The following is a 188768-nucleotide window of genomic DNA, read 5'->3' as shown; positions in this document are numbered from 1 at the left end:
ACTACACCTACACCTTCGGCGACGGAGGAGCCCTCGGACCCACCCCAGTGGCCGGCTACTCCATCCCCGAGACCGACTGGCTCACCAACGACACCCGAACCAGCCACATCTACACCGAAACCGGCAACTACCAAGCCACCCTCACCACCGGCTTCGCCGGCACCTACTCCGTCAACAACGGGCCACCACTACCCATCAACGGAACCCTGAACCTGACCACACCAGCCAAAACCATCCACGTCTGGAAAACAGAAAGAGCACTCGTCGCCGACACCTGCCAGCAAAACCCCAACTCCTGGGGCTGCCCCGGCACAGATCGCAAATAGCCGGCGGTACCACGAACCGCCATCACCCACTTCGAAGGCGAACCGCCCGTCGACGCACTGTGCAGATAGTGCGTCAAGCCATCCAAGACTCAAAGTGGGTGGTGGCGGCCCGCCGAATGGGGACGCCTAAAAAGAAGAAAGCACCAGTTCCGAAGAACGGTGCTTTCCGTCAGTTGAATCCTAGGAGAACCAGGTCCCCGGAGGGCCCATGAAAAGGAGGAAGCTGAACACTGCGCCCACGGCCACCAGAGTGACAACAACGGCGAGGATCGGGTTCCTCAAGACCCAAGCCTGGGCTTTCTCGAACCCACCACGCGGTGATTCTCCCCCGGCTGCCAAGCGCCAACCACCGGCGAGAAGGCCACGGCGGTCGAGGGACTTCTCCATGGGAATGGTGGCGTACGGGATCACAGCCGAACCGATGGCAAGAAGGCCCGTTCGTGTTGACCACTTTTGGTTGATCCAAGTGAAAGCGGCGGTCGCGGCGTAGCAAAGGAACACGAAGCCGTGAATACCGCCAGCGATGCTCACGCCAACGTCGGTGGTGCGCGTGACGTACTTAAGGAACAACCCGATCAGCAGCATTGTCCAAGTCACGGCCTCGGCAAAAGCTACGGTGCGGAACAAAGTGCGGGGCTGCATGGAAGTCCTCAGGTAGAAAACGGGAGACACGTCGTATTTTACCGGCTGTAGAACTTCCCATGCGTCACTTCCCAACAACAATTCACTGTGCCGAGGACAGTGCCTGCCCGTTCCGGATGCGGGAATCGCCAAACTCGATGGCAACGGGAGCGATCTCGACCACCGGTTCGTGCCGCGTGCGGGCTTTCCCGACAGCAATATGCGGAACCCATCGGGGAGACCTGTAACCAAGGGCAGGTGAGCTGAGGATGAAGTCGTCAACGTTGTCGAGTCCAAGATCGTCCAGAAGAAAGTGCAAACCCTGCAGCAGGAGCGCCTGGTAGTCGTGAACTTCTTGTGGAACATCCACTTCCAAGCCCATGACCCGTCCGCCACCCAAGGGAATCAGCCGGTCCGATTTGCCAAGGAATCCGGCCAAAACAGGCAGCTCCGTCAACCAACTGGCGACTTCAGGGAGCACATGCTCAGGCCTCGCTACTCCTTTGGTCCACGCCACGATGTCCTGGACCAAGTCATCGAGGATCCCGACGTGCAGCAATGTCAGGTGCAACCCCGAAGGTTTACGGAGGGCATCAACGAACCGGGCCAGGCCCTCGTAGTCGGAGGCTCCGTCGCCAATACGGAGTACGGGTACCTCAACTGTGATGCGAGGCCCATGCAATCTGCTTCCAACGGGGTTGGTGGCCGTCATGGTTGCCATTATGCGCCGAACGCACAGCGGGCGGGAGGCCGACGGCGGAACTCATCCAACGCCGTCGTGCCCTGTTCGCTACTTCTTGGGACGCGCTTGGACGAGGTTGGCGAACGGAAGCCGCCCGAAAGACGAAACAAAGTCAGAATGGTAGTCGGCTTCGGCGGCATTGACCTCGGAAGCGGGGAGCTCCTTCCAGGCAACAATGAGGTCCAAGGCATCCCGTAGTTGCCAGATGAGCCGGGCATCCCAGACAACGGTGGGCCGTCCGCGGCCGTAGTCCATGAATTCCTGGATCTGCTTGCGAAGCCCTCGGTTACCCTGGCTGCCGGCGCTCGCTTTGCCCAGATACAGCACGGAAGCATCCGCAATCCACTCGGCTTCCAAGGCTTCCCGTTTGAGCGAGGGGTCCTTCTTCTTGAACGTGCCGGCAGTGCTCTTACTAAGGAATACAGGGTCAAAATCCGCGGGGCAAAGGATGGCGAAGACGCCGGGGCCTTGGGGAATCCTCATGGGATCGAGTTCGTCGAGCGGCCGGAATCCGGTGAACCCGTCCTGCATGAGGGACTTTTTGGTGAAGAGCATGGTCCATTGTGTCAAGGATGGCTCGTCCCGACAGAAAGCCGTGGTGACAGCGTGAAGAGGGCCTTCACCAACCCCCAAACCCTGAAGCAAGCCTTTCAGCGTTGACAGTCGCTTGTGACCCGTGCCATATTCAAAGCGTGAACCTGTCAGACAGCCGGACAGCCGGACAGCAAGAGCCCCAGGGCGGGCATATGCCCATTTCCCGCATCTCCGCAGCTGAAGCGGTCTTCGCGGCGCTGAGGCGTGCGATCGAGGGCGGCCAGTTCGATATCGGCACCAAGCTGAGCTCGGAAGCGACACTGGCGGGCCAGTACGGCGTCAGCCGCTCCGTCATTCGTGAAGCGCTGCGATCCTGCAATACCTTGGGCCTCACCGTGACCAAGACGGGCAAGGGCACGTTCATTGTGGCCAACAAGGTTGCTAACGACCTTACCTTGGGTCAGTACAGCGCGCGTGATCTCAACGAGGCCCGCCCGCACATCGAGATCCCGGCAGCGGGCCTCGCCGCCCAGCGCCGCACCGAAGAAGAGCTTGAACACCTCAAAGAGATCGTCCAGGAAATGCTCAGCGAGAACGACCCCGAAGCCTGGGTGAACCTGGACGCGAGCTTCCACTCTGCTGTGGCCCGCGCCAGCGGAAACCGGGTGTTCGCCAGCGTCGTCTCGGATATCCGCGAGGCACTGGCCCACCAGTCGGAAACCCTCAACCTCGTCGCTGACCGGCAACACCGTTCGGACGAGGAACACGTCGCCGTCCTCAACGCAATCGAAGCAGGCGACTCCGAAGCCGCAAGCAAAGCGATGGCCGCCCACCTGCAGGCCGTCAGCGTGGCACTGGACACGATCCTCAGCAAATGAATATCCCAAAGGACACCATGCCCGCCCCCGCAGCACCGCCCCACCAAACCGCGGCACAAAACCTCAAAGCGCCGCACCACGTCCCCCTCGTCGAGGTAACCCGCGACGGCCTGGTGGAGAGCATCCACTACGGCTCGCTGATTGCCCTCACTGAAGACGGCACAACCGCGGTCGAAGCCGGCGAACCGGACGCGCCGATGTACCCGCGTTCAAGCCTGAAGCCGCTGCAGGCCGTGGCGCTGCTCAAGGCCGGTTTGGACATCCCCCAAAACCTCCTGGCTCTCACCGCTGCCAGCCACTCTGGCGCACAGATGCACCGCGACGGAGCCGCTGAAATCCTGAAGCTGCACGGCCTCACAGAAGCGGCACTGGGCAACAGCACGGACCTGCCGTACGGCGTTCAGGAGCGCGAAGAATGGCTCCGCGCCGGCAACGGTCCCACCCAGCTCGCGCAGAACTGTTCCGGTAAACACGCTTCCATGACCGCCGTCTGCGTCATCAACGGCTGGCCTGTGGAGGGGTATTTGCACCCTGAGCACCCCTTGCAGGTCCTGGTCCGCGACACCATCACGGACCTCACCGGCGAGGAAGCAGCTGCCGTGAGTACGGACGGCTGCGGGACCCCGCTCTTCGCCCACTCCTTGCACGGCATGGCCAGGGCTTATGGCCGCCTCGCCGCTGCCGACGCAAGCACCGATGAGGGCAAAGTCGCCCACGCCATGCGTCGATTCCCTGAAATGGTGGCCGGCGAAGGCCGCGACGTCACCGCCATCATGCGGGCCGTACCGGGACTCCTCGCGAAGGACGGCTTTGAGGGACTCCAGCTGGTGGGGCTCCCGGATGGCACCGGTGTGGCCGTCAAGATTTCCGACGGCGGCGATCGCGCCCGTATGCCTGTCACCGTTGAGGTTCTTCGCCGGCTGGGCGTCGACGGCGGCAGCTTGGACACGCTTCAAAGCCCACCCGTGCTGGGCGGCGGCCTTCCGGTCGGCGAGCTCCGCGCGGCCCACATTTTCAGTAACTAAACCAAGGACAGCTATGACCACCGTCGATCAGGCGATCCCCCTCCGTTCCGAACACGACCTTTTGGGCGACCGTGATGTACCCGCGGATGCCTACTGGGGCGTCCACACCCTCCGCGCCATGGAGAACTTCCCCATTACCGGGCAGCCGCTCTCCACCAACAAGCACTTGGTCCGCGGCCTGGCCGCAGTGAAGCAGGCCGCAGCCCGTACCAACCACGAGCTTGGCCTGTTGGATGCCGAGAAAGCGGATGCCATTGTGCAGGCCTGCCAGGACATCATGGACGGCATGCTCCACGAGCAGTTCATGGTGGACGTGATCCAGGGCGGCGCCGGAACCAGCTCCAACATGAACGCCAACGAGGTCATCGCCAACCGTGCACTGGAAATCCTGGGGCACCCCAAGGGCGAGTACTCCAAGCTGCACCCGAACGACCACGTGAACCTGAGCCAGTCCACCAACGACGTCTACCCGACGGCGGTGAACCTGGCCACGATCTTCTCCGTGAAGGAGCTCTTGGAAGCCCTCGAAGAACTCGAGCTGGCCTTCGCTGAGAAGGGCCGGGAGTTCCGGACTGTGGTGAAGATGGGACGCACCCAGCTCCAGGACGCCGTCCCCATGACGCTGGGCCAGGAATTCGGTGGCTATGCCGTGACCATCGGCGAGGACCGGGCACGGCTGGACGAGTCCCACATGCTGATCCACGAGATCAACCTTGGGGCCACCGCCATCGGCACGGGGTTGAATGCCCCCGCGGGCTACGCCGAGGCCGCCTGCCGCCATCTGGCCGAAATCACTGGCCTTCCGCTCCTCACCGCCGCCGACCTCATTGAGGCTACCCAGGACGTTGGTGCCTTCGTGCACCTGTCCGGCGTCCTGAAGCGCGTGGCAGTGAAGCTTTCCAAGATTTGTAACGATCTCCGCTTGCTGTCCTCCGGACCGCGTGCGGGTTTGGGCGAGATCAACCTTCCGGCAGTGCAGTCCGGCTCGTCGATCATGCCCGGCAAGATCAATCCGGTGATCCCGGAAGTGGTCAGCCAGGTGGCGTATGAAGTCATCGGCAACGATGTCACTGTCACCATGGCCGCGGAGGCGGGCCAGCTTCAGCTGAACGCCTTCGAACCGATCATTGTGCACAGCCTGCACAAGAGCATCTCCCACCTGGAAGCAGCGTGCCGCACCCTTACAGCGCGCTGCGTCCGGGGCATTACCGCCAACACCGAACGGCTACGGCTTACCGTGGAGCAGTCGATCGGTCTCGTCACGGCATTGAACCCCCATATCGGTTACGCCTCCGCCACCGCTATCGCCCAGGAGGCGCTGGCAACGGGCAAGGGTGTGGCAGAACTCGTTCTGGAACATGGTCTCCTGACCGCGGCCCAGCTCGAGGAACTGCTCAGCCCTGAGCGTCTGGCAAACCTGAGTAAATAGGTCGAAACTGGCCAGTAAGCCCACGGCTACAGTCAGCCGTCCCGCCCGATGAGGCATACCCCACGAGGCGCTGTTCCGCGTGCCCGGACCCCCGAGCCGGACGCGCCCAGGACACCCCCCAACAGGACACTCCTAAGGATTCCAATGACCAACCCCATCACGGACCACACGGTCCCGGCCCAAGCGCACGCCAGCGAGAAAGCCCTCCACAAGGAGGACGCCGGCTACCACAAGGACCTTAAGCCCCGCCAGATCCAGATGATCGCTATCGGCGGCGCAATCGGCACCGGACTGTTCCTGGGCGCCGGCGGCCGACTTAACGCAGCTGGCCCCTCCCTTGTCATCGCGTACGCAATCTGTGGTTTCTTCGCCTTCCTGATCCTCCGCGCTCTCGGTGAACTGGTTCTGCACCGCCCGTCGTCGGGTTCCTTCGTTTCCTACGCCCGTGAGTTCTACGGCGAAAAGGCAGCCTTCGTTTCGGGCTGGTTCTACTGGATCAACTGGGCCACCACCACCATCGTGGACATCACCGCAGCGGCGCTCTACATGGAGTTCTTCGGCAAATACGTCGCCTGGATAGGTGCCGTTCCGCAGTGGGCGTGGGCGCTCATTGCGCTGGTTGTAGTGCTCTGCCTCAACCTGGTCTCCGTGAAGGTCTTCGGTGAAATGGAGTTCTGGTTCGCGCTGATCAAGGTGGCAGCACTGGTGGCCTTCCTCCTGGTGGGCTCCTACTTCGTCATCTTCGGCACCCCGGTGGAGGGCCAGGAAGTCGGCTTCAGCCTCATCGCAGACAACGGCGGCGTCTTCCCCAACGGCGTCCTTCCCATGATCATCCTCATGCAGGGTGTGCTCTTCGCTTACGCCTCGATTGAACTTATCGGCACCGCAGCCGGCGAAACTGCCAACCCGGAAAAGATCATGCCCAAGGCCATCAACTCCGTGGTCATCCGCATCGCCCTCTTCTACGTTGGCTCCGTGATTCTGCTGGCGCTCCTCTTGCCGTACACCACTTACGAAAAGGGTGTCAGCCCGTTCGTGACGTTCTTCGGTTCCATCGGCGTTGAGGGCGTGGACGTCATCATGAACCTTGTGGTTCTCACCGCAGCACTGTCCTCGCTGAACGCCGGGCTTTACTCCACAGGCCGCATCCTCCGCTCCATGTCGGTGGCCGGCTCTGCCCCGAAGTTCGCCCAACGCATGAACAAGGCAGGCGTCCCCTACGGTGGCATCGCCATCACCGCCGGCGTTTCCCTCCTCGGTGTTCCGCTGAACTACCTGGTCCCGGCCGATGCTTTCGAAATCGTGCTCAACGTCGCATCAGTTGGCATCATCGTCACCTGGGCCACCATCGTCCTGTGCCAGATGCAGCTCAAACGCTGGGCCGACAAGGGATGGGTCAAACGCCCGTCCTTCCGGATGTTTGGTGCCCCGTACACCGGCTGGTTGTCCTTGATCTTCCTGGCGGCCGTCCTGATCATGGTGTTCATCGAGTCCCCCTTGACCATGCTGGTCACTGCGATTGCCTGCGGACTCATGGTCTGGGGCTGGTTCCTGTGCCGCAAGCAAATTCATGAGCTTGCTGCCACCCGCGACGGCTACACCGGCAGCGCGCCGGTGATCGCCAACCGTCCGCTTCCCGGCGGCGATAAGTAACAAGCAACAACCGCTGAATCACGACGGCGGCACCCGGGTTCCGTAACAATCGGAACCCGGGTGTCGCCGTCGTGCGTTAACGCCCCCAACCAGGTCGCAGCTGAGCGCGTTTTGAGCACTGAAAACGCGCTCAACTGCGACTCAGTTGGGTGGGGACGCGGCGGAGGCAGACATCGGATCATTCGTGGCTACTATTGGTCCATGGCTGTCACAGACGAGGCGATCAGCAAGATCAAAGACATGCTGATCCGCGGGGAACTCAAGGCCGGCGATCGACTTCCGCCGGAAAAGGAACTGAGCGAGCGGCTTGGCCTCTCCAGGAGTTCCCTGCGCGAGGCGGTCAAAGCCCTCGAACTGATCCGCGTGCTGGACGTCCGCCGCGGTGACGGAACCTACGTGACCAGCCTCGACGCCAAGCTGCTCAACGAAGCCGTGGCGTTCGTGGTGGACCTGCATCAGGATAGGTCCATTCTGGAACTCTTTGAGGTCAGGCGGATCCTTGAACCGGCTACCGCGCACTTGGCCGCGGGCAAAATGACGCCCGACCAACTGCTGGCCCTCCGGAGCACCATGGACGGCATCAACGAGAACACGGACGTCGAGGAACTTGTGGCCCATGACCTCGAGTTCCACAGCATCATCACCGAAGCCGCGGGAAACGACTACCTCGGCAGTCTTTTGGAGGCCCTGTCCAGCAGCACCGTCCGGGCACGGATCTGGCGCGGACTGACACAGGAAAAAGCTGTGGCCCACACCTTGGCCGAGCATCACGCGATCGCAGACGCGCTGGAGCGGGGAGACGCCGAACTGGTACGCGCACTGGTGACGGTGCACATCAGTGGCGTGGAGAACTGGCTGCGGCAGGCGCTTTAACCCTCGGCCAGAGGGGTGACCGCCAAGCCGTAGGTCCGGATCGCGGTCTCTTCGAGCACGGCATCCTGCTCGGACGGGCTCAGGGATGACACCAGTTCCAACAACACATCCAGCGTCCTGCCATAAGGGGCCCCGAGGGTACTGACCGGCCAGTCGCCGCCGATCATCAAGCGCTCCGGCCCGAAAGCGTCCACAGCGGTGTCGAACAGCGGCCGCAGGGTCTCCGGTTCATACTCAACGCCGGGCAGGTGGAGTCCGGAGAGTTTGGCCACGGCATTGGGCTCCCGGCCTAGGGCTCGGAAGTCGGCGCGCCACGAATCCATGACGTCAGGATCGCCGAACGGAGGCTTGCCCAGATGATCCAGGACAACGGTCAGTTCCGGGAGGTCCCGGGCCAGCCGCACTGCAGCTTCCAGATGCCGCGGAAACGCATCCGGAACGTCAAAGGCGAGCCCCCGCGCTGACACCATCGCCAGCGACTCACGAACGGCGGGCAGGTCAAGAAAATCAGCCCGCGGATCATCATGGATCAGATGCCGCACGCCCCTAAAGACGGGCTGGGCACCGAAGCGCGCCAACTGCTCCGCGGCCTCGGAAGGCGAATCCAGCCGGATCCAGCCCACCACGCCCAGCACCCAAGGATTCCGTGCAGCTACGGCCAGCATGGCTTCGGTGTCGGCAACGGTGTCGTCGGCCTGGACCAGCACCGCTCCCCGAACTCCGGCGGCCTCCAGCCTCTCGCGGGCTTCGTCCTCACCGAAACTCCGGTAGAGCGCACCGTGCTGCGGGCCGAGCCATCCATAGGGGCGCACTCCGCCGGTGACGATGGAATCCACCGTCCACAGGTGCAGATGCGAGTCAATCACGCCCGGCCGCCTCCAACGCGTCCCAGAGCTCCTCCGGCACGGGCGCTTCCATCCGGGATGCGTTCGTGGCCACCTGTTCAGGAGAAGTGGCCCCAGCGGTCACGTTCACCACAGCGGGATGCCGCAGCGGGAACTGCAGTGCCGCCGTCGGAAGTTCCACGCCAAAGTCGCGGCAGACAGCCGCCAGACGCCGCGCCCGCGCCAGCACGTCCGGGGGTGCCTGCTGGTAGTTGTAGTGCGCGTCCTCGTGGACTTCGGGCCGGGCCAGGAGGCCCGAGTTATAGGCACCAACGCTGACGACGCCGGTGCGGCGCTCCACACAGCGGTCAAGCAGCGGAACGCCGGGCTGCTCAAGCAGGGTGTAGCGGCCAGCCAGCATCACGAGGTCGAGGTCGGCGGATTCGACGCATTCCAGCGCAGCCTCGGCCGAGTTGATTCCCACACCGATGGCCCTGACCATTCCCTCGGAGCGCAGCTTCTCAAGTACCGGGAGTGCCTGGGAGATGCCGGCGTGGAGATCGTGGACGTCGGGATCGTGGAGATAGGCAATGTCCACGTGGTCCACGCCAAGCCGTTCCAGCGAGTCCTCGATGCTGCGCCGGATTCCCTTCTCGGAGAAGTCCCACGCGCGACGCGTGGTGGCGGGGACATCGAAGCCCTCTGGGTCCTGCCCACCGGCGGCGTTGGGCTCCAGCAGCCGGCCCACCTTGGTGGAGATGACAAATTCGTCGCGGGGCTTGTCGCGGAGAACGGCACCCAATCTCTGCTCGGACAGGCCCAGGCCGTAGTGCGGAGCGGTATCAAAGTAGCGGATGCCGGCGTCCCAAGCGGCTAGAACGGTGGCGAGCGCTTCCCCGTCCGGAATGGCCCGGTACAGGTTCCCGATGCCCGCACCGCCGAAGCCAAGATTGCCCAATGTGCCCGGGTCAAGTGAGTTCATGGCAGTTCCCATATCTTCTGGATACCCGCATCCTCCCCCGAGTAATCATCCTGGACCGCTAAAAGTTCAGCCATCCGTGCCTGCCACGGCACGTTGGCGGGGTGGTCGGCGAGCGCGTGCCGCATGGCTTGGTAGTTTTCGACGTCCACCACATGGAAGAGATCCAGACCGCTGCGCCAGATCCGCCAGTTCTTCACCCCGGCCTCTTTGAGAGCCGCCACCAGTTCGGGCGGGATGTGCGCGTGGGCGTCGGCGTATTCGTCCTCGGTTCCCGGCTTGAGCTTGGTGTGGAGGGCGATGCTCTCAGCCATGGACGGCCTCTTGCCGGAGGGCTGAGGGCTTCAGGAAAAGTTCCAGCACTGGCACCGCGACATCGGGTTTTTGAACGGGAAGCTTGATGGTGAGTGTTCCGGGTGGTTGGCCGCCCGGGGTCATGTTCATGGCTTGCTGGGCGGGGTCCAGTTCCCGCAAGAACACCTCCGAGGCGTCGTTCAGCAACTGCGCGTATTCCACCTTGCCGGCGAGGTCCGGCAGGTGTACGTATTCGAAGGGCCACGCAAAGAGGTGGACGTACAGCCTGTCACCACGCTGCGTGTAACGGGCATCCGTCGGCGCGGTAAAGGACGAGGCTCCGGCCCCGTAGATGGCGCGCGAGTGCAGTTTCATCCATTCACCAATGCCCTCCAGCGAACCCAGCGCCCGCGGATCCAGGCTGCCCCTTCCAGTGGGGCCCACGTTGAGCAACAGGTTGCCGCCCTTGGACACACCATCCACCAGCATCCGGATGAGCAGGTCAACGGGCTTGTAGTTCAGGTTGTCCCTGTCATAGCCCCAGCTGCCGTTCAGCGTCTGGCAGGCTTCCCAGGTGACCGGTTCGCCGTCGACCATCATGGGGCCGGCAGGCTGGTACTGCTCCGGCGTGACCAGGTCTCCCGGGATTTCCAGGCGGTCGTTGACCACAATGGCTGGCTGCAGCTCCCGAATCATGGCGAGCAAGGCGTCTGAGTCCCAGTCTTTCCGGCCTTTGCCGCCCCAATATTCCTCTTGGTGTCCGCCTGTGTAGGAGAAGTCGAAGAACAGGTAATCGATGGTGCCGTAGTTGGTGAGGAGCTCACGCACCTGGCCGTGCAGGTACTGGCGGTATCGGTCCATGTCACGCCCGGCGTTCAAGCTCTCGACGTCGGCCGCATTGCGTTGGGGATGGACCCCGTCCACGGTGAAGTCCGGGTGGTGCCAGTCGATGAGTGAGTGGTAGAAACCGACCTTCAATCCCTCGGCCCGGACCGCTTCCACGTAGGGGGCGATCAAGTCCCGGCCGGCGGGCGTGTTGGTGGCTTTGTAGTCCGTCAGGGCGGAGTCCCACAGACAGAAGCCATCGTGGTGCTTGGTGGTGAGGACCACGTACTTCATCCCTGCGTTGCGTGCGGCCCGGGCCCACTCATGGGGGTCATAGAGGTCCGGATCGAAGCGCCGGAAGTACTTGGAGTACTCCTCCACCGTTGTTTCCTCTTGGTTCATCACCCACTCGTGGCGTGCCGGCAGGGCATAGAGGCCCCAATGCACGAACATGCCAAAGCGTGCCTCCTCGAACCAAGGTGCGTGCTGGATCAACGGGATTCCTTCCATACGGGGCCGTTCGGAAAGCTGTACGCGGCCAGTGTTTCACGGAGCATTTCGTTTCCGGCTCCAGGATTCGACGGCGGCCAGTACGCGCCGTCGTGGACGTCAACGGGTGTGATGAAGTGTTCATGGAGGTGGTCCACGAACTCGATGGTCCGGCCTTCCTTGGTGCCGGACACGGCGATGAAGTCCACCATGGACAGGTGCTGCACGGCTTCACACAGGCCAACGCCACCTGCGTGCGGACACACTCTGACGCCGAATTTTGCAGCGAGCAGGAGGATGGCGAGGTTCTCGTTCACTCCTGCCACCCGGGCGGCATCGATCTGCAGGACCTGCAGTGAGCCGGCCTGCAGCATTTGCTTGAACACCACCCGGTTCTGCACGTGTTCGCCTGTGGCCACGGGAATCGGGGCTACCCCGCGGGCGATGGCGGCGTGGCCCAGGATGTCGTCCGGGCTGGTGGGCTCCTCAATCCAGGCGATGTCATAGGGGGCAAGGTGGGCCATCCAGTCGATGGCTTCGTGGACATCCCAGCGCTGGTTGGCATCCACGGCAATCTTGATGTCGGGCCCAACAGCAGCGCGTGCCGTCCGTACGCGGCGGATGTCGTCCTCCAAAGAGGCACCTACCTTCAACTTGATCTGGGTGAAACCATCGGCAACGGCTTCCTTGGCCAGCCGCGTCAGTTTCCCGTCGCTGTACCCCAGCCAGCCCGGCGTCGTGGTGTACGCGGGGTAACCCTCGGCGCGAAGTGCCGCCTTCCGCGCTTCCCTGCCGGGTTCGGCGGCGCGTAGGATGTCCAGCGCTTCCTCGGGAGTAAGTGCGTCGGTGAGGTAGCGGAAGTCAACGAGTGCCACGAGCTCTTCCGGCGTCATTCCGGCCAACAGCTCCCAGAGCGGCAGCCCGGCACGTTTGGCCTTCAAATCCCACAGCGCATTGACCACGGCTCCGATGGCCATGTGCATGACACCCTTCTCGGGGCCCAGCCACCTGAGCTGGGAGTCATGGGCCAGCAGCTTCCACGTGGCTCCCATGTCAGCCAGCAGCGCCTCAACATCAGCGCCGAGGAGGTGACCACGGAGCGCGTTGATCGCCGCCGTTTCCACCTCATTGCCCCGGCCGATGGTGAACACGAAGCCGTGGCCCTCGTGTCCATCCCCGGCATCAGTGCGGATGATCAGGTATGCCGCGGAGTAGTCCGGGTCCGGATTCATGGCGTCGGAGCCATCCAGCTCAAGGGATGTTGGAAAGCGGATATCGAACGTATCCATTGCGGTGATGATGCTCATGCGGCTCCTGAAGTGCGTCACGATTCTTCACCGAGCCTAAACATCCGATGTCTTGCTTGTCAATGGGTCACATTTCCGTATTATGGGGGAGAACACCACACTAGAGCTCGGATGTTAGTCCCGAACACGGAGGAAGCCATGACCTTGAAATTCGCCAGGCTGGGTACGGCCGGAAACGAACAACCGGCCGTCATCGCCCAGGACGCCGACGGCACCGAGAAATACTTCAGCCTCATGCCCCTGACCCAGGATATCGACGGCGGATTCCTCGCCTCGGATGGCATCGAGCGCACCCGCGAAGCCCTGAAGAGCGGGGAACTTCCCGAGATCTCCCCCGAAGGCCAGCGCATCGGTGCGCCGGTTGCCCGCCCGGGTGCAGTGGTGGCCATCGGCCTCAACTACACCGCCCATGCTGCCGAGTCGGGTGCCACACCACCCGAGGTTCCTGTGGTCTTCCTCAAGCCCACCAACACCATCGCCGGACCGTTCGACGCCGCTCCCATCCCGCCGTCGTCGGAAAAGTACGACTGGGAAGTGGAACTGGCCATCGTGATCGGCCGGGAAGCGTCATACCTTTCCTCAGTCTCTGAGGCGGAAGCCTGCATCGCCGGTTACGCCGTGGCGAACGACCTCTCCGAGCGCGCCTACCAAATTCCCGGTGCTGCGGGACAGTGGACCAAAGGCAAGTCCCTCCCCGGCTCCACTCCCCTGGGCCCGTGGCTGGTCCCGGCCTCCGAGATCGACGCAAGCAACCTGCGCCTCCAGACCTTGGTCAATGGCGAAGGCCGCCAGGATTCCAGCACGTCGGACATGATCTTCGACCCGGCCACCATCGTGCACCACCTGAGCCAATACATGGTCCTGGAGCCGGGAGATGTGATCATCACCGGGACCCCCGAGGGCGTTGCACTGTCCGGCCGCTTCCCCTTCATCCAGCCCGGCGACATCGTGGAGTTGGAGATCGAAGGACTGGGACGCCAGCGCCAGGAGTACTTCAGGGCACAGACCGGTTCCGTGTCCGGTGCAGCCGCTCCCGCCCACGTCAACGCCTGATGGCAGCCGCAGCGCCCTCGGTGGGCAACGATTTTGAGGGCCTCGCAGCCCTCGTGACCGGTGGTGCCTCCGGCATCGGGGCGGCCATCGCGGACCGCCTTGCTGCCGGAGGCGCGCAGGTCGCCGTCCTGGACCTTGCCCCGGAAACCAGCACGCACTTTGGTGTCCAGTGCGATGTGGCCGATGACGCGTCGGTGCGTGCCGCCGTCGACGCCGTTGTGGCGCAATTTGGCCGGCTGGACATCGTGATCAACAACGCCGGAATCGGCGCCCAAGGCGACATTGCGGCGAACGACGACGACGAGTGGCTGCGCGTCCTCAACGTCAACGTGGTGGGCATCGCCCGCGTCAGCCGCGCAGCTTTGCCGTATCTGCGCGAATCCCCGGCAGCGGCGATCGTGAACACCTGTTCCATCGCGGCCACGGCCGGACTCCCGCAGCGTGCCCTGTACTCGGCGTCGAAGGGTGCAGTGTTGTCCCTGACGCTCGCCATGGCAGCAGACCACGTCCGTGAGGGGATCCGCGTCAACTGCGTCAATCCCGGCACCGCTGACACCCCCTGGGTGGGACGGCTGTTGGATTCCGCTGCCGACCCCGCCGGCGAGCGCGCCGCCCTCAACGCCCGGCAGCCCCACGGCCGGCTGGTTGACGCCGCAGAGGTGGCCGGCGCCGTCGCGTACCTTGCGAGCCCGCTGTCAGGCTCGACGTCGGGAACCTCGCTGGCGGTCGACGGCGGCATGCAGGGTTTGCGGTTGCGTCCAGTGCAGTAGGAGTTTCGTAACGCAACGGGCGTGCAACGTCCGGCACCGGTGGTTCGCCTATGCTCAACCTCAAGGAATCAACGGCGACTCACTTAGCAAACTCAGGAGCATCACCCATGAGCAACTGGCGCATCAGGGACTTCCATTCGTCCGATCTCGATGGCATCCTTCACCTCTGGGAGTCGCTCAAGGCCGACGGCGTGGAACCGGTGTACGCGTTGTCCGAAGTCCTCGCTTCCTGCGAAAAGGACCACGCCGTGGTGGCGGTGCAGGGCGATCAAGTGGTGGGCGCCGCCGTCGGACGCGCCGCACACGACCAAGGCTGGATAGTCTTCCTGGCCACGCTCACCGAGTTCCGCGGCCGCGGCATCGGCACCTCGCTGCTGTCCGCCGTCGAGAACCGCATGGCCCCGCACGGCCTCAACAAGCTGTCCGCGCTCATGCCTGAAACCGAAACCCGCGTGGAAGCCTTCCTGGGGCGGGGCTTCGTGGTCAAGAAGAACCTGCGCTATTTCGAGCGCACCATCCCCGTGCAGCGGCAGGAGTTGGAGCCATTGAGCCTGCTCGGTGGCCGCATCCTTGCCCGTGATCTGTGGGAAAACGTTGCTGGCATGCGCCGCGAGAAGGAACTGCTGGAACGACGGCTGGTGCTTCCCTTGGCTGAGGCCGACCTCGCCGACGAATATGGCGTGGTGCCCCCCCGCGCCGTTGTGCTGTTCGGTCCGCCGGGTACGGGAAAGACCACGTTCGCCAAGGCCATTGCCTCGCGTCTTGAGTGGCCGTTCGTGGAAGTCTTCCCGTCGCGCTTGGCCGCTGACCCCAAGGGCCTGGCGGGCGCCCTGCGCGAGACCTTTCTGGAGATCGCCGAGCTGGAGCACGCCGTGGTGTTCATCGACGAGGTTGAAGAGATCGCATCGCAGCGTGCCGGCGATCCGCCGTCGCCATTGCAGGGCGTCACCAACGAGCTCCTCAAGATCATCCCGGCCTTCCGCGAACAACCCGGCCGGCTCCTGGTCTGCGCCACCAACTTCATCCGCGCCCTGGACACCGCATTCCTCCGCCACGGCCGGTTCGACTACGTCATCCCCATCGGCCTCCCGGACGTCCACGCCCGCGAAGCCATGTGGCAGCGCTTCATCCCCGCCACGGTGGTGGATTCCGTGGACATCGCCCAGCTGGTGGAACGGACGGAAGGCTTCTCGCCCGCCGACATCGAGTTCGCGGCCCGCAGCGCCTCCCAGCGCGCTTTGGAAAAAGCAGTGTACGACGACGGGGCTGCTTTAGGCGGTTCAGCCAGCGCTGCGTCCGGGGCCGGGTCCGGGGCCAGGTCCAACGGGCGCAAGGGTCCCGAGACACAGGACTACCTCGACGCGATTGGTGACACCCGCACCACCGTGAGCCCCGAGGTGCATCAGGACTTCCTCGAGGACATCGACGTGCTGGGGCGGGTGTAACTCCTTCCCGTGGGATCGCCGGAACGCTGCGGGTTCGCCGGAAGGCTGCGGGTTCGTCGGAGCTAACCGGCGATCCCGACGTATTCCGGCGATCTCGGCGTGGAGGCAGGGGCAGCGGTAATCTTTGAGCCATGTCCTCGAATCCCCTTCGCCATGCGCTGTCCCGCATGGGCGGCCGCGATCCCCATGAAAAGCACCGCACAGCAACCCCGCTGGAGCTCTTCTTCGACCTGACCTTCGTCATCGCTTTCGGTGTTGCCGGCAACCAGTTCGCCCATGCTGTGGCGGAGGCGCACTTCTGGCCGGGCCTCCTCGCTTTCTCCTTCGCCATGTTCGCCGTGATCTGGGCCTGGATCAATTTCACGTGGTTCGCCAGTGCCTACGACACCGATGATTGGGTGTTCCGCGTAGTGACCATGGTGCAGATGGTGGGCGTCCTCATCCTGGCCATGGGCATCGAACCGGTATTCCACTCCATCATCGACGGCAAGCACGTGGACAACTTCATCATGGTGCTCGGCTACATCGTCATGCGGGTGGCCCTGATCTTCCAATGGTTGCGCGCAGCCCGCCAGGACCCGGCACGTCGGGACACCTGTTTGCGCTATGCGAAATACGTGGCAGTCGTCCAGATTGGGTGGGTGGCGGTCCTCTTGATCGACGCCAACGTCCTCACCACTTTCCTGATGGCAGCTCCGCTGTTCGTCATGGAGATGGCGGGACCTTACTTCGCGGAACGTAAGATCCGCACCCCGTGGCACGCTCATCACATCGCGGAAAGGTACGGGCTTCTAGCCATCATCGCCCTGGGCGAATGCTTGATTGGCGCCATTGAAACCCTGCGCGCCATTGTTGCTACCCACCAGTGGTCCATGGATGCAGCACTGGTTGGACTGAGTGGCACCGGGTTGGCCTTCGCCATGTGGTGGATCTACTTCATCCTGCCCTCAGGCCCGGCATTGCATGTCCAGCGGCACCGTTCGTGGGTGTTTGGCTACGGGCACATGCCGGTCTTTGCAGCTATTGCCGCCACCGGTGCGGGCCTGCACGTTGCTGCCTACTTCATCGATCATGAGGCACATATCCCGGCTGCTGCTGCCGTGGCCTCAATCGCCATCCCCATCATTCTGTTCAAGGTCTCGCTCAGCACGCTGTACGGGATCCTGCTCGGCATGGACCGGGAACACCTCTTGAGCTCCACACTGGTGGTGCTCGGCTTGGCCGCAAGCATCGCCATGGCGGCAGCGGGCGTCTCCGTACCGGTGTGCATGCTGGAAATGATGCTGGTCCTGGGCCTGTCCATCGCGTACGACGAACGACGCGGGCACAAGGGCCGGGCTGCGGCACTCCGTCGACTGTAAACCGCCGCGGGCTAAGGCACTCCCCTGCGTTGCGGGGCCCGCTCTACGCCCCAAACCCCGCATCAAGCACGCAGAGCAGGCCTCACAACTCACCCAACTCTCGTTGCGGGGCCTGCTCTGCGCCCCATTTCGTCGCCGAGGCACGCAGAGCAGGCCCCACAACGGGCGCGCATGAGTTACTCGGGAGCGATCTCGTCCAGTTCCTCGAGCAGGTATGGGTTGATCCGTTCCAGGATCATCCTGACCTCGTCGCGGGGAACGGCCGTGTACAGCACAGGCCGGGCGTCGGCGTAGCGGGTGACCGGCGGCTTTTCCGGCCACTTCTCCGCAAGGGCCTGAACCCGTTCCGGGAGCGAGTTGTGGGCGTTGTCCGCGATCTTCACCAACGTGGCGTCGTGATCCTCCGCAACGAAACGGATGCCGGCGTCGTAATCATCCGGATCGTCGTGGAAGCGCCTGGTGACGCGCTCGATGATGTCCACCGCACGCTCGGAAACTCCCATTTCCAGCAGGGCCTGCCGGGTGATGGGTGTGTCCTCGGCGATGTCGTGAAGGTAGCCGGCGATCTGGATGTCCTCGTCAAAGTCGGCCAGAGCATCGCCTACTGCCAGGACATGCTCGCGGTACGGGCGCTTGAGCTTGTCCTTCTGCCTGTTGTGGGCCACCTCCGCCAGGACCTGGGCTGTTTCTACAGTGAAGTGTGGTTCGGTCATGCTGGCCTCCGGGTTGAACATGGGACCAACGGCGATCGATCCCATGTTCAGGCTATCGGGTGTTCCGGGACAGGAAGCGCCGTGGACGTGTTCTACCAGTCCTGTACAGCGCGGGCTGCGATGGCGACGGTGACAGCCCTCGGCAAGCGCTGGGCAAATCCGGCCGTCACCCGGTTGACCCACCCCGAGACGACGCTGCCGGGTGTGTCCTTGCGGTCGAGCGCCCTGAGCGCTGTTCCGACAACCTGTTCAGCGGTCTGCATTTTGCCCACTGCTGCGGACTCACCGCCGACGACGTCGAAGAACTCGGTGCGCGTCGCCCCGGGGCAGAGGGCCAGGACGTTCAATCCGGAGTTCTTGGTTTCGTGGGCCACGGCTTCGGTGAAGCTCAGGACGAAGGCCTTGGTGGCGCCGTAAACGGCCATGCCGGGAATGGGCTGGAAGGCGGCGGTGCTGGCGACATTCACCAAGGCACCTTTCCCGGAGACGAGCAGTTCCGGCAGGAAGGCCCGGGTGATGTCCACCAGGGCGGCCACGTTCAAGGAAATCTCAGACGCAATAGTGTCCGGATCTTCCTCAACCAAAGGACCGTGGGTACCGAAACCCGCGTTGTTGATCAAAGTGTCCACACTAATCCCGCGGCCGGCCAGTGAGTCGAAGAGCTCGCACCCCACGCCTGCACGGCCCAAGTCCATGGGGAGCACGGTCACCGTGATTCCGTGGCGGGAGCGCAAGTCCTGGGCCAACTCCTCCAGACGGTCTGCGCGCCTGGCCACCAGGACGAGGTTGGCGCCCCGGGCAGCAAATTGTCCGGCGAACTCAGCGCCGAGGCCGGAGCTGGCACCTGTAATGAGTGCAGTGGTACCTGCGTAGGTCATGGTCATGGCGGAATCCCATCCGTTGAGTCGGAGACTGATGTAGTCGCTGTCTACATGGTAGGCAGTGTCTACTTTGTTGTCAATGACTACATTGGCTTAGACTTATCCCATGACTGCCCAGCCCTACCACCACGGCAAACTCCGGGAGGCCCTCTTGGAGCGCGCCATGGAGACTATTGAAGAAGCCGGCGTGGACGGACTCTCACTGCGGCAGCTGGCCCGTGATGTCAACGTCAGCCACGGTGCCCCGGCCAAACACTTCCGTGACAAGCAAGCCCTGATCGACGCCGTGGCGCTGGCTGGCTTTCAGTCGATGAACCGACTCATCCGGGATGCCACCCAGTCCGGCGATGACCTCCGCGACCGCTTCGTCCGCGTCGGCAAGGCCTACGTCGACTTTGCCGTTGAGCACCCCGCCTTGCTGACAGTGATGTACTCCACCAAACACCACCCCGATTCCAGCGAGGAACTGCGCAACACCGGCGCGCAAGGAATCCACGTTGCCCAAGCCATGATCGCCGAGGCCCAGGAAGCCGGCGTCCTGGCCGACGGAGACCCCGGGACACTGGCCATGGTGTGCTTCGTAAGCCTTCACGGGACCGCGCTGCTGGCGGCCGGCGGGCACTTGGACGGGACTTCAGTGGAGGACGTAGTCACCGCTACCACCGACACCCTGTGGGCAGGCATGGCGGCTGGAGTCCCGTCAGCCCAGCCCTCCTCTACAACGCAGCTCAGCAGCTAAGCGGCGAGCCCGGCAATCACTTCCCTCACCGCCGCACTCAACTGGAAGTTGCGGCAGCCCACTCCCCCGGGCTCCGCCTGCTGGGGCACGTACCCAAAGCCGAGTTCATACACAGGGTCCGCGAACCCCAAAGATGCGCTGGCGCCGTCGTGCCCGAACGCCCGGTAACTGCCGAACGGCATCCGAGTGTGGGACTTCATGAACACCGTGGCGAAGCAGCCGGTCTCCCCAAAGACGCGGTCGATTCCGAAGACCTGCTCGCTGGTCACCGCACGAATGGTCTCCTCCGTCAGGAGAGGGGGAGCAGCGGGTTCGCCTGCCAACCCGGTCAGCGCTGCAGCGTAGATCCTTGCCATCCCTTCCGCGCTGGCCACACCAGCGACCGAGCTCAGCCCCGCAGCCCGCACCTCCCGGATGTTGGGCAAGTCCAGGATGTCACCCACGGCAGAGTTGGCCGCAAGGCCGACGTGGCTGGCAGGATCCACCCACGGCCACGACGGATCGGCAGCCCAGCGGAAGGGTGCGAAGCGGGCCTCTTCGGCGTCGGGCAGGCCAAGGTAGAAGTGGGCTCCGGTCACGGCCCGGATCCGCTGTTCAAAGACGTCCTGGAGCGTGGAACCGGTGATGCGGCGGCACAGCTCCTCCATGAAGATACCGATGGTCAGCGCGTGGTAGCCGAAAGCAGCGCCGGGTTTCCATAGTGGCGGAAGTTTGGCGAGCTTGGCGGCTGCAAGCCCGGAGTTGTTGACCTCGTGGAGGGTGAGGCCGCCTTCCACCCCCAGGAGCCCGGCCTGATGGGACAAAAGCTGCGCAACGGTGATCGAGGCTTTCCCTTCGACACCAAACTCCGGCCAATACTTGGTCACCTCGGCATCAAGGTCCAAAGTGCCGTCCTGAACCAGCAACGCCATCACCAGGCCCGCCATACCTTTGGAACAGGAGAAGACGCCCGTAACCGAGTCCGGGCGGATATGCGGTCCGCCGCTGAGGTCCAGCACTTTGACGCCGCGATGGTAGGCGGCGACTTGCGCCGAATAGTCCGGATCCTGATCAAGGAAGCTGCCGAAGAGCTCGGCGACGGGTTCGAAACCTGGGGCGATCACCTGTGCATGCATCCAGACAGCCTACGTGCTGGGCTGTTCAGGGCCGGCGAGTTTTCCACACCCACGGCTCTTTGGGGAGGCTCCGGGGGTGGAAGTACGGCAGCGCCTCCCCCAAGGTTCCGGCCGGCAGGCCCACCGATTCAAGGATCAGGTTGCGGACCCTGTCGGCAGTAATTCCGACGGCGGCGAGGTCGCCCAGCGTGACCGCACCGTCGCGCTTTGCCAGCCTCGCGCCGTCGTGGTTTACCACCAGCGGAACGTGGGCATATTCGGGAATGGGCAGGCCCAGCAGCGTCGCCAAGTAGGCCTGCCGGGGGGTGGAGGGGAGGAGGTCGTCGCCGCGCACCACCTGATCGATTCCCTGGGCGGCGTCGTCCACCACCACTGCCAGATTGTAGGCGGTGACTCCGTCATTCCGACGCAGCACAAAGTCATCCACCACGCCCACATAATTGCCGCGCAACTGGTCCTCAACAGCCCACTCAGAAACGTCCGCTTGGAGCCGGATCGACGCCGGACGTGACGCGCGCCGGATCTCCCGTTCAGCCTGGGACAACCGCCGGCACGTCCCTGGATACGCGCCCTGCGGCGCATGCGGCGCCGACGGTGCTTCCTGGATTTCCCGGCGGGTACAGAAGCATTCATAGGTGCGACCATCAGCGGTGAGGCGCGCAATCGCTTCGTCGTAGAGCGCCGCGCGCTCAGTCTGGCGTACGACGGCGGCGTCCCACCTGACGCCGACGGCCTGCAGGTCGCGGAGCTGCTCCGCTTCGGCGCCGGACCGGGCCCGGTCCAGGTCCTCCACGCGCAGCAGGAAGTCCCTGCCAGTGGACTTCGCGAAGAGCCACGCCAGGATGGCCGTACGGAGATTGCCGACGTGTAGTTCGCCGGAAGGGCTCGGGGCGAAACGGCCAGCTGAAGTCATGGTCCAAGCCTATGTGGCTGTGTTGCCCGGCGCCCGCCGGCAACCGGGCACTGCGGCCGGGAACCGGGCAATGCAAGAGCCCCTCAGCTACCGCAACGATCCGGTGGCTCAGGGGCTCTTACTGTGCTGCCCGCACGATACGGGCGAGTGCAGAATGACAATGCTGTGAACAAGAGTCAATCAGCGGCTGCTTCCTTGCGGGAAACCTGTGCAGGGATCCGGGTGGTGTTCCGGATGCCTGGTGCCTGCGGGGTCCGGCGGTCGCCTTGCCCTGCTTCGTTGTCACCATTTGAGCAGGAGACATACAGTTGGTGCAACGGACACTAAAAAGAATGGTCGATCTGACCAGTCTGCTCGAAAAACTTGGACAGGAAGTGGTCACTTTGCAGGAACTCGACGCGACGGACCGGCGAATCCTGGCCGCCCTCGATGACGATCCCCGGGTGCCCATCATGGTGTTGGCCCAGAAGCTRCATCTCGCGCGCGGCACTGTGCAGTCCCGCCTGGAACGGATGACGGCCGCCGGGGCCCTGCGACCGAACAGCAGCCGCGTCCTGCCGTCGGCCTTGGGGCGCGGCGTAGCTGCTGCGGTCAGCGCCGAACTGGACCAAAGCCATTTGAACGAAGCCATCGCCGCACTCCGGGACATCCCCGAAGTCCTCGAGTGCCACGCACCCGCCGGCGATACCGACCTCATCATCAGGGTGGTGGCCAAGAGCCCGGACGATCTTTACCGTGTGTCCGAGGAAATTCGCCTGTGCCCCGGAATCGTGCGCACGTCCACCAGCATGTTCCTCCGCGAAGTGATTCCCTACCGGACAACGGGGCTGCTTGCGGAGTAGGGCGGAATTAGACGGGCGGGCCGATGTTGGTTTTCAGGTTCTTCATCACCAGGGTTGATGTCAGGCGTTCCACGGCAGGAAGCGCCGCGAGTTCGTCGTCGTAAAAGCGCTGGTAGGCGGGCAAGTCCGCGGCAATGACTTTCAACAGATAGTCAGGAGAGCCGAACAGCCGTTGCGCCTCCACGATGTTGGGGCTCGCTGTTACGCGCTCCTCGAACTCCGCCATGATGGTGCGTTCCACCTGCTTGAGGGTGACAAAGACAATCGCCTCAAAACCCAAACCCACGGCAGCAGGATCGATGTCGGCACGGTAGCCGCGGATCACCCCTGACGACTCCAGATCCCGCAGCCGCCGATGGCATGGAGCCACGGTCAAACCCACCTTTGAGGCAAGGGCTGTGGCCGTCATTCGGCCGTCCTCTTTGAGGTGGCGCAAAATACTTCTATCGATTCCGTCAATCACGCAATAATCTTACCCAAGATACGGGATTCAGGGCTAAAAATGGGAGCACTTATGGGCGGATTTTTCCTAGAGTTTTCCTACCAACTACCTCTGGAGAGATCGTGAATCCGCAGCTGTTCCTCGCCTTCATGCTGGTGGCCGTCAGCTTGGCGTGCACCCCCGGCGTCGATTGGGCATATTCGATCTCGGCAGGCCTCCGCCAACGCAGCTTTGTTCCCGCAGTGGCCGGCCTGTGCAGCGGGTATGTCATCCACACATTGCTGATGGCGGCAGGCCTGGCCGCGCTGCTGGCAGGAGTTCCGGGACTCCTGGGATGGCTGACAATCGCCGGGGCGGCGTATTTGTTATGGCTCGGCGTCTCCACCATCCGCTCATGGCGAGGTGCGAGCTTCAGCGCGGAAGCCGGCGTCGTGCAGTCCGGCAACCAACTCCGCACCTTCCTTCAGGGCATGGGCACCAGCGGTATCAACCCCAAGGGCCTGCTCTTCTTCATCGCGCTGGTACCGCAGTTCGCCAGCCCCGAGGCAGCACTGCCCGTTCCGGTCCAGTCAGGTTTGTTGGGCCTGACCTTCGTGATCCTGGCCGGGGCGGTCTACACCGGCGTGGCGCTGACGTCCCGGAAGCTGCTGGCTTCCCGGCCGGGCGCCGCACGGATTGTGACGCTGACCAGCGGGATCATCATGATCGGACTGGGGACAGTGCTGTTGTCGGAGCAACTCCTCCCGCTGTTGCTGCAGGTGCAGCCAGCGGGCGCTTAGGCAGCAAGCAGTTCGTCCAGACGCTCGTATCCTTCGATCACCCCATAGTCCATCCCGGTGGCCAGTGCCATGTCGCGGGCTTCCACGGAGGGGTAGACCTCATGCGCAACCATCCGGGTCCTGCCGTCGATTTCCTCGAAGGTGGTGGTGCTGATGACCACCTGGTTTGGCGCGCCTTCGAACTCCACTGTCTGGATGATCAACGCGTCGGCTTCAACGGTATGGAAGACGCCACGGAAGCCATACATTCCGTTGTCGTCGCCGCTTTCGTAGCGCCAGCTGCCTCCAGTGGTGGCGTTGTATTCGGTAATCTTTGTTGCCGTGCTGCGCGGGCCCAGCCACTTGGCCAGGAGGTCCGGGTCAACGTGGGCTTTGAAGACCGCGCTGACGGGAGCATCAAATTCGCGAACTGTGTCAACGAACGGGACGCCGTTGTCAGCGGTGATTGTTGTTGGATTGCTCATGTCAGTTCCTCTTTCTTCTGTGCTGCTGTGTTTTCTTTTTGTCGGTGCGAGGTGCCTGCCCCCAGCAGTTCGTCCAACTGTCGGAAGCGGGATTCGGCGATCAACCGGTAGTTGTCAATCCAAGCCGTCAATCGCTCCAAAGCTGCTGCGTCCAAATGGACCGGCCTGCGCTGGGCGTCCCGGGACCGGGTTACCAAGCCCGCATGCTCCAGGACTTGAATGTGCTTGGAAACCGCCTGCTTGGTAATGGCGAATGGTTCCGCGAGCTCATTGACAGTGGCGTCCCCCCGGGACAGCCGGGCTACCATGGCCCGCCGCACCGGATCCGCCAACGCCATGAAGGCCCTGTCCAGGGTGTCTGACCCCAGAGCATCGTTTTCCATCGCCACTTCAACCCTTCGTCATCAACCAAGCTCAATCAACCTATTCGTTGATCAACCGCTTGGTTGATTAAGAGACTACGCTCAACCCGGAGAAGGCGCAATGGTTTTTATTCGCCGCCCAGCTGCCTGAAGTCGTTCTCCCAAAGACGCCGCATTTCCGCGTCCTTGCGGATGACCTCCAGCGTCTCCAGCTCAGCCGGCGGAGCAGGGCGCTTGGACCGCGGAGTCAAGGTACGGCGGCCTTGGTCAAGTGCCACGAGTGCCCTGTCGGTCAACGCATCATTCTTCAAAGCGAGGTTGGTCTTCCGCCGCCGGAGGACTTCCTTCAACGCAAGCTGCGCGGATTCGACGTCGCCCCTGGCCCGCTGGGAACGCGCACGGATCAGCAAAAGGGCAGCCGAAAGGTCGTCAGTGTTCAGCAACCCTTCGGTCCACAGCACCACGTCCCGGTGCCGCTCCAGCGAATACGCCGCCGTGCAGCGCGCCAAGGCAGAAGGCAACGACGGCGGCAAGCCCACCACTGCTTCCAACGCCGACTCGGTCATCCCCATCTCCCGGAGGCAATGGGCCAGCGCCAGGAACACGGATTCCTCGCTGAACAGAACCGGAACCTCAATACGTTCCGCTACCTCGACTTTGGTGACCACCTGCCCCAGGTATGTTGCCGAGAACTGGCTGGCGTCGTCGTCGATCCTTGTCGTCAAGCCGCGCTGCAGCAGTTCCGAAGCCCTCAGGAAGCCGCCGTGCTTGTACGCGAGCAAGCCCGCCATCACGTGGCATAAGCCGGCCCACCCCGGATTCATGCGGCCGAAAGCGAGGAGCCGATCCGGCTCCGCGGAGGTGAACACGGCCTCGTGCATCGCCTTGGCAGTCTTGGAGGACAGCATCTTCAGCCGCGGGACATTGCCCACCAAGGACAACCTCGCGTGGTCACGGCCACTGAGGACGCCGGACAGCACGTCATTGACGCCGTCGGCAAGGCCTCGGACCGAAGTGCGGACGTAGCCCTCCCGGAAAGGCGTGAGATCGCGGGTGTCATGGAAAATCGTGTGAACACGTCCGTTGGGAACCTGGCTCATGAATCCATGCTAGCCGCCGCTGAACTGGGGCCATCCCCTGCTATCGGAGGCATTTCAGGAGTATTATGGCGGCGTCGGCAAGGTTTTGCGACAACCCTTGCCGCAGGTCGGCTCTCCATGAGAAGAGCCGGGTAACAGCGTGAAAGGGAGGACTGATGACCACCGCTTCGCACCCCGCCGAACACCACCACATGATGGGGTTGACGCTTCGCAACACCGCCATGGGCGTTGGCGTTGTATTTCTGCTGGTTGGTGTCCTGGGCTTCATCCCGGGAATCACCACCAATTTCGGCGCCATGACCTTTGCGGGACATGAATCCGGCGCCATGCTGCTTGGAGTCTTCCAAGTGTCCATACTCCACAACATCGTTCATCTGCTGTTTGGCGTGGCCGGCTTGGCCATGGCAAGGAACGCACGCATGGCCCGCCTGTTCCTCCTGGGCGGCGGCGCCGTGTACATCGTTCTTTGGATCTACGGCCTGGTCATCAACCAGGAAACAGGCGCCAACTTTGTCCCGTTCAACACCGCTGACAACTGGCTGCACCTGATCCTTGGCGTTGCCATGATCGGCTTGGGTGCCTGGCTGGGCAGGGATGCCATGGACGAAACAACCACAGCGCGACGGAAGATGTAGGTCCTTCCGCACGTCGAGTAAAACAACGACGGCGACCGCTCCCCTCAGAGGGGCCGGTCGCCGTTCTTCTTTCGCCGAGATGCCACCTAATGACAATGTTTGCGCTCCGGATTGTCATTAAATGCAGTCTCGGCGCGCGTTTTTAAGCGCTCGACGGCGGGTACCCGGCTCAGCGCGGGGCGCGCCCGCCCAGCCGGGTGGTCACCTTCGCAGCGGCTGCGGCGCAGGCTTCACCGAGGCTGTCCAGCGTGTCCTGCGAAACGCGGAACTTTGGGGCCGGGATCAGGACTGAGGCCACCATGTTGCCGCGATGGTCGTACACGGGAGAAGCCACACCCACTTCCTCGATGGATGTCTCACCGAAGTTCACAGCCCAGCCACGCTCCACGGATTCTGTCACCCGTGCCAAGTACGCCTCGATGGCATCCTCGTCCAGACCAGGGAGCGTGATGGAGCCGCTGCGCAACAACTGACGCACCCGGTCCTGGTTCTCCGCCCCAAGGAACACCTGCACCGATGAACTCAGGGCTTCGTGGTACCGGGCACCCAGCGGTGCGAGGTGTTTGACCTGGTGCCGGCTGGGGATCTGCTCCACACACATGGACTCGTTGCCGTTCCACACCATGAGCGCACTCGTCTCCCCTGTCCGCTCAGTAAGTTCGCGCAGCACAGGGTAGGCAACGCGCCGCTCTTCCAGTTCCGCCAGGAGTGGGCCCGCCATGGCGATCATTCCCAGCCCCAAGCGGAACCTGCGCGAATCGACGTCGCGCTCTACAAGGTTTTCCTGTTCCAGCGTCGCAAGTATGCGGGAGACGGTGCTCTTGTGAAGGCCAATTCGCCCGGCAATTTCGGTGACTCCCAGAAGGGGTTCGTCCGCGCTGAAGCTTCGCAGCACGGCGATGGCGTTGACGATGACCGAGGTGCTCTTGGTATCGCCGTTGGTGTTGCTGCTATCAGGAGCGTCGTTGGATTCCGAGGGAGTCATGGGTTCACTATATTTCGCTGCGGCAGGGGGTTTCGCTGGGGAAGGCCAAACGGCCGGTGGACACCACGCTGTGTCCACCGGCCGGGTCACTAGGCTCCGATGATGTTGTACTCAGGGCCGAACGGGAACTTGGTGATGTTCTCGGCGCCGTCATCGCCGATCACCAGGATGTCGTGCTCGCGGTAGCCGCCAGCACCCGGCTGGCCATCCAGCACCGTGATCATCGGTTCCATGGAGACCACCATGCCCGGCTCCAGAACGGTGTCGATGTCCTCGCGAAGTTCCAGGCCCGCTTCGCGCCCGTAATAGTGGCTCAGCACGCCGAACGAGTGGCCGTAGCCAAACGTGCGGTTGGCCAGCAGACCGTGGCTGACGTAGATCTCGTTGAGCTCGGCGGCGATGTCCTTGCAGACGGCTCCGGGCTTGATGAGTTCGAGGCCGCGTTTGTGGACCTCCACGTTGATGTTCCACAGTTCCAAGGAACGGGCATCCGGTTCGCCGTAGAACAAGGTACGTTCCAAGGCCGTGTAGTAGCCGCTGGTCATCGGGAAGCAGTTCAGGGACAGGATGTCGTGTTCCTGGATCTTCCGGGTAGTGGCCCAGTTGTGGGCACCGTCGGTGTTGATGCCAGACTGGAACCAGACCCACGTGTCGCGGATTTCCGAGTCCGGGAACGTCCGGGCGATCTCGTGGACCATGGCCTCGGTGCCGATCAACGCAACCTCGTACTCGGTGATGCCTGCCGTGATGGCGTTGCGGATGGCCTCGCCGCCGAGGTCGCCGATACGGGCCCCGTGCTTGATGACCGCGATTTCCTCGTCCGACTTGATCATGCGCTGGCGCATCGCAGCCTGCGCCACATCCACCAGTGTTGCTCCGGAGAAGGCAGCCTGGATCTTGTTGCGGTTGTCCAGCGGCAGCGAGTCATCTTCGACGCCGATGCGGCGCGGGTTGATGCCGCGGGTCCGCAGCACTTCCTGGATGGCATGGATGTAGTTGTCACGCCGCCAGTCCGTGTACACCAGGTTGTCGCCGTAGCTCCGGCGCCAAGGCATACCGGCGTCGATGTTTGCCGTAATGGTGACCGTGTCATCCTTGGTGACCACCATGCCGTAAGAGCGGCCGAAATAGGTGAAGAGGAAGTCGGAGTAGTACTTGATGGAGTGGTAGCTGGTGAGGATGACGGCGTCGAGGTCCTTCTCGGCCATGATGCTGCGGAGGCCGGCAAGGCGGCGCTCGAATTCTGCATCGGAGAAAGTCAGCGAAACCTTTTCGCCGTTGTTGAGGACCTTGGTGCGCTCGAGCTTGGCGACATCGTTGACGGCCTCGTTCTGGGTGATGGTCATGGTGGTTCCTTTCAATGGGTGGGTTGTACTAGTCCTGCAGCAGAGGCTTCTTGGAAGTCTCCGTGGCGAACAGGACTGCGATGAGGGAAACTATTGCGGCGGCCACGAGGTACCAACCGGGGGCCAGCTTGCTGGCGGTCATGCCGATCAGGAGGGTGGCCATGAACGGCGCGGTGCCGCCGAACAAGGCGTTGGAGAGGTTGAAGCTGACGGCGAAGCCCGTGTACCGGACCTTCGTGGGGAAGAGTTCGGCCAGGAAACTGGGCAGGGTGCCGTCGTTGAGGGTGAGCATGCCGCCCAGAAGAATCTGAACCAGCACGATCACCAGGAAGTTGCGGGTGTCCAGCAGCATGAACGCTGGCACCGTGAGCAGGATGAAAAGAACTGATGCGGTGATGAGCATTCGTTTGCGGCCAAACCTGTCCGAGGCCATGCCCGTCAGGAAGATGAAGCCGATGTAGCTTGCCAGGGCAATGGTGGTGGCCAGGAACGATTCCGTGGCACCGAAGCCCAACTCTTCGGACAGGTACGTGGGCATATAGCTGAGGATCACGTAGAAGCCCACCGCGTTGAGCAGCACCGCTCCCGTGGCGATAACGAGTTCCTTCCGGTACGTCTTGAACATAGCCAGCGCGGGAGCCTTGACGCCGTCATCCTTCTCGGCCAGTTCACGGAACGCCGGTGTGTCCTCCAGTTTGGTCCGGATGTACCGGCCGATCAGGCCCATGGGCGCTGCGAGTAGGAACGGCAACCGCCAACCCCACTCGTTGAGCTGCTCCGCGCTAAGTACTGAAGTCAGCAGGGCGGCCAGCAAGGATCCCAGCAGTAGTCCCGCTGCGGTACTGGCAGGCACGACGGCGGCATACAGTCCGCGGCGATTGGCCGGCGCGTACTCCACAAGGAAGGCGGACGCCCCTGCGTACTCGCCGGCTGCGGAGAAACCTTGGACCACCCTTACCAGGAGGAGCAGGATGGGGGCCATCACGCCGATGGTGGCGTACCCCGGTATCAGTGCGATGCAGAACGTGGCCACTGACATCAACACGATGGAGAGGGAGAGCGCCTGCTTTCGGCCGAGTCGATCACCGATATGGCCCCAGATGAAGCCACCAAGCGGCCGCACGAAGAAGCTGATGGCAAAGACACCGAATGTCGCCAGGAGGGCTGTCTGCCGGTCTGACTCCGGGAAGAAAACTGTTGAGATGATGCCGGCCAGGTAGCCGTAAACGGCGTAGTCGAACCACTCAACAAAGTTGCCGATGAAGCTGGCAGTGACCACTCGCCGTCGAGTGTCCTTGCTGACTGTGTTGTTGGGGCTGAGGGTGTGGTTGGAGCCGTCGGCCTGTGAAGTATCCGGCTCGGCTGCCACAGAGGATTCATTGCTCATGTGTCCACCAAAATCATTGGGGTTGCATTCAACGCAACGCTGTTGCACCAGAGTATGTGTGAGCGACGCCACGGTCAAGGGTGGATCTAGACTTTTTTGAAACCCTAATAACGGACCAAGCACTCAAAAGCCGAAGAAGATCGTTGTACTCACCGCATCAGCGTTGCACTCAACGCGCCTTTCTTCTCCCGACGCTCTCTCACATCCCTAGCCCTTCACCCGATCGCTCTCTCATCAGGGCGAGGAAGGCCGACGTCGGCACTCAAGTTGGCATCGACGTCGAGCCTTCCGTTTTTGGCGGCTGCGCACGCCCCGCCGCCCAGGCGACGGGAGTCGCGGCGTCGGAGCAGATCGGCCCAATGGGCCCGGAAGATGTCAGCGGGCCGTGAAGAGGGTCAGCGCCAAGCACGAGGGATGTGAGAGAGCGACCCACCCAAACCCGAGCGAAGTGAGAGAGGGTCGGGAGGGGGCGGGGTGATCCGGCAGCGCGCGTCTAAGCGAGGAACGAGCGAGCGCGCAGAGGATGACGCCACCACCGGAAGGCGGCGCGGCTCAAGCCCGCGGGATGTGCGAGAGCGATGCGCTCAAGCACGAGTGATGTGAGAGAGGGTCAGAGGACCTTGCGGATGGTCTCTTCAAAGCTGACTACGTGGTGCAGGGCGAGCTCGGCGGCGCGGTCTTCGTCGCCGTCGGCGATGGCTGTGAGGAGGTCGGCGTGTTCGGAGATATGGCCGGACACGGAGGGCATCTTCTCGAGCATGTGGCACCAGATGCGGGTGGCGAGGTTGTCGTACCGGATCAGGACGTCTTCGAGGTGTGCGTTGGCGGAGGCCTTGTAGATGAGCCGGTGCACCTGGATGTCGTAGCGCATGAGTTCCTGCGAAGAATTGTCCTGGCCCTCGAGGTCACGGATGGCAGCCGCGACGCCGCGGAGTTCGGAGCGCATGGCGGGGCTGGCCATGCGGGCGGCTTTCCTGGAGGCGAGCGGTTCCAGGAGTTCGCGGATCTCGGAGACTTCGGCGAGCTGGGTGATGTCCACGCCGGTGGCGAAGGTGCCGCGCCGAGGGTATGACACCACGAGGTGATCGCTTTCAAGGCGCTTGATGGCTTCGCGGACGGGGGTGCGCCCGATTCCCAGTTCGGCGGCGATCTGGCCATCGTTGATGGGGTCGCCGGGCTTGATGTCCAGCATGATGAGCCGGTCGCGCAGCAGCAGGTAGGCGGTCTCCGCCAGGGACGTACCCTGCGGAACTGATTCCAGTGCTTCGAGTGCTGCGCTCATTAGTCTCTCCCGTTAGTCGCATTCCCAGTCTGCTGGATGAGTTACCGCTGACCTGTTGACGACTATGTGATCTCCAACATACTATGGCAATAGTTCTAATATATCAGTTGCCTAACAGTCGGCCACTAGACAAGCCTTTGAAGGAGAACACCATGGTTGAACCGCTGATCCGCCCGCTTGCACAGGCGGACCCGGAGGTCGATCAGGCGATCGCCCAGGAACTCATCCGCCAGCAGTCCACGCTGGAAATGATCGCCTCTGAGAACTTCGCTCCCACGGCCGTCATGGAGGCCCAGGGATCGGTACTGACCAACAAGTACGCCGAGGGCTACCCGGGCAAGCGCTACTACGGCGGCTGCGAGCACGTTGATGTGATCGAACAGCTGGCCATTGACCGCCTGAAGTCCTTGTTTGGCGCAGATTTCGCCAACGTCCAGCCCCACTCCGGAGCCCAGGCCAACGCCTCGGCCATGCACGCGCTGATCACCCCGGGCGACACCATCATGGGCCTGAACCTCGCCCATGGTGGCCACCTGACCCACGGCATGCGCATCAACTTCTCCGGGAAGCTGTACAAGGTTGTTCCCTACGGCGTTCGCGAGGACACCCACACCGTAGACATGGCTGAAGTAGAGCGACTGGCTCTTGAGAGCAAGCCCCAACTGATCGTCGCCGGCTGGTCTGCCTACTCCCGCCAGCTGGACTTCGCCGAGTTCCGCCGCATTGCGGACCTGGTGGGCGCCTACCTCATGGTGGACATGGCCCACTTCGCGGGTCTCGTCGCTGCAGGGCTCCACCCCAGCCCGGTGCCGCACGCCCACATCGTCACCAGCACCACCCACAAGACCCTCGGCGGTCCCCGCGGCGGTGTGATCCTGACCAACGACGCCGACATCGCCAAGAAGGTTAACTCCGCTGTCTTCCCCGGCCAGCAGGGTGGTCCGTTGGAGCACGTCATCGCCGCCAAGGCCGTGGCTTTCAAGATGGCAGCCGAGCCGGAGTTCCAGGAACGCCAGGTCCGCGTCCTTGAAGGCTCCAAGATCCTGGCCCAGCGCCTCCTCCAGGACGACGTAGCCGCAGCCGGCATCTCCGTTGTCAGCGGCGGTACCGACGTCCACCTGGTGCTCGCCGACCTCCGCCACTCCGTCCTCAATGGCCAGCAGGCCGAGGACACGCTCCACCAGATCGGCATCACGGTCAACCGCAACGCCGTCCCGTTCGACCCCCGCCCGCCCATGGTTTCGTCGGGCCTGCGCATCGGTACACCCGCACTCGCCGCCCGCGGCTTCAAGGCTGAGGACTTCACCGAAGTCTCGGACATCATTGCGACGGCGTTGATCGCCGCAGCGAACAACGGCACCGAAGCAGGAACTGAAGCAGGCACCCAGGCCGACGTCACCCTGGACGAGACCACCGCCGTCGAACTCCGCCGCCGCGTAACTGCCTTGGCGGACAAGTTCCCGCTTTACCCCCACCTGAACAACAACGGCAATGGCGCCGAAACCGAAGCAGAACTGATTGGAGCAGCCCAGTGAGTGCAGACCACCTCCCCGAACACCCGGACTTCCTCTGGCGCAACCCGGACCCGAAGAAAAGCTACGACGCCGTGATTGTGGGCGGCGGCGGGCACGGCCTGGCCACCGCGTACTTCCTGGCGAAGAACCACGGCATGACCAACATCGCCATCCTGGAAAAGGGCTGGCTGGCCGGTGGAAACATGGCCCGCAACACCACCATCATCCGTTCCAACTACCTCTGGGACGAGAGCGCCGCCATCTACGAGCACGCGCTCAAGCTCTGGGAAATCCTCCCGGAAGAGCTGGAGTACGACTTCCTGTTCAGCCAGCGCGGCGTCATGAACCTGGCCCACACCCTGGGCGATGTCCGCGAAAGCGTTCGCCGCGTGGGTGCCAACAGGCTCAACGGCGTGGATGCTGAGTGGCTGGACCCGCAGCAGGTCAAGGAACTCTGCCCCATCCTGAACATCAACGACAACATCCGCTACCCCGTCATGGGCGCAACGTACCAGCCGCGCGCAGGCATCGCCAAGCACGACCACGTGGCTTGGGCTTTCGCCCGCAAGTGCGACGAGCTGGGCGTGGACATCATCCAGAACTGTGAAGTCACCGGCTTCATCAAGGACGGCAACCGCGTCACGGGCGTCAAGACCACCCGCGGCGATATCAACACCGAAAAGGTGGGTCTCTGCGCCGCCGGCCACAGCTCGGTCCTGGCAGAAATGGCCGGCTTCCGCCTGCCGATCCAGTCCCACCCGCTCCAGGCACTGGTATCCGAACTGCACGAGCCGGTCCACCCCACGGTGGTCATGTCCAACCACGTGCACGTCTACGTTTCCCAGGCCCATAAGGGCGAGCTGGTGATGGGCGCCGGCGTCGATTCCTACAACGGCTACGGCCAGCGCGGCTCGTTCCACGTGATCGAGGAACAGATGGCAGCAGCCGTGGAGCTCTTCCCGATTTTCGCCCGGGCCCACGTGCTCCGGACCTGGGGCGGCATCGTGGACACCACACTCGATGCCTCGCCGATTGTTGGCCTCTCACCGGTGGAGAACATGTTCGTCAACTGTGGCTGGGGAACCGGCGGCTTCAAGGGCACGCCTGCAGCAGGTCTGACCTTCGCGCACACCATTGCCACGGGCGCACCGCACCAGCTGAACAAGCCGTTCGCACTGGAACGCTTCGAGACCGGCGCCTTGATCGACGAACACGGCGCCGCAGCCGTAGCCCACTAGCCAGGACAGGAAAAGACATGCTCCTCATTTCATGCCCCAACTGCGGGCCACGTGACGAAACCGAATTCCACTACGGCGGCCAGGCACACGTCGCCTACCCGGAGAGCCCCAATGACCTCACGGACCGCGAATGGGCTGAATACCTGTTCTACCGCGAGAACACCAAGGGCACTTTCGCCGAGCGCTGGGTCCACAGCACAGGCTGCCGCCAGTGGTTCAACATGCTCCGCGACACCGTGAGCTACGAAATCCACTCCATTTACGGGATGGGCCAGCCCCGCCCGGACCTCAAGGCAAGCGTCGGGACAAGCGCCAGCACAATCAGCGCACCCACCCAGGCAGGCGAGTTCAGCCAGGCAGGGGACTTCGGCCAGGCCGGCGAACCCGGCCTCGCCCCCGGCGCCACAGCCCCCACGGCCACCACCCCCATCTCCTCGGAAGGAGTCTAGAAGTGACCAGCAAGAACGCACGCCTCGCCACCGGCGGACGCATCGATCGCAGCATCTCTTGGCGCTTCACCGTGGACGGCCAGGAATTCACCGGCCACCCGGGTGACACCATCGCTTCGGCGCTGTTGGCCAACGGCCACATCAACGCCGGCAACTCCCTCTACGAGGACCGCCCCCGCGGCATCATGGCCGCCGGTGTGGAAGAGTCCAACGCCTTGGTCAAGATCGCTCCCCGCTTCCGCGGGCACGTTGCCGAGTCCATGCTTCCCGCCACTGCAGTTTCCTTGGTGGACGGCATGAACATTGAACTCCTCTCCGGCCTGGGCAAACTGGATCCCAACGAGGACAAGGCCGAGTACGACAAGAAGTACGTGCACACCGACGTCCTGGTGGTTGGTGGAGGCATCGCCGGCCTGGCAGCAGCCCGCGAAGCTGTCCGCACCGGTGCCCGCGTCATCCTCATTGACGACCAGCCCGAACTGGGCGGCTCCCTGCTCTCCGGCTCCACCGCCCCGGAACTCGCCGAACTGATCGAAGGCAAGCCGGCCCTGGAATGGGTTGCTGACGTGGAAGCCGAGCTGGTTTCCGCCGGCGAATGCACGGTGCTGAACCGCACCACGGCTTTCGGCTCCTATGACTCCAACTACTTCATCGCAGCCCAGAACCGCACGGACCACTTGAGCGTTCCGGCGGCCTCGGGTGTCTCCCGCCAGCGTATTTGGCACATCCGTGCCAAGCAGGTTGTCCTGGCTCCCGGCGCCCACGAGCGTCCGCTGGTCTTCGAGAACAACGACCGCCCTGGCATCATGCTCGCCTCGGCTGCCCGCACCTACCTGAACCGTTACGCCGTGGCAGCCGGTTCACGCGCGGTCATCACCACCACGAACGATTCCGCTTACGCTCTTGCCGCGGACCTGCAGGCAGCAGGCGTGGCGATTGCCGCCGTCGTCGATGCCCGTCCGCAGATCAGCGCGAAGGCCGCCGCCGCCGTCGAGTCCGGTATCCGGGTCCTCATCGGCAGCGCCGTGGCTGACACGTCGGCGGACGGGAATGGCCGCCTGAATGGCGTCACCGTCCGCAGTATTAACGACGACGGCGAACTCACCTCGGGCGTCGAACAGCTGGCTGCCGATCTCCTGGCAGTTTCCGGTGGCTGGAGCCCGGTGGTCCACCTCCACAGCCAGCGCCAGGGCAAGCTGCGTTGGGATGACGAGCTCGCAGCGTTCATTCCCACCAAGCCCGTCCGCGACCAGCAGCTTGCAGGCGCAGGCCGTGGCAGCTTTGAACTCCAGGATTGCCTGGCAGAGGGCATCTCGGCGGGAGCGGCAGCATCCATCGCCGCTGGCTTCGAATCCGCCACCACCCCGGTGGAACTGCAGGCACCTGTGGCCAGCGCTCCAAGCCGCCAGCTCTGGCTGGTCCCCGGCCAAACCGGTGAGCCCGGCGAATGGCACCACCACTTCGTTGACTTCCAGCGCGACCAGTCCGTGGCCGATGTCCTCCGCTCCACCGGGGCTGGCATGCGGTCCGTGGAGCACGTCAAGCGGTACACCTCCATCAGCACGGCCAACGATCAGGGCAAGACGTCCGGCGTCAACGCAATCGGCGTCATCGCCGCGGCGCTGAAGTTCGGCGGAGCTGAGAACATCCCGGGCGTCGGCGAGATTGGCACCACCGCTTACCGTGCACCGTTCACGCCCGTGGCCTTCGCAGCTTTGGCAGGCCGCCAGCGTGGCGAACTGTTCGACCCCGCCCGCGTCACCTCCATCCACCCGTGGCACGTTGCCCAGGGCGCACTGTTCGAAGACGTTGGACAGTGGAAGCGCCCTTGGTACTACCCGCAGGCCGAGGAAGACATGGACACGGCAGTCCTGCGTGAATGCGCAGCTGTCCGCGACTCCGTGGGCTTCATGGACGCCACCACCCTGGGCAAGATCGAGATCCGTGGCAAGGACGCCGGAGAATTCCTGAACCGCGTGTACACCAACGCGTTCAAGAAGCTCGCCCCGGGATCCGCCCGCTACGGCGTGATGTGCACCTTGGACGGCATGATCTTCGACGACGGCGTGACCCTTCGCCTGGACGATGACCGCTACTTCATGACCACCACCACCGGCGGCGCAGCCAAGGTGCTGGACTGGCTGGAAGAGTGGCACCAGACGGAGTGGCCGGAACTCGATGTGGTCTGCGCATCAGTGACGGAGCAGTGGAGCACCATCGCCGTCGTTGGCCCGAAGTCCCGCGCAGTGATCGCCAAGGTTGCTCCCCAGCTCGCCGAAAACGGTGGCCTGGATGCTGAAGCCTTCCCGTTCATGACGTTCCGCGAGACCACCCTGGCCTCCGGAGTCCAGGCCCGCGTTTGCCGCATCTCCTTCTCCGGTGAACTGGCCTACGAAATCAACATCCCGTCCTGGTACGGACTCAACACCTGGGAAGCTGTTGCCGCTGCCGGTGCCGAGTTCAACATCACCCCGTACGGCACGGAGACCATGCACGTTCTCCGCGCCGAGAAGGGCTACCCGATCGTTGGGCAGGACACCGATGGCACGGTCACCCCGCAGGACGCCGGCATGGACTGGATTGTCTCCAAGGCCAAGGACTTCATCGGCAAGCGCTCCTACCTCCGTCAGGACGCCAGCCGCGAGGACCGGAAGCATCTGGTCAGCGTCCTTCCCGTGGACCACTCGCTGAGGCTGCCGGAAGGCACACAGTTGGTGGAAAAGGGCATCCCGGTCAACCCGGCCAACGGACCCGTCCCCATGGAGGGCTTCGTGACCTCCAGCTACCACAGCGCCGCGTTGGGCCGTTCCTTCGCCCTGGCTCTCATTCAAAACGGCCGCAACCGCATCGGCGAGACCCTGGTGGCCTCGCTGGGAGACCAATTGGTGGACGTGGTTGTTGGCGAAACCGTACTTTTCGATGCTGAAGGGACCCGCAAAGATGGCTGAAACAGCAACACCAGCAGAAACCGCACACGTCGACCGCGTCCGGGGCGCCCGCCGCAGCCCGGCCGAGCACCTGGCTGATGCCTTCACCTCCGGCTCTGTGCCGGGCACGGTGACGCTCACCGAAATCCCGTACCAGGCCATGGTGGGCATTCGGGTTCACCGAACGTCCGACGCCGGTGCCCGCGTTGCGTCCGTGACCGGCGGCTTGCCTGCCGCTTGCGGTGAAGTGACGGGCGGCACGGTCTCGGGCAAGGATTCGGTGAACACCCTGTGGCTTGGCCCCACGGAGTTCATGGTGGTCGCACCGGAGGAAGCCCACGATTCGCTGGGAGGCTCCTTGGTCAGCGATCTGACCACGGCATTGGGCAACGACGCGGGCCAGGTGGTGGACCTGTCCGCCAACCGCACCACGTTTGAGCTCTCCGGTAGCCACGCCCGCGCAGTGCTGGAGAAGACCTGCGCCTTGGATTTGCATCCTCGGGTCTTCAAGGTGGGGACCGCTGTCTCCACTGAGCTCGCCCACATCCCGGTGATGCTGTGGAAGACCTCTGACGAGTCCTACCGGATCTTTCCCCGGGCCTCGTTTGCCGATTTCCTGGGACGCTGGCTCCTCGATGCCATGCGGGAGTACGCCTCCCCAGAGGTCCCCTAATGGCACTGAGTGTGCTTGATCTGTTTTCTGTTGGCATCGGGCCGTCGTCTTCACACACGGTAGGCCCGATGCGCGCGGCAAAGCAGTTCACGGACGGTCTTGAATCGTCCGGCCAGCTTCCGGCTACGGTGCGCATCCAGGCAGAGCTTTTCGGCTCCCTGGGCGCCACCGGCCGGGGCCACGGCTCAGACAAGGCCGTGGTGCTGGGGCTGCAAGGCCACTCCCCCGAAACCGTCAACACCCACACCGCCGATGACCAGGTGGCGGCCGCGGCACTCGACGCGGAACTGCGCGTGGCCGGGAACCACCGGGTGGACTTCAACTGGGACGAGGACGTGGTCCTGCACCGCCGCAAGTCGTTGCCCGCCCACCCCAACGGGATGACCTTCCGGGCGCTCGACCATACGGGCACCGTGCTCCGGGAACGCAGCTACTACTCCATCGGCGGCGGCTTCGTGGTGGACGGGGACGTCTCCGGAGCCGACAAAGTGGTAGCTGACGACACCGTGCTGCCCTACCCCTTCACCACCGCAGACGAACTCCTGGCCATCTGCCTCCGCGAGGGCAAGTCCATCTCGGACATCATGCTGGCCAACGAACTCGTGTGGCGTTCCGAGGAAGAACTGCGCGAACGGTTGCTGGGGATCTGGGCCGTCATGCAGGAGTGCGTGGACAACGGCTGCTCTGCCGAGGGAATCCTGCCGGGAGGCCTGAAGGTCAGGCGACGGGCGCCGTCGTTGTTCAAGAAGCTTTCCGAAACTGATGCGGGCCTCAACGGCGCAACATCTGCGGACCCCCTACTCGCCATGGAATGGGTCAACCTGTTCGCCCTGGCCGTGAACGAGGAAAACGCCGCAGGCGGAAGGATAGTCACCGCTCCCACCAATGGTGCCGCGGGAATTGTCCCGGCCGTGCTGCACTACTACACCAGGTTTGTTCCGGGAGCCAACGACGACGGTGTCGTGCGGTTCCTGCTGGCGGCGGCCGCCGTCGGAATCCTGTTCAAAATCAACGCGTCCATCTCCGGTGCCGAGGTGGGCTGCCAGGGCGAGGTTGGCTCCGCCTGCTCCATGGCGGCCGCCGGTCTCTGCGAAGTCCTCGGTGGAACGCCGGAGCAAGTGGAAAATGCCGCCGAGGTGGGCATTGAACACAACCTGGGCCTCACCTGCGATCCCGTGGGCGGGCTGGTGCAGATCCCCTGCATCGAACGCAACGCGATCGCCAGCGTCAAGGCCATCAACGCCGCCCGCCTTGCCCTGCACGGCGACGGCAGCCACAAAGTGTCCCTGGACAAAGCCATCAAAACCATGCGCGAAACAGGCGCAGACATGAAATCCAAGTACAAAGAGACCTCCCGTGGGGGCCTCGCCGTCAACGTAGTGGAGTGCTAGCCATGACTGCCATCCAAACTGAAACTGCCGCCGTCGCCTCCCCGGAGACCACTGTGGAACACGTCCTCACCCTTGACTGCCCCGAAGGTCCGGGCATCGTGCACGCTGTGTCCGGCTTCCTGCTGGACCACGGCTGCGACATCATTGACAACAAACAGTTCGGTGACCGCGCCGAGGGCCACTTCTTCATGCGGGTCCATTTCGCGTCGTCCGGTGACGAATCCACGGTTGATGCGCTGCGGGAGGCGTTCTCCCCGGTTGGCGAGAAGTACAGCATGAACTGGCAACTGCAGCGCCAGGGCTACAAGCGCCGCGTGCTGATCATGGTCTCCAAGTTTGGGCACTGCCTGAACGACCTCCTGTTCCGGGCACGGATCGGCGAGCTGCCCATCGACGTGGTGGGCGTCGTGTCCAACCACACCGACCACCAGGGGTTGGCGGAGTGGCACGAGATCCCGTTCTTCCACGTTCCCGTCACGGCGGCCACCAAGCCCGCAGCCGAAGGTCGCTTGCTGGAGATCATCGACGAACTGGACGTGGAACTCATTGTCCTGGCCCGGTACATGCAGGTGCTCAGCGATGATCTGGCCCGCAAGCTTGATGGCCGCGCGATCAACATCCACCACTCGTTCCTGCCCAGCTTCAAGGGTGCCAAGCCCTATCACCAGGCTTACGCACGTGGTGTGAAAACTGTGGGGGCCACCGCCCACTACGTGAATGGCGAGTTGGATGAAGGTCCCATCGTCGCCCAGCAGGTAGTGGAAGTGGACCACACGTTCGGGCCGGACGATCTCGTAGCCGCCGGCCGGGACACCGAATGCAAAGCCCTCAGCAACGCCGTTCGCTGGCACTGCGAGGGGCGGATCATCCTGAATGGGAACAGGACGATCGTGCTGAAGTAGGGCTTTGCATCCCCGATTCGACGGCTTGCTGCGTCATAGATGGTTCCAACCGTCCAACCCGCAGCGGGCCGTCGAATTGGTGCTTAAGGGGCTACAACCGCGCCAGCCGCGTTGCCAGATGCAGCGCAGCCAGCCGGCCAGTCCCCCGAGGATCTCCCCCGCACAGCTCGAAGATCCGTTGGAGCCGGTGATGCAGGGACTGCCGTTCCAAGTGCAGCTCACGCGCAGCCTGGGCAGTGTTGCAGCCGGTATCCAGCCACACGGTCAGCGTCCTCATGAGTTCGGACTTCTTCAGGCGATCATGTTCGACGACGGCACCCAGCTGCCGCTGCACGAACCCTTCCCGCGTGGCCGGGTCCAGCGCCTCATGGGCAAGGAGCTCCACGGCCAGGGTGTCAGCATCCACAACACCGTGGCCGGCCGGGACCAGCTCCAGTGCCCGACGCGCCTCAGCCAAGGACCACGGCGCCTGATCAATGCCGGCCCCCAGCGGCCCCACGGCCACCACCGAACCAGCGGGCACCTCCAATCCCTGCAACGCCACCGTGAGCGCCCGCCGGGTGACTGCCCCATCGTCCAAGGCAGCCAGCGCGATCAGCTCAGCATTGTTGGCGTAGCTCGCGCTGTGCGGCACACACTCGCGCAGCAGCGCATCCACGGCCGGACGCAAGTGGCCTGCCCCGGTGGAGCGAATCACCACCGCGGCCACTTTACCCAGCACGGGAAACCCCGACGCCGGTCCGAGCTGCTGGAGCTGCCATTGCTGGCTCCCCGAATTGATGGCACGCATGAGTTCGATGCCCGCCAACTCCTTCAACCCCGGCGGCATCCGCTGCAACAGGGCCAGCCCGAGGATGTCCACGGATCGTTCGCCCGCCACCCGCGCGAGCCCGCCGTCGCCGTCGTCGGGCACGTGCAGTTCAAGCCGTGCGGCAAGGACGCCGCGCACCGGGACATCCACCGTGGTGACGCTGCCGCCGTCGTCCATGGCAGACGTCTCGCCGGCGGCACCGAGGGTAAGGCCCGACGGCGAGACCAGCCGCGCGCCTGCCCCCGTCCTTTCGGACAAAACAGCCAGGAGTTGGTCGAGCCCACCGCCGTGGGCAAGCTCGGCAGCCATGGCGTGGCTGGCTTGGTCGGCATGTTGGAGGTGCTCCACGGATTCGCTCACCAGCAGGGAATTGATCTCCTGCATCACGCCAACAAAGGGCACCACCTGTCGGAGCTCGATCACCGGCAGCCCGGCGGCCTCGGCAATTGTCAGCATGCCCGCCGGAATTTCAGGGAGTGCCGGACCCGTCTCCAGAGCCAAGGCCGCGATGCCTCGGGCGGCCAATTCCCGGACATAATCGGCTTGCCGCTCGGAGGTCACGCCGGCGAGCGCCTGCCCTCCGCTCAGCAGCAGTTCGCCGCCGCTGAGGAGCGGGGCGATATCCAGCACTTCGCTGGAATGGACCCAACGGACCGGCCGGGAGAGCGCGCCCGGCACGTCGTTGAGGACCAGGGGGTCCGCAGATTTCAGGCTTTGGTACTCCAAAGCGGCACCCAGCAGAATCGACATGACACTCCGTATGGTCGTTGGCGTCTTGTTTAGACACATCGTATCTTGTTGCTGTGATCTGAGGCACATACGCTGAAGGGGTCCCTTTCATACACGGAGGCTCCCCCATGCAAGACAACCTCTCCCCTTCGCCTTCCAGCCCAGCGCAGTCAGGTCCGGCAACGGCGCCGGGCCATGACAGCGAAGCCTGGCTCCAACCCATTCCTGAGGCAGACCGCACCCGCAAAGTTTCCGGACAGTTCTGGATCTGGGCCGGCGCCAACCTTGCACCTATTAACTGGGTGCTCGGCGCCCTTGGCATCCACCTCGGCCTCGGCTTCGCAGACACAGTGATTGTCCTGGTGCTGGGAAACCTGATCGGCATGCTGCTGTTCGGCTGCTTCGTTCTCCTTGGCCAGAAGACCGGCGCCACTGGCATGGTGCTCGCCCGCGCCGCTTTCGGCCGTCAAGGCAACTACCTCCCGGCCGCCATCCAAGCCCTGCTGGTGATCGGCTGGTGCGCAGTCAACACCTGGATCATCCTGGACCTGGTCATGGCGCTCTTTGGAACCCTTGGCTGGGTAGATCCCGAGGCCAAGAACTACGCCTGGAAGATTTGCGTCGCCACGGCGATCATGGCGGCCCAGGTTGCCATTGCCTGGTTCGGATACAAGGCCATCGCGGCCTTTGAAAAGTGGACTGTTCCGCCCACCATCATCATTCTGGCCGTCATGTCATGCGTGGCCTGGTTCGGCATGAAGATCGACTGGGGCTACGCGGGCCCGGCCGGCAACATCCTTGAAGGCTCCGAGCGCATCGCCGCCATGAGTGCAGTGATGACAGCAATCGGCATCGGCTGGGGCATCACCTGGTTCACGTACGCCGCCGACTACTCCCGCTTCGTCAGCACCTCCGTTCCCAAGCGCAAGGTCTACCTCGCCTCGGTCCTGGGCCAGTTCATCCCTGTCGTGTGGCTCGGCGTCCTCGGTGCAAGCCTGGCTACCAACAGCGGCGAGATCGACCCCGGAAAACTGATCGTTCAGAACTTCGGCGTCCTGGCCCTCCCGGTCCTCCTCATGGTCCTGCACGGCCCCATCGCCACCAACATCCTGAACATCTACACCTTCTCCGTGGCCACGCAGGCCCTGGACATCAAGATCAGCCGGCGCAAGCTGAACCTGTTCGTCGGCGTCTTCTCGCTCATCGCCGTCGTGTTCTTCATCTTCCAGGAGGACTTCGCAGCGGTTCTCGACGCATGGCTGATCGGCCTGGTCGCGTGGGTGGCTGCGTGGGGTGGCGTCATGCTGGTGCACTACTTCTGGCTGGAGAAGCGCTGGCCGGCCAAGGTTGACCGCCTCTTTGATCCAGTTGGAACACGCCGCTTGCCCGTCATCAACTGGGCCGGAATCGTGTCCCTCCTGGTAGGCATCTTCTCCACCTGGCTGTTCATGTATGGCCTGGTTCCCGCCATGCAGGGTCCCATCGCCGTGGCCCTGGGCGGGTGGGATCTCTCCTGGCTGGCCGGCGGACTGACCAGCGCGGCGAGCTACGCCCTCCTCGGCCCGCGGGCACACAAGAAGTACCTGTTGGCGGACTCGAACCACGTATCGGCCACCGCTGCTGCCGCGGCCCCGGCCGGACCCGATGCTCAGGCAGTTCCCGCAGTTCCCGAAAGGACCACAGCATGAACCAGCCCGCTTTCGCTGATTCCCTCCACCAGATCACGTGGCCCGAGGGGTACCAGGCCGCGGCGTCCTTCACCTTCGACGTCGACGCCGAGTCCTGCACCATCGCCCATGATCCTTCCAGCACCAAGCGCATGTCCCTTATGAGCCACCAGTCGTATGGGCCCAAGATCGCCGTGCCGCGTTTGCTTCAGATCCTGGACCGCCAGGACATCAAGGGGACGTTCTTCATCCCGGGTTTCACGGCGGAGAGCTACCCGGACGTGGTCCGCAGAATCGCTGATGGCGGGCACGAGATCGCCCACCACGGCTACCTCCACGAGCCCATGCAGGGCATCGATGCTGCTACAGAAGCGAGCTACCTGGACCGCGGCATGGAGGCACTGGCCAACGTCGCCGGGATCAGGCCCGTGGGGTACCGCGCTCCGTGGTGGGAGCTGAACTGGCAATCGCCCGCCCTGCTGGCGGACCGCGGCTTCCTCTACGATTCAAGCCTGCTCGACGGCGATGCCCCCTACCGCATGTCCGTCGCCGAGGGCGACTCCCGGGACATCGTGGAGATCCCCGTGGACTGGGCACTGGACGATTGGGAGCAGTACGGGTTCTACCCCGGCGTCACGGGCAGCGGGGTCATCGAGAGCCCGGCCAAGGCGTTGGAAATGTGGACCCTTGAAGCCCAGGCGCACCACTCCCAGGGAAGCTGCTTCGTCCTGACCAACCACCCGTTCATCTCAGGCCGGCCATCCCGCGCCGTGGCCCTTGAGCAGCTGATGGAGCGGGTCAAGGATTTGGACGGCATGTGGGTCACTACGCTGGCCGGGATCGCACAGCACACCAAGGACACCGTGCAGGAAATCCACACCCACGCACGCATTGATGTCCCACTGTTCCCCGGAGCAGGAGCAACCTTCCGCCCCGCACAGGTCCACGTCCCCGCTGGAGTGCCTGCGCACCACTAGATTCCCTGCCCCTCGCCTTCCGCCGAGATGGCAAAAGATGACAATCCCAAGCTCCGGGATTGTCATCTTTTGCCATCTGGGTGCAGTGTTTAGGCGCTTAGCCGTTCACCGCGTTGATCCACACTCCGATGATCCACGTGCTCGCCGCGGCACACGCCAACCCAAACTCCACCAGGATCCCGATGCCCGTTGCCTTGAGCGCGGCACCACTGGATCGGACGGCCGTACGGAAGTCCCGCGTCCGCTGGACTTCGCTGAGCAGCAGCCCGACGGCGAACCCCACAAAGAGCCCCACCACGGGAATAACAAACATGCCCACCACGCCCAGCACCACGCCGATCAACACCGACCTGTTGGGAATGCCGTGTTGCTTCAGCTTCCGTCCGGTGAGCACGGCACTGGCGGCCATACCGGCCACCACAAACACCATGCCGACGGCGAAGATCACCCAGCCGAGCGGACCGGCGCCTCCCCAGATGGCCCAGGCCAGCAGGCTCGCGCCGATGAGAATACTGCCGGGAAGTACAGGAATAATGGTCCCGGCGACGCCTACCGCAATGGCCAGGCCGCACAGGATGGTCACGATCAGTTCGGCGTTCATGATCCTCAGTCTAGGTGGGGTCCGTTGACAAGAAGCGACGGCCACGGGCCAGGCCTTGCGACACAGTGTTGTATGAACAACCGACCAGCCAGGAACGATGCAGAGCACCGCAGCACCCAGGAGGCTCGGGAAACAAGAGATTAACGTCCCGAGAACTTGTATAGACAAGTAGCAATTTTCGTTGATTGGGAGCCATTGAAGCGGCAGGGTTGAGGAGTCAGGCCGTCGGCACCCACCGTGCCGAGGGCTCCCGTCTTGACCCGAACATGGAGATACCTTTGGACAACGCCCGTCCTTTCCGCAGAGCCTTGGCAACGGCCGCACTGACGCTCGCAGCCGCCGTCGTGCTTCCCTCAGCCGCGATCGCGGCACCCGCAGAACCCAGCGCTTCGGATGCCGCCAGCCGTCCGGCCAAGTCGTCCTACGCAGGCCTCCCCGATGGCACGAAGCGCAAGAAGACGCTGGTGATCGGCGTCGATGGTGCAGCAATCGCCAAGTTCGGCACGGCCGGCGTGCCCACTATCCAAAGCGTGATCGACTCCGGCATGACCGCCAAAAGCAACCTGTTCGCCAACCCCATGGCACCCACCGTGTCCGGAGCAGGCTGGTCGAGCATCGCCACCGGCGTGTGGCCGGACAAGCACAACGTGGTGGACAACAACTTCACGGCCCCCAACTACAGCCAGTACCCCGACTACCTGAGCCGGCTCGAAGCAGCCCAGCCGAATGCCTCCACGTTGGTTGCAGGCACGTGGGCACCCATTCCGGAAAAGGTCTTTGGCGAAAACGTCGACCTTCGAATCGCCGGCGGCACCGATGCCGGCACCACAGCCAAAGCTGTGGACTACTTGTCCAACGGCAACCCTGACAGCACGTTCATCCATCTGGACGAGGTTGACGGCGCCGGCCACTCCTACGGCACCGAGCGCGAGGAATACCTCGCAGCCCTGCGCACCGTGGACCGGCAAGTGGGCGAGATCCTGAATGCCGTCAAGAACCGGCCCAGCTACAAGTCCGAAGACTGGCTGGTGGTCTTGACCTCCGACCACGGGCACACCCCCACCGGCGGCCACGGTGGCAGCACCCCGGCCGAGCGTCAGACCTTCGTAATCGCCCAGGGCAAGGGCATCGAGCCCGGCACTGTCCGCAACGACGTCAAAATCACGGACATCGCACCCACGGTCCTCAAACACGAAGGAGTAAAGTCTGACGCGGCCTGGAACCTGGACGGACTGGCACTCACGGACATCGCACCGGACGCGTTCGATTCCCTGAAGGACAACCTGCAAACCCGTGCGGACGAGACCGGACCTGCCGCCGACGTCAAAGGCTGGACCGGGACTGCACCGGGAGACTGGAACATCGACAACTCGGCAATGCCGGCTGGTGGCGTGACCGAATGGCGCGGCTGGTCCTTCGCCACGGACGAATTCTGGACCAACACCGACCGCAATCAGGGCCGTGAAACGTCCGTCCGCAACCGTAACGTCTTCGCTGTGGCCGATTCGGACGAATGGGATGACAAGTCCCACGCCGCCGGGCAGTTCGACTCCACCCTCATCAGCCCCGCCTTCAAGGTCAAGGGCGGTAAGACCGCAACGCTTTCCTTCGCTTCCAACTACAGGATCGACGGACCCCAGAGTGGCGAGGTTCTGATCAGCTACGACGACGGCGCCGCGCAGCTCGTGAAGGCTTACACCGCCAACTTCAACGGCTTCGAAAACCTGGCCTTGGAAGTACCCAAGGGCGTAAAGACGGCCAAAGTCAGCTTCCGCTATACCGGGACCAACAGCGCCTTTTGGACTGTCGACCAGGTAAGACTGGCGATTAAGTAACGCCGGTCAGCTGACCCGCCAGCGCCTGACTTAACAAAGAACGACGGCGACGCTCCCCAGCACGGGAGGCGTCGCCGTCGTCGGTCTTGCGCAGGTAACTCTGCTTGCCCGACTAGTCGGCTACGGCGGCAGCAACAGCCGCGGTGACGGCCGGCGCCACGCGGGCATCCAGCGGGCTCGGCACGATGTAGTCCGCGGAGAGGTCTTCAGCGGCCAGCTCAGCGATGGCGTTGGCAGCAGCGATCTTCATGGCGGGCGTGATGCGGCGGGCCTTGGCATCCAGTGCGCCACGGAAGATGCCGGGGAAGGCCAGCACGTTGTTGATCTGGTTCGGGAAGTCGCTGCGGCCGGTGGCAACAACGGCCGCGTACTTCTGGGCAACCTCGGGGAGAACTTCCGGGTCCGGGTTGGACAGGGCGAACACGATCGACTGATCGTTCATGAGCTTCAGGTGCTCTTCGTCCAGCTTGGAGGAGGAGACGCCCACAAAGACGTCTGCACCCGTCAGTCCCTCGCCCGGGCCACCGGTGACGCCGCGGGGGTTGGTGCGCTGGGCCATGCGGGCCTTGACGCTGCCGGGGTCTGCCACAAGATCGGCACGGTCAGCGTTGACCACGCCCTTGGAGTCGAGCAGGATGACGTCCTTGATGCCAACAGCAAGCAGAATTTCGGCAATGGCGATGCCAGCGGCGCCGGCGCCGGAAACAACAACCTTGAGCCCGGCCAGTTCGCGCTGGGTCACCTTGGCGGCGTTGGTCAGGGCTGCAAGAACCACGACGGCGGTGCCGTGCTGGTCGTCGTGCATGACCGGGCAGTCCAGGGCTTCGATGAGGCGCTCTTCGAGTTCGAAGCAGCGGGGAGCGGAGATGTCTTCGAGGTTCACGGCGCCGAAGCTGGGGCGCAGGCGGACCAGGGTCTCAATGATCTCGTCCACGTTGGTGGTGTTGAGGACCAGCGGGATGGAGTCGAGGTCTCCGAAGGACTTGAACAGGGCGGACTTGCCCTCCATCACCGGCAGGGAGGCGCTGGGGCCGATGTTGCCGAGGCCAAGGACCGCAGTGCCGTCGCTGACAACAACAACCAGGCGCTCGGCCCAGGTGTGGGTGCGGGCGAGCTCGGGGTTTGCGTGGATTGCGCGGCTGACCTGCGCAACTCCGGGGGTGTAGGCGATGGAAAGGTCGCGCTTGTTGTTCAGCGGCACGGTGCTGGAAATGGTCAGCTTGCCGCCTTCGTGGGCTGCGAAGATCTCTTCTTCGGTCAGTACCAGGGCGTCGTTGTCTGTAGCAATTGTCTCAATGGACACGTCTTTGTCTCCTCAGGCTAGCCGTGGACCCACGGCATGGTTCGGGCAGGAACAGAACTGCTGTAGCGGACCAAGGATGGCTGGTCCGGCGTTGCTTCTGCAGATAGGGGGCTGCTAGCCGCTTCGGTGTTTCCAGCCTAAGGAGCCTGCGGGGGTACAAGATTCAATACCAAGAGAGACGATTCGAGAGTAAAACGTTCAACCAGCTCTAAATGTGATCCAGGTCATGCGAAAAACCGTGTTCAGAAGTCCTGCCGGTCTAGACCAGCAGGCGATTCCGTCATTCTCCGGTCAGCAACGAGCACGCCTTCTTGAGATCCTTTTCCGCCTCGAACAGGGACAACCGTCGGCATCGGACGGCTTGGACAAGCCCACTGACGAGGTGGAGCAGGATCCTGGCACGCACGGCATCCTTGCCGGTGTCCTTGCTGAGCGAACCCACCACTTCCTCGGACAGCGCATCGATCTCGCGCAGCAACTGGGCGGTGTCGTCGTCCTTGCCTGCAGGACGGATCAAGCAGTGCTCTACCCCCGGCTGCATGACCCTCAGGTGGAAAATTTCCATCATCAAACCCGCGAGCGCGTGCCCTTTGCCCTCGCGGCGGCGGACGCCGTCCCGGAGTTCACGCAGCTGCTGCCTGTACACGGCCAGCATCAGGTGGGCTGTGGAGGGAAAGTAGCGGTACAGCGTACCGAGCGGAATGTCAGCCCTGGCCGCAACGTCGGAAAGGCTCAACGTATCGAACTGCCTCTGGGCAAAACCCTCAGCCGTCTTCAGGATGCGGGCATAGCGCAGCTGCTGCCGCGGGGTGGTGGGCGCGGCAGCCATACGGGGCAACCCCGTGGTCAGGTCAAGGGAATACGGTTCCAGTGAGTTTGAGGCGGGCATTTCCGGCGATCTCTTGGCAGGCTGACAAGGAAGCGGCCGGCTGGGGTCAAAGACCCGCGGCTGGCCGATCGCATCAATGATACGGGAGCTAAATGACCGTTTCCTGAGAGCTCACCAGACAAGAAAGGGCGCACGCCGCTCCCGGCCATTGGCGCTCCGCGCACATACACTGCAGGCAGGTCTGGATCACGGGAGGAACGCACACATGGGGACATTTCGACGCCGGATGGCAGCGGCGCTGCTGACCGCCGCTGTGGCGGCCATGGCACTGAGTCCGCTCCCGGCGTCGGCCGCCCAAAGCAGCGGGCCTGATCCCGTCCTCAGCGGAAAAGCGTTCGTTGGCCAGACGTTGACCACGGATATCGGCCCGTACACGTTCTACGGCTGCGGCGGCGGCAAGGGTCCGGACTTCACCATCTACTGGACCAGGGACGGATTCCTGGTGGCCGGCGAGACCGCCCGCACTTACGTACTGCAGCCCGATGACACCGGGGCCCGGATGGCCGCCCATGTCACCGCCAGCAAGACTGCCTGCGGCGGCGAATCCCTGCACAGCGACGAAACCAAGCCCGTAGGCGCTGCCAACCGGGCGGCCGGGTTCACGGGCAGGAGCTTCGAGTTGTTGGCCCGCGGCACCGACGGCGCGCTGCAGCTCTACGGCCGAAAGGGAGCCGCGTGGGAAGCGGCCCGGACGGTGGGCTGGGGTTGGAACATTTTCAACCTGACTTTCTCGCCGGGCGACTTCAACGGCGACGGCAAGGGCGATGTGATCGCCAGGGACGCCGCAGGAACCCTGTACCTCTACGCGGGTGACGGAACCGGCGGCTGGAAACCGGCACAGACCATTGGCAAGGGCTGGAACGTCTTCGACACGATCGTGAGCCCCGGAGACTTCAACGGCGATGGCCACAACGACGTCCTGGCCCGCGAACCCGGCGGCGCTCTCTATCTGTACCCGGGCAATGGTTCCGGAGGCTGGTTGGCAAGGACCGCCGTCGGGCAGGGCTGGCAGATGATGGATGCGCTGCTGACTCCGGGAGACTTCAACGGCGACGGCAACGTGGATGTGCTGGCACGGGACCGCAGTGGCTATCTCTACTTTTACGGCGGCAACGGCGCGGGCGGCTGGACGAGGTCATGGTTGGTCGGGGTCGGCTGGAACTCGCTGAAAGCAGCGGGCGCCGCCGGGGACTTCGACAATGACGGTTTCAACGATGTCTACGGCGTCGATCAGCAGGGTCGGTTGGTGATCTACTACGGCAACGGGCGCGCAGGATGGCGCGGGTCTGAGGTCGCCGGTAATGGTTGGAGCGGATTCACAGCGATCTTCTAGAGAAAACCCCCGCGCGGTAGAATTAGCCGCATAAAGTCTGGGGAGGACATCATGAACGCACCAACGCGCCCTACGTCAGGTGTGCGCCGGGTGGTGGCTGGCATTGCAGCGGCGGTCATCGCCGCAATCGCCTTCACGCCGGCACCCGCCATGGCAACCATGGACCCTTCGAATCCCGTGATTCATGGTGCACCGTTTGTTGGCTCAACACTCACGCTTGAGATCGATCCTGCTTCCTACCGTGGCTGCGGCGCCGCTGCCGGACCGGACTACGGCATTTACTGGACCCGCGACGGCGTTCGGGCCCAGGACCACTGGGCGTGGTGGACCTACACGCTCGATGAATCAGACCGCGGAAAGACCATCGCAGCCCATGTGGTGGCAAGCCAGAACGGGTGCGAGCCGCTGGAAGTCTCCAGCGAAGAGACCGCTCCGATCTCCGCCTCCAATAGGGCCAACGGCTTCACAGGGCGCGGTGCCTATGAAATGCTGGCCCGCCGCACTGATGGCACCCTCATGATGTATCCCCGCGTCAACAACGCCTGGGAATCCGCAAGGACAGTGGGACCGGGCTGGAACGGCTTCGGAACGGTAGTCTCCCCCGGCGATTTCAACGGCGACGGTGCCAACGACATCCTGGCCAAGGATTCGGCCGGCAACCTCTTCCTGTACGCGGGAACGGGCAACGGCGGTTTCCTCGCCGGACGCCAGGTAGGCAGTGGCTGGAACGCCTTCAACTCGATCGTTTCGCCCGGCGACTTCAACGGCGATGGCACCAACGACCTCCTGGCACGCGATGCCGGCGGCCTCCTCTACCTGTACCCGGGCAACGGCGACGGCGGCTGGCTCACCCGGTCCTTGGTGGGCAGCGGATGGAACGTGGTCAACAAGGTCATCACCCCCGGCGACTTCAACGGTGATCACAATGTGGACATCCTGGCCCGCGACACAGCAGGAGCTTTGCGCCTGTACAAGGGCAACGGAGCGGGCGGCTGGGCCGGCATGGCGGTGGTCGGCCAGGGCTGGGGCGGCATGGCTACCATTGGCGCGGCCGGCGACATTGACGGCAACGGCAACGTGGACGTCTACGCTGTGGACGGTTCAGGGCAATTGCTCGCTTACTACGGCGACGGCGACGGCGGCTGGAACGGCGCCGGTGCCATTGGTTGGGGCTGGGGCGGTTTCAACGCAGTCTTCTAGGATCTGGGGGATTCCATGACGTTTCTTTCTTCTGCTCTTACTTCCCGACGTCCGCTGCGGCTGGGTTTCCATCTCCTCCTGGCCGTTCTCCTGTGCGCTGGCCTCGCCATCGCGGTTCCGCCGCCGGGCGCCAACGCAGCAGGCCCGACGCCGTTGCCGACTGTGGTGACGCGGACTTCACCCGCCACCGTGGTTCCCGGCAATACCATCTCCCTCTCCTTCACCCTGAGCGGGCCGGCCCAGGAAGTGGGATTCGCGTACGTCAACGAGGACACACTGGAGCAGGCCATTCTCTACGGACCCACCAGCGCAGCTCCGGGACCCTACAGCGCCCAGGCCAAGGTGCCGGTCAACGGAAGCGCGTTCAAACGCACGGGCCGGTACAAACTCCTCAGCGTCAACATCGTGCTTCCCGCGGGGCAGGGATCCGTGCGCTACGGCCGCGACGGCAACATCCTCTTCTTGAGCCAAGGCCTCGAAGCGCCAACGCAGCGGCCCGGCGCCCTGGACGGCGTGGACTTCGCCGTCAACAACCCCAATTTCCCGCTCATCGACAACCCCAATACCAAAGCACCAGTCGTGTCCGGAGTGGCCCGCTACGACCAAGTGCTGACCACTGACAACGGCACCTGGACCTACCCGCCCACCGGCTTCGCCTACCAGTGGCTGCGGAACGGCCAACCCATCGCAGGCGCTACCGTCAACAGCTACCGGGTGGCCGAAGCCGACCTGGACCAGACCCTGTCCGTCCGGGTCACGGCCACCCGCGCAGGGTACCGGGCTGTGTCGGCGTCCTCCCTGCCGCTCACCCCCACCTCCCCCATCACCGCAACAGCCCCTGCGCTCCAAGGCAAGCTGACCGTGGGCGAAAAACTCACTGGTGTCTTCAACGAGGGCAGCGTCTCCACCGGGACAGCCGGCGGTGCCGTCAGCGTCAGGTACGAATGGGTGCGGAACGGTACCCCGATCAACGGGGCCACCGCCAAAACCTATACGCTGACCGCGGCCGACCGTGGCGCCGTCGTCGGCTTCCGCGCGGTAGTCCAGGCCGGCAATCCGGCCACGGCCACGCGCCCGTTCACGGTGTACAGCCGCACCGTGGTGCGGAACAAGGCCCACAATGCAGGGTTCGACGCCGGTACCTCCTTGGACCTGTTTGCCCGGAACGCCGCGGCGAACCTTCTCCTCTACCCAACGGATGGCGCCGGACGATGGCAAGCGGCGAAAACCATCGGGTATGGCTGGGACGTGTTCGACCTCGTGTTCAACGCTGGCGACTTCAACGGCGATGGGTTCAACGACGTCCTGGCACGCGACGACGCCGGCACCCTTTTCCTCTACCCAGGCAACGGGACGGGCGGTTGGCTGCCGCGCAAGGAAGTCGGCTGGGGATGGGACGTCTTTGACTCCGTCATCGCAGCCGGCGACTTCTCAGGAGACGGCACCAACGACCTCCTGGCCCGGACCCCTGCAGGCGCTCTTGTCCTCTACCCCGGAAACGGCGTGGGCGGTTTCCGCTCCCCGGGCGCGGTAGGCCAGGGCTGGGATGCCCTCAGCCAACTCTTCTCCCCCGGCGATTTCGACGGTGACGGCAACCCCGACGTCATGGGCCGCGACAATGCCGGGAACCTCCGCCTCTACGGCGGCAACGGCAGCGGGGGCTGGACCACTGCACGGTCCATTGGCACCGGCTGGAATGTCATGTCGCGCATCGGCGGCGCAGGAGACTTCAACGGCGATGGCCTCAACGATGTCTGGGCGATCGATTCCGCCGGGCAGCTCAACATGTATTACGGCAACGGCAGCGGCGGCTGGAAGGGCGCGGGTGTAGTCGGTTGGGGCTGGGGCGGATTCACCGCCGTTTTCTAAGCCGATTTTGGTTGAGTTTTGGGTTTGACTTGTCTTTTCCCTGAACTTTTGCCAGTAAATTCCCAGACTGTCGTTCCGCCGTTGTACTCTCAATTCACTGACACCGCCGGCCATCTGGGACCGGCTTGATTTGGGGGAACAATGGGGATCACTCCTTTGCGCCGTGTGCGTCATTGGTTGGCCGCGATTGCGGGCGGAATCATTCTGGCTGGCGGGCTGGGCTTGGAACCTGCAGCTCAGGCCGATGACACGTTCGCGCCGGTGCCGGTGGCCGTCTCCACGACACCGGACTCGATCGCTTCCGGCGGACAAGCAACATCCAGGGTTACGGTCCAAGCTTCGGGTCCCATCACCGACGTTTACGTGCTCTTCCGCAACACTGCCACTGGCAAGCTCCATACGCAGATGACCCAGGGCTCCTACAGCGCTGCCGACTCGACCTACTCGTTCGACGTGTTCTTCGCTCAAGGCACTCCGCCAGGAACGTATGTTGCGCAGTACCTGCAGATCCTCACTGCTGCCGGTCAGGAGTTCGGCTACTGGCGCGACGGTTCACTGATCCATAACCCAGGCAATCTTCCGGGCTCCGGCACTGCTGCGGTGGCTCTGGATGCCCTGGACTTCAATTACGTAACACCCGTGGACATAGACCGGCCCCACACCTCAGGCTCCTACCGCACAGAGTTCTGGGATCCTTACACGATGAGCCTTTTCATCCGTGACTCCGGGGGCCGTCTTGGCCTCTTCCCAACCGGTGGCAACGGTACATGGAAGCAGGCCTATGAAGTTGGCTCCGGGTGGAACATCTTCAACCTGATGTTCTCCGCCGGAGACTTCAACAATGACGGCGAGAATGACGTCATTGCCCGCGACGGCGCAGGTTCCCTCTTCCTCTATCCTGCCGATGGTCAGGGCGGCTGGTACCCCCGTCAGCAGATTGGTTGGGGCTGGGGTATCTTCACATCTGTTTTCGCAGCTGGCGACTTCAGCGGAGATGGCAACAATGACCTCTTGGCCCGCAAGTCTTCCGGGGAACTCGTGCTGTACCCGGGCAACGGATACGGCGGCTTCCTCGGTGCGTCAACAGTTGGCTGGGGTTGGAGCGGCATGACGTCTGTCTTCTCACCCGGGGACTTTAACGGCGATCACAAGCCCGACGTGTTGGCCCGCGATTCGGCAGGAAACCTGCACTTCTACGGCGGCAATGGGTACGGAGGATGGACCACCAGCGGCGTGATCGGCCAGGGCTGGAACGCTATCACCAAGCTGGGAGGAGCGGGAGACTTCGACGGCGACGGCGCCAACGATGTCTGGGGCATCGACACCTCCGGCCAGATGCGCATGTACTACGGCAACGGCTCCGGTGGTTGGAAGACCTCGGGCGTGGTCGGTTGGGGCTGGGGCGGCTTCAACGCCGTCTTCTAAAAGCCTTAGATACGTCATCCACGAGGGGTCCGCGCCGATGGAAGCGGCGTGGTCCCTCTGAGTATTTTTCCAATTTTTAATTACCGCTGCCCAAATCAGGCAGCTTCTTTCCTGGAGGAACCCCTTGGAGACCAGTACTCCTATGCCTGCCGTTGCGCGCAAGCGACGACGCTTGTTTTCAGTCCTTGCCGCGTCCGTGGTGGCCGGTTTGCTCGTCACCTCTGCGCTGCCTGCAGAAGCGGCTGTGCCGGCGATTGGAGTGCCTGCGCGCTTGGTCTACGTCAGTACCCCACCCCAACTGGGCGGCGATGCAACCGTCGGCGGCCTGCTGGAGATGGACATCTCAAATACATTTACCCATGTGTCACCCGAGGGAGGGACTCCGGCCGTTTCATTCGCATGGACACGTGACGGAACTGTAATCCCAGGTGCAACTGGAACAACGTACCGCGCAACGTCAGCTGACTTGGGACGAGTCGTTGCCGCTTCCGTCACGATCACCTATGACGCGGACTCCTCAACGACGATTCAAGCCTCCCACCCGCTGCGAGTGGCGGCAGCTGCCCGTGCCCGCGGATTTAATGGCGACGGGACACTGGATATCTTTGCCCGGGACGCCTCGGGCAGGCTCCTGCTGTACCCCACCGACGGGCGCGGTAACTGGCAGCCAACCCAGGTGATCGGGTGGGGTTGGAACAACTTCAATCTGTTGGTCTCGCCTGGTGACTTCGACGGCGACGGCACGGTGGATGTTCTGGCCCGGGACGGTCAGGGACGCCTCTTCCTGTACCAAGGGAACGGTTCTGGTGGCTGGAAGAAGGCACTTCAAGTTGGCCAGGGTTGGCAGAGTTTCACGGACCTCATCGCGCCCGGAGACTTCAACGGGGACGGCACAAATGACATTCTCGCCAAGGACTCGGCCGGCAACCTGGTCTTGTACCCGGGCAACGGTTGGGGTGGCTGGCTTACCCCCCGCAAGATAGGCCAAGGATGGGAACGATACTATGCCGTCGGTGCCGGGCACTTTCTTGGCACGCGAGACCTTGTTGTTCTCACCCGCCCTTTCTGGGGAAACCTCGAAGTGCGAACCACTCACCGGAACGGTTGGTTCGAAGAATATGGCATGCCTGGCGGTTTTGCCGGATCCATCGGCTGGGGCTGGGAATCGGTAGCACGCATCGGCGTAGCCGGCGACTTCAATGGCGATGGAGACTCCGACGTTTACGGAATAGACGGCAACGGCCGTCTCACCATGTACCTGGGCGACACTTCGGGTTACTCGCACTTCGGCATATCCGGTTACCGCTGGAGGGGTTCCTCGGTTGTCGGCTGGGGTTGGGGTGGCTTCACAGCAGTGTTCTAGACCGCATCCTTCCGCCTTTTGGCATAAAAGCACCTCACGAGGAGAAGTGGAAATGACGAAGTCTTTGACCCGATCCCCAGGGCGCCATCTGCGTATCCTGGCATTGGTCCTGACGGTCATGCTGGCCGGTCTACTACAGCAGAGCCCAGCGGCTGAGGCGTCTCCGTTGGAGGCACAAGCATCAGGCGTAAACTCCTACGTTTGGCCGCCGAACCCGGCGTTCCTGACTCTGGCAGCGGCAACCACTGCCCCGATTCCGGTGACCGGCGAGATGCGCTTGAACTTTACGGTCGCCCGTCCGGCAATTCGTCTTAGTGTTGTGATGGTCGACCCATCTCAAGCCACAGAGATATTCCTATCCTGGAAACAGCCGCTTGGCGGGGAACCACAGGTGTCAGGGGCGGCAGTGCGTTCTGTCCCGGCAAGCGACGCAGAAGGAAAGTACACACTGCGACAAGCCACCGTTCACTTCGCCGACGGTTCAAACGCCACCATACGGCCAAAGAAATTTGGAGCGAGCTCACCGGCAACGGATGACTTCCCTCAAGCTGCTTTTGACGTCAGCAACCCGGCCCTGAGACTTCAGCCAAATGTGAACCTGACCCCCGCCTACGTTGAGGGTTCCCCCGAAACCGGTATTTGGGCGAAAGCCAACCTTGGCTCGTGGGAAGGGGGAATATCACATGCCGACTATCAGTGGGTGCGGGATGGCGTGGACCACGAAAGAAAGACCTACGAGTATGACTTTTCCTCCTTTGACGTTGGCTCACTGATTTCCTTCAGAGCGGTGGTGTATGCGCCCGGCTACCTGCCCACAGCGATTGTTTCAAAAGCGGTGGGGCCCATCATTCAGCCACGACGCCCGAAAGTACTGGGCGAAGGAGCCGTTGGCTCTATTCTCCGAACTGACTTCAACCTCACCGAAGTGGCTGTTCCGTCCGGGGCAAGTCCAGTTGTCAAGTACCGGTGGGTGGGACCTCCCTATGCGGAGCGCCCGGGCGGTGCGACGTATCGTCCAACCCCGCAGGACCAAGCCCACGGCTACTCCGAGCACTACGTCGCCGCTGAGGTCACTGTTTCCTCCGGCTGGGACACTTTGCGGCTTGTAACCAGCGAATGGAAGGAAAATATCAAGGATTCCCACTGGTCCAGTGGTCTCGACGGCGATGGAACAACGGATGTCTTGGCCCGCGACCGGTCCGGCATCCTTAGCATGTATCCCACATCAGCCCAGGGCGGGTGGTCGGCGCCACGTGCGATCGGGCAGGGATGGTCTGAGATGACGTCCATCTTCAAGGCAGGCGATCTTGACCGCGATGGTAAGAACGATGTCGTGGCCAGGGACGCCGCGGGCCGCCTGTTAATATACCCGGGAAACGGCCAAGGCGGCTGGCTCCAGCAGCGGCAAATCGGCACTGGCTGGAACGTCTTCAACACTATTTTTGCGGCAACCAGCACGAACATGGACGGTGGTCATAGCGGCATCTACGGCCGCGACGCCAACGGAACTCTCTGGCACTTCGCCAGTTACAGCGGCGGGGGCCTGACCTACGGCGGGCACCCGGTAGGAACCGGCTGGAACATGTTCAACACAGTCTTTCCGGCCGGCGACTTCAACGGCGACGGCGTCGAAGACCTGATGGGGCGAACACCTTCTGGGCTGCTTTACAGCTACCGACTGAATGGCTCCACCATCGACCAACGCCAGGTCATCGGTGTTGGGTGGCAGGTCATGGCCAGAGTTGGCGCTGCCGGCGATTTCAACGCAGACGGTCATCAGGACGTTTATGGGATCGACTATTCCGGCCGAATGCACATGTACTACGGGAACGGGGCCGGTGGCTGGAAAGGGTCCTCCGTCGTCGGCTGGGGATGGGGTGGCTTTACCGCCGTTTTCTAGGCCTAGTCAACGCTCTTGATCTTCACCACGAACACCGCTCCCAAGAGCCCAATGACGGCGGCGGCGACGTACAGCGAGACGTAGCCGCCCCAGTACGCGACAAACGGGAACGCGATCAGTGGCGCTACAACCTGGGGCAGCGAGTTCGCGATGTTGATGATGCCCAGGTCCCGGCCGCGGTCCAGCGCTGTGGGCAGGACCTGGGTGATCAACGCGAAGTCCACGGCGAGGTAGGCGCCGAATCCGATTCCCAGCACCAGTGCACCGGCAAGTCCGCCGATCCACGTGGGGGCAAATGCAAGAATCAATGACGCCACAGCAATGATGACGGAAGAAGCGATGACCAACGGCTTCCGCTTACCCATCCTGTCGCTCAAACGCCCGCCAAGAACGCTGGTGATGATCACAGTAACGGCATACAGGCCGGTCAGAATGAGAACGCCGAACTCCGGCTTGATGCCCTCGGTTTCCTCCAGGTGCACGGCATCGCTGAGGAAGAAGAGCAGGTACAACGTCACCATGTGGTTGCCTGTACTGACCAAAAGCCGGGTCAGCCAAGCCCACGCAAAGTCCGGGTAGCGTTTGGGCGAAACCCAAAAACCTTGAACGAACTCAATCACTCCAAGAAGGAGCCCCACCCATGTGAACGGCGTCCGTTCACGTGGGGGCAGCGGCTGATCATCGCTCTTGAAAAGATAAAGCACGACGCCGGCCAGCAGCGCTGCGGCGCACACCCAGTAACCAGCGGCGAAGTTACCCGCCACAACGGCGGCGATCACCGCGCCGACGAGGATGCCCACGGTTTGTCCCATGGCCGCCAAGCCTCCGACCGTGCCGCGCTGGGGCACCGGCACGCGGTCCGGGACAGCGGCAGTGATGGCGGCGTACATCGCGTTGGCTCCAGCCTGTACAAGGCACCACAACACGGTCATGACGGCAACGTTGGGAGCGCCTGCCAAGGCGACCAAAGCCGCAGCTCCAAGGATGGCACCCATGAGCACCCAGGGAACACGCCGCCCGAACCGTGAGGTTGTGCGGTCGCTGAAAGCGCCGAACAGGGGGTTGGCCACCATGGAAACGGCGGCACCACAGCCGGTGACCAACGCCAGGATCGCTTCCTTCTGGCCGTCATCAAAGTGGGCTGCCTGCTGACCCAGCAGTACTTGGAGGGGTCCAAAGAAGGCAGCGTTGATGCCCAGGTTGACCAGCACCACTCCTGAGACCCATATCGGCCGAACTGGAAGAACAGGTTCGGCAAGCGCCGTGGTTGTTCCGCCGCGGACGATGGCAGGATCCGGCACCGGACCCGGCAGGTCGGACAGGCTCATGGCAGGTTCCCCCTCATTGAATGTTTGGATTCAGCCTAGCGCGGCGAAGCGGCACTGAACGGCCGTAGAGCCCTTTGTCCACATAGGCCGCTGCAAGCGCTGCCTTAGCCCCCTCGCGAGCGTTAGTGTGGCCTCACAGCGATTGAGGAGAAGCACTGTGAGCGAGCAAGTAAATACGGCCGATCTCTACGACGAGCGCGGCGAGGAACTGGAGTCGATAGCCGTCCAGTTCCACAACCTGGGTGGGCACACCCACTTCAGCGGGCCAGTCCGCACTATCCGGTGCTTTGAAGACAATGCGCTGGTGAAGACGGTCCTCAACACGCCCGGAGAGGGCGCTGTTCTGGTCATCGATGGCCAAGCATCTCTGCGGACAGCACTCATGGGAGACCTGATTGCTGCCAGCGCTGTGGCCAACGGCTGGTCCGGTGTGGTCATCAACGGAGCCATCAGGGACCGGGAGGCCATCGCCCGCCTGCCCCTTGGCGTCAAGGCCCTCGGGAGCAACCCAAAGAAAAGCGCCAAGACGGGAGTTGGCGAAGTGGACGTCGAGTTGGTGATCGATCGCGTCCGCATCCAACCCGGCGTGATGATCTACTGCGACCCGGACGGCATCCTGATCGAGCGCTGAATCCTCAGTTTGGGCCCGACTTAGACGGAAAGTGGAAGAAATATTCTCCCAGCGGGAATCAACCTGGCAGTAAGATAGTTACTGAAAGCAACTATCCTGCTTAATCCACTTTTCTGCCACCTCTGGAGAAGATATGTCCAAAACCACGCCCGTTCGGGCCGCCGGTGAGGTTCTGACCCATCGTCAGACACTCACGGTCATGGTGGGACTCATGCTCGGCATGTTCCTGTCCTCGTTGGACCAGACCATTGTGTCCACGTCCATCTACACCATCGCCAACGATCTCGACGGCCTCTCGCTTCAGGCCTGGGCCACCACCGCATACCTCATCACTTCAACGGTGAGCACGCCCCTGTATGGAAAGCTCAGCGACATCTTCGGCCGTCGTCCGCTGTACCTCGTGGCCATCGTGATCTTCCTGGCCGGCTCGCTGTACGCGGGCTCCGTCCACTCCATGACCGAACTGGCGATTGCCCGCGGCATCCAAGGCCTTGGTGCCGGTGGCCTGCTGGCCTTGGCACTCACCATTATTGGCGACATCGTGGCGTTGAAGGACAGGGCCAAATATCAGGGCTATTTCATGTCCGTCTTTGGCATTTCCTCCGTACTGGGCCCGGTGATCGGTGGAGCCTTCGCCGGCACGTCCAACATTCTGGGCTTTGACGGCTGGCGTTGGGTCTTCTTCATCAACTTGCCCATTGGGCTGGCCGCTCTTGTGGTGGTCTTCATGTACCTTCATCTGCCAGCCAGGCACGTGAAGCAGAAGATCGACTACTGGGGTGCTGCTGCCATCACGCTGGCCATTGTTCCGCTGCTGCTGGTAGCAGAACAGGGTCGCGTGTGGGGTTGGGCATCGGGCGCCTCCTGGCTCTGCTACGGCCTCGGCGTCATAGGCATCGTGGCGTTCCTGCTCGCCGAGAAGCGAGCAGGTGACTACGCGCTCATTCCTCTGCGTCTCTTCAAGAACATGACGTTCGGTCTGTCATCGCTGCTGAACTTCATCATCGGCATCGGCATGTTCGGCGCCATCGCCATGCTGCCGATGTACTTGCAGTTGGTAAAGGGCCTCACACCCACCGAGGCTGGCCTGATGATGATCACGTTTACCGTTGGCATCCTGTTCGGTTCCATTTCGGCCGGCCGCACCATCTCGTCGTCCGGCGTCTACAGGATCTTCCCGATCATGGGCACAGCCATCCTTGCCGGCGCTGCCACCGTGATGGGTTTGGTACTCGGCGTCGATACCGGGTTGTGGGTCCCGGGTCTGATCGCTGTGTTCTTCGGCGTCGGACTGGGCTTCTGCATGCAGCCGCTCACCCTCGCAATGCAAGTGTCCGTTCCGCCGAAGGACATGGGCGTGGGCACATCCACGGCCGCCTTCTTCCGTTCGATGGGTGGCGCGGTAGGCACCGCGGTGTTCATCTCCATGCTGTTCAGCGTCGCGGCCGACAAGATCGCCGACGGCATGAAGACTGCCGCTTCCAGCCCGGACTACCAAGCACTCATGAAGGACCCGGCCGTGGCATCGGACCCCGCCAACGCCAAGCTGTTCGACTTCTTCAATAACGGCGCCAACAATGAGTCCTTGAACGACACCAGTTGGCTCCACTCAGCCAACAGCACGCTGACCAGGCCTATCACCGAGGGCTTTGCCCAGGCGATCGACATCGTCATGCTGACGGCAGCCGGGCTCATGCTCATCGCCTTCCTGATCAGTTTCGCGTTGCCCAACAAGAAACTCACCGACCCGAAGGCCGCAGCCAAGGAATCGGTGCCGGCGCACTAACAATATGGATCACCTCAGCATCTTCCGGACGCTGAGTAGAACGAAAGGCAGCCCTCGGGCTGCCTTTCGTTGTATAACCAAGCTGCTCCGGACAGTGCCGGTGTGTTCAATAGGTTTTGGCAAGGGTCCGGCCTTCCGCAGCAAAAACACTCTCTTCCCAGTACAGCTCACACGGAGGCGCCGCCCAGCGAGCTCACAGGCACCAAAATAGACACCCATGCGTTCACAACGTGAATGCATGTCACGTCTGTCACTTGACTGGAACTCGGGCGATATGACGTGCCACACTGTGTAGCGCGAGTGCACCGGCGTCCCCGTCGGAACAGCCGACGACGTCCCGCACATCGCTCCCACAACACCATTCCCCAAGGGAGACCCATGTCCAGTTCCAGCACCGAAGGCGCGCCCCCAGTTTCGCGGAAAGTGATCGGCCTGGCCGTCGCCGGCGCGGTGGGTGGCTTCCTCTTCGGCTTCGATTCCTCCGTGGTCAACGGCGCCGTGGACGCGATGGCGGACGAGTTCGTCATGAGCGAGGCATTGACCGGCTTCGCCGTTGCGGTTGCGTTGTTAGGCTGTGCCGCCGGCGCCTATTTTGCCGGCAAGATTGCGGACCGCTACGGACGCATCCCCGCCATGAAGATCGGCGCTCTGCTGTTCCTTGTGAGCGCCATCGGCACAGGCCTTGCCTTCAGCGTGTGGGACCTGATCTTCTGGCGGCTCGTCGGCGGTCTGGGCATCGGCCTCGCCTCGGTCATTGCTCCCGCCTATATCTCCGAGATTTCGCCCCGCCACGTGCGTGGGCGCTTGGCTTCGCTTCAGCAGCTCGCCATCACCACAGGCATCTTCGCCGCACTGCTCTCTGACGCAGTTCTGGCCAACTCGGCAGGCGGCGCCGGGGGCACGTTATGGCTTGGTATCGAGGCTTGGCGTTGGATGTTTATCGCCTGCGCCGTTCCGGCAGCCGTGTACGGCTGGATCGCCTTCCGCTTACCCGAGTCCCCTCACTTCCTGGTGCTCAGCGGCAAAGAAGACCAAGCGCGAACCATCTTCAACAAGCTCATCCCCGGCGAAGACATTGAGCGGCACATCCGCGAGATCCGCGAATCCATCCAGCAGGAACAGCTCTCCACCAAGAAGGGCTCCCTGCGCGGCAACAGGTTCGGCCTGCTGCCAGTAGTGTGGATTGGCATCATCTTGTCCGTGCTGCAGCAGTTCGTCGGCATCAATGTCATCTTCTACTACTCCACCACGCTGTGGAAGGCCGTCGGGTTCCAGGAAAAGGACTCCCTCACGATCTCCGTCGCCACGTCCGTGACCAACATCCTGGTGACCCTTGTGGCTATCGCTTTGGTGGACCGCATTGGACGTCGACCCATCCTGCTCACCGGTTCCATCGGCATGGCTGTTTCCCTGGGCGTCATGGCGCTGGCCTTCTCTTCGGCAACCGGGTCCGGCTCGGAGATCACTCTCCCCGGCGCGTGGGGCCCTGTTGCCCTGGTTGCCGCCAACGTATTCGTGATCAGCTTCGGCGCCTCCTGGGGTCCGCTCGTGTGGGTACTACTGGGCGAGATCTTCCCGTCCCGGATCCGCGCCCGCGCCCTGGGCCTTGCTGCCGCCGCGCAGTGGATCGCAAACTTCGCCATCACACTCAGCTTCCCCATCATGGCAGCAGGTTCGCTGCCACTGACGTACGCCATGTACGCGGCTTTCGCGGCGGCGTCGTTCTTCTTTGTGATGTTCAAGGTTCCGGAGACCAACGGTATGTCCCTTGAGCAGGCCGAAACGTTGTTCGTTCCCAAGGGAGCGCCGGTGGCGCCGTTGCCGGTAGCTTCCGACGAACCCAAGTAAGCACGCGACACCGGCAACATGCACAGCGAGCCCCGCGGATCACCGCGGGGCTCGCTGTTTATCCGTGCGGACTACACGAGGTGTGGCTCATGCGAGGTCAGGTACCCACGGCCACTGACGGAGATGACGATCGCGATCACCATGGCAACCGCGCCGGCAAAGAACGGAACCTGCGGTCCGAAGCGCTCGCCGAGTTGCGCCGCCGCGAACGGAGCCAGCGCACCGCCCATCCAGCGCACAAAGTTGTAGCCCGCTGAAGCAACAGGACGCGGCGAATCAGATACGCCCATGGCCAGTTCCGTGTAAACCGTGTTGTTGACGCCCAGCAGGGCACCTGCCACGATGACAAGCACGACGACGGCAGCCACTGAGTGCCCCGCGGCCAGTCCCAGCCCCACCAGGTCAAGCATGAGGACAGCCAGCGTGCCAGTCAGGACCTTCACTGCGCCGAAGCGCTTCTGCAGAACGGGAGCGACGAATACTGAGAACACGGCAACGGCGACACCCCACCCAAAGAACACTCCCCCGATTCCGTAAGCGTCCATGCCCAGGATGAAGGGCGTGAACGCAAGAATCGTGAAGAACCCATAGTTGTAGAAGAGCGCACTGGCTGCAGTGGTGCGGAGTCCCTTGTGGCCCAACGCCAGGAGCGGGTCACGCAAGCGGGATTTCTTTGCCGGGGCGGGCGTTTTCGGAAGGAGAGCCAGAAGGGCGACAAAGGCTGCAGCCATGAGGACAGCGGTACCAAAGAACGGGGCTCGCCACTGCCACCCGCCAAGGAGGGCGCCTAAGAGTGGGCCGAGCGAAATGCCCAGGCCCAGGGCTGCTTCGTAAAGAATGATGGCCGTGCCGGTTCCACCGCTGGCCACGCCGACGATCACGGCAAGGGCTGTCGCAACGAACAGCGCATTGCCGAGGCCCCAACCGGCGCGGAACCCGACCAATTGTTCAACACTGCCGGAAAGCCCGGACAACGATGCGAACACCACGATGATGGCAAGGCCGATCAGCAGCGTTTTCTTTCCACCGATCCTTGACGACACGAAGCCACTGATCAACATGGCGATGGCTGTCACCAGGAAGTAGCTGGTGAACAGCAACGACACTTCACTGGTGGACGCCTCAAGGTTCTTGGCAATTGCGGGCAGGATGGGGTCCACCAGGCCGATGCCCATGAAGGCGAAAACGGCGGCGAGGGCGGTGGCCCAGACGGCCTTTGGCTGCTTGAGGAAGGAAGCTTTTTCAGCCTCCAGCGTGGTTTCGAGGGTTGTTTCGGCGCTTGCTGAAGCGTCAGCCAACTGGCGTGACATTCAATGGCTCCTTGTCGGTGCTGGTTTTCTGGTTGTGCTGGATTTTTTAGTTCTGGAATGAGCTGTTTAGTTTGGCGATCACGGGCAGTGCCGCGGCGAGCTGCCCGATTTCGTCGCTGCTGAGGCCCTGAAGGAGTTCGGCCACCATCGCGTTGCGCCGCTGATTGGCAGACTCGACGGCGGACGTCCCGGCTTCGGTGATGACCACCTGGACTGCTCGGGAATCGTCGGGATCCTGCTGGCGGGTAACCAGGCCGGCTCGCTCGAGCTTGATGATTTGCTCAGTAGCGCTGGGGACTTTGATGCCCAGGTTCTTGGCGATGTCGCCCACGCGAAAGCCGTCGTCGGAGACCATGGACAGCAGGCTGAGCTGCGCGGCGGTAAGGTCACCTTCAGGATCAAGGCGACGGAACATGTACACGCCGAGACGCAGTGACTCGCGAAACTCCTGCGCGAGATCAAGTAACCGGGGATCAAAGGTGCTCATATTTAGGTATCCTAATAGTTAGGTAACCTAATAGTCAATACGCTGGTCCGCCTGAGCCAAAGTCTTCTGCCCGGCCCCGGCTACCTCGGCCGGTGAAACAGCTGATCGACCATGCCCGGGGAGGGGCGGCGCTGATGATCGGTAGCTATGCCCTGTTGGCGTGCTGATTTCCAAGGTGTGGACGTCGCCAGGCAACTGCTGCGCCACCCAGCCAGGGTTTTCCTTGGTGTGATTGCAGGCTTCGCAGAGTCCTGCACTGTTGGTCACGGTGGTGGCGCCACCTGATTGCCACGGGATGATGTGATCGATATGCCTAATGGGCGCGTCGCAGTAGGGCGTGCGGCAAGTATCGTCCCGGACTTCGATGAAACGCCTTGACCTCGGCGGGAAGAGTCGCGCCTTCGAGTCCATGGTGATGAGCTCCCCCGTTGACGGCGCTGTGTAGAGGCGGCGAAGCCACACGGTGAACTCCGGATCCTTCGTTGGCGACGGACTACCGCCCGTCGCCACCTGCCTCCTTTCACGAGACTCGTCCAAGGCAGCCCCTCCGGCGCCAACCAAGGCTCTCGCCCATGCCGCCGGGACGATTCCGTAGCCCTTGAGACGAGCCGGCTCACTGTCCCCTTGGAACAGCGTGCGGTCAGTCATGATGACCTCAAGGTCGACACCACTTATTCCGCCGCGCCTGCCGGTAATGCGTTCAACGAGGGTATCCGCCATCATTTGGCCCCTGTTCCGTGATTCGCCAGCGGACCGCACAGAGTCCGCCTTCCGGGTGAGGGCGGCATACACGGCAACCCCTTGGGCGACAGGAAGCAGGGCGGTCAGGTACGTCATGGCGTCCGGCGCGGGGCGCAGGCTGACGTTCCGCTCCGTGGCAGCGTGACTGGCGCGCTGGGCAACGGTGCGGGGATCGCGACGATAGGCGGCGGCTTTCGCTGCGGCGATGATGGCTTTGTCGCCGACACCATCGAAGGTGCCGGCGTCAGGTGCGAGTTCCTCGTCCACGGCGCGCCGATCCTCCAAGGAGAGGCATGCCGTCTCTTTCACGAGCAAGGTGGCGCGCCATTCATTGAGCTGCCCGGATTCCAACGCAGCCATGGTGCGCGGCATCTCCGTCACCAACGCTTTGGCCAGCCCGAGGAGACGCGAGCCGCGGCTTGGTGATTCGCGACGCGCCAAGGCGATCTGCGCCCCCGAGCCCTGCCCTTGCTCGGATACGGGAATGCCAACCGACGCTTGCTCACGGCGCTGCGCGAGATCGAAGGCTACGGCCGCCCGCGCCTGGACGCCTGCGATAGCCGACTTCAGATCCTCCAAACCGCGCAGCTGATCAATCAGCTCACCACAGGTCGACCCAAGGCAAAGGGCCCTCAGCAGCCCCATGAGAGCGGAGAGGCTGGGCGCGGAGCCGTCAGGCTGAGGCGCCATCAGCAGGGCATGTGAGTCCGAATCAATCGCTTGCCGCTCCCGAATCTTCTCCATGGCCCAACTCTTCCAGCGAGCCAACGGCCCCGTAAGGCCGGAAGCTGCCTATGTGGAAAACGCAGGCCGAACTACCCCGCAGCGGGTCCCGGCTCAGAGCGTCAGCTTCATGCCCTCATGGCTCGCGACGAACCCCAGCCGCTCGTAGAAACGGTGCGCGGCCGTACGGGATTTATCGGTGGTGAGCTGCACCAGGGAGCAGCCCCGCTCCCTTGCCTGCTCAACAGCCCACTGGATCATGAGCGCCCCAACACCGTGGCCGCGCAGCACCTCCGATACCCGAACTGCCTCGATCTGGGCACGCCAGGAACCCTTGCGGGACAGCCCCGGAAGGTAGCTGAGTTGGAACGTGGCCACCACATCGCCGGCGAGCTCACCCACCACCAGGAGGTGGGCCGGGTCGGCGTCGATCGCGTCAAAAGCCTGCTCATACGGCGCTAAATCGCCGGCATCTTCGCGGGTGGCACCCAGTTGGTCATCTGCGAGCAGCGCGAGGATCCGCGGCAGGTCGGCTTTGGTGGCGCGTCGAAGGCTGAAGATTCCAGGCCCGACGGCGGCGGTCATCAAAGTTGGTGCGGTACCAAATTCTGCAGTCACCACCCCAGCATGCCATTCTGCGTCGGAACCTAGTGTTGCTAAGTACCGGTACTTAGTTCTACTATGTAGTGGTAGCTAGTAATACTGAGTAGTGGAGGAGGTGTCCAATGGGCAAGCAGATGACGGAGATGCTCAAAGGCACATTGGAGGGCATTGTGCTGGCTCTCCTGACCGGAAAGGCAGCGTATGGATACGAGATCACCACGTCGCTCCGGGAGCAGGGCTTCGCCGAGATCGCTGAGGGCACCGTGTATGCGCTGCTGGTCAGGATCGAGCAAAAGGGGCTGGTGGACGTTGAAAAGCGACCGTCCGAAAAAGGGCCACCTCGCAAGGTGTACACGCTCAACGCGCAGGGCCACAAAGAACTGAACGAATTCTGGAACACCTGGAGCTTCCTGTCCGGTCGGATTGAAGAGCTCCGCAAGGAAGGAAAATAACATGGCAGCAAAATGGATCGAACTGGTCACCGGATCACTCGAGCAGAAGAAGCAATACAAGCAAGCCAAGGCGCGGCTGGATTCCCTGCCCGAGCCCTACCTGACCGTAGCCACCGCCTTCAACCGCTACCTCATGTACTACGGCGGCGTCACTGAGGGGGACACCATGGTTCAGATGCTGACGGATTTCGCAGATCTCTGGGACCGCGCCGCCATCGACGGCACGCCCGTGACTGAGATCGTCGGCGATGATCCCGTCGAGTTCGCAGAGGCCTTTGCCCAGGCATACGGCGGAAAGCGCTGGATCGATAAGGAACGCGAGCGCCTCATCAAGGCAATCGATAAAGCGAAGGAGGCGGAATCATGACCGCTGCAGCAATCCGGGTAGAGGGCATCGAGAAGTCATACAAAGACCTCCATGTGCTCCGCGGAGTGGACTTCGAGGTAGCGGCCGGCAGCATCTTTGCCCTCCTCGGATCCAATGGTGCCGGCAAGACCACCATAGTGAAGATCCTGTCCACGCTGCTCAAAGCGGATGGCGGGCAGGCCGCCGTCGAGGGCTTTGATGTTGCGACGGAGTCGCTCCAGGTGAGGCAGTCCATCAGCCTCACGGGCCAGTTCGCCGCAGTGGATGAGGTCCTGTCCGGCAAGGAGAACCTGATCCTCGTGGCGAAGCTCCGGCACTTGAAGAACCCGGGACAGATCGCCGATGAGTTGCTGGCGCAATTCAGCCTCACGGAGGCAGGGTCCCGCAAGGTGGCGACATACTCAGGCGGCATGCGTCGCCGGCTGGACATCGCCATGAGCCTGATCGGCAATCCAAAGGTGATCTTCCTGGACGAGCCGACCACCGGCCTTGATCCGGAGGCCCGGCTTGAGGTGTGGCAGATCGTCAAGAACCTCGCCCATCAAGGGACCACGGTCCTGCTGACGACGCAGTACCTCGATGAAGCCGAGCAACTGGCAGACCGGATTGCCATCCTCCATGAGGGCCGCATCATCGCCAACGGCACGCTGGCAGAACTGAAACAGCTGCTGCCCCCGGCCAAGATTGAATACGTCGAGAAGCAACCGAGCCTGGAGGACATCTTCCTGGCGCTGGTGGGCACCGGCACCGGCGCCCAAAAGGTCAGCAACGAGTCGGTAAAGGACAGGTCATGAACACCCATTTCTTCGCGGACACGTCTGTGCTGCTGGGCCGTTCCATGCGGCACATCTTCCGCAGCGTTGACACCATCATCACCACCGCGATCACCCCGATCGCCCTCATGCTGTTGTTCGTCTACGTTTTTGGCGGCGCCATCAAGACCGGCGCTGAAAACTACGTCAACTACCTGCTCCCGGGCATCATGCTGATCGCCATCGCTTCGGGCATCGCCTACACGGCGGTCCGGTTGTTCACGGATATGCAGAGCGGCATCTTTGAACGGTTCCAGTCCATGCCGATCGCGCGTTCCTCGGTTCTCTGGGCACATGTCCTGACGTCCTTGGTGGCCAACGGACTTTCGCTGGTGATCATTGTGCTGGTGGCGCTCCTCATGGGGTTCCGAACGTCGGCCAACGTGCTTGACTGGCTGGCCATCGCAGGCATCCTCGCTTTGTTCACCTTGGCGCTCACCTGGATCGCCATCATCGCGGGCCTCTCGGCAAAGTCAGTGGACGGTGCCGGCGGGTTCTCCTACCCGCTGATCTTCCTTCCATTCATCAGCTCAGCCTTCGTCCCGACGGAAACCATGCCCGGTCCGGTCCGCTGGTTCGCAGAGAACCAACCGGTCACCTCCATTGTGAACACCATCCAGGATCTGTTCGCGCAGCGTCCGGTGGGCAGCGACATCTGGGTTGCTCTGGCGTGGTGCCTGGGGATCCTCATCGTCTCCTACGCCTTCGCCACCGCAGCCTACAAGCGCCAGATCGCCTGAACCACTGAAAACAGCGTCAAACCAAGGCCTAAGCTCCCCCTCCGTCAGGGTGGGAGCTTTCGCCATACAGACCGATTCGCCATTTGTCAGACATTGGCTATAGCTTTATCGAACACATTTGTAACGGCCGTCACTATTGTGGCGGGTCCTTCGAAGGGTTCTTGAACTAATGTCCGATCAGACAACACAGGGGCAGCTCCGCGCCTCCAGCAGGGACAGCGAGCCCCACCTGTCACGCTCGCTCAGCAACCGCCATATCCAGCTCCTGGCCATCGGCGGCGCCATCGGAACCGGACTTTTCATGGGCTCCGGCAAAACCATTTCCGTTGCCGGCCCCTCCGTGATCTTTGTGTACATGATCATCGGCTTCATGCTCTTCTTCGTCATGCGCGCCATGGGTCAGCTGCTGCTGTCCAACCTGAACTACAAATCATTCAGTGACTTCGCAGGCGACCTCCTGGGCCCTTGGGCCGGCTTCTTCACCGGCTGGACCTACTGGTTCTGCTGGGTAGTCACCGGCGTGGCAGACGTCATCGCGATCGCGGGCTACGCCAACGAACTCTGGCCGGGAGTCCAACTCTGGATCCCGGACATCGCCACCATCATCATCTTGTTGCTCCTCAACCTGCCTACAGTCAAGGCGTTCGGCGAGACCGAATTCTGGTTCGCCCTCATCAAGATCGTCGCCATCGTGGCGCTGATCGTCGTTGGCTTGGTCATGATCTTCACGGGCTTCCAGTCCAACGCAGGAACTGCGAGCTTCACCAATCTCTGGAGCCACGGCGGTTTCTTCCCCAAGGAATTCATGGGCTTCGTGGCCGGTTTCCAGATCGCCGTCTTCGCCTTCGTCGGCATCGAGCTTGTTGGCACTGCAGCAGCCGAAACCAAGAACCCGGAGCACAACCTCCCCCGCGCCATCAATGCCATCCCCCTGCGCGTCATGCTCTTCTACGTAGGCGCCCTCATCATCCTCATGTCCGTCACCCCGTGGACCGAGTTCAAGGCCGGTCAGAGCCCGTTCATCGCCATGTTCTCCCTCGCCGGTTTGGGAATGGCAGCCACCGTGGTCAACCTCGTAGTGCTCACCTCGGCCATGTCATCGGCCAACTCGGGCATCTACTCGACGTCGCGCATGGTCTACGGCCTGGCCAATGACGGCGACGCCCCGAAGCTCTTCGGCCGGCTCTCCAGCCGTAAAGTACCCCAGAACGCCCTGTTCCTCTCCTGCGTCCTGCTGCTGGCCGGCGTCGCGCTTCTCTACGCGGGCAAGGACGTGGGGGTCGCGTTCGACATGGTGACCACCGTGTCCGCCGTCTGCTTCATGTTCGTGTGGTCGATCATCCTGGCCAGCTACCTCGTGTACCGCAAACGCCGCCCCGAGCAGCACGCGGCCTCGCCGTTCAAGATGCCCGGCGGCATCCCGATGGTGTGGGTTGTCTTCGCCTTCTTCGCGTTCCTCGTCTGGGCGCTGACCACGCAGCCGGACACGCTCACCGCCCTGTTGGTGACGCCCATCTGGTTCGCCATTCTCGGCGTCGCCTACGCTGTGGTCCGCAGGACGCCCCTCCACCAGGCCCGCGTGGCCGAATGGAAAGCCATGTCCGAGGCCGAAACCGCGGCAGCGCGCTGACTCTTAACACGCGATAACAATCAGAGCCCGACGTCGGAACCCAACTTGGGTGCCGACGTCGGGCTCTTCCGGTGCAGGGACAGCAAAGCCTCAGGCGAAGTACACTCCGATACGGTTGCCGTCGATTTCCTCGATGCGGATGTCGATGTCGTAAACGTCGTGCAGCATCCCGGCGCGCATGATGTCCGAGGGCGTGCCCTGATGGATGAGCCGGCCGTTTTTCATGGCCAGAATGGTGTCCGAGTAGCAGGACGCGAAGTTGATGTCGTGGACCACCAGGACGATCGTCTTTCCTAGCTCGTCGGCCAAACGCCGCAGCAGCCGCATCATTTCCACGGAGTGCTTCATGTCCAGATTGTTGAGCGGTTCATCGAGCAGCAAATATTCGGTGTCCTGCGCCAGGACCATCGCGATGTACGCGCGCTGACGCTGACCGCCGGAGAGCTCATCCACGAACTTGTCAGCCATGGAGGTCAGATCCAACTGCCGGATGGCTTCGTCCACATGCTCAAGATCCTCCACCGTGGGCCGGCCGCCGCTGTGTGGGAAGCGGCCAAAAGCCACGAGGTCGCGGACCGTGAGCCGCATGGTCAGGTGGTTTTCCTGCCGCAGGATGGCCATGGTCTTGGCCAGTTCCTTGCTGGGCGTCGCTGTGACATCCAAGCCAGCCACCGACACTCCCCCGCCGTCCATGGGCTGGAGGCGGCTGATCAGCGACAGCAGCGTGGACTTGCCCGCGCCGTTGGGACCGATGATGGAGGTGATGCCGCCGCGAGGGATCTCGCAAGTGACGTCGTCCAGTACAGTGGTGCCGCCGTAGCGCTTGGTCACGTTCCGGACGGTAATCATGGATGGGCCCCAATCATTTCAGTGAGCCTTTCAGCAACAGGTACAGGAAGAGGATGCCGCCGGTGAACTCGATGATGACGCTCAGGGCAGTGGCGAAACCGAACACGCGTTCCAGCAGCAACTGGCCACCTACCAAGGCGATGGCGCCAATCAGGACCACTATCGGCAGCAGCCAAGCATGCCGGAATCCACGGCAGAGCTGATAGCCGAGGCTGACCACCAGGAGCCCGAAGAACGTCACCGGCCCAACCAAGGCGGTGGAAATCGCCACCAGCAGCGAGCACGCGAGGAGCACCCGCATCACCACGCGCTTGTGGTCGACGCCCACGTTGATGGCCACTTCCCGGCCCAGCGCCAGCACGTCCAGCGTGTGCCGCATCCGCCACACCCCGACGCACACCAAGGCGATCAGCACCGCAGAAACACCCAGCAGGCCGGGATCCACATTGTTGAAACTGGCGAAGAACAGGTCTTGGAGGATGATAAATTCGCTGGGTTCCATCAGCCGCTGCAGCAGCGAGGAAAAGCCACGGAACAACGTCCCCAGCACGATCCCCACCAGCAAGAGCAAATGCAGCGATCGCGTGGCTCCGGTGAACATCCACCGATACAGGAACGCACTGAACCCCACCATCAGCAGGATCTCCAGCCCGAACTTGAGCGTGGACGGCGCCGTGGCCAGCGTCGCCGCACCGGCTGCGAACGCCAGCGCGGTCTGCACCAGGATGTACAGCGAATCGAAGCCCATGATGGAGGGAGTCAGGATCCGGTTGGCCGTGACAGTCTGGAACAACAGAGTGGAAACACCCACCGCCACGGCCACCAGCAGCATTGCCGAGACCTTGATGGCCCGCCGCGGCAGGATGTAGGCGATGTTGCCTTTGAGGTCGATGGTCAGGAAAACGGCAACAAGCACGACGGCGGCAATCGCCAACAGGGCGATCACCAGTCCCGGCGGGGTGCTGCGGATGGCGTCGCGCCAGTGGGCCGGCGTGAACGAGCGGGTCCGGCCGGAAACGGGATCGGAGGACGTCGTCAGGGGCGCAGGCGTCACGGGAGTTTCAGGCATTGCGTTTCCTCAAAAGCAGGAAGAGGAACAGGATGGCGCCCAGCACGGACATGACCATGCCGACCGGCACTTCGTAGGGGAACCGGATGGTCCGGCCAATGATGTCGCAGACCAGCACGAAAGCCGCCCCAAAAAGAGCGGTCCACGGAACAGCCCGGCGGAGGTTGTCGCCGAACAATAAAGAAACGATGTTCGGAACAACCAGGCCGAGGAACGGCACGGCACCCACGGTGGTGACAACCACAGCGGAGATCAGCGAGACGATCATCAGCCCCAGCCGCATGGTGCGCGCGTAGTTCAGGCCGAGGTTGGTGGTGAAGTCCTGCCCCATGCCCGCCACAGTGAAGCGATCAGCAGCAAAGAGGCCCACCAACACCAGGACAGCCACGATCCACAGCAGTTCATACCGCCCGCGGAGCACGCCGGAGAAGTCGCCGATCATCCAGTTGCTCAGGGTCTGGAGGAGATCGAAGCGGTAGGCGAAGAACGTGGTGACGGCAGCAATGATGCCGCCCAGCATGATGCCTACCAGCGGAATCAGCAGGGTGTTGCGGGCGGGGAGCCTGCGAAGAATGGCCAGGAACAGGGCTGTGCCCAGCACGGCGAACACAGAAGCCACCAGCATTTTGGTGAGAATCGGAGAGTCCGGAGCCAGCACAGTGACTACCAGGATGCCCAGGGTGGCCGACTCCACGGTGCCCACGGTGGACGGCTCCACAAAGCGGTTCCGGGCCATGAGCTGCATGATCAACCCGGCCACCGCCACTGCCATTCCGGCCAGGACCACAGCCACGGTGCGTGGTACCCGGGAGACCCAGAAGATTTCCCAGGCACCGGCGTCGTTCGCCATCAAGGCGGGCAGCGAAACGTCGCTGACGCCCACAAAAATGCTGCCCACGGCGATCACCAGCAAAACGGCGGCAGCCGCAACCAGACGGGCGGTTTCGCCAGTCCGATTGCGGCTTGCTGCTGCCGTGGGGCGCACGGCTGTAGTTGTCATGACGGGACGTCAGATAATGAGCGCTGTCAGGCGACGGAGTCGGCCACTGCTGTGACCATAGCCTGGACGTTGTTCAGGCCGTAGCCCACGATGTACCAGCCTGCGGGATCGAGGTTGACGATCTTGTTGTTCTTGGCGGCGTTGGTGGACTTCACGAGCTCGTTGTCCAGGATGGGGTTGGCGGTGGAGCCTGCGGTGCCGATCGCGGTGTCGCGGTTGATGACGTAGAGGATGTCCGGGTTGGTTTCCTTGATGTACTCGAAGGAAACGGCCTCGCCGTGGGAGCCTTCGGCCTTGACGTCGGCAGCGGTGGGGACGCCCAGGACGTCATGGATGATGCCGAAGCGTGAGCCTGCGCCGTACGCGGTAACTTCGCCGCCGGAGGTGAGGACGATCAGGCCCTTGCCGGCCGAGGCGGCCTTGGTCTTGGTGTCCGCAACGGTCTTGTCCACCTCTGCAAGCTTGGAAGCGACTTCGTCTTCCTTCTTGAAGATCTTGCCGAGCTTCTCGGTCTGGGCCTTGAAGCTCTCCATGGGCTTGGCCGCATCAACGGAGAGGTCGATCGTGGGGGCAATCTTGCTCAGTTCCTCGTAGGCGCCGGCGGTGCGGCCGGAGACAATGATGAGGTCCGGGGCTGCGGAGCTGACGGCTTCGAAGTCGGGTTCCTTGAGCGAACCCACCTTGGCGTACTTGGCATCGGAGAACTTCTTGAGAGCCTCCGGGTAGCTGGCCTCAGGAACACCCGTGGGCTCGACGCCGAGCGCGTTCATGGTGTCCAGGACGCCGAGATCGAACGTCACAACCTTGGCCGGATTCACGGGAACGTTGGACGTTGAGCCCTGGGCGTGCTCGATGGTGATGGTGCTGGCTTCTTCGGGCTGTGAAGACGCCGTTGCCCCGCCTCCACACGCCGTAACGGTCAGCAAGGCAACGCCTGCAGCCAGTGCCCCAAGGTAGCTCGACAGCCTCTTTTTCACGCCAGTACTCCACTCACTAATAAGTCATAGATGTGTTGCCTAATTGCTTTTTGACTCTATTAGTAAGGTGAGGCTAACTTCAAAACCGAAAGGCCCTCCAGCAGGTGAAAGTGAGCGAACTCACGCGTTTTTCTCCCGCTGGAGAGCCTTTGTGACTTTGGTCGGAGTGTTTAAGCTTCGGCCTGCCGGTCCTCCACGAGCTTCTGGACGGCCGCGAAGAGCGGGTGCGACGGCGTCAATTCAGTGATGCGTTCGACGGCGGCAGCCGCGTCCATTTCCGACAGCATCCTTGCGAGCTCCACAGCTTCGTCGTCGGCGCCGTCGTCAAAACGAAGGGCCGCCGACATCGCTCCAAGGAGCGCCACCGGAGTAACACCCCGCTCGGCGAGCTCTGCGGCGGGACCGATGAACCGCTCGTGCCGGCCGAGCTTCCGCAAGGGCGCACGGCCCACACGGTTCACGGTGTCCGGCAGGTGCGGGTTGGTGAAGCGGGACAGGATCTTCTGCACATACGCTTCCTGCTCGGCTTCCACGAATCCATGCTTGGCCACCAGCAGTTCCTTGGTTTCCTCCAGTACTGCGCGGACCTTCGCCGCAACAGATGGATCCGCCATGGCATCGGAGATCTTCTCAAGCCCGGCTTGGTACCCGAAGTACGCTGCCGACGCATGGCCGGTGTTGACCGTGAACAGCTTGCGTTCAATGTACGGGCCCAACTCGTCCACAAACGTGGCTCCGGGGATGGTGGGTACCTTGTCACCAAACGGTGTGCGGTCAATGACCCACTCGTAGAAGGTCTCCACCGTGACATCCAGGCCCTGGCCCGGGGCCTGGTTGGGGACAATGCGGTCCACAGCCGTGTTGGCAAAAACCGCGACGGCGTCCAAGTGGCCTGCCGAGTCGTCCCAGGCCGCCCGGATTTCCGTGTGCAGGAGGTCCGTGGCGTTAATGGCGTTCTCGCAGGCCATCACCTGCAGGGGCGGCAAGTCCGTGGGCCTGGCCGCAAGTCCGCGGGCGATCACCGGTGCCACGAACTTCAGGATGTGCGGCCCCACAGCAGTGGTGACCACCTCCGCCGTCGAGATTTCCTCCACAACAGCGGCTTCCTGCGACGCGGAATTGAAGGCACGGAAGCCGGTAACGGTCTTGACCGCCGGACTCTCGCCAACCTCGTGGACGTCGTAGCTGCTGGCCGCTGCGAGCTGGCTGATCAGCGCGTCCGCGACATCCGCGAACACCACCTCATAGCCGGCCTCGTGAAGCAGCAGCCCCACGAAGCCGCGCCCGATGTTGCCTGCCCCAAAATGGACTGCCTTCACTATGCGTTGACCTTTCCGAACAGCTCCAGGACCTCGTCAACCGTTGAGGCCTCCTCCAGTTGGGCAACCTGTGCCTTGTTGGTGAAGATCTTGGCTATGGAAGACAGGATGTGGAGGTGCTCATTGTTGAGGCCGGCGACGCCGACCACGAACTTCACTTGCTTGCCGCCCCAGTCGATGCCCTCCGGGTAGCGGATGATGGACACGGCTGAGTGGTTGATGTGTTCCTTGGCATCGTTGGTGCCGTGCGGGATCGCCAGGAAGCTGCCCATGTAGGTGGACACGGATTCCTCGCGCTCGTGCATCGCATGGACGTAGCTGACATCAACGGCGCCGCGGTCCAGCAGCAGCTTTCCGGCCTCGTCGATCGCTGCGTCACGGTCGGTTGCCGTGCCGTTCAGGACCACGCTTTCGCGGAGCAGGACACCTTTGCCTTCGGCGGGTTGACCTTCGACGGCGGCAGTATGCTGAGCGGCGTGCGCGCCGTGGCCAGCGGCTACTGTGGTGACAGCTGCCGCGGGCTGGGCGCCTGCGGCGGGGGTATCGCTGTTGCTGCTCCGCACCAGTTCAACGATTTCTTCGTACTTGGGGCTGTTCATGAAGTTGTCCACCGAGTAGTGAACGGCGCTGGCCGTCCTCGGCTGGGCGCGTTCGGTCAGGTCCTGGTGAGTGACCACCACATCGTAGCTGTCGTTGAGGTTGGCGATGGCCGAGTTGGTGACCTTGACGTCCGGGAAGCCGGCGGCCTTGATCTTGTTGCGGAGAACCGAAGCACCCATGGCGCTGGAACCCATGCCGGCGTCGCAAGCGAACACGATGTTCTGGACCGGCCGGGTGAGGACGGTGCCAGGCTGGGCGCCGCTGGGGCCTGCCTGTTCGCCGGTCAGGGCAGAGGAGACGGAGCTCTTCTTGCCCTTCATGGCTTCCATGCGGGAGGTGGCTGCGGAGAGGTCGTCGTCGCCCTTGTTCTTGGACGTGCGCAGGATGACCGACGCAATGAGGAAGGAAACGGCCGTGGCCAGGATGACCGCGAGAATCACGCCGACATAGCTGTCACGGGACGTCTGGGCCAGCACCGCGATGATGGAACCCGGCGCGGCAGGAGCAACGAGGCCGGAGTTGGTGATGGCCATGGTGGCAATGCCCGCCATGCCGCCGCCGATCGCAGCGAGGATCAGGATGGGCTTCATCAGGACGTACGGGAAGTAGATCTCGTGGATACCACCGAGGAAGTGGATGATGGCTGCGCCCGGTGCTGAGGCCTTTGCGGCGCCACGGCCGAAGAACATGTACGCCAGCAGGATGCCGAGGCCCGGGCCGGGGTTGGCTTCAAGCAGGAACAGGATGGACTTGCCCTGTTCCAGCGACTGCTGGATTCCCAGCGGAGTCAGCACGCCGTGGTTGATGGCGTTGTTGAGGAAGAGGACCTTGGCCGGCTCAATGAAGATGCTGGTCAGTGGCAGAAGTCCGTTGTTGACCAGGAATCCGACCACCGCACCGGCGCCGTCAGTGAAGCGCTGGACAACCCAGGAGAGGCCGTAGAAGCCACCCAAAGCCAACAGCGCGCCCCAGATACCAGCGGAGAAGTTGTTGACCAGCATTTCGAAACCGGGGCGGATCTTGCCGTCCCACAGGGCGTCGATCTTCTTCATGGTCCAGGCACCCAGCGGGCCCATGATCATGGCGCCGATGAACATTGGCGCATCCGTACCTGCGATGACGCCCATGGTTGCTATAGCGCCCACCACACCGCCGCGGACGTCGTAGACCATGCGGCCGCCCGTGTAGGCAATCAGGATCGGAAGGAGGAACGTGACCATGGGGCCAACGATGCCGACGTTGGGATCACCCTCGGCGTTGGTGCCGAAACCGCCCAGTTCAGCGACTGGAAACCAGCCCTTCTCGATGAACAGGGCCGTAATGAGACCCCAGGCGATGAAAGCGCCAATGTTGGGCATGATCATGCCGGACAGGAATGTTCCGAACTTCTGGACACCAACGCGCACGCTGGTGCGGGGCTTCGCAACTGTCTCTGTTGCCATGTGAATTCCTAACGTGTGTCCCGCGGCGGCGCGGGGTCAGTCGATATAGATCGAGAGAGTGCAGCCTTAGGAGCTGCTGGAAATGCGGTGAAGCCATTCAAGGAAGAGCTTCAGTTCAGAGCTGGAAAGCTGGTCCGAATGCGAGGCCTGCAGTGCCGCATTCAGGGCGATTGCCGCAACAACTACCGAGGACTTACCGGAGTCCTCCGCTGCGGCGCCACGGGCGGTTTCCGTGGAGACGGCAAAGATCATGGAATCCCGGGTCATGGTTGAGAGCTCGAGATTCCGTTCCTCCACCGGTTCAGCGATCAGCATGAGTGTGACGCCCACATTGGCCGCCAGGATGCTGCGTGCCGCTTCGCGGGGCGGCACGTTGATCTGACCGGAAATCGCGGCCTTGTTCAGCATTTCCTCCAGAAGCGCTTCAGCATCGGCCACGATTGCTGGACGACTTTCCGGCCTGATGTTGCCGAACATGACCAGATACAGATGGGGTTGGCTCAGTCCGAATTGGACGTGGTTATCCCACATCCGCCGGACGTCTTCCAAGGGCTCCCCGGATGGCGCAAAATCCCGCTCCCCCGCCACGTACTCTTCAAATCCGGCTGACACGACGGCGTCAAACAGACCTTCTTTGTCGCCAAAGTGGTGGTAGAGCGTTGGCGCCGTGACCCCGGCAAGCTTGGTGATCTGGCGCGTAGAGACCGCTGACCCCTCCGAATTCGCCAGCAACTCGGCAGCTGCGCGAAGCAACCGAATTTTAGGCGGAAGCTGGTCATCGAAACTCATAACCGCTACCCTAGCACCTATAGCGTTGCTATATGAAGTGGCTCACAAAGGAATTTTGTAGGCTAGTTTTCGAGGCTCCCGGTGCCGTCGCCGGCGGGTCTGAACCAACAAGCAGGAACAGAGGATTCAGTGCAGAATTTCCAAGGAGTAGGGGTAAGCCCTGGCCGCATCATTGGTTCCGTCCGCCAGATGCCCAAGCCGGTGAGTGAGCCGCCGTCGGGAGAGCGTTTGGCCGCGGACGTGGCCCCGGAAGACGCCGTCGCGGGTTTGAAAGCGGCTGCGCAGTCGGTCCACGACGAGCTCAAGGGACGCGCGGACACAGCGTCGGGCGATGGCAAGGCCGTCCTTGAGGCGACCGCGCTGATGGCCAAGGACACCATGCTCCTGAAGTCGGCGGCGAAGCTCATCAATGCCGGGTCTTCTGCTGAGCGGGCCATTTGGGAAGCCGGTGCGTCCGTCTCGGAGATGCTGCACAACCTCGGCGGTTACATGGCCGAGCGCGCCACCGACGTCCTGGATGTGCGTGCCCGGATCGTGGCAGAACTCCGCGGCGTCCCCGCGCCCGGTATTCCTGCTTCGGACACGCCCTTTATCCTGGTGGCCGAGGACCTCGCCCCTGCCGATACCGCAACGCTGAATCCCGCGGTGGTCCAGGCTCTGGTGACCTCCGGTGGCGGCCCGCAGTCGCACACGGCCATCATCGCCCGCTCCCTTGGCCTGCCGGCCGTGGTGGCAGCACACGGTGTGGACGACATTGCCGATGGAACCGAAATCTACGTGGACGGCGCGGCAGGTTTCGTGGCCGGTTCGCCTACAGACGAGCACCGCGCGGCTGCCACAGCGTGGGCGGAAACCTCCGCAACCCTCGCGGAATTCGACGGAAACGGCACGACGGCGGACGGCCACTTGGTGCCACTCCTGGCCAACGTCGGCGGAGCCAAGGACGCCGTGGCCGCTGCCGCTTTGGGCGCCCAGGGCGTTGGCCTGTTCCGGACCGAGTTCTGCTTCCTGGAACGTGACACCGAACCCTCCGTGGACGAGCAAGCCGCCGCTTACAAAGCCGTGTTCGACGCGTTCCCGGGCAAGAAAGTTGTGTTGCGCACCCTGGACGCCGGCGCCGACAAGCCCCTGCCCTTCCTCACGGACGCCACTGAACCCAACCCTGCACTGGGTGTCCGCGGCTACCGCACCGACTTCACCACACCGGGGGTCCTGGAGCGCCAGCTTGAGGCCATTGCCCGGGCAGCCTCGGAGTCCGAGGCTGATGTGTGGGTCATGGCCCCCATGATCTCCACGGCCGCCGAAGCCGGACGCTTCGCTTCCCTCTGCGCGGCCGCCGGGATCCAGACTCCCGGCGTCATGGTCGAAGTTCCCTCTGCCGCCCTGACCGCAGCCACCGTACTGCGCGAGGTCGGGTTCGCTTCCTTGGGCACCAACGACCTCACCCAGTACGCCATGGCCGCCGACCGCCAACTCGGCCCCCTCGCCGAACTGAACACCCCGTGGCAGCCAGCCGTGCTCCGGCTCGTGCAGCTCACCGTCGAAGGCGCCGCCCAGGAAAGCTCCGGACGGGAAGGTGACGCCAAGCCCGTGGGTGTCTGTGGTGAGGCAGCCGCGGACCCGGCCCTCGCCGTCGTCCTCACCGGGCTGGGTGTGACCACCCTGTCCATGACTGCCCGGTCGCTGGCCGCCGTCGGGACCGTCCTGAAAACCGTCACCCTCGAGCAAGCGCAGGAACTCGCACGGCTCGCTTTGTCCGCCCCGAGTGCCCTTGAAGCCCGCGACTGGGTCCGCGCCAAACTCCCCGTCCTCGAAGAACTCGGACTCTAACCTCTGTTTGTTTCTGCCAAAGGAGAAACCATGCCCGAACGCACAGCCACCATCGCCAGCCGCTCCGGCCTGCACGCCCGCCCCGCCGCCCTGTTCGCCGAGGCTGCCGGGGAACAGCCCGTGGAGGTCACCATCGCCATGCAGGGCGAACCTGCCGATGACGCGCTCGACGCCGCCAGCATCCTTTCGCTGATGACGCTGGGCGCCGCTAAGGGCGACGTCGTGGTACTGCGGGCCGAGGGGGACGGTGCCGACGCCGCGCTGGACGCACTGGTGAAGCTGCTGGAGACGGACCTGGACGCGGAGTAGCTTTCGCCGGGCTACCCCGATTCGATGGCTTGCTGCGTGTTAGACGATAGGAGTCGTCTAACACGCAGCGAGCCGTCTAAATGGCCGAGGCCTGCTAGCACGCGGCTCACGCTAGGCTTCTGCCATGGCATTGATAGCTCCCCGCGTCACCGCAGGACTCCCCGCCGACGACGCCCGGAATCTGGCGCGCTCCCTCCAAGACAGCAACGACATCACCGTGTTCGTAGACGGCACAGTCCACCGCCTGCCGGACGAGGCGAGGGACGCCGTCGTCGACCTCCTCGCGAGGCTGGGCCGCGGCGAAACCGTGACGGTCAGCAGCGTGGAGGAAATGCTCACCACCTCGCAGGCTGCCGAGCTCGCTGGGATCTCGCACACCTTTCTGCGTAATATGACCGATCGCGGCGAAATCCCCGTGGAATACCGCGGAACGCATCGTCGGATCCGGCAAGCCGCCATCATCGCTTGGTTGGAATCCCAGAAGAAGAAACAGGCCGAAGGCGCCACTGACCAGCCCGACGGAAATGACGTCATCGCCGGCCAATAGTGTCCACAGTGATAAGGATCAAGCAACGATCCCAGCCAACGGGCCAGCACCCCTTAAAGCCGGGGTTACGCTTGATCGGTGGGCAATTTCAAAGGGTGGCATATCGTGGCCGGGTTGGCCGCCATGGCCCTTGCCGCACCCTTGGGCTCTGCCATGGGATTGAACTTTGTGGCAACCTTCATGTTTGCGTGCACAGTGTTCGTGGCGGTTGCCATGTGGACGGAATCAAAAATCGCACGACGCCGGGACGCGGCTGCGGCGTCCGCCGCCCGTGAATCTTCACGCCCGGCAAGCGACCCCAACGAATCCGATGACGCCACAAGGTCCGACGACGCCACCCGGGAGTAGGCATGGGGTTCAATAGCGGTATGGCTTCGACTTCCCCCTCCGTTGTGTGGCCCGTGGTGCATGAGGAACGCCGTGCCCTGATCCGGGACCTGGAACCACTTCTGCCATCCCAATGGAGGACTCCGTCGCTGTGCCCGGGCTGGGACGTCCATGATGTCCTGGCGCACGTGATCGACAGCGCCAAGACCACGCGCCTCGGCTTCATTCGACGCATGATTGCCTCCCGGATGGATTTTGACCGCGACAATGCCGTGGGTGTTGAGCGCGAAAGGACCCCAGACCCGGGGAAGACGCTGGTCCAGTTGCAGGCCGCGCTCTCCCGGACATCCGGGCCGCCTGCAGGCTTGGGAACTCGGCTGGTTGAAGCATTCGTGCACGGCGAGGACATCCGCCGCCCGCTGGGGATCCGCCGTGACTACCCAGCAGCGCACGTCGCCACAGCCCTGCATTATCAGGTGCGGACCACCACCAAGATGGGCGGAGGCAAGGAAGTGGCACAGGGCTGGCGTCTGGTGGCCACTGACGCAGCTTTCGATCACGGGGATGGGCCAGCCGTTGAAGGGCCCGCCATTGCGCTGCTGCTGGCGGTGTCCGGAAGACCAATAGCGGAGGACGAGCTGAGTGGCCCCGGAGCTCCGGTGTTCCTGCAGCGGAACCCTTGATGGAAGCGAAGGGGAAACCGGCAGCGCTCTTATCTGCCGACGTCGAGGCCTTGGGCCTCAAGGGACGGATCCTCTGGACCGAAGGGACGCCTCCTTCCGGGCCCGCCTACATTCTGGTCCACGGCATCGGGGTCTCGCACCGATATTTGGCCCGGCTGCATACAGTCCTTGCCGCGAGCGCACCTACCTACTCCCTGGACCTACCGGGGTTTGCAGGGACTCCAAAGCCTGATCGACAGCTCTCGGTGGAGGACTACGGTGCCTTCATTGCGGAGGTCCTCGCTGCCCGCGGCATCGGTTCCTACGTTCTGGTGGGCCATTCGATGGGTGCGCAATTTGTGATCGAAGCGGCCTTGCATGCTCCGGAACGGGCCCGGCAGGTGGTGCTGATGGGGCCTGTTGTTGATTCGCGGCACAAGAACGTGAGGCGCCAGTCCGTGGCTCTTTTCCTTGACGGGATGCTCCGCGAAAGCCCGGGTTCCAATTGGATCGTCACGTCGGACTATTTCCGCTGCGGTCCGCGCTGGTACCTCACTGAACTGCCCGTGATGATGAGGTACCCCACTGAAAAGCGCTTGGCTGGCATCAAGGTCCCCGTGTTGGTCCTGAGGGGAAGCCGAGACAACGTGGCCGGCCCGGACTGGTCGCTCCGGCTTTCGAGGACGGTTGACCAGGGGCGCTTGGTGGAGATCCCCGGTGTCGGGCACGTAGCGCAACATATGCGGCCCCAAGCTGTGGCCGACGCCATCCGGAGCTTCGTTACCACCACTGCGCCTCATCGCTGAGTACCAACGCACGATGCCGCCGCCGGCATTGGCCTGCTTGTTGAGTCAGCTCCTCCCGGCTAGGCTGACGGAGCAAGGGTATTAGTAAGTTTGCTTACGAAAGGGCTGATTGTGACTGCTGCAGACTCGAATGAGGAAACCCAAGGCTTCGGTGCAACCGGTGCTACAGGGCCGTTTGATGCAACATCCGATGCCGACAGCATCCACGAGGATCCCGACATGCGCCAGGATGAGGACGATGATCCCGCGGCCTCTGCCAACCCGGATCCCCTCGACGGAAACGTCACGGGCTTGGAACCCGGCGGCGGAGTACCCCCGGGAGAAACCCCGCCCGCCGAGGGCAGCATGAGCAGCGACCAAGGACACGAAGAGTAGCTCCGGCCACGACTGAACGCCCAGGCGGGACCGGCTAAGGCAGGGTCAGGATCTTCCCGAGATCGTACGCAACCGGCTCCTCCAACTGCGAGTAGGTGCAGCTCTCAGGGGTCCTGTCCGGCCGCCACCTGCGAAACTGCGTGGTGTGGCGGAACCGCTCGCCCTCCATGTAGTCGTACGCCACTTCAATTACCAGCTCGGGACGCAACGGCACAAAGGAGAAATCCTTGCCTCCGCTCCACCGGCTTTGGGCGCCGGGCATCCTGGACCCTGCAGCCCCCTCGCCTTGACTGGCCCATTCCCCCCACGGGTGCTCGCTGAGTTCCACTTGGTACGGCTCAAGCTCAGCCACCAGGGCCTCTCGCTTGGCCATGGGGAACGATGCCACCACCCCCACATGCTGGAGTCGACCGGCGTCGTTATAAAGACCCAACAGCATGGACCCCACAACTTTCGCGGTCTTGTGCCAGCGGAAGCCAGCCACCACGCAGTCCGCGGTGCGCTCGTGCTTGGTCTTGAACATCACGCGCTTGTTGGGTAAATACATCCCGTCCAAGGGCTTGGACATCACCCCGTCCAGACCTGCGCCCTCCAACTGCACGAACCATTCCTGCGCGCGCTCCAGGGCCGTGACCGCGGGCGTGACGTACACGGGAGGCTCCGCCTTGGCCAGCGCACGCTCCAAAATGGCGCGGCGTTCGGAGAACGGCCTGCCCATGAGGTCGTCGTCGCCGAGGGCGAGGATGTCGAACGCGATCATGGACGCCGGGGTCTTCTCGGCGAGCATCCTCACCCGGCTGTCGGCCGGGTGGATCCGCTGCTGAAGCACCTCGAATTCGAGCCGATTGCCCTCGATCAGGACAATCTCGCCGTCGATCACGCATTTGTCCGGAAGGTTCTTCCGCAGCGCCTCCACCAGTTCGGGGAAGTAGCGGGTCATGGGCTTCTCATTGCGGCTCCCCAGGATGATCTCATCCCCGTCTTTGAAGACGATGGTCCGGAATCCGTCCCACTTGGGCTCGTAGTGCCCAACATCGGGGATGGTGGGGACGGACTTGGCGAGCATGGGCGAGACGGGTGGCATCACAGGCAGGTCCATAGTCAATGTCTACCTGCCGGTGCAGCGCGAAGCTAGTGTTGGGCCATGGATATCTTGCTCGCGGCGGCTGCAGTGCTCGGATTCCCGGCTCTGATGGCCGGCGTGTGGTACTGGTCATCGCGCCGGAGCAGCCAGGGCAAGGTCCGGCGTGCAGCTACCGGCGGGATGCTGGGAGTGGCGGATGAAATCTTCCGCCCGGAAACCCACCAAGCCGTGCAGATCCAGAGGATCCAGCATGAGTTGCCCGCGCCGGCACCGGCCCCGAAGCCTAAACGCTAGAACCCTCTCATCTTGGGAGGCCTACCGTCCGTTATATTAATGTGACTTTACTTTCCGGCTCATGTACCGTCGTAGGGCGACCCGTATCTCCGCTGGGCCGCTTCCGGAATGACGCCGAGCTCTGCCGCATTCCGGGATCCGCCAGACCCGCGGCAGAGGCGGGGGACCCAAAAGTTCCCGGACTTTCCAAAGTCCTTGGGGTGAAGCCGCTACGGCGGCCGGACGGCCTCGTCCGAACCCGACAGCTAACCTCGAAGGCGTTGAGAGGCAACCACCATGTCCCCAACCATGGATCAGCCGCGCCGCGCCGAGACTGAACGCGAGCGCACCAAGCCAACCGGACGCCGTCGGGCCCAACCCAGCGGATCCCCCATCAGCGTGCAGGCAGACACTGCTGCCGCACCCGGAACGACAAGCACGACGCCGGAGGCCGCCACTGCGGCCCTTCCCACCGTCGCGACACCCATCACGCGAGCGGCCGCGCGCGCGGCCGAGCGGGAGCGGGCAACCCTGGCTGTGATCGCGCCCGCCGCCCCGGCGTCGTCCGAGGCCGAGCCAGCTGCATCCGCAACAGGAGAGCCCTCCGAAGCTGCCGAGCCGGCAACCGCGGCCATTCCGGTCGTGGAGGCCGCACAGGCTGCAGCTCCGGCTTCCACCACGCCGGGGCCTCCTACCTCGGCCATTCCGATTGTTCAGGCGTCACGTTCCGAGCAGGAGGATTCCGAGCAGCCGACAACGCCTCAGCCTGCCGCGTCCCAACCTGCCACCGCCGCCATTCCTGTTGTGGGCGCCCGCCACGAGCCGGCTGCCGCACCCGTTTCACCGCGGGGCACATCCCCGGCGCAAGTTGCTGCGGCCGCCACAGCGTCGGCTTCACTGGCAAGCCGCAAGGACGTTCGAAAGCAGTCGGTCGCTCCCAGTTCTTCCAGGCCGGGAATGGGCGGATCGTCCCTTGGCCGGGAAACCCAGGCGGTCCTGCGTAAAGCTGCGTCTGTCAAGCACATGAGCCAGCGCATGGCCGTGGTGGCTGGCGCCCTCGGCCTGGTCCTGACAGCCGGGACCTTGGGGCAGGCCCTCGAGCTGCCGTTCTTCGGCCAGGAGACGCCTTCCCAGGAAGCCAACGCCGCCGATCGAAATTCGGGCACAGCGGCACCCGCACCCAGCGCCTCCTACTCGACGGCCTCGTCACCCTCCGCGTCAGCTGCAGCGACGTCGGCAGCCGGCCAGCCGGCCACGATTCCGGAGGCGCCCGCACCTGTGTCGCCGTCGTCCGTTCCCACCCCGAAAGTCTCCTTGGCCGACCCCGTCTGGGTCCCGTCCGCAGTGCCGTCAACCATCGCCGCGGCACCCAGCACCGCCAGCCCGGTCCCCACCCAGCCTGCGCCTGCACCCAGTGAGGTGCCGTCGGACACGATCACCACGCCACCCACGACGCCGACGCCCACAACCACGCCGACGGTCACGCCCACTCCCACTCCTACCCCCACCCCGACGGGGACTCCCACACAGACCACCAAACCCAAGCCCACGGGCAAGCCCAGCGCGGCCACCGCGCCGCAGCCCACCGAGACGGCACTCGAAGAGATCCTTAACGCGGCAAAGGACGCCCTCAAATGAGCACGCGCTTGCCGCGCACCACCACGCACGTGGGATGGCACAGCCGGTACTGCAGCAGCAGCCGGACGGCCACGTTCCGACGCCGATTGGGCCGTTGGAGCTGCCAGCGGCTGAGGCGTTCCTAAAGCAAGACCCTGCGAAAAGGGCAGGCACCCCCAGGGTGCCTGCCTTTTCTTCTTTCCAATCTAGATCCGTGGCCGGCCTGCCCAGCGGCGGGCCTTCAAGGCAGCGTGCAGTTCGAGGCGGATCGCTCCGCTCAACGGGTCAGCGCCGATGAGTTGTCGGATCCGGCCGAGCCGGTTGTAGATGCTGCTCCTGTGGAGGTGGAGTTTGGCCGCGACGTCCTGGACGGAACCATCACTGTCATAGAGGAGTTCCAGGACGGGCAGGAGTTCGCCGTTCTTGTCCTGGTCCTCCAGCGTTCGGAAGTGCACGGAACCGGTGTCATCCCAGCCTCCGGGTGCCAGCAGGCGGTCGAAGAGCTGATAGACGCCTACGGCCCGGCTGTCCACGAGCTCGCCGAGGGGTCGATCGACCGCGGCAGCCTGCGCCGCAACTTTGGACTGCCGGTACGCTCCTGAGAGCTGCCGGATCACGTGGAACGGCTCGCTGATGCCCAGGATCACCCGGTCCACTTTGCGGCCCGCGCGTTTGGCGAGTTCCAGTTGATAGTGGACCAGCACCTGGGCGTGGTCTGCCCGGCCACCGGACTCGCGAAACAGGACCACCGAATGCGTCTCCGTTCCGGCGCTGAACAACGCAGCGTTGACGCCGATGGTGGACTGCAGCGCGGCTGAACGGTGGGTCAGGGTTGCGGCAAGGGGATCGACGTCGGACCTCGCACCTTCCGCGTCCAGGATGGTCACCAGTTGCCATGGACCCCGGCCTTGGATTTCCTTCCACCCGGCCACGGCCGCCACGGCATTCGATTCGCCGCTGCAGGCCGAGAGGAACTCCTGCTCACGCCTGCGCCGGAACTCCGATTCTGCGGTGTTGGAATCAAGGAGCAACCCCGCCAACAGGTCCAGCTCGTCACGCACGCCGGGCAACTCGGCGAGTATCGCCGTCGCACTTTGCTCTTCAACGTCCAACTGGACCCACAAGTAGCCCACGCGGAAGCCGCGCACCAGGAGCGGCACGCAGACGCGGCCCAACATGCCGAGTTCCTCATTGGCGGGAACGACGACGGGACGCACCGCCGTGGCGATGCCGTGGGACAGTTGCCACACACTGACGTCGCTGGGGACACGCTTGCTGAGGAGAAAGTTCACGCGGACGCGGTCGGCGTGCGACTGGTTGGAGCTGTAGGCGAGGAGGACGCCGTCGAGGTCTTCCAGGGACAGTCCGCGGCTCAGCTTCAACGCCACGCGTTCAACGATCTGTTCCACGTCCTGCTGCATCAGGAAAGCGTACCAACAGCAGGCGACACCTGACGCTCCATCACTCGACAAATGTCGAGCCTTTGTGAGGAAGATCGTTGAATTTCCGGGGCTTTTCCATCTGCTCGCGGTCAAATGCATGTCGCCTGCCTCACAGCCGGATCTATTCTGGAATCACAGCCCGCAACACATTTTCGGCCGAAGAGGCCGCTAACGATGGAGCCCACAGATGATCATCGGCGTCCCCAAAGAAATCAAGAACAACGAATTCCGCGTAGCCATCACGGCCGCAGGTGTCCACGAGTTCCGCACCCACGGACATACCGTTCTGGTTGAGCGCGGCGCAGGCCTCGGCTCGGGCATCACCGACGAGGAATACTCGATCGCCGGCGCCGAAATCGTCAACGACGCTGACGACGTCTGGGGCCGTGCGGACATGGTCATGAAGGTCAAGGAACCCATCGCGGCCGAGTACCACCGCTTCCGCAAGGGCCTCATCCTCTTCACCTACCTGCACCTTGCCGCAGAGCCCGAGCTCACCGCCGAGCTCATCAACTCCGGCGTCACGGCCATCGCCTACGAAACCGTGCAGGAAGGCCGCACCCTACCGCTGCTCGCCCCCATGTCCGAGGTCGCAGGCCGCCTCTCGGTCGTGGTCGGCGCTTCCTCGCTGATGGCTCCCGCCGGCGGCAAGGGCGTCCTCCTGGGCGGCGTACCGGGTGTCCGCCCGGCCAAGGTTGTTGTCCTCGGCGCCGGCGTTGCAGGAACCAACGCAGCTGCCATGGCGCTGGGCCTCGGTGCTGATGTCACCATCATGGACATCAACATCAACAGGCTGCGTGAACTCGACGCCCTCTACCAGGGCCGCCTGAAGACCGTTGCCTCCAACGCCTACGAGATCGAGAAGTCAGTCATCGACGCAGATCTCGTGATCGGCTCCGTCCTGATCCCGGGCGCCAAGGCTCCCAAGTTGGTCACCAACGAGCTCGTTGCCCGCATGAAGCCGGGCTCGGTCCTGGTGGACATCGCTGTTGACCAGGGCGGCTGCTTCGAGGACACGCACCCCACCACCCACCAGGAACCGACGTACAAGGTCCACAACTCGATCTTCTACTGCGTTGCCAACATGCCTGGCGCTGTTCCGAACACCTCCACATACGCACTGACCAACGTCACCCTGCGCTACGCCGTGGCATTGGCCAACCTGGGCGTCAAGGCCGCCTTCGACCGCGATCCCGCGCTGGCTGCCGGCCTCAACATCGCCGCAGGCCACGTGGCACACCACTCCGTTTCCGAGGCGCACAACCTGCCCCTCGTCACCGACTGGCACAGCCTGGTTTCCGCTTAGGACCCCACGCCCGCCGTCGTGGTTTAACCCGCGCCGAGGTGACACTTAATGCCAATGTTTCTGACGAACATTGGCATTAAGTGTCACTTCGCGGGGATATCGGGGTTGGCTGGCGGTGAGGGAACCACGTGGGTGGGAACAGTCACGGGGATGTCCGACGGGCGGAGCTCCGCCGGATCGATCCGCGAGGGGTCGATCCCCGGCTGGTCGATCCCCGGCGGCGTCACAGGAACCACCGGCGTGGGGATGCCGCCGTTCCCGGGTTCGTGGGGTGAGGGATCCTTGGGATTTGAGGCGACGCTCCTCCGCCGGGCTGCGGAAGGGAATCCGTCCCGGGCTTGCCGCTTGGACGAGGGGCAGCGGGTGCCGGGGCGGGCTGGCTCCGGTCGGGAACTGCGGGCGTCTCCTCAACAGTCGGCACCGGAGTGGAACCGGCGGGGCCACCCTGCTGCGGAGCGTTGCCGGAACCAGGAGTGAACTGCGAGACCACTGAGCCGATGGCCGCGCCAAGATGCTGGACGGCACCCGGGATTCCGCCGTCGGACGCGGCCGCAGCAGTTGCACCGCCGGCCAAGGACACCACGACGGCGAGGCCGGCAATGGCCGTGCGACGCTTCGTCCGTCGCCGCGCAGCAAGTTCGTCGGCAGGGAGGGCGCCCCCATGGGCTGGGTCTCCGGCCGGCGCCGGTTCAACCGGCGGCGTCGGGTCAACCGCCGGCGTCGGGCCCTTCAGACGTGCAGGGTCACCGACCATGGCGAGTACCGCCGTCGGTGCGCCCGACGACGCAGCGGGACCATCCGTCGTCGTGATCTGCTGGGTGACTGCACCCTGGGCGCTGACCATGAGCGCGCGAACTGCCTCGGACGGCACGGGGACAGTGTCGGCCAGCGAACGGAGTTCCAGCAGTTCTGTGCGGAGTTCGGCGTCTCCCTCCAGGCCGGAGTCGGCCAGGAAACGGTCGACTGCCTGCTGGTGCCTGCGTCCGCGGGACGGAAAGTGTTCGCTCATGATGTGCCGTTCGTTCGTTGTGCCCGCTTCTTCAGTGCGCCCAAGGCCCGGCGCTGCAACTGCTTCACGGCGCCTTGGGATTTGCCCATGATGTCCGCTGTTTCTTCCACGGACAGGTCGGCAATGACTCGTAATGCCAGGACCTCCCGGTAGTCGTGCGCGAGGTCGTTCAAGAGTTCCGTGACTCCCAAACCGGAGGCCCGACCGAAGGCCTGGTCTTCCGCCGACGGCGCACGTCGCGAATCCAGTTCCGACTCGTAAGGCGTGGAGTCAGGCGTGCGTTCGCGTTTGCGGTAGTGGTCCACCATCCGGGCGTGGGCAATGGAGAACAGCAGTGTCTTGGCACCCTGGAGGCCGCCGTGGAGGGTTTCAAGCTTTGGGTACAGAGCCAGGAACACGTCCTGGGTGACGGCTTCGGGGTCGTCCACACCCCGGGCGCGGAGGTAGCCAAAGACCGGCCCGGAAAAGCTGTTGTAGGCAGCCGTAAAGAGCAGCGCGGGGTCATCCTGGTCCGCCTGCACGTATTCGTCAGCTAAAGGGTCAAGCACCCGTGGACGCCTCCATCCCACGTTACGAGGGCGGGGTTCCTTGCCCTAAGCCAAGGAACCCCGCCGTTAAACCGTAGCCGCTGCGTGGTTAGCGGACAGAATCGAGGGGTGCGCCCGGTGCCGCCGGAACATCCGCCGGAGCGCCGCTCGGAACCTGCGACGGGAGGGCCGGATCAGCAGGCGTCGCCGGGACTGCGGGGGTTGCCGGCACGGCAGGCGTCGCCGGGACGGCAGGCTTGGCGGGGACGGCCGGGACCGCCGGCGTTGCCGGAAGTTCAGACGTCACGGAAGCATCGGCGTCGGCGTCTGCCTGGGCCGAACCGTTCGCCTTCGCGTCGGCGGCCTTGCCGGCATCAACCACTGCCTCGCAGTGCGCTTCCACCTTCGCCTCGCCACCCGCGGCAATGGTCAAGGACTCAAAGCCCGGGACCTTGGCATCAGACTTCAGGCCGCCGTTGAGGAACGCGGTGCACAGACCGAAAGCCTCCGGGGACGCGGCGTCGTTGGCCGAGGCCTTCGCATCGGAAACAGCGTCGGCCGCCTTTGCCTGGCCGGCTTCGGCGGCTTCGGTTGCCTTTGCCTGCGCGGTCCCGACGGCGTCAGCCGCCTTGGTGGTGGCGGTCCGGGCGGCGTCGGCTGCTTCAGCGGCCGTACCGTCAACCGGAGCAGGTGCGCCAACGAGGTCATGTGCGGTCTGTTGGATTCCGGTGGGAAGCGCACCATTGAAGGCAGCTACACCGGTTCCACCGGCAGCTACAGCTCCGGCGGCCAGGACGCCCGCGGCGACTTTGCTGGTGGCGAGGACAGTGAACAAGGACATAAAACCCTCCGACAAAATTCTTGGGATTGCCCCGGCAGCGGTTGGGTCGCGGCCGGATGATCAGCGTGCGGACGTGGCCCGCACTCCCCTTACATCGTTCACGGCTGCAGCGAGGTTACGCAGGTGGCCGAAATTTTCCGGAGGGAGTTATCCACCCCCGGTAGTTCTCCCCATGGCAGCCCTGTTCCCGGACAACTATGCTCGGGAGACACCTGGCGCCAAGACTGGTCCCAGGTATTTTGATGTCGCTACGTTCAGGGGATGCGTGATGGGACAGGGATTGGTGGGCGCCGACGTCGGAGATCTTCGGCGTTTATCGGCCGTAATGGATGCTGAGGCCGAGAAGATCACGAGTCTTCAACGGGAACTCACCGCAATGATTCAGAACGGAACTTATTGGCGAGGCAATGACGCCGAGCAGTTCCGCAGCAGGTGGCAGAGCGACCTCCACGGACGGCTTGGCGCCGCAGCTGTTTGCTTGCGGACCAATGCCCGCGCCCTGAAGCTCAACGCGGAGCAACAGGAGCAGGCATCCCTGGGTGGTTCGGGTGGCGGATCCAGGGGAGGCCCTTCCGGCGGGTCGGGCAGGACAACCCCGGGTCCGCTGGAGTTCACTTTTGATCCCACCACATACGGTCCCGTCACGGTTGAAGGCAACGGCTCCTTCGACAGTAAAGCATCGGGCGAAACGCACGGATCCATAGGTCCGGCCGGCATCGACGTCGGTGGCTCCGGCGAAGCTTCCACTGGTGGTGACATGACCTGGAAGGCGAGCTCAGAATTCGGGCCTGTCAAGACGACGGTCACCAACGAAACCTTTGTCGGTGCGCGCGCCGAAGGCGAGTACGGGGCCAGCGTGCCGTTCGGGCTCGGACTTCCCAACGCCCATGCCACCGGCGAAGCGTTCGCAGGCGCAGAGAACGTGACCACCACACGATCCGACTTCTTCGACGGCTGGGTCACCAACACCGCCACCACGCGAATGATGACCGGAGTGGAGGCCAGCGCCCACGCCAATGCCAGCAGCCCGTTCCTGTTCTCTGCGGGCGGTGAGGGTTTCGCTGGCCAGAAGGTCACTATGGATAACAAGACCGAGTTCGCTGGCGGCTTGTTTTCCCTAGGGCAGGGCGGAGAATTGCGCGCTGGTGCCTGGGCAAGCGCGGGCGAAGGTGAAGTCAGCGTCAAGGGCCGCGAGACCACCGGTACAGCCTTCAGCGCCGGAGCCGGAGCGGAACTGACCGGGAGCCGGTATGTCGAGGTTTTGGGCCAGACACTGACGCTCAACGCAACGGTGGCCGCCGGAGCTGGCGAGGGTCACTTCTTCACGGCTTCCATGGACGAAGACGGGCTCACCCTCGGCGCGGGTGCCAAGCTCACCGCGGAACTGGGCCTGGGCGCCGGTGGCCAGATCACCATCAGCCCGTCCGGGTTCGTGGATTCCGTGACCGGGTTCGTCGACTTCCTCAACAAATAGCCTCCCGAACTGACTGACAGCGCTCCGAAAGGGCTCCCATGACATCGCACCAGGTTTTCCCGTCCGCCGCGTTCCCCGCCTACCCCACCATCAAACTCAACGCGCCGGCGGGATGGTCCCAGCATGTGGTCCCCGACGCCGTAGGAGCCATGATGGCCCCGGCAGCCGAGGGCAGCTACACCGCAAACGTGGTCATCACCGTGTCGCGCCGCTTGCCCGGCTACCAGCTCCAGGACATTGCTGCGTCCGTGGACTCGTTCCTGGACGCATTGCCGGATGCCGTTCTGCTGGGCACGGAGCCTGTAGTGATCAATGGCCGGGATTGGCACGTACGCGAGGCGCGGTACACACACCCCCAGGCCGGCTCCCTGGCCCAGTTCACCGCCGTCACGGTAGTTCACCAGGAAACCGCTGCGGATATCGTCCAGCTGACGGGCAGCTGCCAACCCACCGAAGGCAACGACGACCTCAAGGCCATCTACTCGCTGGTTGCCAGCGCAGACGTTACGCCAGCGTCCTAGCCTGCTCAATCAGCTTCAGCACCGCAACGGAGCCGGCCGGATCCACAGGTAAGGGAAGCGCGGAGGCCGCGCCGCCGTCGTCGAGCTTGTCCGCCAGAATCCGGTAGAACTCTGGGTAGGCGCCGCGTTCTGTGGGGACCTCGATGCGCTGACCGTTCAGTTCCAACGTGCCATGGTTTTCGGCAGGTTCGACGCCGTACCCCGCGTCCGTAGGGAGCCCGCCGCCCAGCACATAGGGCTCCTGGGGGTCGGTGCCGAACTTCACGAAGCCGCCCTCGCTACCCAGGATGCGGAAGCGCGGGCCGTGCAGGTGGCTGGTCAGGTTGATGGTGACATGGCTGACCACGCCGGACTGGTGCCGGAGTGCCAGGAAGACATCGTCGTCGACGCTTTCCTGGGGACGGCGGGCCTGGATTTCCGCGTAGGTGACGGTAGCTGGACCAAAGAACTGCAGGCACAGGTCCAGTACGTGGGTGCCGAGGTCGAACATTACACCGCCGCCGTCTTCCGCCGCGGCACTGGCTTTCCAGGCTTTGGCGATCTCCGGCGCCCAGCGCTCCATGCCCACCTCAAACCTGGTCACGGTCCCCAGCGTTCCGGCGTCGAGCAGTTTCCTGACGGTGAGCGAGTCGCCGTCCCAGCGCCGGTTTTGGTAGACCGTCAGGACACGGCCCAGATTCGCCGCCAGATGGATCAGTTCCTCACCCTGGGCACTGTGAACTACGAACGGTTTATCGACGACGACGTCGAGTCCGGCTTCCAGCGCGGCTTTCGCGAGTGCGTAGTGGGTTGCGGGCGGGGTGCCCAGCACGATGAGGTCCAGTTGGTCCGACAGCGCCAGGATGTCCGCCGGAGTGCTGACGATGGTGGCCTGCGGGTAGCGGTCCTTGGCCTTTGCTTGGCGCGCCTCATCCGAAGTGGAGATGACGGCAAGCGAATAGGCGGGGTTGCTGGCGATGTACGGCGCGTGGAACACGCTGCCCGAAAGGCCAAAGCCTGCGACGGCGGTACGGATCGGCTGGGAAGTCATGACCCTAGGCTAGATCAGTAGACCTCGCGACGATGGGCGGCACGGAAGATGATGACGATGAGTTCACCATCATGGATCTCGTAGAGGACCCTGAAGTCACCAACACGAATTCGCCAGGCATTCGACTCTGCGGAAAGCTTCCTGACTCCGACTGGACGTGGGTACAGTTCCAACTCGGCAATGGCCAGAAGAATCTTGCGGCGGACCGGAGCATCAAGCTTCCGAATCTGTTTGGCCGCCGCCGTGCTGAACTCCACCCGGTATCGGCTCACCGGGTGATGCCATTTTCCTCCAGCAGATCATTGAGACTGACCCTGGCACCATCATCTTCCGCTTTCGCGGTCTGAAGCGCTCTAAGGTCTGCCTCATCTTCGAGCCGTTCAAGCCGCTCGAGGTCTTCAGCGCTGATGAGCACGGCGGCGACTTTACCGCGGCGCGTGATGCTGATCCGCTCGTGTCCGTATGCGGCGCGGTTGATGGTATCTGAAAGGTGTACGCGGAGGTCGGCAACACTCACCACGTAATCTGCGGTTCCCATATGCCAACTCTAGTCGTTAATGTACTTTACGTACATCTTGTACATCTCAGGGCCCCAGATGGTGTCGTTTGGAGCGGGATGCCAGCGAGGGTGGGGCCCAAGCACGCGGGATGTCAGCGAGGGTGGTGCCCAAGCACGCGGGACGTGAACGAGGGTTGGGGACGGCGAAGGCCGGGAACTTCCCCGAACCCATCAAGGGATTCAGGGACGTTCCCGGCCTTCAGGAAACTACACCTTGGAAAACTACAGCGGGAGGGCTACTTCTTGGCGCCCTTTTCCCAGCCGATGGTGGTCCAATCCGGAACGTTGGAGAGGCTCTGGAACAGGGACGGGCCGTAGTTGGCCAGACCCTTGCGCACGAACTGGATCTCCGGGCCGTTCATCACGACGCCCATGGAGAAGTACTTCTCCATGTGCTTCTTCTCGACCTCCATGGCGGCCTTGTTGCGCTCGGCGTCATCCGCGATGCTTGAAAGCCGCTTGATTTCAGCGTCGAGTTCGGCGTCGCCGAGGCCGTTTTCGTTCGTCTCGGAGTCGTAGTACTGCTTCACAGCGTCGGTAGCATCCGGGCCCACGGTGTAACCGGAGATGGTCACATCGAACTCGCGGGAGCCAATAACCTTGCCGAAGTCAGCGTCGCCGCGCTGGTCGATGGACACATCCATGCCGGCGGCCTGGAGCTGCTTCTGCAGGGTCTGGGTGGTTGCCGCTGCGGTGGGATCATCACCGAAGTTGGTGATCTTGAAGGAGACAGGGACGCCATCCTTCGCCATGATGCCCTTGTCGTTGGCCGTGTAGCCGGCGTCGGTCAGGACCTTCTTGGCGGCCTCAGCGCCGGTGTCCTTCACGGGGTAGTTGTCCTGGTAGTACTCGGAGAACGGCATGAGCATCATGGAGCCCGAGCTCTCTTCGGACCAGTTCAGGCCATTGAAGCGGACATCGCGGATGGCCTTGCGGTCGACGGCGGTGAAGATCGCCTTACGCACGGCAACGTCGGTGAGGGCGGGGCGCTTGGCGTTCAGGTTCAAGCCACCTGCGAACAGGCGCTGGCCACGACGGATCTCGGAGTTGGTGGTCCCTTCGAGCTGCTTGTAGCGGCCCAGGGTGCGGCCGTTGGCTGCGTCGATTTCGCCGTTCTTGAAAGCGGCGATGGTTGCACTGGGCTCCATCTGGCGCCAGATGACCTTCTCAAGGACCGGCTTCTGGCCCCACCACTTCTCGTTCGGAACCATGGTGACGGTCTTGGCGGTGGTGTCGTAGTTTTCCACCTTGAACGGACCGGCCATCCACTCCGGGTGCATGTTGCCCGCGAAACCGGTGTTGAAGGTCTCCGCGGAGTTGTTGGCCGGGTGGATCAATCCGAAGAAGAGGGAGTCCAGCGGGTAGACCGGCTGGGTGGTGGTGACAATGACTTCCTTGTCATTGGCGCCGGCCTCGACCGAGTCAACGAAGGCGTAATTGCCTGCCGTGACGATGTCGATGGCCTTGTCTTCACCCTTCAACATGTTCCAGGTGTTTTGGAACGTCTTGACATCAATGGGCGTGCCATCGTTCCAAGTGGCCTTCTCGTTGACCTTGATGGTGATGGTCTGCTTGCCATCCTTGACTTCGCTCTTGACCTCTTCACAGAAGTCCTTATTGGGCTCAGCCTTGCCGCTGAAGTCCAGCTTCCAGCAGCCACCGATGCCACCGCTGCTGATGGCAGCCGGGTTGACCGGTGTCAGCAGTGCAGAAGTATCCGCGCTGTTGCCGACATTGGAGAAACCATTGAAGTCCGGTCCAATGCTGCCCACGCCCAGGGTGACAGTGCCGCCCTGCTCAAGATCTTTTGCTTCCTTGGCGTTGACGCTGATCAGCTTGCTGATGTCGCCGCCGCTTTCTTCGGCCTTCTGTGAGGCCGGACCCGACGGCGTTCCCCCGCCGCAAGCGGTCAGCATGAGCGTTGCTACGAGCGCCACGCCGCCAATCGTCGTGTACTTCTTCATGGTTTGCCCTTCGTGTTTACGACTGAAATATCTTTGCGAGTTGAGACCACGGATGTATTCAATGCTTCATATGTCGTCAGGCATGCACCACCAGCATGTCGGCATCCAGCTCTCCATCCGGGAAGAAGCATGCGAAGTCCTGCGCGCCTTCCTTCTCAGAAGCCAGTGGCGGCTCCAGAGTAAGGCACTTCTCCTGCTTTGCGGCAGGTAGTGCGGCGAACACGGGACAACGGGTGGCGAAATTGCATCCCTTGGGCGCATCCAACGGGCTGGGCAGGTCACCCTGCAGGATGATGCGCTCACGGGTGCGTTCCAGTTGGGGGTCCGGCACGGGGATCGCCGACAGCAAAGCCCTGGTGTAGGGGTGGCGCGGGTTATCGAAGACATCGTCCACGTCGCCGGTTTCCACGATCTTGCCGAGGTACATGACTGCCACACGATCAGAAATGTGGCGGACCACCGAGAGGTCGTGGGCCACCATGAGGTAGCTGAGTCCGAGTTCGGCGCGGAGTTGGTCCAGCAGGTTGATGACGCCGGCCTGGACGGACACGTCCAGTGCAGAGACGGGCTCATCCAGGACCACCAGCTTCGGATTGACCGCGAGCGCCCGGGCGATGCCGATGCGTTGGCGCTGGCCGCCGGAAAACTGGTTGGGGAAGCGGTTCACGTGGTCAGGCTGAAGGCCCACCAGCTTCATGAGCTCCATGATGCGTTTCTTGATGGCGGCCTTGGGCATCCCCAGGTTTTCCAGCGGTTCGGCCAGGACTTCGTACACTGTGAAACGCGGATCCAGGGCGCCCGTGGGGTCCTGGAAAACCATCTGCATTTCCTTGCGCATGGCCATCTTGGTCTTGTGATCGGTGGCCACCTTGTTGCTGACGCCGCCGATCACCACTTCGCCCACCTGGTCGGGGTGGAACTCCATGATTTCCAGGAGCGTGGTGGTTTTGCCGCAGCCGGACTCCCCTACGATCGAGACGCACTCGCCCTCGCGGATGTCGAAGCTCAGCCCATCCACGGCCTTGACCGTGCCGATCCGTCGCTTGATCAGTGCACCCTTGAGCAGCGGGAAGTGCTTCTTCACGTCCTTGAGTTCCAGGACCTTGTCGCGCTCGACGCGAGGGACGCCGTCGAACTTTGAAACCGGCTTGGGCGGCGCGTGGAAGATCTTGTGCGCGTCCGCATGACCGGAAAGTTCTTCGGATTTGATGCAGGCTGCCTTGTGTCCCAGCGTCTGACCTTCAACACCAGGTACCGGGAACAGCTCCGGCTCGCCGTGCAGGCAAGCGTCGCTGACCAAGGGGCAGCGGGCCGCAAAGGAGCAGCCCGTCACGGGCAGCGCGAGGTTGGGTGGCGTTCCTTCGATGGGAACCAGTGACTGTTTGGTGGCGGTGTCGATGCGGGGAACCGCGCCAAGGAGCCCCAGCGTGTACGGCATCCGCGGGTTGTAGTAGATGTCCTCCACGGTGCCGGTTTCCACCGGCTTGCCCGCGTACATGACCATGATGTCGTCGGCCATGCCGGCTACGACGCCGAGGTCGTGGGTGATCATGACGACGGCGGCGCCGGTTTCCTCCTGCGCGGTGTGCAGGACTTCCAGCACCTGCGCCTGGATGGTGACGTCCAACGCCGTCGTGGGTTCATCCGCGATGAGTACCCGCGGATCGTTGGCGATCGCGATGGCGATCATGACGCGCTGGCGCATGCCGCCGGAGAATTCGTGCGGGAAGGCCTTCAGCCGATCCTTGGGGCTGGGGATGCCCACCATGCGCAAAAGGTCGACGGCGCGGGCTTCTTTGGCCTGCTTGCTCATGGTGGGGTTGTGGACCGTCAGCGCCTCAATGATCTGGGTGCCCACCGTGTAGACGGGGGTGAGCGAGGACAGCGGGTCCTGGAAGACCATGGCGATGTCACTGCCGCGGTGCTTGCACATGGCTTTGTCGCTGAGGCCCAGGAGTTCCTTGCCCTTGAAACGCACGGAGCCGGTGATGTCCGCAGTTTCGGGAAGGAGCCCCATGACTGCCATGGACGTGACGGACTTGCCGGAGCCGGACTCGCCCACGATCCCCAGGGTCTTGCCGGGCATGAGGTCGAAATCCACTCCGCGGACAGCGTGGACCACACCGTTTTCGGAGTTGAAGCGGACGTTGAGGTCGCGGACGCTCAGGACGGCGTCGCCGGGTGCGTAAAGTCCGGCGTCGCGGAGGCGTTCGGCGGGGGTGTGGGAAATATTGGTGCTCATTTGTTGACCTTCTTTGCGGTCTTGGTCTTCGCCCGGCCAATGGAACTGGAGCTGGGGTCAAAGGCATCGCGGAGGCCGTCGTTCATCATGGCCAGCGAACCGGTCAGCAGGAACATGACAGTCAGCGGTACCCAGAACATCCACGGGAAGGAGGACACCTGGCCTGTGGCCTGCCCAATGAGGACACCGAGGCTGACGTCGGGCAGCTTGATGCCGATGCCGATGAAGGAGAACGCTACTTCGGCAAGGATGGCGCCGGTGATGCCGCGGGTGAAGTCGAGCACCAGCAACGAGCCGATGTTCGGAACCAAGTGACGCCACACGATGCGGCGGGAAGGGACGCCCATGTATTTGGCGGCCTTGACGTAGTCGCGCTGCATGAGCGACATGGACAGCGAGCGCACCAGGCGGGCAGTTCCCATCCAGCTGAAGAACAGCAGGACCACCACCAGCAGGAGCCAGCTGGGAAGGTCCTTCAGGCCACCGCTGCCGCTGGTTGCCACGGCCACCACCAGGATGGCGGGCATCATGATGAGTGCTTCGAGGATGAACAGCATGGTGGCATCCACCTTGCCCCCAAAGAAGGCCATGGTGCAGCCGTACACAGCGGAGATCAGCACGGACACGCCGCCCACAATGAGGCCGATGAGGATGGAGGTTCGCGTGCCGTCCACAATCAGTGCCATGAGGTCGATGCCGGCCTGCGTGGTGCCCAGCAGGTGATCCGGTGACGGCGGCATGCCAATGTTCAACGGATCAAGGGTGTCCTTGTCCCAGGACGTCAGGAACCCGCCGAAAATCGAGAAGAGAAACAGCGCCAGGAAGATGAACAAACCGGCGACGGCGGTACGGTTCCGCATGAAGCGACGGAAGATGATGCGGGACTTGCCGATGATGACGTCTTGGTCGCCAACCCGGGCTTCGTCGATTTCCGCAATGGGATCGATGATGTTGGTCATTACTGGACCCTCACTCGTGGATCGACCAGCGTGGTGGCGAAGTCGGCAAGGATGGCACCGATCGCGAAGATCACGGAGCCGTAGGCCAGCGTGGCGGTGGCTACATTGACGTCCTGAAGGCTGATGGCCTGGATGCTCCAGAGTCCGATGCCGGGCCAGGCGAAAATGGCTTCCGCAAAGAAACCTCCCGTGAAGATGGCCGGGATGGTGAACGCGATGCTCTGGGCCACCGGGATGAAGGAGACGCGCAGGGCGTGTTTCCTGATGGCCTGGTTGCGGGTGAGCCCCTTGGCACGTGCTGTGCGGACAAAGTCGGCATTGACGTTGTCCAGGAGGTACTGCCTCTGGGCGATCTGGTACCCGGCCCAACCAAAGATGGTCATCGCGAAGGTGGGCACGGCGTAGTGGGCCACCATGTCAACGAAAGCCGGCCAGCCGGGGTCGATTCCCGGCGTCGAAATTCCCGTCACGAAGAAGATGCGCTCCCCAACGGCCTCGTTGATGCTGATGGCTCCGAGCTGCACCAGGAAGTAGGCGATGGGCGCGGGCAGGATGTGGACCAGGTAGCTGTAGGACGTGATGACGCGGTCCTGCACCTTGTACTGGCGTGCTGCGGAATAAACACCGAGGGCGACGCCGATGATCAGCGTGAGGATGATCGAGGCGATGAACAAGCGGGTGGAGACCAGCACGCGGTCGGCGAACTCTGCGTTGACGAACGCGCCGTTGGGGCTCCGGCCCCAGTCCCAGCGTGTGAGGATGCCACCGAGCCAGTCGACGTAGCGTTCCCAGGCATTCTTCTCCGGGTCCAGGCCCAGTCCCCGGAAGGAAGCGTTGACCTGTTCAGGGGTTGGCCGCGGGATTTTCTCTTGCTCAAGAACTGCGGGCTTGAGTGATGAGACCGCCAGGAAGTAGCCGGCGCTTGTGGTCAGGAAGATCATGATCAGGTAGATGCCCGACCGCTTCATCAGATATTTCAGCATGTCGGGCGGCTGCCCCGAATCGTGGCAAAACTCAATGCTCGTCCTTCCGCGGTTCCCGGCTGTGGCCGGCGTCAGCTACGAATTGGCGCAGCGGGCCTTGGGTCCCCCGCACCCCTTCAGTGATCACCAGCCTTGTATGGCATGCGTCACATTCAAGAGGAAACTACCACAATAACTGCTTCACGTTTTGCTTCATCGCGTCCAGTTTCGCGCCTGCAGCCAGATTGTTATGTGCAGACTGCGTCACGTTACCGACACCAAAGGCACTTGTGCGCCTGCAGTAGCGGCAATGGGGGCGCTAACAGGGCGGGGCAGGGGCATCCGCGCGCCCAAGCGGCGGGCGGGCAGCAGCCGCGTGGGCTAAGCGGCGGGCAGCAGCCGCGTGATCAGTTCGCGCCAGGAGTCCGTGAGGCGCGTGGGTGAAATGCCGCGCACGCGGACGTCGTCCACAATGCGCTCAGGGTCCAAGGCGTAGGTCAGGGACATCGCCATGACCCAGGGATCAGCAATCCCCGCCTCCCGGAGCAAGATCTCCATGTGGCGGTGAGAGAGCTTGGTTGCGGGGACATCGAACCTGTTGCGGGTGGCAGCACCCGCCGCTTTCAGGAGTTCGCCGTTTTCCAGGACGAAGTAGATCCGCCCTTCGCCGAACGCAATCAGTCGTTCTTTAGCGGCGGCGCCTGGACCCAGCGGTGGCGGCCCGAACATGAAGCCCTGCTGGAACTCGGATTCAGAATCGCTCAAGAGGGTCATCATGAGCCCCGCCCGGCTGCCGAACCGGCGGAAGACGGTGCCCTTGCCCACATGGGCCTTACAGGCGAGCGCGTCCATAGTAAGTGCTTCAGCACCGAACTCTGCCACCAAGTCCCGGGCAGCACTGAGAAGGCGCTCACGATTTCGGGCGGCATCGCTGCGCTCGTGCGGCGCGCCCAAGGGCACGTCCGGCCGAAGAGGGATGGAGCTCACAGAAATATTCTAGACCCCGGGAATAGAAAGCGGACCATAGTCCGTTTAGTATCGATGAAGGCTCCAAAGCCCAGATACCGCAGGTCGGGTTCCGCAAGGCACCTGTCCAGACACAAGGAGACACCATGTCCAAGAGCACCGTTCTTACCCTCGTCGGCAGCCTTCGCGCCGATTCCCACAATAAGAAGCTCGCCGAAGCCATCCAGCTGAACGCGCCTGAGAATGTTGATGTACAGATCCACGGCTCGCTGGGCAGCATCCCGTTCTACAACGAGGACATCGACGTCGAGGGTCAGGTCCCCGCCGAAGCAGCCGCACTCCGCGCCGCAGCAGCCGACGCCGACACCATTCTGCTGGTCACCCCCGAGCACAACGGCACCATGCCCGCATCGCTGAAGAACGCCATCGACTGGCTGTCCCGCCCGTTCGGCGCCGGTGCCCTCTCCGGCAAGCCGACCGCCGTCGTCGGAACCGCATTTGGCCAGTTCGGTGGCGTGTGGGCCCAGGACGAGGCCCGCAAGGCCGCCGGCATCGCCGGCGCCAAGGTCCTGGAAGACGTCAAGCTGGCCGTCCCGGGTTCCATGATCCGCTTCGCTGAACTGCACCCGAAGGACGACGCCGAGGTCGTAGAGCAGATCAAGGGCATCTTCGAGCCCTTGACCGCCGTCCAGAACGAAGAAGCAGCAGCCTAGTCTTTCGCTTTCAATGCCCCCGTTCCGCTTTGTGCGGGGCGGGGGCATTCGCGTTACTGCCGCGCGGACTGCTGGACTGCGGGCTGCTGGACTGCGGACAGCCCAGCGTGACCAACTCTTGTCCGAACCGTCACCGTAGCGGCATGTTGTGTTGCGCCCACCCGGCCTAACGTTGGAGATACAGGTGGACGGACAGGAGCGCGGAGCTGTCATGCATGCCGGACGGGGACAAAAAAGTACGACGGCGATCACGGCTGCCTGCCTCTTCTTCAGCCTGGGGGTGGCTGGCTGCACCACCGTCCCTGGCGGTCCTGCAGGAGCCGCACCTGAAAGCGCGGCACCTCTGCCCACGGTTTCCGTCAGTTCACCTGCCGCTTCGCCCACCGCCCCGGTGGCCTCCAGTCCTTCCGCGCCAGGCACGCCGTCCGTTGCCGGTCCCGCGTCGCTGATCCCCGCCCCGGTGACCTCTTCCCCGGCTCTGTCGTCCCAAGGGCCCGCTGCTCCCGCTCCGAGTGCAGGCGCCTCCACCACCCCTGCTCCGCCCGCAGCCGCCCCTACCCAGCCTCGTGCCGCCGTCGAGCCCTCACCCGAGCCGGGCACCAGCGCTCCCGAGCCTGCTGAAACCGGCACGGTGATGACCGTGGACGCCTCCGGTCCGGCGGTCTACTACGTAGCAATCGACGACGGCGGCTCCCGCGGCGTGCGGTTCGGCTGCAACGACAGCCTGGTTCCCGTCCGCGGCGTGGCCGTTCCCGGGGATCCACTGACCGTGGCGCTGGGCCGGCTGCTGGGGGCGGGAATGCCGGTGGACAGCGATGCCGCCCTCTACGACGCCTTGGCTGATTCATCGCTGCGCTACCTGTCCGGCTACATGAGCGGGGCCACGGTAGTGGTGAACCTCAGCGGATCACTGCGTCCAGGGGGCGTGTGCGACATTCCGCGTATCCAAGCACAACTAACGCAGACCATCGTGGCAGCCAGCGGGGCATCGCGGGCGGAGATCTACGTGAACGGCAGGACCTTGACGGAGGCCCTCAGCGTACGGTGAGCAGTGGGGCGCCGCCTGCAACTGGCAGGTTGAGCAGCGGTACGGTGAAGAGCGGCTTGCTGTTGTAGCTTGGGGACCTGTTGTAACTTGGCGACGTGATTCGGCGTCATCAAAGTACCGCGATGTGGGGAGCAACTCTTTGGGGGAACACGTGATGACATGTCCTGACGAGCAGGACTGGCCCAGTGCTGCGATGGGCTACCGCCGCTCGGAGATCACTGCGGTGATATCTCCGAGCATGGGAGTCGGTGATGCTGTCTGGGAACGCGCCGCGGAGCAGGTGCTCCGGTGGGGTGTGAAGACCGCAAGCGGATTCTCTGTCGATTCACCGAGCCCCGTATCTCTGGGTGATCGGGTGCTGGTCACCGCACATTTCTTCGGTTTCAGGGTGCTGGAACCCGTGGAGGTGGTCTCGGTGGTGAAAGAGCCGGACCGGGTGGGCTTCGCGTACCGGACCCTCCCGGGGCATCCCGTTTCCGGCGAAGAAGCGTTCATTGTGCATCGCAGTGGGGACCAGGTAAGCCTGACTATCCGTTCGCTGACAGGGCCGGCTCCGCAGCAACCATGGCGACTGCTGTACCCGGCCCTCCTGCTGCTACAGAACGGCGTGCGGCGACGATACCTCCGGGCACTGCGCTAGGACAGCCACCCCCTTCATCACGCTGTAGCGATCGCCAGCACCCTCCGCAGGGCCCAGGCCACGCGCAATAAAGCCAGGGCAGAGGCGAACGCCAGCACGAACACCACGGTCTCGGGAATCCACAAACCAGTGGGCGCGCCTCCTTCCAGCACCATGGTGACCAAGGCAGCGACCAACAGCAGGCCAAGCCCGGGGATGGCGAACAGGAACACCTCACCGATCTGGCGACGATGGGTGGCCGATAGTTTCTCCAAGGGAAGTTCCCGCTGGCCCGGCGCGGCTTTCTTGCCCAACACGTTGATGAGCATGGAAACACTGGTGAGTGTCAGCCCGGCCGTGGCGCCGGCCAAGGTGGCGAGCGTCTGGAAGAGGGTTCGCCGGGTTCCGGCATCAACCCCTTCCAGCATCAACGGCTGACGCGCCAGCAAGGCGATGCCCCACCAGATCAGGACGGCCAGAACCGCCCACAGATAGTCGGCAGTGGGATGCAGCAGGAACCACCGCCACAGGGTCCGTCGCCGTCCGGGGCGTTCGATATCAACCTCGTACAAGCTCATGGCCCTCCCCGCCTGCAGCGGCTTCATCAGCGAGTGTCGCCGCGACGAGAGCCTCGCGCACAGCAGCCATTCCGCCCGCGACGATATCCGGCACAAGGCTCGAGTCAGCAGAGCCCTTGACGTCCGGCAGGGTCCTCGCAAAAAAGGCCTCGTTGTCCTTGGCTTGTTTGTTGAGGATGGCTATGGCCTCGGCTACTGACTTCTGCGGATCGTTGAACACGTCCGGATCAACCTCGATGTGCGACACGAACCGTTCCTTCAGGAGGTCAACCACTTCACGGTCGCCCGTCAGGGAGTCCTTGCCCTCTGCCACCACGTAGTCAAAGTGCTCCACGGACCCGGCCCGGCGGAAGAGGTCGATGAGTTGTTGAATACGATCCCGGATCCGTTGCTTGTCCTCCGCCTTCCCGGACCGGCCCACGCTCAGGGAAATGCGGAACGTTCCTTCGTTCATGAGGCGTGAAGCGCTGTCCAGGACGTCGGCCCACTCACCTTCCATGAGCTTCCCTGAGAGGCGCTCGGCGGGAAGCGCGAATTCGAAACGGCTCACTTCAAGCCGGGTGAGGATTTCCTCGATATCCTCCCTCACCACAGGAACCAGAGTGGGTTCCAGTCCCAGCATCCCTCCGAGGTACTCCCCCATCCGGGATGCCCGCGGGCCGTTGCCGCTGGTGAGCACGGCTATGACGTTCCTTTTCAGGAACGCGAAATAGGTGGTCTCCAGGAGGTGGTCGCCGGGAGCCAGCGGGAGTGGTTTACGCCGGCCAAGGGCGTCGCCGACACTCGGCAGGTTGGTGTCCCGGACACGGTCCAGCAACAGCACAGGATGAGGCGAGGATGCCACCGCCTGCGCGAGCAACACAGTCCCGTCCACGCTGGTGAAATGCCGGTCCGTCGCAGAATCCTGGGCTTTCTTCAGGACCTCCGCCACCCGGCGCGCCGGAAAGGGACGGCTGAGCTCGTCACCGTTCAGCTGTTCGATCCGCCAGAACTGCACACTGCGTCGTGCCATCCATACTCCCCTGCCGTGGTGGCTTTTGCTTCGGATCCGAGGCTATCGGCGAGGTCCGACATTAAAGGCGGGCTCCGCCGTCGTGCGTTGCATCAGTTCACTGGCTGTACTTGGGCCCCTCCGCAAAGAGTGCGTCCATCTCGTCGTGGCTGCGTGTCCCGGCGAGGCCGGCCCAGTTGCCATCTCCCAGGATCTCCTTCGCAACCCTCGCCACCTTGGCGTAGGCGGCTTTGGCGGTGTTGCCGCCGATACTGACGCGACGGACGCCGGCGTCGTGCAGTTCCAGCGGCGACGGCGCACCCACCCCCGCCAGCGCGTTGAGCGGCGCCGGTATCCTGCTGGAGAGTTCGTGGAGGACATGCAGGTCCACGACGCCGGGCACGAAGACGCCGTCGGCGCCGGCAGTGAGATAGGCCTCGGCACGCCGCAGAGTCTCGTCGAAAGCCGCATCCGGGAACTGTCCGGACAGATACGTGTCCGTGCGGGCATTGATGAACAGTGGAATCCCGCGGTCGTCGGCCGCGGCGCGGATGAGGGCTATGCGGCGCGATTGCTCGTCGATGTCGGTGAGCGGTTCCGTGGCGGAGTCCTCGATGTTTATCCCGACAGCACCCTCGTCCAGGACTGCGTGGACGGTCGCCCTCAGTTCATCATCGGTTCGCCCGTAGCCCGTCTCGATGTCCGCGGTCACGGGCAGCGTGGTAGCGCCAACCACCCGTCCCAACGCGGCCATGGCCAGCCCCCACGGCACATGGTCACCGTCCCGGAACCCCAGACTCCAGGAGACGGCCGAGCTTGAGGTGGCAATCGCCGTCGCTCCTGCTTCCTGGACAACGCGGGCGGAGGCGGCGTCCCACACGTTCACCAGCACCAGTGGCGCGGGCCCTGCATCATGGAGTTTGTGGAACTGTTCGGCCTTGGTCACGGATCCCCGGTGCGCTGTCATAGCTACATTCCAGCCCTTCCGGATCGCGACGTAAAGCGCGGGCTGCCAAAATGGAGGAGATTCGAAAACAACTGTTGCCTCATCAGCAACATCGAGGAGTATCCTGTGACTGTGACCCACGAAACATTGGATGCCGGCGCAACGCTGCCCGCTGAAGCCATCGACGCCATTGAGCGGGCCGCCACGGCCGCACACCCGCACGAGGAACTGTTCTCCGCGCGCGCCGCAAACATCAAGCAATCTGCCGTCCGGGACGTCTTCGACATCTCCATGCGGCCGGGCCTTGTCTCGCTCGCCGGAGGCAATCCCTATCTGCAGTCGCTGCCGCTGGAGAAGCTTGGCCAGACCGCCGCCCGCATCATCGCCGAAGAGGGGATGACGGCACTTCAGTACGGCGGCGGACAAGGCACCGAAGAGCTCCGCCGACAGATCTGCGAGATCATGGCCGCCGAAGGCATTACCGACGCCGATCCCGGCAATGTGGTGATCACTGCCGGCTCGCAGTCGGCACAGGATGTGGCCACCAAGGTCTTCTGCAACCCCGGCGATGTAGTCCTGGTGGAAAACCCCACCTACGTGGGCGCCTTGAACACGTTCGAGGCGTACCAAGTGGAGGTGGAGCCGATCAACATGGACGACGACGGCCTGGTGCCTGAGCTTCTTGAGGCCAGGATCGCGGCGCTTCAGTCGCAGGGCAAGAACATCAAGTTCCTCTACACGATCCCCAACTTCAACAATCCCTCCGGAATCACCCTGGCCGAGGAGCGCAGGCAGCGAATCGTCGATATATGCCGCGAAGCGAATATTATCGTCCTGGAAGATAACCCCTACGGGCTGCTGCGTTTCGACGGCCACCCCATCGCGCCGATGCGCGCCGCCAACCCGGACGACGTCATCTACCTCGGCTCCTTCTCAAAGATCTTCGCTCCCGGTCTTCGGATTGGCTGGGCGCTGGTGCCCGCCCACCTGCAGCGTCGCTTCTACCTGGCCTCCGAGGCCGTGACGCTCTGCCCGCCGCCGCTGAACCAGATGCTGGTCTCGGCATATCTGCGCGAGTACGACTGGGAGGGCCAGATAGACACGTACCGCAAACTCTATGCAGAGCGGTGCGAGGCCTTGCTCTCCGCCCTCGACGAGTACATGCCGGAGGGCCTCACGTGGACCCGGCCGGACGGCGGATTCTTCGTGTGGGTGACCCTGCCCGAGGGCGTGGACACGTACCCGTTGCTCGCGAAAGCAATCGACGCCGGCGTCGTCTTCATCCCCGGCGCAGCCTTCTCGCCGGCCGACGGCCCCTCCAACAAGCTCCGCCTGGCGTTCAGCGCAGTCCCGCCGGATACGATTGCCGAAGGCGTCCGCCGCCTGGCCCCAGTTTTGGCAGAAGCCATCACAGCCACCAATGAAGGAGCAGCACAATGACCGGAGTTGTGATTGTCGGAGTAGACGGCAGCGAGACGGCAATGAGGGCAGCACAGGCCGCTCAGCAATTGGCCATCGGCCTCGGAGCCAGCCTGCGCGTTGTCAGTGCTTTCGACAGCAACCGCACCGAGGTGGTTGAGATCGGCACCGACAAGTGGATCGTGTCCGACGCCGCCGAAGCGGAAACCGTAGCCCGCACCGTGGCGGAACGGCTGTCCCACGAGGGTCTTGAGGTCACCTACTCCGCAGCGCGCGGCAAGCCCGGCGAAGCCCTGGTGAAGGAAGCCGAAATACAGGACGCCGTGCTCATCGTGGTGGGGAACCGGCGCATGCAGGGCCTGGGCCGCGTGCTCGGCAGCGTGGCCAACACCGTGGCCCACACTGCACCGTGCGACGTCTACATCGCCAAGACCGACCAGCCGTAAAGCGAGCTGAATCACGGCGCCGGGTGGGGAGCCTCACCCGGCGTTTGGCGTCTTTTGAGCCATCCCCCTGAAGTCATCGTTATAAAATTGAGATGCCCCAATGGCGCGTGCCACCTCCAATATCCGACTTCAGGGGATCATTTACTTGCTTACTTTGCAGCCGCGCCAGCGCGTGGGACACGACATTCTGCTTGCCCGCCACGGCAACAACATCAGCACCATGCGCTATGACCGCAGCAATGATCGCATCATCGCGATGCTCGACGACGGCTCTTGGGACAGCGCCCCCAACATGATCACTCCGGGCCTTGAGATGCCGGAAACCCTGGGAAGCGTGTTCCGCAAGGATTGGCGTTTCCTGTCCGTGGCCTGCGTTGCCATGGTCACCATTGCAGCCATTGCCATGGGCATCAGCGTGGAGATGGCCAACAACATGTCCACCACCGAACTTCAGGCGTTGCTGGTCAGCTACCCGGCGTTCTAAACCTGGACGGCACGCTCGGGTGGCGTGCTCATCGCTGGAGCATCCACTCCCGCAGCAACCACCACAGCCCGGCGATCACCACGCCACCAAACAGTGAGCCCACAATGACCTGGCCCAGGGTATGGGCACGCAGGACCAGACGCGACCAGCCCACCGCAGGGACCAAGAGCAGCACCGGCAGCCAGGCGGGTCCGAACATCGCGACGACAATTACCGCCGCCGCGGCCAAGGCAGAGGCGTGGCCGCTCATCTTCCAGAAGGCGCTGACCACCGCCAAAATCCCGATGCCACCGATGAGCGCGATGATCATCACCGAGACGCTGACCGGACCATTTATCAGTTGCAGCACCACCAGGCCAACCACCACTGACACCAAGGCCATCAGGAGCAGCGCGGGCCGCTGGCGCCGGTCGCTGACGTGGTGGTCGGTGATCCTGCCCAGTTTGACCATCAACAACACGTAGGCCAGCGGCAGGACACAAACGAAGAGGGCAGCCAAGAGCCCGAACCAAATGGTGCCCGGAAAACCGGGTTCGATTGCGGGACTGACCAGCAACAGCACGGTCACCACAATCGGCGGCTGGAACACTTCCGTCAGAATGCGGGCAACCGTACGCCACGGCCCCGTCACCAGTTGAGGGGGCACGTGGCCAGGATGGTCAGTGGCAACCACTGTCCCCTGACCCGCGCCTGAAGATGTAACCGTGGCCGGGGCCTGCGAGGCGTCCCGGTCAGTCAAGCAACAGCGCCGGTTCTTCGAGAATGGCTGCAACATCGGCCATGAAGCGCGCCGACAGATCGCCGTCCACCACCCGGTGGTCGAAGGAACCGCCCAGCGTGGTGATCCAGCGGGGAATGACTTCGCCGTCCAGGACCCAGGGCTTCTGCTTGATGGTTCCGAACGCGATGATGGCAACCTCGCCCGGGTTGATGATCGGCGTTCCTGTATCAATGCCGAGCGCGCCGATATTGGTGATGGTCAGGCTTCCGCCCTGCATCTCAGCCGGCTGCGTCTTGCCCGCGCGGGCCTTGGTAGCCAGCTCGTTGAGCGCAAGAGCCAACTCCTTGAGCGAGAGGTCCTGGGCGTCCTTGATGTTGGGCACCATGAGGCCACGCGGCGTTGCGGCAGCGATGCCAAGATTCATGTAGTGCTTGACCTGGATCTCGGCGTTGCCATTCCCGTCAGCGTTGTCCACCCACGTTGCGTTGACGCTGGGGTTGCGGGCGGCGGCCCAGATGACTGCCTTGGCAAGGATCAGCAAGGGCGACACCTTGATGCCTTCGAAGTCCCGCGAGACCTTCAGGCGTTTGACGAACTCCATGGTGCGGCTGGCATCCACGTCCACAAAAATGCTGACGTGGGGGGCCGAGAAAGCCGAATCAACCATGGCCTTCGCGGTCGCCTTGCGTACGCCCTTGACCGGCGTGCGCTCTACGCGCTGGTCCTGTGGCTTCTTGGAGGCGCCCCAGAACGAGTCTGCTTGGTCGTGTTCGGCATCGCGCTGCGCCTGGTAGCTCACCAGGTCTTCACGCGTCACCTCGCCTCGCTGGCCAGTGGCCACGACATCGGCGAGGTCGATGCCAAGATCACGGGCAAACTTACGTACCGGAGGCTTGGCAAGGACCTTGTTCACCAAGCCACTGATGGTGCCGCTGATGGCAGCACCTCGGGAAGCAGCCGTCGGCGTGCCCGTGGGTTGAGATGCTCGCGGGGCCGGCGCTTGGGTGACAGGGGCCTGGGCGCCCGGCGCCTGGGTGACGGGCGCTACGGCGGTGTGTGCCGGCGTCGTGCGGTGGGAAACCGCCGCTTCGGCCGCCTTGGCTTCCAGCACGGCCTGGTGGTCCTGAACTGTACCTTCGGCATTCTCGGCGACCGTGGCTGCCTCAACCGAACCCGCCGGACGCTTTCGCGCGCGTCGCTTGACGGCGTCGGCTTTCGGTCCCGAACCTACCAACGGACCTCCGGCTGGACGGTTGTCATCGTGGTCGTCATCGGCGGGCAGTTTGCCGTACAACGGCATCTCGACGGCGGGAGCTGCCGGCGCGGCATCGCCCCCTGTACCCTTTGTGTCCTCCGTGCCTTCGGCACCTTCGGAAACAGCGATGATTGCCGTGCCAACCTCCACCGTGATGCCTTCTTCCACCAGCAACTCAGTGACTGTGCCGGCGAACGGCGAGGGCAGCTCGACGAGGGACTTTGCGGTCTCGATCTCGCACAGGACATCGTTGATCGCTACGACGTCGCCGGGCTTGACCTTCCAAGCCACTACCTCGGCCTCGGTCAGGCCCTCGCCGACGTCCGGCAGGTTGAATTTCTTTACAGTCACAGTGGTCCTCGATTTCCGGTTACCTGGCAGCGAAGCCGGGCAGGATCAGGGCGGTTTGGTAGGCGAGAGGGCGCTGGCAGGCCTCTGGGCGTTAGTAGGCCAGTGAACGGTCGAGCGCTTCGAGGATCTTGTCGATGTCCGGCAAGTAGTCCTCTTCCACCTTGGCAACGGGATAGGGCATATGGAACCCGCCCACCCGGATCACAGGAGCTTCCAGATGCAAGAATGCCCGCTCGCTGATACGTGCCGCAATCTCACCTCCGATACCGCCAAAAGTGGGGGCCTCGTGGGCGACGATCAGGCGCCCGGTCTTCTTGACCGAGGCTTCAACGGTGTCGAAGTCCAGGGGCGAGATGGAGCGGAGGTCGATGACCTCGATGCTCCGTCCGTCCTCCGTGGCAGCGTTGGCAGCAGCCAAGGCCACGGGCACCAGTGGTCCGTACGCCACGATCGTGGCATCAGTACCTTCGCGGACAACGTGGGCTTTGAACGGGTCCTCGGAAAGGCCGGCATTCTCGACGTCCACTTCACCCTTAAGCCAGTAGCGGCGCTTAGGCTCGAAGAAGATCACGGGATCCTGGCACTCAATGGCTTTCTGGATCATCCAGTAAGCATCGTGGGCGTTGGACGGCGAGATGATGCGCAGGCCGGCGGTGTGTGCGAACAGCGCCTCCGGAGACTCGGAGTGGTGCTCGATCGAGCCGATGCCGCCGCCGTACGGAATGCGGATGACCACAGGCACGGTGAGTTTGCCGAGGCTGCGGGCATGGATCTTGGCCAGCTGCGTGGTGATTTGGTTGAAGGCCGGGTAGACAAAGCCATCGAACTGGATCTCACACACCGGCGAGTAGCCACGCAGGGCCAAGCCGATGGCCGTACCCACAATGCCCGACTCAGCCAGGGGTGTGTCGAGGACGCGTTCGTCGCCAAATTCCTTGATGAGGCCATCGGTGACGCGGTAGACGCCGCCAAGGTGACCGATATCCTCGCCCATGAGCAGGGACTTGGGATTGTTCGTCAGCGATGCGCGGAGACCCTCGTTAATGGCCTTCGCAATGGTCATGGTTGCCATCAGTGARCTGTCTCCTCATCGCTTTCGAAGCCGGCCGAGTATTCCTCGAACCAAGCCAGTTCCTCCGCAATCAGCGGGTGTTGTTCGGCGTAGACGCTGGCGAACGCGTCGCGGATGTCCGGAACTTCAAGGCCATGCGTGGTGCTGCGGACATACTTGGCCAGCTCATCGCCGTCGGCCTTGACCTGGTCAAAGAAAGCTTCGTCCGCCAGCCCTTCGGTGCGCAGGTACATCTCCAGGCGGTCCAGGGGATCCTTCTCGCGCCAGGCAGCTTCCTCGGCGGATTCGCGGTACTTGGTGGGGTCATCAGCCGTGGTGTGTGCGCCCACCCGGTAGGTGTAGGCCTCGATCAGCACCGGGCCGCGGCCCTCACGGGCATGTTCCAAGGCCCACTCGGTGACGGCGTGGACTGCGATCACGTCATTGCCGTCGACCCGGATTCCCGGGAAGCCGTAGCCCTTGGCGCGATTGGCCAGCGGAACCTTGGTCTGGACTTCGGTGGGCACGGAAATCGCCCAGTGGTTGTTCTGGCAGAAGAACACCACCGGTGCGTCGTAGGACGCAGCAAAGACCATGGACTCGTGGACGTCGCCTTCTGAGCTGGCTCCGTCACCGAAATAAGCGATGACTGCGGCTTTGGGGTCTGTGGAATCAGCTGCTGCGGCGAGCTTCTGGTCCCTCTGGATGCCCATGGCATAGCCAACTGCGTGCAGCGTCTGGGCTGCAAGGACCAGCGTGTACAGGTGGAAGTTGTTCTCGCGGGGATCCCAGCCACCGTTGGACACACCGCGGAACTGCTTGAGCAGCTCGGCGAGGTCTACGTTGCGGACCAGCGCGACACCGTGTTCGCGGTACGTGGGAAAGATGTAGTCCTGGGGCTGGCTTGCATGGCCCGAACCGATCTGCGCGGCTTCCTGACCTGTCAGCGGCACCCACAGCGCCAACTCACCCTGGCGCTGCAAGGCGGTGGCTTCTTGGTCGAACCGGCGGATCCTGGCCATGTCGGCATAGAAAACACGCAGCTTCTCGGGGTCGATCCGCTTGGCGTAATCCGAGAACACAGGATCTGAACCCAGCTTTCCGTCAGGGCCTAGCAACTGAACCATGTCCACCGGTTCGCCTGGCGCGGCTGCTGCCGCGGAGGTTGCCGCGAGAGTGTCTTCCGTCCCGGGGGGCAGTTGTGTCGAGCCCATTCCGTCTCCTTGCTTGCCACGGCGGGGCGCCGCGCAATGTCTGTCGCTGGGATATATGCCCGTTCCGGAATGTATTCCGGAACGGGCATATTATTGGCTTTCGTCCCTTACTTTATCGGCAGTAAGTTCGGTTGGCGCATTTGTTAACCGCTAGGAACCCAGCGGTGCATTTGTATAACCTGCACAGAGTTCCAGGAATCGGGTGTTGGCCTCGACCTCACCGATGCTCACCCGAACTCCCTCATTGGCGAAGGCCCGAACGGACAATGCCTGCTCTGCCGCCAAGGCCGCAAACTCGCCACTGTGCTGCCCAAGGTTCAGCCAAACGAAGTTGCCTTGGGCCTCCGGAACGAACCACCCAAGGTCCCGGAGTCCGGCCGTGATACGGTCCCGCTCGTCCACCAGGCTTTGTACCCTTTCCACAACCTGATCAAAATTCTCGATGGAGGTGACGGCTGCGCGTTCTGCAATTTGGGAAACTGCGAAAGGAGTAGCGGTGACTCGGAGGTGCTGAGTGAGCAGGGGACCTGAGACGCTGTACCCAACCCTCAATCCGGCCAGTCCGTGCGCCTTGGAGAAAGTCCGCAGCACCACCACGTTGGGATAGTTGCGGTACAACTTAACGCCGTCCACCGCGCCTGAATCCCGAACGAACTCCTGATACGCCTCATCGATGACCACCACCACGTGTGGGGGTACCGACTGGATGAAGCGCTCGGTTTCCTCTGCGGTGAGGATGGGCCCCGTGGGGTTGTTCGGGGTGCACAGGAGGATCACCTTGGTACGGACAGTGACAGCCGAGGCCATGGTCTCGAGGTCGTGCCGTCCGTCAGCCAGCAACGGGATCTGGACGCTGGCGGCACCTGCGAGGCCCACACAGATGGGGTATGCCTCGAAGGAACGCCAGGCGTAGATGACCTCGTCCTGCTTGCCGTCGTCATTCTGCCCGGCAAACGTTGCGAGAATCTGGTTCAGTGCGCCAAGGCTGCCCGCGCCAGTGACGACATCGTCGGCGGGGACATCAAGGAAGCCGGCAAGTGCGGTGCGCAGCTTGGTGGCGAGTGGATCCGGGTAGCGGTTGATATCGGACTGGTCTGCAATTGCCTGCAACACTGCAGGAATCGGAGGCAGCGGGTTTTCGTTGGACGACAATTTGTAGCTGGTGAGGCCCTCGATCGCAGCGGGGGGTTTACCTGCCGCGTACTTCGGTAGCCTGTCCACGACCGGTCGAGGGAGTACGCCCTCCGGTGCGTTGTCAGTAGTAGTCATGGCTTCAAGCCTACTTGGCTGCTTATGGCTAATGCTGAGCTGATTATCAGCTCCGTGTGAAAGCATGGGCCCATGGGTTCATTCATCATTCGCGTCCTCATTAACGGGCTTGCCCTGTGGGTGGCCACCTGGCTGCTGCAAGGCATGGATATCAGCACCAGCGCCACCGAGAAAGCCGCCACCAACGCAGGCCTCACCCAAGGCGCAGACACCGCCGGCATCATCCTGGCGTACCTGTTCATAGGCCTGATCTTCGGCGTAGTGAACGCGGTGGTCCGCCCCCTGGTCCGGCTGCTGTCCCTCCCGGTCACCATCCTGACGCTTGGCCTGTTCACCGTCGTGATCAACGCGGCGATGCTGTACCTCACTGCCTGGCTGAGCTCTTTCACACCCGTCCACCTCACCCTCGACTCGTTCTTCTGGACCGCCATCCTGGCCTCGCTCATCATCAGCATCATCTCGATGGTGGCCGGCCTGATTCCGGGTACGCGCAAGCGGTAGGAGCAGCGCCTACCGCGTTCCGGCCGCTTTCTTCGTGTCCTGGACCGTCGGCGGCGAGTCAGGCTTCTCCAGCGATGATGAAACCGGCATTGGCGCCCTTTCCATCTTGAATCGCGTCACTCTTGCTACCCCTCCGGCACCCACAACGCCTGCGAATACGGCTGACGAGGCGGCCAGTGACTCGTCATGGCTTGCGGCAACCAGCTCTGCTCCTGCCGCGTAGTTCTCCTGGTCGTGTCCCGGGCCAAGGCCTGCGTCCTGTCCTTCGGGTGTCCTGATCTCGTCTGTCAGCGACACCGTCACCCTGTCTTTCGTGTCGGCGTTCACTTGGCCGTCTGTTCCCGGGACCCAGTCCTGCACATGTTCCAAGTGGAGTGAGGTGATACCTGGCTCCGGGGTAATCCCGCCGACAGGGGCTCCGGCTGTCAGCACATATTTGAGGTCGAACTCGCTGAGAAATGCCTGGTTCTGGCTGAGGTTCATGGCATGCACGCCTCCTTGGCTGTGCCCTACCGCCACAACTTGGTCTCCGGCTTCCGCCCCGGCTTCGCGGAGGGCCTGGCCAACGGCCGGGATCACTTCCTCCGAATCGTAGGCAACAGCCTCGCCGATCCCCGGGATATCGAGCGGGTTCGTGTTGGGCGAGTTGGGTTGAGTTCCAGGTATCAGCACCATCCAGGACGACGAGCCGTCCTGTTCGAACTGGATGACCTCAATCTCGCCGCTGTTACGGGAGTGAAGCCTCTCGAGACGACGAAGGCTTTCTGCCATTGAAGGCTCCACAGGTTCTATGGATTGCTCCATCCTTTCGATGCTCACGTGACGGGGTTGAAGGGCTGCCAGGAGCGGCGACTCCAGAATGCCGTGAAGGGTATCCCTCGCGTTCGTCCAAGGTGGAACTACCACTGCCCTGAGGAGGTTGTGCGTCATGTCCCGGTCAAGGACCCAGGCTGCCCCGGAGCTCCTGAGCTCATCGAGACGCAGCTTCTGCTTGAAACCGTTGCCGGCCTCTACTTTCTGGTAGTCCCGGTGGCTGGCCCGGACGCTCGAGCTGACCTCGACCAACTCCTGACGCACCCGCGCCACGTCCCGCCTGCTCCCGGCCACGGCGTCGGCAGCATTGCGACCGGTGTCAAGGGATTCATACAGATACGGTTCCAGATCATCCTGGACCCGACGTGCCTCGTCTTCGATACCAAGGAGTTGTTGGACCACGTCATCGAGCTGGGTTGCGCCCCGCAGAAGTTCTTCCAACTGGAAAGACATCCCTCCTACCCCGCCCCGTATGGTGAGAATTCCGTCCGGCGCCGGAGATAGAGGCCGGGGTGCTTCACCGGCTCCCACTGGAGCTGAATCAGCCATTACCGGCCCCTCCCGCCCGAGACTGAGACGTTTTGGGAATGACGCAGCATCAAGGCAGCGGCGGTGTCCATGGCCTCACGGGCACGCATCAGCGCGGAAGCGTGCAGGGCAATGGTTGTCCGGTAGGCGCGTCCGGCGGGAGACTGCCAATCGTCCATTTGGGTTCTTCGCAGGGACGTAAGAACAGCATCTACTTGGTCCACGCAGGTCTTGATGCGCCAAGCGAGCCGTTGGACTTCGTGGCTTCGGGAGGCGCACTCCAGGGGGTCGAAAGTGGGCGGGTTGGCTGCAGGCATCAAGCCGACGCTCATGTCCGTGTACTCCATTGATTGTTCTGCTGATCGGTAGGTTCGACGCTACGGAGCGGCAGAACCCAACGGAAGCGCCGACGTCGCGTATGTGGATAACCCGGGGAGCCGTCCACATAGCATCGTCACTGACTCGGGTCCCCTGGCGGAACATGAAAGAATAGGCACCATGGCTGAATCCCCTCGCGTGTCCCTCGCTTCCGAACCTCTCGCCCTTGGCGCCCTTGACGGCCGCTACCGTGCCGCCGTCGCGCCCCTCGTGGACTACTTGTCCGAGGCTGCACTCAACCGCGATCGTGTTCACGTCGAAGTCGAGTGGCTCATCCACCTGACCAGCCAGTCCGTACTGCCGGGCGCCGGTCCACTGTCCGGCGAGCAAGTCGCGCAGCTGCGTGCCATTGTCACCGATTTCAACGCCGCATCGGTCAATGAACTTGCCGAGATCGAAGCTGTTACCGTCCACGACGTCAAGGCCGTGGAGTACTACATCGGCCGCCGCCTGCCCGCCATTGGGATCGAGAACCTGACGGCCATGGTGCACTTTGGCTGCACGTCCGAAGACATCAACAACCTCTCCTACGCTGTAGGCATCAAGGGCGCTGTGGAGGACGTGTGGCTCCCGAACGCTGCCGCCCTCGTCCAGCAGATCGAGGCCATGGCGGAAGAGAACCGCGCCGTGCCCATGCTGTCCCGCACGCACGGCCAGCCAGCTACCCCCACCACGCTTGGCAAGGAACTCGCGGTCATCGCCCACCGCCTGAACCGCCAGCTGGCACGAATCGCCAAGACCGAGTTCCTGGGCAAGATCAACGGCGCCACCGGCACCTACGCCGCCCACGTCGCGTCAGTACCGAGTGCTGACTGGGAAGCCGTCGCGAAGACGTTCGTTGAAGGCCTGGGCCTCACATGGAACCCACTCACCACGCAGATCGAAAGCCACGACTGGCAGGCTGAGCTCTACGCAGACATCGCGCGCTTCAACCGCATCCTGCACAACGTCTGCACGGACATCTGGAGTTACATCTCCATCGGATACTTCCGCCAGATCCCGGTTGCCGGCGCCACGGGTTCCTCCACCATGCCGCACAAGGTCAACCCGATCCGTTTTGAGAACGCGGAAGCCAACCTCGAAATCTCCAACGGCCTCCTGGACACCTTGGGTGCCACGCTGGTGACCTCCCGCTGGCAGCGCGACCTGACGGATTCCTCGTCGCAGCGCAACATCGGTGTCGCCTTCGGCCACTCGCTGCTGGCCATCTCCAACGTCGCCAAGGGCCTCAAAGCCCTCGACGTCGCCGAGGAAGTCCTCGCAGGCGACCTCGACAGCAACTGGGAAGTCCTGGGTGAAGCCATCCAGATGGTCATGCGCGCCGAGGCAATCGCCGGTGTGGAAGGCATGGAAAACCCTTATGAACGGCTCAAGGACCTCACCCGCGGCCAGCGCGTGGATGGCGCCCGCATGCAGGAATTCGTGCAGGGGCTTGGCCTCTCCGCCGACGCCGAGGCACGCTTGCTCGCCCTGACCCCGGGCAAATACACGGGCATCGCCGACAAGTTGGTGGACCACCTGCAGTAAGACCAAACGCACGACGACGGCGGGCAGGGGCTGGGTGCCTCGGCCCGCCGTCGGCGTTAATCGTGTTTTCTCCCGGTTGTTCTGCCGGGATCGAGGGTGGAGTTCCGGGACACGGCGTGTCGGGTCCTTCCGGTGCTTGAGGGGCTGATTGGCTGGGAGTACACGGGGAGGAACCCGGTGCGGCCAGTGCAAACCAGCAAAGCCGGCGCGACCAGCACAGCCGGGGCGAGGCGCGCAACCAGCGCAACGAGCACGGCGGTGCGTCTGACCGCGGGACCCTCTGTGGAAACGGATCAGTGACGACGTAAGGAGCGGAGCACCCATGAAGCTCCTGTTGATCAGGCACGGACAAACGCCCGGGAATGTTGCCGGCCAACTGGACACCGCCTTTCCAGGGCCGGGACTGACCGAACTCGGTGAGCGCCAAGCAGCGGCCCTCCCGGATGCGCTGGCGGACGAAGCCATCGAAGCGCTCTACACCTCCACGCTGCTGCGCACCCAAAGGACTGTCGCTCCCTTGGCGAAGGCCACAGGCTTGGAGCCAGCCATTCTGGCGGGGGTCCATGAGATTGAGGCGGGCGCATTGGAGAAGAAAACAGACCATGAGTCGCACCTCCGCTACATGAGCACAATCTTTGCCTGGACGGATGGCGACTTGGACGTACGGATGCCGGGCGCTTTCAACGGGCACGACTTCTTCGCCCGGTTCGATGCGTCCGTGGAGGAAGTTGTGGCCGCTGGACACTCCACGGCGGCGATCGTCAGCCATGGTGCCGCGATCCGCTGCTGGGCGGGACGCCGGGCGACGGACATCGACACTGTTTTCGCTCAGATCCATCAACTCCCGAACACCGGCATCGTGGCTCTCGAAGGCGACCCCCGGAATGGCTGGAAGGTGCTGCACTGGGACCAGATCCCTGTGGGCGGAATGGCCTTGGCCGATCGAACCGCCGAGGACCCCACGGGCGAGGCCCGTCGGCCCTGATCGGTGTGGTCCTGATTCTGGCGTTGTGAGGCCTGCTCTGCGCCCCACAACGAGTCCGGAGTGCGCAGAGCGGGCCTCACAACGCAGGAAAAGGCCAGCAATTCTCCCGACGCTTACGCGCAGGAAACACCGCGGTAACCACAGCTCCCTAGGCTTAAGACGCATAGACACCTCCCCGAAACCCGGCGAAAAGAGGCAAGATGCAGACCAACCCACGGCTCAACATCCGGCAGGTCACATGGGCCAACCCCGTGGGTGCTGACCTCCGGGCCGCGCAGCAGGCTGAACTCGATGCACGGTTCGGCAGTACGGACCACGAGCCTGGACCTCCTCCGTCGGAAGCAGACACTGCTGTGTTTGTGGTGGCCTACGAGAAATGCTCAGGTCAACCGCTGGGATGCGGCGGGCTGAGGATGCTCGACGAGAAGACTGCTGAGATCAAGAGGCTTTACGTGGTCCCCTATGCCCGTGGTTCGGGTGTGGCGAGCTCCATTCTGGCCGCACTCGAAGCCCAGGCACACTCCCACGGGTTCGGCGTCATCGCAGCGGAGGCGGGTTCGGCCCAGTCTGACGGTCGGAGCTTCTACGAGAGCGCCGGTTTTGCAGCGGTACCAAATTTTGGTCCGTACGTTGGCGTCACAGAATCGTATTGCTACTCCAAGAGGATCGACTCCCACAGCGCATCCCACACGGCAATGGCGTAACTGGGCAGGCGCAACTGGGCGGGCGTGACGTGGAATGGCGCCGCGGGGCAACACATTGATGGCAAGGTCCAGGCTGGGCGTCCGTTCTGGGGCGCAACATCAAGCGGCAGCCGCCGCAGTTCGATAATCTCGGATTATGGAAAAAGCAGACATCACCTTTCGCACCCGTAAATGGGTGCGGCCCGAGGACCTCAACGCCAACGGCACGCTCTTTGGTGGCAGCCTGCTGAAGTGGATCGATGAAGAGGCCGCGATTTACGCCATCCTCCAACTGGGCAATGGCCGGGCCGTCACCAAGTACATCTCGGAGATCAACTTTGTGAGCTCGGCCGTGCAGGGCGACCTGGTCGAGATGGGGCTGACAGCCAAGCGCTTCGGCCGTACCTCCCTGACCATGCGCGCCGAAGTCCGCAATATGATCACCCGTCAGCCCATCCTGACCATCGAGGAAATCGTCTTCGTGAACCTGGGCACCGACGGACGTCCGCAGCCACACGGCTACACGGAAATTACGTACGACCGGGACCGAATCCCCACGCACCACCTGACTGAAACGTTGGACGAGGACTGACCCGACCGGCGTCGTGCGCTGTTGGCCGACCGTCCAGGCCCATTAACGGGTGCTGGCGGCCGCGGGAAGGCGGCCGCCAGCTTGTATTTCCGGTGACGGGAGTGATGCCACCGGAACCTGTGGGGTGCTGACCGAAAGCATCAGCGCGGGTCCATCGTCAGCGCGGAAGCGTCAGCGCCGGTCGAACGTCAGTCCGCCGGGGACCTGGAACGTCGGCATGAGCTCAAGCATGCCCACGTTGACGTGGCGCGGCGTTTCGATGGCGTAGTCCAGGGCGTTCACGATGTCGTCGGTAGTGAGCGACTCGTAGCCCTCGTAGTAGGTCTGCCAGGCCTCTTTCATGGCCTCGGGCGTACCGCCCAGGTTGCGGCCGAAGATCTCGGTCTCCACGCGTCCCGGGCAGATCTCGGTGACGCGGATGCGCTTGCCCACGGTGTCGTTACGGAGCTGGCGGGAGATTTGGTGCACGGCGGCCTTGGTGGCGTGATAGACGGTGTGGCCGTAGAAGTTGTACACGCCGGCGATGGAGCTGATGTTGATGACGTGGCCGAGGTCGCGCTCCACCATGCCCGGCAGGACCAGGCGGGTGAGCTGCAGCAGTCCGCGGAGGTTGACGTCCACCAGCTCATCAATGTCCTCTTCGGAGGAGTCCAGGATGTTACCCGGCCGGGAAACGCCCGCGCAGTTCACCAGGACGTCCACCTTGAGGTCGCTCACGACGGCGGCCAGCGCGGCGGTATCTGTCAGGTCAACCACGTGCGGGACTGCTCCGGTGCGGTCGGCCAGCTCGGCGAGGCGTTCCTCGTTGCGGGCCACGGCGTGGACGGTCAGGCCCCGCTTGGCGAGGCGTTCGGCGATGGCTGCGCCCATGCCGGTTGAGGCTCCGGTGACGAGTGCGGTGGTGTAGTCAGAAAAGGACATTGGGTTCTCCAAAAGGTGGGGAATCGGTGGGGCTCAGTGCGCCGGCCCCGGAGATCCGGCGCACTGCCTTGGTTGATGGAGCGCAGAGGCCGGTGGTGCTACGCGTCGCGCAGCGGTTCGTGGGCGCGGTCCTTGACCGTGCTGACCGCGATGAGCGTGCCGAGCGCGGTAATGACTGCGTAGAACGCCGGCATGTAGATGTTGCCGGTGCTGCCGATCAGCCAGGTCATGAGCAACGGAGCCGTGCCGCCGAACAGTGCGGAGGAAACGTTGTAGCCCAGGCCATAGGCCGAGTAGCGGACACGGGTGGGGAACAGCTCCACGATCAGGATGTGGATGACGGCGGTGTGTCCGGCGAACACGACGGCCATGATGCAGGCACCGAGGATGGCCAGGCCCATTTCACCAGTGGCGATGAGGGCGTAGGACGGGATTCCAAGCACTGCCATGGCAATGGCGGATCCGGCGATGACTTTCTTGCGGCCAACGCGATCCGAGAGGGCTCCCATGAACGGGATGGCGATGCAGATGACAACCAGGCTGCAGGCCGTGACCAGGAGGGCTTCGCCGATGGTGAAGTTCAGCTGCTTGCCCTTGAGGAACGTGGGCATGTAGGAGAACAGGACGTAGTAGCCGGAGCCGTTCATGAGCGGGATGAAGAGGGCCAGGAGCATGGCCCGGCGGTGCTCCTTGGACTGGAAGGCTTCCTTGAGCGGGTTCTTGGAGAGGCCGCCCTCTTCCTTGAGCTTTTCGAAGTTGGGGGTATCGCTGATGGCCTTGCGGATGTACCAGCCGATGATGCCCATGGGGATGGCGACCAGGAACGGGATGCGCCATGCGAACGAACCAAACCCGCCGCCGTCGATGGCTGCCTGGGTGAGCCACGGCGACATGGAGAAGGCAACCAACGTACCGGTCAGGAGTGCCGCGAAGGAGGCGATCTGGGCGTAGGAGGTGATGATGCCGCGCTTGCCATCGGGAGCGTGCTCAGCGAGGAAGGTCATGGCGCCGGCGGCCTCGCCGCCCACGGAGAAGCCCTGGAGGAGCCGCATCAGGACCAAGAGGATGGGAGCCGCGATGCCGATGGCCGCATAAGGGGGCAGCAGGCCGATTCCAGCGGTGGCAACGCTGATCAGGAGAATGACGAAGACCAGCAGCTTTTGCCTGCCGATCCGGTCTCCGAGGTAGCCGCAGACCACCGCTCCCAGCGGGCGGACAAAGAACGACACCGCATAGCCGGCGAAGACGAAGAGCAGTGCGTTGTCCGGGTTGCCCGGGGCCAGGAAGACGAGCGCCAGCGTTCCGGCCATGAAGGCGAAAATGCCGTTGTCGTACAGTTCCACGAAGATGCCAACACAACCTGCGGTGACAACCTTGCGGGTTTGGCGGCTGGTGAGCCGCTCATGCTGCACGGGGGCAGCGTTGGTGCTTGCGGTCATGACTTTTCCTTACTGGGATGAGCGTAGCAATGCCTACTGGTGTGACGACAGGGTTTTAGCTGCATGCCGCAACTGGTAGGTCCTGCCACTGGGGACGGCATCCGATGCCGAGTAGTCCGAAGACGGTGTTGACGGATTCGCGGAGGGTTTCAAGGTGGGCCCGCGAGCGCCGATGGGCGGCAGTTGCTTCTGCCACTGTGGTTCTCCGAAAACGGACTTTGTCCCCTGGCCGCGCTTGGGCCAGGACATCCAGTCCGGTGCTGGTGACTACTGCCAGGACGGGATACCCGGCGGTGACGCCGCGCCCCCGGTGCAGTACCAGCAGCTCTTCCCTGGAGGGAACCTCGACGGCGCCTACTGGCACTCCGCGGGAAAGGACCTCACCGCTTGAGGTTCTTTCCGGAAGGTCTCCGCCGAGCCGCAGGCCAATGTGGTTGCTGCGGCCGCTGACGGCGTACTCCGAGGTGAAGAGCAGTTCACCGGAGTCGCCAAACTCGGCAACGTCCGGTCCGTCGGTCACGTCGACCAACAGGTTTGGGTCCATGCTGGGGCGTTCAAGGCCCAGCCGGAAGAGCGGGAGATCGAAGTAGGGCTGGCGAACCGGGCCAACACTCGTCCGGGTAAGGAGACTGGTGTCCTCCTTGAGTTGGAGCCCGAAGCCCACCACGGTATCCGGCGCCACGCTGCCCAGCAGTGTTTCTGCCTCGATGGAGCCATGGATGGCCAGGTAGGCGCGAAGGCCACGGGTGATCCCGCGGAGGGACACTGTTTCTCCGGCAAGCACCGAGACCGGTTCCCACTGGCTGGCTGGCCGCCCGCCAACGGTCAGTGTGAGCGGGGCGCCGGTGACGGCGATCAGGATGTCGGTGGTGGCCGTCATCCGGAAGTCCAGGGCAGTGATCTCCACCAAGGGATCGTTGTCCAGGTTTCCTGCCAGGATGTTGGCGGCACGGGCTGAATACTGGTCCAAAGCACCATTGACGGGAAGGCCAAAACGCGGTCCGCGGGTCCTGCCGAGGTCCGTGACCACCGAGTTGCCGGGCTGCTGGATCAGGATTTCGCCGGTCATGGCTGCATTCCCAGCTCCGCAGGACGCAACTCAACGGGAGGCATCTCCACAGCAGCCATTTCCATCGGCTCCAATTCCAGACCGGCGTACTGGCTGAAGTCTTCAGCGCGAATCTGCCGGAACCGCAGGATGTCGCCCGGCTTGTAGGGCACCAACGGTTCGCGGCGGATGTTCAAGACCGACAACGGGGTCTGGCCGATGACGCACCATCCACCGGGAGCTACGGCCGGAGCGATGACTGCCTGGCGTCCGGCAACTGCCACGGCACCAGCCGGAACGCTGAGCCGGGGATCCTTGAGGCGGGGCACGGGCTTGGGGAAGGCGGGGCCGTCCATCATGGGAGAACCAGCCGGAGCACCGAGGCAACGCACAGTGTAGGTCTTGTGGGTGTGCAGACGGACGACCTCCTCCACGGAGATTCCCTGGTGCTCAGCAACGCGCTCCAGATCGGGACCGTATTCACCGCCGTACACCACGGGCACATCAAACTCGCGGGGTGCTTGCGCGGATCCCACGGCGTGGCCGAGTTCCAGCAGCCCGAGCTTTACGAAGGCCCGCACCTGCCGGGCAGAAACCAGGATGGGGTCGAATTCCACCAGCACGGAATCGTAGGTGGGAACGGCTCCATGAAGACCTTCGGCTCCGCAGTTTTCCAACCAGTCGGCCAGTCCGTGGACGGTCAGCCAGTTGTGTTCGCTGGCCTCCGAGATGGCCACGACGCGCAGTGCCGAGTCTCCGGATTCGTAGATCTCGGTGGGGGCCGCTGTGAGCACGGACATGTCAGGCCACCTTCTTCTTTGCGCCCATGACCTCGGCTACCGGGGCAATCCGCACACCGGCGGAGAGGAGCTCTGCACGGATCCGGCGTGCCAGGTCAACTGCCCCGGCGTTGTCCCCGTGCAGGAGGAGGGTGTCGACGTCGATGTCCAGGTCCGCGCCGTTGGCGCAGCGGATCTTGCCCTCCATCACCATGCGGAGGGTTCGCTCAACGATCTCTGCGGGATCGTGGAGCACGGCGCCGGGCTGGCTGCGGGGAACCAGGGTGCCGTCTTCCTGGTAGGCCCTGTCCACGATGCCGACGATTGCAACGTCAAGCCCGGCAGCCCGTGAGGCGACAGCCAGTTCACCTTCCTGCGCCACCACAATCAGCTCCGGGTCTACGCGGGCGGCGGCGTCAGCCACGGCCTGGGCGTAGTCAGCGCGGACAGCAACCAGGTTGCCGAGCCGGCCGTGGGGTGCCAGGTGCGTGACCTTGGTGCCGTGGAAGGCTGCGAAGCCGTTCAGCGCACCCAATTGGTACACAACGTCGTTCTGAACCTCGCTTGCAGTGAGGCCCATGTCCCGCCTGCCGAAACCACGCAGGTCCGGAAAGCTCGGGTGGGCTCCGATGCCGACTCCGCGGCGAACGCATTGCGCAACGGTGGCCGCCATGATGTCCGGATCACCGGCGTGGAAACCACAAGCGATATTGGCGCTTGTGACGATCTCCAGGAGTTCGGAATCGTCGCCGATGGTGTAGGCGCCAAATCCCTCTCCAAGATCCGCTACAAGATCAATGATCGGTTTCACGTGGTTCTCTTTCCGTGGTTTGCAATTGATGGGAAATTCACGAGGCCATTTACTGGGCACCATGGAATTTCCGGGAAATGACAGCCGCTGGATGGAATCCGAAGCGTTGCCTGAAGTTCGTCCTAAAAGTCTTGCACCGGTCAAGTACGTTGCACAAAGACCTAATAGCTATCCCGTGATAGCTCTCCGTTATGACCTGCGCCACCTCACCCTGTGGCATGGGTCCCAGAGACTGCCCGCTGGGCGATGCGTCTATATTTGAACATCGGGACCTGCCACCCAAGGGGACTTCCCACCCACGGGGCACGGCTCCCCAGGAAGGTACATCCATGGACACGCGGAAGCTCTCATACTTCGTGCAGATCGTTGATTCGGGGAGCATCACCAAGGCAGCTGCAGCGCTCCATGTTGCCCAGCCGGCCCTCAGCCAGCAGGTGTCTGCACTGGAAAACGACCTCAAGCAACGCCTCCTGATCCGCAGCAAGCAAGGCGTGGAACCGACGGCAGCCGGGCACACGCTCTACCGCCATGCACAGTCGATTCTGCGGCTGGTGGAACAAGCCCGGCAGGACGTCGCGTCCTCCGGCGCAGCCCCCTCCGGCCGGGTCTCCATCGCGATTGCGCCCTACAGCATGGCCTCTAGCCTGACACCCCAGATCATCCGTGAAGTGGGCCGCCGCTACCCGGACATCGTGGTGCATCTGACGGAGATTTTCGGCGGCGTACTGAGCGAGGCCATCAAGAACGGCCGCCTCGACATGGCTCTCATCTATGAGCCTGGAAAGATCCGTGGAGTCCAGTTCACCACCATGATCGTGGAAGACCTGCACCTGGTGGTCCATCCCGATGTGGACATCAGCCACGGCAAGGACACCATCACCCTCGCGGAGGCCAGCACGGTGGGGCTGTTCCTCCCGGAGAAGAACCACACACTGCGTCAGCTCATCGAGAAGGGTTTGGCGGACCAGGACCTTCCCCTGAAACTGGTAGGCGAAGTGGAATCGGTTCCTTCACTGACGAGGCTCATCAGGGCCAACCTCGGCGGGACCGTGCTGCCGAAGTCTGCCGCCGACGCCCTCTTCCCGGACCAGGACTTCAAGGTGCTGCGGATCGTGGAGCCCGGACTGCAGAGCAAGATTGCCCTCTGCACCCCGGACCACGAGCCGCTGTCAGAGGCCGCGTCGGCCGTGCTCCTGGTGGTCAAGGAGATGCTGCATCAACAACTGATCAACAAGTACGGGACCGACCCCGTGCAACTGCCGGCCCATCCATAACAATCGCTTATCCGGACAGACACCTTTGGTCTTATTCAAGGCCGTTGCAATTTCCTATTATCGAATAAGAAAGAAATTCGAAAAAGGCCCACGGGGTTCCGCGGGCAAGTTCAAAGGAAACAACGGTGAAAAAGATCAGCACAGCCGGATGGGTGTCGAATCCGACCCGCGGAACCGTCAGCGCACGAACCGGATTCCATTGCCCAAGAAACGGCTTCTGGCGTCCGGGTGGCGGCATCGGTGAACCCCTCTTCGTCTTCGAAGGCAGCCTGATGCCCGCCCACGCCGGCAGCAGCATCGAATGGCACCTGGTGGACACGCGTCCGGGACACTCAGGGCTTGATTAAGCCCACGCGGGCCCGGCCGAACCCCACAAACCCGGCCACCCGCCGTCGTACCTTCACCAAAGCTCCACCACCATAAGGCGCCCTGCCCCTGGCAAGGCGCCTTTACTGTGCCCAAGTGGGGGTGCCCAAGAATAGGCAAACAGCACGGCAAAGGACCGGCCACCGTCCTGCGGTGGCCGGTCCTTTCGGAAACCCTTAGTCCTCGACCAACAGGCCCTTCTCCTTCAGCTTCTCGGCCAGGCCGCACAGCTCAATGGTGGTGCCGCCGTCGTGGTAGAGCTTGATGAGTTCGCGTTCGTGGTCGTCGCGGGCTTGGGAGAGTGCGATGACTTCCTCGGCTTCTTCGCGGCGCACCACCACCACGCCGTCAGCGTCGCCGCGGAGGATGTCGCCGGGGTAGACGATTTCGTCGCCGAAGACGATCGGGTGGTTGATCGGACCGAGGGTTTCCTTGACGGTCCCCTTGATGCTGACGCTGCCGGAGAAGACGGGCAGGCCGAGTTCGATCAGGTCCTGGGTATCGCGCACGCCGGAATCGGTCACCATGGCGGCGATGCCTTTGGCTTTCATGGCATTGCCCAGGACGTCGCCGAACGTGCCGGCTTCGGCCATTTCCTGCGCACCGACCAGAACCACGTCGCCGGCCTGTGCGTAGTGGATGGCCACTTGGAGCATGAGGTTGTCCTGCGGGGCGCAGGCCACAGTCACGGCCGGGCCGCAGAAGGACATGGACCGGTCGATCGGCTTGATTTTGGAGCTCAAGGCGCCGCGGCGGCCCTGGGCTTCATGGATAGTGGCTGAGGAAAAGGCGGCGAGGCGGCTGACGATGTCGGCATCCGGGCGCTCGAATCTGGTCTTGACGTGGATCATGGTCGGGATCTTTCTGTGAGTCTTAGGACAGGGCGTTGACGGCGTCGCGGATGGAGTCCACGCCGGCGTTGATGGTCTCCAGCGAGGTGGCGAAGGAGATCCGGAAGTAGGGACCCAGGCCGTAGGCCGAGCCCTGGATGACAGCGACGCGGGCAGCGTCCAGGAGGTAAAGCGTGAAATCCTGGTCGTCCTTGATGACGGTGCCATCGGGAGCGGTCTTGCCGATGACCCCGCCACAGTTCACGTAGGCATAAAAGGCGCCTTCCGCCGGCGCAACAGACAGTCCGTCGATGGCATTCAAGCCCTCGACGGCGGCGTCCCGGCGCTTGCGGTACACCTCCACGCTGTCGCGGACGAAAGTCTGGTCACCGTTCAACGCCGCTACCGCGGCAGCCTGGCTGATGGACGACGGGCAGGACGAGGTTTGGGACTGCAGCTTGTTCATGGCGGCGATCAGAGGAGCCGGTCCCACGCCGTAGCCGAGCCGCCAGCCCGTCATGGCGTAGGCCTTGGAGACGCCGTTGACCAGCAGGATGCGGTCCTTGAGAACCGGTGCGGCGGTGACCAGGCTGGTGACGCGGCCGTCGCCGAAGTGGATTTCGTCGTAGATCTCGTCAGTGAGGATGTACACCTGTGGATGCTGCTCCAGGACTGCGCCGAGGGCCCGCAGTTCGTCGCGGGTGTACACAGCGCCGGTCGGATTGGACGGGGCATTGAGGATGAGCCACTTGGTCTTGGGGGTGATGGCCTTTTCCAGGGCGTTCGGCGTGAGCTTGAAGCCCACCTCTTCGCCGCACGGGACGATCACGGGAGTGCCGTCGTTCGCCAGCACCATGTCCGGGTACGAAACCCAATATGGCGCGGGGACGATCACCTCGTCCCCGTCATTCAATGACGCCATCAGGGCAACGTAGAGGACCTGTTTGGCGCCACCGCCGATGGTCAACTGGTTGCGCTCATAGTGATGTCCGGTGTGCCCCTCGATTGTGCGCAGGATGGCGGTTTGCAGCTCAGGGGTACCCGTCACCGACGTGTACTTGGTCTCGCCGTTGTTGATCGCCTCGATGGCGGCGGCCTTGATGTGGTCCGGGGTGTCGAAGTCCGGCTCGCCAACGGTCAGGTCGATGATCGGGATGCCTTCAGCCTTCAGTTCGCGGACGCGGGCGGCCGCGGCGACGCTCGCTGAGGACTTGATGCGGGTGACCCTCGACGCCGGCAGGTACTCGGACATGTCTCCTCCAGGAATATGGAACTCAGGACATGCGGATTCGCGTGTCCCCTTTTTCGAGACTAGGGATTCGCGCGGGCTGTGGATAAGACCTAATGTGCGTGGATCTATAAGGGGGGCTTATGACGCATCTTCCATGCACTTTGCTTATGGGCTCACGCTGTATTGGTATTTCCTCACCCGGGCCATCGACGCCTACATTCGAGGGATCACAAGGACCTGTTCCGAACCGAAAAGGGAGCCACTATGCCACCCCGAACCCGCTCAGCCCCCGCCGTTTCCCCTCAGGGCCGCTCAGCCACCGGAAGGTACACCTACAGGGCCAAGGCACAGCGCCCGCAAGCGCAGGAACACACGGAACACGCCACTCTGGCACACGCGCTGGGAGTTCATCGGCAGCTCATCTCGCATGCGGCCAGCGCTATCCGTAACCTGAGCGCGGCCAGAAACGAGCTGATAGCACAGGCCATCGAGGACGGGCTCAGCCTGACCACCGTTTCGGCCATCACGGGTGAGAACGTCAAAGCGGTCAGGACCATCGCTTTGGCTTATGACGACCTCCACCCCAGCGGACTCCCGCGCGATGCGCACGTGACGGCTTTGACGGCGAAGAGCGAGTCGTTGAAAGCAGCAGAAAACCACCGGGAGCAGATCACCGAACGCCGCGAGGCCCTCATTGTGATGGCCCTCCGGAACCAGGTCTGCGATGATCTGGAGCTCGCCTCACTGACCGGCCTCACCCCGGACCACATCCGCCGCGCGAGCCGGGGAATCACCCACCCGTTGAACCGGGCCCAGCAGCAGGGTAAAACGGAGGGATGAGCGACGTGAACTCTTGGATGGACCAGTACGAACGCGCGTGAACCTCAAACGACCCCGCAGAAATCAGGGCACTTTTCACGGAGGACGCCGTCTACAACGACCGCCCCAACACGGCGAAACCGTGGAACGGCCACGAGGAAATCGTGAAAGCGTGGGCGGACGCCGGTGACAGGCCTGAGGACTGGACCTTCGAATGGACGCTCTTGGGCAAGGACGGCGACACGGCCTTCGTCCAAGGCCTGACCACCTACCTCAACGGCGACCCCACCTATGACAACCTGTGGGTCATTCGATTCGCCGAGGACGGCCGCGCCCGTGAATTCACTGAGTGGTACATGGCCCGCAAGTAGCTAGCGGGGTTTGTACAGGACGTTGGGGTGGATCTGGGTCCAGCCGTCGTATTTCGGCCGGCCGGCATCCACGCCATCGTTGATGAGCGTCGCTTGTGAATCGTCAAAGCCAGTCAGAGTGATGATTTCCTCGCCTGTCGCCAACGCTGCGCAACCTGCCCGCCACCGCCCCGGGAGTCCTACAGGCACCGAAATCAAGCAGGCGGACCCTCCAGTGGAACTCTTGGCCGCGAAGTACTCCACATCGTCATACGTTGTCAGCAACCGGGCCGACCCCGCTTTGATGTCCGTATCCACACTGATAAGGCTTACGGTCTCCGGAAGTTCGTCCTCCGCCGTCGCTTCCCGTGCCAGGACGTCCGGGCCAGTCGGTGACGAACAACCGGCCAGTCCGAGCACAGCAACTACGGCAATTACAGCTAACCCACGACGATTCACGGCTCTGCCCCCTCAGGCTCTCGTTCCATCGAGCCTAGCCCACCATCTACCCCGGGCTGGAACAGGTCAGTAGCTTTCGCGGTCAGCCGTTTCAGACACGGGAATGTATGTTGACGCGAATCCTTCCGACGCGCGGGCCAGCACCGCAACGTCGGCGCCGACCAGCACAAAGGAGGCACCGGCGTCGAGATAGGCGCGGGCGGTTGACTCGTTGAAGGCGTTCACGCCGGCAGGCTTTCCGGCCGCTTTGGCGGCTGCGAGGCAGTGCTCGACGACGGCCCTCACCAAGGGATTTTCCTGCTGTCCCAGCAGGCCCATGGAAGCAGCGAGGTCCGAGGGGCCGAGGAATATGCCGTCAACACCGTCGACGGCCAGGATCTCTTCCACCGCAGACGCCGCAGCCTCGGATTCGATCTGGACCGTGAGGCTGATGGTCTCCGAGGCCGTCGCCAAGTAGTCCGGAACCCGGTTCCATCGGGACGCCCGGGCCAACGCCGAGCCGACGCCCCGGACCCCATGAGGCGGATACCGGACAGCGGCCACCGCGGAGGCGGCCTCAAACGCCGAGTTCACCATGGGAATGAGCAGGTTCTGCACACCGAGGTCCAGGTATTGCTTGATGACCACGGTGTCGTTGACGGGTGGCCGGACCATGGCCTGCACCGGGTAGCCACTCACGGCATGAAGCTGGGCCAGGATGGATTCCAGTCCGTTGGGACTGTGCTCGGCGTCGATCAGGACCCAGTCCAGGCCGGATCCGGCGCAGATTTCTGCAACCAAGGGGCTACCGGAACACACCCACATGCCAGCGAGCGGCCGGCCCGCCTCAGTGAGCGCCGAGTAGAAAGTGGGGCCTAGCTGAAGTGGCATGTCACAACTCCCAACGGTCCGTAGTCAGCGTGCACGGTATCACCTTTGTACACCCAGAGCGGGCGGGTAAACGAGCCCGCCAGGATGATATCTCCGGCTTTCATGGAGTCCCCGTGCGCGGCGATCTTGTTGGCCAGCCAGTGCACGCCGTTGGCCGGATGATCCAGCACTCCGGCTGCCACTCCGGTCTCTTCCACGGTCTGGTTTTTGTACAGGATGGCGGACACCCAGCGGAGGTCCACGGCGTCGGGCCGCACCGGGCGACCACCCACCACCATGGCCCCCATCGCGGCGTTGTCCGAGATGGTGTCCACGATGGTCCGGCCCTCCATTTCGATCCTGGAGTCCAGGATCTCGAGGGCCGGAACCACGTAGTCGGTGGCGTTGAGGACGTCGAAAATCGTGCAGCCGGGCCCTTTGAGACCGGACTTCAGCACGAAGGCCAACTCCACCTCAACCCGAGGGTGGGTGTATTTGTCCCACTCCACGGAGCATCCCGTTTCCAGGACCATGTCATCGAAAATGGCACCGTAATCCGGTTCGGTGATCCCGGTGGCTGCCTGCATGGCCTTGGACGTGAGGCCGATCTTCCGCCCCACCAACGTGCGCCCGGCTTCCTCGTTCCGCCGCCTCCACAACTGCTGCACGGCGTAGGAATCCTCCACCGTCATGTCGGGGTAGCGGGCGGTCAGTCGCGGGACCGGCTTGCGGTTGCGGCCGGCTTCGAGGAGCTCGTCGGCAATGGCTTCGATCGTCTTCGCGTCCAACATGGCCTAGACCTGCGCCCCCAGCTTGAACCCCTCAGCCGCATCCGAGGAGCCGTCCGGACGGGTGTAGGAGAAGCCGTCGGCGCCCACGGTGACGGCCATTTCGGACTTGTCCTCGCGTTCGATGATGGGCTGCGGGTTGCCGTCGAGGTCCAGGACCAGGGAGGCCTCAGTGTACCAGGACGGGACCACGGGGTTGCCCCACCAGTCGCGGCGCTGGTTGTCGTGGACATCCCAGGTGACGGTGGGGTTGTCCGGGTCGCCGGTGTAGTAGTCCTGGGTGTAGATCTCCACGCGGTGGCCGTCCGGGTCCAGGATGTAGAGGTAGAACGCGTTGGACACACCGTGGCGACCGGGGCCGCGTTCGATCCGGTCGGAGATGCGCAGGGCACCCATCTTGTCGCAGATCTGGATGATGTTGTGCTTCTCATGCGTGGAGAACGCGATGTGGTGCAGGCGGGGTCCGTTGCCACCGGTCAGGGCGGTATCGTGCACGGTCTGCTTGCGGTGCATCCACGCGGCGTACGTCACGCCGTCGGAATCCTTGATGTCCTCGGAGACGCGGAAGCCGAGGTCCTCCAGGTACTTGCGGCCGCGCGGGACGTCCGGGGTGACCTGGTTGAAGTGGTCCAGGCGGACCAGTTCGCCGGCGGAGTAGAGGTCGTAACGCTGGGTGAGGCGTTCGACGTGCTCCACGTCGTAGAAGAACTCGTACGGGAAGCCCAGCGGGTCTTCCACGCGGACGGAGTCGCCAACGCCCTTGGTGAAGCCTTCCTTGCGGCGCTCCACCCGGCAGCCCAGTTCACGGTAGTAGGCCTCGGCGGCGTCCACCTCCGCCGGGGACTTCACGCGGTAGGCGAAGGCTGCTGCTGCGGCCACAGGGCCCTTGCGGAGGACCAGGTTGTGGTGGATGAACTCCTCGAAGGAGCGCAGGTAGATGGTGTTCTCATCTTCCTCGGTGACGTGCAGGCCCAGGAGGTCCACGTAGAACGCGCGGGACTTGGCCAGGTCCGTGACCACCAGTTCCAGGTAGGCGCAGCGGACAATGTCCGGTGCCGGGACGGTGGGGGTAGGGATGGGGCCGGTGAAGTTGCTCATGGGATTCTCTCTTCGTTGAAAGGGTCAGTGGGAAGCTTTTAGGCGCCGAATTTAGGCGTATGAACGGATCCGAGCGTGATGTGCACGGCCTGCTGGTCGGTGTAGAAGTCGATGGAACGGTAGCCACCCTCGTGGCCCAGGCCGGACGCTTTCACGCCACCGAACGGAGTGCGAAGATCGCGGACGTTGTGGCTGTTGAGCCACACCATGCCGGCCTCCACGTTCTGGGAGAAGTTGTGGGCCCGTGTCAGGTTCTGGGTCCAGATGTAGGCCGCGAGGCCGTACTTGGTGTTGTTGGCCAAGGCGAGGGCTTCGTCGTCGTTCTCGAAGGGCGTGATGGCCACGACGGGACCGAAGATTTCCTCCTGGAAGATCCGCGCGTCAGGCGCGACGTCGGCAAACACCGTGGGTGCGATGTAGTTGCCTTCGGGCAGGTGGTCAGGTCGGCCGCCGCCGGCCAGGAGCCTGCCTTCGGACTTGCCGATCTCCACGTACGACGCCACCTTGTTGTAGTGCTCGGGGTGAACCAGGGCACCCACCTGGGTCTTGGGATCGTGGGGATCGCCCACCACGATGTTCTTGGCCCGGGCGGCGTACTTCTCGCAGAATTCGTCGTAAATGGCCCGCTCAACCAGGATGCGGGAACCGGCGGTGCAGCGTTCGCCGTTGAGGGAGAACACCCCGAACAGTGCCGAATCGATCGCGGCGTCCAGGTCGGCGTCGGCGAACACGACGCACGGGGACTTGCCGCCGAGCTCCATGGACAGGCCCTTGAGGTTGGCTGCGGCGTTGCGGAAGATGGTCTGGCCCGTGGTGGTCTCGCCGGTGAAGGAGATCAGCGGCACGTCCGGGTGCTTCACGAGCGCGTCGCCGGCTTCTTCGCCCAGGCCGTTGACCAGGTTGAACACGCCGTCGGGCAGGCCCGCATCCTTGAAGATCTGCGCCCACAGCGACGCGGACAGCGGGGTGAACTCGGCCGGCTTCAGCACCACAGTGTTGCCTGTTGCCAATGCCGGAGCGAGCTTCCAGGACTCGAGCATGAACGGGGTGTTCCAGGGCGTGATCAGGCCTGCGACGCCGATCGGCTTCCGGTTCACGTAGTTGATCTGCGAGCCCGGGACCTTCATGGCGTCGTCGAACTGCGCCACGATCAGGTCCGCGAAGAAGCGGAAGTTCTCGGCAGCTCGGAGCGCCTGGCCTTTGGCCTGGGTGATCGGCAGGCCGGTATCAAACGTCTCCAGCTCGGCGAGGCGGGCTTCCTGGGCCTCGACGGCGTCGGCGATCTTGTTCAGCACCCGGGCACGCTCGCGTGGCTTCATTTTCGGCCAGGGACCGTTGACGAACGCCTCGCGGGCAGCAGCCACAGCAAGGTCGATGTCTTCTTTCTGGCCCGCAGCAGCCGTGGCGTAATTGCCGTTGGATACCGGATCCAGGACGTCGAAGGTCTTGCCGGATACCGAATCAACGAACTCGCCGTTGATGAAGTGCTGGATGTGGGAGGGCAGGTTCTCGGGGATGTAGTGCTTGGCGGTCTCTACTGAGGTCGTCATCGTTGAAGTCCTAACTAGCGATCAGTGGTTGGTAGTTATTGCTTGGCTTGGGCCAGGTACGCATCCAGGGTGGAAGCGCGGTGCTGGCGGGCTGCCTTTTCGATGGTGTCGGCGTCTGCACCGCTCTCGATGAGCTGCAGCAATGCTTCGTGTTCGCGCACCGATTCCTGCGCGCGGCCTGGGACAAACCGGAAGGTCGAGGACCGGATGGACGCCAGCCGGTTCCATCCCCGGTGGACCAGGTCAAGAATGTGCGGGTTGGGGCAGTGTTCAAACAGGACACTGTGGAAGTCCTGGTTCAGCGCGGTGAATCGGACGGGATCAAAGTGTTCCAGGCACTCCCGCATTTCCTCGTTCACCGCACGGGCCCGGGCAATGGAGACCGAGTCGATCAGCGGCGCGGACAACGCGGTGGCCGCGCCTTCCACGATGCTCAGGGTCTGCATCGTGTAGAGGTACTCGGTGGGGTCGATCCCGGACACCGTAGCGCCCACGTTCCGTTCGAACTTCACCAGTCCTTCGGCTTCCAGGCGGCGAATCGCTTCGCGGACCGGGACCACGCTGAAGCCCAGGTCCTCGGCGATCTTGGCGAGCACCAGCCGGTACCCCGGCGTGTAAGCGCCCTCCACGATGCGCGCCTTCACGGCGGCGTAGGCCTGTTGGGACTTGCTTTGGGCTGCGGCGTTTTCGACGGCGGTACTTCCGACGGCGGTCTCAGTCACTGTGGGCTCCTTGCCGGCTCTGCCATTCCTCGAAGCGTGCCTGCCATTCCTTGTTCATGGGGTACAGCCCGTCCACGCTGTTGCCTTCCTGAACCATCTGGAAAATGAAAGTCTCTTCCTTTTCCTGGGCGATGCAGTCGTCCGCCAGCTCTTCGGCGATGGCCGGCGGGATCACCAGAATGCCGTCCGAGTCGGCCACGATGATGTCCCCCGGCTGGACCGTGGCCCCGCCGCAAGCGATGGTGATGTCCGTATCCCACGGAATGTGACGGCGTCCCAGCACAGCCGGGTGCGGGTTGGCGAAGTACGTCGGCATCTGCAGATCGGCCACGGCCGAGTAGTCCCGGACGCCACCGTCGGTGATGATGGCAGCAGCTCCGCGGACCTGGGCACGCAACGCCAGGATGTCCCCCACCGTGCCCGTGCCCTTCTCGCCGCGGGCTTCCATGACCAGGATTTCGCCCTCGTTCACGGAGTCGATGGCGCGCTTCTGGGCATTGAACCCACCGCCGTGGGACTTGAAGAGGTCCTCGCGGTTGGGCACATAGCGCAGGGTCCGGGCCAGTCCCACCACTTTGCGGTCCGGGCGGGTAGCCTGCAGGCCGTCGATGCTCACGTTGTTCAGCCCGCGCTTGCGGAGCTGGGAAGACAGGGTGGCGGTCGCGACGCTTTCAAGTTTCGCCTTCAGCTCCGGCATCAGGACGCTCGCGGCAGGCGCCAGTCCAGCGGCTTCGCGGGATCCGTACGCTTCTTCCCGCTGGGTGTCATCAGTCTTGGGCCGGGCACCAAAGTCCGCGAACGGCGTCGTGCCTTCCGTGACTTTGGTGGCCAGACGGCCGCTGCTGAAGCCGCCGCCGGTGACTTCAATTTCGACGACGTCACCCGGCTTGGCAACGGAGGCGCCGGCGGGGGTGCCGGTGAGGATGATGTCGCCCTCTTCGAGGGTGAGCAGCTGCGAGAGGTCCGCGACGAGTTGGGCGAAGGGGAAGAGCAGGTCCTCGGTGGTGTCGTCCTGGACGAGGTCCCCGTTGTGCCAGGTGCGGATCCGCAACCGGGCCGGGTCCACGGCGTCGGCCGGAATCAGCGCCGGGCCAACGGGGGTGAAACCGTCGCCGCCCTTGGACCGGACGTTGGAGCCCTTGTCTGCGTAGCGGAGATCGTACACACCGAGGTCGTTGGACGCGGTGACCCACTCGACGTGGCTCCACGCGTCTTCCAATTCCACGCGACGGGCGGTCTTGCCGATCACCAGCGCGATCTCGCCCTCATAGCCCAGCAGCTCACAACCGGCCGGACGCTCAACCGTGCCGGGAGCGTCCGCGGAGCCGAGCGCCAGGGACGAGGACGGCTTCAGAAAGTACGACGGCTGCTCAGGAGTCCGTCCCCGCTGGGCCGCACGGCTGGGGTAGTTGATGTGGACGGCAATGACTTTGCGCGTCCGGGCCAGCATGTCCTGGCTGACTTCCTGGGTCCGGAACTCCAGTGTCACGGCGCCTCCTCTTCCTCGAGCTGCATCAGGTACGAAATCGTATACGATAACTATGAACCGTGAATGTGACCCGCGTCAACCCCCTGCCCAGACCCAACTAAGTCGCAGCAGATGCCGTTTTCAGCGCTGAGAACGGCATCAACTGCGACTTACGTGGGGGATGCTGGTACTTGGGCGAGTGCAACGGGAGGGGAGACCATGGAACGGGAGAACGAACCGGAGTTACTGAGGTTTGCCAGCGGCGCGGAGTGGGAGGAATGGCTCGCGGCGCATCACGGCACCCACACCGAAGCGTGGCTGGTGATCGGGAAGAAGAACGCGGGCGCCGGTCTCGTCGAGATACAGGATGCCCTGGACGCCGCCCTCTGCTTCGGCTGGATCGACGGCCAACGGAGGGCCCACGACGGGGAGACGTTCCTGCAGAGATATTCGCGGCGCCGCGCCCGGAGCACATGGTCGCAGGTGAACGTGGGCAAAGTGGCCCACCTCATCGAGGCCGGGCGCATGCAACCTGCGGGGTTCGCGGAGATAGAGGCCGCCAAAGCTGACGGACGATGGGAGGCGGCTTACGTTTCGCAGGCCAAGGCCGAGGTGCCCGAAGACCTGGAAGCGGCGCTGGCAGCCAACACGGCTGCAAAGGAAGCCTTTGAACGGCTGGGCAAAACCGATCGGTACCTCATCATCCTGCAGGTCCTGAAGGCCCGCACTCCAGAGTCCCGCGACAAAATCCTGGCGAAGGAAGTGCAGAAGCTGGCCGGAGGAAACTAGCCACTCTTACAAACTGTCAGTGGCCTCCCGTAGGGTACCGACATGGACATCATCCTTGTACCCGGTTTCTGGTTGGACGCGTCGTCATGGGATGAGGTGACGCCCCCACTGGTCGCCTCTGGACACACGGTTCACCCCTTGACCTTGCCCGGCTTGGAGTCTGCCGATGCACCACGCGCCGGCATCGGTCTTCGCACGCACATCGATGTCGTGGTGGCAAAAATGGATTCGCTGGAGGGCAAGGTCATCCTGGTGGGTCACTCGGGCGGGGGCGCCATCATCCACGGTGCAGCCGACTCCCGTCCGGACCGCGTGGCCCGCGCCATCTATGTGGATAGCGGACCGCTTGGTGAGGGCGGGGTCATCAATGATGAACTGCCCGACGACGGCGACGACATCCCGCTGCCGCCGTGGGAAGCCTTCGAAGACGAAGACCTGACTGACCTCACCGATGACCTGAAGAGAGCATTCCGCGCCCGCGCCGTCCCTGAGCCCAAGGGAGTGGCAGTCGACCAGCAGCACCTGACTGACGTCCGCCGGTACGACGTTCCGGCCACGATCATCGCGTGCCAGTTCCCGTCGTCGCTCCTTAAGGAATGGATGGACGCCGGGCACCCGTTCACCGCCGAGCTCGCGCGGATCCGGGACGTGGACTACATCGACCTCCCCACGGGTCACTGGCCGCAATTTACCAAACCGAAGGAACTGGGAGAGGCGATCGTGACCGCGGTGGAACGCGCCAAGTAGCCCAGGGGCTTCAGGCCCTGGGCGGCGTATTCGTGGCGGGCCCCTCCGGCGCCGCGCCACCCTCATCGGTCCAGTCGCTGCCGGTGGTGTCATCCCGGGCGGGGTCCGATACGACGTCGGACTTGACCGTGGGCACGGTGGTGACAGTAGGGCCAGTGGAAGAGGAGCTGGTGTACGAAGGACCGGACCGCTGGTCCGTCTTCGGTGAGGAAATGCCGGGGAACATGGTCTCGGCCTTCTCCATCAGCTTCTTACCGGCCTCATAGAGGTTGTCCAGAATGTCCGGAACTGACTCCTGCACAGCTTCGGTGGCATGGTGGACGTTCTCCTGGACCTCCGGATTCTTCCAGACCTTTTCAGTGCCTCCGCGGAGACGCCGATACACCTCCGGCCAGGACTTGGATCCCCAGACGTAGCCGACAGCCACTCCAACGGCGAACAATGCTTTCCCTTTCACAGGAATCACTCCTTTCGAGGCGTTATTCCTCGACACTAGCCCCGGCGGGCACGCGCTGTCACCTGCCCAGTGATTGCGGGCCGGTTACCAGTAATTTGCCGAAATTTAACAATCCACTAAACTGTTATGCCAACCAGCGGATAACCGCAGGAAGTAACCGCACCGCAACCCGGGGAGTGAATGCCATGGGACTGGACGACAAGATTAACAATGCTGCCGAAGAAGCCGGCGGCAAGCTCAAGGAAAAGACCGGCGAAACCACCGGCGACGGGAACCTCCAGGCCGAGGGGCGCAGCGAGCAAGCTGAGGCAAATCTCAAGCAGTCCGGTGAGAAAATCAAGGACGCAGCCAAGGGAGCAGCGGACTCCCTCAAGGGCCACTAGAGCGCGGATCCCCGGCATCCCGGGCCTGCAAGCAAGGTTGAGCTAATAGTCAGGTTACTTGCTACCAGCCGCGGGAGCCGCTAGCGTTACTGGTGTAGTACCGAGTCCGACCCAATCGGCAGGAGTGCTCTATTGGCTGTATTTCATAAATTCATCGGGGTTGCATAAACAGTTCCACTCCCCCACATGCCATAGGGCCTTCAGGGGCCCCATTACGGTGCCTAAACCTTGGAACAGGCGCCCGGTGAACTTACTCGCTTCATCACGTTCATGGAATTTCCATCAGCAAGTTTCCATCAACAAGAAAGTAGGACCAAAAATGGGTTTCTTTGGTTTTCTTCTGCTCGGCCTTTTGGCCGGCGCTATCGCTAAACTTATTCTTCCCGGCCGCCAGGGTGGTGGCTGGCTGATCACCCTCCTCTTGGGCGTCGTCGGCGCTCTCCTGGGCGGCTGGATCGGTGGCCTGATCTTCGGTACGGGCCTGCAGGAATTCTTCTCCCTGACAACGTGGCTCCTGGCTATCGGCGGCTCCATCATCGTGCTGCTGATCTACGGCCTGGTCACCAGCCGCCGGACACACCATGGCTAACAACCAGAACCGCGACGCCAAGGGCGACGAACTCGAAGGCCAGTACTCCGAGGGCGACTACGGCGATACCGGGGTATCCCCGGAGACCCTGAAGGATGACGCCGGAGGCGACTACACCGCAGGGGACTACGCCGAGAAGACGGTCCCGTCGGCAGACGCCGAACTGGACGAACACAACACGGAAGACACCCCTGAGGACCGGCCCTTCTCGTCCGAACCGGATGAAGAAGCGTCTGGCTCAAGTCGCCCGTAGGAATGAACCGGTTGTCACCGGACGGCAGTAACTGAATAACACCAAGGACCCGGAGCGCTGCAGCCGCAGCCTCCGGGTCCTTGCGTTGCCTCGGATTCCCGCGAAGGAGGCGGTCCCGTTTCGGGGCTTTGCTGCCCGGCGTGCCGTGCGATCGGCACTGATCGCACGGTCCAACCAAACGGGGCCCTGATATTTTCGGGCAAGGATAGGTGGGGCATCGGCCCCCGGCCCTGCGTAGCGTCAAGGGCAGGAATGAAGACACGGCAGGGAAACACAACGAGGGAACGGGTCAGCATGCAGGAGTGGAATCGGGCGATCGAGGCAATCGAGCAGGACCTCACGGCAGACATTGACGTGGGGACGTTGGCCAGGATCGCCATGACGTCCGAGTATCACTTCCGGCGGATGTTTTCCTCCCTGGCCGGGCTGCCGGTTTCGGAGTACATCCGGAGGCGCCGCCTGACAGCGGCCACAGCGGAAATCATCGACGGCGGCACAGTCCTGGGCGTTGCTGTCCGCTACGGCTACGCCTCTGCCGAGGCGTTCACCCGGGCATTCAAAGCCATGCACGGCCTGACGCCGTCTGAAGCGAGGCAAGCCGGCGCCGTGCTTCATTCCCAACCTCAGCTGAGGTTCCACCTGCGAGTCGAAGGGAATACCGACATGAAACACCGCATTGAAGACAAATCCGCTTTCCGCCTTATTGGCCTGAAAGCCCGCGTCCCCCTGGTCCACGAAGGACCCAACCAGGCCATCATCGATTTTCAACGGGGCCTGGATCCTGCTGTCACCCAGCGCTTACTGGGGCTGGCAGACATGGAGCCGGCGGGCCCGCTGTCCGTCACTGACAACATCGATGAGCAGCGCAGCGAGGGAAGCGAGCTGGACTACTGGCATGCGGTGGCATCCAGCCAGCAGGCACCGGAAGGGTTCGCGGCCATGGACGTTCCGGCAGGCCTGTGGGTGGTTTTCGAAACCGAAGGAAAGTTCCCGGAGGTCCTGCAAAGCATGTGGGCAGACGCAGCTACGGAGTGGTTCCCGGCCAACCCGTACAGGTGGGCACCCGGCCCTGAAATGCTCAGCGTCCAGGTGGAAGCAGGCGGCACCCACGGCCGCGGGCAGCTCTGGATTCCGGTGGAGCGGGAGGACTCAGGGAAACAGTAAGACCACCACGGCGACGGTAATACAGGAGTCCGGGACCTACGTCCGCAGGGTCCGCGCCTTGACCATCAGGAACAGGCCGTAGGCGATCAGCCCCACTGCTACGGCAGCCAGCAGGTACACCCCATACGGCTGCTCCCTGAGAGCCTTCAAACTGCCGTCGAGCCCGGTCGACTGCTCGGGTTGGGCACGCACGGAGGCGATGACCACCAGCAGGCCCACCAGGAAGAGGGCGATCCCCTTGGCGATGTACCCCACCACACCTACCCCCAGTTGGAACTTCCGCACCGAACTGTTGGAGGACAACGTGAGGTCCTTGGTGAACTTCCGGCGAAATCCCCGCACGGCGAAGACGATCCCCGTGATGGCGATGCCGGCACCCACCGCGACCAGCAGAAACACGCCAAATGGCGCCTTGAGGAGCGTGACCGTGAAGTCGCTGCTGGACTCCCGGCTGTTCTGGCCCTTGCCTGCAATGAACGAGACGATGGTGGTGGCGAGGGCGGCGAAGACGATCGCCTGCCCGATGGCGGAGAGCTTCTTGGTGATCTTGTCCGAGCCGTTCCGGTGGCCAAGGATGGCGTTCCCCAGTTGCCACAGTGCCAGCGCGGTGCAGGCCGCGAAGCAGGCCCAGAGCAGCAGCGGCCCATAGGGCTGGCTGGCAAGGGACGTCACGGCCCCGCTGACATCGGCCTCGCCGCTGCTTCCGAACGCCAGTTGGAGGGCGATGACGCCGATGAGCACGTGCAGGATCCCGCTGACCACGTACCCGGCGCGCGCCACAGCGGCGAAGGCCTGCGAATTCGCAGCTTCCTCAGCCACATCGGCGGCCTTCCTCATCTCTTCCTTGATGACAAGCCTCCTTATTTAATGAGCTGCCTCCATCGTCCCTTAAATGAGGCCGGGCAGGGTACCTCCCCCGTGAGGGAGGTGCCTGCCCACGTCAAAGCCCAAGGGTTCCTGGGCACCCACGACCCTTAGAAACCGACCACCGACTGCGGCCAGATACTGCGCAGTCCCACACCCAACGGGTTGAACTGCTCACGAACGGCCACCCGCGTCTGTCCGAGAACCTCGCCGGCATGCCGGACGGCCTCTGCGGTGCCTGACAGGGCGTCGTGGGCGGCGGTGACGTTCGAGGACTGGGTGGAGATCTGGTCAGTCATTTCGGTGGTCCTTCCTGGAAGCTCCATCAGCGGCTTGGCTGATGTTTCAACCATCGGACGGAGCCCTCAAGAAGGGCGCCGGGTCATCTCAAGATTTGCTCAAGATTCCGGGCCCACACCTCAGAAGGGGAACACCACTTCCAGCACCTGGCCCGGGCCCAAGGCGAGGCGGGCGGAGACGCTGGCGCCGTCGTCGAACAGTTCAAAAGCGGGAGAAGGCCCGACGGCGGGAGGAACCCAGGCGGCCGGCTCGCCGCCGAGATACACCAGGGAGGCGAAACAGCTGCGCTCCCCGGACAGCCTGCCTTGCAGATAGCCACAGGTGGCAAAGGCACCGAAAGGGGACACCCCTTTGGCCTGGTAAGTGCCGCTGTCCGCGTAGCCATGGAGCGGCCAGATGGCCGTGTGCAGCCGACCGTCAGTAAGTGTGCCGTCGGCCGGCACCGGATGATCACCCGCGAGCGCGTACCCGCCGTCCCGGACCATGAGCGTGGAGCTGTCCGGCGCTTCAACTGCGTGCACACGCAGTTCGTATCCGCCGGCGGCGGCGGTCCCCGTCGCCACCCTCCAGACCGAATGGGCGGGATCCTCAGCATCGCTCCACACCGGGGCGTGCCAACTGGCCGCCTGGCCCTGCCCGGCAGGCAGCCGGTGGATCCGCGAACGCCTGCTGGGCGTCCCGGCGTCGTTGAAGATGGCGAAATGGTTGTCGATGGGGTCCTGGGTGAACAGCGGCGCTGTGTGGCTTGAATACGCGAGGCGGCGGTAGAGGGGATCGTCCGGTCCCGGTGCGTAGTACTTGTCGCTGCCGTGGTTAAGCACGCGGGCGATGCCGTCGGCCGCGGTGGAATGGAGCAGGTAGTTGGGGGCTTCCGCGTGCTTCAGGCCGTCCGCCACTTCCAACGGCGAGGGCTCCTCAACGGCGGTCCATACGGGGTGGTCGGCTGGGAGGAGCAGCCCGACGAAGGCTTTGGACGTCCAGTACGGCGAGGCCGGCCCGGAGTATTCCTGGGTCATTGGTTCAAAAGCGCCGAACCACCCGAGTGAGGGCAGGCCGTCGTCGTAGGCTCCGCCGTCGAGGAAGTATTTGGCGGCACCGCTGGCGATCCTGCGGGTCTGGCCGGGGGCCAGCGGCGTGGCGCAGATCGCCTCGCCCATAAAGAGGGGCGCTACGGCGGCGTAGCGGTAGATCAGGGAGCGGCCCTGGAACACGGGGGCGCCGTTGGCACCGAAGAACCTGAGGTGGTCCTCCAGGAATGTGGCGAGTCGGCGGCGGGAGATTTCCAGGCGGTGATCGGCCTGTGCATGGCGTCCGGCAGCAGCTTCGGCCCACAGGATGGGGTACAGGTGCATGGCCCAGCCGCAGTAGTAGTCGAAGAAATCGCCGGAACCGTGGTTGTCTCCGTCCCGGTACCAACCTCCGCCTGCGTACCAGTCGTCCAGCCTGTCCAGGCCATGCTCGATCTGGGCTGCGTTGTGCTCAAAGCCCGCACCGGCCAGGAACTCGGCGATCATCACCTGGAAGAGCACCCAGTTGTTGTCCACGCAGGTGCTGTGCGAGGAACCCTGCAACCAGGCAACTACCTGCTCCTGCTGCCCGGCGGACAACGTGTCCCACAGCCAGGGCTTGGTGAGCTGGAGCCCAAGGACCACGGACGCGGCTTCCACCATGGGCTGGGAGCGGTCAGTGATGGGCAGCCAGGCTTCGGGCCCGTTTTTCTGCGTGCCGTGAAGGAGGCCCTCACGGTAGAGGTCCAGATGGCCGAAGGGATCCTCGCCCTCCTCCCCCGCCAGCCGGAAAGCCGCCAGCAGGAACGTCCGCGCGAAGCCCTCCAGGGCGTCGGACACAGCGCCCGACGACGACGGTCGGCCGTCCAGCCGGATGGCCGCCTTTAGGGCGGAGAAGTGCGGGCGCACAGCGAGGAGCTGCTGATCCGCGAAGGAAACCCAGTGCTCCCGCGTCCAGCCTGTGATGGGGCTGAGGTCAAAATCCGGGGCGGGCATGGTGAAGCCGGTGGCCATGAGTCTCCTGCGGGGTAGTTCCAGCCTCATCACCTTAGGTGCCGCTGATCCGGAGCGGGCCCAGCTAAACAATAGTGAACACCAATACGTGATGCAGCTCACACAAAAGACACCGTGAGGATCTGCCCGCTGGGTTCGTCTTCTTCATGACGGCGAAACAAACGCCGTAGCGAACCAAGCCGCATAGCCGCTTTCAACTGACAGGACTGATTGCCATGACGATCCAGACGCACACCCCCGCAGACGTTCCGGCCAAGAACAGCACGGCAGCGACCACCAACACCCCCGCCACGCTTGACGCCGACGCCCCCGCAACGAACGCCGCCGCGTTGAACAAGGGCAAGGACGGCCGCGGTGCCACGACAGTTGCCGACGGCGTCGTTGCCAAAATCGCCGGCATCGCCATCCAGGAAATCCCTGGAGTCCACGCCCTCGGCGGCGGCGCTGCCCGCGCCATCGGCAACCTGCGCGAAAAGGTGGGCCAGAAAGACCTCACCCAGGGCGTCAGCGTCGAAGTGGGCCAAACCCAGGTGGCCGTGGATGTCACCCTGGTTGTTGAGTACCCGCACCCGCTGCAGGAAGTAGCGGACAACGCCCGCGACGCCGTCTACAACGCCATCGAGGACCTGGTGGGAATGGAAGTCACCGAGGTCAACATCACCATCACGGACATCCATGTTCCCTCCGAGGACGCAGAGACCGACGATGCCGGCCGTGAGCCGAGGGTCGCATGAACCCCACCATCGCCGGCACGGCCATAGGAGCGATCCTGGCGCTGGCAGGGTTGGCCTTTGGATTCTGGGGCCTCCTGCTGACGGCACTGTTCATGGGCGTCGGGGCTGTCCTGGGCCGCTCCGCCGAAGGAAAGCTTGACCTGCGCGGCGTGCTGGACGCGTTGCGGGGCAAGCGCTCTTCATCATGAGTCGCGCCGGCCACACGCGCATCACCCAGCACGCTCTCCGGAAAACCCTGGAAGCCGTCACAGCCCAGGCTTTCCGGGTGGGTGCAGGAAACGTGGCGGCCGAACTGGATGACGACGCCGGCAAGCTCGGGGTCAGCCTCTCCGTCAAGCTGTCACTCCCGCCGCTTCTGGGACCGCGGAAAACCACAGGCACCGTATTCCAACAGGCCCAGGCAGCACGAACGCAACTGGTGTCCCGCGGCCTGGAGCTGACCGGCTTGGAGATCGGCCGGGTGGATATCCGTCTCGCCGGTGCCAAGGAGCAGCCCCGCACCAAGCAGTCCAAGGAACAATCCACGGACCGAGTCGATGTAAGGAGAGTGTTGTGACCCAAGATCGAACCCAACGGCGGATGATCCGCCGCGAAACCCACTCTTCGCGGGCTCTTCCGTCCATCATTTCCGCCTGCATTCTGATGGTCGTTTTCCTTTGGCTCGCAGTGGAAGCCGTGTTGTGGATCCTCAAGGACCAGCCGCTGCTGGCAAGCCCCGCACAGATGTTCCAGTGGCTCGTGGACCTTCCGGTCACCACGGTCCCGGCGGGAATGGCAGCGGCCGGAGCGGGCCTTGGAATTCTGGGGCTGCTGCTGCTGGGACTTGCCGTGGGCAGGGGCCGGAAGGCCCGACGCTCCTTGGCGAGCCAGCGCGCCGCCGTGGTGGTGGACGACGACGTGATCGCCGCAGCTCTCTCCAACACCACCCGGCTCGCCGCCGGCCTGGCCCCAGGGCAGGTGACCACCACCGTCGGTGGGCGGTCCGTACGCGTCCAGGTGCGTCCGACGTCGGGCGTTCCGTTGGACCTTGAGTCCGTGACAACAGCGGTCGACGGCGAACTGGCCGCCTTCGCGCTGGACCGCCGGGCCTCCTCGAGTGTCCGGGTCTTGAACCAAGGAGCAGTAGGGCAATGAGGCAAACAAACCGTGCACTGAACCGCATCCTGCTTGCCCTCTTGGGCCTTGCACTGCTGGGAGCCGGCGCCGCAGTCATCGCGGCCGGAACCTTGCCGGGAGCAGCGGATGCCTGGACAGCAACGGCATCATCGGTCCGGGATTCCGGCAGGAACCTCGTGGGCACCGCACCCCTACCGGACCCCGTCCGGAGTTGGTGGCTGGTGGCCGGAATCGCGGTGTTGCTGGTGTGGGTCGCCCTCAGCGCAGCCTGGCTCGCCTCCCAGGGCGGGGGACGCACTCCACGCCTCGCCGAGCAAAGGCACGGGACTGTGCAACGGGACGGGACCGACGTACGCGATGGATCCCAGGGGACTGGCGGCGCCCGCGGCCGGACTGTGGTGGATGTTGGCCTGGTCTCCACAGCCCTCCGGGAAGCCCTCAGCGGAAACCGGGACGTCCTGGCCACGTCCGTTTCGGCCTGGGAGTCACGGCGGGGAACCGCCCTCCGGCTCCGCATGGAAGCCCGCAAGGGAAGCTCACCACGGGAACTTGCCGACACCGCCGAAGAACTCATCCGGGAAATAGATGCCCTGCTGGGACATCCAATCCCCGTCCTGGTCCGAATTACCAGCGGCGCCCGAACCCAGGTGTCCGGATCGCGACGTACTCGGTAACCGCTGGAACACACTTCTCTCCGCCCAAACCATGCGCGGGCACCACAGAGCCCGCGCACTGAAAAGAAAAGGGAACACCATGGGAATCAACGACAAAATCAACAACGCCGCCACCGAACACCTCGGGGCTGCCAAGGAAGGTGCCGGAAAACTGACCGGCGACCAGTCGCTGGAGCGTGAAGGCCAGCACGATCAGGCCCAGGCAAAACTCCAGCAGGCAGGCGAAAAGGTCAAAGACGCCGCCGCCGACATCGGAGACAACATCAAGGATGCGGCCCAGAAGCTCAAAGAGGGCTTCACCAAGAAGTAGGCCTCTCCCGGGCCGGTCCCGCAGCGATGCGGGACCGGCCCCTTTCCACCATGAACCTCGACCCCACTGGGAAGGCAGAATGTGACTGGTTCACCCGCGGCGCAGCACCAACTGGACCTCGTTCCGGATGCCTTGCTGGCCGGCCGGGCGGCCGACGGCGACACGGCAGCTTTCGAAGCGCTGGCACGTCGCCACGGCCCTCTGATGCGCGCCACCGCCCGGCGGCTGACCGGCAGCCTCGCGGACGCCGATGACGTGGTCCAGGAAACGCTGGTGCAGGCCTGGAAGCAGTTGGACACCCTCCGCGAGCCTGCCGCCGTCAAAGGCTGGCTGTTAAGGATCCTTGGCAGCCGCAGCATCGACCACCTCAGGAGACGACGCCACCACGTGGATCTGGACGACGTGGAAAACCAGCGCGATGACAGCCCCCGGACGAGGACCCAGGATCCGGAAAACAACGCTGTCAGCACCTCGCGGGTGGAGGCGCTCAAGGCCGCGCTCGCCGCACTCCCCGAGGAGCAACGACGCTGTTGGGTACTCAAGGAATTCAATGACCAGAGCTACGAGGAGATTGCGCTGACATTGAACATCAGCCCCGCCAGTGTCCGCGGCCGGTTGGCCCGGGCACGGATCACGCTCGCACGCACCATGGAGGAATGGCGATGAACACCAACGACACCCTCGAATGCGGGCACAGCCTTGCGGATCTCAGTGCCTACTTGGACACGGGACAGATTGACGATCCAGCGCACCTGGAGAGGTGCCCCGAGTGCCAGGCCGCGTTGGCCTCCCTGCGCCGCCTCTCCCAACTCGGCGGAGATTTGCTCCGGTCCGATGTTGCAGACGCGGGCTCAGGCAACGACGACTGGATGCAGGCCATCCTCGACAACCTGCGCTTGGAACTGCGGCCCGGACGGAGCATTCCCTTGCAGGCAGAGCACCCTGATGACACGCTGTGGGAATCCGAAGGAGCCATTTCCGCCCTGATCCGGTCCGTGGCCGATGCACTCCCTGGGACGGCCGCCGGCAAGTGCCGGCTGCAGGGAGAGGTGACCACCATGGGAGCCCCCATCACGGTGGAGGTGGAAGTGGCCGTGGTGTACGGACACCCCATGGAAGAACGCGCAGCTGCCCTACGCGACGAGCTGGCACGGACGTTGGCAGCCCAGACCGAGCTGAACATCCACGCCATCAACATCACCGTGACGGACGTCCTCGAGCCGCCGGCACCGGTTCAGCCCACAGATACACCCGCCACCACCGATCCGCTGAACACGGAGGACCAGCCATGACGGAGTTTTTGGAAGCCGCGAACACTTCCCCTGCAGGCGGGACGGCAGACGGGTCAGCAGCCGCGTCAACCGCCTTGGCTGAGGAACTGCTCGGCCTCGTCCAGGCGGTAGACGGGGTCCACTCGGTCTATCCCGCCCAGCCGTTGTGGCAGTCCATAGCCGGTGCCGCCCTGGCCGCGGTCACGGGAGAGACACTTCCCCTGATCGGCCTGACCGAGACGGCCGACGCACTGGCAGTGAAAGTCAGGATCGGAGTGAATGCTTCCCGTCCTGCTCCGGCCGTGACGCGCGAAGCAGCCGGGGCGATCCGCAGGCACCTTCTCCCCCGGGCCGCCGTCGTCGAGATTTCCGTCGTGAAGCTGGGCAGTTAGGCGACTGGGGTCCAAGACGCCGGGTTCTGGTTCATAATGAACAAACTGAACACAAGTGAACTTGATAGGCGGACACCTGCATGCTGACCGAGGATCGTCAACAGCTCATCCTGAGGGAACTCGCCCTGAACGGTTCGCTCAATGCCAGCGAATTCGCGGCGAAATTGGGTACCTCGGGGATGACCGTGCGGCGGGACCTCGCAGTGCTCGCTGAGCAGGGCCTGCTGGAAAGGGTCCACGGTGGCGCCATCCCGGTGGGCGGCAAACCGTCGGCTGGACCCGCGACGCAGCCCTCCACGTCCTGGCGTCCGGGTGGGAGGCGGCCATTGGCGACCATCGGGATGATCGTGCCGTCGGCGTCGTATTATTTCCCGGGCGTTATCCGCGGCGCTGAAGCCGCCGCGCAGGAAGCGGGCGTCCGGTTGGTGCTGGGCGTCACCAACTATTCGGACGCCGAAGAGCGGCGGCAGCTGCGGCGGCTCTACGAACACGGCGTGGATGGAATCCTCATCACCCCCAGCGGGCAATCGTTGGCGGGTACCGAAACATTGGACCTGCTGGCCGAGGCGGAGGTGCCGGTGGTTGTGGTGGAACGGTCCATCGACGACGCCTTGGACCACGGCCGGCTCGAAGCCGTACGGAGCGACCATGTCCGCGGCTCGGAGATCGCCGTGAACCACCTGTTGGGCCTCGGGCACCGGAAGATCGCTATCTGCCTGCGTGAGAACAGCCCCACTGCCCCGCAACTCATCGACGGCTTCCACCTGGCCATGCAGCGGGCCGGACATGCCCGAGATGACTCGATGGTGCGTGCCATGTCCCGGGCCCAAAACGATCCCCAAGCCCATCGGGAACTGGTGGACCGGATCCTGGATTGGTGCGCATCGGCGGAGGTGACGGCCGCCGTGGTCCACACCGACGAGGACGCGCTCCAGTTCGTCAGTGCCTGCCTGGAACGACGGATCCGCGTGCCGGAGGACTTCGCGATCGTCTCCTACGACGACGAGATCGCCGCCCTCGGTGCCGTCCCGCTCACCGCTGTGGCACCGCCAAAATACGACGTCGGCCACCAGGCTTTGGTGATGTGCCTGAGCCGCATCGGGGCGCGGCGCGGAAGCACGTCCGCGCTGCAGCGGGTGAACCTGTCCCCGTCGTTGGAAGTGCGCGGCTCCACGCAGCCGTAGCCGCTGTTTACTTCTGTTCATTTTGTTGATGATGTTCACTTTTGTGGATTTCATGGTGCATAGTCCGAAAGTGCCTAGAGCACCACGACTTTCGCATCGTGAACTTCAAAGGAGAACAGAATGAAGCGTCGCCAGCTTCTGCTTGGAGCAGCCAGCCTCATGGCCAGTGCTGCACTCGTCACCGGCTGTGGCAGCACCCCGGCCGCCACGCCAGCCCCCACCCCGGTGGAAGACCCCAGCGGTAACATCACGTTCTGGTCCTCCATGGCCGGTATGGACAAGGTGGCGGAAGCGTTCAACGCCAGCCAGGACAAGATCAAAGTCACCTTCGAAACCATCCCCAACGGCGGTGCCGGCGGTTACGCCAAGCTCTCCACTGCCATCACCGCAGGCAATGGCCCGGACGTTGCCACCATCGAGTACCCGCAGCTCCCCCAATTCGTCAGCAACGGCCAGCTGCAACCTCTGGACAGCTACATCAACAAGGCTGAAACCGTGGACAAACTCACGGATGAAACCAAGGCCCTGGTGCAGTTTGGCGAGCAGACCTACGCGCTCCCCTACGATGCCGCGCCGATGATCATGTGGTACCGCAAGGACATGCTGGATAAGGCCGGAGTCGCCACACCCAAGACCTGGCAGGAATTCGAGGAGGCCGGCAAGAAACTCAAGGCCGTTGCCCCCGACGCGCACCTGGCCAGCTTCAACCCGAACGAGGCTGCTCTCACTGCTGCGCTGTCCTGGCAGGCAGGCGGCAAGTGGTTCGGCACCGAAGGCGACAGCTGGAAGGTGGGCGTCAACGACGAAGCCACCCGGAAGGTCGCCACGTACTGGCAGAAACTGATCGACCAGAAAATCGTCAAAGTCCAGCAGTCCTTCAGTGACGAATGGTCCGCAGACCTGGCGAGCGGCGCCGTCGTCGGAGTCCTGGGTGCCAACTGGAGCGCCACCGGTATCCAGAAGCGGACGGAGGCCAGCGGCCAGAAGGGTCAGTGGATCGCTGCCGAGATGCCCAACTGGGGCACGCCGGCAGACGCGTTCTACGGCGGCTCCAGCTTCAACATCACCAAGAGCAGCAAGAATCCGGCCGCTGCGGCGAAGTTCATCGAGTTCCTCGCCACCAGCAAGGAGGCCATCACTGCCCGCGGCAACACCGGCTCTGCCTTCCTTGCCTATCCGGGCCTGACCCCCGTGGCGCAGAAAGCCTTCGACGCCGGCTACTTCGGCAACGACATCTACGAAGTCTTCGACAAGGCATACTCCACCATCACGCCGGGCTGGCAGTGGGGTCCCAACTGGGACATCACCAACACCGCACTCAAGGACGCCTACGGCACGCTGACCAGCGGCGGCAAGGTCCTGGACGCCGTCGATACCGCCCAGGACGCGACAGTGGCCGGACTCAAGCAGAACGGCCTCTCCGTCAAGGAGTAGGCCCGCACGGCAGGGCGGCATCGTGACAACGCTGCCGCCCTGCCAGCGAGGAGAATCATTATGTCCATCCATGCCACAGCGTCCACTCCACCCCCACAGCCCCAGCAAGCCACCGCCGTCGAACCCCGAAAACCGCGCAAACCCCGCGCAATGTCCGGAACTGGTGGCCGAACGGCTGCGCTGTTCCTGACCCCGTTCTTCACGATATTTGCCCTCGCGATGGTTGCGCCGGTGATCTACGCAGTGGTGCTCAGCTTCTTCGCCCAACAAAAGTCCGGACTCGGCTTCGGTGAAGCCAAGACCGCGTTCGTGGGCTTGGAAAACTACGTCCAGGTCCTGCAGTACGAGAGCTTCATTGGCGGCATTGGACGTCTCGCCCTGTACTGCGTGCTGTACATCCCCTGCATGGTGGGCGGCGCCCTGGCGTTTGCGCTCCTGCTGGACGCTGCCGTGGCACGGGCCCGGAAACTGTTCCAACTGCTCGTCTTCCTCCCCCACGCGGTGCCCGGAGTCATTGCGGCACTGATCTGGACCTATCTCTACACGCCCGGTGTCAGCCCGATCGTCTCAGTCCTGGAAACCGGCGGAATCTCGCTGAACTTCCTGGACAACCAGATGATTCTGCCGTCCATCGTGAACATCGCCGTGTGGGAGTGGACGGGCTACAACGTGATTGTGCTCTTCACCGCCCTCCAGGCCGTGCCCCGGGAAATCCTGGAAGCTGCCTGTGTGGACGGTGCAGGCGAGATCCGTGCGGCCATCAGCATCAAGCTGCCCCTGATCCTGCCGGCGCTGAGCGTCATCATGCTCTTCACGGTGATCGGCACGCTCCAACTCTTCACGGAGCCGTCCATCATCTCCAAGGCCACGGCATCGGTGACCAGCACGTGGGTACCCAACATGTGGGCCTACGACGCCGCCTTCAACCGCCACAACCTTAACCAGGCCGCGGCGGCCTCCATCATCATCGCGCTCATGGCTGCAGTACTGTCCTGGGCCGTGACCCGCTTCAGCTCAAGGAACACAGCATGAGCACCTCCACGATCTCCCGCACCGTCACAGGGCAGGCGCCGGCACAGGGCAGGCGCCGGCACGCCCGCAACGGCGGCTTCGCGAGTACGTTCACCGTCAATGCCCTGCTCATCCTGGGCTGCGCCTACATGGTGCTTCCCGTGGTGTGGCTGTTCTTCGCCTCCACCAAGAACACCGCCGATCTCTATGGCACCGCCGCCTACGCTTTTGGTGAACCGGCCTTCTTCGAGAACGTCATGGCGGTCCTGAACCAGGACGGCGGGATGTTCCTCCGTTGGATGGCCAACTCCATGTTCTACGCCGCTTTCGGAGCAATCCTTGGCGGCCTCATCTCAGTGATGGCCGGTTACGCGTTCGATAAATTCCAGTTCCGCGGCAAGGACTCGTTCTTCGGGATCGTCCTGGTGGGCGTGCTGATTCCCAACACGGCCACGGTGCTGCCTATGTACCTCCTGGCTTCCCTGGTGGGTATGACCAACACCATCTGGGCCATCCTCATCCCGGTGCTCTGCAACCCGTTCGGGGTGTACCTGGCCAGGGTGTACTCGGCTGCCTACGTTCCTGCCGAGACCCTGGAAGCAGCCCGCGTTGACGGAGCCGGACCCATCCGGTCCTTCTTCTCCCTGGGGCTGCCCATGATGATGCCCGGGTACATCACCATCGCCCTCTTCCAGTTCGTGGGCGTCTGGAACAACTTCATGCTCCCGCTGGTGATGCTCCAGGACCAGAAGCTGCTGCCCGTCAGCGTTGGCATCTCCATCTGGCAGGGTTATTCCATCCCCCAGCCAGAGTTCACGCCCATGGTCATCACGGGTTCCTTGCTCTCGATCATCCCGCTGCTGCTCGCGTTCATCATGTTGCAGCGGTTCTGGAAGTCCGGCCTCACCGCAGGGAGCGTCAAGTGACCTTGAATGTTGCCTTGGCCATGCCGGCCCACACGGCACGGGCGGTGTTTCCGCCCAGGAGCCTGGATCCCTTGGAGCCCGCGCTGACGCTGCTGAGCCGTGACCCCATTCAGGACTTCTCGACGCCGGAAGGCCGCGCCGTACTGGCGGAGGCCGACATCCTCATCACCGGTTGGGGGTGTCCGATGATCGACCACAGCGTCCTCGATGCCGCACCCCGGCTGCGCCATGTCCTGCATGCCGCCGGCAGCGTCAAACACCACATCGGCGACGCCTGCTGGGAACGAGGCATCCAGGTCAGCTCCGCAGCGGACGCCAACGCCATCCCGGTAGCCGAGTACACCGTGGCCATGATCATCCTCGCCAACAAGCGCGTCCTCCAGATCGCCCGCGCCCTGCACACCACCCTGACCGACGTCCTGGCTGAGCAACTCTTCCCGGACATGGGCAACTACCGGAAGCGCGTGGGCATCATTGGGGCGTCGAAGATCGGGCGGCACGTGATCAGGCTGCTGGCTCCGTACGAGTTGGAGGTGGTGGTGGCCGATCCTTATCTCTCTCCCGAGGAGGCGACCGTCCTCGGCGTCGGGCTCGTCGGTTTGGAGGAGCTGGCGGCAAGCAGCGATGTTGTCAGTCTCCACGCGCCGTCGTTGCCGTCCACCAAGAACCTCGTGGACGCCGGGTTGATCGAGCGGATGCGGCCGGGCACCACGTTCATCAACACCTCACGCGGCGAGCTGGTGGACCAGGATGCGCTGCTCGCACGGGTGGAACGCGGCGACCTCTACGCGATCCTGGACGTGACTACCCCGTGGGTGCTGCCCGCCGAATCCCGCTTCTACACGCATCCCAACGTGCTGCTCACCCCGCATGTGGCGGGATCGCTGGGCAATGAGCTGGAACGCATGGCGGCGAGCGCCGTGAACGAGGCACTGCGGTTGTCCCGCGGGGAAGCACTGCGGTTCCCGGTAAGGCTGGAGGACCTGGCGTTTACGGCCTGAGGCGCCGTGTGGAGGACCGCGAAGGCAACAAACGCGCAAAGGCGACAAGCGCACGACGGCGACCTGCCGCCGTCGTGCGCTTCTTGCCTTTAAGTCCTGCGATTGTCGCCTTTAAGTGGTGGGCTCCTTAGCGCGCGTCCTTCTTGGCTTGGCGTTGGGCGCCTTGGGACTGGCTGGAGGCATCCCGTTTCACCCCGCCCGTAGTCTTTTGGTGGGACCGTGCCCGGCCCGAACCCGCTGCCGATTTAGTGCCGGAACCGGAGGACGCAGGCCCAGTGGACTTACCTGCGCTGGCACGTTCCAGCCGTTCATCTTTCAGGGCTTCGGCGGCTTCGTGGGCCAGCCGGGCCAGTTCAGTGCTCACGATCGAGAGTGCTTCCTCGAACACGAACGCCCGGGCGCGTGCTTTGTCGGATTTGTTGGACGCAGCTCCGCGCCCGCCGGCCTCCAAGACTTCGTCAGCGGCTTTGCGCCGGTAATTGGTGGTGTATTTGTTGCGGGCCCGCCGGACCCGTTTGTGCAGTTGCAGCAGGCCTTCCTCATCGAGGAGCTCAAGCCTGGCTGGCTCCAATTCGCGAATCAAATCAAGTTGATCTTGCTTCAACACCCACAGATATTGGTCCATTTGCCGATACTTCCATACCTCCCGGACGAGGGGTAGTGGGTTTGGGAGTTCTCATCCGAAGCGGGGGATGGCGTTGGTTTACTCGAAGAGTTCCGGGGCCGCGGTGAGGGCAACATAAGCCCACACGTCCAGGCTCAAAGGTTCCAGAGCTTTGACAACGGCCCGGCGGACGGCGTCTTCCTCGCCCACGCTCCATTCGGATCCGACCACCACAAAATCAACCTCGACGTAAAGCTTCCGCCCTACTTTCCCGGAACGAATGAGCGGTTCCTGCAGCCCGTACGCTGCCCGGACACCGCGGATTGCTGCGGTGATGGCGGCATCGAGCTCTGGGGACGGCGCGCCTTCGAGGAGCTCATTCAACCCGGTCCGGATCAATCCGAGGGGGATGTACGCCAAAATCAGGCAGGCCACCAGGACCAGGACCGGATCAACATAAAGGGCAACGTCGTCCAGCCCAAGGTTCTGCAGGACCAACGCCACCCCAGCACCGAGGAGCATCATGACACTGAGGATCGCCCCGGCACGCCACTGCGCGATTTCGGCCACCACCAGATCCGAATCAGGTGCCGCCCTCCCCATCCACGCAGCCACGCCGAACCCAACGGCCGCCGTCGCAGCCCCGTAGATGGCGATGATGGCGGCGCTGACCGGCGAACCGCCGTCGCGTATGACAACCACAGCATCACCCGCAGCCACCAGCAGCGTCCCGGCCACCGCCAAACCCTGGATGAGCACTACCAGCGGGGTCAGTGCATCGCGTCCGAAGGGGAAACGGCGCGTGGGCCCCTTGGCCGAGGCCGAGGACGCCTTCAAGGAGATCGCGGTGAGGACCAGCCCAATACCCATGTAGGCGCCGTCAAAGACGATGATCCTGGTCCCGCTGAGCACACCGAGAAAGAGTGCCCCTGCTGCCGAAACGGCGGAGACCCACAGCGAAGCCTGCAGTGCACGCCTTTCGGCCCCCAATTGTCCGGCCGCCATCAATTGTTCCCGGCGGCCAGGGCGTCCAGCAGGCGGATGAAGACGGCGATCCAGCCGTAGATGATCACGAACGCAATGAGCTCGAACGCCGTGAGGTTGAAGTAGCCCACCGGGTAGAACAGCACCAGGGACACGATCAAGGCGGCGAGGAAGCTGGCGCACACCAGGAAGAAGCGGCGGGGCAGGCCGCGGAGAATGAACGGCGAAGCCAGCAGCAACAGGATGAACACCACGGCCATCCCGGAGGCGAACAAGGTGTGGATCAGGAAACTGACGGACAAGGGGACAATGCCCACGCCCGCGAGCAGCAACCCCATGGCCACGAAAGCACCCGAGCATAGTCCTGCGCTCCAGGGGTTGACCAGCACACCTTGTGCGATGAGGGAACGAAGATCCCGGTCCAGGTACACGGCGAAGGTGGTGATGAAAAAGCCGGCAACAATCAATGACAGATTGAACAAGCCACTGGAGGCGCCGCCCAATGTGCCTAGCTGGCTGAAGTGGTATTCCCACCATTTGGGGTCCTGCGACGTCGCCATGCTGGCCACAATGCTCATCACCATGAACAGCACCAGGAGTCCGGACAGCTTGCGGGTGCTGATGTCATACACCGAGAGGTAGATCCAATACGCGGCAAGGCCGGTGGCAACGGCCATGCCCACGGTGGCCGCATAGATATCTACGGTGAGTCCCTGGAAGCTCCGCTGCAGCAGGAGGAAAACGGCGATTGTAGCGATCGCCGCGATCAGCGCATGGACCAAGGCAACAGTTGATGCGTCCAGGATGAACTTCCACGGTGGAAGGCTCAGACGCCAACCCTGATCCGGAAGGTACCGCGAGCGCCAGTAGCCGATGTACGCCGCCACCAACCCGAGCACCAGAACCGCGCCTGCAGTCACCAGCCCCAAGGAGGCGCCGCCCCACAGTGGTGGGGTGCGGCCGAAGAAGATGAGCAACGCTGCGATTCCGGCAACCGCCGCGGCGGAGGAAGCAGCCAGAAGGGCCTCGGACTCGTTCGCCAAGCGGCGGGGCGGATCAGCGGGAACAGTCACCGGAGAGGCAGGGCTGTCCGACGCCGGTTTGGTCACGGCGCGGTTCTTCCGAGCCGAAGCCAGGCGATCGCTTCACTTTCGGAGGTAAAGAAGCGCGTGGGGCATGGCGGCTCTTGAACGGCCAACTGGTAGTCGGCGAGCATGCGGTCCACAGGGTTGTTTCCCAAGAGGGCAATCCTCGAGGCCGCGCAGGGTTCAACAAAGACGTCGCGGGCTGCGCGGCTGAGATGCGCGGTCTCGGCCATGGTCACCAAGAGGGGATACCTGCCGCCCGCGGCGAGGTCGTTCACAGCTTCGACGGCGGCCCGGGCGTTGGCAGCTTCGATGCGGACCCCGGAATTCCACACCAAAAACATGACATCGTCCGGTTCAAATCCGATGACGTAGTCGCAGGGATCCTTCTCAGCCATGGAAGTATCTCCCTCTCTGTGGCATCTGTGGCGCTGCCCCCGGCGCCACCATCTGACTCAACCCTGCACCCACGGACAATCACCCCGTCTCATCCGAAACGAGTGATCTTTGGGTGCGCGACTGCTCGGATTCCGGGTCCAGCAGGCCAGGAGTCCACAGCTCAACCCGCCGCGGGCGAGTCCGCGTTCTCGGGTTCCTCTGCGGCTGTCTTCGCATACGAGGTTGAGACACGCCGGTAGACCGGGGTCAGGAAGGCAAGCAGCGCCACGGCAATCATGACGAGGCCGGCCACCAGGAACACCAAGGCAATGCCGCGGGAAATGCCCTCACCCAGCAGCGGTTGCAGTTGTGCTGCCCCCTCGGACGAACGGGCGTAGGGGATGATCCAGAATTGGGCGATCGGGGCAATGAGGAAGGCGGTGATGGGGGCGGCCGCTGACTCGAACGCCATGGCGAAGCCGAACACCCTTCCTTGGCGGGGCAGCGGAACAACCTTCTGGATGACGGTCTGCTCGGCTGCTTCCACTACGGGAACCAACGCCATGTACAGCCAGATCCCCACGATGTAGAGCCAGGCCCATTCCCGCAGCGTAAACACGGCACCGAGGAGGCCCATCAGCCCCACTGCGATGAGCATGGTCCGCAAGGGGTTTGAGCCGAGGCCGAACTTGCCGATCAGCGCGCCGCCCACCACAAACCCGGTGGCTCCTATGGCGAAGACGGTTCCCCACATTTCCACGGAGAACATTTCCAGGCCGTAGGGGTCCATCAGCGCCATGTAGACGCCGCCGATGAAGTTGTTGAACGTGGAGAAGAGAATCAGTGCGAACAGTCCGGAAATTGCCATGACGGCAGCCCAGGAGCCCCGCAGGTCGAATCCACCTTCGGCGTCGGAGGCGGCCGCCCGTACTTCTTCCGGCAGGCGCAGCGTCAGCAGGTGTCCGAAGGCCAGCGCCGTGAGCACCAGTGCGACAACCACGGTCCACCCCATGCCCAGCAAACCCACGGACAACCCGGAAAGCACCGAGGTCACAATGAACATGAGCCCCTGCACCATACCCACCAGCCCGTTGGCGTTGGCCCGGCGGTCAGGCTCTATCAAGATGGTGACTGTGGTGGACAGCGCGATGTTGCGCATGTTCTCCACCACCGCGCCGATCAGGATGATCATGGTGAAGATCCAGAACCAGGGCTGCGTCAGGTCAAGCAGCGCTTCCTCGGGTGTCAGCAGGAACATGACCCCGGACAACACGAACATCACCAGGGTGAACGCGGCGGCGAACCGCATCACGGCCAATTTCCTGTAACGGTCCACGAAGGTGCCGAAGCTGATGCTGGATAGGGCGATCAACAGCATGTAGGCGCCGCCGATCACCCCCGTGGCAATCACGTTGCGGGTCTCCAGGTACACCCAAAAGGTCAGCGCGAACCAAAGGTAGCTCGTGGTGATGTTGGCCATGGCTGTATTGACCAGGATCCCCGTAAATGTGCGGGATCTTTGTGCCGGGGTTCGTACGGAGAGATCGATATTGTCAGTAGACGCGGCGGTGGCCGGTTCCTGCTCGGTCATGCGTTCCAGTAAACCACCGGGTCCAACCTCCCGGTAGTATCGGCAGGGAATTCACGAGACTCTTGGGGGATTGTTTTTATGACGGAAATTCAGGGGCAGTTGTCCTTCACCAAGGACGCCGGCAGGGACTTGGAACTTCAGGAATACGGGCTTGATCCCGCCGTGGATTCAACCCTCCTGCCCAATGCCGCCGTCATGAGCGCCCTGCAGAACCTCGTGAGGCTGGCCACGGAGCTGTGCGGCGCACCTTTTGGCGTGGTCAACATCATCAGTGCCGAGTACCAGCACCAGATCGGAGCCTGGGGCGTGGACCCGGGGGTCTGCTCCCGGGAAGACTCCATGTGCGCCAAGGTCTTCCTCTCCCGCGAGAGGACGGTGGTGGCGGACGCGTCCAAGGATCCGCGCTTCGCGGACAATCCTTTTGTCACCGGGGAAATCGGCAAAGTCCGCTTTTACGCCTCTGTTCCCTTGCAAACAGAGTCCGGGTTTGTCCCCGGGACCCTGTGTGTTTTCTCCGACAAGACCCAGGAGCTGCGCCCCGAACAGGTCAGCATGCTGGAGGTCCTGGCCAAGCAAGTAGTGGAGTTGCTCGAACTGCAGCACCGCACCGTCCAGCTGGACCGCACCTACACCGAGTTGAGGGACAGCAACGCCAAACTCGCTGGATTCGCGGGCCGCGTCAGCCACGATCTCCGCATCCCGTTGACCACCATCCTCGGCTATGTGGAACTGGTGGAGGACGATCCCGACGTGGAGCCTCAGAGCACTGCTGCAAAGTACCTGGACCGGATCGGTGCCAGCGGCCGCCGGATGCTCGGGATGCTGGAAGATGTCCTGAGCTACTCCCGCGTGGGCGGTGGCATCCAGCCCGCCCACGTTTCCCTGCGCGAGGTCACCGAGGAGGTTGCCCGGGACCTAGGTATCGAGAACCATGGCATCGTGGAGGTCCAGGAGCTCAGGCTCCACGCGGACCGCGGCCAGCTCCGCACCCTGCTGCAGAACCTCCTGTCCAACGCCATGAACTACCGCAGCCCCGATCGCGACCTCCGGATCCGGATCAGCGGCGTTTCCAACTATCATGGGGCCACCATTTCCGTTGCGGACAACGGCAAGGGAATCGCCCCCGGGGACCGCGCCAAGGTCCTGGAACCTTTGGTGCGCCTACGGAGGCAGGGCGATGGTCCGGGTTCCGGCCTGGGCCTGGCCACCTGCAGCAGCATCGCCAAAGCCCACGGAGGCGACCTCACCCTTGCTGAAACCCCGGGCGGCGGAACCACCGTGGCAGTCAGTTTTCCCTCCGGAAGCTAAGCCCACCGGGGCGTCTCCCGGGTCCTTGCCCTTGCAGCTGTCATCATTCGAGGCATGACGACAGCGCATTTCCGGTAGAAGAAACGTGATGCGGTCCGCCCCAGCCCGCTCACCTTTCGCGATCCCCCTCATGGTCATCGTGCTCTTCACGGCCGCCTGTGTCCCCATGAGCTCCCCGTCAGTGCCGCTGGCCCCGCCCGCGATTGCGGTGATCGGGACGGCGCCCTCAAAGATCGCCCCAGGCACGTCCATTGTGGACGTGACAACACGGACGTCCGGGACCTCACCCACCGTTGCCACGTGGCAATACATCAGCGGGGCAGAGTCCTTCAACAGCAGGCTCGATGCCCGGCTGCTCAGCATTTTCGATGCCCGCGCCGGCGGACGCCACGAACCCGCGGCCCTGCCGCCCACCCCGGCTGCGCTCCTGTCCGACGGCGTGTCGGTCACCCACGAAATCATCCTGGCGGCCGGGAGTGTGGTGGGGGCAAGGTTCGTTCAAACAACCATGGCCGGGGGCGTCCGGACCGGCCTCATCGACGAGATCACCTACGAAGACCTCACCACGGGCGTTGTCACCGACAGTGCAGGCCTGATCAACCCGGCCATGACCGGCACCTTGCGGACAATACTCGCCGAAGCTACGGAACCTTCAACGTCGGTGGGCGATGCTGCGGCGTTAACAGCAGGGGCGCTCCCCGCCGTCGGGTTGACCGCCGTCGGGTTCACGGCGGATGGCAATCTCAGCGTCACTCTCCGCCACAACTCCGCATCCGGGGCTGAATTGCCCCACCCCGTCACCGTGAACTTGAACGCCGCCACCTCTGCCGAGGTCATTTCCCCGGCAGGTGAGTCCCTTCGCAGCGCGATCATCGCCAAGACACCACCCGCTTTTCCGCAACCCATCTCTGGCGGCGTGGAACATATCGACTGCGACCTCGTGGCCTGCGCTGCGCTGACCTACGACGACGGACCCAACGCCCAAACCACCCGACTCCTGGGCATTCTGGAAAAGCACAACGTCTTTGCCACGTTCTTCCAGCAGGGCGGCTACGTCAGGGCCAACCCGGGGGTGGCTGCGTCCGTGGCGGCAGCGGGCCACACCATCGCGAACCACACCATGAGCCACCCATACCTGACCAAACTTCCTCCCGCAGGCATACAAGGTGAGGTAAAAAGCACCCAAAACGCCATCGAAAAGGCGACAGGTGCGGTACCGGCTTACGTGCGGCCGCCATACGGCGCAACCAACAAGTCCGTGGCCGCATCCGTGGGGTTGCCGCAGATTCTCTGGGATGTCGATTCCCTGGATTGGCAGTCCAGGAACAAAGCAACATTCGTGCCGCGGGTCATGAGCCTGGTCAAGCCCGGATCGATCATCCTTCAACACGACGTCCACGCATCCACCGTGGACGGCCAGGCTGAACTCATCACGCAACTCAAAGGCAGGGGGTTCTACCTGGTGACCCTCCCGCAACTCTTCGCCGGGATCGAACTCACGCCAGGGGCGAGCTATAAGTGCCGGGGCAGCTCACCGGGGTGCGTTCCCGCCCGCTGAATCTGTGCAGTCACTGAACTTTCAGCGCTGCCAAACCTCACGCGCCGCGGAGCGTCCGGAAGTTGACGCACGACGATGGCAGCTCGCCGTCGTGCGCTGGTCACCAGTGCTTGGACTACTTCCCGTTGCCCTTGCCGTTCTCAGACTTCTTGTCGTTCTTGCCCTCGCTCTTCTGGCCAGCGAGGTCTTTGCCCGTCAGGGGCGCCTGCCCGCCGGCCGTTTGATCGGCAGGCGCTTGGTCGGCAGGCGTTGGAACCTGCTCCGGGCGGGTTGCCTCAGAGAGGTCCACCACCTCGGCCTGCACGGTCCCACCTGGCCCAGTGCCTGCCGGCATTGTCTCTGCAGGGGCTGGATCCGCGGTCACCGGCTCCACGGGCGAGGCCGGGCCGGCAGGACCGCTTGGCTGCGGCTCGGCCTGCGAAATGCCGGGATCAGCCGGCTGCGAGGGATCGGCGGTGTTGTTGCCGGCGGGATTGATTCCTTGCGAGAAGATCAGGAGGGCCAGCGGTATGGTCACGGCTGCTGCGGCAACACCCTTGACCGTCCTGGGGCGGCGCCTGCCGAAGTCGAGGATGCTGGTAACCGTCGCCTGCTTCCGGGTGGCTGTCCGAATCGGAGGGCGCGAAGGCACGGTTGGCAGCAACGCCGTCCTGCGGCCGGACTGGATCCCTTCTTCGGCAAGCGACTGTTCCACCTCCTCCGCGCCGGGCCGCTTTTCAGGATCCATGTCCGTCATGGCTTCCAAGAGCGAACGCAATGGGCCGGGCAATTCCACGGGGATCTGTGGTGCCCTATGAAGGCGCGCTGACGCCGTTTCGATGGGCGTTCCCGGGTACTCTGCCCTGCCGGTGAGGCATTCGAGGAGAACCAGGCCCAGCGAGTAGATGTCGCTCGCCGGAGTCAGATGCAAACCCTGGGCTTGTTCTGGGCTCAGGTACTGAGCCGTGCCCACGGTGAATCCGGTGGCGGTCAGGCGGTTGTCGTTCATCACCAGCGCCACGCCGAAGTCGGCCAGCTTCACTGACTCCCCCAGCGCGTCGTCGTCGGAGACCAGGATGTTGGCCGGTTTGATGTCACGGTGGATGACGCCCTGCGCGTGAACCTGGGACAGCGCCCCGGCCAGCCTGATCCCTATGCGCGCGGCCTCAGGAACGGTCAGCGGCCCATCCGACAGCACGGCCCGCAGGTCCCGGCCTTCCGCAAGTTCCATGACCAGGTAGGCGCGTTCTTCGTCGTTCCGGGTGTCCACGCCGGCATCCAACGCCGCTACGAGCCCCGGATGGTCGAAGGCCGCCAGCAACCGCATTTCGTTGTGCTGGCGGGCCCGGAACGAGTCATCACCGGAGCCTGGGAGGAAGATCTTGATGGCCACCTCGCGGCCCAGCAGCAGATCTGTCGCCCGGTAGACAGCCGACATGGCGCCCCTGCCCAGGACGGGCCCCAGCTGGTAGCGGCCGTCAAGTGTGTCGTCGATGGAATCGGGGACACGGGAGTCCACGGCCTCGTCATTGTTGCCCACGAATGTCACGTCCTTCAGGCATCCCTGGAGCCACGGACCCAACCGCTGTCCTTGCGTCACCAAGTAATGCCGTCAATCAAACTTTCACGATGGCCGCGGGGCCGACTGCTTCAGCCACCTACGGCCCAGGCAAGAAGCCCAAACAGCATCATCCGGTTTCACCAGATAAGTCATCAGGATACTGATTAAGCGATGGGAAGAACAATGCGGGGTGCTGCATAACGGCGAACAGAGGGGTGAAAATCAGGCCTCGCGCTGCCGTTCCACCGCTGTCCGCAACACGCCTGCGGGCACGCCCAGGGACCATTCGGCAACGTCGGTCACGAAGCGCGTGAACGCTTCATAGTCGAAGGATCCGGGATTGTTGACGTAGGAGCCGACGCCGTCAATGGCCACCCAGATCCGGATGCAGGCCGCGAACGGGTCTTCCACCGCGAAGTCACCGGACGCCACGCCATCTTCAATGAGGGCGGTCAGCCGGGTACGGTCCAAATATTCCTGCGCCAGCATGGCATCGGCCAACGCGGGAGTGAAGCGGCAGAGGTGCCGGGCGTTGAGCCAGAGCCGGGTGAGCTCCAGGGCTCCGCCGCCCTCGATGCGGGAAACCAGGTGGGCCATCCGCGTGAGGGGCGTTCCGCCGTCGGGAAATAATTCTTCCCGCTCTTCCGATACCGCCAGGACAAATGCTGCGACCACCAGGTCCTCGGCGGCCGGATAGTAGTGGCTGATCAGGCCGGGCCGCACACCAAGGCGGTCCGCGACAGCGCGGAGGGTTATCCGCTCGAGCCCCTCACCCAGGGCAATGGACGCGGCCTCGGCGAGTATTTCGGCACGGCGCTCGTCAGGTAATTTGCGGACGCGTTGCGATGTGGGGCTTGACACCATGCTCAACAGTCTATTGGATTAGTGACCAATAGCACGTTGGTCGCATGACCAATAGCATCAATGGCCCGGTATCCCATCGTCGTGAGCCGGACCTTGCCCGAGAGGAACAGCGTTGTCCCAGCCCCACATCACCGATCCGGTCAGTTACCCGGAACCCCTTGCCCATCCCGAAACCCGCGGGATCGAACTCATCGAAGCCTCGGAACGCCACGGCCGCGCCCGCGATCTCTTCCCCGTGTGGGCCGCCCCCAACGTCAGCGTCCTGAATTTCACCGTGGGCGCCTCGCTGATCCTGCTCGGCCTGGAGCTGTGGCAGGCCCTCCTGGTCATCGTCGCCGGCAGCCTCCCATGGATCCTCACCGGGATCGTGGCTACCAGCGGCCCGGCCGCGGGAACGTCCGGCTCCGTCATCACCCGCGCCATCTACGGGATCCGCGGCAACAGGGTGGTCGTCGCCTTCTTCGGCTGGTTCATTTCCGCCGTCTTCCTGGCCCTGAACTGGCTCGCGTCCTCCTTCATGGGAGCTGAACTCCTGGCACAGCTTGGCTTCACGGATCCCGTTGCCGGCCCGGTGACCGTCACCGTCGTCGTTGCCGCGATTACCGTCCTGGTGGCGGTATTCGGCCACAGCCTGATCCTCCGCAGCTACCCCGTAGTGGCCTCCGTTTTGCTGGCCATCTTCCTGCTGGTCACGGCGTTCGTCCTGCCGAACGTGCAATGGGACTATACGGCCCCGGCGCCCTTGGAAGGTGCACCGCTGTGGTCAGCGGTGACCATCGGCATCGCCATCCTGGCCTCCACTCCGCTGTCCTACACCAACAGCCCGGACCTTGCCCGCTACCTCCCGGAGACCACCAAACGCTCACACATCATCGCGGCCACGGCCTTAGGCGGAGCGTTGCCCTGCATATTCTTCACGGCTGTGGGCGCGTTGCTGGCTACCGGCATCAGCTCAGCAGCCATGGACCTCGGCATCGAGTCGGCACTCCTGGCCCTGCTGCCTGCCTGGCTGGGACCGATCTTCGTGGTGGGGGTCATCATCAACACGATCTCGCTCAACGGCATGACCACCTACACCGCCAGCATGGCGTTCCAGTCCATCGGCGTTCCGATCCGGCGCATCCCGTCGGCCATCGTGGTGGGGGCGATCGGCACAGCACTGACCATCTACCTCGTCATGTCCACCAGCCTCCTGGACGCCGTCAACCTGATGCTGCAACTGCTGGTCCTGATCTCCGGTCCCACCATGACCATCTTCGCCGTGGACGTCATCCTTCGCCGCAGTCGCTATAACGGCGATGACCTCTTCGATGAGAAACCGGGCAGCCCGTTCTGGTACAGCCGCGGCTGGCACATCCCCGGCTTGCTGGCGGTGGTCCTCGGCGCCGCCGTGGCCTCACTCTTCCTCACCAACGCCGTGTGGACCGGACCAATCTCGGCAGCCATGGGCTTCCTGGATCTCTCCGTCCCCGTTTCCATGATCGTCACCGCCTGCGTGTACGTCGCCTTTAACCCCGCCCTACGCCGCATTGCCACCACACCATCCGTCATCCAAGGAGCGCACGCATGACCGCCCCCACCGGCCACCACCCTTCCCGCTATCCCGGCGCCATCGGCCAGCCAACGCTGGACACCTGGCAGGAAGGACCGCACAACCGTTGGACGTTCGCGCATCTTGGCGAGATAGTCCCGACGGCGGCAGTTTCCCGCCGCCTCCAGGACCAACCCGACACAGCCGCTGACAGCTTGAGCGGCCTGGGGATCCCGGGGCTGAAGCAACGGCTCGAAGAGACCTATACCGATGCCTTCCTGGTCCTGCACCGCAACGAGGTCATCGGAGAGTACTACCGCCCAGGCTTCGCGCCGGATGACCTGCACCTGGTGATGAGTGTTTCCAAGTCCATGTGTGGCTTGGTGGTGGGGGCCTTGATCGATTCGGGAGAGATTGTCCCCTCCGCCCGCGTGGTGGACTACGTTCCAGAGCTCGCCGGCTCCGCCTACGACGGTCCCACCATCCAGCACGTGTTGGACATGGCCATCCACCTGAATTACAGCGAGGACTACGTGGATCCAGCCTCCGAGGTTCAGACCCATGACCGCTCGGCAGGGTGGCGCACCCGCCGCCCCGAAGATCCCCAGGATACCTACGCGTTCCTGACCACGCTCACCGGCAACGGCACAGTGTCCGAATTCCAGTACTGCTCGGCCAACACCGATGTCCTGGCCTGGATCATCGAGCAAGTCACCGGGCTGCGCTACTCCGAGGCCCTGTCCACGTATCTGTGGTCCAAACTGGACGCCGACAGGGATGCCACCATCACCGTGGATCCCGCCGGGTTCGGCTTCGCGAACGGCGGGGTCTCCTGCACCGCCCGGGACCTCGCCAGGGTGGGGCAGTTAATGCTCGACGACGGCAAAGGTCCCCTTGGCAGGGTGGTTTCCCCGGAGTGGGTGGGGAGCATCCTCAAAGGCGGGAACCGTGAAGCCATGGCAGACTCCTCTTTCACCGCCATCCACCCGCACAGCTCCTACACCCGTCAGTGGTGGTGCACGGGCAACGAGAGAGGCAATGTCACCGGCATCGGCATCTACGGCCAGTACCTCTGGATAGACCCCGCCACCGATACCGTGATCGTGAAACTGTCCACATGGCCGGAACCGGAAAGTGAGCACCTTCACCGACTCCAAAACCAGTTGCTGCTGGACGTCAGCCGGTCCATGGACGGCCGGATTGCCGCAGAAGCAGCCGCCGCGCAAGAAACAGCACCCGAAAGCAAGGACAACGCAGCGTGACCACCCAGCTCTACTCCAACGCCCGCATCTTCACCTCCGACACCCGCCGCTGGGCCGAGGCCATCCTCGTCCAGGGCGAGCGCATCCTGTACGTCGGCGACGCCGTTACCGCCGAACGGCTCCAGCCCGACGCCGAAAGAATTGACCTGGGAGGCCGTTTGGTGGTCCCGGGGTTCGTGGACGGCCACGCGCACGTCGTCGGTACTGGAGAAGCCCTCGGCCAAGTGAGTCTGTGGGGAGCCAAATCCGTGGAGGAGATCCAGCACCGCATCCAGGCAAGGGCCACCGAACGCCCGGATGCTGACCGGGTCCTGGCCACCGGCTGGCTGCACGGTGCCATTCCGGGCGGCGTGCCGGATGCCGCGATGCTGGACGCCGCAGTTCCAGGCAAGCCCGTGTACGCCTTCGCCTACGACTTCCACTCCGTGTGGGTGAACACCGCAGCGCTGGCCGAACTCGGCATCGACGGCCACACGGAGAACCCGCACGGCGGCACCATCAAGCGCGATTCCCACGGGCATGCCACCGGCTACATCGACGAGAACGCCTTCTACGACATCGTGCTCCCCTACCTCGACGCCCAGGTCAGTGAAAACGAGCACGAGGCCAGCATCGCCGCAGTCCAGCAGGCCTACCGCGAAACGGGAGTGACTACTGCCTGCGACATGGGCTTCAACGAGACCGACCTTGAGGCCTTCAAACGGGCCGACAAAGACGGCACCCTGACCAGCCGGCTCATCGCCTACTGGAGGGTGAACAATGCTGGATCGGCGGAGGAAAACATCGCCCAGGTCCAGCGGGCGGCCGCACTCGCCGTCGAGCACGAATCTCCCTTCTTGCGCGTCGTGGGCATCAAAGTGATCATCGACGGCACCATCGATGGCTGCACTGCCACCCTCGGAATGCCGTACGCCGATGGTTCGAATGCGGAGCCGATCTGGAGCCTTGCGGAGCTCGCGCCAGTGGTCGCCGCGGCCGATGCTGCCGGTTTGAAAGTTGCCATGCACGCGATCGGCGACGAATCGGTACGGATCGCCATCGGCGCCGTGGAACACGCCGTGGCGGAGAACGGCCCCCGCGAACGCCGCCACCGCATTGAGCACCTGGAGTTGGTGGACAGGGCCGACGTCGATCGCCTCGCCGCGTTGGGGATCACGGCCAGCATGCAGCCGGTCCACGCTGATCCCGCCATCAGCGAGAACTGGTGCGCCAAGCTGGGCGATGACCGAGTGGAACGCGGCTTCCCGTGGCCCTGGATCACGGCCGCCGGCGCCCGGCTGGCTTTTGGTACGGACTCGCCCACCTCCCCGCACGCACCGTTGCCGAACATGTACGTGGCCACCACGCGGGCCTCGGCCTTGGATCCCTCAGCGGGCACCAACGTCCCTGAGTTCGCCTTGCCCCTGGCGGAGTCGATCGAGCACGCCACGCGTGATTCGGCGTGGACCTGCGGAGCAGAGAACGACATCGGCCGCCTGGCTGCCGGACTGTACGCAGACTTCGTGGTCCTGGACACCGACGTCTTCACAGCAGACGCCCCGCGAGCGCTTCTGGACGCCAACGTCCTGCGGACAGTGGTGGGCGGACGCACCGTGTACCCAAAGGCGTAACCACCCCCGCGCCGATCCAGAAGGCCCGCTGCTCCGAATCAGTGTCAGTGTCAGTGTCATTGAGGTAGGAGCAGCGGGTCACCATGGCAGTTCAGCAGGAATCGTGCACAGTGGGCAGCACCTCGCTGCGTCGCATAGTGGTTGGCACGGATCTGGGCCCCTGCAGCGTGCGTCTTCTCAAGGCTGTCCAGCTCCAAAAAGGCGCGGAAGCCCACGGCAAAACCGCCGACGTCTACCTCCACGGCGCCGCGGGATCGTGGACAACCTTCCAGCCCTTGTTATCTGACGCACCCGAACGCGACCGCGTCCTGGTCGACCTGCCCGGCTGGGGTGACTCCACCGAAAATGCGCGGCTGGAGTCCGCCACCGTAGAGGCGATGGCCGGTGCCGTCGTCGAGGTTTTGGACAGCCTCGGTTACCGCGCCTGGAACCTGGTGGGCCATTCCATGGGTGGCGTCATTGCCCTGCATCTGGCTGCGGCGTGGCCCGAACGGACACGCAGCGTTGCGGCGATATCGCCCACGGCTTTCGGCGTTGCCCACGCTGTCCGGCATCCGTGGCGGGGGCTCGCGACGCTGCCGTGGTTCATGGGGATGCTCCTCCTCATGCGCTCCATGGCAGTGCTGGGACAGCTGGGCAAAACCCTGATCCGCTGGGTGGGGAAGACGCCGGTGATGCGGCTGTTGCTGTCACCCCTCTTCGCTGACCCTGCGGCCATTCCGGCGGACGTCATCCGCGGGTTGGGGCGCGACGCCCGCCCACGGGCGTTCTGCGCAGCAACGAGGGCCGTGGCGCAGTACGACGTTGCCCAGTGGCACGGCATCAGGTGTCCTGTCCTGGCAATCCGCGGAGACAGCGACGCGTTCACTCCCCCGTCCGATCTTGATCAGCTGGCCACCGCCGGGCCGCATGTCCGGACCGTGACGGTGCCGAACTGCGGTCACTTCGCCATCGTCGAACAGCCCACGGTCGTTCAGCACCTGCTGGACGAACTGCGGCAACGCTGAACGCCCGACGGCGACCTCCCGCCGTCGGGCGCTTCCTTACGTGACGTACGGAACTGCGGTCCGGCAGGCCCGCAGGGCACAATGGAAGGCATGACCCTCACAACTTTCGCCCTCGTCCGCCATGGCCAGACCGACTGGAATGCGGAGCGCCGGTTGCAAGGATCCACCGATATTCCGCTTAACGACGTCGGCCGCGGCCAAGCGCGCGAGGCCGTCGCGTTCCTGTCGGACCAGCCATGGGACGCAGTGGTGTCCTCGCCGTTGGGCCGCGCCGCCGAAACTGCGGAGATCATCGCCGAAGGCCTCGGCCTAAAGGTTGCCCGGCTGGTTCCTGAGCTCACGGAGCGCAGCTTTGGACCCGCTGAAGGCTTGCAGGCCGGCCCGGAGTTGGAGGCCCTGCGCATCCCGGGCGGATTCCGCGGCGGCGAAAGCGACGAAGCTGCCGCCGACCGCGGCATCGCAGCGTTGGAAGAGCTTGCCCAAGAATTCGCCGGCAAGCGCGTCCTGGTGGTCGCGCACGGCACATTGATCCGGTTGACGCTCAGCCGGGCCATTGGACGCACCTTGGACAGCGTGCAGAACGCGGTGCTCAACCTGGCCCACCACCACGTCACCGATGGCTGGCAGCTGGAGTACTTCAACGGCGAGCGCGTCACCGCCGACGTCGACGCCTGATTTCACCGGCTACGTGCGGTTCCCGCATCTGGAGCTCACCGCGGCTTCCAGCAAGCGGTCGAAGCTGGACATTCCATTCCGGGGAGGGACTGCCGTGATCACTGCGCGCCACTTCTCCGGAGCCCCTTCATCACGTGCAAGGACGCGCTGAACCTGCAGCCGCAGCCCTGGCACGCCGCTGACCATGAGCGGCCACGATTCGCCGCTCTTGATGAGCCTGTTGAGTTGCTTCGGTGAAAGCCCGTGGCGGGAGCTGCCCGTCACCTCATCGATGGTGTCATTGACCCTCTTGGCGACTCCCCGCATGAAGGTCCGCTGAGCTGCGATAACAGGAATGGTGAGAAGAGCCGCGAAGACCACTGTGAACAGGGCGAGGGCTCCGATGCTTCTGAACGCCGGCAAGAAAACCATGAGAACCAGCCCCAAGAGCACCCCCAGCACGCTGAAGATCATGAATTTGATGACTGGCTCGTCACCCGGCTTCCTTTCCCAATGAACCACTGTGACAGCGTCCTTGGGAGATCGTGGTTGCGATGAATCTTTCATGGTCGGGATCCCTTCACTTCCATGAGCGCCTCGGCCATGACGACCGCCTCGCGGGCTTGCCTCAAATCGCTGAGCAAACCATGGTCCGGGGTTGCTGCTCCGGCGCCGTTTGCACCGGCAAGTTCATAGAGGGCGCTCTTCAGGTTGTGTCGATCTTGCGACACTGCACGGGACGCCACCAGCCGGGCCCTGCCGGCCTCCAGCTCACCCAATGACTTTTGGATGGCATCGCGATGGTCTTGCAGCAGGTGCAACTTCGCGGTGATGCGCGCTGTCTGTGAGTGGTGGAGTGCCACCATTTTCACAGCGGTATCGTGGAGTTCGCCCAGAGCGGCATAGGTCTCCGGCCCGCCCGTCCAGCGGTCGAGTTCCAGCGCCACCCTGGTTCGGCGTTGCTCCCATTTCAGGGATGCCGCCTGGTACTTCTCCACGAGCAACGAGACCGCAGCGAGTGCCTTAATGACGGAACGGAGCCGGGTGTTGAGCCGGGCTGCGGCGTCGTCCATCCTCTCGATGAAGGCTGCGTAATTGTCCGGGTGCCTGAGATTGTCTTCTGGGTTCATGGGCCACCCGGCCGTCCCGACGATTTCGCTGCGTCTTCCCGCAGGAAGGCCCGGTCCCGCCCCGAAAAGCGGGAGCCCGGCAAGGAATACGCTCCCCAAACGCCCATGTCATGAGGATAGAGGCTTCAGGTCACTTGTCATAGGCCCCGCTTGGCGTCGAGCCGCACCTTCATCTGCTCCGTGTACTCCGGATAGGCGGCGGCGATCTCTTCGAGGTCCACTGTTTGGGGGAAGTCAATCACCGGCTGGTGCTCGGCCAGGTAGGTGGTGGTCTCTTCAACAACGAGCTGCTCGTCGAAGCCGCCCAAGCCAGCCTCGGCAAGGAACTCCGGGTTGGTGTGGACCAAGGACTCCCCGCTTTGGCCCTCCGAGGCCCAGCGCACCAAGTACTCGTTCTGATTGACCAGCTCAATATCGAATGACTTCTCCATGGCAGCAGCCTAACGCCGAAAGCAGCGTTGGCCGTTACGTGGCAGGTGCTGACCGTGCGCCCATGCGCTCCATCAGGCTCCCGGTTTCCAGGCCGAGGAGGGCGTCCGCGAGGCTCCCCATCAGATCCAGCACGTACTCGCTGCTGGCACTCCCGGCCAGCACATCCATCACAAGCCCATCTTCCTGTGCAACCAGGGTCCGGGCGATCTTGGCCGGGTCCAGAACGGGAGAGAACTCGCCGGAGCGGGTTCCGGCGTCGATGATGTCGCGGTAGATCCGTTCCTGGGCGCTGGTGAGCTCGTCCTGGATGCGCCGCTGCTCGGGGTCACGGAGCATATGGGGCCAGTATTCGTAAAGGATCCGGGAGACGTCGTCGTCCAGCCCGGCAGTTGTTCCCGCGCTCATGATGGCGGCGAGCCGCGCCGTCGGGCTCATGTCCGGGTCAACGGACTCGGCGAGTTTCTCAAGAAACCTGCCGGAGGAAGCCCGCACAGCAGCAGCGACGATCTCGGCATGGCTGCCGAAGTAGTAAAGCACAGCGTTCGCGGCCATGCCGGCTTCGGCGGCGATGGCGCGCAGGGTGGCCCCCTCGGCGCCGTCGCGCGCAGCTACAGCCTGGGCAGCAGCCACGATTTCCTGGCGCCGGATTTCCTTCTTGTCTACCTTGGCCACTCGTGCTCCCCGTGAGCTCGTGAAGATTCCTGTTGACATTGACTCTAGACGGGTATTGAATGGCATTCAAATTTGAATGTGATTCAAATTACTGATCCCAGATACGACCAACTGATTCAACGAGGAGTCTTCCATGTCATTCCCCCCAACCCCACCCATAGCCATCCAAGAACCAACCCCCAAGGATCCAAGCTCCAAAGGCCTCAAAGCCGGGTCCATCGGCATCGGTCCCACCGTTGCCCTGGGCCTGGCCGCCGTCGCCCCCGCCTACAGCTTGGCCGTGACGCTGGGCTTCGTGGTTCTCGCCGTAGGAGAGAGCACCCCGGCCGCCTTCCTGCTGGGATTCGTGCCTATCCTTTTCACAGCCCTCGCCTTCAGGGACCTCAACCGGGAGATGCCCGATTGCGGCGGCGTCTTCGTCTGGATCACCCGCGTCTTCGGGCCGGCCGCCGGCTGGTTCCTTGGCGGCTGGGTGCCGCAGATGGCCACCTTCATAGCCGGCGCCGCCGTGGCTCAAGTCGCCACCACCTATCTGCTCACCTTCTTTGGTTTGGCATCAATCGCCGCAGAACCCCTTGCCGTAGCTGCCATTGCCTGCGGGCTGATCGTCCTGAGCGCATGGATCGCCGCGAGGGGAATCGAACTCTCCGCCTGGGTCCAGTACGCGCTGATTGGCCTCCAGTTGGTGGCACTCGGCGGATTCTGCGTCGCGGCCTTCACCGCGATGGCGTCAGGCAATGCCCCGGAAGGAGCCGGGCAGCCGAGCCTGGAGTGGTTCAACCCGTTTGCATCCGGCGACATGTCCGGGCTCGTATCCGGCGTCATCCTGTGCCTTTTCATTTACTGGGGCTGGGATGCGTTGATCGCCGTGAACGAAGAGACCACCGACCGCAAAGGAACACCGGGCAAGGCGGTTGTCATCACTACCCTCATCCTGCTGTTCTCTTACGTCGTGACAGCCACCGCCGCCGTCGGATTTGCAGGAACTGCGAGCATCACCGATCCCGAAACCGTCTCCGATGTCCTCTCGGTCCTCGGTCCGCAGGCTACAGGAGACGTGTTTGGCCAGGTCATCGTCCTCGCAGTGGGGCTGTCCGCGTTGGCAGCCCTCATGACAGTAGCCGTCAGCACGCCACGGACATGGCTGAGCATGGGCAGCTATGGTGCGCTCCCCAAGGCGACCACAACGATGCACGCCAAGCGGGGAACTCCCACCACCTCCATCGCGTGGTGGGCGGCCATCACCATGGCCATTACGTTGGGACTGACGGCCATCAGCGCCGATTTCATCGGGCTGGCCATCCTCTCGGTGGGCCTGATGATCGCTGCATACTATGCGGCCACAGCTTTGGCCTCGGTGGTGTACTTCGCCCCGCTAATGCGCACCTCCGCCTCCGCCCTGATCCTGAAGGGCATCCTCCCTGGCCTCGGAGCACTCCTGATGATCGGAGCGTTCGCGTACAGCGCCGTGGACATGCTGTCCCCTGAGTACGCGGGCCTGTCATGGCTTGGCATCGGATCGGTGTTCTGGATCGGGATCGGCGCACTGTCCTTGGGCTTGATGGTGACGGCGATTCTGCGGACCAGGCTGCACCGCTTCTTTTCGGGCGAATCCATCCCCCGCGGAAACGTCACTGCCCGCCACCAACTTCCATCAATTCTCAGCACCGAAACTCCCAGCACCGAAACCGAGGCATAAATGCGCATCCTGTCCATCGCAGCAATCCAGACCAACCCCGTCCCGCACAACCTCGAGGCCACGTGGGCCCGATTCGAAGCACAGGCCGAGTCCGCCAAGAAGCTCGGCCCCGACGTGGACGTCATCGTGGTTCCGGAACTGCTGCTTTCCGCGCCAGGCGAGTTCCTGCTCCCGGATCCAGAGGGCGAGACCCGTTCCGCCGCGCCCATCCCCAGCCCTCTCACGGACCGCATTTCCGCCTTGGCCCGCAGGCTTAACGTGTGGCTCGTGCCCGGCTCACTGCTGGAAACGGAGAACGGAAACACCTATAACACCGCCATAGCGGTGTCCCCGCAGGGCGAGATCGTGGCTCGCTACCGGAAGCTGTTCCCCTGGCGCCCGTTCGAGACCACCACGCCAGGCGACTCCTTTGTCACGTTCGACATCCCGGGCTGCGGACGCATCGGCCTCGCGATCTGCTTCGACGGCAGCTTCCCCGAAGTTGCACGGCAGTTGGCCTGGTTGGGTGCCGAGGTCATCATCCAGCCAACCCTCACCACTACACGGGACCGGGCCATGGAAATCGTCATGTCCCAGGCCAACGCCTTCGCCAACCAGGTCTTCGTGGTGAACGTCAACGGAGCATCCCCGGCCGGCGTGGGCGAGAGCGTCATCGTGGACCCGGAGGGCACCATCATGCAGTACGCCCAAGGCGGCGAAGAGATTCTGTTCGCCGTGCTGGACCTGGACCGCGTCACCCAGCTCCGCCGGTATGGAACCCACGGCATCAACCGCCCCTGGGCCCAACTCCGGGACCAGGAAGGCCTGTTGTCTTTCCCGATGTTCGGCGGTGCGCATTTCGAGTCACCGGCGTGGAGCGACACCAGCAAAGCAGGGCAACAGAGCGGGGTTGCGTCCGCCTAAGCCGCGGCTCCCTGACGCAAGCAGCCCTTAACGAAAGAAAGCGCACGACGGCGACCACTCGCCGTCGTGCGCTTCTTCCGTTGGCAGCGGCTGCTACACCTCTGGCCGCCGTTCGACAACTGTTTCAGGGGCAGTGCGGCGCTCTACGACCGTCCGGCGGGTCCTGTTGGACATGGCGATGGAGATGATGAGGCCGATGACACCGACCACCATGAGGATGTAACCCACCAGGACTTGGTCCAGGAAGGGGATGAGTCCGGGTGCGAGCGCGAAGGCCAAAATAGCGCCAATGGCAATCAGGGCAATGGAAGAACCAATTCTCATAACGTGCTCCTCGTGTCCGTTCGGCGCGTGGTCAGGGATCGTCGGCCGAATCTATACAGTCAGCATACTTATGAACTAGTGCTCCCACCAGCCACGCGAAGCCCTCCGGCGGGCCGTGCGTCAGTGACCGTAGCGTGCGGCCACCCGGGCGATGGCGTCCTCGGGAGTCGGCGCGGGCCCGAACACCTGCTCCTGGCGAGTGGTATCTGCAACATACTTTCCAGTCTCGAACCACGCCACCATGCTGGCCATGTCGCCTACCAACGGAAGGACTTTCGAGGTCACCTTGCCGAGCCCGGCGATGGCGCCGGCGGGAATGGACATCACCTTGATCTGCCTGCCGGCCCGTTGTCCGGCGATGTCCGCGGCGTCCTGAATGCTGACGGGGCGGCTCCAGCCAACATCGATGTGCTCCCCGTCGACAATGTCCGCGTCAACGGCTTCCGCGAGGTACCGCGCGACGTCGCTGGCCAGGACGAAAGTGAGCCTGGCGTCTTTGGAGCCGAGCCACACAAACCGGCCTTTCGCGAAGGGGTCGCCGCCCATCCCCACCGCCTGGTCAAAGAAAGCACCCGGGCGGATGGCCACAAAGGGAACGCCGAGCTCCCGGAACTTGTCCTCAGCCAGCTTCTTGTTCCAAAAATGCGGGATCTGAGGTGTTTGGTCGCTGGTGACAATGCTGATCAACACGAAGCGGGGCACGCCGGCATACTTGGCGGCGATGGCCAGGTTGCTGTTGCCAAAGGTGTCGATCGCCTGGGCGTTCTTGTCGTTGCGCGTATAGCCGGCGGCTGTTGAGACAACCGCGGAAACACCGGTCATCGCGGCGATCAAGGAGGCGGCGTCCAACATGTCTCCGCGGACGATCTCAACTCCTTTGGCCTCGACCTTGGCGGGGTTGGACTTGGGCCTCACCAAGGCTCGGACTTTCTTGCCGCGCTTGAGAAGTTCATCCACCACTTGGCCACCAAGGAATCCCGTGGCACCAATAACAAGGACAGGAAGGTCTTCGGCCACGGTTTCTCCTTTGGGTTTTGTTCCTAGGGTCAGTGGTAGCACGAGCGTGGGATGGCGGCCAGTCCCCAGCTCGCCCCGCCTCGGGTCACTGTGGGCGGCATTGGCCTCCTCCCGCCCCGCAAGCAGAAGAAGTGCACTGAAAGTGCAGTATGATGCACTTATGGATCACAGCACCACCACTCTCTCCCTGGCCATCGGCGCCCGGGTCAAGCAGGAACGCCAAGCCCGCGGATGGACCCTCGACCAACTGGCGGAGGCTGCAGGCGTGAGCCGCCGGATGATCGTCAACGTGGAGCAAGGGGCAGCGAACCCCAGCATCGGAACTCTGTTGCGGATCAGCGACGCCCTGGGAGTCGGGCTCCCTGCCCTGGTGGAGTCCCCGCGCCCCAAGCCCGTCAAGATCACCCGCAGCGGCGAAGGCGCAACACTGTGGAGCAGCGAACAGGGCGGCCAGGGAATCCTGATGGCCGGGACCGAATCCCCTGACGTAGTGGAACTCTGGGACTGGACATTGGGCCCCGGAGACAGCCACGCCAGCGAGGCCCACACCGCTGGCACCAAGGAACTCCTGCAGGTTCAAGCAGGCACGGTGACGGTCAATGCAGGGGAGCAGTCAGTTACCCTCGAAGGTGGCGATGCCTTGACTTTTCCGGGCGATATTGCCCACTCCTACGCCAACCTTGGCGCAGCACCGGCCAGATTCATCCTTGCTGTTTTTGAGCCTGGCGTGGGATCAGGGCACCGGCAGGACACGGATGCCAGCGACATGGGAATCGACCAGTGAGCACCCGCAAAGGTGGCCCCATTCCGCCCTGGGGCCTTGCCGTTGCAGCCATGCTTTCGGTACAGCTCAGCTCCGCCCTGTCGGTGGGGCTCATAGCGGAGGTAGGTGCGGCTGGAACAGCGTGGTTGCGGCTCAGCCTGGGCACCATCATCTTCCTTGCCATCGCCCGCCCACCCCTGCGATCGGTTCGTCGGCCGGATATCCTGCCGCTGCTGGGGCTCGGCATCGCTACCGGGCTCATGACCATCATGTTCCTCGCCGCCGTGGAGCGCATCCCGCTGGGCACCACGGTCGCCATCGAATTCCTTGGCCCACTGACGGTGGCGGCGATCCGCAGCCACAACCGTCGCGCCTTGGCATGGCCGGTCCTGGCGCTGCTGGGGGTCGTTCTGTTGACCGAACCCTGGCATGGCCGCGTCGACCTCCTGGGAATCATGTTCGCGGCCATCGCCGCCGCCGGGTGGGGTGCCTATATCCTGCTGACGCAACTGATCGGCGACCGTTTCACCGGCATCGGGGCGCTCTCGCTGACGGTTCCCATCGCCGCCGTGACGGCCGCCGTCGTCGGTATTCCCCAGGCTGTCGGGCACCTCAACTGGGGCATCCTGGCAGGCGCCCTGGGCGTAGCCATCCTGATGCCGGTCCTGCCGTTCGTGTTGGAGTTGAAAGCCCTGCGCCGGATGACGTCCACGGCTTTCGGCACGCTGATGTCGCTGGAGCCCGCATTCGCCGTTCTCCTGGGACTGCTGGTGCTGCACCAGCAACCGACGATCGTCCAGTTCATCGGGATCGCCCTGGTTGTGGTTGCCGGCGCCGCCTCCCAGCGCGGGGGCGACAGGAAACCGCCTCCCCTGGCCGAGCCCACCACCATGGGACCCACGCCTGAGCCCTTATCCGCCAACGGCCCCGGCAAAGAGGCCTGACGCACGACGGCGACCTCCCGCCGTCGTGCGTTCCCTGCTTTTGCCTTGCGCTCACCCGGGGCTAGAGGGTGATGGCGACCTTGCCGCGGACCTTGCCGGCGTCGAAATAGCGCATGGCGTCCGGGACCTGGGCCAGCGGATACGTCCGGTCGATGACGGGAGTGATGGTTCCTGTCTCGAGGAGTCCGGCGAGGTACTCAAGGTCCGGAGCGTTTTGGGTTCCCACGATCATGGTGAGGCGCTGCCGGATGAAGGGCGAAACGGCTACGGCACGGAGTTGCCTGTCCATGCTCCCTGTCCACGTGCCGCCCTCCTCACCACCGGTTATCACGGCAGTCCCGGTCGGGGTCAGTGACCGGCGTAACCGTGAAACCGAGGGGTTGCCCGCGATGTCGATGATGACGTCGTACTGCTCAGTGCCATCGAGGAAATCCTGGGTGGTGTAGTCGATCACGTGGTCGGCACCGAGGGCCCTCACCATTTCCACCTTCGCAGCGCTGGCCACTCCGGTGACCTCAGCACCTGCGGCTTTGGCGAATTGCACCACGTAACTGCCCACGCCGCCCGAAGCTCCGGTGACCAGGACCTTGAGCCCTTGCGCCGGCTGATCCTGGCTGGGATCGATACCACCCGCACGCAGGGAAATCAGGGCCGTGCACGCGGACACCGGCACCACGGCGGCCTGCTCGAAGGTGATGTTCGCCGGCTTGTGGGCCAACTGGTTATCGCGGGCAGCGGCATACTCGGCAAACGTTCCCCTGCCCGAGCCGAACACGTGGTCACCCACCGCGAAGCGGGTCACCTTCGCCCCCACCGCTTCAACGGTTCCCGCGAGGTCCAGCCCGGGGACGGGCTTCCTTGGCCCCTTAAATCCATAGACCGGCCGCAGTGCATAGGGCAGGCCGGTGGCTATGTGCCACGTCCCGCGATCCAGCCCGGCCGCTTGGACCTTCACCAGCACTTCATTCTCCGCGATGACAGGACGCGGGACTTGGGCCTCATGGAGGACGTCGGCGGCAGAACCGTAGCCCTCTTGCACGATGGCCCGCATGGTGGGACCCGGCAACGCCCGATCCTTGTGGCGACGGGATTCCTTGGCTTGCTGACCAGTGGTCACGGCCGGACCTTTCACTACTTGTGCGGTGGGGGCTGCGTGATGCAGCAGGACTTTCGGCGGGTTTCGTACGCTGTACTAATGAGATTACCGTACACTGTACTAAACCGCTAGAGCCGAGCAACGAGTCGAGGAGTTTCCGTGCCCACCGCAGCATCGCAGCGACCCCCGCTGAGCCGGGAGCGGGTCCTTGAATGCGCCGTCACGCTCGCCGACGAGTCCGGGATCGACGCCCTGACCATCCGCACCCTCGCCCACAGCATGGGAACCAAACCCATGTCCCTCTACTACTACGTGGCCAACAAGGACGAGATCCTGGACGGCATCGTGGACATGGTGTTCAGCGAAATCGAGCTGCCGGCACCCGAAGGGGACTGGCGCGAGGAGATGGAATTGAGGGCCCACCGGGTGCGTTCGGCACTCAGGCGCCACCCCTGGGCAGTCGGGTTGCTGGAGAGCCGGTCCGCGCCTGGTCCGGCAACCCTCCGCCATCACGAAGCTACGCTCGCAACGCTGAGAACTGCAGGATTCTCCGTGCAGCTTACTGCCCACGCCTACGCCCTGTTGGACAGCTACATCTACGGCTTTGCCGTGCAGGAAGCGGCCCTCCCGTTCGAAGGGCGGGGCACCGCAGCCGAGATCACAAGCCCCATCGTGGAGCGCTTCTCCACCGGCGAGTATCCCCGCATGGTGGAGATCGCCGTCGAGCATGTCCTTAAACCCGGCTACGACTTTGGCGACGAATTCCAGTTCGGCCTGGACCTCATTCTGGACGGCCTGAGCCGTCTGGCGGGAGACGCGGACTAGGATCTGATCCATGGCCAGGATTGAGGACTACGCGATCATCGGGGACCTGAACACCGCTGCCTTGGTAGGGCGGAGCGGGTCCATTGACTGGATGTGCCTGCCACGGTTCGACTCCCCCGCCTGCTTCGCGTCACTGCTGCACACCCCCGACGCCGGCCGCTGGCTTTTAGCGCCCGCCGGCACGCCCGACGGCGGCAACTGCACACGACGCCGTTACCGCGAGGACACCCTCATCCTGGAGACCGAATGGGAAGTGGACGGAGGCGCTGTCCGGGTGATCGACTTCATGCCGGTCCGGGACGACGCCGTGGACCTGGTGCGGATCGTGGAGGGCATCTCCGGCGAGGTGACCATGCAGATGGAGCTTGTCCTGCGCTTCGACTACGGCCGCGTGGTTCCGTGGGTCCGGCACAGCAAACACGGCATCAGCGCGGTAGCGGGTCCCGACTCGGCTTACCTCACCACCCACGCCCCGCTCGAGGGGCGGGACAAGCGCACGTACAGCGAATTCACGGTCCGCGCAGGCGACAAGGTCCCGTTTGTGCTGCGCTGGGCGCCGAGCCATGAGCGGGAACCCCGACGGATCGACCCCTTCCGCGCCCTCACCGTCACCGAGTCGTTCTGGCTGGAGTGGATCGGCCGCAGCGAAATGGCCGGAAAGTACAAAGAGCCTGTGGAGCGGTCCCTCATTACCCTCAAGGCACTGACTTATGCGCCCACCGGCGGCATCGTGGCGGCGGCAACCACGTCCCTGCCCGAACAGATCGGCGGCCCCAGGAACTGGGACTACCGTTACTGCTGGTTGCGCGACGCTACCCTGACCCTGCAATCACTCCTCGCCGCAGGGTACACGGAGGAGGCGTCCGCGTGGCGGGACTGGCTGCTGCGCGCCATCGCCGGCGACCCGTCGGAGCTTCAGATTGTGTACGGGCTCGACGGCGCGCGGAGACTCCCCGAGGCAGATATCCCTTGGCTTTCCGGTTACGAAGGGTCCCTGCCCGTCCGCACCGGCAATGCCGCAGCCCCGCAGCTGCAACTGGACGTGTGGGGCGAGGTCCTGGACGGCCTTTCCTTGACCCGGGCGGCCTTCGACGACGGCACCGTAGACAATTCCTGGGACATCCAGGTGGCCCTGATGGAGTACCTCGAAGGAGCATGGGACCAGCCGGACAACGGTCTCTGGGAAATGCGCGGACCCAGGCAGCATTTCACCCATTCCAAGGTCATGGCATGGGTGGCCGCGGACCGCATGGTCAAAGGTGTCCGGACCTCCGGGCTACCGGGCCCACACGACCGCTGGGCAGCACTCCGCAGCGAAATCCACAATGATGTCATGACCAAGGGGTTCGACGAGGAACTCAACACCTTCGTCCAGTCTTACGGAAGCAAGGAGCTGGACGCGAGCTTGCTCCTCATTCCCCGCGTCGGCTTCCTCCCGCACAGGCATCCACGCGTGGCGGGGACGGTTGAGGCCATCCAAAAGGGACTCACGGATGACGGCTTGGTCCTCCGCTACAGAACCCAGTCCGGGCACGACGGCTTGCCCGGGGACGAAGGAGTTTTCCTTGCCTGTTCGTTCTGGCTGGTGGATGCGCTGCTGGGCATCGGCCGCTCCACCGAGGCAACCGAACTCTTTGAGCGGCTTCTCACCCTGCGCAATGACGTGGGTCTGCTGAGCGAAGAATGGGACCCCCGCGCCCAACGGCAGCTAGGCAACACTCCCCAGGCCTTCAGCCATTTCCCCCTCATTCACAGCGCGTTGCAACTGCATCAGGGAGAGGCGCACAAGAGCGACACCCCGCTGGGGCACCCGAAACATCCGGGGCATTCCAGCGGCTCTACCCTTCGGAATGACCCTCGCCTGCGTTAGCCGGCGGTTCACCTTTGTGGCTGGCTTCCTCCAGGTGGTTATCCAACTTGCGTTCGGCCTCACGCCGCCGCTGGCCAACGGTCCTCAACTGCTGGGTGGTGGGGTCGCCCCTGTCCTCAATCGCTGCGTCTGAGCGCGCAGCGGGCTGGTCATTCTCTTGTTCGCCCATAAGGAAATCGTCCCATCACCCGGGCTTTTGCGATAGCTAAATTCGCGGCGTGGGGCCGGCTGGCGATTTCCCGCCGTCGGGAATTCTCGGCTCCTGCCGGGAAACCTTGGGTTGCAGGCCCGTCCCCGGTAGCGTGAGCCGAGGACAGGTTGCCCCCGCCGCGAGCGGACGATCCCAAGGAGTTGCCGCGTGAGCAGATCCCACCGAGCGTCACAGCATGAACCGGACACCGCCGTCGAACTTAATCCTTTGTTCAGCCGTCCGGGAGAATCCACCATCTTTCCCCGCTTCACCCTGCCGGAGTCCGAGTCGCTGCCGGCAACCGCGTACCAGGTTGTCCACGACGAAGCGATGCTGGACGGCAATTCGCGGCTGAACCTGGCCACGTTCGTGGGGACATGGATGGAGAAGGAAGCTTCCGCCCTCTACGCCGAAACGTTCGACAAGAACATGATCGACAAGGACGAATACCCCCAGACGGCACTCATCGAGACCAGGTGTTGGCGGATGCTCGCGGACCTCTGGCACGCGCCCGACCCCGGGAAAAGCATCGGCACGTCCACCATCGGGTCCTCCGAAGCCTGCATGCTGGGCGGGCTGGCATTGAAGCGGCGTTGGCAACATGAGCGGCGCACCGCTGGCAAGTCCACGGAGAAGCCCAACCTCATCCTCAGCTCCGCGGTGCAGGTGTGCTGGGAGAAATTCTGCAACTACTGGGATGTGGAGCCCCGTTTCGTGCCCGTGTCAGCCGAGCACCCCACGCTGGACGGCCATGACCTGGACCAGTATGTGGACGAGAACACCATCGGCGTCGTCGCCATCCTGGGCGTGACCTACACGGGCATGTACGAACCCGTGGAGTTGATCTCGGAAGCTTTGGACGACATCCAGGCACGCCGGGGCCTGGACATCCCCATCCATGTTGACGGTGCGTCCGGGGCCATGGTGGCCCCTTTCCTGCAGCCGGAAACGGTGTGGGACTTCCGGCTTCCCCGCGTGGCCTCGATCAACACCTCCGGCCACAAGTACGGGCTCGTGTACCCCGGCCTCGGCTGGGTGGTATGGAGGGACGCTGCGGCGCTCCCCGAGGACCTGATCTTCCACGTCAGCTATCTGGGTGGGGACATGCCCACCTTCGCCTTGAACTTCTCCCGCCCCGGCGCGCAGGTGTTGCTGCAGTACTACCTCTTCCTTCGCCTCGGCTTTGCCGGTTACAGGTCCGTCCAAGCCACGTCCCGCGATGTAGCCCTCTACCTTTCCAGCGAGATCGGAGCGATGGACGCGTTTACCCTGTGGAGCGATGGGTCAGACATCCCCGTGTTCGCGTGGCAGCTCAGCGATGGCCACACGGAACACTGGAACCTTCACCACCTCTCGGAACGGCTCAGAATGAGCGGATGGCTGGTTCCTGCCTATCCCCTGCCAGATGGCTTGAGTGAGGTCACCGTCCAGAGAATCGTGGTCCGCAACGGTTTCACCCGGGACCTCGCCTCCAGTTTCATCGCCGATCTCAAGAAGGAAGTGGACTACCTCGACAGCCTCACTGCCCCCATGCCCTCGGATAAGCAGGCAGAGGGCTTCCACCACTGACTCCGGAAAGGAGGTTGGATATGTGCCGACTCTTCGGGCTTCATGCCGGGCCGAGGCCGGTCCGCGCCACGTTCTGGTTGCTGGACGCCCCGGACAGCCTCTCCGTGCAAAGTCAGCGTGAGCCCGACGGCGCCGGCATCGGCACCTTCGATGCGGCCGGCAAGGCCCACGTGGCCAAGCAGCCGCTGGCTGCCTGGGAAGATCACGCCTTCGCCCGTGAAGCTCGGGACCTCAAAAGCACCACCTTCCTGGCCCACGTGCGGTACGCCAGTACTGGCGCACTCACCATGGTCAACACGCATCCATTCGAGCAAGACGGTCGACTGTTCGCGCACAACGGCGTCCTCCATGGGCTCGATCACCTCGATCAGCGGCTCACAGAACTCGGTGTCATGGACCTGGTGCGGGGACAATCGGACAGCGAACGCCTGTTTGCGCTGATTACCGCGGAAACCCGCCGCGCCGGGGGTGACCTGGGGGTCGGCATCACGGAAGCCATCACGTGGATCGCCCGCGAGGTGCCTGTCTTCAGCCTCAATTTCATCCTCACCACGGCAACGGATATGTGGGCCCTCAGATATCCGGACACCCACGAACTCTACGTACTGGAACGGGACCCCGTCGCGCCGGATCCGGAGGCACCACTGGACGCCCGGAGCAGGCGGATCCGCTCTCGCAGCACCGAGCTTTCCCGGCATCCGCACGTCCTCTTCGCCACCGAACCGATGGATCACAACCCAGGCTGGCGCCCTATGGAATCCGGCGAATTGATCCATGTTGGGCCGGATTTGGCGCTGACGTCTACGGCATCTTTTCCGGATCCCCCGGCCCAGCTGCTCACCCTCGCCGACCTCGAACCTGCCGCGGCTGCATCACAGCAGCCCTGACCGCAACTTCGGCAGTCCGCGCCACAGGCGAACAGCGCACGACGGCGACCTGCCGCCGTCGTGCGTTTTGCGCCGCCGAGCATCGGGCTTCGTTCTCCATCGCTCCGACCTCCTGGAGATCGACTTCCCAATCCTTCTCCCGGGAGTTTTCCACATAGCGCAGATGAGGGCTTATAGCTGTCACACCATGGTGACAAGCTTAATTTATGGATGGCATAGGGCAGATCGTGGCGCGGCGGGCAGGTTCGTCCGGCGCCAGTGAGGTGCCCCCTCACATGTCGTTCTTCTCTGTGGACGTGCCTCCCGGCCCCGCTGCCCGCACATGCCCGACGCCGGCAATCGCCGAAGCGGTTACCGACCGGAACTCCGGGCTGCTTCCGGGACTCGATTCGTTGCCCACTCCCGGTGTTTCTGTGCCTGAGGCACTGCGGGAGGCGGCGACGTCCGTGGGCCCGCCCGAGGATCGGGGTTCCATGTTCTGGAATCTGCCTTTGAGTGTGCCCGTAACTGGTGCAGCTGTACCAGAAGCGCCGCGAAGGGCGGCGCTGTCCGTGGGCCCGGAATCCGCACCACGGGAAGGGCGGGACTCGCTGTCCGCGGGGCCGCCGTTGCCTGACCTGCCCGCCTTGGAAGCGGCGCTACTTGAGGGTGCTGCCGCAGCGGACGCGCTACGAGCGATAGCCGCCGGTGAAACGCGGTTGTTTGGGTTTGTTGAGGCTGCTGACTTCGCTGGCAGGATCGAGGAGATTTCGCGGTCCTTGGAGTACGTCCAGGTTGTTGCTGCGCAGGCTGTGGAGCGGACACGGGCGGAAGCACTACAGGCCGGTCCGGGGTCCTCGGCGGCAGCACCGGAATGGCGGACGGGCTGGACTGAAACAGCCACGGGCCCCACGAATCCGGGGGCAACGGTTCCAGGCGCGGCAGTTCCGGGGGCGGCCAGTGTTTTGGATGACGGGTACCGGAACGCGGCCGAGTTCCTGCGGGCACGGTTAAGGATCGGCATCGGCGAAGCCAAACGCAGGCTCGCGCTCGCCCCCGAGGTCCTTCCCCGGGTCGGCATCGCCGGGCAGGAGATCCCGGCCCGCCGCGACATACTGGCACACGCGGTTGGTTCCGCGCTGGTGCCTTCCCGGTCCGCGACGATCATCAGCACCGCCCTGGACAAAGTCCGGAACCTCACCGACGAGGACACCCTGGGCCGGATGGAACACGCCCTCACCACCACCGCGATCGAAACCGACCCCGACTTCGTCACCAAAATGGCCAAACGCTGGACCGACCTCATCGACCACGACGGCCCCGAACCTTCCGAAGAAGTCCTCCGCCAACTCCAAGGCGTGTTCCTGCGCCGCCGACGCCGCCACGGACTGCACCACCTCGAAATCTTCGCCAC

The 188768-nt window shown here is 63.6% G+C and carries 192 protein-coding genes, 2 pseudogenes and 1 riboswitch; of the genes and pseudogenes, 101 read left to right on the top strand and 93 right to left on the bottom strand.

What is annotated here, in order from left to right:
- Positions 1 to 326 (top strand): annotated as a pseudogene (locus tag AB4Y77_RS16495) (hypothetical protein); the annotation flags it as partial.
- A gap of 180 nt (positions 327 to 506) precedes the next feature.
- Here AB4Y77_RS16495 and AB4Y77_RS16490 read toward each other — a convergent pair.
- The 3 genes from AB4Y77_RS16490 to AB4Y77_RS16480 form a co-directional block, all read right to left on the bottom strand.
- Positions 507 to 968: a DUF3817 domain-containing protein gene (locus AB4Y77_RS16490; RefSeq protein ID WP_442014657.1), complete on the bottom strand. Its 462-nt coding sequence runs from the start codon at positions 966 to 968 to the stop codon at positions 507 to 509.
- A gap of 82 nt (positions 969 to 1050) precedes the next feature.
- A complete protein-coding gene (locus tag AB4Y77_RS16485) occupies positions 1051 to 1659 on the bottom strand; it encodes a hypothetical protein (protein WP_442014656.1) in 609 nt (202 codons plus the stop codon).
- 78 nt (positions 1660 to 1737) lie between these two features.
- Positions 1738 to 2244, bottom strand: a complete 507-nt coding sequence (locus AB4Y77_RS16480) for a hypothetical protein (RefSeq protein ID WP_442014655.1) — start codon at positions 2242 to 2244, stop codon at positions 1738 to 1740.
- A gap of 137 nt (positions 2245 to 2381) precedes the next feature.
- Between AB4Y77_RS16480 and AB4Y77_RS16475 the strand changes: the two genes are divergently transcribed.
- The 5 genes from AB4Y77_RS16475 to AB4Y77_RS16455 all read left to right on the top strand — a co-directional run bounded on the left by AB4Y77_RS16475 (position 2382) and on the right by AB4Y77_RS16455 (position 8081).
- Positions 2382 to 3101 carry a FadR/GntR family transcriptional regulator gene (locus AB4Y77_RS16475; protein ID WP_311212065.1) on the top strand — a complete coding sequence of 240 codons (720 nt, stop codon included), beginning with the start codon at positions 2382 to 2384 and terminating at the stop codon, positions 3099 to 3101.
- Positions 3098 to 4126 carry an asparaginase gene (locus AB4Y77_RS16470; protein WP_442014654.1) on the top strand — a complete coding sequence of 343 codons (1029 nt, stop codon included), beginning with the start codon at positions 3098 to 3100 and terminating at the stop codon, positions 4124 to 4126. Before AB4Y77_RS16475 ends, AB4Y77_RS16470 begins: the two co-directional genes overlap by 4 nt.
- Positions 4127 to 4139: 13 nt before the next feature.
- Positions 4140 to 5555, top strand: coding sequence for an aspartate ammonia-lyase (aspA, locus tag AB4Y77_RS16465; protein ID WP_311212064.1), 1416 nt, complete (start codon positions 4140 to 4142; stop codon positions 5553 to 5555).
- 144 nt (positions 5556 to 5699) lie between these two features.
- A complete protein-coding gene (locus AB4Y77_RS16460; protein WP_311212063.1) occupies positions 5700 to 7208 on the top strand; it encodes an amino acid permease in 1509 nt (502 codons plus the stop codon).
- 201 nt (positions 7209 to 7409) lie between these two features.
- A complete protein-coding gene (locus tag AB4Y77_RS16455) occupies positions 7410 to 8081 on the top strand; it encodes a FadR/GntR family transcriptional regulator (RefSeq protein WP_442014653.1) in 672 nt (223 codons plus the stop codon).
- Here AB4Y77_RS16455 and AB4Y77_RS16450 read toward each other — a convergent pair.
- Genes AB4Y77_RS16450 through AB4Y77_RS16430 form a run of 5 tightly spaced genes read right to left on the bottom strand, consistent with a single transcriptional unit; the run spans position 8078 to position 12799 of the window.
- Positions 8078 to 8947 (bottom strand): amidohydrolase family protein, encoded by an 870-nt coding sequence (locus AB4Y77_RS16450; RefSeq protein ID WP_442014652.1) that lies wholly within the window; start codon positions 8945 to 8947, stop codon positions 8078 to 8080. The two genes, AB4Y77_RS16455 and AB4Y77_RS16450, sit on opposite strands and share 4 nt — an antisense overlap.
- Entirely contained in the window at positions 8940 to 9887 is a 948-nt protein-coding gene (locus tag AB4Y77_RS16445; protein ID WP_442014651.1) for an aldo/keto reductase, read from the bottom strand. The genes AB4Y77_RS16450 and AB4Y77_RS16445 overlap by 8 nt, the downstream gene beginning before the upstream one ends.
- Positions 9884 to 10198 carry an L-rhamnose mutarotase gene (locus AB4Y77_RS16440; RefSeq protein ID WP_442014650.1) on the bottom strand — a complete coding sequence of 105 codons (315 nt, stop codon included), beginning with the start codon at positions 10196 to 10198 and terminating at the stop codon, positions 9884 to 9886. The genes AB4Y77_RS16445 and AB4Y77_RS16440 overlap by 4 nt, the downstream gene beginning before the upstream one ends.
- Positions 10191 to 11498, bottom strand: coding sequence for an alpha-L-fucosidase (locus AB4Y77_RS16435; protein ID WP_442014649.1), 1308 nt, complete (start codon positions 11496 to 11498; stop codon positions 10191 to 10193). The genes AB4Y77_RS16440 and AB4Y77_RS16435 overlap by 8 nt, the downstream gene beginning before the upstream one ends.
- Complete coding sequence (locus tag AB4Y77_RS16430) at positions 11495 to 12799, bottom strand: L-fuconate dehydratase (protein WP_442014648.1); 1305 nt, start codon at positions 12797 to 12799, stop codon at positions 11495 to 11497. The genes AB4Y77_RS16435 and AB4Y77_RS16430 overlap by 4 nt, the downstream gene beginning before the upstream one ends.
- Positions 12800 to 12937: 138 nt before the next feature.
- On the opposite strand from AB4Y77_RS16430, the gene AB4Y77_RS16425 reads away from it, so the two are divergent.
- The 4 genes from AB4Y77_RS16425 (at position 12938) to AB4Y77_RS16410 (ending at position 17428) form a co-directional block, all read left to right on the top strand.
- Positions 12938 to 13852 carry a fumarylacetoacetate hydrolase family protein gene (locus AB4Y77_RS16425; RefSeq protein ID WP_442014647.1) on the top strand — a complete coding sequence of 305 codons (915 nt, stop codon included), beginning with the start codon at positions 12938 to 12940 and terminating at the stop codon, positions 13850 to 13852.
- Positions 13852 to 14622, top strand: a complete 771-nt coding sequence (locus tag AB4Y77_RS16420) for an SDR family NAD(P)-dependent oxidoreductase (RefSeq protein ID WP_442014646.1) — start codon at positions 13852 to 13854, stop codon at positions 14620 to 14622. The genes AB4Y77_RS16425 and AB4Y77_RS16420 overlap by 1 nt, the downstream gene beginning before the upstream one ends.
- A 107-nt stretch (positions 14623 to 14729) precedes the next feature.
- Positions 14730 to 16067, top strand: a complete 1338-nt coding sequence (locus tag AB4Y77_RS16415; RefSeq protein WP_311212054.1) for an ATP-binding protein — start codon at positions 14730 to 14732, stop codon at positions 16065 to 16067.
- A 131-nt stretch (positions 16068 to 16198) separates the two neighbouring features.
- Positions 16199 to 17428 carry a low temperature requirement protein A gene (locus tag AB4Y77_RS16410; RefSeq protein ID WP_442014645.1) on the top strand — a complete coding sequence of 410 codons (1230 nt, stop codon included), beginning with the start codon at positions 16199 to 16201 and terminating at the stop codon, positions 17426 to 17428.
- 176 nt (positions 17429 to 17604) lie between these two features.
- On the opposite strand, the gene AB4Y77_RS16405 is transcribed toward AB4Y77_RS16410, so the two are convergent.
- Entirely contained in the window at positions 17605 to 18141 is a 537-nt protein-coding gene (locus AB4Y77_RS16405) for an HD domain-containing protein (protein WP_442014644.1), read from the bottom strand.
- Positions 18142 to 18233: 92 nt separating this feature from the next.
- Positions 18234 to 19025: an SDR family NAD(P)-dependent oxidoreductase gene (locus AB4Y77_RS16400; RefSeq protein ID WP_442014643.1), complete on the bottom strand. Its 792-nt coding sequence runs from the start codon at positions 19023 to 19025 to the stop codon at positions 18234 to 18236.
- Between the two features lie 103 nt (positions 19026 to 19128).
- Here AB4Y77_RS16400 and AB4Y77_RS16395 point away from each other — a divergent pair, with 103 nt between their 5' ends.
- Positions 19129 to 19761 carry a TetR/AcrR family transcriptional regulator gene (locus AB4Y77_RS16395; protein WP_442014642.1) on the top strand — a complete coding sequence of 211 codons (633 nt, stop codon included), beginning with the start codon at positions 19129 to 19131 and terminating at the stop codon, positions 19759 to 19761.
- Here the strand turns inward: AB4Y77_RS16395 and AB4Y77_RS16390 are convergent.
- Together AB4Y77_RS16390 and gluQRS are read right to left on the bottom strand one after the other, a co-directional pair.
- Complete coding sequence (locus tag AB4Y77_RS16390) at positions 19758 to 20876, bottom strand: serine hydrolase domain-containing protein (RefSeq protein WP_442014641.1); 1119 nt, start codon at positions 20874 to 20876, stop codon at positions 19758 to 19760. The genes AB4Y77_RS16395 and AB4Y77_RS16390 overlap by 4 nt on opposite strands.
- A 25-nt stretch (positions 20877 to 20901) precedes the next feature.
- Positions 20902 to 21789 (bottom strand): tRNA glutamyl-Q(34) synthetase GluQRS, encoded by an 888-nt coding sequence (gene gluQRS, locus AB4Y77_RS16385; protein WP_442014640.1) that lies wholly within the window; start codon positions 21787 to 21789, stop codon positions 20902 to 20904.
- A 332-nt stretch (positions 21790 to 22121) separates the two neighbouring features.
- Here gluQRS and AB4Y77_RS16380 point away from each other — a divergent pair, with 332 nt between their 5' ends.
- Positions 22122 to 22631: an Lrp/AsnC family transcriptional regulator gene (locus AB4Y77_RS16380; RefSeq protein WP_311212047.1), complete on the top strand. Its 510-nt coding sequence runs from the start codon at positions 22122 to 22124 to the stop codon at positions 22629 to 22631.
- Between the two features lie 7 nt (positions 22632 to 22638).
- On the opposite strand, the gene AB4Y77_RS16375 is transcribed toward AB4Y77_RS16380, so the two are convergent.
- Positions 22639 to 23094: an Lrp/AsnC family transcriptional regulator gene (locus AB4Y77_RS16375; RefSeq protein ID WP_214822090.1), complete on the bottom strand. Its 456-nt coding sequence runs from the start codon at positions 23092 to 23094 to the stop codon at positions 22639 to 22641.
- Positions 23095 to 23195: 101 nt separating this feature from the next.
- Here AB4Y77_RS16375 and AB4Y77_RS16370 point away from each other — a divergent pair, with 101 nt between their 5' ends.
- Positions 23196 to 23852, top strand: a complete 657-nt coding sequence (locus tag AB4Y77_RS16370; protein ID WP_442014639.1) for a LysE family translocator — start codon at positions 23196 to 23198, stop codon at positions 23850 to 23852.
- On the opposite strand, the gene AB4Y77_RS16365 is transcribed toward AB4Y77_RS16370, so the two are convergent.
- The 3 genes from AB4Y77_RS16365 to AB4Y77_RS16355 form a co-directional block, all read right to left on the bottom strand.
- Entirely contained in the window at positions 23849 to 24316 is a 468-nt protein-coding gene (locus AB4Y77_RS16365; protein WP_311212045.1) for an SRPBCC family protein, read from the bottom strand. The genes AB4Y77_RS16370 and AB4Y77_RS16365 overlap by 4 nt on opposite strands.
- Positions 24313 to 24699: an ArsR/SmtB family transcription factor gene (locus AB4Y77_RS16360; protein ID WP_442014638.1), complete on the bottom strand. Its 387-nt coding sequence runs from the start codon at positions 24697 to 24699 to the stop codon at positions 24313 to 24315. The genes AB4Y77_RS16365 and AB4Y77_RS16360 overlap by 4 nt, the downstream gene beginning before the upstream one ends.
- A 107-nt stretch (positions 24700 to 24806) precedes the next feature.
- Complete coding sequence (locus AB4Y77_RS16355) at positions 24807 to 25778, bottom strand: hypothetical protein (protein ID WP_311212043.1); 972 nt, start codon at positions 25776 to 25778, stop codon at positions 24807 to 24809.
- A 155-nt stretch (positions 25779 to 25933) separates the two neighbouring features.
- Between AB4Y77_RS16355 and AB4Y77_RS16350 the strand changes: the two genes are divergently transcribed.
- Positions 25934 to 26413 carry a DUF4383 domain-containing protein gene (locus AB4Y77_RS16350; RefSeq protein WP_311212042.1) on the top strand — a complete coding sequence of 160 codons (480 nt, stop codon included), beginning with the start codon at positions 25934 to 25936 and terminating at the stop codon, positions 26411 to 26413.
- Positions 26414 to 26582: 169 nt separating this feature from the next.
- Here the strand turns inward: AB4Y77_RS16350 and AB4Y77_RS16345 are convergent, their stop codons facing one another.
- The 4 genes from AB4Y77_RS16345 to AB4Y77_RS16330 all read right to left on the bottom strand — a co-directional run bounded on the left by AB4Y77_RS16345 (position 26583) and on the right by AB4Y77_RS16330 (position 31413).
- Positions 26583 to 27398 (bottom strand): IclR family transcriptional regulator, encoded by an 816-nt coding sequence (locus AB4Y77_RS16345; RefSeq protein ID WP_442014637.1) that lies wholly within the window; start codon positions 27396 to 27398, stop codon positions 26583 to 26585.
- An 89-nt stretch (positions 27399 to 27487) separates the two neighbouring features.
- A complete protein-coding gene (locus AB4Y77_RS16340; RefSeq protein WP_442014636.1) occupies positions 27488 to 28744 on the bottom strand; it encodes an aminopeptidase P family protein in 1257 nt (418 codons plus the stop codon).
- A 28-nt stretch (positions 28745 to 28772) separates the two neighbouring features.
- Positions 28773 to 30131: an MFS transporter gene (locus AB4Y77_RS16335; RefSeq protein ID WP_442014635.1), complete on the bottom strand. Its 1359-nt coding sequence runs from the start codon at positions 30129 to 30131 to the stop codon at positions 28773 to 28775.
- Positions 30132 to 30741: 610 nt separating this feature from the next.
- A complete protein-coding gene (locus AB4Y77_RS16330) occupies positions 30742 to 31413 on the bottom strand; it encodes a GntR family transcriptional regulator (protein ID WP_442014634.1) in 672 nt (223 codons plus the stop codon).
- Positions 31414 to 31565: 152 nt separating this feature from the next.
- On the opposite strand from AB4Y77_RS16330, the gene glyA reads away from it, so the two are divergent.
- Genes glyA through purU form a run of 7 tightly spaced genes read left to right on the top strand, consistent with a single transcriptional unit; the run spans position 31566 to position 40507 of the window.
- The gene (gene glyA / locus AB4Y77_RS16325) at positions 31566 to 32948 is read left to right on the top strand and encodes a serine hydroxymethyltransferase (protein WP_442014633.1); all 1383 of its coding nucleotides are present in this window, start codon (positions 31566 to 31568) and stop codon (positions 32946 to 32948) included.
- On the top strand, positions 32945 to 34165 hold the full coding sequence (locus tag AB4Y77_RS16320; RefSeq protein WP_311212037.1) for a sarcosine oxidase subunit beta family protein: 1221 nt from the start codon (positions 32945 to 32947) through the stop codon (positions 34163 to 34165). Before glyA ends, AB4Y77_RS16320 begins: the two co-directional genes overlap by 4 nt.
- A gap of 17 nt (positions 34166 to 34182) precedes the next feature.
- Positions 34183 to 34614: a sarcosine oxidase subunit delta gene (locus AB4Y77_RS16315; RefSeq protein ID WP_442014632.1), complete on the top strand. Its 432-nt coding sequence runs from the start codon at positions 34183 to 34185 to the stop codon at positions 34612 to 34614.
- A gap of 2 nt (positions 34615 to 34616) precedes the next feature.
- Positions 34617 to 37562, top strand: coding sequence for a sarcosine oxidase subunit alpha family protein (locus tag AB4Y77_RS16310; protein WP_442014631.1), 2946 nt, complete (start codon positions 34617 to 34619; stop codon positions 37560 to 37562).
- Positions 37555 to 38214, top strand: a complete 660-nt coding sequence (locus AB4Y77_RS16305; protein ID WP_442014630.1) for a sarcosine oxidase subunit gamma — start codon at positions 37555 to 37557, stop codon at positions 38212 to 38214. The genes AB4Y77_RS16310 and AB4Y77_RS16305 overlap by 8 nt, the downstream gene beginning before the upstream one ends.
- Positions 38214 to 39605 (top strand): L-serine ammonia-lyase, encoded by a 1392-nt coding sequence (locus AB4Y77_RS16300; protein WP_442014629.1) that lies wholly within the window; start codon positions 38214 to 38216, stop codon positions 39603 to 39605. The genes AB4Y77_RS16305 and AB4Y77_RS16300 overlap by 1 nt, the downstream gene beginning before the upstream one ends.
- A 2-nt stretch (positions 39606 to 39607) precedes the next feature.
- Positions 39608 to 40507 (top strand): formyltetrahydrofolate deformylase, encoded by a 900-nt coding sequence (purU, locus tag AB4Y77_RS16295; protein WP_442014628.1) that lies wholly within the window; start codon positions 39608 to 39610, stop codon positions 40505 to 40507.
- Between the two features lie 91 nt (positions 40508 to 40598).
- Here the strand turns inward: purU and AB4Y77_RS16290 are convergent, their stop codons facing one another.
- Positions 40599 to 42068 carry a PucR family transcriptional regulator gene (locus tag AB4Y77_RS16290; RefSeq protein WP_442014627.1) on the bottom strand — a complete coding sequence of 490 codons (1470 nt, stop codon included), beginning with the start codon at positions 42066 to 42068 and terminating at the stop codon, positions 40599 to 40601.
- Positions 42069 to 42175: 107 nt separating this feature from the next.
- Here AB4Y77_RS16290 and AB4Y77_RS16285 point away from each other — a divergent pair, with 107 nt between their 5' ends.
- Positions 42176 to 43735 (top strand): purine-cytosine permease family protein, encoded by a 1560-nt coding sequence (locus AB4Y77_RS16285; RefSeq protein WP_442014626.1) that lies wholly within the window; start codon positions 42176 to 42178, stop codon positions 43733 to 43735.
- Positions 43732 to 44691, top strand: coding sequence for a polysaccharide deacetylase family protein (locus AB4Y77_RS16280; protein ID WP_442014625.1), 960 nt, complete (start codon positions 43732 to 43734; stop codon positions 44689 to 44691). Before AB4Y77_RS16285 ends, AB4Y77_RS16280 begins: the two co-directional genes overlap by 4 nt.
- 97 nt (positions 44692 to 44788) lie before the next feature.
- Here the strand turns inward: AB4Y77_RS16280 and AB4Y77_RS16275 are convergent, their stop codons facing one another.
- A complete protein-coding gene (locus AB4Y77_RS16275) occupies positions 44789 to 45292 on the bottom strand; it encodes a DUF456 domain-containing protein (protein WP_014923055.1) in 504 nt (167 codons plus the stop codon).
- 266 nt (positions 45293 to 45558) lie between these two features.
- Here AB4Y77_RS16275 and AB4Y77_RS16270 point away from each other — a divergent pair, with 266 nt between their 5' ends.
- Positions 45559 to 47127, top strand: a complete 1569-nt coding sequence (locus AB4Y77_RS16270) for an alkaline phosphatase family protein (protein ID WP_442014624.1) — start codon at positions 45559 to 45561, stop codon at positions 47125 to 47127.
- Positions 47128 to 47239: 112 nt separating this feature from the next.
- Here the strand turns inward: AB4Y77_RS16270 and AB4Y77_RS16265 are convergent, their stop codons facing one another.
- The gene (locus AB4Y77_RS16265) at positions 47240 to 48430 is read right to left on the bottom strand and encodes an NAD(P)-dependent malic enzyme (protein ID WP_311212026.1); all 1191 of its coding nucleotides are present in this window, start codon (positions 48428 to 48430) and stop codon (positions 47240 to 47242) included.
- Positions 48431 to 48710: 280 nt separating this feature from the next.
- Entirely contained in the window at positions 48711 to 49319 is a 609-nt protein-coding gene (locus AB4Y77_RS16260) for a TetR/AcrR family transcriptional regulator (RefSeq protein WP_442014623.1), read from the bottom strand.
- A gap of 205 nt (positions 49320 to 49524) precedes the next feature.
- On the opposite strand from AB4Y77_RS16260, the gene AB4Y77_RS16255 reads away from it, so the two are divergent.
- From AB4Y77_RS16255 to AB4Y77_RS16230, 6 genes are all read left to right on the top strand, one after another.
- Positions 49525 to 50652 (top strand): FG-GAP repeat domain-containing protein, encoded by a 1128-nt coding sequence (locus AB4Y77_RS16255; RefSeq protein WP_442014622.1) that lies wholly within the window; start codon positions 49525 to 49527, stop codon positions 50650 to 50652.
- A gap of 51 nt (positions 50653 to 50703) precedes the next feature.
- Positions 50704 to 51852, top strand: coding sequence for an FG-GAP repeat domain-containing protein (locus tag AB4Y77_RS16250; protein ID WP_442014621.1), 1149 nt, complete (start codon positions 50704 to 50706; stop codon positions 51850 to 51852).
- A 15-nt stretch (positions 51853 to 51867) separates the two neighbouring features.
- Positions 51868 to 53721, top strand: coding sequence for an FG-GAP-like repeat-containing protein (locus AB4Y77_RS16245; protein WP_442014620.1), 1854 nt, complete (start codon positions 51868 to 51870; stop codon positions 53719 to 53721).
- Positions 53722 to 53862: 141 nt separating this feature from the next.
- Positions 53863 to 55146, top strand: a complete 1284-nt coding sequence (locus AB4Y77_RS16240; RefSeq protein ID WP_442014619.1) for an FG-GAP repeat domain-containing protein — start codon at positions 53863 to 53865, stop codon at positions 55144 to 55146.
- Positions 55147 to 55288: 142 nt separating this feature from the next.
- Positions 55289 to 56509 (top strand): FG-GAP-like repeat-containing protein, encoded by a 1221-nt coding sequence (locus AB4Y77_RS16235; RefSeq protein ID WP_442014618.1) that lies wholly within the window; start codon positions 55289 to 55291, stop codon positions 56507 to 56509.
- A 592-nt stretch (positions 56510 to 57101) separates the two neighbouring features.
- Entirely contained in the window at positions 57102 to 58409 is a 1308-nt protein-coding gene (locus AB4Y77_RS16230; protein ID WP_442014617.1) for an FG-GAP repeat domain-containing protein, read from the top strand.
- Between the two features lie 2 nt (positions 58410 to 58411).
- On the opposite strand, the gene AB4Y77_RS16225 is transcribed toward AB4Y77_RS16230, so the two are convergent.
- Positions 58412 to 59737: an MFS transporter gene (locus AB4Y77_RS16225; RefSeq protein ID WP_442014616.1), complete on the bottom strand. Its 1326-nt coding sequence runs from the start codon at positions 59735 to 59737 to the stop codon at positions 58412 to 58414.
- Between the two features lie 157 nt (positions 59738 to 59894).
- On the opposite strand from AB4Y77_RS16225, the gene rraA reads away from it, so the two are divergent.
- From rraA to AB4Y77_RS16210, 3 genes are all read left to right on the top strand, one after another.
- Entirely contained in the window at positions 59895 to 60368 is a 474-nt protein-coding gene (rraA, locus tag AB4Y77_RS16220; RefSeq protein ID WP_442014615.1) for a ribonuclease E activity regulator RraA, read from the top strand.
- 133 nt (positions 60369 to 60501) lie between these two features.
- The gene (locus tag AB4Y77_RS16215) at positions 60502 to 62154 is read left to right on the top strand and encodes an MDR family MFS transporter (RefSeq protein WP_442014614.1); all 1653 of its coding nucleotides are present in this window, start codon (positions 60502 to 60504) and stop codon (positions 62152 to 62154) included.
- A gap of 378 nt (positions 62155 to 62532) precedes the next feature.
- The gene (locus tag AB4Y77_RS16210) at positions 62533 to 64002 is read left to right on the top strand and encodes a sugar porter family MFS transporter (RefSeq protein ID WP_442014613.1); all 1470 of its coding nucleotides are present in this window, start codon (positions 62533 to 62535) and stop codon (positions 64000 to 64002) included.
- Positions 64003 to 64073: 71 nt separating this feature from the next.
- Here AB4Y77_RS16210 and AB4Y77_RS16205 read toward each other — a convergent pair whose 3' ends face one another.
- From AB4Y77_RS16205 to AB4Y77_RS16190, 4 genes are all read right to left on the bottom strand, one after another.
- On the bottom strand, positions 64074 to 65312 hold the full coding sequence (locus AB4Y77_RS16205) for an MFS transporter (RefSeq protein WP_442014612.1): 1239 nt from the start codon (positions 65310 to 65312) through the stop codon (positions 64074 to 64076).
- 46 nt (positions 65313 to 65358) lie between these two features.
- Positions 65359 to 65799, bottom strand: coding sequence for a MarR family winged helix-turn-helix transcriptional regulator (locus AB4Y77_RS16200; protein ID WP_311212011.1), 441 nt, complete (start codon positions 65797 to 65799; stop codon positions 65359 to 65361).
- A 27-nt stretch (positions 65800 to 65826) separates the two neighbouring features.
- On the bottom strand, positions 65827 to 67185 hold the full coding sequence (locus tag AB4Y77_RS16195; protein WP_442014661.1) for an HNH endonuclease: 1359 nt from the start codon (positions 67183 to 67185) through the stop codon (positions 65827 to 65829).
- 192 nt (positions 67186 to 67377) lie between these two features.
- Positions 67378 to 67848: a GNAT family N-acetyltransferase gene (locus AB4Y77_RS16190; RefSeq protein WP_442014660.1), complete on the bottom strand. Its 471-nt coding sequence runs from the start codon at positions 67846 to 67848 to the stop codon at positions 67378 to 67380.
- A 140-nt stretch (positions 67849 to 67988) separates the two neighbouring features.
- Between AB4Y77_RS16190 and AB4Y77_RS16185 the strand changes: the two genes are divergently transcribed.
- From AB4Y77_RS16185 to cycA, 5 genes are all read left to right on the top strand, one after another.
- On the top strand, positions 67989 to 68318 hold the full coding sequence (locus tag AB4Y77_RS16185; RefSeq protein WP_311212009.1) for a PadR family transcriptional regulator: 330 nt from the start codon (positions 67989 to 67991) through the stop codon (positions 68316 to 68318).
- 1 nt (position 68319) lies between these two features.
- Positions 68320 to 68685: a DUF1048 domain-containing protein gene (locus tag AB4Y77_RS16180; RefSeq protein ID WP_311212008.1), complete on the top strand. Its 366-nt coding sequence runs from the start codon at positions 68320 to 68322 to the stop codon at positions 68683 to 68685.
- On the top strand, positions 68682 to 69479 hold the full coding sequence (locus AB4Y77_RS16175; protein ID WP_311212007.1) for an ABC transporter ATP-binding protein: 798 nt from the start codon (positions 68682 to 68684) through the stop codon (positions 69477 to 69479). Before AB4Y77_RS16180 ends, AB4Y77_RS16175 begins: the two co-directional genes overlap by 4 nt.
- Entirely contained in the window at positions 69476 to 70237 is a 762-nt protein-coding gene (locus AB4Y77_RS16170; RefSeq protein WP_311212006.1) for an ABC transporter permease, read from the top strand. The genes AB4Y77_RS16175 and AB4Y77_RS16170 overlap by 4 nt, the downstream gene beginning before the upstream one ends.
- Before the next feature lie 169 nt (positions 70238 to 70406).
- Entirely contained in the window at positions 70407 to 71867 is a 1461-nt protein-coding gene (gene cycA / locus AB4Y77_RS16165) for a D-serine/D-alanine/glycine transporter (protein WP_442014611.1), read from the top strand.
- A 90-nt stretch (positions 71868 to 71957) separates the two neighbouring features.
- Here cycA and AB4Y77_RS16160 read toward each other — a convergent pair whose 3' ends face one another.
- The 7 genes from AB4Y77_RS16160 to AB4Y77_RS16130 form a co-directional block, all read right to left on the bottom strand.
- Positions 71958 to 72716: an iron ABC transporter ATP-binding protein gene (locus AB4Y77_RS16160; RefSeq protein WP_311212005.1), complete on the bottom strand. Its 759-nt coding sequence runs from the start codon at positions 72714 to 72716 to the stop codon at positions 71958 to 71960.
- Between the two features lie 13 nt (positions 72717 to 72729).
- Positions 72730 to 73785, bottom strand: a complete 1056-nt coding sequence (locus tag AB4Y77_RS16155; RefSeq protein ID WP_442014610.1) for an iron chelate uptake ABC transporter family permease subunit — start codon at positions 73783 to 73785, stop codon at positions 72730 to 72732.
- Positions 73778 to 74785 carry an ABC transporter permease gene (locus AB4Y77_RS16150; protein ID WP_442014609.1) on the bottom strand — a complete coding sequence of 336 codons (1008 nt, stop codon included), beginning with the start codon at positions 74783 to 74785 and terminating at the stop codon, positions 73778 to 73780. The genes AB4Y77_RS16155 and AB4Y77_RS16150 overlap by 8 nt, the downstream gene beginning before the upstream one ends.
- Before the next feature lie 26 nt (positions 74786 to 74811).
- Positions 74812 to 75762: a siderophore ABC transporter substrate-binding protein gene (locus AB4Y77_RS16145; RefSeq protein WP_442014608.1), complete on the bottom strand. Its 951-nt coding sequence runs from the start codon at positions 75760 to 75762 to the stop codon at positions 74812 to 74814.
- A gap of 170 nt (positions 75763 to 75932) precedes the next feature.
- Complete coding sequence (locus AB4Y77_RS16140) at positions 75933 to 77081, bottom strand: mannitol-1-phosphate 5-dehydrogenase (RefSeq protein WP_442014607.1); 1149 nt, start codon at positions 77079 to 77081, stop codon at positions 75933 to 75935.
- Positions 77081 to 79123, bottom strand: coding sequence for a PTS mannitol transporter subunit IICBA (locus AB4Y77_RS16135; protein ID WP_442014606.1), 2043 nt, complete (start codon positions 79121 to 79123; stop codon positions 77081 to 77083). Before AB4Y77_RS16135 ends, AB4Y77_RS16140 begins: the two co-directional genes overlap by 1 nt.
- 66 nt (positions 79124 to 79189) lie before the next feature.
- Entirely contained in the window at positions 79190 to 79912 is a 723-nt protein-coding gene (locus tag AB4Y77_RS16130; protein ID WP_442014605.1) for a TetR/AcrR family transcriptional regulator, read from the bottom strand.
- 129 nt (positions 79913 to 80041) lie between these two features.
- Between AB4Y77_RS16130 and ptsP the strand changes: the two genes are divergently transcribed.
- The 7 genes from ptsP to AB4Y77_RS16095 all read left to right on the top strand — a co-directional run bounded on the left by ptsP (position 80042) and on the right by AB4Y77_RS16095 (position 84768).
- On the top strand, positions 80042 to 81742 hold the full coding sequence (gene ptsP / locus AB4Y77_RS16125) for a phosphoenolpyruvate--protein phosphotransferase (RefSeq protein WP_442014604.1): 1701 nt from the start codon (positions 80042 to 80044) through the stop codon (positions 81740 to 81742).
- A 30-nt stretch (positions 81743 to 81772) separates the two neighbouring features.
- The gene (locus AB4Y77_RS16120; protein ID WP_089596564.1) at positions 81773 to 82051 is read left to right on the top strand and encodes an HPr family phosphocarrier protein; all 279 of its coding nucleotides are present in this window, start codon (positions 81773 to 81775) and stop codon (positions 82049 to 82051) included.
- Between the two features lie 124 nt (positions 82052 to 82175).
- Complete coding sequence (locus tag AB4Y77_RS16115) at positions 82176 to 82598, top strand: helix-turn-helix domain-containing protein (RefSeq protein WP_311211996.1); 423 nt, start codon at positions 82176 to 82178, stop codon at positions 82596 to 82598.
- Between the two features lie 78 nt (positions 82599 to 82676).
- Positions 82677 to 82946 carry a hypothetical protein gene (locus AB4Y77_RS16110; protein ID WP_311211995.1) on the top strand — a complete coding sequence of 90 codons (270 nt, stop codon included), beginning with the start codon at positions 82677 to 82679 and terminating at the stop codon, positions 82944 to 82946.
- Positions 82947 to 82948: 2 nt separating this feature from the next.
- Entirely contained in the window at positions 82949 to 83608 is a 660-nt protein-coding gene (locus tag AB4Y77_RS16105) for a maleylpyruvate isomerase family mycothiol-dependent enzyme (protein ID WP_311211994.1), read from the top strand.
- On the top strand, positions 83608 to 84393 hold the full coding sequence (locus tag AB4Y77_RS16100; protein ID WP_311211993.1) for an alpha/beta fold hydrolase: 786 nt from the start codon (positions 83608 to 83610) through the stop codon (positions 84391 to 84393). The genes AB4Y77_RS16105 and AB4Y77_RS16100 overlap by 1 nt, the downstream gene beginning before the upstream one ends.
- 111 nt (positions 84394 to 84504) lie before the next feature.
- Positions 84505 to 84768, top strand: a complete 264-nt coding sequence (locus tag AB4Y77_RS16095) for a DUF6480 family protein (RefSeq protein WP_442014603.1) — start codon at positions 84505 to 84507, stop codon at positions 84766 to 84768.
- Positions 84769 to 84802: 34 nt separating this feature from the next.
- On the opposite strand, the gene AB4Y77_RS16090 is transcribed toward AB4Y77_RS16095, so the two are convergent.
- On the bottom strand, positions 84803 to 85867 hold the full coding sequence (locus tag AB4Y77_RS16090) for an ATP-dependent DNA ligase (protein ID WP_442014602.1): 1065 nt from the start codon (positions 85865 to 85867) through the stop codon (positions 84803 to 84805).
- A 45-nt stretch (positions 85868 to 85912) separates the two neighbouring features.
- Here AB4Y77_RS16090 and AB4Y77_RS16085 point away from each other — a divergent pair, with 45 nt between their 5' ends.
- Entirely contained in the window at positions 85913 to 86146 is a 234-nt protein-coding gene (locus tag AB4Y77_RS16085; RefSeq protein WP_442014601.1) for a hypothetical protein, read from the top strand.
- Between the two features lie 129 nt (positions 86147 to 86275).
- Positions 86276 to 86420: riboswitch (cyclic di-AMP (ydaO/yuaA leader) on the top strand.
- Positions 86421 to 86422: 2 nt separating this feature from the next.
- The gene (locus AB4Y77_RS16080; RefSeq protein WP_442014600.1) at positions 86423 to 87763 is read left to right on the top strand and encodes a hypothetical protein; all 1341 of its coding nucleotides are present in this window, start codon (positions 86423 to 86425) and stop codon (positions 87761 to 87763) included.
- A gap of 185 nt (positions 87764 to 87948) precedes the next feature.
- Here AB4Y77_RS16080 and AB4Y77_RS16075 read toward each other — a convergent pair whose 3' ends face one another.
- Positions 87949 to 89166 (bottom strand): PucR family transcriptional regulator, encoded by a 1218-nt coding sequence (locus tag AB4Y77_RS16075; RefSeq protein ID WP_442014659.1) that lies wholly within the window; start codon positions 89164 to 89166, stop codon positions 87949 to 87951.
- Positions 89167 to 89371: 205 nt separating this feature from the next.
- Here AB4Y77_RS16075 and ald point away from each other — a divergent pair, with 205 nt between their 5' ends.
- On the top strand, positions 89372 to 90490 hold the full coding sequence (gene ald / locus AB4Y77_RS16070; protein WP_089596571.1) for an alanine dehydrogenase: 1119 nt from the start codon (positions 89372 to 89374) through the stop codon (positions 90488 to 90490).
- Between the two features lie 83 nt (positions 90491 to 90573).
- Here ald and AB4Y77_RS16065 read toward each other — a convergent pair whose 3' ends face one another.
- The 4 genes from AB4Y77_RS16065 to AB4Y77_RS16050 form a co-directional block, all read right to left on the bottom strand.
- Positions 90574 to 90717 (bottom strand): hypothetical protein, encoded by a 144-nt coding sequence (locus AB4Y77_RS16065; protein ID WP_442014599.1) that lies wholly within the window; start codon positions 90715 to 90717, stop codon positions 90574 to 90576.
- Positions 90714 to 91499, bottom strand: a complete 786-nt coding sequence (locus AB4Y77_RS16060) for a hypothetical protein (RefSeq protein ID WP_442014598.1) — start codon at positions 91497 to 91499, stop codon at positions 90714 to 90716. Before AB4Y77_RS16060 ends, AB4Y77_RS16065 begins: the two co-directional genes overlap by 4 nt.
- Positions 91496 to 92047, bottom strand: coding sequence for an RNA polymerase sigma factor (locus AB4Y77_RS16055; RefSeq protein WP_442014597.1), 552 nt, complete (start codon positions 92045 to 92047; stop codon positions 91496 to 91498). The genes AB4Y77_RS16060 and AB4Y77_RS16055 overlap by 4 nt, the downstream gene beginning before the upstream one ends.
- 88 nt (positions 92048 to 92135) lie before the next feature.
- Entirely contained in the window at positions 92136 to 92867 is a 732-nt protein-coding gene (locus tag AB4Y77_RS16050) for a hypothetical protein (protein WP_442014596.1), read from the bottom strand.
- Between the two features lie 268 nt (positions 92868 to 93135).
- Between AB4Y77_RS16050 and AB4Y77_RS16045 the strand changes: the two genes are divergently transcribed.
- Positions 93136 to 94341 carry a WXG100 family type VII secretion target gene (locus AB4Y77_RS16045; RefSeq protein WP_442014595.1) on the top strand — a complete coding sequence of 402 codons (1206 nt, stop codon included), beginning with the start codon at positions 93136 to 93138 and terminating at the stop codon, positions 94339 to 94341.
- 38 nt (positions 94342 to 94379) lie between these two features.
- A complete protein-coding gene (locus AB4Y77_RS16040; protein ID WP_311211982.1) occupies positions 94380 to 94862 on the top strand; it encodes a hypothetical protein in 483 nt (160 codons plus the stop codon).
- On the opposite strand, the gene AB4Y77_RS16035 is transcribed toward AB4Y77_RS16040, so the two are convergent.
- From AB4Y77_RS16035 to AB4Y77_RS16000, 8 genes are all read right to left on the bottom strand, one after another.
- Complete coding sequence (locus AB4Y77_RS16035) at positions 94846 to 95892, bottom strand: Gfo/Idh/MocA family protein (protein WP_442014594.1); 1047 nt, start codon at positions 95890 to 95892, stop codon at positions 94846 to 94848. The genes AB4Y77_RS16040 and AB4Y77_RS16035 overlap by 17 nt on opposite strands.
- Before the next feature lie 14 nt (positions 95893 to 95906).
- Positions 95907 to 96164: a type II toxin-antitoxin system RelE family toxin gene (locus AB4Y77_RS16030; RefSeq protein WP_311211980.1), complete on the bottom strand. Its 258-nt coding sequence runs from the start codon at positions 96162 to 96164 to the stop codon at positions 95907 to 95909.
- Positions 96161 to 96430, bottom strand: coding sequence for a type II toxin-antitoxin system Phd/YefM family antitoxin (locus AB4Y77_RS16025; RefSeq protein WP_311211979.1), 270 nt, complete (start codon positions 96428 to 96430; stop codon positions 96161 to 96163). Before AB4Y77_RS16025 ends, AB4Y77_RS16030 begins: the two co-directional genes overlap by 4 nt.
- Positions 96431 to 96687: 257 nt before the next feature.
- Entirely contained in the window at positions 96688 to 98415 is a 1728-nt protein-coding gene (locus tag AB4Y77_RS16020; RefSeq protein WP_442014593.1) for an ABC transporter substrate-binding protein, read from the bottom strand.
- Between the two features lie 76 nt (positions 98416 to 98491).
- Positions 98492 to 100657: an ABC transporter ATP-binding protein gene (locus tag AB4Y77_RS16015; protein WP_311211977.1), complete on the bottom strand. Its 2166-nt coding sequence runs from the start codon at positions 100655 to 100657 to the stop codon at positions 98492 to 98494.
- Complete coding sequence (locus AB4Y77_RS16010; RefSeq protein ID WP_442014592.1) at positions 100654 to 101616, bottom strand: ABC transporter permease; 963 nt, start codon at positions 101614 to 101616, stop codon at positions 100654 to 100656. The genes AB4Y77_RS16015 and AB4Y77_RS16010 overlap by 4 nt, the downstream gene beginning before the upstream one ends.
- A complete protein-coding gene (locus AB4Y77_RS16005; RefSeq protein WP_089596580.1) occupies positions 101616 to 102599 on the bottom strand; it encodes an ABC transporter permease in 984 nt (327 codons plus the stop codon). The genes AB4Y77_RS16010 and AB4Y77_RS16005 overlap by 1 nt, the downstream gene beginning before the upstream one ends.
- A gap of 360 nt (positions 102600 to 102959) precedes the next feature.
- Entirely contained in the window at positions 102960 to 103565 is a 606-nt protein-coding gene (locus AB4Y77_RS16000; RefSeq protein WP_311211975.1) for a TetR/AcrR family transcriptional regulator, read from the bottom strand.
- A gap of 125 nt (positions 103566 to 103690) precedes the next feature.
- Between AB4Y77_RS16000 and AB4Y77_RS15995 the strand changes: the two genes are divergently transcribed.
- The 3 genes from AB4Y77_RS15995 to AB4Y77_RS15985 all read left to right on the top strand — a co-directional run bounded on the left by AB4Y77_RS15995 (position 103691) and on the right by AB4Y77_RS15985 (position 105945).
- Positions 103691 to 104257 carry an NAD(P)H-dependent oxidoreductase gene (locus AB4Y77_RS15995; protein ID WP_311211974.1) on the top strand — a complete coding sequence of 189 codons (567 nt, stop codon included), beginning with the start codon at positions 103691 to 103693 and terminating at the stop codon, positions 104255 to 104257.
- A gap of 184 nt (positions 104258 to 104441) precedes the next feature.
- Positions 104442 to 105305 (top strand): GerMN domain-containing protein, encoded by an 864-nt coding sequence (locus tag AB4Y77_RS15990; protein WP_311211973.1) that lies wholly within the window; start codon positions 104442 to 104444, stop codon positions 105303 to 105305.
- 154 nt (positions 105306 to 105459) lie between these two features.
- A complete protein-coding gene (locus AB4Y77_RS15985; RefSeq protein ID WP_311211972.1) occupies positions 105460 to 105945 on the top strand; it encodes a DUF1990 family protein in 486 nt (161 codons plus the stop codon).
- Between the two features lie 17 nt (positions 105946 to 105962).
- Here the strand turns inward: AB4Y77_RS15985 and AB4Y77_RS15980 are convergent, their stop codons facing one another.
- From AB4Y77_RS15980 to AB4Y77_RS15970, 3 genes are all read right to left on the bottom strand, one after another.
- On the bottom strand, positions 105963 to 106502 hold the full coding sequence (locus tag AB4Y77_RS15980; RefSeq protein ID WP_311211971.1) for a hypothetical protein: 540 nt from the start codon (positions 106500 to 106502) through the stop codon (positions 105963 to 105965).
- A complete protein-coding gene (locus AB4Y77_RS15975; protein WP_311211970.1) occupies positions 106483 to 107514 on the bottom strand; it encodes a hypothetical protein in 1032 nt (343 codons plus the stop codon). The genes AB4Y77_RS15980 and AB4Y77_RS15975 overlap by 20 nt, the downstream gene beginning before the upstream one ends.
- 97 nt (positions 107515 to 107611) lie before the next feature.
- Positions 107612 to 108460 carry an isocitrate lyase/PEP mutase family protein gene (locus AB4Y77_RS15970; RefSeq protein ID WP_311211969.1) on the bottom strand — a complete coding sequence of 283 codons (849 nt, stop codon included), beginning with the start codon at positions 108458 to 108460 and terminating at the stop codon, positions 107612 to 107614.
- 111 nt (positions 108461 to 108571) lie between these two features.
- Here AB4Y77_RS15970 and AB4Y77_RS15965 point away from each other — a divergent pair, with 111 nt between their 5' ends.
- The 3 genes from AB4Y77_RS15965 (at position 108572) to AB4Y77_RS15955 (ending at position 110788) form a co-directional block, all read left to right on the top strand.
- Positions 108572 to 109879 (top strand): aminotransferase-like domain-containing protein, encoded by a 1308-nt coding sequence (locus AB4Y77_RS15965; protein ID WP_311211968.1) that lies wholly within the window; start codon positions 108572 to 108574, stop codon positions 109877 to 109879.
- A complete protein-coding gene (locus AB4Y77_RS15960; RefSeq protein ID WP_311211967.1) occupies positions 109876 to 110304 on the top strand; it encodes a universal stress protein in 429 nt (142 codons plus the stop codon). The genes AB4Y77_RS15965 and AB4Y77_RS15960 overlap by 4 nt, the downstream gene beginning before the upstream one ends.
- 172 nt (positions 110305 to 110476) lie before the next feature.
- Positions 110477 to 110788: a hypothetical protein gene (locus AB4Y77_RS15955; protein ID WP_311212096.1), complete on the top strand. Its 312-nt coding sequence runs from the start codon at positions 110477 to 110479 to the stop codon at positions 110786 to 110788.
- Positions 110789 to 110816: 28 nt separating this feature from the next.
- Here the strand turns inward: AB4Y77_RS15955 and AB4Y77_RS15950 are convergent, their stop codons facing one another.
- The 5 genes from AB4Y77_RS15950 to AB4Y77_RS15930 form a co-directional block, all read right to left on the bottom strand.
- Positions 110817 to 111419 (bottom strand): phosphatase PAP2 family protein, encoded by a 603-nt coding sequence (locus AB4Y77_RS15950; RefSeq protein WP_311212095.1) that lies wholly within the window; start codon positions 111417 to 111419, stop codon positions 110817 to 110819.
- Between the two features lie 100 nt (positions 111420 to 111519).
- On the bottom strand, positions 111520 to 113115 hold the full coding sequence (locus tag AB4Y77_RS15945; protein ID WP_311211966.1) for a dihydrolipoamide acetyltransferase family protein: 1596 nt from the start codon (positions 113113 to 113115) through the stop codon (positions 111520 to 111522).
- A 91-nt stretch (positions 113116 to 113206) separates the two neighbouring features.
- Positions 113207 to 114187 (bottom strand): alpha-ketoacid dehydrogenase subunit beta, encoded by a 981-nt coding sequence (locus AB4Y77_RS15940; protein ID WP_311211965.1) that lies wholly within the window; start codon positions 114185 to 114187, stop codon positions 113207 to 113209.
- The gene (gene pdhA, locus AB4Y77_RS15935) at positions 114187 to 115380 is read right to left on the bottom strand and encodes a pyruvate dehydrogenase (acetyl-transferring) E1 component subunit alpha (RefSeq protein WP_442014591.1); all 1194 of its coding nucleotides are present in this window, start codon (positions 115378 to 115380) and stop codon (positions 114187 to 114189) included. The genes AB4Y77_RS15940 and pdhA overlap by 1 nt, the downstream gene beginning before the upstream one ends.
- Before the next feature lie 150 nt (positions 115381 to 115530).
- A complete protein-coding gene (locus tag AB4Y77_RS15930; RefSeq protein ID WP_311211963.1) occupies positions 115531 to 116649 on the bottom strand; it encodes a histidinol-phosphate transaminase in 1119 nt (372 codons plus the stop codon).
- Positions 116650 to 116721: 72 nt separating this feature from the next.
- On the opposite strand from AB4Y77_RS15930, the gene AB4Y77_RS15925 reads away from it, so the two are divergent.
- On the top strand, positions 116722 to 117150 hold the full coding sequence (locus AB4Y77_RS15925) for a phage holin family protein (protein WP_311211962.1): 429 nt from the start codon (positions 116722 to 116724) through the stop codon (positions 117148 to 117150).
- A 9-nt stretch (positions 117151 to 117159) separates the two neighbouring features.
- On the opposite strand, the gene AB4Y77_RS15920 is transcribed toward AB4Y77_RS15925, so the two are convergent.
- Together AB4Y77_RS15920 and AB4Y77_RS15915 are read right to left on the bottom strand one after the other, a co-directional pair.
- Positions 117160 to 118416 carry a hypothetical protein gene (locus tag AB4Y77_RS15920; protein ID WP_311211961.1) on the bottom strand — a complete coding sequence of 419 codons (1257 nt, stop codon included), beginning with the start codon at positions 118414 to 118416 and terminating at the stop codon, positions 117160 to 117162.
- Positions 118417 to 118511: 95 nt separating this feature from the next.
- Positions 118512 to 118823: a hypothetical protein gene (locus tag AB4Y77_RS15915; protein WP_311211960.1), complete on the bottom strand. Its 312-nt coding sequence runs from the start codon at positions 118821 to 118823 to the stop codon at positions 118512 to 118514.
- Positions 118824 to 118989: 166 nt separating this feature from the next.
- Here AB4Y77_RS15915 and purB point away from each other — a divergent pair, with 166 nt between their 5' ends.
- The 4 genes from purB (at position 118990) to AB4Y77_RS15895 (ending at position 122656) form a co-directional block, all read left to right on the top strand.
- Complete coding sequence (purB, locus tag AB4Y77_RS15910) at positions 118990 to 120396, top strand: adenylosuccinate lyase (protein WP_311211959.1); 1407 nt, start codon at positions 118990 to 118992, stop codon at positions 120394 to 120396.
- 322 nt (positions 120397 to 120718) lie between these two features.
- The gene (locus tag AB4Y77_RS15905; protein WP_311211958.1) at positions 120719 to 121381 is read left to right on the top strand and encodes a histidine phosphatase family protein; all 663 of its coding nucleotides are present in this window, start codon (positions 120719 to 120721) and stop codon (positions 121379 to 121381) included.
- Between the two features lie 200 nt (positions 121382 to 121581).
- Complete coding sequence (locus AB4Y77_RS15900) at positions 121582 to 122085, top strand: GNAT family N-acetyltransferase (protein ID WP_311211957.1); 504 nt, start codon at positions 121582 to 121584, stop codon at positions 122083 to 122085.
- A gap of 136 nt (positions 122086 to 122221) precedes the next feature.
- Positions 122222 to 122656, top strand: a complete 435-nt coding sequence (locus AB4Y77_RS15895) for an acyl-CoA thioesterase (RefSeq protein ID WP_354232557.1) — start codon at positions 122222 to 122224, stop codon at positions 122654 to 122656.
- A 171-nt stretch (positions 122657 to 122827) separates the two neighbouring features.
- Here the strand turns inward: AB4Y77_RS15895 and AB4Y77_RS15890 are convergent, their stop codons facing one another.
- The 5 genes from AB4Y77_RS15890 to AB4Y77_RS15870 all read right to left on the bottom strand — a co-directional run bounded on the left by AB4Y77_RS15890 (position 122828) and on the right by AB4Y77_RS15870 (position 127654).
- Positions 122828 to 123577, bottom strand: a complete 750-nt coding sequence (locus tag AB4Y77_RS15890; RefSeq protein WP_311211956.1) for an SDR family oxidoreductase — start codon at positions 123575 to 123577, stop codon at positions 122828 to 122830.
- A 98-nt stretch (positions 123578 to 123675) separates the two neighbouring features.
- A complete protein-coding gene (locus tag AB4Y77_RS15885; RefSeq protein ID WP_442014590.1) occupies positions 123676 to 125016 on the bottom strand; it encodes an MFS transporter in 1341 nt (446 codons plus the stop codon).
- Positions 125017 to 125071: 55 nt separating this feature from the next.
- Entirely contained in the window at positions 125072 to 126085 is a 1014-nt protein-coding gene (locus tag AB4Y77_RS15880) for a biotin-dependent carboxyltransferase family protein (protein ID WP_442014589.1), read from the bottom strand.
- A complete protein-coding gene (locus AB4Y77_RS15875) occupies positions 126082 to 126864 on the bottom strand; it encodes a 5-oxoprolinase subunit B family protein (RefSeq protein ID WP_442014588.1) in 783 nt (260 codons plus the stop codon). Before AB4Y77_RS15875 ends, AB4Y77_RS15880 begins: the two co-directional genes overlap by 4 nt.
- A gap of 1 nt (position 126865) precedes the next feature.
- Positions 126866 to 127654: a LamB/YcsF family protein gene (locus AB4Y77_RS15870; RefSeq protein ID WP_311211952.1), complete on the bottom strand. Its 789-nt coding sequence runs from the start codon at positions 127652 to 127654 to the stop codon at positions 126866 to 126868.
- A gap of 329 nt (positions 127655 to 127983) precedes the next feature.
- On the opposite strand from AB4Y77_RS15870, the gene AB4Y77_RS15865 reads away from it, so the two are divergent.
- Complete coding sequence (locus AB4Y77_RS15865; protein WP_311211951.1) at positions 127984 to 128928, top strand: LysR substrate-binding domain-containing protein; 945 nt, start codon at positions 127984 to 127986, stop codon at positions 128926 to 128928.
- A 125-nt stretch (positions 128929 to 129053) separates the two neighbouring features.
- Positions 129054 to 129275 carry a hypothetical protein gene (locus AB4Y77_RS15860; protein ID WP_311211950.1) on the top strand — a complete coding sequence of 74 codons (222 nt, stop codon included), beginning with the start codon at positions 129054 to 129056 and terminating at the stop codon, positions 129273 to 129275.
- A 195-nt stretch (positions 129276 to 129470) separates the two neighbouring features.
- Here the strand turns inward: AB4Y77_RS15860 and AB4Y77_RS15855 are convergent, their stop codons facing one another.
- Both AB4Y77_RS15855 and AB4Y77_RS15850 read right to left on the bottom strand, forming a co-directional pair.
- Positions 129471 to 130145, bottom strand: a complete 675-nt coding sequence (locus AB4Y77_RS15855; protein ID WP_442014587.1) for a 4-carboxy-4-hydroxy-2-oxoadipate aldolase/oxaloacetate decarboxylase — start codon at positions 130143 to 130145, stop codon at positions 129471 to 129473.
- Between the two features lie 22 nt (positions 130146 to 130167).
- The gene (locus AB4Y77_RS15850) at positions 130168 to 131376 is read right to left on the bottom strand and encodes an aspartate transaminase (RefSeq protein WP_311211948.1); all 1209 of its coding nucleotides are present in this window, start codon (positions 131374 to 131376) and stop codon (positions 130168 to 130170) included.
- 243 nt (positions 131377 to 131619) lie between these two features.
- Here AB4Y77_RS15850 and AB4Y77_RS15845 point away from each other — a divergent pair, with 243 nt between their 5' ends.
- Together AB4Y77_RS15845 and AB4Y77_RS15840 are read left to right on the top strand one after the other, a co-directional pair.
- Positions 131620 to 132195, top strand: a complete 576-nt coding sequence (locus AB4Y77_RS15845; protein ID WP_442014586.1) for a hypothetical protein — start codon at positions 131620 to 131622, stop codon at positions 132193 to 132195.
- Positions 132196 to 132212: 17 nt separating this feature from the next.
- Positions 132213 to 132545: pseudogene (locus AB4Y77_RS15840) on the top strand (nuclear transport factor 2 family protein).
- On the opposite strand, the gene AB4Y77_RS15835 reads toward AB4Y77_RS15840, so the two are convergent.
- The 7 genes from AB4Y77_RS15835 to AB4Y77_RS15805 form a co-directional block, all read right to left on the bottom strand.
- Positions 132546 to 132983, bottom strand: coding sequence for a hypothetical protein (locus AB4Y77_RS15835; protein ID WP_442014585.1), 438 nt, complete (start codon positions 132981 to 132983; stop codon positions 132546 to 132548).
- 66 nt (positions 132984 to 133049) lie between these two features.
- The gene (locus AB4Y77_RS15830) at positions 133050 to 133853 is read right to left on the bottom strand and encodes an HpcH/HpaI aldolase/citrate lyase family protein (protein WP_311211944.1); all 804 of its coding nucleotides are present in this window, start codon (positions 133851 to 133853) and stop codon (positions 133050 to 133052) included.
- Positions 133838 to 134623, bottom strand: a complete 786-nt coding sequence (hpaH, locus tag AB4Y77_RS15825; RefSeq protein ID WP_311211943.1) for a 2-oxo-hept-4-ene-1,7-dioate hydratase — start codon at positions 134621 to 134623, stop codon at positions 133838 to 133840. Before hpaH ends, AB4Y77_RS15830 begins: the two co-directional genes overlap by 16 nt.
- A 3-nt stretch (positions 134624 to 134626) precedes the next feature.
- Positions 134627 to 135718: a 3,4-dihydroxyphenylacetate 2,3-dioxygenase gene (gene hpaD / locus AB4Y77_RS15820; protein WP_311211942.1), complete on the bottom strand. Its 1092-nt coding sequence runs from the start codon at positions 135716 to 135718 to the stop codon at positions 134627 to 134629.
- Between the two features lie 38 nt (positions 135719 to 135756).
- Complete coding sequence (hpaE, locus tag AB4Y77_RS15815; RefSeq protein ID WP_144652317.1) at positions 135757 to 137268, bottom strand: 5-carboxymethyl-2-hydroxymuconate semialdehyde dehydrogenase; 1512 nt, start codon at positions 137266 to 137268, stop codon at positions 135757 to 135759.
- A gap of 35 nt (positions 137269 to 137303) precedes the next feature.
- Positions 137304 to 137990 carry a GntR family transcriptional regulator gene (locus AB4Y77_RS15810; RefSeq protein WP_261609840.1) on the bottom strand — a complete coding sequence of 229 codons (687 nt, stop codon included), beginning with the start codon at positions 137988 to 137990 and terminating at the stop codon, positions 137304 to 137306.
- Complete coding sequence (locus AB4Y77_RS15805) at positions 137983 to 139479, bottom strand: fumarylacetoacetate hydrolase family protein (RefSeq protein WP_442014584.1); 1497 nt, start codon at positions 139477 to 139479, stop codon at positions 137983 to 137985. Before AB4Y77_RS15805 ends, AB4Y77_RS15810 begins: the two co-directional genes overlap by 8 nt.
- Before the next feature lie 198 nt (positions 139480 to 139677).
- On the opposite strand from AB4Y77_RS15805, the gene AB4Y77_RS15800 reads away from it, so the two are divergent.
- A complete protein-coding gene (locus AB4Y77_RS15800) occupies positions 139678 to 140247 on the top strand; it encodes a YdeI/OmpD-associated family protein (RefSeq protein ID WP_442014583.1) in 570 nt (189 codons plus the stop codon).
- A 42-nt stretch (positions 140248 to 140289) separates the two neighbouring features.
- Entirely contained in the window at positions 140290 to 140994 is a 705-nt protein-coding gene (locus tag AB4Y77_RS15795; RefSeq protein WP_442014582.1) for an alpha/beta fold hydrolase, read from the top strand.
- 10 nt (positions 140995 to 141004) lie between these two features.
- On the opposite strand, the gene AB4Y77_RS15790 is transcribed toward AB4Y77_RS15795, so the two are convergent.
- The gene (locus tag AB4Y77_RS15790; protein ID WP_442014581.1) at positions 141005 to 141451 is read right to left on the bottom strand and encodes a hypothetical protein; all 447 of its coding nucleotides are present in this window, start codon (positions 141449 to 141451) and stop codon (positions 141005 to 141007) included.
- Between the two features lie 185 nt (positions 141452 to 141636).
- Between AB4Y77_RS15790 and AB4Y77_RS15785 the strand changes: the two genes are divergently transcribed.
- The 4 genes from AB4Y77_RS15785 to AB4Y77_RS15770 all read left to right on the top strand — a co-directional run bounded on the left by AB4Y77_RS15785 (position 141637) and on the right by AB4Y77_RS15770 (position 143840).
- A complete protein-coding gene (locus tag AB4Y77_RS15785; RefSeq protein ID WP_311211936.1) occupies positions 141637 to 141834 on the top strand; it encodes a CsbD family protein in 198 nt (65 codons plus the stop codon).
- Positions 141835 to 142153: 319 nt separating this feature from the next.
- On the top strand, positions 142154 to 142423 hold the full coding sequence (locus AB4Y77_RS15780) for a GlsB/YeaQ/YmgE family stress response membrane protein (RefSeq protein WP_089596629.1): 270 nt from the start codon (positions 142154 to 142156) through the stop codon (positions 142421 to 142423).
- A complete protein-coding gene (locus AB4Y77_RS15775; RefSeq protein WP_311211935.1) occupies positions 142416 to 142676 on the top strand; it encodes a hypothetical protein in 261 nt (86 codons plus the stop codon). Before AB4Y77_RS15780 ends, AB4Y77_RS15775 begins: the two co-directional genes overlap by 8 nt.
- A gap of 294 nt (positions 142677 to 142970) precedes the next feature.
- The gene (locus AB4Y77_RS15770) at positions 142971 to 143840 is read left to right on the top strand and encodes an AraC family transcriptional regulator (RefSeq protein ID WP_311211934.1); all 870 of its coding nucleotides are present in this window, start codon (positions 142971 to 142973) and stop codon (positions 143838 to 143840) included.
- A gap of 36 nt (positions 143841 to 143876) precedes the next feature.
- On the opposite strand, the gene AB4Y77_RS15765 is transcribed toward AB4Y77_RS15770, so the two are convergent.
- The 3 genes from AB4Y77_RS15765 to AB4Y77_RS15755 form a co-directional block, all read right to left on the bottom strand.
- A complete protein-coding gene (locus AB4Y77_RS15765; RefSeq protein ID WP_311211933.1) occupies positions 143877 to 144677 on the bottom strand; it encodes a DUF1206 domain-containing protein in 801 nt (266 codons plus the stop codon).
- Positions 144678 to 144814: 137 nt separating this feature from the next.
- Complete coding sequence (locus tag AB4Y77_RS15760) at positions 144815 to 145003, bottom strand: hypothetical protein (RefSeq protein WP_311211932.1); 189 nt, start codon at positions 145001 to 145003, stop codon at positions 144815 to 144817.
- A gap of 120 nt (positions 145004 to 145123) precedes the next feature.
- Positions 145124 to 147025: a DUF2264 domain-containing protein gene (locus tag AB4Y77_RS15755; protein WP_442014580.1), complete on the bottom strand. Its 1902-nt coding sequence runs from the start codon at positions 147023 to 147025 to the stop codon at positions 145124 to 145126.
- A gap of 215 nt (positions 147026 to 147240) precedes the next feature.
- Between AB4Y77_RS15755 and AB4Y77_RS15750 the strand changes: the two genes are divergently transcribed.
- From AB4Y77_RS15750 to AB4Y77_RS15685, 14 genes are all read left to right on the top strand, one after another.
- Positions 147241 to 147759: an Asp23/Gls24 family envelope stress response protein gene (locus AB4Y77_RS15750; RefSeq protein WP_442014579.1), complete on the top strand. Its 519-nt coding sequence runs from the start codon at positions 147241 to 147243 to the stop codon at positions 147757 to 147759.
- The gene (locus AB4Y77_RS15745; protein ID WP_442014578.1) at positions 147756 to 147947 is read left to right on the top strand and encodes a DUF2273 domain-containing protein; all 192 of its coding nucleotides are present in this window, start codon (positions 147756 to 147758) and stop codon (positions 147945 to 147947) included. The genes AB4Y77_RS15750 and AB4Y77_RS15745 overlap by 4 nt, the downstream gene beginning before the upstream one ends.
- A complete protein-coding gene (locus AB4Y77_RS15740) occupies positions 147944 to 148315 on the top strand; it encodes a hypothetical protein (protein WP_311211928.1) in 372 nt (123 codons plus the stop codon). The genes AB4Y77_RS15745 and AB4Y77_RS15740 overlap by 4 nt, the downstream gene beginning before the upstream one ends.
- On the top strand, positions 148312 to 148893 hold the full coding sequence (locus AB4Y77_RS15735; protein WP_442014577.1) for a hypothetical protein: 582 nt from the start codon (positions 148312 to 148314) through the stop codon (positions 148891 to 148893). The genes AB4Y77_RS15740 and AB4Y77_RS15735 overlap by 4 nt, the downstream gene beginning before the upstream one ends.
- Positions 148890 to 149549, top strand: coding sequence for a hypothetical protein (locus AB4Y77_RS15730; RefSeq protein WP_442014576.1), 660 nt, complete (start codon positions 148890 to 148892; stop codon positions 149547 to 149549). Before AB4Y77_RS15735 ends, AB4Y77_RS15730 begins: the two co-directional genes overlap by 4 nt.
- Before the next feature lie 79 nt (positions 149550 to 149628).
- A complete protein-coding gene (locus AB4Y77_RS15725) occupies positions 149629 to 149859 on the top strand; it encodes a CsbD family protein (protein WP_311211925.1) in 231 nt (76 codons plus the stop codon).
- Positions 149860 to 149940: 81 nt separating this feature from the next.
- Entirely contained in the window at positions 149941 to 150525 is a 585-nt protein-coding gene (locus AB4Y77_RS15720; RefSeq protein ID WP_442014575.1) for an RNA polymerase sigma factor, read from the top strand.
- Entirely contained in the window at positions 150522 to 151151 is a 630-nt protein-coding gene (locus AB4Y77_RS15715; protein WP_311211923.1) for an Asp23/Gls24 family envelope stress response protein, read from the top strand. The genes AB4Y77_RS15720 and AB4Y77_RS15715 overlap by 4 nt, the downstream gene beginning before the upstream one ends.
- On the top strand, positions 151148 to 151522 hold the full coding sequence (locus AB4Y77_RS15710; RefSeq protein ID WP_442014574.1) for a hypothetical protein: 375 nt from the start codon (positions 151148 to 151150) through the stop codon (positions 151520 to 151522). Before AB4Y77_RS15715 ends, AB4Y77_RS15710 begins: the two co-directional genes overlap by 4 nt.
- Before the next feature lie 80 nt (positions 151523 to 151602).
- Positions 151603 to 152706 carry a substrate-binding domain-containing protein gene (locus AB4Y77_RS15705; RefSeq protein WP_311211921.1) on the top strand — a complete coding sequence of 368 codons (1104 nt, stop codon included), beginning with the start codon at positions 151603 to 151605 and terminating at the stop codon, positions 152704 to 152706.
- Positions 152707 to 152826: 120 nt separating this feature from the next.
- Complete coding sequence (locus tag AB4Y77_RS15700; protein ID WP_442014573.1) at positions 152827 to 154140, top strand: ABC transporter substrate-binding protein; 1314 nt, start codon at positions 152827 to 152829, stop codon at positions 154138 to 154140.
- Between the two features lie 60 nt (positions 154141 to 154200).
- Complete coding sequence (locus tag AB4Y77_RS15695) at positions 154201 to 155172, top strand: carbohydrate ABC transporter permease (RefSeq protein ID WP_442014572.1); 972 nt, start codon at positions 154201 to 154203, stop codon at positions 155170 to 155172.
- Positions 155169 to 156077: a carbohydrate ABC transporter permease gene (locus tag AB4Y77_RS15690; protein ID WP_311211918.1), complete on the top strand. Its 909-nt coding sequence runs from the start codon at positions 155169 to 155171 to the stop codon at positions 156075 to 156077. Before AB4Y77_RS15695 ends, AB4Y77_RS15690 begins: the two co-directional genes overlap by 4 nt.
- Entirely contained in the window at positions 156074 to 157078 is a 1005-nt protein-coding gene (locus AB4Y77_RS15685) for a hydroxyacid dehydrogenase (protein WP_442014571.1), read from the top strand. Before AB4Y77_RS15690 ends, AB4Y77_RS15685 begins: the two co-directional genes overlap by 4 nt.
- 127 nt (positions 157079 to 157205) lie before the next feature.
- On the opposite strand, the gene AB4Y77_RS15680 is transcribed toward AB4Y77_RS15685, so the two are convergent.
- The 5 genes from AB4Y77_RS15680 to AB4Y77_RS15660 form a co-directional block, all read right to left on the bottom strand.
- Positions 157206 to 157685: a hypothetical protein gene (locus AB4Y77_RS15680; RefSeq protein ID WP_442014570.1), complete on the bottom strand. Its 480-nt coding sequence runs from the start codon at positions 157683 to 157685 to the stop codon at positions 157206 to 157208.
- Positions 157686 to 157781: 96 nt separating this feature from the next.
- Positions 157782 to 158687 carry a cation transporter gene (locus tag AB4Y77_RS15675; protein ID WP_442014569.1) on the bottom strand — a complete coding sequence of 302 codons (906 nt, stop codon included), beginning with the start codon at positions 158685 to 158687 and terminating at the stop codon, positions 157782 to 157784.
- Entirely contained in the window at positions 158687 to 159775 is a 1089-nt protein-coding gene (locus AB4Y77_RS15670) for a DUF998 domain-containing protein (protein WP_442014568.1), read from the bottom strand. The genes AB4Y77_RS15675 and AB4Y77_RS15670 overlap by 1 nt, the downstream gene beginning before the upstream one ends.
- Complete coding sequence (locus AB4Y77_RS15665; RefSeq protein ID WP_311211913.1) at positions 159772 to 160149, bottom strand: DUF7793 family protein; 378 nt, start codon at positions 160147 to 160149, stop codon at positions 159772 to 159774. Before AB4Y77_RS15665 ends, AB4Y77_RS15670 begins: the two co-directional genes overlap by 4 nt.
- Positions 160150 to 160310: 161 nt before the next feature.
- Entirely contained in the window at positions 160311 to 161720 is a 1410-nt protein-coding gene (locus AB4Y77_RS15660; protein ID WP_442014567.1) for an MFS transporter, read from the bottom strand.
- 78 nt (positions 161721 to 161798) lie between these two features.
- Here AB4Y77_RS15660 and AB4Y77_RS15655 point away from each other — a divergent pair, with 78 nt between their 5' ends.
- Together AB4Y77_RS15655 and AB4Y77_RS15650 are read left to right on the top strand one after the other, a co-directional pair.
- Positions 161799 to 163028 (top strand): GAF domain-containing sensor histidine kinase, encoded by a 1230-nt coding sequence (locus AB4Y77_RS15655; protein ID WP_442014566.1) that lies wholly within the window; start codon positions 161799 to 161801, stop codon positions 163026 to 163028.
- An 88-nt stretch (positions 163029 to 163116) separates the two neighbouring features.
- The gene (locus AB4Y77_RS15650) at positions 163117 to 164586 is read left to right on the top strand and encodes a polysaccharide deacetylase family protein (RefSeq protein ID WP_442014565.1); all 1470 of its coding nucleotides are present in this window, start codon (positions 163117 to 163119) and stop codon (positions 164584 to 164586) included.
- Between the two features lie 115 nt (positions 164587 to 164701).
- Here the strand turns inward: AB4Y77_RS15650 and AB4Y77_RS15645 are convergent, their stop codons facing one another.
- Both AB4Y77_RS15645 and AB4Y77_RS15640 read right to left on the bottom strand, forming a co-directional pair.
- Positions 164702 to 166105 carry a protein kinase domain-containing protein gene (locus AB4Y77_RS15645; RefSeq protein ID WP_442014564.1) on the bottom strand — a complete coding sequence of 468 codons (1404 nt, stop codon included), beginning with the start codon at positions 166103 to 166105 and terminating at the stop codon, positions 164702 to 164704.
- A gap of 243 nt (positions 166106 to 166348) precedes the next feature.
- The gene (locus AB4Y77_RS15640) at positions 166349 to 166990 is read right to left on the bottom strand and encodes a TetR/AcrR family transcriptional regulator (RefSeq protein ID WP_442014563.1); all 642 of its coding nucleotides are present in this window, start codon (positions 166988 to 166990) and stop codon (positions 166349 to 166351) included.
- A gap of 112 nt (positions 166991 to 167102) precedes the next feature.
- Between AB4Y77_RS15640 and AB4Y77_RS15635 the strand changes: the two genes are divergently transcribed.
- The 5 genes from AB4Y77_RS15635 (at position 167103) to AB4Y77_RS15615 (ending at position 173075) form a co-directional block, all read left to right on the top strand.
- Entirely contained in the window at positions 167103 to 168560 is a 1458-nt protein-coding gene (locus AB4Y77_RS15635; RefSeq protein ID WP_442014562.1) for a purine-cytosine permease family protein, read from the top strand.
- Positions 168557 to 169783 (top strand): serine hydrolase domain-containing protein, encoded by a 1227-nt coding sequence (locus tag AB4Y77_RS15630; protein WP_442014561.1) that lies wholly within the window; start codon positions 168557 to 168559, stop codon positions 169781 to 169783. Before AB4Y77_RS15635 ends, AB4Y77_RS15630 begins: the two co-directional genes overlap by 4 nt.
- The gene (locus AB4Y77_RS15625; RefSeq protein WP_442014560.1) at positions 169780 to 171393 is read left to right on the top strand and encodes an amidohydrolase; all 1614 of its coding nucleotides are present in this window, start codon (positions 169780 to 169782) and stop codon (positions 171391 to 171393) included. The genes AB4Y77_RS15630 and AB4Y77_RS15625 overlap by 4 nt, the downstream gene beginning before the upstream one ends.
- An 83-nt stretch (positions 171394 to 171476) precedes the next feature.
- Entirely contained in the window at positions 171477 to 172400 is a 924-nt protein-coding gene (locus tag AB4Y77_RS15620; RefSeq protein ID WP_442014559.1) for an alpha/beta fold hydrolase, read from the top strand.
- 81 nt (positions 172401 to 172481) lie between these two features.
- Positions 172482 to 173075 (top strand): histidine phosphatase family protein, encoded by a 594-nt coding sequence (locus AB4Y77_RS15615; RefSeq protein ID WP_311211903.1) that lies wholly within the window; start codon positions 172482 to 172484, stop codon positions 173073 to 173075.
- Positions 173076 to 173084: 9 nt separating this feature from the next.
- Here the strand turns inward: AB4Y77_RS15615 and AB4Y77_RS15610 are convergent, their stop codons facing one another.
- From AB4Y77_RS15610 to AB4Y77_RS15595, 4 genes are all read right to left on the bottom strand, one after another.
- Complete coding sequence (locus AB4Y77_RS15610; protein ID WP_442014558.1) at positions 173085 to 173621, bottom strand: hypothetical protein; 537 nt, start codon at positions 173619 to 173621, stop codon at positions 173085 to 173087.
- Positions 173618 to 174184, bottom strand: a complete 567-nt coding sequence (locus AB4Y77_RS15605; protein WP_311211901.1) for a hypothetical protein — start codon at positions 174182 to 174184, stop codon at positions 173618 to 173620. Before AB4Y77_RS15605 ends, AB4Y77_RS15610 begins: the two co-directional genes overlap by 4 nt.
- 137 nt (positions 174185 to 174321) lie before the next feature.
- Positions 174322 to 174615 carry a hypothetical protein gene (locus AB4Y77_RS15600; RefSeq protein ID WP_442014557.1) on the bottom strand — a complete coding sequence of 98 codons (294 nt, stop codon included), beginning with the start codon at positions 174613 to 174615 and terminating at the stop codon, positions 174322 to 174324.
- A gap of 34 nt (positions 174616 to 174649) precedes the next feature.
- Positions 174650 to 175288 carry a TetR family transcriptional regulator C-terminal domain-containing protein gene (locus AB4Y77_RS15595; protein WP_442014556.1) on the bottom strand — a complete coding sequence of 213 codons (639 nt, stop codon included), beginning with the start codon at positions 175286 to 175288 and terminating at the stop codon, positions 174650 to 174652.
- Between the two features lie 133 nt (positions 175289 to 175421).
- Between AB4Y77_RS15595 and AB4Y77_RS15590 the strand changes: the two genes are divergently transcribed.
- Together AB4Y77_RS15590 and AB4Y77_RS15585 are read left to right on the top strand one after the other, a co-directional pair.
- Complete coding sequence (locus AB4Y77_RS15590; RefSeq protein WP_442014555.1) at positions 175422 to 176987, top strand: APC family permease; 1566 nt, start codon at positions 175422 to 175424, stop codon at positions 176985 to 176987.
- Positions 176988 to 177890: a carbon-nitrogen hydrolase family protein gene (locus tag AB4Y77_RS15585; protein WP_442014554.1), complete on the top strand. Its 903-nt coding sequence runs from the start codon at positions 176988 to 176990 to the stop codon at positions 177888 to 177890.
- Positions 177891 to 177983: 93 nt separating this feature from the next.
- Here the strand turns inward: AB4Y77_RS15585 and AB4Y77_RS15580 are convergent, their stop codons facing one another.
- Both AB4Y77_RS15580 and AB4Y77_RS15575 read right to left on the bottom strand, forming a co-directional pair.
- Positions 177984 to 178214 (bottom strand): DUF6458 family protein, encoded by a 231-nt coding sequence (locus tag AB4Y77_RS15580; RefSeq protein ID WP_310207608.1) that lies wholly within the window; start codon positions 178212 to 178214, stop codon positions 177984 to 177986.
- A 120-nt stretch (positions 178215 to 178334) separates the two neighbouring features.
- Complete coding sequence (locus AB4Y77_RS15575) at positions 178335 to 179231, bottom strand: SDR family oxidoreductase (RefSeq protein ID WP_311211896.1); 897 nt, start codon at positions 179229 to 179231, stop codon at positions 178335 to 178337.
- Between the two features lie 160 nt (positions 179232 to 179391).
- Between AB4Y77_RS15575 and AB4Y77_RS15570 the strand changes: the two genes are divergently transcribed.
- Positions 179392 to 180015: a helix-turn-helix domain-containing protein gene (locus AB4Y77_RS15570; RefSeq protein ID WP_442014553.1), complete on the top strand. Its 624-nt coding sequence runs from the start codon at positions 179392 to 179394 to the stop codon at positions 180013 to 180015.
- A 50-nt stretch (positions 180016 to 180065) separates the two neighbouring features.
- Positions 180066 to 180938, top strand: a complete 873-nt coding sequence (locus AB4Y77_RS15565; RefSeq protein ID WP_442014658.1) for an EamA family transporter — start codon at positions 180066 to 180068, stop codon at positions 180936 to 180938.
- A gap of 61 nt (positions 180939 to 180999) precedes the next feature.
- Here AB4Y77_RS15565 and AB4Y77_RS15560 read toward each other — a convergent pair whose 3' ends face one another.
- Complete coding sequence (locus AB4Y77_RS15560) at positions 181000 to 182055, bottom strand: NAD(P)-dependent alcohol dehydrogenase (protein WP_311211893.1); 1056 nt, start codon at positions 182053 to 182055, stop codon at positions 181000 to 181002.
- A 138-nt stretch (positions 182056 to 182193) separates the two neighbouring features.
- Between AB4Y77_RS15560 and AB4Y77_RS15555 the strand changes: the two genes are divergently transcribed.
- Entirely contained in the window at positions 182194 to 182859 is a 666-nt protein-coding gene (locus tag AB4Y77_RS15555; RefSeq protein ID WP_442014552.1) for a TetR/AcrR family transcriptional regulator, read from the top strand.
- Positions 182860 to 182869: 10 nt separating this feature from the next.
- Positions 182870 to 184729: a glycoside hydrolase family 15 protein gene (locus tag AB4Y77_RS15550; RefSeq protein WP_442014551.1), complete on the top strand. Its 1860-nt coding sequence runs from the start codon at positions 182870 to 182872 to the stop codon at positions 184727 to 184729.
- On the opposite strand, the gene AB4Y77_RS15545 is transcribed toward AB4Y77_RS15550, so the two are convergent.
- Positions 184698 to 184898: a hypothetical protein gene (locus AB4Y77_RS15545; RefSeq protein ID WP_442014550.1), complete on the bottom strand. Its 201-nt coding sequence runs from the start codon at positions 184896 to 184898 to the stop codon at positions 184698 to 184700. The genes AB4Y77_RS15550 and AB4Y77_RS15545 overlap by 32 nt on opposite strands.
- A gap of 189 nt (positions 184899 to 185087) precedes the next feature.
- On the opposite strand from AB4Y77_RS15545, the gene AB4Y77_RS15540 reads away from it, so the two are divergent.
- The 3 genes from AB4Y77_RS15540 to AB4Y77_RS15530 all read left to right on the top strand — a co-directional run.
- The gene (locus AB4Y77_RS15540) at positions 185088 to 186488 is read left to right on the top strand and encodes a glutamate decarboxylase (RefSeq protein WP_442014549.1); all 1401 of its coding nucleotides are present in this window, start codon (positions 185088 to 185090) and stop codon (positions 186486 to 186488) included.
- 20 nt (positions 186489 to 186508) lie between these two features.
- Entirely contained in the window at positions 186509 to 187375 is an 867-nt protein-coding gene (locus AB4Y77_RS15535; RefSeq protein WP_442014548.1) for a class II glutamine amidotransferase, read from the top strand.
- Positions 187376 to 187581: 206 nt separating this feature from the next.
- The coding region (locus AB4Y77_RS15530; protein WP_442014547.1) for a DUF222 domain-containing protein at positions 187582 to 188768 on the top strand (1187 nt) is incomplete at its 3' end.

Origin of the sequence: Paenarthrobacter sp. YAF11_1, assembly GCF_052113445.1 — a bacterium.
Lineage (GTDB): Bacteria > Actinomycetota > Actinomycetes > Actinomycetales > Micrococcaceae > Arthrobacter.
This window is presented reverse-complemented; position numbering and strand designations above follow the sequence as displayed.

Bases quoted from the DNA above. Each gene is read 5' to 3' on its own strand.
- AB4Y77_RS16080 (WP_442014600.1), top strand. From the start codon at position 86,423: ATGTCCCCAACCATGGATCAGCCGCGCCGCGCCGAGACTGAACGCGAG.
- hpaE (WP_144652317.1), bottom strand. From the start codon at position 137,268: ATGACGACCTCAGTAGAGACCGCCAAGCACTACATCCCCGAGAACCTG.
- hpaH (WP_311211943.1), bottom strand. From the start codon at position 134,623: ATGTTGGACGCGAAGACGATCGAAGCCATTGCCGACGAGCTCCTCGAA.
- AB4Y77_RS15610 (WP_442014558.1), bottom strand. From the start codon at position 173,621: ATGAAAGATTCATCGCAACCACGATCTCCCAAGGACGCTGTCACAGTG.
- AB4Y77_RS15675 (WP_442014569.1), bottom strand. From the start codon at position 158,687: ATGGCGGCCGGACAATTGGGGGCCGAAAGGCGTGCACTGCAGGCTTCG.
- AB4Y77_RS16130 (WP_442014605.1), bottom strand. From the start codon at position 79,912: ATGAGTTTCGATGACCAGCTTCCGCCTAAAATTCGGTTGCTTCGCGCA.
- AB4Y77_RS16275 (WP_014923055.1), bottom strand. From the start codon at position 45,292: ATGAACGCCGAACTGATCGTGACCATCCTGTGCGGCCTGGCCATTGCG.
- AB4Y77_RS16480 (WP_442014655.1), bottom strand. From the start codon at position 2,244: ATGCTCTTCACCAAAAAGTCCCTCATGCAGGACGGGTTCACCGGATTC.
- AB4Y77_RS15650 (WP_442014565.1), top strand. From the start codon at position 163,117: ATGCGGTCCGCCCCAGCCCGCTCACCTTTCGCGATCCCCCTCATGGTC.
- AB4Y77_RS16005 (WP_089596580.1), bottom strand. From the start codon at position 102,599: ATGCTGAAATATCTGATGAAGCGGTCGGGCATCTACCTGATCATGATC.
- AB4Y77_RS16345 (WP_442014637.1), bottom strand. From the start codon at position 27,398: ATGACTCCCTCGGAATCCAACGACGCTCCTGATAGCAGCAACACCAAC.
- AB4Y77_RS15590 (WP_442014555.1), top strand. From the start codon at position 175,422: ATGTCATTCCCCCCAACCCCACCCATAGCCATCCAAGAACCAACCCCC.
- AB4Y77_RS15845 (WP_442014586.1), top strand. From the start codon at position 131,620: ATGCCACCCCGAACCCGCTCAGCCCCCGCCGTTTCCCCTCAGGGCCGC.
- AB4Y77_RS16175 (WP_311212007.1), top strand. From the start codon at position 68,682: ATGACCGCTGCAGCAATCCGGGTAGAGGGCATCGAGAAGTCATACAAA.
- AB4Y77_RS15795 (WP_442014582.1), top strand. From the start codon at position 140,290: ATGGACATCATCCTTGTACCCGGTTTCTGGTTGGACGCGTCGTCATGG.
- AB4Y77_RS16405 (WP_442014644.1), bottom strand. From the start codon at position 18,141: ATGACCGAACCACACTTCACTGTAGAAACAGCCCAGGTCCTGGCGGAG.
- AB4Y77_RS15865 (WP_311211951.1), top strand. From the start codon at position 127,984: ATGGACACGCGGAAGCTCTCATACTTCGTGCAGATCGTTGATTCGGGG.
- ald (WP_089596571.1), top strand. From the start codon at position 89,372: ATGATCATCGGCGTCCCCAAAGAAATCAAGAACAACGAATTCCGCGTA.
- AB4Y77_RS16365 (WP_311212045.1), bottom strand. From the start codon at position 24,316: ATGAGCAATCCAACAACAATCACCGCTGACAACGGCGTCCCGTTCGTT.
- AB4Y77_RS16155 (WP_442014610.1), bottom strand. From the start codon at position 73,785: ATGCCTGAAACTCCCGTGACGCCTGCGCCCCTGACGACGTCCTCCGAT.
- AB4Y77_RS15940 (WP_311211965.1), bottom strand. From the start codon at position 114,187: ATGGCAACCATGACCATTGCGAAGGCCATTAACGAGGGTCTCCGCGCA.
- AB4Y77_RS15915 (WP_311211960.1), bottom strand. From the start codon at position 118,823: ATGAGCGTCGGCTTGATGCCTGCAGCCAACCCGCCCACTTTCGACCCC.
- AB4Y77_RS16180 (WP_311212008.1), top strand. From the start codon at position 68,320: ATGGCAGCAAAATGGATCGAACTGGTCACCGGATCACTCGAGCAGAAG.
- AB4Y77_RS15700 (WP_442014573.1), top strand. From the start codon at position 152,827: ATGAAGCGTCGCCAGCTTCTGCTTGGAGCAGCCAGCCTCATGGCCAGT.
- AB4Y77_RS16490 (WP_442014657.1), bottom strand. From the start codon at position 968: ATGCAGCCCCGCACTTTGTTCCGCACCGTAGCTTTTGCCGAGGCCGTG.
- AB4Y77_RS15745 (WP_442014578.1), top strand. From the start codon at position 147,756: ATGAACCCCACCATCGCCGGCACGGCCATAGGAGCGATCCTGGCGCTG.
- AB4Y77_RS16355 (WP_311212043.1), bottom strand. From the start codon at position 25,778: ATGAGCCAGGTTCCCAACGGACGTGTTCACACGATTTTCCATGACACC.
- AB4Y77_RS15665 (WP_311211913.1), bottom strand. From the start codon at position 160,149: ATGGCTGAGAAGGATCCCTGCGACTACGTCATCGGATTTGAACCGGAC.
- AB4Y77_RS15630 (WP_442014561.1), top strand. From the start codon at position 168,557: ATGACCGCCCCCACCGGCCACCACCCTTCCCGCTATCCCGGCGCCATC.
- AB4Y77_RS16020 (WP_442014593.1), bottom strand. From the start codon at position 98,415: ATGAAGAAGTACACGACGATTGGCGGCGTGGCGCTCGTAGCAACGCTC.
- AB4Y77_RS16185 (WP_311212009.1), top strand. From the start codon at position 67,989: ATGGGCAAGCAGATGACGGAGATGCTCAAAGGCACATTGGAGGGCATT.
- AB4Y77_RS16205 (WP_442014612.1), bottom strand. From the start codon at position 65,312: ATGTCACGCCAGTTGGCTGACGCTTCAGCAAGCGCCGAAACAACCCTC.
- AB4Y77_RS15780 (WP_089596629.1), top strand. From the start codon at position 142,154: ATGGGTTTCTTTGGTTTTCTTCTGCTCGGCCTTTTGGCCGGCGCTATC.
- AB4Y77_RS16050 (WP_442014596.1), bottom strand. From the start codon at position 92,867: ATGTCCTTGTTCACTGTCCTCGCCACCAGCAAAGTCGCCGCGGGCGTC.
- AB4Y77_RS15890 (WP_311211956.1), bottom strand. From the start codon at position 123,577: ATGTCCTTTTCTGACTACACCACCGCACTCGTCACCGGAGCCTCAACC.
- AB4Y77_RS16290 (WP_442014627.1), bottom strand. From the start codon at position 42,068: ATGTCGATTCTGCTGGGTGCCGCTTTGGAGTACCAAAGCCTGAAATCT.
- AB4Y77_RS15705 (WP_311211921.1), top strand. From the start codon at position 151,603: ATGCTGACCGAGGATCGTCAACAGCTCATCCTGAGGGAACTCGCCCTG.
- AB4Y77_RS16215 (WP_442014614.1), top strand. From the start codon at position 60,502: ATGTCCAAAACCACGCCCGTTCGGGCCGCCGGTGAGGTTCTGACCCAT.
- AB4Y77_RS16135 (WP_442014606.1), bottom strand. From the start codon at position 79,123: ATGGCAACAGAGACAGTTGCGAAGCCCCGCACCAGCGTGCGCGTTGGT.
- AB4Y77_RS15885 (WP_442014590.1), bottom strand. From the start codon at position 125,016: ATGACCGCAAGCACCAACGCTGCCCCCGTGCAGCATGAGCGGCTCACC.
- AB4Y77_RS15905 (WP_311211958.1), top strand. From the start codon at position 120,719: ATGAAGCTCCTGTTGATCAGGCACGGACAAACGCCCGGGAATGTTGCC.
- AB4Y77_RS15985 (WP_311211972.1), top strand. From the start codon at position 105,460: ATGACATGTCCTGACGAGCAGGACTGGCCCAGTGCTGCGATGGGCTAC.
- AB4Y77_RS15995 (WP_311211974.1), top strand. From the start codon at position 103,691: ATGTCCAAGAGCACCGTTCTTACCCTCGTCGGCAGCCTTCGCGCCGAT.
- AB4Y77_RS16170 (WP_311212006.1), top strand. From the start codon at position 69,476: ATGAACACCCATTTCTTCGCGGACACGTCTGTGCTGCTGGGCCGTTCC.
- AB4Y77_RS16260 (WP_442014623.1), bottom strand. From the start codon at position 49,319: ATGCCCGCCTCAAACTCACTGGAACCGTATTCCCTTGACCTGACCACG.
- AB4Y77_RS15620 (WP_442014559.1), top strand. From the start codon at position 171,477: ATGGCAGTTCAGCAGGAATCGTGCACAGTGGGCAGCACCTCGCTGCGT.
- AB4Y77_RS16460 (WP_311212063.1), top strand. From the start codon at position 5,700: ATGACCAACCCCATCACGGACCACACGGTCCCGGCCCAAGCGCACGCC.
- AB4Y77_RS16335 (WP_442014635.1), bottom strand. From the start codon at position 30,131: ATGAGCAATGAATCCTCTGTGGCAGCCGAGCCGGATACTTCACAGGCC.
- AB4Y77_RS15750 (WP_442014579.1), top strand. From the start codon at position 147,241: ATGACGATCCAGACGCACACCCCCGCAGACGTTCCGGCCAAGAACAGC.
- AB4Y77_RS16270 (WP_442014624.1), top strand. From the start codon at position 45,559: ATGGAGATACCTTTGGACAACGCCCGTCCTTTCCGCAGAGCCTTGGCA.
- glyA (WP_442014633.1), top strand. From the start codon at position 31,566: ATGGTTGAACCGCTGATCCGCCCGCTTGCACAGGCGGACCCGGAGGTC.
- AB4Y77_RS15545 (WP_442014550.1), bottom strand. From the start codon at position 184,898: ATGGGCGAACAAGAGAATGACCAGCCCGCTGCGCGCTCAGACGCAGCG.
- AB4Y77_RS15875 (WP_442014588.1), bottom strand. From the start codon at position 126,864: ATGTCCGTGCTCACAGCGGCCCCCACCGAGATCTACGAATCCGGAGAC.
- AB4Y77_RS16240 (WP_442014619.1), top strand. From the start codon at position 53,863: ATGGGGATCACTCCTTTGCGCCGTGTGCGTCATTGGTTGGCCGCGATT.
- AB4Y77_RS16045 (WP_442014595.1), top strand. From the start codon at position 93,136: ATGGGACAGGGATTGGTGGGCGCCGACGTCGGAGATCTTCGGCGTTTA.
- gluQRS (WP_442014640.1), bottom strand. From the start codon at position 21,789: ATGACTTCAGCTGGCCGTTTCGCCCCGAGCCCTTCCGGCGAACTACAC.
- AB4Y77_RS16455 (WP_442014653.1), top strand. From the start codon at position 7,410: ATGGCTGTCACAGACGAGGCGATCAGCAAGATCAAAGACATGCTGATC.
- AB4Y77_RS16025 (WP_311211979.1), bottom strand. From the start codon at position 96,430: ATGGGAACCGCAGATTACGTGGTGAGTGTTGCCGACCTCCGCGTACAC.
- AB4Y77_RS16430 (WP_442014648.1), bottom strand. From the start codon at position 12,799: ATGAGCATCATCACCGCAATGGATACGTTCGATATCCGCTTTCCAACA.
- AB4Y77_RS15785 (WP_311211936.1), top strand. From the start codon at position 141,637: ATGGGACTGGACGACAAGATTAACAATGCTGCCGAAGAAGCCGGCGGC.
- AB4Y77_RS16245 (WP_442014620.1), top strand. From the start codon at position 51,868: ATGACGTTTCTTTCTTCTGCTCTTACTTCCCGACGTCCGCTGCGGCTG.
- AB4Y77_RS16210 (WP_442014613.1), top strand. From the start codon at position 62,533: ATGTCCAGTTCCAGCACCGAAGGCGCGCCCCCAGTTTCGCGGAAAGTG.
- AB4Y77_RS15800 (WP_442014583.1), top strand. From the start codon at position 139,678: ATGGAACGGGAGAACGAACCGGAGTTACTGAGGTTTGCCAGCGGCGCG.
- AB4Y77_RS15695 (WP_442014572.1), top strand. From the start codon at position 154,201: ATGTCCATCCATGCCACAGCGTCCACTCCACCCCCACAGCCCCAGCAA.
- AB4Y77_RS16120 (WP_089596564.1), top strand. From the start codon at position 81,773: ATGCCCGAACGCACAGCCACCATCGCCAGCCGCTCCGGCCTGCACGCC.
- AB4Y77_RS16280 (WP_442014625.1), top strand. From the start codon at position 43,732: ATGAACCAGCCCGCTTTCGCTGATTCCCTCCACCAGATCACGTGGCCC.
- AB4Y77_RS15970 (WP_311211969.1), bottom strand. From the start codon at position 108,460: ATGACAGCGCACCGGGGATCCGTGACCAAGGCCGAACAGTTCCACAAA.
- cycA (WP_442014611.1), top strand. From the start codon at position 70,407: ATGTCCGATCAGACAACACAGGGGCAGCTCCGCGCCTCCAGCAGGGAC.
- AB4Y77_RS16410 (WP_442014645.1), top strand. From the start codon at position 16,199: ATGTCCTCGAATCCCCTTCGCCATGCGCTGTCCCGCATGGGCGGCCGC.
- AB4Y77_RS16350 (WP_311212042.1), top strand. From the start codon at position 25,934: ATGACCACCGCTTCGCACCCCGCCGAACACCACCACATGATGGGGTTG.
- AB4Y77_RS16190 (WP_442014660.1), bottom strand. From the start codon at position 67,848: ATGACCGCCGCCGTCGGGCCTGGAATCTTCAGCCTTCGACGCGCCACC.
- AB4Y77_RS16085 (WP_442014601.1), top strand. From the start codon at position 85,913: ATGGATATCTTGCTCGCGGCGGCTGCAGTGCTCGGATTCCCGGCTCTG.
- AB4Y77_RS15715 (WP_311211923.1), top strand. From the start codon at position 150,522: ATGAACACCAACGACACCCTCGAATGCGGGCACAGCCTTGCGGATCTC.
- AB4Y77_RS16255 (WP_442014622.1), top strand. From the start codon at position 49,525: ATGGGGACATTTCGACGCCGGATGGCAGCGGCGCTGCTGACCGCCGCT.
- AB4Y77_RS16485 (WP_442014656.1), bottom strand. From the start codon at position 1,659: ATGACGGCCACCAACCCCGTTGGAAGCAGATTGCATGGGCCTCGCATC.
- AB4Y77_RS15830 (WP_311211944.1), bottom strand. From the start codon at position 133,853: ATGCCACTTCAGCTAGGCCCCACTTTCTACTCGGCGCTCACTGAGGCG.
- AB4Y77_RS15980 (WP_311211971.1), bottom strand. From the start codon at position 106,502: ATGAGCTTGTACGAGGTTGATATCGAACGCCCCGGACGGCGACGGACC.
- AB4Y77_RS15855 (WP_442014587.1), bottom strand. From the start codon at position 130,145: ATGATCCACGTCAAGACCAGATTCGAGCGCCCGGATGCCGACATCGTC.
- AB4Y77_RS15760 (WP_311211932.1), bottom strand. From the start codon at position 145,003: ATGACTGACCAGATCTCCACCCAGTCCTCGAACGTCACCGCCGCCCAC.
- AB4Y77_RS15600 (WP_442014557.1), bottom strand. From the start codon at position 174,615: ATGGAGAAGTCATTCGATATTGAGCTGGTCAATCAGAACGAGTACTTG.
- AB4Y77_RS15755 (WP_442014580.1), bottom strand. From the start codon at position 147,025: ATGGCCACCGGCTTCACCATGCCCGCCCCGGATTTTGACCTCAGCCCC.
- AB4Y77_RS15775 (WP_311211935.1), top strand. From the start codon at position 142,416: ATGGCTAACAACCAGAACCGCGACGCCAAGGGCGACGAACTCGAAGGC.
- AB4Y77_RS15580 (WP_310207608.1), bottom strand. From the start codon at position 178,214: ATGAGAATTGGTTCTTCCATTGCCCTGATTGCCATTGGCGCTATTTTG.
- AB4Y77_RS16360 (WP_442014638.1), bottom strand. From the start codon at position 24,699: ATGGAAAACGATGCTCTGGGGTCAGACACCCTGGACAGGGCCTTCATG.
- AB4Y77_RS15725 (WP_311211925.1), top strand. From the start codon at position 149,629: ATGGGAATCAACGACAAAATCAACAACGCCGCCACCGAACACCTCGGG.
- AB4Y77_RS16400 (WP_442014643.1), bottom strand. From the start codon at position 19,025: ATGACCATGACCTACGCAGGTACCACTGCACTCATTACAGGTGCCAGC.
- AB4Y77_RS16225 (WP_442014616.1), bottom strand. From the start codon at position 59,737: ATGAGCCTGTCCGACCTGCCGGGTCCGGTGCCGGATCCTGCCATCGTC.
- AB4Y77_RS16395 (WP_442014642.1), top strand. From the start codon at position 19,129: ATGACTGCCCAGCCCTACCACCACGGCAAACTCCGGGAGGCCCTCTTG.
- hpaD (WP_311211942.1), bottom strand. From the start codon at position 135,718: ATGAGCAACTTCACCGGCCCCATCCCTACCCCCACCGTCCCGGCACCG.
- AB4Y77_RS16330 (WP_442014634.1), bottom strand. From the start codon at position 31,413: ATGAGCGCAGCACTCGAAGCACTGGAATCAGTTCCGCAGGGTACGTCC.
- AB4Y77_RS15900 (WP_311211957.1), top strand. From the start codon at position 121,582: ATGCAGACCAACCCACGGCTCAACATCCGGCAGGTCACATGGGCCAAC.
- purU (WP_442014628.1), top strand. From the start codon at position 39,608: ATGACTGCCATCCAAACTGAAACTGCCGCCGTCGCCTCCCCGGAGACC.
- AB4Y77_RS16470 (WP_442014654.1), top strand. From the start codon at position 3,098: ATGAATATCCCAAAGGACACCATGCCCGCCCCCGCAGCACCGCCCCAC.
- AB4Y77_RS15850 (WP_311211948.1), bottom strand. From the start codon at position 131,376: ATGTCCGAGTACCTGCCGGCGTCGAGGGTCACCCGCATCAAGTCCTCA.
- AB4Y77_RS15640 (WP_442014563.1), bottom strand. From the start codon at position 166,990: ATGGTGTCAAGCCCCACATCGCAACGCGTCCGCAAATTACCTGACGAG.
- AB4Y77_RS16105 (WP_311211994.1), top strand. From the start codon at position 82,949: ATGGGGTTCAATAGCGGTATGGCTTCGACTTCCCCCTCCGTTGTGTGG.
- AB4Y77_RS16420 (WP_442014646.1), top strand. From the start codon at position 13,852: ATGGCAGCCGCAGCGCCCTCGGTGGGCAACGATTTTGAGGGCCTCGCA.
- AB4Y77_RS15660 (WP_442014567.1), bottom strand. From the start codon at position 161,720: ATGACCGAGCAGGAACCGGCCACCGCCGCGTCTACTGACAATATCGAT.
- AB4Y77_RS16305 (WP_442014630.1), top strand. From the start codon at position 37,555: ATGGCTGAAACAGCAACACCAGCAGAAACCGCACACGTCGACCGCGTC.
- AB4Y77_RS15690 (WP_311211918.1), top strand. From the start codon at position 155,169: ATGAGCACCTCCACGATCTCCCGCACCGTCACAGGGCAGGCGCCGGCA.
- AB4Y77_RS16040 (WP_311211982.1), top strand. From the start codon at position 94,380: ATGACATCGCACCAGGTTTTCCCGTCCGCCGCGTTCCCCGCCTACCCC.
- AB4Y77_RS15975 (WP_311211970.1), bottom strand. From the start codon at position 107,514: ATGGCACGACGCAGTGTGCAGTTCTGGCGGATCGAACAGCTGAACGGT.
- AB4Y77_RS15765 (WP_311211933.1), bottom strand. From the start codon at position 144,677: ATGAGGAAGGCCGCCGATGTGGCTGAGGAAGCTGCGAATTCGCAGGCC.
- AB4Y77_RS15960 (WP_311211967.1), top strand. From the start codon at position 109,876: ATGACCGGAGTTGTGATTGTCGGAGTAGACGGCAGCGAGACGGCAATG.
- AB4Y77_RS15930 (WP_311211963.1), bottom strand. From the start codon at position 116,649: ATGACTACTACTGACAACGCACCGGAGGGCGTACTCCCTCGACCGGTC.
- AB4Y77_RS16415 (WP_311212054.1), top strand. From the start codon at position 14,730: ATGAGCAACTGGCGCATCAGGGACTTCCATTCGTCCGATCTCGATGGC.
- AB4Y77_RS16425 (WP_442014647.1), top strand. From the start codon at position 12,938: ATGACCTTGAAATTCGCCAGGCTGGGTACGGCCGGAAACGAACAACCG.
- AB4Y77_RS15605 (WP_311211901.1), bottom strand. From the start codon at position 174,184: ATGAACCCAGAAGACAATCTCAGGCACCCGGACAATTACGCAGCCTTC.
- AB4Y77_RS15585 (WP_442014554.1), top strand. From the start codon at position 176,988: ATGCGCATCCTGTCCATCGCAGCAATCCAGACCAACCCCGTCCCGCAC.
- AB4Y77_RS16300 (WP_442014629.1), top strand. From the start codon at position 38,214: ATGGCACTGAGTGTGCTTGATCTGTTTTCTGTTGGCATCGGGCCGTCG.
- AB4Y77_RS15740 (WP_311211928.1), top strand. From the start codon at position 147,944: ATGAGTCGCGCCGGCCACACGCGCATCACCCAGCACGCTCTCCGGAAA.
- AB4Y77_RS16035 (WP_442014594.1), bottom strand. From the start codon at position 95,892: ATGACTTCCCAGCCGATCCGTACCGCCGTCGCAGGCTTTGGCCTTTCG.
- AB4Y77_RS15895 (WP_354232557.1), top strand. From the start codon at position 122,222: ATGGAAAAAGCAGACATCACCTTTCGCACCCGTAAATGGGTGCGGCCC.
- AB4Y77_RS15710 (WP_442014574.1), top strand. From the start codon at position 151,148: ATGACGGAGTTTTTGGAAGCCGCGAACACTTCCCCTGCAGGCGGGACG.
- aspA (WP_311212064.1), top strand. From the start codon at position 4,140: ATGACCACCGTCGATCAGGCGATCCCCCTCCGTTCCGAACACGACCTT.
- AB4Y77_RS16100 (WP_311211993.1), top strand. From the start codon at position 83,608: ATGGAAGCGAAGGGGAAACCGGCAGCGCTCTTATCTGCCGACGTCGAG.
- AB4Y77_RS16390 (WP_442014641.1), bottom strand. From the start codon at position 20,876: ATGCATGCACAGGTGATCGCCCCAGGTTTCGAACCCGTCGCCGAGCTC.
- AB4Y77_RS16010 (WP_442014592.1), bottom strand. From the start codon at position 101,616: ATGACCAACATCATCGATCCCATTGCGGAAATCGACGAAGCCCGGGTT.
- AB4Y77_RS16015 (WP_311211977.1), bottom strand. From the start codon at position 100,657: ATGAGCACCAATATTTCCCACACCCCCGCCGAACGCCTCCGCGACGCC.
- AB4Y77_RS15570 (WP_442014553.1), top strand. From the start codon at position 179,392: ATGGATCACAGCACCACCACTCTCTCCCTGGCCATCGGCGCCCGGGTC.
- AB4Y77_RS16115 (WP_311211996.1), top strand. From the start codon at position 82,176: ATGGCATTGATAGCTCCCCGCGTCACCGCAGGACTCCCCGCCGACGAC.
- AB4Y77_RS16200 (WP_311212011.1), bottom strand. From the start codon at position 65,799: ATGAGCACCTTTGATCCCCGGTTACTTGATCTCGCGCAGGAGTTTCGC.
- AB4Y77_RS16090 (WP_442014602.1), bottom strand. From the start codon at position 85,867: ATGGACCTGCCTGTGATGCCACCCGTCTCGCCCATGCTCGCCAAGTCC.
- AB4Y77_RS15535 (WP_442014548.1), top strand. From the start codon at position 186,509: ATGTGCCGACTCTTCGGGCTTCATGCCGGGCCGAGGCCGGTCCGCGCC.
- AB4Y77_RS15880 (WP_442014589.1), bottom strand. From the start codon at position 126,085: ATGACCGGCGAAATCCTGATCCAGCAGCCCGGCAACTCGGTGGTCACG.
- AB4Y77_RS16235 (WP_442014618.1), top strand. From the start codon at position 55,289: ATGCCTGCCGTTGCGCGCAAGCGACGACGCTTGTTTTCAGTCCTTGCC.
- AB4Y77_RS16150 (WP_442014609.1), bottom strand. From the start codon at position 74,785: ATGACAACTACAGCCGTGCGCCCCACGGCAGCAGCAAGCCGCAATCGG.
- AB4Y77_RS16060 (WP_442014598.1), bottom strand. From the start codon at position 91,499: ATGAGCGAACACTTTCCGTCCCGCGGACGCAGGCACCAGCAGGCAGTC.
- AB4Y77_RS15615 (WP_311211903.1), top strand. From the start codon at position 172,482: ATGGAAGGCATGACCCTCACAACTTTCGCCCTCGTCCGCCATGGCCAG.
- AB4Y77_RS16160 (WP_311212005.1), bottom strand. From the start codon at position 72,716: ATGATTACCGTCCGGAACGTGACCAAGCGCTACGGCGGCACCACTGTA.
- AB4Y77_RS15565 (WP_442014658.1), top strand. From the start codon at position 180,066: ATGCTTTCGGTACAGCTCAGCTCCGCCCTGTCGGTGGGGCTCATAGCG.
- AB4Y77_RS16285 (WP_442014626.1), top strand. From the start codon at position 42,176: ATGCAAGACAACCTCTCCCCTTCGCCTTCCAGCCCAGCGCAGTCAGGT.
- AB4Y77_RS16445 (WP_442014651.1), bottom strand. From the start codon at position 9,887: ATGAACTCACTTGACCCGGGCACATTGGGCAATCTTGGCTTCGGCGGT.
- AB4Y77_RS15550 (WP_442014551.1), top strand. From the start codon at position 182,870: ATGGCCAGGATTGAGGACTACGCGATCATCGGGGACCTGAACACCGCT.
- purB (WP_311211959.1), top strand. From the start codon at position 118,990: ATGGCTGAATCCCCTCGCGTGTCCCTCGCTTCCGAACCTCTCGCCCTT.
- AB4Y77_RS15770 (WP_311211934.1), top strand. From the start codon at position 142,971: ATGCAGGAGTGGAATCGGGCGATCGAGGCAATCGAGCAGGACCTCACG.
- AB4Y77_RS16315 (WP_442014632.1), top strand. From the start codon at position 34,183: ATGCTCCTCATTTCATGCCCCAACTGCGGGCCACGTGACGAAACCGAA.
- AB4Y77_RS16340 (WP_442014636.1), bottom strand. From the start codon at position 28,744: ATGACCATCACCCAGAACGAGGCCGTCAACGATGTCGCCAAGCTCGAG.
- AB4Y77_RS15920 (WP_311211961.1), bottom strand. From the start codon at position 118,416: ATGTCTTTCCAGTTGGAAGAACTTCTGCGGGGCGCAACCCAGCTCGAT.
- AB4Y77_RS16250 (WP_442014621.1), top strand. From the start codon at position 50,704: ATGAACGCACCAACGCGCCCTACGTCAGGTGTGCGCCGGGTGGTGGCT.
- AB4Y77_RS15655 (WP_442014566.1), top strand. From the start codon at position 161,799: ATGACGGAAATTCAGGGGCAGTTGTCCTTCACCAAGGACGCCGGCAGG.
- AB4Y77_RS16195 (WP_442014661.1), bottom strand. From the start codon at position 67,185: ATGGGGCTGCTGAGGGCCCTTTGCCTTGGGTCGACCTGTGGTGAGCTG.
- AB4Y77_RS15730 (WP_442014576.1), top strand. From the start codon at position 148,890: ATGAGGCAAACAAACCGTGCACTGAACCGCATCCTGCTTGCCCTCTTG.
- AB4Y77_RS15925 (WP_311211962.1), top strand. From the start codon at position 116,722: ATGGGTTCATTCATCATTCGCGTCCTCATTAACGGGCTTGCCCTGTGG.
- AB4Y77_RS16440 (WP_442014650.1), bottom strand. From the start codon at position 10,198: ATGGCTGAGAGCATCGCCCTCCACACCAAGCTCAAGCCGGGAACCGAG.